The sequence below is a fragment of the Kineococcus deserti genome, assembly GCF_050871945.1.
GTDB lineage: Bacteria > Actinomycetota > Actinomycetes > Actinomycetales > Kineococcaceae > Kineococcus.
The window spans coordinates 1-229,926 of record NZ_JBJLSI010000002.1 but is presented as its reverse complement, the minus strand read 5'-3'; the positions used below and the strand labels follow the sequence as shown (position 1 = coordinate 229,926).

Annotated in this window: 212 protein-coding genes, 3 tRNA genes, 1 pseudogene and 3 riboswitches (1 of these 219 only partly in view); of the genes and pseudogenes, 104 read left to right on the top strand and 112 right to left on the bottom strand. The window is 73.5% G+C overall.

The annotated features are described in order from the left end of the window. From ACRYR2_RS03060 to ACRYR2_RS03045, 4 genes are all read right to left on the bottom strand, one after another. A protein-coding gene (locus tag ACRYR2_RS03060; RefSeq protein ID WP_432561344.1) for a right-handed parallel beta-helix repeat-containing protein crosses the window boundary here: on the bottom strand, positions 1-735 show its 5' portion. Its footprint begins 474 nt before the window's first position; 735 of the gene's 1,209 nt are visible here — the first part of the coding sequence; the start codon lies at positions 733-735; its stop codon lies beyond the left edge, outside the window. A 108-nt stretch (positions 736-843) separates the two neighbouring features. Continuing rightward, entirely contained in the window at positions 844-1,362 is a 519-nt protein-coding gene (locus ACRYR2_RS03055; RefSeq protein ID WP_432561343.1) for an acyltransferase, read from the bottom strand. Between the two features lie 24 nt (positions 1,363-1,386). After that, complete coding sequence (locus ACRYR2_RS03050) at positions 1,387-2,220, bottom strand: glycosyltransferase (protein ID WP_432561342.1); 834 nt, start codon at positions 2,218-2,220, stop codon at positions 1,387-1,389. A gap of 95 nt (positions 2,221-2,315) precedes the next feature. Continuing rightward, positions 2,316-3,230 (bottom strand): right-handed parallel beta-helix repeat-containing protein, encoded by a 915-nt coding sequence (locus ACRYR2_RS03045; RefSeq protein ID WP_432561341.1) that lies wholly within the window; start codon positions 3,228-3,230, stop codon positions 2,316-2,318. 238 nt (positions 3,231-3,468) lie between these two features. On the opposite strand from ACRYR2_RS03045, the gene ACRYR2_RS03040 reads away from it, so the two are divergent. The 5 genes from ACRYR2_RS03040 to ACRYR2_RS03020 are packed head-to-tail and all read left to right on the top strand — an operon-like array spanning position 3,469 to position 9,255. Continuing rightward, on the top strand, positions 3,469-4,311 hold the full coding sequence (locus tag ACRYR2_RS03040; RefSeq protein WP_432561340.1) for a hypothetical protein: 843 nt from the start codon (positions 3,469-3,471) through the stop codon (positions 4,309-4,311). Between the two features lie 7 nt (positions 4,312-4,318). Beyond that, positions 4,319-5,716 (top strand): O-antigen ligase family protein, encoded by a 1,398-nt coding sequence (locus ACRYR2_RS03035; RefSeq protein WP_432561339.1) that lies wholly within the window; start codon positions 4,319-4,321, stop codon positions 5,714-5,716. Continuing rightward, the gene (locus tag ACRYR2_RS03030) at positions 5,709-6,716 is read left to right on the top strand and encodes a polysaccharide pyruvyl transferase family protein (RefSeq protein WP_432561338.1); all 1,008 of its coding nucleotides are present in this window, start codon (positions 5,709-5,711) and stop codon (positions 6,714-6,716) included. The genes ACRYR2_RS03035 and ACRYR2_RS03030 overlap by 8 nt, the downstream gene beginning before the upstream one ends. Before the next feature lie 33 nt (positions 6,717-6,749). Further along, entirely contained in the window at positions 6,750-8,318 is a 1,569-nt protein-coding gene (locus ACRYR2_RS03025) for a lipopolysaccharide biosynthesis protein (protein ID WP_432561337.1), read from the top strand. A 28-nt stretch (positions 8,319-8,346) separates the two neighbouring features. Next, positions 8,347-9,255 carry a glycosyltransferase family 2 protein gene (locus ACRYR2_RS03020; RefSeq protein WP_432561336.1) on the top strand — a complete coding sequence of 303 codons (909 nt, stop codon included), beginning with the start codon at positions 8,347-8,349 and terminating at the stop codon, positions 9,253-9,255. Here ACRYR2_RS03020 and ACRYR2_RS03015 read toward each other — a convergent pair. Genes ACRYR2_RS03015 through ACRYR2_RS03005 form a run of 3 tightly spaced genes read right to left on the bottom strand, consistent with a single transcriptional unit; the run spans position 9,237 to position 10,740 of the window. Then, positions 9,237-10,358 (bottom strand): nucleotidyltransferase family protein, encoded by a 1,122-nt coding sequence (locus ACRYR2_RS03015; protein WP_432561335.1) that lies wholly within the window; start codon positions 10,356-10,358, stop codon positions 9,237-9,239. The genes ACRYR2_RS03020 and ACRYR2_RS03015 overlap by 19 nt on opposite strands. A 59-nt stretch (positions 10,359-10,417) precedes the next feature. Next, entirely contained in the window at positions 10,418-10,576 is a 159-nt protein-coding gene (locus tag ACRYR2_RS03010) for a lasso RiPP family leader peptide-containing protein (RefSeq protein WP_432561334.1), read from the bottom strand. Between the two features lie 14 nt (positions 10,577-10,590). Continuing rightward, complete coding sequence (locus ACRYR2_RS03005) at positions 10,591-10,740, bottom strand: hypothetical protein (protein ID WP_432561333.1); 150 nt, start codon at positions 10,738-10,740, stop codon at positions 10,591-10,593. 199 nt (positions 10,741-10,939) lie between these two features. Here ACRYR2_RS03005 and ACRYR2_RS03000 point away from each other — a divergent pair, with 199 nt between their 5' ends. Then, positions 10,940-11,836, top strand: a complete 897-nt coding sequence (locus ACRYR2_RS03000; RefSeq protein ID WP_432561332.1) for a phosphoenolpyruvate carboxykinase (ATP) — start codon at positions 10,940-10,942, stop codon at positions 11,834-11,836. On the opposite strand, the gene ACRYR2_RS02995 is transcribed toward ACRYR2_RS03000, so the two are convergent. The 5 genes from ACRYR2_RS02995 to ACRYR2_RS02975 all read right to left on the bottom strand — a co-directional run bounded on the left by ACRYR2_RS02995 (position 11,778) and on the right by ACRYR2_RS02975 (position 16,531). Then, positions 11,778-12,956: an asparagine synthase-related protein gene (locus tag ACRYR2_RS02995; RefSeq protein ID WP_432561331.1), complete on the bottom strand. Its 1,179-nt coding sequence runs from the start codon at positions 12,954-12,956 to the stop codon at positions 11,778-11,780. The genes ACRYR2_RS03000 and ACRYR2_RS02995 overlap by 59 nt on opposite strands. Next, on the bottom strand, positions 12,953-13,351 hold the full coding sequence (locus ACRYR2_RS02990; RefSeq protein ID WP_432561330.1) for a hypothetical protein: 399 nt from the start codon (positions 13,349-13,351) through the stop codon (positions 12,953-12,955). The genes ACRYR2_RS02995 and ACRYR2_RS02990 overlap by 4 nt, the downstream gene beginning before the upstream one ends. Positions 13,352-13,370: 19 nt before the next feature. After that, on the bottom strand, positions 13,371-13,643 hold the full coding sequence (locus tag ACRYR2_RS02985) for a PqqD family protein (protein ID WP_432561329.1): 273 nt from the start codon (positions 13,641-13,643) through the stop codon (positions 13,371-13,373). Between the two features lie 99 nt (positions 13,644-13,742). Then, positions 13,743-15,581, bottom strand: a complete 1,839-nt coding sequence (locus ACRYR2_RS02980; RefSeq protein WP_432561328.1) for an ABC transporter ATP-binding protein — start codon at positions 15,579-15,581, stop codon at positions 13,743-13,745. Between the two features lie 59 nt (positions 15,582-15,640). Next, positions 15,641-16,531, bottom strand: a complete 891-nt coding sequence (locus ACRYR2_RS02975; RefSeq protein WP_432561327.1) for a glycosyltransferase family 2 protein — start codon at positions 16,529-16,531, stop codon at positions 15,641-15,643. A 134-nt stretch (positions 16,532-16,665) separates the two neighbouring features. Here ACRYR2_RS02975 and ACRYR2_RS02970 point away from each other — a divergent pair, with 134 nt between their 5' ends. The 4 genes from ACRYR2_RS02970 to ACRYR2_RS02955 are packed head-to-tail and all read left to right on the top strand — an operon-like array spanning position 16,666 to position 20,892. Next, the gene (locus tag ACRYR2_RS02970) at positions 16,666-17,625 is read left to right on the top strand and encodes a glycosyltransferase family 2 protein (RefSeq protein WP_432561326.1); all 960 of its coding nucleotides are present in this window, start codon (positions 16,666-16,668) and stop codon (positions 17,623-17,625) included. After that, positions 17,622-18,680 (top strand): polysaccharide pyruvyl transferase family protein, encoded by a 1,059-nt coding sequence (locus ACRYR2_RS02965; protein WP_432561325.1) that lies wholly within the window; start codon positions 17,622-17,624, stop codon positions 18,678-18,680. The genes ACRYR2_RS02970 and ACRYR2_RS02965 overlap by 4 nt, the downstream gene beginning before the upstream one ends. Next, the gene (locus ACRYR2_RS02960; RefSeq protein ID WP_432561324.1) at positions 18,677-19,741 is read left to right on the top strand and encodes a glycosyltransferase family 4 protein; all 1,065 of its coding nucleotides are present in this window, start codon (positions 18,677-18,679) and stop codon (positions 19,739-19,741) included. Before ACRYR2_RS02965 ends, ACRYR2_RS02960 begins: the two co-directional genes overlap by 4 nt. Continuing rightward, positions 19,738-20,892: a glycosyltransferase gene (locus ACRYR2_RS02955; protein ID WP_432561323.1), complete on the top strand. Its 1,155-nt coding sequence runs from the start codon at positions 19,738-19,740 to the stop codon at positions 20,890-20,892. The genes ACRYR2_RS02960 and ACRYR2_RS02955 overlap by 4 nt, the downstream gene beginning before the upstream one ends. Here ACRYR2_RS02955 and ACRYR2_RS02950 read toward each other — a convergent pair. Continuing rightward, positions 20,889-21,515, bottom strand: a complete 627-nt coding sequence (locus tag ACRYR2_RS02950) for a dTDP-4-dehydrorhamnose 3,5-epimerase family protein (RefSeq protein ID WP_432561322.1) — start codon at positions 21,513-21,515, stop codon at positions 20,889-20,891. The two genes, ACRYR2_RS02955 and ACRYR2_RS02950, sit on opposite strands and share 4 nt — an antisense overlap. 115 nt (positions 21,516-21,630) lie before the next feature. Here ACRYR2_RS02950 and rfbD point away from each other — a divergent pair, with 115 nt between their 5' ends. Both rfbD and ACRYR2_RS02940 read left to right on the top strand, forming a co-directional pair. Next, positions 21,631-22,485, top strand: coding sequence for a dTDP-4-dehydrorhamnose reductase (rfbD, locus tag ACRYR2_RS02945; RefSeq protein WP_432561321.1), 855 nt, complete (start codon positions 21,631-21,633; stop codon positions 22,483-22,485). A gap of 90 nt (positions 22,486-22,575) precedes the next feature. Then, the gene (locus ACRYR2_RS02940; protein ID WP_432561320.1) at positions 22,576-24,024 is read left to right on the top strand and encodes a phytoene desaturase family protein; all 1,449 of its coding nucleotides are present in this window, start codon (positions 22,576-22,578) and stop codon (positions 24,022-24,024) included. Positions 24,025-24,042: 18 nt separating this feature from the next. On the opposite strand, the gene rfbA is transcribed toward ACRYR2_RS02940, so the two are convergent. Beyond that, the gene (gene rfbA, locus ACRYR2_RS02935; protein WP_432561319.1) at positions 24,043-24,918 is read right to left on the bottom strand and encodes a glucose-1-phosphate thymidylyltransferase RfbA; all 876 of its coding nucleotides are present in this window, start codon (positions 24,916-24,918) and stop codon (positions 24,043-24,045) included. 21 nt (positions 24,919-24,939) lie between these two features. On the opposite strand from rfbA, the gene rfbB reads away from it, so the two are divergent. After that, on the top strand, positions 24,940-25,929 hold the full coding sequence (gene rfbB / locus ACRYR2_RS02930; protein ID WP_432561318.1) for a dTDP-glucose 4,6-dehydratase: 990 nt from the start codon (positions 24,940-24,942) through the stop codon (positions 25,927-25,929). A 114-nt stretch (positions 25,930-26,043) separates the two neighbouring features. Here the strand turns inward: rfbB and ACRYR2_RS02925 are convergent, their stop codons facing one another. Further along, complete coding sequence (locus tag ACRYR2_RS02925; RefSeq protein ID WP_432561317.1) at positions 26,044-26,985, bottom strand: glycosyltransferase; 942 nt, start codon at positions 26,983-26,985, stop codon at positions 26,044-26,046. Between the two features lie 173 nt (positions 26,986-27,158). Beyond that, positions 27,159-28,787, bottom strand: coding sequence for a dolichyl-phosphate-mannose--protein mannosyltransferase (locus ACRYR2_RS02920; protein WP_432561316.1), 1,629 nt, complete (start codon positions 28,785-28,787; stop codon positions 27,159-27,161). Between the two features lie 97 nt (positions 28,788-28,884). On the opposite strand from ACRYR2_RS02920, the gene rsmI reads away from it, so the two are divergent. From rsmI to ACRYR2_RS02900, 4 genes are all read left to right on the top strand, one after another. Then, positions 28,885-29,775, top strand: coding sequence for a 16S rRNA (cytidine(1402)-2'-O)-methyltransferase (rsmI, locus tag ACRYR2_RS02915; RefSeq protein ID WP_432561315.1), 891 nt, complete (start codon positions 28,885-28,887; stop codon positions 29,773-29,775). A 125-nt stretch (positions 29,776-29,900) separates the two neighbouring features. Then, entirely contained in the window at positions 29,901-31,100 is a 1,200-nt protein-coding gene (locus ACRYR2_RS02910) for a right-handed parallel beta-helix repeat-containing protein (protein ID WP_432561314.1), read from the top strand. 56 nt (positions 31,101-31,156) lie between these two features. Beyond that, a complete protein-coding gene (locus tag ACRYR2_RS02905; protein ID WP_432561313.1) occupies positions 31,157-32,359 on the top strand; it encodes a glycosyltransferase family 61 protein in 1,203 nt (400 codons plus the stop codon). Between the two features lie 51 nt (positions 32,360-32,410). Then, the gene (locus ACRYR2_RS02900) at positions 32,411-33,415 is read left to right on the top strand and encodes an acyltransferase family protein (RefSeq protein ID WP_432561312.1); all 1,005 of its coding nucleotides are present in this window, start codon (positions 32,411-32,413) and stop codon (positions 33,413-33,415) included. A 20-nt stretch (positions 33,416-33,435) separates the two neighbouring features. On the opposite strand, the gene ACRYR2_RS02895 is transcribed toward ACRYR2_RS02900, so the two are convergent. Further along, positions 33,436-35,052 carry a solute symporter family protein gene (locus ACRYR2_RS02895; RefSeq protein WP_432561311.1) on the bottom strand — a complete coding sequence of 539 codons (1,617 nt, stop codon included), beginning with the start codon at positions 35,050-35,052 and terminating at the stop codon, positions 33,436-33,438. Beyond that, positions 35,049-35,429 (bottom strand): DUF485 domain-containing protein, encoded by a 381-nt coding sequence (locus ACRYR2_RS02890; RefSeq protein ID WP_432561310.1) that lies wholly within the window; start codon positions 35,427-35,429, stop codon positions 35,049-35,051. Before ACRYR2_RS02890 ends, ACRYR2_RS02895 begins: the two co-directional genes overlap by 4 nt. A 191-nt stretch (positions 35,430-35,620) precedes the next feature. Here ACRYR2_RS02890 and ACRYR2_RS02885 point away from each other — a divergent pair, with 191 nt between their 5' ends. Then, positions 35,621-36,841, top strand: a complete 1,221-nt coding sequence (locus ACRYR2_RS02885; protein WP_432561309.1) for an amidohydrolase — start codon at positions 35,621-35,623, stop codon at positions 36,839-36,841. Between the two features lie 48 nt (positions 36,842-36,889). After that, positions 36,890-37,789 carry a diacylglycerol/lipid kinase family protein gene (locus ACRYR2_RS02880; RefSeq protein WP_432561308.1) on the top strand — a complete coding sequence of 300 codons (900 nt, stop codon included), beginning with the start codon at positions 36,890-36,892 and terminating at the stop codon, positions 37,787-37,789. A gap of 94 nt (positions 37,790-37,883) precedes the next feature. Here the strand turns inward: ACRYR2_RS02880 and ACRYR2_RS02875 are convergent, their stop codons facing one another. The 11 genes from ACRYR2_RS02875 to ACRYR2_RS02825 all read right to left on the bottom strand — a co-directional run bounded on the left by ACRYR2_RS02875 (position 37,884) and on the right by ACRYR2_RS02825 (position 48,450). Then, the gene (locus ACRYR2_RS02875) at positions 37,884-38,483 is read right to left on the bottom strand and encodes a methionine ABC transporter permease (RefSeq protein ID WP_432561380.1); all 600 of its coding nucleotides are present in this window, start codon (positions 38,481-38,483) and stop codon (positions 37,884-37,886) included. Between the two features lie 64 nt (positions 38,484-38,547). Continuing rightward, positions 38,548-39,567 carry a methionine ABC transporter ATP-binding protein gene (locus ACRYR2_RS02870; protein WP_432561307.1) on the bottom strand — a complete coding sequence of 340 codons (1,020 nt, stop codon included), beginning with the start codon at positions 39,565-39,567 and terminating at the stop codon, positions 38,548-38,550. After that, on the bottom strand, positions 39,564-40,514 hold the full coding sequence (locus ACRYR2_RS02865) for a MetQ/NlpA family ABC transporter substrate-binding protein (RefSeq protein ID WP_432561306.1): 951 nt from the start codon (positions 40,512-40,514) through the stop codon (positions 39,564-39,566). The genes ACRYR2_RS02870 and ACRYR2_RS02865 overlap by 4 nt, the downstream gene beginning before the upstream one ends. Before the next feature lie 67 nt (positions 40,515-40,581). Further along, a riboswitch (SAM riboswitch) is annotated at positions 40,582-40,692 on the bottom strand. Between the two features lie 43 nt (positions 40,693-40,735). Further along, positions 40,736-42,139, bottom strand: a complete 1,404-nt coding sequence (locus ACRYR2_RS02860) for an LLM class flavin-dependent oxidoreductase (RefSeq protein ID WP_432561305.1) — start codon at positions 42,137-42,139, stop codon at positions 40,736-40,738. Continuing rightward, on the bottom strand, positions 42,136-43,749 hold the full coding sequence (locus tag ACRYR2_RS02855) for a dipeptide ABC transporter ATP-binding protein (protein ID WP_432561304.1): 1,614 nt from the start codon (positions 43,747-43,749) through the stop codon (positions 42,136-42,138). The genes ACRYR2_RS02860 and ACRYR2_RS02855 overlap by 4 nt, the downstream gene beginning before the upstream one ends. After that, positions 43,746-44,588: an ABC transporter permease gene (locus tag ACRYR2_RS02850; RefSeq protein ID WP_432561303.1), complete on the bottom strand. Its 843-nt coding sequence runs from the start codon at positions 44,586-44,588 to the stop codon at positions 43,746-43,748. The genes ACRYR2_RS02855 and ACRYR2_RS02850 overlap by 4 nt, the downstream gene beginning before the upstream one ends. Then, positions 44,585-45,604: an ABC transporter permease gene (locus tag ACRYR2_RS02845; protein ID WP_432561302.1), complete on the bottom strand. Its 1,020-nt coding sequence runs from the start codon at positions 45,602-45,604 to the stop codon at positions 44,585-44,587. Before ACRYR2_RS02845 ends, ACRYR2_RS02850 begins: the two co-directional genes overlap by 4 nt. Next, positions 45,585-47,219: an ABC transporter substrate-binding protein gene (locus tag ACRYR2_RS02840; RefSeq protein ID WP_432561301.1), complete on the bottom strand. Its 1,635-nt coding sequence runs from the start codon at positions 47,217-47,219 to the stop codon at positions 45,585-45,587. The genes ACRYR2_RS02845 and ACRYR2_RS02840 overlap by 20 nt, the downstream gene beginning before the upstream one ends. Before the next feature lie 49 nt (positions 47,220-47,268). Continuing rightward, complete coding sequence (locus tag ACRYR2_RS02835) at positions 47,269-47,331, bottom strand: putative leader peptide (RefSeq protein WP_432561379.1); 63 nt, start codon at positions 47,329-47,331, stop codon at positions 47,269-47,271. A gap of 35 nt (positions 47,332-47,366) precedes the next feature. Beyond that, positions 47,367-47,476: riboswitch (SAM riboswitch) on the bottom strand. A 166-nt stretch (positions 47,477-47,642) separates the two neighbouring features. Beyond that, positions 47,643-47,822 (bottom strand): DUF1737 domain-containing protein, encoded by a 180-nt coding sequence (locus ACRYR2_RS02830; protein WP_432561300.1) that lies wholly within the window; start codon positions 47,820-47,822, stop codon positions 47,643-47,645. Positions 47,823-47,835: 13 nt separating this feature from the next. Continuing rightward, complete coding sequence (locus ACRYR2_RS02825) at positions 47,836-48,450, bottom strand: DUF7711 family protein (RefSeq protein WP_432561299.1); 615 nt, start codon at positions 48,448-48,450, stop codon at positions 47,836-47,838. A 69-nt stretch (positions 48,451-48,519) separates the two neighbouring features. Between ACRYR2_RS02825 and ACRYR2_RS02820 the strand changes: the two genes are divergently transcribed. Beyond that, positions 48,520-49,023: an OsmC family protein gene (locus tag ACRYR2_RS02820; RefSeq protein ID WP_432561298.1), complete on the top strand. Its 504-nt coding sequence runs from the start codon at positions 48,520-48,522 to the stop codon at positions 49,021-49,023. Positions 49,024-49,108: 85 nt separating this feature from the next. Here ACRYR2_RS02820 and ACRYR2_RS02815 read toward each other — a convergent pair whose 3' ends face one another. From ACRYR2_RS02815 to add, 3 genes are read right to left on the bottom strand one after another with little or no spacing between them, the layout of a single operon-like run. After that, complete coding sequence (locus tag ACRYR2_RS02815; RefSeq protein ID WP_432561297.1) at positions 49,109-50,575, bottom strand: purine-cytosine permease family protein; 1,467 nt, start codon at positions 50,573-50,575, stop codon at positions 49,109-49,111. Beyond that, on the bottom strand, positions 50,572-51,951 hold the full coding sequence (locus ACRYR2_RS02810; RefSeq protein ID WP_432561296.1) for an NtaA/DmoA family FMN-dependent monooxygenase: 1,380 nt from the start codon (positions 51,949-51,951) through the stop codon (positions 50,572-50,574). The genes ACRYR2_RS02815 and ACRYR2_RS02810 overlap by 4 nt, the downstream gene beginning before the upstream one ends. Further along, positions 51,948-52,973: an adenosine deaminase gene (gene add / locus ACRYR2_RS02805; protein ID WP_432561295.1), complete on the bottom strand. Its 1,026-nt coding sequence runs from the start codon at positions 52,971-52,973 to the stop codon at positions 51,948-51,950. Before add ends, ACRYR2_RS02810 begins: the two co-directional genes overlap by 4 nt. Before the next feature lie 65 nt (positions 52,974-53,038). Here add and ACRYR2_RS02800 point away from each other — a divergent pair, with 65 nt between their 5' ends. From ACRYR2_RS02800 to ACRYR2_RS02785, 4 genes are all read left to right on the top strand, one after another. Further along, positions 53,039-54,025, top strand: a complete 987-nt coding sequence (locus ACRYR2_RS02800; protein WP_432561294.1) for a LysR family transcriptional regulator — start codon at positions 53,039-53,041, stop codon at positions 54,023-54,025. 43 nt (positions 54,026-54,068) lie between these two features. After that, entirely contained in the window at positions 54,069-54,773 is a 705-nt protein-coding gene (locus ACRYR2_RS02795) for a GntR family transcriptional regulator (RefSeq protein ID WP_432561293.1), read from the top strand. A 158-nt stretch (positions 54,774-54,931) separates the two neighbouring features. Next, positions 54,932-56,275 carry an MFS transporter gene (locus ACRYR2_RS02790; protein ID WP_432561292.1) on the top strand — a complete coding sequence of 448 codons (1,344 nt, stop codon included), beginning with the start codon at positions 54,932-54,934 and terminating at the stop codon, positions 56,273-56,275. A 29-nt stretch (positions 56,276-56,304) separates the two neighbouring features. Next, the gene (locus ACRYR2_RS02785) at positions 56,305-57,066 is read left to right on the top strand and encodes an SDR family NAD(P)-dependent oxidoreductase (RefSeq protein ID WP_432561291.1); all 762 of its coding nucleotides are present in this window, start codon (positions 56,305-56,307) and stop codon (positions 57,064-57,066) included. A 69-nt stretch (positions 57,067-57,135) separates the two neighbouring features. Here the strand turns inward: ACRYR2_RS02785 and ACRYR2_RS02780 are convergent, their stop codons facing one another. Then, positions 57,136-58,197: an aldose epimerase family protein gene (locus tag ACRYR2_RS02780; protein WP_432561290.1), complete on the bottom strand. Its 1,062-nt coding sequence runs from the start codon at positions 58,195-58,197 to the stop codon at positions 57,136-57,138. A gap of 54 nt (positions 58,198-58,251) precedes the next feature. Then, on the bottom strand, positions 58,252-58,902 hold the full coding sequence (locus tag ACRYR2_RS02775) for a uracil-DNA glycosylase (RefSeq protein WP_432561378.1): 651 nt from the start codon (positions 58,900-58,902) through the stop codon (positions 58,252-58,254). Between the two features lie 245 nt (positions 58,903-59,147). Here ACRYR2_RS02775 and ACRYR2_RS02770 point away from each other — a divergent pair, with 245 nt between their 5' ends. From ACRYR2_RS02770 to ACRYR2_RS02760, 3 genes are all read left to right on the top strand, one after another. Beyond that, positions 59,148-59,441 carry a DUF3263 domain-containing protein gene (locus ACRYR2_RS02770; protein WP_432561377.1) on the top strand — a complete coding sequence of 98 codons (294 nt, stop codon included), beginning with the start codon at positions 59,148-59,150 and terminating at the stop codon, positions 59,439-59,441. Between the two features lie 26 nt (positions 59,442-59,467). Then, on the top strand, positions 59,468-59,632 hold the full coding sequence (locus tag ACRYR2_RS02765) for a hypothetical protein (RefSeq protein WP_432561289.1): 165 nt from the start codon (positions 59,468-59,470) through the stop codon (positions 59,630-59,632). 227 nt (positions 59,633-59,859) lie between these two features. Further along, the gene (locus ACRYR2_RS02760; RefSeq protein WP_432561288.1) at positions 59,860-60,063 is read left to right on the top strand and encodes a cold-shock protein; all 204 of its coding nucleotides are present in this window, start codon (positions 59,860-59,862) and stop codon (positions 60,061-60,063) included. Between the two features lie 52 nt (positions 60,064-60,115). Here ACRYR2_RS02760 and ACRYR2_RS02755 read toward each other — a convergent pair whose 3' ends face one another. After that, positions 60,116-60,667 carry a YceI family protein gene (locus ACRYR2_RS02755; RefSeq protein ID WP_432561376.1) on the bottom strand — a complete coding sequence of 184 codons (552 nt, stop codon included), beginning with the start codon at positions 60,665-60,667 and terminating at the stop codon, positions 60,116-60,118. A gap of 451 nt (positions 60,668-61,118) precedes the next feature. Here ACRYR2_RS02755 and groL point away from each other — a divergent pair, with 451 nt between their 5' ends. The 3 genes from groL to ACRYR2_RS02740 all read left to right on the top strand — a co-directional run bounded on the left by groL (position 61,119) and on the right by ACRYR2_RS02740 (position 64,208). Beyond that, positions 61,119-62,744 (top strand): chaperonin GroEL, encoded by a 1,626-nt coding sequence (gene groL, locus ACRYR2_RS02750; RefSeq protein WP_432561287.1) that lies wholly within the window; start codon positions 61,119-61,121, stop codon positions 62,742-62,744. 178 nt (positions 62,745-62,922) lie between these two features. Beyond that, positions 62,923-63,690, top strand: coding sequence for a DUF892 family protein (locus ACRYR2_RS02745; RefSeq protein WP_432561286.1), 768 nt, complete (start codon positions 62,923-62,925; stop codon positions 63,688-63,690). 179 nt (positions 63,691-63,869) lie between these two features. Further along, positions 63,870-64,208 carry a hypothetical protein gene (locus tag ACRYR2_RS02740; RefSeq protein ID WP_432561285.1) on the top strand — a complete coding sequence of 113 codons (339 nt, stop codon included), beginning with the start codon at positions 63,870-63,872 and terminating at the stop codon, positions 64,206-64,208. Between the two features lie 79 nt (positions 64,209-64,287). Here ACRYR2_RS02740 and ACRYR2_RS02735 read toward each other — a convergent pair whose 3' ends face one another. The 3 genes and pseudogenes from ACRYR2_RS02735 to cofC all read right to left on the bottom strand — a co-directional run bounded on the left by ACRYR2_RS02735 (position 64,288) and on the right by cofC (position 66,799). Beyond that, positions 64,288-64,875, bottom strand: a complete 588-nt coding sequence (locus ACRYR2_RS02735; RefSeq protein ID WP_432561284.1) for a suppressor of fused domain protein — start codon at positions 64,873-64,875, stop codon at positions 64,288-64,290. Positions 64,876-64,883: 8 nt separating this feature from the next. Then, a pseudogene (gene cofG / locus ACRYR2_RS02730) lies at positions 64,884-66,188 on the bottom strand (7,8-didemethyl-8-hydroxy-5-deazariboflavin synthase CofG); the annotation flags it as partial. Beyond that, the gene (gene cofC, locus ACRYR2_RS02725) at positions 66,185-66,799 is read right to left on the bottom strand and encodes a 2-phospho-L-lactate guanylyltransferase (RefSeq protein WP_432561283.1); all 615 of its coding nucleotides are present in this window, start codon (positions 66,797-66,799) and stop codon (positions 66,185-66,187) included. The gene cofC and the pseudogene cofG, both read right to left, overlap by 4 nt. 51 nt (positions 66,800-66,850) lie before the next feature. On the opposite strand from cofC, the gene ACRYR2_RS02720 reads away from it, so the two are divergent. From ACRYR2_RS02720 to ACRYR2_RS02700, 5 genes are all read left to right on the top strand, one after another. Continuing rightward, a complete protein-coding gene (locus tag ACRYR2_RS02720; protein WP_432561282.1) occupies positions 66,851-67,306 on the top strand; it encodes a molybdenum cofactor biosynthesis protein MoaE in 456 nt (151 codons plus the stop codon). 28 nt (positions 67,307-67,334) lie between these two features. Then, positions 67,335-68,378: an FO synthase gene (locus ACRYR2_RS02715; RefSeq protein ID WP_432561281.1), complete on the top strand. Its 1,044-nt coding sequence runs from the start codon at positions 67,335-67,337 to the stop codon at positions 68,376-68,378. After that, positions 68,375-69,808, top strand: coding sequence for a flavin-containing monooxygenase (locus ACRYR2_RS02710; protein ID WP_432561280.1), 1,434 nt, complete (start codon positions 68,375-68,377; stop codon positions 69,806-69,808). Before ACRYR2_RS02715 ends, ACRYR2_RS02710 begins: the two co-directional genes overlap by 4 nt. Positions 69,809-69,874: 66 nt before the next feature. Then, the gene (locus tag ACRYR2_RS02705; RefSeq protein WP_432561279.1) at positions 69,875-71,044 is read left to right on the top strand and encodes an L-talarate/galactarate dehydratase; all 1,170 of its coding nucleotides are present in this window, start codon (positions 69,875-69,877) and stop codon (positions 71,042-71,044) included. Between the two features lie 10 nt (positions 71,045-71,054). Continuing rightward, on the top strand, positions 71,055-71,732 hold the full coding sequence (locus ACRYR2_RS02700) for a FadR/GntR family transcriptional regulator (protein WP_432561278.1): 678 nt from the start codon (positions 71,055-71,057) through the stop codon (positions 71,730-71,732). Positions 71,733-71,806: 74 nt separating this feature from the next. Here ACRYR2_RS02700 and ACRYR2_RS02695 read toward each other — a convergent pair whose 3' ends face one another. Further along, a complete protein-coding gene (locus tag ACRYR2_RS02695; RefSeq protein ID WP_432561375.1) occupies positions 71,807-72,055 on the bottom strand; it encodes a MoaD/ThiS family protein in 249 nt (82 codons plus the stop codon). Between the two features lie 31 nt (positions 72,056-72,086). Continuing rightward, positions 72,087-73,178 (bottom strand): GTP 3',8-cyclase MoaA, encoded by a 1,092-nt coding sequence (moaA, locus tag ACRYR2_RS02690; RefSeq protein ID WP_432561277.1) that lies wholly within the window; start codon positions 73,176-73,178, stop codon positions 72,087-72,089. Between the two features lie 146 nt (positions 73,179-73,324). Between moaA and ACRYR2_RS02685 the strand changes: the two genes are divergently transcribed. After that, positions 73,325-73,474, top strand: coding sequence for a hypothetical protein (locus ACRYR2_RS02685; RefSeq protein ID WP_432561276.1), 150 nt, complete (start codon positions 73,325-73,327; stop codon positions 73,472-73,474). A 68-nt stretch (positions 73,475-73,542) separates the two neighbouring features. On the opposite strand, the gene ACRYR2_RS02680 is transcribed toward ACRYR2_RS02685, so the two are convergent. Continuing rightward, positions 73,543-73,833 carry a WXG100 family type VII secretion target gene (locus tag ACRYR2_RS02680; protein WP_432561275.1) on the bottom strand — a complete coding sequence of 97 codons (291 nt, stop codon included), beginning with the start codon at positions 73,831-73,833 and terminating at the stop codon, positions 73,543-73,545. A 181-nt stretch (positions 73,834-74,014) separates the two neighbouring features. Here ACRYR2_RS02680 and ACRYR2_RS02675 point away from each other — a divergent pair, with 181 nt between their 5' ends. Further along, a complete protein-coding gene (locus tag ACRYR2_RS02675) occupies positions 74,015-74,596 on the top strand; it encodes a DUF4031 domain-containing protein (protein WP_432561274.1) in 582 nt (193 codons plus the stop codon). Between the two features lie 61 nt (positions 74,597-74,657). On the opposite strand, the gene ACRYR2_RS02670 is transcribed toward ACRYR2_RS02675, so the two are convergent. The 3 genes from ACRYR2_RS02670 to ACRYR2_RS02660 all read right to left on the bottom strand — a co-directional run bounded on the left by ACRYR2_RS02670 (position 74,658) and on the right by ACRYR2_RS02660 (position 78,490). Beyond that, positions 74,658-76,118, bottom strand: coding sequence for a S1C family serine protease (locus tag ACRYR2_RS02670; protein WP_432561273.1), 1,461 nt, complete (start codon positions 76,116-76,118; stop codon positions 74,658-74,660). A 93-nt stretch (positions 76,119-76,211) separates the two neighbouring features. After that, positions 76,212-77,774 carry a sensor histidine kinase gene (locus tag ACRYR2_RS02665; RefSeq protein ID WP_432561272.1) on the bottom strand — a complete coding sequence of 521 codons (1,563 nt, stop codon included), beginning with the start codon at positions 77,772-77,774 and terminating at the stop codon, positions 76,212-76,214. Further along, positions 77,771-78,490, bottom strand: a complete 720-nt coding sequence (locus tag ACRYR2_RS02660) for a response regulator transcription factor (protein ID WP_432561271.1) — start codon at positions 78,488-78,490, stop codon at positions 77,771-77,773. The genes ACRYR2_RS02665 and ACRYR2_RS02660 overlap by 4 nt, the downstream gene beginning before the upstream one ends. A gap of 85 nt (positions 78,491-78,575) precedes the next feature. On the opposite strand from ACRYR2_RS02660, the gene ACRYR2_RS02655 reads away from it, so the two are divergent. Both ACRYR2_RS02655 and ACRYR2_RS02650 read left to right on the top strand, forming a co-directional pair. Beyond that, positions 78,576-79,367, top strand: coding sequence for a HipA family kinase (locus tag ACRYR2_RS02655; protein ID WP_432561270.1), 792 nt, complete (start codon positions 78,576-78,578; stop codon positions 79,365-79,367). After that, entirely contained in the window at positions 79,360-79,743 is a 384-nt protein-coding gene (locus tag ACRYR2_RS02650) for a DUF3037 domain-containing protein (RefSeq protein ID WP_432561269.1), read from the top strand. Before ACRYR2_RS02655 ends, ACRYR2_RS02650 begins: the two co-directional genes overlap by 8 nt. A 59-nt stretch (positions 79,744-79,802) precedes the next feature. On the opposite strand, the gene ACRYR2_RS02645 is transcribed toward ACRYR2_RS02650, so the two are convergent. Next, positions 79,803-81,809, bottom strand: coding sequence for a PhoX family protein (locus ACRYR2_RS02645; protein WP_432561268.1), 2,007 nt, complete (start codon positions 81,807-81,809; stop codon positions 79,803-79,805). A 237-nt stretch (positions 81,810-82,046) separates the two neighbouring features. Between ACRYR2_RS02645 and ACRYR2_RS02640 the strand changes: the two genes are divergently transcribed. Beyond that, positions 82,047-84,086 carry a M3 family metallopeptidase gene (locus ACRYR2_RS02640; protein ID WP_432561267.1) on the top strand — a complete coding sequence of 680 codons (2,040 nt, stop codon included), beginning with the start codon at positions 82,047-82,049 and terminating at the stop codon, positions 84,084-84,086. A gap of 57 nt (positions 84,087-84,143) precedes the next feature. On the opposite strand, the gene ACRYR2_RS02635 is transcribed toward ACRYR2_RS02640, so the two are convergent. Then, positions 84,144-86,807 carry an ExeM/NucH family extracellular endonuclease gene (locus ACRYR2_RS02635; RefSeq protein ID WP_432561266.1) on the bottom strand — a complete coding sequence of 888 codons (2,664 nt, stop codon included), beginning with the start codon at positions 86,805-86,807 and terminating at the stop codon, positions 84,144-84,146. A 116-nt stretch (positions 86,808-86,923) separates the two neighbouring features. Between ACRYR2_RS02635 and ACRYR2_RS02630 the strand changes: the two genes are divergently transcribed. Next, positions 86,924-87,940 (top strand): NADPH:quinone reductase, encoded by a 1,017-nt coding sequence (locus tag ACRYR2_RS02630; protein ID WP_432561265.1) that lies wholly within the window; start codon positions 86,924-86,926, stop codon positions 87,938-87,940. Positions 87,941-88,054: 114 nt separating this feature from the next. On the opposite strand, the gene ACRYR2_RS02625 is transcribed toward ACRYR2_RS02630, so the two are convergent. The 3 genes from ACRYR2_RS02625 to ACRYR2_RS02615 form a co-directional block, all read right to left on the bottom strand. Next, the gene (locus tag ACRYR2_RS02625) at positions 88,055-89,725 is read right to left on the bottom strand and encodes a DNA repair helicase XPB (RefSeq protein WP_432561264.1); all 1,671 of its coding nucleotides are present in this window, start codon (positions 89,723-89,725) and stop codon (positions 88,055-88,057) included. Positions 89,726-89,762: 37 nt separating this feature from the next. Next, complete coding sequence (locus ACRYR2_RS02620; protein WP_432561263.1) at positions 89,763-90,536, bottom strand: DUF4190 domain-containing protein; 774 nt, start codon at positions 90,534-90,536, stop codon at positions 89,763-89,765. Positions 90,537-90,634: 98 nt separating this feature from the next. Then, positions 90,635-93,004 (bottom strand): helicase-associated domain-containing protein, encoded by a 2,370-nt coding sequence (locus ACRYR2_RS02615; RefSeq protein ID WP_432561262.1) that lies wholly within the window; start codon positions 93,002-93,004, stop codon positions 90,635-90,637. 102 nt (positions 93,005-93,106) lie between these two features. Here ACRYR2_RS02615 and ACRYR2_RS02610 point away from each other — a divergent pair, with 102 nt between their 5' ends. Continuing rightward, positions 93,107-93,634 carry a DinB family protein gene (locus tag ACRYR2_RS02610; protein ID WP_432561261.1) on the top strand — a complete coding sequence of 176 codons (528 nt, stop codon included), beginning with the start codon at positions 93,107-93,109 and terminating at the stop codon, positions 93,632-93,634. A 2-nt stretch (positions 93,635-93,636) separates the two neighbouring features. On the opposite strand, the gene ACRYR2_RS02605 is transcribed toward ACRYR2_RS02610, so the two are convergent. After that, complete coding sequence (locus tag ACRYR2_RS02605) at positions 93,637-94,638, bottom strand: sigma-70 family RNA polymerase sigma factor (RefSeq protein WP_432561260.1); 1,002 nt, start codon at positions 94,636-94,638, stop codon at positions 93,637-93,639. 62 nt (positions 94,639-94,700) lie between these two features. On the opposite strand from ACRYR2_RS02605, the gene ACRYR2_RS02600 reads away from it, so the two are divergent. Next, a complete protein-coding gene (locus ACRYR2_RS02600) occupies positions 94,701-95,444 on the top strand; it encodes a sulfite exporter TauE/SafE family protein (RefSeq protein ID WP_432561259.1) in 744 nt (247 codons plus the stop codon). 51 nt (positions 95,445-95,495) lie between these two features. Here ACRYR2_RS02600 and ACRYR2_RS02595 read toward each other — a convergent pair whose 3' ends face one another. Then, on the bottom strand, positions 95,496-96,911 hold the full coding sequence (locus ACRYR2_RS02595; protein WP_432561258.1) for an MFS transporter: 1,416 nt from the start codon (positions 96,909-96,911) through the stop codon (positions 95,496-95,498). 57 nt (positions 96,912-96,968) lie between these two features. Between ACRYR2_RS02595 and ACRYR2_RS02590 the strand changes: the two genes are divergently transcribed. Next, positions 96,969-97,748 carry a carbon-nitrogen hydrolase family protein gene (locus tag ACRYR2_RS02590; RefSeq protein ID WP_432561257.1) on the top strand — a complete coding sequence of 260 codons (780 nt, stop codon included), beginning with the start codon at positions 96,969-96,971 and terminating at the stop codon, positions 97,746-97,748. 159 nt (positions 97,749-97,907) lie between these two features. After that, complete coding sequence (locus ACRYR2_RS02585; RefSeq protein WP_432561256.1) at positions 97,908-98,159, top strand: hypothetical protein; 252 nt, start codon at positions 97,908-97,910, stop codon at positions 98,157-98,159. A 9-nt stretch (positions 98,160-98,168) separates the two neighbouring features. On the opposite strand, the gene ACRYR2_RS02580 is transcribed toward ACRYR2_RS02585, so the two are convergent. Then, entirely contained in the window at positions 98,169-100,427 is a 2,259-nt protein-coding gene (locus ACRYR2_RS02580; protein ID WP_432561255.1) for a HelD family protein, read from the bottom strand. A gap of 236 nt (positions 100,428-100,663) precedes the next feature. Here ACRYR2_RS02580 and ACRYR2_RS02575 point away from each other — a divergent pair, with 236 nt between their 5' ends. Next, a complete protein-coding gene (locus tag ACRYR2_RS02575) occupies positions 100,664-101,731 on the top strand; it encodes a fatty acid desaturase family protein (protein ID WP_432561254.1) in 1,068 nt (355 codons plus the stop codon). 153 nt (positions 101,732-101,884) lie between these two features. After that, entirely contained in the window at positions 101,885-102,088 is a 204-nt protein-coding gene (locus ACRYR2_RS02570; protein WP_432561253.1) for a cold-shock protein, read from the top strand. Positions 102,089-102,142: 54 nt separating this feature from the next. Here the strand turns inward: ACRYR2_RS02570 and ACRYR2_RS02565 are convergent, their stop codons facing one another. After that, positions 102,143-102,649 (bottom strand): mycothiol transferase, encoded by a 507-nt coding sequence (locus ACRYR2_RS02565; protein ID WP_432561252.1) that lies wholly within the window; start codon positions 102,647-102,649, stop codon positions 102,143-102,145. A gap of 126 nt (positions 102,650-102,775) precedes the next feature. On the opposite strand from ACRYR2_RS02565, the gene ACRYR2_RS02560 reads away from it, so the two are divergent. Further along, positions 102,776-103,024, top strand: a complete 249-nt coding sequence (locus ACRYR2_RS02560; RefSeq protein WP_432561251.1) for a hypothetical protein — start codon at positions 102,776-102,778, stop codon at positions 103,022-103,024. 14 nt (positions 103,025-103,038) lie between these two features. Here ACRYR2_RS02560 and ACRYR2_RS02555 read toward each other — a convergent pair whose 3' ends face one another. Beyond that, positions 103,039-103,401: a VOC family protein gene (locus ACRYR2_RS02555; protein WP_432561250.1), complete on the bottom strand. Its 363-nt coding sequence runs from the start codon at positions 103,399-103,401 to the stop codon at positions 103,039-103,041. A gap of 33 nt (positions 103,402-103,434) precedes the next feature. On the opposite strand from ACRYR2_RS02555, the gene ACRYR2_RS02550 reads away from it, so the two are divergent. Together ACRYR2_RS02550 and ACRYR2_RS02545 are read left to right on the top strand one after the other, a co-directional pair. Further along, positions 103,435-104,568: an MFS transporter gene (locus ACRYR2_RS02550; protein ID WP_432561249.1), complete on the top strand. Its 1,134-nt coding sequence runs from the start codon at positions 103,435-103,437 to the stop codon at positions 104,566-104,568. Positions 104,569-104,614: 46 nt separating this feature from the next. Then, the gene (locus ACRYR2_RS02545; protein ID WP_432561248.1) at positions 104,615-105,349 is read left to right on the top strand and encodes a class I SAM-dependent methyltransferase; all 735 of its coding nucleotides are present in this window, start codon (positions 104,615-104,617) and stop codon (positions 105,347-105,349) included. On the opposite strand, the gene ACRYR2_RS02540 is transcribed toward ACRYR2_RS02545, so the two are convergent. From ACRYR2_RS02540 to ACRYR2_RS02520, 5 genes are all read right to left on the bottom strand, one after another. Further along, positions 105,342-106,382, bottom strand: a complete 1,041-nt coding sequence (locus ACRYR2_RS02540; RefSeq protein ID WP_432561247.1) for a TIGR03842 family LLM class F420-dependent oxidoreductase — start codon at positions 106,380-106,382, stop codon at positions 105,342-105,344. The two genes, ACRYR2_RS02545 and ACRYR2_RS02540, sit on opposite strands and share 8 nt — an antisense overlap. A gap of 13 nt (positions 106,383-106,395) precedes the next feature. Next, positions 106,396-107,826: a dihydropyrimidinase gene (gene hydA / locus ACRYR2_RS02535; protein WP_432561246.1), complete on the bottom strand. Its 1,431-nt coding sequence runs from the start codon at positions 107,824-107,826 to the stop codon at positions 106,396-106,398. Beyond that, entirely contained in the window at positions 107,823-108,671 is an 849-nt protein-coding gene (locus tag ACRYR2_RS02530) for a nitrilase-related carbon-nitrogen hydrolase (protein WP_432561245.1), read from the bottom strand. Before ACRYR2_RS02530 ends, hydA begins: the two co-directional genes overlap by 4 nt. A gap of 142 nt (positions 108,672-108,813) precedes the next feature. Further along, on the bottom strand, positions 108,814-110,025 hold the full coding sequence (locus ACRYR2_RS02525; protein WP_432561244.1) for a pyridoxal phosphate-dependent aminotransferase: 1,212 nt from the start codon (positions 110,023-110,025) through the stop codon (positions 108,814-108,816). 121 nt (positions 110,026-110,146) lie between these two features. After that, the gene (locus ACRYR2_RS02520) at positions 110,147-110,686 is read right to left on the bottom strand and encodes a hypothetical protein (protein ID WP_432561243.1); all 540 of its coding nucleotides are present in this window, start codon (positions 110,684-110,686) and stop codon (positions 110,147-110,149) included. 77 nt (positions 110,687-110,763) lie between these two features. Between ACRYR2_RS02520 and ACRYR2_RS02515 the strand changes: the two genes are divergently transcribed. From ACRYR2_RS02515 to ACRYR2_RS02480, 8 genes are all read left to right on the top strand, one after another. Continuing rightward, positions 110,764-111,333, top strand: a complete 570-nt coding sequence (locus tag ACRYR2_RS02515) for a dihydrofolate reductase family protein (RefSeq protein WP_432561242.1) — start codon at positions 110,764-110,766, stop codon at positions 111,331-111,333. Between the two features lie 41 nt (positions 111,334-111,374). After that, positions 111,375-111,896, top strand: coding sequence for a YdcF family protein (locus tag ACRYR2_RS02510; protein ID WP_432561241.1), 522 nt, complete (start codon positions 111,375-111,377; stop codon positions 111,894-111,896). Between the two features lie 190 nt (positions 111,897-112,086). After that, complete coding sequence (locus ACRYR2_RS02505; RefSeq protein ID WP_432561240.1) at positions 112,087-112,929, top strand: fumarylacetoacetate hydrolase family protein; 843 nt, start codon at positions 112,087-112,089, stop codon at positions 112,927-112,929. Beyond that, positions 112,926-113,675, top strand: a complete 750-nt coding sequence (locus ACRYR2_RS02500) for an SDR family NAD(P)-dependent oxidoreductase (RefSeq protein ID WP_432561239.1) — start codon at positions 112,926-112,928, stop codon at positions 113,673-113,675. Before ACRYR2_RS02505 ends, ACRYR2_RS02500 begins: the two co-directional genes overlap by 4 nt. Before the next feature lies 1 nt (position 113,676). After that, a complete protein-coding gene (locus ACRYR2_RS02495) occupies positions 113,677-114,648 on the top strand; it encodes an aldo/keto reductase (protein WP_432561238.1) in 972 nt (323 codons plus the stop codon). Then, positions 114,645-115,442 carry an amidohydrolase family protein gene (locus ACRYR2_RS02490; RefSeq protein ID WP_432561237.1) on the top strand — a complete coding sequence of 266 codons (798 nt, stop codon included), beginning with the start codon at positions 114,645-114,647 and terminating at the stop codon, positions 115,440-115,442. Before ACRYR2_RS02495 ends, ACRYR2_RS02490 begins: the two co-directional genes overlap by 4 nt. Before the next feature lie 15 nt (positions 115,443-115,457). Continuing rightward, entirely contained in the window at positions 115,458-116,789 is a 1,332-nt protein-coding gene (locus tag ACRYR2_RS02485) for an alpha-L-fucosidase (protein WP_432561236.1), read from the top strand. Between the two features lie 2 nt (positions 116,790-116,791). Continuing rightward, entirely contained in the window at positions 116,792-118,273 is a 1,482-nt protein-coding gene (locus tag ACRYR2_RS02480; RefSeq protein WP_432561374.1) for an alpha-L-fucosidase, read from the top strand. Here the strand turns inward: ACRYR2_RS02480 and ACRYR2_RS02475 are convergent. The 3 genes from ACRYR2_RS02475 to pdxH are packed head-to-tail and all read right to left on the bottom strand — an operon-like array spanning position 118,224 to position 119,961. Further along, complete coding sequence (locus ACRYR2_RS02475) at positions 118,224-118,937, bottom strand: FadR/GntR family transcriptional regulator (protein WP_432561235.1); 714 nt, start codon at positions 118,935-118,937, stop codon at positions 118,224-118,226. The two genes, ACRYR2_RS02480 and ACRYR2_RS02475, sit on opposite strands and share 50 nt — an antisense overlap. 5 nt (positions 118,938-118,942) lie before the next feature. Next, positions 118,943-119,272, bottom strand: a complete 330-nt coding sequence (locus tag ACRYR2_RS02470) for an L-rhamnose mutarotase (protein ID WP_432561234.1) — start codon at positions 119,270-119,272, stop codon at positions 118,943-118,945. A 32-nt stretch (positions 119,273-119,304) separates the two neighbouring features. Next, positions 119,305-119,961 carry a pyridoxamine 5'-phosphate oxidase gene (gene pdxH / locus ACRYR2_RS02465; RefSeq protein WP_432561233.1) on the bottom strand — a complete coding sequence of 219 codons (657 nt, stop codon included), beginning with the start codon at positions 119,959-119,961 and terminating at the stop codon, positions 119,305-119,307. Between the two features lie 71 nt (positions 119,962-120,032). Between pdxH and ACRYR2_RS02460 the strand changes: the two genes are divergently transcribed. The 4 genes from ACRYR2_RS02460 to ACRYR2_RS02445 all read left to right on the top strand — a co-directional run bounded on the left by ACRYR2_RS02460 (position 120,033) and on the right by ACRYR2_RS02445 (position 126,157). Beyond that, the gene (locus ACRYR2_RS02460) at positions 120,033-121,511 is read left to right on the top strand and encodes a hypothetical protein (RefSeq protein ID WP_432561232.1); all 1,479 of its coding nucleotides are present in this window, start codon (positions 120,033-120,035) and stop codon (positions 121,509-121,511) included. Beyond that, positions 121,504-122,040: an AAA family ATPase gene (locus ACRYR2_RS02455; protein WP_432561231.1), complete on the top strand. Its 537-nt coding sequence runs from the start codon at positions 121,504-121,506 to the stop codon at positions 122,038-122,040. The genes ACRYR2_RS02460 and ACRYR2_RS02455 overlap by 8 nt, the downstream gene beginning before the upstream one ends. 95 nt (positions 122,041-122,135) lie before the next feature. After that, the gene (locus ACRYR2_RS02450) at positions 122,136-123,113 is read left to right on the top strand and encodes a LacI family DNA-binding transcriptional regulator (RefSeq protein WP_432561230.1); all 978 of its coding nucleotides are present in this window, start codon (positions 122,136-122,138) and stop codon (positions 123,111-123,113) included. Positions 123,114-123,139: 26 nt separating this feature from the next. After that, positions 123,140-126,157, top strand: coding sequence for an alpha-mannosidase (locus tag ACRYR2_RS02445; RefSeq protein WP_432561229.1), 3,018 nt, complete (start codon positions 123,140-123,142; stop codon positions 126,155-126,157). Between the two features lie 18 nt (positions 126,158-126,175). On the opposite strand, the gene ACRYR2_RS02440 is transcribed toward ACRYR2_RS02445, so the two are convergent. Continuing rightward, complete coding sequence (locus ACRYR2_RS02440) at positions 126,176-127,177, bottom strand: YeiH family protein (protein ID WP_432561228.1); 1,002 nt, start codon at positions 127,175-127,177, stop codon at positions 126,176-126,178. 145 nt (positions 127,178-127,322) lie between these two features. On the opposite strand from ACRYR2_RS02440, the gene ACRYR2_RS02435 reads away from it, so the two are divergent. Beyond that, positions 127,323-128,126 (top strand): sugar phosphate isomerase/epimerase family protein, encoded by an 804-nt coding sequence (locus ACRYR2_RS02435; protein ID WP_432561227.1) that lies wholly within the window; start codon positions 127,323-127,325, stop codon positions 128,124-128,126. Between the two features lie 166 nt (positions 128,127-128,292). Here ACRYR2_RS02435 and ACRYR2_RS02430 read toward each other — a convergent pair whose 3' ends face one another. Then, complete coding sequence (locus ACRYR2_RS02430) at positions 128,293-128,730, bottom strand: DUF1810 domain-containing protein (protein ID WP_432561226.1); 438 nt, start codon at positions 128,728-128,730, stop codon at positions 128,293-128,295. A gap of 84 nt (positions 128,731-128,814) precedes the next feature. On the opposite strand from ACRYR2_RS02430, the gene serC reads away from it, so the two are divergent. Both serC and ACRYR2_RS02420 read left to right on the top strand, forming a co-directional pair. Further along, positions 128,815-129,966 (top strand): phosphoserine transaminase, encoded by a 1,152-nt coding sequence (serC, locus tag ACRYR2_RS02425; protein WP_432561225.1) that lies wholly within the window; start codon positions 128,815-128,817, stop codon positions 129,964-129,966. A 76-nt stretch (positions 129,967-130,042) separates the two neighbouring features. Then, the gene (locus tag ACRYR2_RS02420) at positions 130,043-130,342 is read left to right on the top strand and encodes a DUF1540 domain-containing protein (RefSeq protein ID WP_432561224.1); all 300 of its coding nucleotides are present in this window, start codon (positions 130,043-130,045) and stop codon (positions 130,340-130,342) included. Here ACRYR2_RS02420 and ACRYR2_RS02415 read toward each other — a convergent pair. The 5 genes from ACRYR2_RS02415 to ACRYR2_RS02395 all read right to left on the bottom strand — a co-directional run bounded on the left by ACRYR2_RS02415 (position 130,327) and on the right by ACRYR2_RS02395 (position 134,895). Next, the gene (locus tag ACRYR2_RS02415) at positions 130,327-131,508 is read right to left on the bottom strand and encodes a class I SAM-dependent methyltransferase (RefSeq protein WP_432561223.1); all 1,182 of its coding nucleotides are present in this window, start codon (positions 131,506-131,508) and stop codon (positions 130,327-130,329) included. The two genes, ACRYR2_RS02420 and ACRYR2_RS02415, sit on opposite strands and share 16 nt — an antisense overlap. Positions 131,509-131,731: 223 nt before the next feature. Beyond that, complete coding sequence (locus ACRYR2_RS02410) at positions 131,732-132,541, bottom strand: alpha/beta fold hydrolase (protein WP_432561222.1); 810 nt, start codon at positions 132,539-132,541, stop codon at positions 131,732-131,734. 2 nt (positions 132,542-132,543) lie between these two features. Continuing rightward, positions 132,544-133,074, bottom strand: a complete 531-nt coding sequence (locus tag ACRYR2_RS02405; RefSeq protein ID WP_432561221.1) for a pyridoxamine 5'-phosphate oxidase family protein — start codon at positions 133,072-133,074, stop codon at positions 132,544-132,546. Between the two features lie 28 nt (positions 133,075-133,102). Further along, entirely contained in the window at positions 133,103-134,404 is a 1,302-nt protein-coding gene (locus tag ACRYR2_RS02400) for an MFS transporter (protein ID WP_432561220.1), read from the bottom strand. Then, positions 134,401-134,895 carry a MarR family winged helix-turn-helix transcriptional regulator gene (locus ACRYR2_RS02395; RefSeq protein ID WP_432561219.1) on the bottom strand — a complete coding sequence of 165 codons (495 nt, stop codon included), beginning with the start codon at positions 134,893-134,895 and terminating at the stop codon, positions 134,401-134,403. The genes ACRYR2_RS02400 and ACRYR2_RS02395 overlap by 4 nt, the downstream gene beginning before the upstream one ends. A gap of 163 nt (positions 134,896-135,058) precedes the next feature. Between ACRYR2_RS02395 and ACRYR2_RS02390 the strand changes: the two genes are divergently transcribed. Beyond that, positions 135,059-137,347 carry a putative bifunctional diguanylate cyclase/phosphodiesterase gene (locus ACRYR2_RS02390; RefSeq protein WP_432561218.1) on the top strand — a complete coding sequence of 763 codons (2,289 nt, stop codon included), beginning with the start codon at positions 135,059-135,061 and terminating at the stop codon, positions 137,345-137,347. Here the strand turns inward: ACRYR2_RS02390 and ACRYR2_RS02385 are convergent. Then, positions 137,336-138,556 carry an aminotransferase-like domain-containing protein gene (locus tag ACRYR2_RS02385; RefSeq protein WP_432561373.1) on the bottom strand — a complete coding sequence of 407 codons (1,221 nt, stop codon included), beginning with the start codon at positions 138,554-138,556 and terminating at the stop codon, positions 137,336-137,338. The genes ACRYR2_RS02390 and ACRYR2_RS02385 overlap by 12 nt on opposite strands. Before the next feature lie 78 nt (positions 138,557-138,634). Further along, complete coding sequence (locus ACRYR2_RS02380; RefSeq protein WP_432561217.1) at positions 138,635-139,387, bottom strand: SDR family NAD(P)-dependent oxidoreductase; 753 nt, start codon at positions 139,385-139,387, stop codon at positions 138,635-138,637. A gap of 19 nt (positions 139,388-139,406) precedes the next feature. Between ACRYR2_RS02380 and ACRYR2_RS02375 the strand changes: the two genes are divergently transcribed. Beyond that, positions 139,407-139,658 (top strand): DUF2530 domain-containing protein, encoded by a 252-nt coding sequence (locus ACRYR2_RS02375; RefSeq protein ID WP_432561216.1) that lies wholly within the window; start codon positions 139,407-139,409, stop codon positions 139,656-139,658. A gap of 1,939 nt (positions 139,659-141,597) precedes the next feature. Here the strand turns inward: ACRYR2_RS02375 and ACRYR2_RS02370 are convergent. The 4 genes from ACRYR2_RS02370 to ACRYR2_RS02355 all read right to left on the bottom strand — a co-directional run bounded on the left by ACRYR2_RS02370 (position 141,598) and on the right by ACRYR2_RS02355 (position 144,866). Further along, positions 141,598-142,572, bottom strand: a complete 975-nt coding sequence (locus tag ACRYR2_RS02370; RefSeq protein ID WP_432561215.1) for a sacsin N-terminal ATP-binding-like domain-containing protein — start codon at positions 142,570-142,572, stop codon at positions 141,598-141,600. Between the two features lie 194 nt (positions 142,573-142,766). After that, a complete protein-coding gene (locus ACRYR2_RS02365) occupies positions 142,767-143,651 on the bottom strand; it encodes a DUF3027 domain-containing protein (RefSeq protein WP_432561214.1) in 885 nt (294 codons plus the stop codon). Then, positions 143,648-144,031 (bottom strand): cold-shock protein, encoded by a 384-nt coding sequence (locus tag ACRYR2_RS02360; protein WP_432561213.1) that lies wholly within the window; start codon positions 144,029-144,031, stop codon positions 143,648-143,650. Before ACRYR2_RS02360 ends, ACRYR2_RS02365 begins: the two co-directional genes overlap by 4 nt. Positions 144,032-144,140: 109 nt before the next feature. Continuing rightward, complete coding sequence (locus tag ACRYR2_RS02355) at positions 144,141-144,866, bottom strand: HAD family hydrolase (RefSeq protein WP_432561212.1); 726 nt, start codon at positions 144,864-144,866, stop codon at positions 144,141-144,143. Between the two features lie 259 nt (positions 144,867-145,125). Between ACRYR2_RS02355 and ACRYR2_RS02350 the strand changes: the two genes are divergently transcribed. After that, positions 145,126-145,752 carry a superoxide dismutase gene (locus ACRYR2_RS02350; protein ID WP_432561211.1) on the top strand — a complete coding sequence of 209 codons (627 nt, stop codon included), beginning with the start codon at positions 145,126-145,128 and terminating at the stop codon, positions 145,750-145,752. A 70-nt stretch (positions 145,753-145,822) separates the two neighbouring features. Here the strand turns inward: ACRYR2_RS02350 and ACRYR2_RS02345 are convergent, their stop codons facing one another. Next, on the bottom strand, positions 145,823-147,019 hold the full coding sequence (locus ACRYR2_RS02345) for a glycoside hydrolase family 76 protein (protein WP_432561210.1): 1,197 nt from the start codon (positions 147,017-147,019) through the stop codon (positions 145,823-145,825). Positions 147,020-147,158: 139 nt separating this feature from the next. Between ACRYR2_RS02345 and ACRYR2_RS02340 the strand changes: the two genes are divergently transcribed. Then, positions 147,159-148,373 carry an MFS transporter gene (locus ACRYR2_RS02340; RefSeq protein ID WP_432561209.1) on the top strand — a complete coding sequence of 405 codons (1,215 nt, stop codon included), beginning with the start codon at positions 147,159-147,161 and terminating at the stop codon, positions 148,371-148,373. On the opposite strand, the gene ACRYR2_RS02335 is transcribed toward ACRYR2_RS02340, so the two are convergent. Further along, complete coding sequence (locus ACRYR2_RS02335) at positions 148,345-148,959, bottom strand: copper resistance CopC family protein (protein ID WP_432561208.1); 615 nt, start codon at positions 148,957-148,959, stop codon at positions 148,345-148,347. The genes ACRYR2_RS02340 and ACRYR2_RS02335 overlap by 29 nt on opposite strands. A 91-nt stretch (positions 148,960-149,050) precedes the next feature. On the opposite strand from ACRYR2_RS02335, the gene ACRYR2_RS02330 reads away from it, so the two are divergent. The 3 genes from ACRYR2_RS02330 (at position 149,051) to ACRYR2_RS02320 (ending at position 150,552) form a co-directional block, all read left to right on the top strand. Continuing rightward, positions 149,051-149,299 (top strand): hypothetical protein, encoded by a 249-nt coding sequence (locus ACRYR2_RS02330; RefSeq protein ID WP_432561207.1) that lies wholly within the window; start codon positions 149,051-149,053, stop codon positions 149,297-149,299. Then, positions 149,296-149,796 (top strand): 2'-5' RNA ligase family protein, encoded by a 501-nt coding sequence (locus ACRYR2_RS02325; protein WP_432561206.1) that lies wholly within the window; start codon positions 149,296-149,298, stop codon positions 149,794-149,796. The genes ACRYR2_RS02330 and ACRYR2_RS02325 overlap by 4 nt, the downstream gene beginning before the upstream one ends. Before the next feature lie 72 nt (positions 149,797-149,868). Continuing rightward, complete coding sequence (locus ACRYR2_RS02320; RefSeq protein WP_432561205.1) at positions 149,869-150,552, top strand: Clp protease N-terminal domain-containing protein; 684 nt, start codon at positions 149,869-149,871, stop codon at positions 150,550-150,552. A gap of 1 nt (position 150,553) precedes the next feature. Here the strand turns inward: ACRYR2_RS02320 and ACRYR2_RS02315 are convergent, their stop codons facing one another. The 6 genes from ACRYR2_RS02315 to ACRYR2_RS02290 form a co-directional block, all read right to left on the bottom strand. Beyond that, positions 150,554-151,705 (bottom strand): cysteine desulfurase family protein, encoded by a 1,152-nt coding sequence (locus ACRYR2_RS02315; RefSeq protein ID WP_432561204.1) that lies wholly within the window; start codon positions 151,703-151,705, stop codon positions 150,554-150,556. Further along, positions 151,702-152,565 carry a carboxylating nicotinate-nucleotide diphosphorylase gene (gene nadC, locus ACRYR2_RS02310; RefSeq protein ID WP_432561203.1) on the bottom strand — a complete coding sequence of 288 codons (864 nt, stop codon included), beginning with the start codon at positions 152,563-152,565 and terminating at the stop codon, positions 151,702-151,704. The genes ACRYR2_RS02315 and nadC overlap by 4 nt, the downstream gene beginning before the upstream one ends. Then, positions 152,562-154,154, bottom strand: a complete 1,593-nt coding sequence (gene nadB, locus ACRYR2_RS02305) for an L-aspartate oxidase (RefSeq protein ID WP_432561202.1) — start codon at positions 154,152-154,154, stop codon at positions 152,562-152,564. The genes nadC and nadB overlap by 4 nt, the downstream gene beginning before the upstream one ends. Then, positions 154,151-155,443, bottom strand: a complete 1,293-nt coding sequence (gene nadA / locus ACRYR2_RS02300) for a quinolinate synthase NadA (RefSeq protein WP_432561201.1) — start codon at positions 155,441-155,443, stop codon at positions 154,151-154,153. The genes nadB and nadA overlap by 4 nt, the downstream gene beginning before the upstream one ends. A gap of 44 nt (positions 155,444-155,487) precedes the next feature. Then, positions 155,488-156,180 carry an NUDIX hydrolase gene (locus ACRYR2_RS02295; protein ID WP_432561200.1) on the bottom strand — a complete coding sequence of 231 codons (693 nt, stop codon included), beginning with the start codon at positions 156,178-156,180 and terminating at the stop codon, positions 155,488-155,490. 112 nt (positions 156,181-156,292) lie between these two features. Further along, positions 156,293-156,931, bottom strand: a complete 639-nt coding sequence (locus tag ACRYR2_RS02290; protein ID WP_432561199.1) for a hypothetical protein — start codon at positions 156,929-156,931, stop codon at positions 156,293-156,295. 168 nt (positions 156,932-157,099) lie between these two features. Between ACRYR2_RS02290 and ACRYR2_RS02285 the strand changes: the two genes are divergently transcribed. Further along, the gene (locus ACRYR2_RS02285; RefSeq protein ID WP_432561198.1) at positions 157,100-157,714 is read left to right on the top strand and encodes a TetR/AcrR family transcriptional regulator; all 615 of its coding nucleotides are present in this window, start codon (positions 157,100-157,102) and stop codon (positions 157,712-157,714) included. Between the two features lie 511 nt (positions 157,715-158,225). After that, positions 158,226-159,521 (top strand): MFS transporter, encoded by a 1,296-nt coding sequence (locus ACRYR2_RS02280; RefSeq protein WP_432561197.1) that lies wholly within the window; start codon positions 158,226-158,228, stop codon positions 159,519-159,521. 3 nt (positions 159,522-159,524) lie between these two features. Here ACRYR2_RS02280 and ACRYR2_RS02275 read toward each other — a convergent pair whose 3' ends face one another. Then, positions 159,525-160,898 carry a cryptochrome/photolyase family protein gene (locus ACRYR2_RS02275; RefSeq protein ID WP_432561196.1) on the bottom strand — a complete coding sequence of 458 codons (1,374 nt, stop codon included), beginning with the start codon at positions 160,896-160,898 and terminating at the stop codon, positions 159,525-159,527. An 84-nt stretch (positions 160,899-160,982) separates the two neighbouring features. Between ACRYR2_RS02275 and ACRYR2_RS02270 the strand changes: the two genes are divergently transcribed. The 6 genes from ACRYR2_RS02270 to ACRYR2_RS02245 all read left to right on the top strand — a co-directional run bounded on the left by ACRYR2_RS02270 (position 160,983) and on the right by ACRYR2_RS02245 (position 168,011). Next, complete coding sequence (locus ACRYR2_RS02270) at positions 160,983-161,666, top strand: metal-dependent transcriptional regulator (RefSeq protein ID WP_432561195.1); 684 nt, start codon at positions 160,983-160,985, stop codon at positions 161,664-161,666. Positions 161,667-161,908: 242 nt separating this feature from the next. Next, a riboswitch (cyclic di-AMP (ydaO/yuaA leader) is annotated at positions 161,909-162,082 on the top strand. A 2-nt stretch (positions 162,083-162,084) separates the two neighbouring features. Continuing rightward, positions 162,085-162,942 carry a C40 family peptidase gene (locus ACRYR2_RS02265; RefSeq protein WP_432561194.1) on the top strand — a complete coding sequence of 286 codons (858 nt, stop codon included), beginning with the start codon at positions 162,085-162,087 and terminating at the stop codon, positions 162,940-162,942. Between the two features lie 347 nt (positions 162,943-163,289). Continuing rightward, positions 163,290-163,784, top strand: coding sequence for an HNH endonuclease (locus tag ACRYR2_RS02260; protein WP_432561193.1), 495 nt, complete (start codon positions 163,290-163,292; stop codon positions 163,782-163,784). Positions 163,785-163,893: 109 nt separating this feature from the next. Further along, entirely contained in the window at positions 163,894-167,352 is a 3,459-nt protein-coding gene (locus ACRYR2_RS02255) for an ATP-binding cassette domain-containing protein (protein ID WP_432561192.1), read from the top strand. Positions 167,353-167,433: 81 nt separating this feature from the next. After that, positions 167,434-167,796, top strand: coding sequence for a hypothetical protein (locus tag ACRYR2_RS02250; RefSeq protein ID WP_432561191.1), 363 nt, complete (start codon positions 167,434-167,436; stop codon positions 167,794-167,796). Next, positions 167,793-168,011, top strand: coding sequence for an RNA-binding S4 domain-containing protein (locus ACRYR2_RS02245; RefSeq protein ID WP_432561190.1), 219 nt, complete (start codon positions 167,793-167,795; stop codon positions 168,009-168,011). The genes ACRYR2_RS02250 and ACRYR2_RS02245 overlap by 4 nt, the downstream gene beginning before the upstream one ends. On the opposite strand, the gene ACRYR2_RS02240 is transcribed toward ACRYR2_RS02245, so the two are convergent. The 4 genes from ACRYR2_RS02240 to ACRYR2_RS02225 form a co-directional block, all read right to left on the bottom strand. Next, positions 168,001-168,939, bottom strand: coding sequence for a D-2-hydroxyacid dehydrogenase family protein (locus ACRYR2_RS02240; protein ID WP_432561189.1), 939 nt, complete (start codon positions 168,937-168,939; stop codon positions 168,001-168,003). The two genes, ACRYR2_RS02245 and ACRYR2_RS02240, sit on opposite strands and share 11 nt — an antisense overlap. Then, positions 168,936-169,715 (bottom strand): aldo/keto reductase, encoded by a 780-nt coding sequence (locus tag ACRYR2_RS02235; protein WP_432561188.1) that lies wholly within the window; start codon positions 169,713-169,715, stop codon positions 168,936-168,938. The genes ACRYR2_RS02240 and ACRYR2_RS02235 overlap by 4 nt, the downstream gene beginning before the upstream one ends. 9 nt (positions 169,716-169,724) lie before the next feature. After that, positions 169,725-170,591, bottom strand: a complete 867-nt coding sequence (locus ACRYR2_RS02230) for an alpha/beta fold hydrolase (RefSeq protein WP_432561187.1) — start codon at positions 170,589-170,591, stop codon at positions 169,725-169,727. Positions 170,592-170,624: 33 nt separating this feature from the next. Then, positions 170,625-170,697, bottom strand: a tRNA-Arg gene (locus ACRYR2_RS02225). 150 nt (positions 170,698-170,847) lie between these two features. Here ACRYR2_RS02225 and ACRYR2_RS02220 point away from each other — a divergent pair. Continuing rightward, positions 170,848-172,689, top strand: coding sequence for a SpoIIE family protein phosphatase (locus tag ACRYR2_RS02220; RefSeq protein ID WP_432561186.1), 1,842 nt, complete (start codon positions 170,848-170,850; stop codon positions 172,687-172,689). A gap of 65 nt (positions 172,690-172,754) precedes the next feature. Next, the gene (gene ettA, locus ACRYR2_RS02215) at positions 172,755-174,437 is read left to right on the top strand and encodes an energy-dependent translational throttle protein EttA (RefSeq protein ID WP_432561185.1); all 1,683 of its coding nucleotides are present in this window, start codon (positions 172,755-172,757) and stop codon (positions 174,435-174,437) included. Here ettA and ACRYR2_RS02210 read toward each other — a convergent pair. Then, positions 174,424-175,935 (bottom strand): GGDEF domain-containing protein, encoded by a 1,512-nt coding sequence (locus ACRYR2_RS02210; protein WP_432561184.1) that lies wholly within the window; start codon positions 175,933-175,935, stop codon positions 174,424-174,426. The genes ettA and ACRYR2_RS02210 overlap by 14 nt on opposite strands. Positions 175,936-176,118: 183 nt before the next feature. Here ACRYR2_RS02210 and ACRYR2_RS02205 point away from each other — a divergent pair, with 183 nt between their 5' ends. Next, positions 176,119-176,850: a hypothetical protein gene (locus ACRYR2_RS02205; protein WP_432561183.1), complete on the top strand. Its 732-nt coding sequence runs from the start codon at positions 176,119-176,121 to the stop codon at positions 176,848-176,850. Between the two features lie 4 nt (positions 176,851-176,854). Here the strand turns inward: ACRYR2_RS02205 and ACRYR2_RS02200 are convergent, their stop codons facing one another. Beyond that, positions 176,855-177,703 carry an acyl-CoA thioesterase gene (locus ACRYR2_RS02200; RefSeq protein WP_432561182.1) on the bottom strand — a complete coding sequence of 283 codons (849 nt, stop codon included), beginning with the start codon at positions 177,701-177,703 and terminating at the stop codon, positions 176,855-176,857. A 31-nt stretch (positions 177,704-177,734) separates the two neighbouring features. Here ACRYR2_RS02200 and ACRYR2_RS02195 point away from each other — a divergent pair, with 31 nt between their 5' ends. Then, positions 177,735-178,700 (top strand): zinc-binding dehydrogenase, encoded by a 966-nt coding sequence (locus ACRYR2_RS02195; protein ID WP_432561181.1) that lies wholly within the window; start codon positions 177,735-177,737, stop codon positions 178,698-178,700. Between the two features lie 85 nt (positions 178,701-178,785). Here ACRYR2_RS02195 and ACRYR2_RS02190 read toward each other — a convergent pair whose 3' ends face one another. After that, the gene (locus tag ACRYR2_RS02190; protein ID WP_432561372.1) at positions 178,786-180,615 is read right to left on the bottom strand and encodes a phosphoenolpyruvate carboxykinase (GTP); all 1,830 of its coding nucleotides are present in this window, start codon (positions 180,613-180,615) and stop codon (positions 178,786-178,788) included. Between the two features lie 154 nt (positions 180,616-180,769). On the opposite strand from ACRYR2_RS02190, the gene ACRYR2_RS02185 reads away from it, so the two are divergent. Then, a complete protein-coding gene (locus tag ACRYR2_RS02185; RefSeq protein ID WP_432561180.1) occupies positions 180,770-182,278 on the top strand; it encodes a helix-turn-helix domain-containing protein in 1,509 nt (502 codons plus the stop codon). 123 nt (positions 182,279-182,401) lie between these two features. Here the strand turns inward: ACRYR2_RS02185 and ACRYR2_RS02180 are convergent, their stop codons facing one another. Next, a complete protein-coding gene (locus ACRYR2_RS02180) occupies positions 182,402-183,013 on the bottom strand; it encodes a malonic semialdehyde reductase (protein WP_432561179.1) in 612 nt (203 codons plus the stop codon). 94 nt (positions 183,014-183,107) lie between these two features. Between ACRYR2_RS02180 and ACRYR2_RS02175 the strand changes: the two genes are divergently transcribed. Continuing rightward, entirely contained in the window at positions 183,108-183,464 is a 357-nt protein-coding gene (locus ACRYR2_RS02175; RefSeq protein WP_432561178.1) for a winged helix-turn-helix transcriptional regulator, read from the top strand. Between the two features lie 78 nt (positions 183,465-183,542). On the opposite strand, the gene ACRYR2_RS02170 is transcribed toward ACRYR2_RS02175, so the two are convergent. The 3 genes from ACRYR2_RS02170 to ACRYR2_RS02160 are packed head-to-tail and all read right to left on the bottom strand — an operon-like array spanning position 183,543 to position 186,389. After that, positions 183,543-183,953 (bottom strand): globin, encoded by a 411-nt coding sequence (locus ACRYR2_RS02170; protein WP_432561371.1) that lies wholly within the window; start codon positions 183,951-183,953, stop codon positions 183,543-183,545. A 35-nt stretch (positions 183,954-183,988) separates the two neighbouring features. Then, positions 183,989-185,557, bottom strand: coding sequence for an SDR family oxidoreductase (locus ACRYR2_RS02165; protein WP_432561177.1), 1,569 nt, complete (start codon positions 185,555-185,557; stop codon positions 183,989-183,991). Positions 185,558-185,600: 43 nt separating this feature from the next. Further along, on the bottom strand, positions 185,601-186,389 hold the full coding sequence (locus tag ACRYR2_RS02160) for an alpha/beta fold hydrolase (protein ID WP_432561176.1): 789 nt from the start codon (positions 186,387-186,389) through the stop codon (positions 185,601-185,603). A 67-nt stretch (positions 186,390-186,456) separates the two neighbouring features. Between ACRYR2_RS02160 and ACRYR2_RS02155 the strand changes: the two genes are divergently transcribed. Then, positions 186,457-187,017, top strand: coding sequence for a TetR/AcrR family transcriptional regulator (locus ACRYR2_RS02155; RefSeq protein ID WP_432561175.1), 561 nt, complete (start codon positions 186,457-186,459; stop codon positions 187,015-187,017). Positions 187,018-187,033: 16 nt separating this feature from the next. Here the strand turns inward: ACRYR2_RS02155 and ACRYR2_RS02150 are convergent, their stop codons facing one another. Then, complete coding sequence (locus ACRYR2_RS02150; protein WP_432561174.1) at positions 187,034-188,122, bottom strand: mechanosensitive ion channel family protein; 1,089 nt, start codon at positions 188,120-188,122, stop codon at positions 187,034-187,036. 31 nt (positions 188,123-188,153) lie between these two features. Then, on the bottom strand, positions 188,154-190,349 hold the full coding sequence (locus tag ACRYR2_RS02145; protein WP_432561173.1) for a prolyl oligopeptidase family serine peptidase: 2,196 nt from the start codon (positions 190,347-190,349) through the stop codon (positions 188,154-188,156). 109 nt (positions 190,350-190,458) lie between these two features. On the opposite strand from ACRYR2_RS02145, the gene malQ reads away from it, so the two are divergent. Continuing rightward, on the top strand, positions 190,459-192,600 hold the full coding sequence (gene malQ / locus ACRYR2_RS02140; RefSeq protein ID WP_432561172.1) for a 4-alpha-glucanotransferase: 2,142 nt from the start codon (positions 190,459-190,461) through the stop codon (positions 192,598-192,600). A 178-nt stretch (positions 192,601-192,778) separates the two neighbouring features. Next, positions 192,779-195,745, top strand: coding sequence for a BTAD domain-containing putative transcriptional regulator (locus tag ACRYR2_RS02135; RefSeq protein WP_432561171.1), 2,967 nt, complete (start codon positions 192,779-192,781; stop codon positions 195,743-195,745). Here ACRYR2_RS02135 and ACRYR2_RS02130 read toward each other — a convergent pair. Together ACRYR2_RS02130 and pepN are read right to left on the bottom strand one after the other, a co-directional pair. Beyond that, the gene (locus ACRYR2_RS02130; RefSeq protein WP_432561170.1) at positions 195,705-196,247 is read right to left on the bottom strand and encodes an N-acetyltransferase; all 543 of its coding nucleotides are present in this window, start codon (positions 196,245-196,247) and stop codon (positions 195,705-195,707) included. The two genes, ACRYR2_RS02135 and ACRYR2_RS02130, sit on opposite strands and share 41 nt — an antisense overlap. 81 nt (positions 196,248-196,328) lie before the next feature. Further along, a complete protein-coding gene (pepN, locus tag ACRYR2_RS02125) occupies positions 196,329-198,887 on the bottom strand; it encodes an aminopeptidase N (RefSeq protein WP_432561169.1) in 2,559 nt (852 codons plus the stop codon). A gap of 155 nt (positions 198,888-199,042) precedes the next feature. Between pepN and ACRYR2_RS02120 the strand changes: the two genes are divergently transcribed. After that, positions 199,043-199,666 carry a mycothiol-dependent nitroreductase Rv2466c family protein gene (locus ACRYR2_RS02120; RefSeq protein WP_432561168.1) on the top strand — a complete coding sequence of 208 codons (624 nt, stop codon included), beginning with the start codon at positions 199,043-199,045 and terminating at the stop codon, positions 199,664-199,666. A 3-nt stretch (positions 199,667-199,669) separates the two neighbouring features. Here the strand turns inward: ACRYR2_RS02120 and ACRYR2_RS02115 are convergent, their stop codons facing one another. Further along, positions 199,670-200,365, bottom strand: a complete 696-nt coding sequence (locus ACRYR2_RS02115) for a DUF429 domain-containing protein (protein ID WP_432561167.1) — start codon at positions 200,363-200,365, stop codon at positions 199,670-199,672. Positions 200,366-200,401: 36 nt separating this feature from the next. Between ACRYR2_RS02115 and ACRYR2_RS02110 the strand changes: the two genes are divergently transcribed. After that, positions 200,402-200,893: a ribose-5-phosphate isomerase gene (locus ACRYR2_RS02110; protein WP_432561166.1), complete on the top strand. Its 492-nt coding sequence runs from the start codon at positions 200,402-200,404 to the stop codon at positions 200,891-200,893. A 140-nt stretch (positions 200,894-201,033) separates the two neighbouring features. Beyond that, entirely contained in the window at positions 201,034-202,131 is a 1,098-nt protein-coding gene (locus ACRYR2_RS02105; RefSeq protein WP_432561165.1) for a PP2C family protein-serine/threonine phosphatase, read from the top strand. Here ACRYR2_RS02105 and ACRYR2_RS02100 read toward each other — a convergent pair. Both ACRYR2_RS02100 and ACRYR2_RS02095 read right to left on the bottom strand, forming a co-directional pair. Next, entirely contained in the window at positions 202,128-203,348 is a 1,221-nt protein-coding gene (locus tag ACRYR2_RS02100; RefSeq protein ID WP_432561164.1) for a glycerate kinase, read from the bottom strand. The two genes, ACRYR2_RS02105 and ACRYR2_RS02100, sit on opposite strands and share 4 nt — an antisense overlap. Positions 203,349-203,406: 58 nt before the next feature. Continuing rightward, positions 203,407-203,480: transfer RNA gene (locus tag ACRYR2_RS02095), tRNA-Gly, on the bottom strand. A 114-nt stretch (positions 203,481-203,594) separates the two neighbouring features. Here ACRYR2_RS02095 and ACRYR2_RS02090 point away from each other — a divergent pair. The 5 genes from ACRYR2_RS02090 to clpX all read left to right on the top strand — a co-directional run bounded on the left by ACRYR2_RS02090 (position 203,595) and on the right by clpX (position 208,301). Continuing rightward, positions 203,595-203,668: transfer RNA gene (locus tag ACRYR2_RS02090), tRNA-Pro, on the top strand. Positions 203,669-203,823: 155 nt separating this feature from the next. Then, on the top strand, positions 203,824-205,248 hold the full coding sequence (gene tig, locus ACRYR2_RS02085; protein WP_432561163.1) for a trigger factor: 1,425 nt from the start codon (positions 203,824-203,826) through the stop codon (positions 205,246-205,248). A gap of 248 nt (positions 205,249-205,496) precedes the next feature. Then, entirely contained in the window at positions 205,497-206,072 is a 576-nt protein-coding gene (locus tag ACRYR2_RS02080; RefSeq protein ID WP_432561370.1) for an ATP-dependent Clp protease proteolytic subunit, read from the top strand. Positions 206,073-206,115: 43 nt separating this feature from the next. After that, a complete protein-coding gene (locus ACRYR2_RS02075) occupies positions 206,116-206,769 on the top strand; it encodes an ATP-dependent Clp protease proteolytic subunit (protein WP_432561162.1) in 654 nt (217 codons plus the stop codon). 242 nt (positions 206,770-207,011) lie between these two features. After that, positions 207,012-208,301, top strand: a complete 1,290-nt coding sequence (gene clpX, locus ACRYR2_RS02070; protein WP_432561161.1) for an ATP-dependent Clp protease ATP-binding subunit ClpX — start codon at positions 207,012-207,014, stop codon at positions 208,299-208,301. Positions 208,302-208,463: 162 nt separating this feature from the next. Here clpX and ACRYR2_RS02065 read toward each other — a convergent pair whose 3' ends face one another. From ACRYR2_RS02065 to ACRYR2_RS02050, 4 genes are all read right to left on the bottom strand, one after another. Continuing rightward, on the bottom strand, positions 208,464-209,267 hold the full coding sequence (locus tag ACRYR2_RS02065) for a YceI family protein (protein WP_432561369.1): 804 nt from the start codon (positions 209,265-209,267) through the stop codon (positions 208,464-208,466). Positions 209,268-209,308: 41 nt separating this feature from the next. After that, positions 209,309-211,858 carry an MFS transporter gene (locus ACRYR2_RS02060; RefSeq protein ID WP_459115341.1) on the bottom strand — a complete coding sequence of 850 codons (2,550 nt, stop codon included), beginning with the start codon at positions 211,856-211,858 and terminating at the stop codon, positions 209,309-209,311. 50 nt (positions 211,859-211,908) lie between these two features. Next, on the bottom strand, positions 211,909-212,373 hold the full coding sequence (locus tag ACRYR2_RS02055) for a MarR family winged helix-turn-helix transcriptional regulator (RefSeq protein WP_432561159.1): 465 nt from the start codon (positions 212,371-212,373) through the stop codon (positions 211,909-211,911). Positions 212,374-212,546: 173 nt separating this feature from the next. Further along, positions 212,547-212,975 (bottom strand): MarR family winged helix-turn-helix transcriptional regulator, encoded by a 429-nt coding sequence (locus tag ACRYR2_RS02050; protein WP_432561158.1) that lies wholly within the window; start codon positions 212,973-212,975, stop codon positions 212,547-212,549. A gap of 141 nt (positions 212,976-213,116) precedes the next feature. Between ACRYR2_RS02050 and ACRYR2_RS02045 the strand changes: the two genes are divergently transcribed. Together ACRYR2_RS02045 and ACRYR2_RS02040 are read left to right on the top strand one after the other, a co-directional pair. Then, positions 213,117-213,692 carry a PadR family transcriptional regulator gene (locus ACRYR2_RS02045; protein WP_432561157.1) on the top strand — a complete coding sequence of 192 codons (576 nt, stop codon included), beginning with the start codon at positions 213,117-213,119 and terminating at the stop codon, positions 213,690-213,692. Next, entirely contained in the window at positions 213,692-214,774 is a 1,083-nt protein-coding gene (locus ACRYR2_RS02040) for an inositol-3-phosphate synthase (protein ID WP_432561156.1), read from the top strand. Before ACRYR2_RS02045 ends, ACRYR2_RS02040 begins: the two co-directional genes overlap by 1 nt. Before the next feature lie 94 nt (positions 214,775-214,868). On the opposite strand, the gene valS is transcribed toward ACRYR2_RS02040, so the two are convergent. Then, positions 214,869-217,505: a valine--tRNA ligase gene (gene valS / locus ACRYR2_RS02035; protein ID WP_432561155.1), complete on the bottom strand. Its 2,637-nt coding sequence runs from the start codon at positions 217,503-217,505 to the stop codon at positions 214,869-214,871. Between the two features lie 170 nt (positions 217,506-217,675). Here valS and ACRYR2_RS02030 point away from each other — a divergent pair, with 170 nt between their 5' ends. Both ACRYR2_RS02030 and ACRYR2_RS02025 read left to right on the top strand, forming a co-directional pair. Beyond that, the gene (locus tag ACRYR2_RS02030) at positions 217,676-219,184 is read left to right on the top strand and encodes a long-chain-fatty-acid--CoA ligase (RefSeq protein WP_432561154.1); all 1,509 of its coding nucleotides are present in this window, start codon (positions 217,676-217,678) and stop codon (positions 219,182-219,184) included. Further along, the gene (locus ACRYR2_RS02025) at positions 219,181-220,341 is read left to right on the top strand and encodes an acyl-CoA dehydrogenase family protein (RefSeq protein WP_432561153.1); all 1,161 of its coding nucleotides are present in this window, start codon (positions 219,181-219,183) and stop codon (positions 220,339-220,341) included. The genes ACRYR2_RS02030 and ACRYR2_RS02025 overlap by 4 nt, the downstream gene beginning before the upstream one ends. A 1,116-nt stretch (positions 220,342-221,457) precedes the next feature. On the opposite strand, the gene ACRYR2_RS02020 is transcribed toward ACRYR2_RS02025, so the two are convergent. Then, positions 221,458-221,898 carry a DUF4279 domain-containing protein gene (locus ACRYR2_RS02020; RefSeq protein WP_432561368.1) on the bottom strand — a complete coding sequence of 147 codons (441 nt, stop codon included), beginning with the start codon at positions 221,896-221,898 and terminating at the stop codon, positions 221,458-221,460. 259 nt (positions 221,899-222,157) lie between these two features. Here ACRYR2_RS02020 and ACRYR2_RS02015 point away from each other — a divergent pair, with 259 nt between their 5' ends. The 3 genes from ACRYR2_RS02015 to ACRYR2_RS02005 all read left to right on the top strand — a co-directional run bounded on the left by ACRYR2_RS02015 (position 222,158) and on the right by ACRYR2_RS02005 (position 223,391). Next, positions 222,158-222,544: a RidA family protein gene (locus ACRYR2_RS02015; RefSeq protein ID WP_432561367.1), complete on the top strand. Its 387-nt coding sequence runs from the start codon at positions 222,158-222,160 to the stop codon at positions 222,542-222,544. A gap of 173 nt (positions 222,545-222,717) precedes the next feature. Further along, on the top strand, positions 222,718-222,978 hold the full coding sequence (locus ACRYR2_RS02010) for a type II toxin-antitoxin system VapB family antitoxin (RefSeq protein ID WP_432561152.1): 261 nt from the start codon (positions 222,718-222,720) through the stop codon (positions 222,976-222,978). A 47-nt stretch (positions 222,979-223,025) separates the two neighbouring features. After that, a complete protein-coding gene (locus ACRYR2_RS02005; protein WP_432561151.1) occupies positions 223,026-223,391 on the top strand; it encodes a PIN domain-containing protein in 366 nt (121 codons plus the stop codon). A 182-nt stretch (positions 223,392-223,573) separates the two neighbouring features. On the opposite strand, the gene ACRYR2_RS02000 is transcribed toward ACRYR2_RS02005, so the two are convergent. The 4 genes from ACRYR2_RS02000 to ACRYR2_RS01985 all read right to left on the bottom strand — a co-directional run bounded on the left by ACRYR2_RS02000 (position 223,574) and on the right by ACRYR2_RS01985 (position 229,771). After that, on the bottom strand, positions 223,574-225,517 hold the full coding sequence (locus ACRYR2_RS02000; protein ID WP_432561150.1) for a methyl-accepting chemotaxis protein: 1,944 nt from the start codon (positions 225,515-225,517) through the stop codon (positions 223,574-223,576). 241 nt (positions 225,518-225,758) lie between these two features. After that, entirely contained in the window at positions 225,759-227,819 is a 2,061-nt protein-coding gene (locus ACRYR2_RS01995) for a 3-hydroxyacyl-CoA dehydrogenase NAD-binding domain-containing protein (RefSeq protein ID WP_432561149.1), read from the bottom strand. After that, the gene (locus tag ACRYR2_RS01990) at positions 227,819-229,042 is read right to left on the bottom strand and encodes a thiolase family protein (RefSeq protein ID WP_432561148.1); all 1,224 of its coding nucleotides are present in this window, start codon (positions 229,040-229,042) and stop codon (positions 227,819-227,821) included. The genes ACRYR2_RS01995 and ACRYR2_RS01990 overlap by 1 nt, the downstream gene beginning before the upstream one ends. A 342-nt stretch (positions 229,043-229,384) precedes the next feature. Next, a complete protein-coding gene (locus tag ACRYR2_RS01985; protein WP_432561147.1) occupies positions 229,385-229,771 on the bottom strand; it encodes a phosphotriesterase family protein in 387 nt (128 codons plus the stop codon). Between the last annotated feature and the right edge of the window lie 155 nt (positions 229,772-229,926).

The following is a 229,926-nucleotide window of genomic DNA, read 5'->3' as shown; positions in this document are numbered from 1 at the left end:
GCCGACGTCGGTGCCGGTGGCGTCGATCTCGCTGTCCTCGACGACGAAGTTCCTGACGCCGTCGGCGACGTTGACGGCCAGCTGCCGACCCTTGGCGTTGCAGACGATCTTGCTGTTCCGCACGGTCACGTCGCTGGCCTTCACTACCAGGCAGCCGTTGATGGTCACGCCGTCCAGGACGGTGCCCGGGGTGGTGATGGTCTGGTCGCCGGTCAGGACCTTCGTCGGGGTGAGGGCGCCGCGCAGCCCCGTGGTGAAGACGCCGGGACGGCCGTCGGTGTACGTCGCGCGGACGGAGCGGGTGGGTCGGCTCGACGTGGTGCCGCTGCCTGAACCGAGGGTGGAGGCCGGGTCGACCACGCGCACCGACTTCGCGACGCTGCTGGTGCTCTTGCCCTTGGTCAGCTTCGCCGTGACGCTGACCTTGCCGGCGAAGGCGGACAGGTCGGCGTGGGCGGTCGCGGCCCAGTCCCCGTCGGGCAGGAGCGTGGCGGTGCCGACCCCGCTGACGACCTTGCCGCCGACGGAGAAGACCACCGAGTCGAAGGCCTTCGGGGAGCGGACCGTGAGGGCCACGGAGCCAGCCGGGATCCGCGCGTTGTTCACCGAGGTGCCGTTGTAGGCGATCCAGGTCGAGGAGCTGGCCGCCTCCGCCGGCACGGCGGCCGACGCGATGACGGCGGCAGCGCCGAAGACGGCCAGGGCCGAACGCCAGGTGCGCCGGGTGGTGAGCACGGGAAGCCTCCGCGGGGGACGAGTCTCGAAGAACGCTGTTGTCCTTCAAGGCATCGGCCCACGGAGCAGGTGACCGCCATCCTCTCCCCGGGTGAGGCAGACGGGTTGCTAGACAGCGCTCCCCGTCACCGTCTGTGCACCCTGGCCGCCGACCGGGGCGGACTCGTCACAGGGCGTCGACGGATCGAGCGCCGGTTGCTCCTTCCGGAGCCGTCCGTACGGTCCCACGGTGATGCCGGTGCGGATGACCTTGGCCGGTGACCCCGCCACGATCGAGGCGGGAGGCACGTCCTTGGTCACCACGGCACCCGCGGCCACGATGGAGCCGTCCCCGATCGTGACGCCCGGGAGCAGGATGCTGCCGGCGCCGATGAAGCAGTTGCGGCCGATCCGGGTGTGCGCCTTCTTGGCCCGCGTCATGTCGTGGGCCAGGACGATCGCCTCGAGGGCGACGTAGCTGTGCGACCCGACGTGGATGCCGCGCGGGTGCGTCTTGTCGAAGCGGGCGGACAGGCTGAAGGTGGCTGTCGGGTGGATGTCCATGCCCCACAACCGGTTGTTCACCAAGCGCTTGGCGTCGACCAGGGCCTTGCGCAACCAGCGCAGGTCGTTCAGCGAGCGCGGCACGGGATCACCTCGGAGGTCATGAGCTCAGACGTCCGCCATCGAGCGGGACGTGGTGTCGCGGTCCCAGGCGACCGGGGACCCGGAGGCCAGGCGTCGGCGGGCGCGCAGCCGGGTCAGCAGCCCGACCGCCGCGTACACGGGCACGGCGGGCCACACGTCCGGCCGGCTCAACAGGCGCCGGACGGCGGACGCGGCCCCACCGCCGCCACCACTGCTCGGTGCGCCTTCGCCGAGCGCGGACGCGTGCTCGCCGACGCTGAAGCGGGCGCGGGTCTTGATGGCCAGCAGCGCCGCGAGGGTGCGTGGCGGGTGGACGGTGAAGTGCGTGCCCGGAACGCTGATGCGCTCGCCGGGCCGGAACAGGGCCCGGACGAAGGTGTCGTCGCCGGTGGCGTCGGGGAAGCGACCGAACCGGGAGCGACCCTGCTGGGACAGGACGTAGACGCCGGAGCCGATGAGGTCGTCGGTGACGTACGGCAGTGCGGTCCACACCCGGTAGTAGGCGCGCACCGGCCACGACGAGCGTGAGGTGTCCACGTGCAGCGCAGGTGCGGCGGCCAACGCCGGGCCGTTGCGCAGGACGTCGAGGACGCGGCGCAGGTCGTCCCCGTCGAGCGAGATGTCGGCGTCGAGGTAGGCCCGCGGGAAGGCCGTCGCGTGCTCGTCGCCGAGGTCGAGGGCGTTCGCCTTGCCGGCCGTGGCTGTCTCGACCACGCGCACACCGTGAGCCCGGGCGCGGGCCGCGGTGTCGTCGGAGCAGGCGTTGGCGACGACGACGACCTCGAGGTCTCCGCGGGCGACGTCCAGCCGCTGCAGACAACGGTCGATCACGACGCCCTCGTCGTGCGCTGGGATCACGACGCTTCCGTTCACGTGGGTGCCGAGAGCGCTGGTCACTGACGCACCGTAGCAGTCGAGGTACGCGCAGTGGCCCGGTTCATTCGTTCGGCGACTCAGGGTTCGACGGTCTCGACCCTCGTCGTCGTGCCCTGGGTCCGGTTGGAGTCCTCGACCTCCACCTTCCCCTCCGGCGCGATGACGGGGCCGTACCGGGCCGAGGTCCCGAAGCGGTTGTTGCGCAGCACGACCTCGGAGATACCGTCGTCGTCGCGCACGTTGATGGTGTAGTTGCCGCCGTCGAGGTAGTTGTCCTCGATCGTCACGTCCGTCAACTCGCCGCTGTCCGCTTCGGCGCCGAGCTGGACCGCGGCGTTGAGGACGTCCCCGGTCGAGGTGTCGGTCGGGACGAGAGTGTTGTGCCGCACCACGATCCCGCTGCCGCCGTTGGCCTGCAGGGCGTCGGAGTGGTAGTCGTCGTTGCGGACCATGTCGTGGATCCAGCTGTCCTCGACGGTCACGCCGCTGCCCAGCCGGGGCCCGTCGACGATGTTGTGCACGTTGACGCGGCGCAGCGTGTAGTTCCCCCAGCCGATGGCCACCTGGGCCGTGCCGCCACCGTCGATCTCGGAGTCCTCGACCACCAGGCCGGTCCGCGAACCCTCGACGACGATGGCGCGCTGCTTGTGCTCGCAGCGGACCCGGACGTTGCGGATGACCACGTCGTCGGCCTTGACGGAGATGCAGCCGTCGATGTCGAGGTTCTCGACGACCTGACCGTCCTCGGAGGCCGTGACGGACCCGGACTCCTGCAGTTCGGTGCCGAGCGGGACGCCGGTGTTGTGCGGGCCGGGGTACCCCTCGGGGATGCCGAGCGCGCGGGCCTGCTGCGTCAGCCTCTCGCGCTGGGCCGCGAAGGGGTCCTTCGGTTCGTCCGACCCTTCTGAGCAGGCGGTCACGACCAGGAGCGCCGCGGTGATCAGAATGGCGAACGGTCGCCGACGGGTTGGCGGGTGCGCGAGCACGGTCACCTCTCGATGGTCGTCCGGCGTGCTCGTCGTCGAGGACACCGCGGGCCGGGCGGTCGGGAGGCCAGCCGGGGCTGGCTGTTCCGCATCCTAGGCATGCCCCGATCGGCCCAGCAGCGCAGGTATTCGCTACGTACTGGTGACTGTGCAATGCTCTCCGCGTCCAGCGGGGTGAGCCGAGGGTGTGCCCGGGGGACACCCTCCACCGGATCGCGCCGCTCGAGAGACCGAGGAGACTGCAGTGACGATCGGATCGCTTGCCAGGGTGCTGCTGCACCGTTGGTACCTCACCATCGTGGTCGTGGCGCTGGTCGCCTGGTTCTCCCGGGCGGCCTGGACCGCGGCGCAGCCGCAGTACGAGACGTCGACGACCTTCCTGGTCACGCCGAGCGTCGCGCTGTCCACCCCGCTGCCGGAGAACGTGCCCGGCACCGAGCCGGGGAGCCGCAACCCGTTCTCGCTCTCCGGTGGGGCCACCACCCTCGCGGCCACCGTCTCCACGGCGCTGAACACCGACACCGTCCAGGCCGGCTTCATGGCCTCCTTCCCGGAGGCCCAGTTCTCCGCAGCGGAGGCCACCGGGTCGTCGGGCAACCGCACCTACTTCACGGTGACCACGGCCACGGCGAGCCCGGAGGAGGGCAGCGCCGTGATCGCCGCGGCCCTGCAGGCAGCGGCCCAGCAGCTGCTCGACGTCCAGCGCGCGGTCCAGGCGCCGGACAACGGCCTGTTCGTCATCATCCAGTCGACTCCGATCGACGGACCGGTGCGGACCTACCCCGACCGGGCGCGCGCCGTCGGGACGGTCGCTCTGGGCGGCCTGGCCGCCGGAGTGGTCCTCATCGTCCTGGTCGACGCGATCATCGCGGCTGCCGGGCGATCGATCGGCCGTCGTCGCGAGGCCACGGCGCAGTCGACGTCGACCGGATCGGCCCCGGACGGCAGCGAGGCGAGCACCCACGACGCGCTGGGCACCCCCGGGCAGCGCGACGTCGACGTCCGCGGGCCGGAGCCGACCTCCTCTCACGGCCGGGTGACCCGCCACCCCCGCGAGCACGCCGGTTCCGCCGCGCGCCGACCGTGAGGATCGCGTGAGCCTCGTCAGCTCGATCGCGCGGACCGTCGCGGACCCCACCCGGAACACCGCACGGCGCCGGCGGCCGGTCCCCGTCGCCTGGCTGCCCATCGCCGTCGTCGTCTGCACGTTCCTGGTCCCGGGGAACTTCGTCGTCCCCGGGCCGCTGAACTCCAACGGCTCGCCGGGCCGCCTGTTCTCCCTGGTCTGCCTCGGGCTCGCCGTGCTCACGGTGATCACCGCGGCGCGCCGGCGCAGCGACGACGAGGATCCGCAGTGGTCGCTGGTCGGCGGGACGCTCGTGCTCTACCTGGCCGCGGCCACCTGGAGCTACGGCGTGGCCGTGATGCACCCGCTCGACGCCTCCGAGACGGCCGGGGCGCTGCGCTCCCTGGTCGGCGCGTTCGGCATCACAGGAGTCGGGGTCTACACCTGGCTGGTGCTGCGCGAGCGCCGGGACGTCGGCCGGATCCTGGGCTGGATCGTCGGCATGGCTGCGGTATCGGTCGTCGTGGCCGCGCTCTCGTGGCTGGGCGTCGTGAACTGGGCCTCCCTGATCCGGTCGACGCCGCTGGTCGAGAACACCCCCACCCTGCGGAACGTGACCCGGCTGGACTTCCTGCGAGCCCGGGGGACGGGGGAGCACCCCATCGAGTTCTCCCTGGCCACCACCGCGGCGCTGCCGCTGGCGATGCACCTGGCGCGCTACGCCTCGACCGTGGGCCGGCGACGGCTGGCCGTCCTCGCCTCGGTGGTGCTGGTGGCCGGCGTTCCCCTCGCGGTGTCGCGCAGCGCGATCCTCGGCCTGGCCATCGCTGTCGTCGTCGGCGTCTCGATCTGGCCGCTGGCGCAGAAGTTCGCCGCCCTCGTCGTCGGGTTCCTGGGGCTGCTCGCGATGTTCGCCTTCGTGCCCACGCTGACCGAGTCGCTCACCGCCATCTTCCGCGATGCGGCTGAGGACAACAGCGTGACCGGCCGCCTGTCCGATTACGCTCTCGTCGAGCAGATGTTCCGGCAGAACCCGGTACTGGGCCTGGGCGCAGGCGTCTACCGGCCGGAGACCGGCGGCGTGTTCCTGGACAACACCTGGCTCGGAACGCTCATCGGTGGGGGTGCCGTCGGCGTGGTGGTGTTCGCCCTGCTGTTCCTCGTAGCCGCCGGGGTCGCCTGGGACCGCAGCGTCCTGGCCGCCGACGCCGCCGACCGGAGCCTGAACCGAGCACTGCTCGCGGTGCTCGGCGTGGTGCTCATGGGGACCTTCACCAGCGACCTGACCTCGTTCCCGCAACCCACCGTCCTGTTGATGATCACCCTCGGCCTGCTCGCGTCCCGAGCGGGCCGCACCGCGCCCGGCGGTGAACTCCGTCCCACCCGACTCGACAGCGAAACAGCACCTGGAGCGACGCGTGCCTGACACGAGCCCGGACACCCTGCCGACCGGTTCGCCGGTGGTCGAGAGCCTGCGGGCCCGGCTGCTGACCGACCTCGGTCGGATCCTGCCTCGGGGTCACCGGTCCTGGACCGCGCTGGACTTCCCCATGCACTTCAACTGCGGTGACTCGGCTCTGCACCTCGGACTGGAGGCCGCTGCCAGGTCGGCCGCGGTGCCGGTCGAGCGCATCCTCGACCGTCGCTCCTACGACGCGGCGTTGCTGTCCCGCGATTCGCTGCCGCTGTCGATGGCTGGCGGCACGTGGGGCGGGCTGTACCCGACGCACCACGAGCACCGGCTGAAGTTCCTGCGCGACACCAAGGGCCGGCCGGCCGTCCAGCTGCCGCAGTCCATCGAGCACGTCGACGAGCACCACCGCGAGGAACTGCGCCGGGCCGTGGGTGAACACGGATCCTTCATCTTCCTCGTCCGTGACCAGCGCAGCTTCGAGATCGCCCAGCGCGACTACGACTGCGAGGTGCACCTGGTCCCCGACCTGGCGTTCGCGCTCGGACCGCTCCGCAGGAACCCTGCAGTCGAACCTCTCGTCGTCCAAGCCCGTACCGACAAGGAAGCCGGCGGGGTGGAGGGCTTCCCGTCGACCTTCGACTGGGTGCAGGCGCCGCCCCGCTCCCGCTCAGCCCTGGGTCTGAAGGTGGCCGCGAGGTTGAACCGGTTGCAGCGCCGTGCTCCGGGGCGGGCCACCGCGGCCGCAGCTAGGGAGTCCATGCGCTTCCTCGCGAGGGCGAACCTGGACCGAGCCACGGCGTTGCTCTCCCGCGGGGAGCGTGTCGTCACCGACCGACTGCACGGGCACGTCATCTCCACCCTCCTGGGCATCCCGCACGTCGTCGTGAACGACAAGTTCGGGAAGGTGCGGGCACTGCACGAGACCTGGCTGGCGCAGGATCCGACGAGCGCTTTCGCCGCGACGTGGACGGAGGTGCCGGATGCGCTGGCTCAGCTGTCGACGCGTCCCTGAGCCGCCCGCGACAGGGCGCCGGGGAGCGGGGCGGTGACCCCGAAGTCGTTGCGGCAGCGCGCCGCTGCGGGAGTCATCTGGAGCGCGGTGCAGATGTGGCTCGTGCGAGCCACGACCGCCGGCGCCTTCATCATCATCAGCCGTCAGCTGCAACCGGCCGAGTTCGGCCTCGTGGCCCTGGCCATGTCCGTGATCGCGGTGCTTCAACTGCTGTCCGACAGCGGCATGGCGACGTACCTCATCCGGACGCAGGACCTGACGGAGCGGCACCGGAGCACCGCGTTCTGGACGACGACGGCGCTCGCCGTTCTGCTCGCCGGGGTGCTCGCCGCGCTCGCAGGTCCGCTCGCGCACCTGTTCGGCGAACCGGACCTGGCGCCGGTGCTGCGCTGGCTGAGCCTCGTCCTGGTCCTCACCGGCCTGGGCAGCGTCCCGACGGCTCTCATGCGCCGGGACATGCGGTTCAAGTCGCTCGCGGTGCGCGGCACCATCGCCACCCTGGTGGGCTCGGTCGTCGCCATCGTGCTGGCCCTGGCGGGGGCCGGGGTCTGGGCGCTGGTGGCCCAGAGCCTGGTCCGCGGGCTGGTCAACGTCGCCATCACCTGGTCGGTGGTCCGGTGGTTCCCCCGGTTCGTGCTGGACCGTCGGGAAGCGCGCACCATGCTGGGTTTCGGGAGCAAGCTGCTCGGCGTCGACCTCCTGCTGCAGACGCGCAACCGCAGTGAGGAGTTCATCCTCGCCGGCATGGGGTCCTCGGCCCTGCTGGGTCTGTGGTCGGTGGCCAACCGGCTGGTCAAGATCCTGCAGGAGACCGGCAGTTCGGTGGTCAGCACCGTCGCCACGCCCGCCTTCGCCAAGCTGCAGGACGACCGGCCGCGACTTTTCCGGGCCTACGAGTCGGCGCTCTACACCGCCGGGCTGGTGATGTTCCCGGCCATGCTCTTCCTGGCCGTCACCAGCCCCGTCCTCGTCCCCTTCCTGCTCGGGGACCAGTGGGCCCAGACCGCGGACGTCGCGCAGATCGTGGCCGTCACCGCCGCCCTGGGCGTCTTCAGCCAGTTCGACCGGGCCGTCTTCGTGGCGGTGGGGAAGCTGCGTCCCGAGGTCGTCATGGTCACCGGGATCGTCGTCGTCCACATTGCGATCGTGTTGTTGCTCGTCCCGCACGGCCTGCTGTGGGTCGCCACCGGGCTCCTGCTCCGGACGCTGGTGTCGGTTCCGATCAGGCAACTGGTGATCCAGCGCACCGTCGGCATTCCCGTGACCAGCACCGTCAAGGCGTTGAGGGTGCTCGCGGCGGCGGTCGTGATGGCGGTCGTGGTGTGGGGCGTCGACACGCTCCTGCTGCACTCCCTCGCCGACTGGGCGCGCCTGCTGTTGTCCGCGGTGCTCGCCGGGACCGTCTACCTGCTGGCTCTGGTCGTGCTGGCGCGGCCGGTGTTCCGGCGCGTCCTCGGCGACGTGCGCTCGCTGCGCCGGCGCCGGGGGCCGGCGGCGGACGTCACCGACGTCACCCAGGTCGCCTCCGGCCCGGCCTCGGCCGGGGGAGCGACCAGCGAGGTCCTGGACGTCACCAGCGACGCCGGAGGGAAGCGCGCGTGAACTGCGACGGAGAGGTGGGGCGGACCCGATGAGCACGGACCCGGTGAGCACGGACCCGGTGAGCACGGAGGCGAGGCCCGAGGTCTCGGTCGTCGTCCCCTGCTTCAACGTCGTGGGTGTGGTGGAGCAGCAGCTCGCCGCCCTGGCGGCTCAGGACTTCGAGGGCACCTTCGAGGTCGTCCTGTCCGACAACGGCAGCAGCGACGGGCTGGCCGACCACGTCGAGGCGTGGGCGCAGGAGTACGGACTGGACCTGCGGCGGGTCGACGCCGCCGGCGTGCAGGGCGTCAGCCACGCCCGCAACGTCGGTCTGCGCGAGGCCCGCGCTGACCTGGTCGCCATCTGCGACGCCGACGACCTCGTCGTCCCCCAGTGGTTGCGCTCGCTCGTCGAGGCGACCAAGGAGGCCGACCTCGTCGGGGGGACCATGGACGTGATCACCCCCAACGACGCCGTGCGCCGGACCTGGCGTCCGGGGCCGACGCCCGGTGTCCTGCAGACCCGCTTCGGGTTCCTGCCGTTCGCGATGGGGTGCAACCTGGCCGTCCGGCGGGATGTCGCCCTGGCGGTCGGCGGGTGGGACGAGTCCTACGTGGCCGGCGGCGACGATGTGGACTTCAGCTGGCGCGTGCAGCTGGCCGGCTACAGCATCGGCCTGGCCGCCGAGGCGGTGGTGCAGTACCGCTACCGCTCGGACCTGTGGGGCACCGCCCGGCAGTTCCGCGACTACGCCCGCAACGAGGCCCGGTTGCTCGCCCAGTACCGCCGGCACGGGGCGACGCCTCCGGCGGGGGTCTCGGTCAACGACGCCAAGTGGCTCCTGCGGCACGTGCACCACCTGGTCCAGGGCCCGGGGCGACGCGGGCGCTGGGTGTGCCGCGCCGCGCGGTTGTACGGGCGTGAGCAGGGCCGTCGGCTCTACTCGGCCGCCGCCTGAACCCGGCCGGCAGGTCCCGCCGCTCCTGCCGCCCCGGTCTGGTCGGCCACGTAGTCCAGGTACCCGGCGCGGTCGTCGCCCGTGGTCGGATCCGGCGCGGCCGCGGCGGGGCGCCGGGAGCCGCGGGCCAGTGAAGCCCGGGCGAACTCCGCCGCACTGGCCGCGGTCGTGCGCCCGGTGCTCGTGAACAGGATGGCGCCGTTGCGGCGCGCGCCTGCGAGCCGTTCCGGCGGGCGTGTCGCCGTGACGACCGTCTGCGCGGCCAGCCACGGTGAGGGGCCGGCCAGGGAGCGCAGCACGGGGCCCGGCACGGGCGCGTCCAAGGTCTGCCGGGCACGGGCCAGCGTCATCGCCACCGGCAGCGAGGTGGCCGCCGAGCGGGTGCGCTCCACGAGCTCGCTCCAGCCGGCGTCGTCGGTCAGACCGGCGGCCAGCCGCAGGTCGTAGCTCCACAGCAGCCGCCACGCCCCGGACAGGCAGGCGTGCAGCGCGAGGTGGTGCAGCTGGTCGACCGGGTCCAGGGTCGGGACCCGGGTGCCGAGCAGCTCGACCTGACGGGCCCGGTCCAGCAGGGTGTCGACCTCGAGGGTGAACCGCTGCCGCCGCGCGGGCCGGTTCACCAGGTGCCAGTGCAGGTCGAGGAAGGTCCCGTGCGGGAGCGCGACCGCGATCTCGCCGGCGCGCGCGGCGCGGATGCCGGCCCAGTCGGGGTCCATGGCCCGTGCCCCGACGGCCTCCAGGGCGCGCAGGGCGTCGCCGAAGGCGGCGGGGGAGACCAGGACGTCGAGGTCGTGGAACTCGCGCGGGGCCCCGCCGTGGACCGTCGCGGCGACGGCCGGGCCCTTCAGGACCGCCCACGGCAGGCCGTCGAGAGCTCGCGCGACCGTGCGCAGGTCGAGCTGGACGGGCAGCTGGCGGGCGGCCTGCGCCAGCGTCGCGGGGCGGGTCGCGGCCCGCAGGTGCGCCACCGCGCCGGCGTCCGGGGCCGTACGCAGCAGGTGGTCGAGGCTGGGTCCGATCCGGTGCAGCCGCAGGACGTCGGCCAAGGCGTCGACTTCGACGCCCCCGGGAGGGCCCGGCCGGCCGCGCAGCCGTGAGCGCACGAAGGTCCCCGCCGCACGGAGGGCGCGACGGGGACCTTCAGCAGAGCTGTTCAGGACGCTCAGAGCGCGACGTCGTTGCACTCGCAGGAGACGGTGTACAGGCCGCTCCCGTTGAGGAAGTCGCCGTCGCTGCGCTGCCCGAACTGCTTGGGCGCCAGCGTGAGGTCCGCCAGGGAGCCCAGCGTGGTCATGGTCGGGGCTTCGTACGCCTTGTTCACAGGAGGTGCCTTCCTCAGGAGACGGTGTAGAGCGGGGTCAGGCTGTTGTCGTCCTCGCAGAAGAAGTCACCGTCGCTCTTGAGCCCGAACTTCTTGTTGCGGAGCGTGAGTTCGGCGAGGGAACCGAGAGTGGTCAGGCGCGGAGCGACGTAGTGCTCGGCCATGAGTGCCTCCTGAGGCGTACGCGATCACAAGGACGTGCTGACTAGCGGTGCGGCGGTGCGGCGGTGCGCCGAGCTGTGACGTTCGGTGCTTGTGAGATTACTGCAGAGTCACCCGTTTCGCGTACTGTCCGTGAAGATCGACTTACCACCAGTCAGATGGGGCCTGCGGTCGAAGCGGCGACCTGGTTCCCTTCTCCTTGTGACCCCCGCCGCGACCGTCCCCCCCGTCGCCTACGGCCTCGCCCTGCCCGACCTCACCGGAGCCCGCAGGCTCCTGCGCACGGCAGGCGGCCACGAGACGACGTGGCGCATCGAGCGGATCGTCGCTCCCGCCGACGACGAGGTCCCGACGGCTGCCGACCGGGCTCGCGCCGTGCTGCCGATGACCAGGGGCCGGGTGGACATCGACCGTGCCCGGGCCACCACGACGTTCCGCGCGGTGAGCCCACCGGCCGACGACGAGGTCGTTCACCCCTACCTCGCGGCCACGGCGGCCACCGTCGCCTGGTGGCGGGGGCAGGTGGCGCTGCACGCCGGGGCGGTCCTCGTCGACGGCCGGGTGTGGGCCGTCCTGGGGGAACGCGGAGCCGGCAAGAGCACGGCGATGTACTCGCTCGTGCGGGCCGGGTTGCCCCTGGTCACCGACGACGTCCTCGTCCTGGACGGTTCGCGGGTGCTGCCGGGACCCCGGTGCATCGACTTGCGCCGCCCCACCGCCGAGCACTACGGGGTGGGGCAGGACATCGGGGTGGTGGGGCGACGGCAACGCTTCCGCGTCGAGGTCGACGACCAGCTGGACGCCGGGGCGGAGCTGGAACTGGCCGGGCTGGTGCACCTGGCGTGGGGCGAGCAGACCGGTGTGGACGACGTCCCGTTGCCCGCCCGGTGGCCGGCCCTGGTGGAGGCCCTGGCCCTCAAGCTGCCGCCGGCCGACCAGAACGCGGTGCTCGCTCTGCTGACGCTGCCGACCTACCGGTTCCGCCGCCCACGCCGGTTCGAGGAGGTCGACCGGGCCGCGCACGTGCTCGCCGCAACCCTCAGCGCCCGAGGGGTGCAGGGCCTTCCTGGGCCAGCCACGCCTGCTGCAGCAGGGTGATCGAGTGCAGGTCCGGATCCGGTCCGGACCACTGCGCACGCAGCGCCTCGGGGTCCACGAGGTCGGTGTCGACGCCGACGCCGGTCCACCGGCGGGCGAATCGCGCCCCGGCTCCGGCCCAGAACGCGCCGTTGAACCCGGCCTTGGTCTCACGGGTGAACACCTCCCGCGGCAGCAGGTCCCCGAAGGAGCGCAGCAGTTCCCCGGCTCGGCCCCGCGGCCCGGCCGGTCCCCACGCCGCCGCGGCGGCCCGCAGCACCTCGGGAGTCGCGAACGGGTGCACCACGACCGCGTCGTGGGCCGCGGCCATCCGCTCCTTGGCCAGCCGCGGGACGTGCAGGATGCGCCCGGTCCACATCCACGACCGGGCGGCGACGTCCCAGCGCAGCGGCTCGGTGGCCGAGTCCTGCGCCAGTTCCCGGCGCAACCGGGCCAACGCGGCCGGCCGGACCCACCCGAACTCCAGCGGGAGCCGGTGTGCGACCCGACGGGCCCGCACGCCCCGGGGGGCCAGCGCCGAGAACAGCAGGTGCGGCAGCGCCCGTGGTCGCAGCGGGGCCCGTCGGGCCAGCACCCGCACGACGGGGTAGCGCGAGACCTGGGAGAACAGTTCGTCGCCGCCGATGCCGGTCAGCACCGATCCGCCGTGCGCGGCGGCGAAGACCGGTTCGTGCAGGTGGCCGTTGAAGGGCGGCAGGACGCCGTCGCGCAGCAGCACCGTGCGCGCGTGCGGGCCGAGGACGTCGAGTTCGTCGGTCCAGCGCGGCCGTTCCCACTCGCTCAACCCGAGGTGGCCGACGACGAGTTCCTGCCAGTCGTCCTCGTGCGAGTCCGGGACGCCGGGGAACCGGTGGGAGTAGGGGACCGGGTCGGGCAGCCCCTCCCGCCGGGCCACGGCCGTCGCCACCGCCAGCACCGTCGAGGAGTCCCGTCCACCGGAGAAGCTGACGACGCAGGGCGGTCGCCGCAGGGCCGGCAGCACCGCGCGCTCGACGGCCCCGCGCAGCGTCGACGACGCACCGCGGTCCAGGGCGGCGACCCCGGGCTGGCGGCCGAAGGGCATGCCCCACACCGACTCCAGCGCCGTCAGCCGGTCCGCGGGAACGGTGGGACCGGTCACCGCAGCGCCGGGACGCGGGTCAGTTCGCAGTACGTCGCGCTCTCGTCCTCGTCGTGACCGTCGAGCCAGGCGTGCGCGGCGAAACCCTGCGCCACCGAGGCCGCGACGACGACCTCGCGGGGTTCGCCGTGCGCCAGCAGCCACGCCTGGACGACCAGGCACCGCTGCAGGCAGGTCGCCTCGCGCCGGCGCAGCACCGCCTCCACGGCCTCCAGCCCGGCGGCGGGCAGGGCCGGGGGTGGCAGCACACGCGTGCGCAGCCCGTCGGCGGGCAGCGTCCGGCGGACGTCACGCAGCGACCGCTCGGCCCACACCGCGGCGCTCAGCCCGCCGTGGCGCACGATCCGGAGGCGGCGAAGGGTCCGGCGCAGGATTCGACGCAGGATGCGGGGCAAGGTTCGGTGCAGGGGCACCTCAGGCCGTCCGCAGCAGCGGCGCGCAGGAGGAGAGGAAGGCTTCCAGGTCGGCTGCGGCCCGGTCGGCGGGAACGTCGTAGGTGCTGGTCAGCCGCTCCAGCAGAGCTTGGCGCGTCGTGCCCTCGACCAGCAGCGGCCACAACGCCACTCCCGCGCCGGAGACCGCGTGGTACGTCGAGGTCGTCGTGTCGAGCACCACGATCTGGTCGTCCACCTCGTTCCAGGCCAGTTCGTCCGTACGCACGGCAACCCGCTCCTCCACCTCGTTCACGAGCACAGAGTAGGTGGACCGCAACGCTCCGGCGCTGCTGTCGTTCAACGTTGACGGAGCGTGACCCTGAGGTGCGCGGCGGAGCCCGTCTGCTGACCCTCAGTCACGGGGTGAGGCGACGTGCCGTCCCGTCCCGCGGGACGGCGTCACCGGTTCGTCGAGGTAGGCCTGCGCCTGCAGCGTGTACAGCTCGGCGTACAGCCCGCCCCGCGCCAGCAGCTCCTCGTGCGTCCCGGTGTCGTCGACCAGTCCCTCACGCAGCACGACGATCCGGTCGGCCTCGCGGACGCTGGAGAACCGGTGCGAGACCAGGACGACCGTGCGCCCGGCCATCAGCTCGCGGATGCCGGCGAACAGCTCGGCCTCCGCCCGCGCGTCCAGCGCCGCGGTCGGCTCGTCCAGGATCACCAGCTCGGCGCCCCGGTAGAACGCCCGCGCCAGCGCCACCCGTTGCCACTGCCCCAGCGACAGATCGACGCCGCCCGCCCGCTCGGCGCTCAACGGGGTGTCGTAGCCGGCGGGCAGCTTGCGCAGCAGCTCGTCCGCCCCGGCCTGGACGGCGGCGGCCACGACGCCGGCCGTCTCGTCCGGCCGGCCCGGCCGGCCCACGGCGATGTTCTCCGCGGCGCTGAACTGCCACTGCACGAAGTCCTGGAAGACGACGGCCACGTGGTCGCGCACCGAGGCCGGGTCGAGCTCGGTGACGTCGGTCCCGTTCCAGCGCAGGGTCCCCGCCTCCGGGCGCAGCAATCCGGCCAGCAGCTTCGACAACGTCGTCTTGCCCGACCCGTTCTCCCCGACCAGGGCCACGACCTCGCCGCGGCGGACGTCCAGGGAGACCCCCCGCAGAGCGGGCCGCCCTCCCTGCGGGTAGGAGAAGACCACGTCTTCGACCTGCAGCTCCTTGAAGTCCTCGGCGACCGCGCCCGAGGTCTCCCGGCCCCGAGCGCCCTGCGTCAGGAACCCCTGCAGATCGTCCAGGAACAACCCGGCCTCCAGCACCGTGCCGACTCCCGATGCCAAAGCCGCCAGCCGGGACGCCAGCAGCGGTGCGGCGGCCCCGGCGGCACCCGCGTCGGCCAGCGACATCCGCCCGCCGTCGACCAGCCACAGCAGGATCGCCACCGTCGCCACGACGCTCGTCGCCGTGAGCACCTGCGACAGCAGCGACAGGCGCATCCGCCGGCCGACGTGCCGCGTCAGGTCCTGCTGGTACCTCTCGAGCAGCTCCTCGTACCGGGTCCCCAGGTGCTCGGCCAGCCCGTAGGCGCGGACCTCCTTGGCCTCCCGCCGCCCCGTCAGCGCCGAGCGCAGGTAGGTGCGGACCCGGTACGCACTGGACTGGGCGACGGCGAAGTCGAACTCCAGCCGCCCGCCCCGCCGCGAGACCAGGAACACCGGAACCCCCGCCAGCACCAGGACCGGCAGCAGCAGCGGCTGGATGCTCCACAACGCCAGGACCAGGCCGACCGACCCGACCAGCCCGCCGAGGATCCCCACCAGCCCCTGCGCCACCCCGACCGGCCGGGACACCGCGTTCGTCGAAACCCGTTGCAGCCGGTCGTAGAACTCCGGGTCGTCGAACCGTTCCAGCCCCACCCGGGTCGTGGTGTCCAGGACCCGGCGCCACACGGCGCGCTGCACCGCCTCCGACAGCAGCCGCATGCGCTGACCGCGGACGGCTCCGGCGAAGCCGGCCACCACGCTGACCGCGGCCAGCGCCAGCAGCGGTCCCGCGGCGGCCGACACCAGGTCGCCGTCCCCGCCCCCGCTGCCGCCGCCCAGGACACGCGTCAGGGCCTCACGACCCACCAACACCTGCACCGCCAGCAGTGCCGAGCCCAGCAGCTGGACGCCGAACACCAGCACCAGGTCCCGGCGGCGCGCGCTCCAGCACAACCGCAGCGCCTCCACGACGAGCGTGGGCAGCGACCGCAACCGCCGGCGGCGTGCACGGCGCTCGCGGGCGATGCTCAGGTCGTCGACACGGGCCGCGCTCAGCGGTACTTCACCGCCGCCGCCGCGCGGCCGTACCGCATGTAGAACGCGCCGACGACGTACGCGACGCGGCTGCGCACCCCGGTCAGCTCCCGCGAGCGCGCCGCGCGCAGGATCGAACCCACCGGCGGGTAGAACGCCTTGACGGACAGCTCGCCCGGCGGCCTCTCCCCGGCGCGCACCCGCAGCTGCCGGCCGTGCTGCACCCGGCACAACTTCTTCCACGCCTCGGCGTAGGACTCGCGCGCGGGGTGGGCCACGACGGCGTCGTCGACGTAGGTCAGGGCGAACCCCGCGGCGACGGCGCGGCCGCACCACTCCGCGTCACCACCGGAGGGCAGGTCGGCGTTGAACGGCCCGACGGCGTCGAAGACGTCGCGCGGGACGACGATGTTCGCCGTCACGGCGAAACCCTGGCGGACGGTGCGGTCCTGCCGGAAGGCGTTGACGACCTCGAAGGCCTCGACGGGGTGGGGGCGGGCCGTGTCGCGCGGGTAGACGCGCACCCGGCCGGCCACGACCTGCGCCCCGTCCTGCAAGGCCCGGACGGCGTGCGAGATCCAGCCCGGATCGGGCAGCGTGTCGGAGTCGGTGAACGCCAGGACGTCGCCGTGCGCTCGGGCCACCGCGGCGTTGCGCGCGGCGTACGAGCCTGGTCGCGGTTCGACCAGAACGCTCACCCGCGGGTCAAGGTCGGCGAGGTCGTGCCGTGGCTCGCGCGAGCCGTTGTCGGCCACGATGATCCGGAAGCGGTCCGCCGGGTGGTCCTGGGCGAGCAGCGCGCGGATGCACGCCTCCAGGCGCGGGTCGTCCTTCACCGGGACGACGACGTCGACGAAGGGGGCCGGGTGGCCGGCCAGGTCCTCCGGTGCCGACTCGAGCGTCGACATGCTGTCTCCCTCCGTCGGCGGCGGTGGGCGCATCGTCGCACACCGGTTGCACTGGGTCATCGCGCTCACTCGATCGCCCCTCACGGCGACAGGTCGTTGCAGCTCGGCCACGTCACGTAGCAGGATCCGCCCCCGTGAGTGCTTCCCCGCTGCCCCCGGTGGCCGTCGTCGTGCCCGCACACGCCTCGGGACCGGAAGGGGTGCAGGAGCTGCGCCGCTGCCTGCGGGCCCTGGCCGACCAGGACTACCCCGGGCCGGTGCGCGTGGTCGTCGTGGACAACGCCTCCCGCCTCGACGTCTCGGCGGCGGTGCCCGACGACGACCGGTTCGTCCTGCTGTCCGAACCGGCCTCCGGTTCCTACCGGGCCCGCAACCGCGCGCTGGCCGAACTGCAGCAGGACGACGCTGCCGAGGTCGTCGCCTTCACCGACGCCGACTGCACACCCGAACCGGACTGGCTCAGCGCCGGGGTGCAGGCCCTGCAGCGCACCGGGACCGGTATCGCGATGGTCGGCGGAGCGGTGGAGCTGTCCTTCACGGCGGGCGCCCCGCGCACGGCGTGGGAGCTGTACGAGGCCGCGCACGCCTTCCCGCAGCAGGAGTACCTCGCCAAGCAGCGGTTCGCGGTGACCGCCAACCTCTTCACCTGGCGCTCGACCCTGGCCGAGGTCGGCCCGTTCGACGCCTCCCTGAAGTCCCGGGGGGACGCCGAGTGGGGACAGCGGGTCGCCGGCCGCGGGGGAGCGCAGGGCTACGCCGAGCGGGCCGTCGTGCACCACCCCGCCCGCTCCACGTGGTCGGCCATGGTCGGCAAGACGCTGCGGGTGGCCCGCGGACGGTGCGACGTCGACCTGGCCCGGGGCCGCGGACCTCGGCACTTCGCCGGGGTTGCCGCAGCCCACGTGCGGCTGGCCGGGCAGGCCATCGTGCACCCGCCCGTGCGCGCGGGGATCCTCACCACCCCCGGACGCCGCGCGCGCTACCTGCTGGCGCACACGACCGCCCGCGCCCTGTTCGTCGGCGTCAACCTGCGGTGCGCGTTGCGCAGCACTGCAGTGACCGCCAGTGGCCGTCCCCCTACACTCCCCGCATGACCGTCACCCGACCGGATGCGGCCCTCGTCCACCGCCTCGGTGCCCTCTGGCAGGAGGCCGTGACGCGCGCGGTCGGTGCCGAGCACGCGGCCCTGCTGGACTTCCCAGGGCACAAGAACGTCGGCGACTCCCTGATCTGGCTCGGCGAACGCGCCCTCCTGGCGCGCGGCGGGATCTCCGTTGACTACACCTGCGAGCACCACTCGCTCGTGCCCGCCGCACTGCGCGCCCGCAACGGCGCGAACCCGATCATGCTGCACGGCGGCGGGAACTTCGGTGACGTCTGGCCGGACTACCAGCGCTTCCGCGAGGACGTCGCCCGCCGGTTCGCCGACCGGCGCGTCGTCCAGCTGCCGCAGTCGGTCTGGTACTCCGACCGGGACGGCGCCGCGGCGGGTTCGGCGGCGCTGCGCGCCCACCCGGACCTGCACCTGATGGTCCGCGACCGGCGGTCGCTGGCCGAGGCCGAGGCGATGTTCCCGAACGCCTCGCTCAGCCTCGTCCCCGACGCCGCGTTCGGCCTCGGGACGCTGCAGCGCAGTGCACCGCCGGAGGTCGACGTGCTCTGCCTCATGCGCGACGACCGCGAAGGGGTGGGGCACGCGGCAACCTTCCGTGCCGCGGGTCTGCCGGTCACCGACTGGGGCACCCACGAGTTCAGCCACCGGGCCTGGAAGGTCAAGCGCCGCACGATCGGCGCCGTGCGCCGCGTCGAGGGCGCACGGACCGCACGCCTCACCCAGCCCGTGCTGTCCGCGGCTTACACCTCCATGGCGCGGCAGAACCTGCAGGCCGGGATCCGGACGTTCAGCCGTGGTCGGGTCGTCGTCACCGACCGGTTGCACGGCCACATCCTCTGCCTGCTGCTCGGCATCCCCCACGTCGTGCTGGACAACTCCTACGGCAAGATCCGCGACTTCCGCGACGCGTGGACGAGCGACAGCGAGCTCACCCGTACGGCCACGACCGCCGACGAGGCGATCGACGCCGCGCGGGAGCTGCTGCGGCTGTTCCCCAGCGGGGCGCAGGACGGATCCGTGGCGGCCGCCGGATGAGCACGCCCTCGCCGGCGACGGGCGCCGAGCCGCGGACCCGGTCGTCCCTCACCGTCGACGTGGCGGTTGCCTCGGCGCACACGAAGGGCTGGCCGCAGCGGCACGCGCAGGGCCTCGTCCCGGACCGCTTCCCCTACGGGCTGGACCGGCTCGCCGACCACGACCTCGAGCCGCGCCTGCTCGACGTGGGTGTCCCACGGCCCCTGGAACGGGCGTCGGGCAAGCTCCTGGACGGCCTGCGGTTCGGGCGCAGCTGGCGCGGGACCGGTCCGCTGCTCACCTGGGAGGAACGCCTCGGTGTTCCCGCCCTGGCCGCCGTGGGCGGCTCCCGGCCCGTGGTCTCCGGAGTGGTGTGGGCCACCGACGGCGGATCGGCTGCAGCGCAAGCCGTCACGCGCCGCTACCTGCGACGCGCCGGGCGCCTGTTCGTCCTGTCGACCGCCCAGCTGCCGGTGCTGGAACGCTGGGGGCTGCGGGCTCCGCAGGTCCAGTACGTGCCGCAGGGCATCGACACCGACTTCTGGACCGAACGGCCCGTCGCCGCGGCCACCGGGACGGTCGCCTCGGTCGGCAACGACCGGCACCGCGACTACGCCACGCTCGCGGCCGCGTGGCCGCAGATCCTGCGCGCCGATCCTGGCGCCGACCTCACCGTGGCCACCACGCGCGAGGTGGCCGCCGGACCGCGCAGCCGCACCGTGCAGCTCGACCACGTCGCCCTGCGCGAGCAGGTCTACCGCCGCGCCGCGGTCGTCGTCGTCCCGCTGGTCCCGAACGTGCACTGCTCCGGGCTGACCGCCTCGCTGGAGGCCATGGCCTGCGGGGTGCCGGTCGTCGTGACCCGCACCGCCGGGATGGAGGACTACGTCGCTGACGGTGAGACCGGGCTGCTGGTGCCGCCCGGTGACCCGGCGGCGCTGGCCGCCGCCGTGAGCGGCCTGCTGGCCGACCCCGACCGAGCCGCGGCGATGGGGCGGGCCGCCGCCGAGCGCGTACGACAGCGGTTCTCCACCGCGCGGATGGCCGCCGACCTGGCCTGCCTGGTCCGGGAGGCCGCGTGAGTTCGCGACGCCCGCTGGTCGCCCTGCTGTCGAGCACGCCCTTCCAGGGGCACCGGCTCTACGAGCAGCGCCTGGCGGCCGAACTGGCCTGCACGCACGACGTTCTGTTCGTCCAGCCGCCCACCGCGGTCTGGACCAAGGCCGACGGACTGCGCGTGCGCCGGCCGGCGGTCCAGGCGCCCGAAGGGATCACCGTCGTCACGCCGTGGGTGCCACCGGCCAGCCGCCGTCGCGGACTGCACCACCTCAACGCTCCCGTCGTCGCGGCGACGCTGCTGGCCGCTGTCCATCGTGACGGCCGGCGGCCCCAGGCCCTGGTGAGCGCCCAGAACGTGGGCCGCCCGTTGCAGGCAGCCGCCCGGGCGCTGCGGGCCCGCACCGCCTTCCTCGTCAAGGACGACTACGTCGCCGGCGCCGGTCTGGTCGGGGTTCCCGCCGAGCGGTTGCGTCGCGGACGTGACCTCAGCCTGGCCCTGGCCGACGAGGTCGTCGTGGTCTCCCCACGGCTGCAGCGACTGTGCGCGGCCTCTGGTAGGCAGGCGCACCTGGTCCCGGCCGGGGCGCAGTTGTCGCCGGCCGGAACCGGGGAGGACCTGGACCTGCCGGCCGGCCCCTTCGCGGTCTTCCTCGGCATGGTCTCGGACCGGATCGACCTCGAGGGGTTCCGCGCGGTCTTGGAGGCCGGACTCGACCTGGTCGTGGTGGGGCCGCGCCAGCCGACGTTCACGCAGGACTCCACGTGGGCTGATCTGGTGTCCCACCCGCGGATGCACTGGATCGGACCCCGAGCCCCGCAGGACGTCTCGGCGGTGCTGACGCGGGCGGCGGTGGGGTTGATGCCCTACACGCCTTCGGACTTCAACCAGGCCAGCTTCCCGCTGAAGGTCCTGGAGTACCTGGCGGCCGGGCTGCCGGTGGTCTCCACCCGGCTGGAGGCGCTGGACTGGCTGGACGCGCCGGGCGTGACCGTCGTCGACGAGATCGCCCGCAACGCCGGTGACTTCGTCAAGGCCGCTGTCGAGGCGGCGGCCGCGTCCGATCCGCAGGCCGCCGCGCAGCGTCGGAACTACGCGGCCGGTCACAGCTGGTCCGCCCGAGGCGTCCGGTGGCGCGAGATCCTCAGCCTCGACCCCGCGCCGGGACGTTCCTAGGAGGCCCGGGCGCGCAGCCCGGCGGTGAACGACGCGACCTGCTCGGCCTGCGGCAGCACCCCGGCGTCCAGGGCCTGCTGCAAGGTGGGGGCCTGTTCGTCCTTGCCGCTGAGCGTGAACTCCAGCGGCCGACCGTCGCGGCCCTGCGTGGGCCACTCGATGCCCAGCGCCGGATCGAGCGGGTGGACGCCGTGCTCCCGCTCGGGGGCGTACCCCTCCGAGCACAAGTACACGACGGTCGAACCGTCGGCCAGGGACAGGAAGGCGTGCCCGAGCCCTTCGGACAGGTACACGGCGCGCCGGTCGACGTCGTCGAGCAGCACCGAGTCCCACCGCCCGAAGGTCGGGGACCCGACCCGCAGGTCCACGACCACGTCCAGCACCGCGCCGGCCGCGCAGAAGACGTACTTGGCCTGTCCGGGGGGGACGTCCGCGAAGTGCACGCCGCGCAGGACCCCGGCGGCCGAGACGGAGCAGTTCGCTTGCGCCAGAGTCAGTCCGTGACCGACCTCGGCCGTGAAGGAGGGTTCCTTGAACCACTCCATGAACTTGCCGCGGTCGTCGCCGAACTGTTGTGGTGTGAACTCCCAAGCGCCGGGGACGGCGAGTTCTCGTGTCTGCACGGGCCGGACACTACCGACTGCCGTGAAGGCTGTCCGTGACTCCTCGGTCACCGTAGGCTGCGCGCGAACGGCAGGGCGGTCGCCCTGCCCCATCGACAGCACTGGAGGAACGCGCGTGCGTTGGGTCGTCGCGGGAGCAGGCGGGATGCTCGGGACGGACGTCGTCGACGTCCTGCGGACGGCGGGGCACGAGGTCCTCGCCCTCACCCGGGCCGAGCTCGACGTCACCGACCCCGCGGCCTGCGCGCGGGCCGTTCCGGCGAGCACAGACGTCCTGGTGAACTGCACGGCGCACACGGCCGTCGACGCCGCCGAGACCGAGGAAGCCGCCGCGTTCGCCGTCAACGCCGTCGGTGCCCGCAACCTGGCCGTGGCAGCCGGCGCCGCGGGGGCACGATTCGTGCACGTGTCCACCGACTACGTCTTCGACGGCCTGGCGCAGGAGCCCTACGCGCCGGACCACCTGGTGGCCCCGCGCAGCGCCTACGGGCGCACCAAGGCCGCGGGGGAGTGGGCCGTGCAGGCCAGCGGCGCCGACGCGCTCGTCCTGCGCACCGCGTGGCTGTACGGCGCGCACGGCGGGTGCTTCCCCAAGACCATGGTGAAGGCCGGTCGCGAACGCGGGGCGCTGTCGGTCGTCGACGACCAGGTCGGACAGCCCACGTGGACCCGCGACGTGGCCGACCTCGTGGCCCGGCTGGTGAGCGCCGGTGCGCCGGCCGGCACCTACCACGCCGTCTCGGCCGGTTCCTGCTCCTGGTTCGAGTTCGCCCGCACGGTGCTGGCCTCAGCCGGCCTGGCCGAGGTCGACGTGAAACCGGTCAGCAGTGCGGAGTTCGTCCGGCCGGCGCCACGGCCGGCGTTCTCGGTGCTGTCGACCCAGAACCTGCCCGGGGCCGGGGTGCAGCCGATCGGGGACTGGCGTTCCCGGTGGGACGTGGCCGCCTCCGACGTCCTCGCAGCCGTCTGACCGGCGCGGATTCCCTCCCGCGACGGCAGGTCCGGGCCCGATCACCGTTGGTAGCGTGCCGGTCGTGGAGTTGAGCGGGGAGAGCGTCCGGTGATCGGCCGGGCGACCGTCGTGGGCGCCGGGCCCAACGGCCTGTCGGCCGCGGTCCTGCTCGCCCGCGCCGGCCTGGAGGTGACAGTCCTGGAGGCGACCGCGCACGTGGGCGGCGCCTCCCGCAGCGCCGAACTGCTCGGCCCGGGAGTCGTCTCCGACGTCGGATCGGCCGTCCACCCGTTCGCGGCCGCCAGCCCGTTCTTCGCCACCCTGCCGCTGGAGCGGCACGGGCTGCGCTGGCTGCACGGGCGGTACCCGGTGGGGCACCCTCTCGACGACGGCCCGGCGGCACTGCTGCCGGGAGACCTCGACGAGGCGGTCACCGCGCTCGGCCGCGACGGTCGCGCCTGGCGGACGTTGTTCACCGGCCCGGTGCGGAACTGGGAGTCCCTCGTGCCGGCGGTCCTCGGGCCGCTGCTGCGGGTGCCCACCGCCCCGCTGACGCTGGGCGGTTTCGGGGCCCGCGCCGCGTGGCCGTCGTCGGTGCTGACTCGCACCGTGTTCCGCGGGGAGCCCGCGCGCGCCCTGTTCGCCGGGATGGCCGCGCACGCCCTGCAACCGCACGACCAGCCGCTGACGGCGGCGTTCGGGATGCTGTTCGGCGCGGCCGCGCACACCACTGGCTGGCCCGTCCCGGCCGGCGGTGCGGGAGCGATCACAGCGGCGCTGGCCGCTGAACTGGCCGAGCACGGCGGCAAGGTGCTGCTGGAGCACCCGGTGCGGACGCTGGGCGACCTGCAGGCCGCCGGGAAGGCCGACGTGACACTGCTGGACCTGACCCCGCGGCAGTTCCTGTCGGTGGCGGGGTCGTCGTTGCCCCCGCGCTACGCCGCGCAGATGCGGCGCTGGAGGTACGGCGCCGGCGCGCACAAGGTCGACTACCTGCTCGACGGGCCGGTGCCCTGGCGGGACCCGCGGCTGGCCGACGCGGTCACGGTGCACGTCGGCGGCACGGCCGCGCAGGTCGCGGCCGCCGAGGACGACGTCGCGCACGGCCGGCACCCCGACCGGCCCTTCGTCCTGGTCGCCCAGCAGGACGTCGCCGACCCCGGACGTGCCCCCGGCGGGCAGCGGGTGCTGTGGGCCTACGCGCACACCCCGCAGGGATCGAGCGACCCGGGCACGGGCGAGCGCGTGGACCGGCAGATCGAGCGGTTCGCCCCGGGTTTCCGGGACCGGATCGTGGCCCGGGTCGAGGCACCGCCCGCGGTGCTGGAGCGCCAGAACGAGAACCTCGTCGGCGGGGACGTGGGCGGTGGGGCGCTGACGATCCGCCAGCAGCTGTTCCGGCCGGTCGTGGGACTGGACCCGTACTCGACGCCGCTGGCGGGGACCTACCTGTGCTCGGCGGCCACCCCGCCGGGCGGAGGCGTGCACGGCATGTGCGGGGTGCACGCCGCCACCCGCGCCCTCACCGACCTGGCGCGCCGCCGCAGGACCGGCTGACGCGCTCGGGCGGGCTCGTCAGGCGTGCCGACCGCGCGCCAGGAGCTCGAGCAGGTAGGACCCGTAGCCGCTCTTGACCATCACCGAGGCCCGGTCGCTGAGCTCCTCGTCCGACAGCCACCCGTTGCGCCAGGCGACCTCCTCGGGACAGCCGATCTTGAGCCCTTGCCGCGCTTCGAGGGTGCTGACGTAGTTCCCGGCGGCGAGCATCTGGTCGAAGGTCCCGGTGTCCAGCCAGGCCGTTCCACGGGGGAGCACCTCGACGGCCAGTTCGCCGCGTTCGAGGTAGGTGCGGTTGACGTCGGTGATCTCGAGTTCACCGCGTGCCGACGGCTCCAGCGACTTGGCGATCTCCACCACGTCGGAGTCGTAGAAGTACAACCCGGGGACGGCGAAGTTGCTCCTCGGAGCGGTGGGTTTCTCCTCCAGCGACAGAGCGTTCCCGGCCTCGTCGAACTCCACGACGCCGTAGGCCGTCGGGTCGCTCACCCAGTAGGCGAAGATCGCGCCGCCCCGCAGGCCGTCGAAACGGCCCAGCTGGTTGCCCAGGCCGGGCCCGTAGAAGATGTTGTCGCCGAGCACGAGGCCCACCGTCTCGGAACCGACGAACTCGTCGCCGATCACGAACGCCTGGGCCAGGCCGTCGGGGGAGGGTTGCACGGCCCACTGCAGGTTCACCCCGAACTGCGAACCGTCGCCCAGCAGTCGCTGGAAGCCCTCGGCGTCGTGGGGTGTCGTGATGACCAGGACGTCCCGGATCCCCGCCAGCATGAGCGTGGAGAGCGGGTAGTAGATCATCGGTTTGTCGTAGACCGGGACGAGCTGCTTGCTGATGCCGCGGGTGATCGGGTGCAGCCGCGTGCCGGATCCACCGGCGAGGATGATTCCGCGCATGACACCGTAGTATGTCGCCCCATGAGACTCCTGGTCACGGGTGGTGCAGGCTTCATCGGAAGTCACTACGTTCGCTCGGCCCTGACGGGGGTCCACGGAGCCGGCGGCATCGAATCCCTCGTGGTGCTCGACAAGCTGACGTACGCGGGCAATCCGCGGAACCTGGACCCGGTGTCCGGTGACCCCCGCCTGCGGCTGGTCGAGGCGGACATCACCGACGCGGCCGCCGTGGACGCGCTGATGGCCGAGGCTGACGTGGTCGTGCACTTCGCGGCCGAAAGCCACGTCGACCGGTCCATCGACGGCGCAGCAGGTTTCGTGCACACGAACGTCGTGGGGACCCAGGTCCTGCTGGACGCGGCGGTGCGGCACGACATCGACAAGTTCGTGCACGTCTCGACCGACGAGGTCTACGGCACGATTCCCGAGGGTTCCTGGCCCGAGGACCACCCGCTGGAACCCAACAGCCCCTACTCGGCCTCGAAGGCCTCCAGTGACCTGCTGGTGCGTTCCTTCCACCGAACGCACGGGCTGCCCGCCTGCATCACGCGCTGCTCGAACAACTACGGCCCCTACCAGTTCCCCGAGAAGGTCATGCCGTTGTTCATCACCAACCTCATGCGTGGGGGCACGGTCCCGCTGTACGGGGACGGTCTCAACGTGCGCGACTGGCTGCACGTCGACGATCACTGCCGCGGCATCCAGCTCGTCGTGGACGGCGGCCGGCCCGGTGAGGTCTACAACATCGGTGGCGGCACGGAACTCACGAACCGGGAACTCACCCAGCGAATCCTCGACGCGTTCGGTGTCGGGTGGGAGCGGGTACGTGAGGTCGAGGACCGGAAGGGTCACGACCGGCGGTACTCCGTGGACATCTCGAAGATCTCCACCGAACTCGGGTACTCCCCGAAGCACTCGTTCGACGGGGGCCTGGCCGAGACGGTCCAGTGGTACCGCGACAACGAGGCCTGGTGGCGACCGCTGCTCGAACGGGTCGAGACGGCTCGCTGAGTCCGACCCGGAGGTCGATCCCCCCCGAGGTCATCGACCTCCGGATCGGTCCCGGTCGCGGCCGAGGCCGCGGCGCACGGAACCCCACTCCGGCGCGGAGTGGGGTTCCGTCGTTCACAGGGCCAGCGGTCGGGCGTCCTCGCGAAGGCCGACGGTGCTGCTGGCGGCCAGCACCAGGTCGTCCAGGCTCACCTGGTCGGCCTCACGCACCACGGCGAGGCCACGGTGCTTCAGCATGCCCGCGATCTGCTCCTGGTGGTCGTCGACGTGCTCGGCGAACTCGGCACGGCGCGGGATCAGGACGGGAAGCTTGCCCGCCTGCAGGGCCTCCAGGGCCACTCCGGTGCCGGCGTGCGCGATGACGAGGTCGGCCTCGCGCATCGCCGCCGACAGTTCCTGCGCCGGTACGGCGCTGCGCGGCTCCAGGACGGGCAGGCCGGTGGTGTCGGTCGTTCCCGTCTGCCAGAGGATCTCGGCGCCGACGTCGTGGAGGATGGGTGCCACGTGTTCCAGGAGGCGCCGGAACCCGTAGGTGCGTGAGGTCCCCAGGGAGACCACGACCTTGGACACCTTGCGCTCCTCGGGCAGCGGCTGCGGTTCCCAGCCGTCGAAGACCGAGCCGGCGTACTTCCACTTCTTGGAGGCCCACGAGGCGTTCTGCGTGTACAGCTCCACGCCGGGGATCTTGGCGAGCAGCCGGCCGGACAGGCTCGGACCGTTGGTCCGCGTCGCGCTCTCGATGTAGTAGCTGGGCGTCCCGTGCAGGCGGGCCTGGGGGAGGACGGAGACCGCCAGGCTGGAGCCCGTGCTGACCACCGCGGAGATCTTGCCCTTGCGGAAGAGCGGCGAGGCCAGCATGGCGTTCTGCAACGCCGCCTTGAGGTCCCGGGTGGGACCGGGCTTGACCCAGGTGACGTCCTCACCCGCGAGCAGGGACTCCGACTGCGGAGTGGGGACGGTGACCCAGCGGAACGCGTCGGCGATCGGAAGCCGCTTGGCGAGCGACTTCAGCTGTGCCAGGTGACCGCCGTCATTGGCTACCAGAAGTGCAGTCATGGGCGTCCTCGGGCTCGCGGGTCGCCCGGACGGGCGAACCTGTGACTTGCCGCACCCTAACCACTGCAGTGGGTAATCGCCAAGAGGCGTCCGTCACACTTCCGCCGCATTTGCCTCGGCCAAGCAGGTGAACCCGTTGCCGCAGCGTTACTTTCCCGTGACCGCAGAACGTGTCAGATCCAGCTCGGCAGCCACATCCGCCGACTCCACGACTCGTACGGGATGACCTGAGCCGTGTAGACCGGCCAGAAGAAGGCGAAGCAGGCCGCGCACGCCACGACCACGACCCCGGCGCACACAGCCCCGGTCCGTCGCCGGCGCAGCGCGGCCTCCACCCGCACCCCGCGCTGCAGGACCGCCGCGCTCGGGTCGGGACCCAGCACCAGACCCAGCAGGTACACGACGGCCAGCACGACGAAGGGGACGAAGACCACGGCGTAGAACGTGAAGATCGTCCGGTGCTGGTACTGGAACCACGGCAGGTAGGCCCCGGCGTACCCGGCCAGGATCGCGCCGGCGCGCCAGTCCCGCCGGAACGCCCAGCAGAAGAGCAGGATCGCCAGCGCTGCCAGGCCGACCCACCAGAGCACCGGGGTGCCCAGGGAGGTGATCGCCTTCGAGCAGCTGTCCACGGCGCAACCCTCGACGCCGTCGGTCTTGGCCTCGTAGAAGAAGGACGTCGGCCGGCCCTGGACCAGCCACGACCAGGGGTTGGCGGCGTAGGGGTGGGGGCTGTCGAGGCCGACGTGGAAGGCGTAGGCCTGCTGGTGGTAGTGCCACAGGCTGCGCAGCGCGTCCGGAACGACCGCGCCGATCCCGGACGACGGGTGCTCAGCGCCCCACTGGCGGCCCCAGCCGAGGTCGCTGCGGAACCAGCCGGCCCAGGTCGCCACGTAGGTCACGACGGCGACGGGAACGAGGCTGACGAAGGCGCCGATCCCGTCGTGCCACACCGCGGCCGCGAACCAGGGGCGTACGCCGATCGCCCGCCGGGCCCCGGCGTCCCACAGCACCGTCATCACCCCGAAGACGGCCAGCACGTACAGGCCGGACCACTTCACCCCGCACGCCAGGCCCAGGCTGACGCCCGCGGCCAGCCGCCAGCCCCGGAAGCCGATCCTCGGGCCGAAGCCCGCGACCCCGTGCACGGCCACGGCGCGGGCCAGCCTGTCCCGTGCGTGGTCCCGGTCGCGCAGCAACAACGCGAAGGCGACCAGCACCCACCACATGAGGAAGACGTCGAGCAGGCTGGTGCGGCTCTCGACGAAGTGCTGGCCCTCGAAGGCCAGCAGCACCGCCGCAGTGACCCCGAGCAGCGTCGAGCGGAACAACCGGCGCGCGATCCGTCCGATCAGCAGGATCGACAGCGTGCCGATCAGCGCGGCGGAGAAGCGCCAGCCGAACGAGGAGTCGATCCCGAACAACCACTCCCCGAAGGCGATCATCCACTTGCCCACCGGGGGGTGGACCACGAAGTCACCCGTCGTGCCGAAGACGTCCGGCGTCCCGGCGGTGAACAGCTCGTCCGGCTTCTCGAGGGCGGAGTCGTTGCGCAGCTCCACTCCATGCAGCAGCAGCGAGTAGGCCTGCTTGACGTAGTACGTCTCGTCGAAGACGAGCTGGTGCGGGCGGCCCAGCTGGAAGAAGCGCAGGAAGCCGCCGACCGCGGTGACCAGGAGCAACGGCAACCAGGCGCGGCGCCAGGACTCCCCGGTGATCTCCGAGGTGCCGCCCAGCAGACGGGTCCGCACGTCCACCGGCCCGCTCCGCGTGCGCTTCACGCCGGTGTCCAGAGCGCTCACGCCCCGACCTGCCGCGACAGTCCGGTCAGGGTCGGGTGCCCGTTCACGATCACCGAGCCATCGTAGGTGCGCACCTCCGCCCCTGGTGTGAGGCACGATGGCGCCCGTGGAGGACGCGCACGGACGTGAACAGGGGGAAGGACGCCTGGTGCTGGCCGGCACCCCGATCGGCAACACCGGCGATGCGACGACACGGTTGGTCGACCTGCTGGCCACGGCCGACGTCGTGGCCGCCGAGGACACCCGCCGCCTGCACCGCCTCGCCGCCGCGCTCGGTGTGGCACCGCGTGGCCGGATCCTGAGCTACCACGAGCACAACGAGTCCTCCCGCACCCCCGAGCTCGTCGAGGCCGTTCGCGAGGGAGCGACCGTCGCACTGGTCACCGACGCGGGGATGCCCTCGGTCTCCGACCCCGGCTACCGGCTCGTGCGGGGCTGCGTCGACGCCGGCCTGCCGGTGACGGTCGTGCCCGGCCCCTCGGCGGTGCTGGCGGCGCTGGCCGTTTCGGGACTGCCCAGCGACCGCTTCGCCTTCGAGGGGTTCGCGCCGCGCAAGGCGGGGGAGCGGGCTCGCGTGTTCTCGGCGGTTGCCGACGACGAGCGGACGCTGGTGTTCTTCGAGTCCCCGCACCGCACCGGCGCCACCCTGGCGGCCATGGCCGAGGCCTTCGGTGCCGAGCGGCCCGCTGCCGTCTGCCGGGAGCTGACCAAGACGTACGAGGAGGTCGTGCGCGGCACGCTGAGCGAACTGACCGCCTGGGCCGAAGGGGGTGAGGTCCGCGGTGAGGTCTGCCTGGTCGTGTCCGGATCCACCGGTCGGCCCGCTCCGCAGCCCGCGGACCTGGTGGACGCGGTCACGGAACTCGTCCGGAACGGGTACCGCATGAAGGACGCGGTGCGTGAGACGGCGGCCCGGGCCGGTGTTCCGTCACGCGACCTGTACGACGCGATGACCGCACAGCGCAGTGGGCCGGTACCGAAACCCTGAACCGATCACGCAGAGTAGCGTCACCGCGGATCACCCGTACGCCGCACCGTGACGGGCGACCAAGGTGACGAAATCTTCCTCCGAAGCACTGGGGACACTCTCGTCCTCGATACCCGGAGGCCCCCGTGATCTCCCCTCGCGCCCTCGTCGCCTTCTCCTGCGGCAACTCCCGTCCCTCCTCCCGGTTCTCCCGCACGGCCGCGGCGTTCGCCGTCGCCGCGGCGGTCGTCGTCGGTGGCCCGGCCACCGCTCCTTCCGCCCAGGCCGCGGTGACGCCGGTCATGACCTACCAGGGCGCCTCGGTCAACAGCGCGAACGTTCCCGCCACCGAGGTGGACCTCACCACCGTCACGGGGGTGAAGTTCGACCGTGGCACCTACTTCGTCAACGACGTGCAGCGCGGCACCATCGACAGCGTTTCGGTCTCAGGGGAGAAGTACTCCGGCACCGGCGACGTGGACCTCACCGGCTACTTGGGGTCGGTCAAGGTCGTGGCCAAGCTGTACAGCGGCAAGTACATGGTCCAGTCGATCACCAAGTACCTGCGCGCCGTGCCGCTGGAGACCTCCGGGATCCCCGAGGGGTTCCCGACCGCCGACACCACCGGCGTGCCCGCCGGGACGGTGCTGACCCCCTCGAGCGACCTGGACATCTGGGAGTTCGGCGCCGTCCTGGACGGTCTGGACGTCCAGGGCTGCCTCACGGTGCACGTCCCGAACGTCACCGTGAGGAACTCGAAGATCACGTGCAACGACGAGACGCTGCGTGCGGTGAGCCTCATCGACGCCCCCGGGTTCGTCATGGAGGACTCCGAGATCGTCAGTGACGGCAGTGCCGAGGTGGCGATCGGCTGGGGCGGGTACACCCTGCGTCGCGTCGACATCCGCGGCACCCAGGACGGTCCCCGCCTGGGAGACAACGTGGTCATCACCGACAGCTACGTGCACGACCTCGTGCGTGACCCCGATGTGCACACCGACGCGATGCAGTCCACCTCCGGCTCCAACATCCTCGTGCGGCACAACACCCTCGACCCCCGGCAGCAGGGTTCGACCGACTTCGTGAACTCGGCGGTCATGCTCGGCACCGAGACGGGGAGCAGGCGCCTGCAGAACGCCCGGTTCGAGGGCAACTTCTTCAACGGCGGCACGTACTCGGTGAACGTGGCCTGCTCGGCCAACGTCAGCGACGTGTTCTTCGAAGGCAACTCCTTCGGGCACGGGAGCAAGTACGGTGCCGTCACTGCGCCGGCCGGTGTGACCTTCACCGAGAACCGCTGGTTCGACACCCAGCACCTCGTCGCGGTCGTCCCGGCGACCTGCTGACGGCATTTCACTGGTTCGACTGGTCAACCAGCAGGTTGAGGTGTCAATCTTCGTGCGTGAGTGAACGGATCGGCTGGGGGTACCTCGCCGCGAGCGCCGCGAGGCACCACCTGTCCCGGTTCGAGGACCTGGCCCGCGAGGCGCGGCGAGGTGTGATCCCGGCGGTTCCCGCATCGGCCCTGCAGGCCGTGGGCGCCCGCTACCAGTTGGTGGAACCTGCGCGCCCCGTGCACCTCGAGGTGCCGCGGGAGCTCGATGCCGCGGACCGTCGCGCCCTGCACCTGCGGAACGCGTCGAGCGTGCCCGAGCAGTTCGTCCTCGACGTCGCCGGTGTGGTCGTCCGCGGTCGGGACGGGTGGATCTTCCACGAGGGGCGGCTCGTCGAGGACGTCTGGCAGGAGGCCGGCCACTCCGCGCGCGCGATGGCGCCGCTGAGGCACCGACCGGTGACGGCACACCTGGCGGGCACCACCGTCTCCCTGCTGCAGCCCTGGTCGCCCAACTACTACCACTGGACCGTGCAGGTCCTCCCGCGTCTGCTCGTGGTCCTGGAGTGGCTCGGAGCCAGGGCGGAAGAGGCCGACCACTGGTTGCTGCCGCCCCGGGCTCCCGCCGTGGCCTGTGAGTGGCTGGACGCGCTGGGTGTGCCGGAGTCCCGGCGCGTGGTGGTGCCCGATCGCCAGGTGTCGATCTCGGTGGACCGTCTGGTCGTCGCCAGTGTTCCCGGCCGCAACCGGTGGGTTCCCTCCTGGGTGGTGGACCGGTTGCGCGCTGCGGCGCCGGTCGACCCCACCCGGCGACGAGGTTCCCGCCTGCTCATCCAGCGCCCCGTCGACCGCCGGCGGAACCTCGTCAACGCGGCGGAGGTCCTCGCCGCGCTCGAACCCCTCGGCTACGAGGTGGTCGACCCCGGGAGCATGTCGCTGGCGGAGGAGGCTGCGGTCTTCGGTGCGGCGGAGGTCGTGGTCGGCGTCCACGGTGCGGGACTGACGAACATGGTCTTCTGCCGACCGGGCACGGCGGTGGTCGAGCTGACTCCCCACGCTCTGGTGCACCCGACCTTCGTGAAGTTGGCCGATGCGGCCCGTGTGCGTCACCGCATGGTCGTCGGCAGGGAACCGCGCCTTCCGTGGCCTCTGCGGTTTCCGGACATCCATGCGGACGTCGTCGCGGACGTACCCCGCCTCCTCGCCGTCCTGGAAGAGCTTGCCGGCGGGTCACCGATCAGTGGGTTGTCACAATCCCCCAACTCTGGGTAGTTTCCCGCCGCGGCACCCGGACAGTGGTGCCTGAGGAGTGGGGGACGTGACATGCCGGACTCCGGCGCCGCCGCGACGACGAGTGGCGCGAGCACCACCAGGGCCGACGGTCCGGAGGTCCGGTTCGGGTGGATGGACCTCCTGCGCGCTCTCGCCGTCCTGCTCGTGATCGTCTTCCACTCGGGGACCCTGCTGCGGTACGCGGACGTGCCGGTGCCCGATGCGGTGGGCAGCCTCAACAGCGCCGTCGCCCCGTTCCGCATCCCTCTGCTCGTGCTGCTGTCCGGTGCGCTGCTGCCCCGGTCGGTGGCCAAGGGTGCCAGCCCTTACCTGCGCGGCAAGTGGCGGGCGATCGCCTGGCCCTTCCTGGTGTGGACCGCGGTGTACGCGGTCCTGACCTGGCCCGGCGGGCTGGGGCCCGTCACCTGGTACGTCCCGGACCTGCTCCGCGGCGGGTCCTACCTGTGGTACCTGTTCTTCCTCCTCGTCTTCTACCTCGTCGCGCTGCCGCTGCGGCGCGTTCCGCGTCTGCCTGCGGCGGCCGTGTTCCTGGTCCTGTCGGAGGTGGCGCCTGACGACACGAAGTACCTGGAACGACCGCTCTACCTGATGGCGCTCTTCCTCCTCGGCTGGTGGGTGGCCGAGGATCCCCGCAGGCTCGCGGCCGTGCTGCGGTCTCGCCGCCTGTTGGTCGTGGCCGCCCTCGTGCTGGTGCCCGCGGTGCTCTGGGCCCCCGATGCCGGGTACGGGCCCCGCGCCACCGTCGCCACGCTCGCCGGTGCCGCTCTCGCAGCGGCCTTGGCCGCACGGTTCGCGGACGCGGCCGCGCTGCGTCCGCTCCGCTTCGTCGGCCGGAACTCCGTCGTCTTCTACGTCGCGCACTTCCCGGTGCTCTACGTCGTGATGCACGTCGTGCCGCGGTTCGGCGACTTCCCGACTCCCGTCCTGGTGGCCGCCGCGTTCGCCGCGGCTGTCGCGGCGGCCACCGTCCTGGCGCTGCTGCGCAGCCGGTGGACGGTCGTGGAGTGGCTGTTCACCGCGCCTCGCCGTTCCTGAACCGTCCTGAGCCCGGCGCCTCAGTGCTGCGTCGCCTTCTCCGCCCCCGCCCCGGTCAGACTCCTGACCTCCATCTGCGCCGCCCGGTGCTCGTTCCCGCGCTCGCGACCGGTCACCGACCCCAGCCACCCCAGGAAGAACGCCAGCGGGATCGTCACGAGCCCGGGGTTCTCCAGCGGGAACCAGGAGAAGTCGACCGACGTGTCGCGGATCATCGACAGCGACGCCCCGGTCGCGTCGACCTTCCCCGACACGACGGGGGAGAAGGTGATGAGCACCAGGCAGGAGATCAGTCCGCCGTACATGCTCCACAACGCCCCGCGCGTGGTGAACCGCGGCCAGAACAGCGAGTACAGGATCGTCGGCAGGTTGGCGCTGGCCGCGACGGCGAAGGCCAGGGCCACCAGGAACGCCACGTTCTGGCCGTTGGCGAAGATGCCGCCGACGATCGCGACAGCGCCGATGACCAGGACGGTCAGCCGCGCCACGCGCACCTCGGCGCCGGGTTCGACCTGGCCGCGCTTGATGACCTGAGCGTAGACGTCGTGCGCGAACGAGGCGCTGGCGGTGATGGCCAAACCTGCGACGACGGCCAGGATCGTGGCGAACGCGACGGCCGCGATGATGCCCAGCAGCAGTGTCCCGCCCAGTTCGTAGGCCAGCAGCGGAGCCGCCGAGTTCACCTTGCCGGGAGCGGCGTTGATGGCCTCGGCACCGACCAGTGCCCCTGCGCCGTAGCCCAGCACGAGGGTGAACAGGTAGAAGAACCCGATGATCCAGATCGCCCACACGACGCTGCGGCGGGCCTCGCGCGAGGAGGGAACCGTGTAGAACCGCATGAGCACGTGCGGCAGGCCGGCGGTGCCGAACACCAGGGCCAGCGACAGCGACAGGAAGTTCAGCCGCGACGTCTCGGTGGCGCCGTACTGGGCGCCCGGCCCCAGCAGCGCCTCACCGGCCGAACCCGGCGCGGCCACGGCGGCGCCGAGCAGGTCGGAGAGGTTGAACCCGTAGCGCGCCAGCACCCACACCGTCATCGCGCCGGCGCCGGCCACCAGCAGGCAGGCCTTGATGATCTGCACCCACGTCGTGCCCTTCATCCCGCCGATGAGGACGTACAGGATCATCAGTGCCCCGACGACGGCGATGACGACGTTCTGTCCTGCGCTGGAGTCGATGCCCAGCAGCAGCGCGACCAGGCCACCGGCGCCGGCCATCTGCGCCAGCAGGTAGAAGAACGTCACCGCCAGCGTCGAGATCGCCGCCGCCAGCCGCACCGGCCGTTCCCGCAGCCGGAAGCTCAGGACGTCGGCCATCGTGAACCGGCCGGTGTTGCGCAGCAGTTCGGCGACCAGCAGCAGCGCCACGAGCCAGGCGACGAGGAAGCCGATGGAGTAGAGGAACCCGTCGTAGCCGTACAACGCGATGGCGCCGGCGATGCCCAGGAAGCTCGCCGCCGACAGGTAGTCGCCGGCGATCGCGATGCCGTTCTGCGGGCCGGTGAACGACCGACCGCCGGCGTAGAAGTCGGCCGTCGTGCGGTTGCTGCGGCTGGCGCGCAGCACGACGACCAGCGTCACCGCCACGAAGAGCGTGAAGATGGCGATGTTGACCAGGGGTTCGCCGACGTCGGTCACCGGTTCACCTCCGAGGCCCCGAGCTGCTCCTCGACGTCCCGGCGCAGTCGCTCGGCGGCCGGGTCGAAGCGGCGGTTGGCCCAGCGCACGTAGACGGTCGTGATGGCGAACGTCGAGACGAACTGGCCCAGGCCGAACAACAGTCCGACGGTGATGTTGGAGTCCCCGAGCCGGGTGCTCATGAACCCGTGGGCGTAGTCGGCGAGCAGGACGTAGACGGCGTACCAGACGAGGAACAGCGCCGACAGCGGCAGCACGAACCGGCGGAACCGCCGGCGCAGCGCCTGGAACTCCGGCGAGGACTGCACGATCTGGTACGGATCCGGCCGCCCTGGCTCGGGACCGGGCCGGGACTCGGGTGGAGCGGACTCGGGCATTGCGGTGACCTCCTCGTCAGCGTGGCACGAACCTAGCCGCGTTCGGTGCTCACTTCCAGACGACGCCCAGGCTCGTGGCCAGGGGGCAGCGGTGTGGTCGGACGCCGCCGGAGTCCGGCACGCCTGCCGGGCCAGGACCCAGGCCGGGCCGCGGCAGCGCAGCCCACCGCGGTCCCTGCCACAGTGAGCGCGTGCCCCGCGAACACCCCACCCGGACCGTCGCCGTCGTCGGCGGCACCCTGCTGCGCCTGACCGAGGACTGGCACGGTGAACGCGAACACGGCACCGTCCTGGTCCGCGACGGCCGCATCGCGGCCGTCGGCGAGGTCGCGGTGCCGGCCGACGCCGAGGTCGTCGACGCCACCGGGCACCTCGTGCTGCCGGGCTTCGTCGACGCCCACACTCACCTCGGGGTGCACTCCGAGGGGGAGGGCTGGCACGGCGCCGACGTCAACGAGAAGGGCCAGCCCCGCGGCGCGCGGCTGCGCAGCTGGGACGGGGTCGACCCGGCCGACCGGGGGTTCGCCGACGCGTTGTCCGCGGGGGTCACGACGGTGGCCGTGCTGCCGGGGTCGGCGAACGTCATCGGCGGGCAGACCGCAGCGCTGAAGACGTGGGGCTCCACCGTCGACGACATGCTGCTGCGCGCGCCGATCGGGGTGAAGAGCGCGCTGGGGGAGAACCCGCGCAAGAACGACGGCGGGCCCTCGACGCGGATGGGGGTCGCGGCCTCGCTGCGCGACTCCTTCGCCGCCGCGAGGCGGTTCGCGGCGCAACGGGCCGACGAGGCGAGTGACCTGCCGCCCACGGGTGAGGAACGCGACGCCGAGGTCCTGGCCCGCGTCCTGGCCGGCGACCTCGTCTGGCAGCAGCACGCCCACCGCGCCGACGACATCGCCACCGCCGTCCGGCTGGCCGAGGAGTTCGGCTACCGGCTGGTCCTCAACCACGTCACCGAGGGCCACCGCGTCCTGGACCTGCTCGCCGAGCGGGACCTGCCCGCCGTCGTCGGGCCGCTGCTGACCTCCCGGTCCAAACCCGAACTGCGGCACCGCTCCCTGACCGTCCCCGGGCTGCTGGCCGCGGCGGGCCTGCGGATCGCGCTGACGACCGACCACCCCGTCGTCCCGATCCAGTACCTGCCCCTGTCGGCGACGATTGCGGTCAAGGAGGGGCTGGACCGCGACGAGGCGCTGCGCGCGCTCACCGTGAACCCCGCCACCATCCTCGGCCTGGCCGACCGGGTCGGGTCGCTGGCCCCGGGGCTGGACGGGGACGTCGTCGTCTGGTCCGGTGACCCGCTGGACGTCATGTCCCGCGCGCTCCACGTCGTCCTGCGCGGCCGGTCGGTCTACCGGTGGGACGGGGCCGGGCAGGTGGCGCGGGGCGCCGGGGACTGGGAGACCCTGTGAATCCGGCGCAGGGCGGCACCCGGTGATCAGCCGGTTCGTTGCCCCCGCGTGAGCAGCAACGAGTACCTGGCCGTCGTCAACGCCGGAGCCGGATCAGCGCGTCCCGACGTCGTCGAGGCGGTCGTGGGGGAGCTGGGCCGCAGCGGCGACGTCGAGCTGCGCCGCACCGGCAGCCTGGACGACCTGCGTGCGGCGCTGCTGGGCGCCGACGGGCGGCGTCTGGTGGTCATGGGTGGGGACGGCTCCCTGCACGCTGCGCTGCAACTGCTGTGGGACGCCGGTGCGACCCGCGCGGTCGGGCCGCTGGGCATCGTCCCCCTGGGCACCGGCAACGACCTCGCCCGCTCGCTGCGGCTGCCGCTGGACCCCGTCGCGGCGGCCCGGGTCGTCACCACCGGGCACCCCCGCGGCCTGGAGCTCCTGGTCGACAGCCAGGACCGCATCACCGTCAACACCGTCCACGCCGGGATCGGGGCCTCGGCCACGGCCAAGGCGCAGCGCCTGAAGAAGGGACTGGGGGCGGCGGCCTACCCCGTCGGCGCCGCCTGGGCCGGCGTCAGCGCCGGCAAGGGCTTCCGGTTGCGGGTCGAGGTCGACGGGCAGGTCGTCGCGCCGGGGCAGGAGCCGGTCCTGATGGTCGGCATCGGGATCGGGGGCACCATCGGCGGCGGTGCCCCGCTCGTGCCCGGCGCCGACCCCCACGACGGCGTCGCCGACGTCGTCGTCAGCACCTCCACCGGCCCGCTGGCCCGCCTCGGCTTCGCCGTCGGCCTGCGCCGCGGCGTCCACGTCGAACGCCAGGACGTGACCACCGCGGCCGGCAAGGTCGTCGAGATCACCGCCGAGTCCGGGACCTTCCGGCTGAACTCCGACGGCGAGGTCACCGGCCCGCAGACCCGCGAGCGGTTCGAGATGCACGCCGACGTCTGGCACGTCCTCTGCCCCTGACCCGTCCACCTGCTGGTGATCGAGCACAACACGTGGTCGTGGAGGTGCGCCGACCCCGGACCTGTTGTGCTCGATCACCAGCAGGTGGACCGCGTCAGCGGCGCATGACGCCGCGCGCCAGCCGGTTCCCGATGACCTGACCCACCTGCACGATGACGATGATCGCGAACACGGCCACGTAGATGATCCCGTAGTCGTAGCGCTGCTTGCCGTAGGTGATGGCGTAGTCGCCCAGCCCGCCGCCGCCGACCAGACCCGCCTGCGCGGTCATGTCGACGATGCCGATGAAGATGAACGTGTAGCCCAGGATCAGCGGGCCCAGGCCCTCGGGGATCACGACACCGAACAGGATCGACAACCGCGAGGCGCCCACCGCGCGGGCGGCCTCGACGACGCCGGGGTCGACGCTGACGAGGCTCTGCTCGACGATGCGCGCGACGGCGAACGCGGCCGCCAGCGAGATCGCGAACGTCACCGCGGTCGTCCCGATCGTGGTGCCCACCACGGCGATCTGCAGCGGGGTGATCGCGGCCAGGAAGATGACGAACGGGATGGGGCGCACGAGGTTCACGACGAACCCGATGAGCACGAACACGAGCCGGTTGCCGAACAGGTTGCCCGGCCGGGTCGCGTACAGCGCCGTGCCCAGCACCAGCCCCAGCACGCCGGAGGCGACGAGCGAGACGACCGACATGAGCAGCGTCTGCCAGATCGCGTCCTGGAAGACGTCGATCGTGTCCAGGAAACCGTCGAACACCTCAGGCCTCCTCGACCGCGTGGATGCCGGCCGCCCGCAGCGCCTCGAGCGCTGCGTCGGGGGAACCGGTCAGTTCGTACGTCAGTGATCCCGTCCGGCGCTCGCGGATCTCCGAGACCCCGCCGTAGACGAGCTCGGCCGTGGTGCCGCTCGAGCGGAACACCTCGTCGATGCGCTGCTGCAGCCGGGGTTCGTCGGTGATGCGCACGCTGACCAGGCGGCCCGGGTGCTGGTGCCGCAACCGTTCCAGCGTGTCGGCCGACGGGCGGTCGTGGGTGGCGCTGCGCACGAACCGTTGCGCCGCAGGCGTCTGCGGGTCGGAGAACACGTCGTAGGTGTCACCGACCTCCACCAGCCGCCCGTTCTCCATGACGGCCACCCGGTCGGCGATCTGCCGCACGGCCTCCATCTCGTGCGTGATGACCACGATCGTCACGCCGAGTTCGGTGTTCACCCGGCGCAGCAGCGACAGGACCTCGGTGGTGGTCTCGGGGTCCAGGGCGCTGGTGGCCTCGTCGGCCAGCAGCAGCGGCGGGTTCGTCGCGAGCGCACGGGCGATCCCGACGCGCTGCTTCTGCCCGCCGGACAACTGCTCGGGATAGCTGTGGGCGCGGTCCAGCAACCCGACGAAGTCGAGCAGCTCGGCCGTGCGGCGGTCCCGTTCCTTCGGCCCGACGCCGGCGACCTTCAGCGGGTACGCGACGTTCCCGGCCACGGTCCGGGACCGGAACAGGTTGAACTGCTGGAAGATCATCCCGATCTTGGACCGGGCGGCCCGCAACTGCTTCTCGGACAGCTTGGTCAGGTCCTGCCCGCCGACCAGGACGTGGCCCGACGTCGGCTTCTCGAGGGCGTTGAGCAGCCGCACGAGGGTCGACTTGCCGGCCCCGGAGTACCCGATGACCGCCAGCACCTCGCCCTCGAGCACGTCGAGCGAAACGGCGTCGACCGCCGTGACGGTGGACCCGTCACGACGGCCGAAGCTCTTGGAGACCTTCTCCAGGGTGATGAGCGCGCTCACTGGCCCGCGGCGGCCTTCGCGTCCTCTTCGACCTCGGCGAGGCTGGCCTGCAGGTCGGCGGCCGGGACGTCCTGGACGACGGCGCTCGGGTTGTCCTGCAGGAAGACCTCCTGCACGGCCGGGTCGTGGAACAGGTCCACGAGCTTCGCGTAGGTCTCGTCGTCCTTGTCCTCGGCGCGGGCGGCGAAGATGTTGACGTACGGGGCGGCCGCGGCGGCGGTCGGGTCGTCGGCGACGATGATGTCGTCCTCGGGCAGGCCCGCGGCCGTGGCGTAGTTGTTGTTCACGACGGCGGCGGCGACCGAGCCGCTCTGCAGCGCGCTGGCGGTCTGGTCCGCGGCGACCGCGGTGACCTGGACCTTGGAGGTCTCGATGTCGTTGGTCGTGGAGAAGGCGGTGCCGCCGTCCTTCAGCGTCAGCAGGCCACCCTGCTGCAGGACGAGCAGCGCGCGGGCCTGGTTGATCGCGTCGTTGGGGATGGCGACCTGGGCGTCGGCCGGCAGCGCCTCGGCGGAGTCGGCGGTCAGCGAGTACAGCGGCAGCGGGTAGACCGCGGTGGCGCCGACGGGCTGGATGTCGTCGTCGGCCTCGACGTTGTAGTTGGCGAGGTACTGGATGTGCTGGAACTGGTTCAGGTCCAGCTCACCCTGCGACAGCGCCGGGTTCGGCAGCGTGTAGTCGGAGAAGTTGACCAGTTCGACGGTCACGCCGAGCTGCGACTTCGCCAGGTCGGTGTAGGTGCGCCAGTAGGGCAGCGACTGGTCCGCGACGCCGATGCGCACGGTCTCGCCGGAGGACTCGCCGCCGGCCGTGGTGCTCGTGGAGTCGTCCCGGTTGCCCAGGACGAGCGCCACGACCACGACGGCGATCACGACGACGGCGGCGACGATCCCGATGAGCAGACCGCGACGCTTCGGCTTGTCGGGCAGGGCGGGGGCGTTGGACACGAGGGACTCCGGAGGTCGATCGGGCGGGCGCGCGGCTCGCTGCACTCCGTGGTCGACGGCGTCCGGTGATCCGCGCTTGCCGGACGGGGTCGTCCGGCCAGGTCCTCACCTGGGGCACCCCACCGCGGAGGAGGGTTGCCGGACAGCCAGCCAGGGCTTCGCGCTGTCACTCATGACCTGTGTGAACCTTAACACCGCCGCGACGGCCCGCACACCGCTTCTCAGGAGACCGGCACGACCTGCGCCTGCGGGACCCGGTCCGTCCCGAAGGCCCCCCGGTACCGGGCCGCCGGGTGCCGCTCGTTGAGCCGGGGCGAGCCGAAGAGCTTCTGCCGCAGCGGACCCGGCGCGTACTCCGCCTGCGCCAGCCCGCGCTCGCGCAGCACCGGCAGCACGTGGTCGGCGAACTCGGCGAACGACCCGGGGATCACCCAGTTGATCACGTTGATCCCGTCGACCCCCGCCTGCTGCCACTGCGCCAGCCGGTCGGCGATCTGCTCGGGCGTGCCGACGACGCGCTGGCTGGTGGCCCGCTGACGGGCCAGGTCGGCCACGACGGGTTCGCGGTCGGTGATGTGCTTGGACAACCACTCGGTGAACCCGCGGGCGGTGTCGGTCTCGACGTCCTTCAGCGGCGTCTGCGGCGGGTAGACCCGGCCCGTGCGGTCCACGACGGCGGCGTGCGCCAGGTACCCGTCGACGCTGACGAACTCGTCGTGCTCGGCGGCCTTGCGCTGCGCCTCCTCCTCGGTCGAGCCGATGACGAAGCTCAGGCCCTGGTAGAAGGTCACGTCCTCCGGGCGACGGCCGGCGGCGACGGCCAGTTCGCGCGTCTCGCGGATCTGCTGCGTCGCCAGCACCGGTGAGGGGGAGATGACGAACACGGCCTCGGCGTGCTGCGCCGCGAACCGCCGCCCCGACAGGGACGAGCCGGCCTGGAACAGCAGCGGGGTGCGCTGCGGAGACGGCGAGGGCAGGTGCGGTCCCTCGACCCGGTACCGCTGCCCGGAGTGGAAGATCTTGTGGATCTTCGCAGGGTCGGCGTGCACGCCGTTCGCCTTGTCGGCCAGCAGGGCGTCGTCCTCCCAGGACCCCTCCCAGAGCTTGTAGACGACGTCGACGTACTCCTGCGCCCAGCGGTAGCGCTCGGCGTGCTCGGTGATCCGGTCCAGGCCGTAGTTGCGGGCTCCGTTGTCCTGGGTGCCGGTGACGACGTTCCAGGCGATCCGGCCGTTCGAGATGTGGTCCAGCGTCGAGATCTGCCGGGCGAAGTTGAACGGGTGGTTCTGGAACACGTTCGACGTCGTGGCGAACCCGAGGTGCTCGGTGTTCACCGCCAGCGCCGACAGCAGGACGGTCGGGTCGTTGGAGGGGATCTGCAGGCCCTCGCGGACGTACACGTCGAAGTCGGCGTCGGCGTCGCCGTACAACCCGCTGACGTCGGCGAAGAACATCGTGTCGAACTTCGCGGCCTCGAGCAGCTTCGCGGTCTCGATCCAGGTGCGCACGTCGTTGAACTCGTGCTGCCGCGCGTCCGGCCGGCGCCACTGGCCGTGCTGGATGTGGGACGTGGTGTTCATGACGAAGGCGTTGAAGCGCAACGGCTTCGTGGCGGGGTTGCTCACAGGTCGACCTCCTGGCCGGTGGCGAGGCGGGGCAGTGCGCTGACGAGTTCGCGCGTGTACGGCTGCTGCGGGCGCTCGAACACGTCGGCCGCCGTCCCGCGTTCGACGACGGCGCCGTCCTTCATGACCAGGACGTCGTCGCTGACGTGGTAGACGACGCCGAGGTCGTGGGAGATGAACAGGTAGGCCAGGCCGAGGGTGCGCTGCAGGTCGGCCAGCAGGTCCAGGACCTGCGCCTGCACCGACACGTCGAGGGCCGAGACGGCCTCGTCCAGGACGACCACCGACGGTTCGGGGGCCAGGGCCCGGGCGATGGAGACGCGCTGGCGCTGCCCGCCGGACATGGTCAGCGGGAACCGCGTGAGCACCTCCGCCGACAGCCCGACCTGCTGCAGCAGTTCCCGCACCCGCGCGTTCCGGTCCCCGGAGAACCCCTCCGGCAGCGCGTCGGTCAGGATCCGCTCGACGGTCCAGCGCGGGTCGAACGAACTCAGCGGATCCTGCTGGACGGTCGAGATCTCCCGGCGTCGCGCCCGCCGCGCCTTCTCCGGGACCCCGGACCAGTCGGCGCCGAGCAAGCGGACCGCACCGGAGTCGGGGGCCGTCAGCGCCAGGGCCAGCCGGGCCGTCGTCGACTTGCCCGACCCCGACTCCCCGACGATGCCCAGCGTCCGGCCGGCCTCCAGGGTGAAGGAGACGTCGCCGACGGCGGTGTGCCGGCCCTCGCGGGTGGCGAACGTCTTGGTCAGGTTCTCCGCGACCAGCACCGGACCCGTGCGCAGTTCCCGGCGCGGGGCGGGCAGAGTCGCCTCGGGGGCGGGACTGAGCCGCTCGCCGCGGGTGTGCTCGCCGGGAACGGCGGCGATGAGGGCCCGGGTGTACTCGTGCTGCGGGTCGTCGAGCACGTCCCGGGTCCGGCCGCTCTCCACCACGTGCCCACCGGACATGACGAGCACCCGGTCGGCCAGTCGCGCCACGACGGACAGGTCGTGGCTGATGAGGACGATCGCGACGCCGCGGCGCTTCTGCTCCTCCAGCAGGTCCAGGACCTGGGCCTGCACGGTGACGTCGAGCGCCGTCGTGGGTTCGTCGGCGATGACCAGCCGGGGGTCCAGGGCGATCGCGGAGGCGATGAGCGCGCGCTGGCGCAGCCCGCCGGACAGTTCGTCGGGCCGCTGCCCGGCCCGCAGTTCCGCGGACGGGACGCCGACGGCCGTGAGCAGTTCCAGGACCTTGGCCCGCCGCCGGGTGCGGTCGCGCCAGCCGTGCAGCCGCAGCGCCTCCTCGATCTCGGCGCCCACCGGACGCAGCGGGTCCAGGGAGACCAGGGCGTCCTGCAGGACGAAGCCGATCTCCGCCCCGCGGGTGCGGCGCCACTGCTTGGCCGACAGCCCGCGCACGTCGGACCCCTGGAACTCCAGCCGCTCGGCCTGCACGGTCGAGGTGCCGCCGGTGAGGCCGACGAGGGTGCGGGCGGTGACGCTCTTGCCCGAGCCGGACTCCCCGACGATCGCCAGGCACTCGCCCGGGTCGACGTCGAAGCCGACGTCGTGGACCACCTGCCTGCCGCCGAAACCGACGTTCAGCGCACGGACGGACAGGACGCTCACGACGCCCTCCTCTCCAGGACGGCCTGCAGGTGCTTGCCCAGCGTGGTCGCGGCCAGTGCCAGGGCCACGATGACCAGGCCCGGGACGACGGTGAGCCACCAGGCGTGGGCGATGTAGGGGCGGCCCGCTTCCAGCAGCGCGCCCCACTCCGAGCTCGGCGGGGCGACCCCGAGGCCGAGGAAGGACAGGCTGGAGGCCCAGACGATCGACTGCCCGATCGACAGCGCCATGATCGCCACCAGCGGCCGGACGGCGTTCGGCAGGACGTGCCGGCGCAGGATGCGGGCCGGGGAGTGCCCCAGCGCCACGGCCGCCTCGACGTAGGCCGAACCCTTGGCGGACAGGATCTGCCCGCGGATCATCCGCGCGTAGCCCGGCGCCGTGCCGACCCCGACCGCGACGGCCTGGGTCAGCGCCGACGGCCCGAGCAGCGCCACGAGCAGCAGGGCCAGCAGCAGGCTGGGGAAGCTGAACAGCACCTCCACGACGCGGTCGACGGCCGGGGCCACGACCTTGCCGCCCAGCGCCGCCAGCGACCCCAGGACCACCGCCAGCGCGAGGCTGACGGCCGTGGCACCCAGGCCGATGGCCAGCGACGGCCGGGCGCCGTGCACCACCCGGCTCCACAGGTCGCGCCCGGCCTCGTCGGTGCCGAACCAGTGCCCGGGGCCGGGGGCCTGCAGCGCCTGCGACAGGTGCAGCGCCAGCGGGTCGGTGGTGTCGAGGGCACCGGGCGCGATCACGGCGAGGAGGAGGAACACCGCCACGAGCCCGGCCAGGTACACCCCCCACGGGTGCTTGCGGGGCGTGGTGACTCTGGTGAGAGTGAGAGTTGTCACGACTTCCCCTTGGCCAGGCGCGGGTCGATGAGGGCGTGCAGGGCGTCGACGACGAGGTTGGCGACGACGTAGAGGGCGGCGACGAGGACGACGACCCCGGTGACGATGGGCAGGTCCTGGTTGTTCACCGCGGTGACCAGGACCCGGCCGACGCCGGCGCGGGTAAAGACCGTCTCGACGACGACGGCGCCGGAGATCGTCGCGCCCAGCGCCCAGCCGGACAGCGTCACGGCCGGCAGCGCGGAGTGCCGCAGCACGTGCCGCAACCGGATCCCGGTGTCGCTCATGCCCCGGGTGCGCGCCGACAGCACGAACGGCTGCTGCAGCGACCGCTCGAACTCCGAGCGCGTGGCCTGGCCCATGAAACCGGCCAGCGGGACCGCCAGCGTCAGGGCCGGCAGCAGCAGACCGGTGGGAGAGTTGCCGCTGATGACCGGGAACCAGCGCAGGTTCAGCGCGAACACCAGCAGCAGGATGATGCCCAGCCAGTAGTGCGGCAGGCCCGCGGTGGCGGTGTCCACCGCCGCGCCGAGACCCGAGGCGCGGTCCCGGCCGGCGGTGAGCGTCACCCAGGCGACCATGATCAGCCAGCTGAGGGCGATGGCCGACAGCGTGAGGACCAGCGTGGGTGCGAGCTGCTCGCCGATGATGTCGGTGACGGGCCGGAACTGCTGGTAGGAGTTGCCGAGGTCGCCGCGCACCAGGCCGGAGAGGTAGTCGACGTACTGCTGCCACACCGGGTTCTGGAAGCCGTACTGCGCGTTGATCTCGGCGAGTTCTTCGGGAGTGCGCTCGATGGGCTGCCCGGCGCGGATGTTGAAGATGATCGTGGCCCGGTCGCCGGGCAGGACGACCTGCGCGAGGAAGGCGACGGTCGCCGCGCCCCACAGGACGACGACGGCGCCGGCGACGCGGCGCGCGACGGCGGCGGCGAGCCGGCGGGTGCGGTGCGAGCGTGTCTCGACGGGTTCGGCGGAGAACCTGACGTCGATCGTCTCAGCGGACGAAGTGGGCATCGTAGAACACCGGTCCTCCCTGTGCGTTCTCCTGCCAGACGTCCCGCAGTTCGGGGTTCACCGCGAGCGTGCTGAGCCGGTCGAACAGGCCGATCGCCAGCGCGTGGTCGGCGATGTACTCCTGCGCCTGTTCGTACAGCGCGTTCTGCGCTTCGACGTCGGCGGTCTGGTTGGCGCGGTCGATGAGGTCGGCCAGGCCGTCGTCGTCGAAGAACGCGGCGTTGTTGCCGTTCGGCCACTCCTGCGTCGCCGGCCGCCAGTTGACCCAGAGGATCCCGGCGGTGACGGCCGTCCAGTACCCGGTCGCGATGTCCCGCTCGTCGGGTTTCGTGTACTGCCCCGAGAAGAACCCGCTCGGTGGCACCGTGACGAGGTCGACGGCGAAACCCGTCGCCTTCGCCTGTTCCTGCACGCCCTGCAGGATCGAGGCGCCGTCGGCGTTGATGATCGTCCCGGAGTTGTAGGGCAGGACGACGCTGAGCCGTTCGCCGTCCTTGGTGCGGGTTCCGTCGGCGTCCCGGCCTGTCCAGCCCGCCTCGTCCAGGAGGCGGTTGGCGGTGTCCAGGTCGAGGTCGTAGGCGTCGGCCGCGGCCTGGCTGTACCCCGGGGTGGACTGCGAGACCGCTCCGTTGCCCTCGTAGGGGATGACGCCCCGGCCGATCGTCTCGACCAGCGAGCGGCGGTCCAGGCTGTAGGCGAAGGCCTTGCGCACCTTCTCGTCGGTGAACGGTCCCTGCCGGGTGTTGAACGCCAGCTGCTGCGGGCGGCCGCCGGTGACGTACTTCAGATCGGTGTACCCGTCGGCGCCCAGGTCGTCGTAGTCGACGGCGGGGACGTCGTAGATCGCGTCGGTCTCACCCGAGCGCAGCGACGCGACGCGGGTGGTCGCGTCGGCGATGAACTTCCACCGCACCTCCTGCACGTAGGCGGGCCCGGTGTGCTTCGCGTTCGCCGGCGGTGAGGTGTAGTTGTCGTTGCGGCGCAGCACGATCTGCTCGCCGCGGTCCCAGCGCTCGACGACGAAGGCGCCCGAGCCGATCGGCGCCTCGCAGTTCTGCTCCTTCGTCCGGGTCTGGAGAGCCTGTTGGGACTGGATGCCGGAGTAGCCCTGCGCCAGGTTCTCGGCCAGCCGCGGGTACGGCTTGGAGAGGTGCACCTGCAGCGTCAGGTCGTCCAGCGCCGCGGCCGACTCGTAGTAGCCCTCGAGCCACACCTTCGCGGTGGTGTTCCCGCCGCCCATCCAGTAGTCGAAGTTGTAGGCCACGGCCCCGGCGGTCAGCGCCGTCCCGTCGGTGAACTCCACACCCGGTCGCAGGTGGAAGGTCCAGGTCAGGCCGTCGGCCGAGGTCTCCCACGACTGCGCCAGCCACGGGACGGCGACACGGTCCTCGTCCAGGGAGGTCAGGGCGTCCAGGACCTGGGTCGACAGGTAGGCCTGCTCGATCCAGCCGCCGAACACGCAGGCGGGTTCCTGCTGGTGGCCGTAGACGACGGTTCCGCCGTTGACGCGCTGGGCGTCCGCGGCGGGTTGCTGGACCGCGCTGGAGCCGGCGCACCCGGCGAGCAGCAGGGCGGCGGAGGCGGCGAGGACGGTTCTTCGAGGGCGTGCGGGCATGCTGGAGGAACTCCTGGTGGGGCCGGGAGGGGAACGGGCGGGGGAAGTCCTAACGGCGACAGGTGGCGCTGCTGGTGCGCAGGAGGTCGACGTGCCGGCGGGCGGTCAGCACCGCGTCACGGGGGTGTGCCAACGTCTGCTCCTCGGGATCCGCACTTGTCGAACGTGTCGTTCGGCCGGGTCGTCACCTGGGGCACCCCGCCACGGAGGAGGGTTGCCGGACAGCGAGCCAGGGCTTCGCGCTGTCACTCATGACCTACGAAGAAACTATGAGGTTTCCGGAGCGGGTGTCAAGGGTCGATGGTGCGGCGCACCGGATCGACGGGAGTTTCCGCCGTCTTCGGGCCCTGCGCGCCGTTGCGCAGGCGGCCGGCCCGGGCACCACCCCGCGCAACCGTCCGGGTCGCGCGGGGCGGGGTTCGGTCAGCCCAGGACGTGCGGCAGCACGACGGCCTGCGCGGCCACGGTGCGCCCGTCGGTCGTCGTCACCGACGGACTGCCGTACAGCACGTAGCCGTCGGCCAGGGCGGCGCTCACCTTCTCGCAGAAGGAACGGTCGTCGGGGCCGGTCAGCAGGCGGTAGGTCAGCTTCTCGTCGCTCATGTCCCCACGGTAGTCAGGCCCCCAGCCTGTTCCTGGCCTCCTGCAGGTCCACCAGGCCCAGGGCCGCGTCGCACAGCGCGTCACCGCGCTTCTTCGGCGACCCCGGCGCCCAGCGCTTCTCGTCGTAGTCGCGGGCCGTGCGCGCCAGCGCCCCCAGGCTCACGGCCAGCTCGCGGTCCAGGCGCGCGCGCAGCTCCGCGGCCGTCGGGGCCGGCGGGCGCAGCGCGTCGCCCTCGCCGGCCCGCAGCTGGACGAGCACGTCGTGCTCCGGGCCGTCCTCGTGCGACCAGAACTGCACCGGACGCTCGACGAGGTGGTTCCACACGGGGGCGTGCGCGGAACGGAAGAACAGCTGCACCGGCTTCTTCTCCAGCCCCGAGGCGGTCAGCCAGTGCCCCGCGGCGGGGGGCCGGGTGAACAGCGCGCAGTCCTCCTCCGGCGCCGACGTCACCAGGGCCACGCGCACCGACCCGAGGTCGTCCAGGGAGTCCCGGCGCGGGCCCAGCAGGTCGCCGAAGACCCACGCCTCGGTGACGCGCAGCCGCACGATCGTCCCGGGCTGGCGGTCCATGTGCGCGCAGCGGTCGGCGACGTCCTCGAGGGTCCTGACGGCAGTGGTCCACTTCACGTGCCGCAGTGTGGCCCAGCGGGGCGGTGAGGTTGCGGGTCGGACCACCCGGGGGCCTAAGCTTCGCCGGTGGATTCGACCGAACTGAGAGCCCTGCAGAAGCCGTTGAAGGACTCCTACCGCGAGGACCCGGCGAAGGCGCTGGTGCCGGCCAAGGCCGTGGCGGTGCTGGACGGAGCGTCCATCGGGGTCTCGGTCGACGGCTTCGCCGGCACGACCCGCGCGGGGCTGCACCCCGCCGCCGGTGGTGACGGGACCGAGGCCTGCTCGGCCGACATGCTGTGCGAGGCCGTGGCCGCCTGCGCCGGGGTGTCGCTGCGCAGCGTCGCGACGGCCATGGGGGTGGAGCTGCGCAACGCCTCGGTGACGGCCGAGGCGCACTGGGACGCCCGCGGCACCCTCGGCGTCTCGCGCGAGGTCCCCGTCGGCATCACCGACGTGACCATCACCTTCGACTTCACCTCCGACGCCGACGAGGCGACCGAGGCCAAGATGATCTCCCTGGCCGAGCGCTACTGCGTCATCGCCCAGACGCTGCAGACCCCGCCGAAGGTCACCGTCGCCCGCGCCTGACCCCGTGATCGAGGACTGAACCCCGGTGATCGAGGACTGTCGAGTCCTTGATCGCCGGGGTTCTGTGCTTGATCGCCGGGGTGGATCAGCGGTGCAGGGGGAGCTCCTCCTGCCGCCGCACGGCGGTGCGGCCGAACAGCGAGACCACGACGAAGCCGAGGACGAAGGCGACGACCACGCCGAGGCCCGCGTAGGCCCACTCGCCCTCGCGGCCGCCGATCGGGCCCAGCAGGTAGCCCTGCCACGTCAGCCAGCTCGCGCCGGAGTTGGTGACCAGGCCCCAGCCGATGAACGTCGCGACGAGCATCGTGCCCACCGTCAGCCAGCGCACCGACCCGTACCGCCCCCGGGCGTCGAGCAGCTCCCGCTCGGCGTAGTCACCGCGCCGCATCGCCAGGTCGGCCAGGAAGATCCCCGCCCAGGCGGCGATCGGCACACCCAGGGTGATGAGGAAGCCCTGGAAGGGGGTGAGGAAGTCGGCGGAGAAGAAGGCGATGTAGACCGCGCCGGCGACCATCAGCGCCCCGTCGATGAGGACGGCCACCGGCCGCGGCACCTTCACCCCGACGTTGAGCAGCGCCAGGCCGGAGGAGTAGATGTCCATGATCGCCCCGCCGACCAGGCCGAGGACGGCCACCACGACGAACGGGACGAGGAACCACGTCGGCAGGATGTCGGTCAGCGCGCCGACCGGGTCGGCCGCGATCCGGGTGTTCAGGTCGGCCGAGGAGCCGGCGATGAGGGCGCCGAAGACCAGCAGGACGGCCGGGCCCAGCGAGCAGCCCAGGGTCGTCCAGAAGACCACGCCGCCGCTGGAGGCGTCGCGGGGCAGGTAGCGGGAGTAGTCCGCGGCCGCGTTCGCCCAGCCCAGGCCGAAGCCGGTCATCACCATGATGAACGCGCCCACCACGGCCGCGGCGTCACCGCCCGGGACGGCCGTCACGGCGTCGAGGTCGACCGAGTCGGCCGCGAAGACGATGTAGAGCACCGTCAGCACCGCGGTGATGACGGTGATCCAGCGCTGCATGCGCATGATCACCTTGAAGCCCAGGGTGCCGCCGAGCACGATCAGCCCGACGACGATGACCAGGGCGACGAGCTTGGTGCCCGTGCCGCCGCCGGCGCCGAGCCGGTCCAGGACGGTCGCGGTCGCCAGCACCGCCACCGCCGCCAGCGACGTCTCCCAGCCCAGCGTCAGCAGCCAGGACACCGCCGACGGCAGACGGTTCCCGTTGACCCCGAACGCCGCGCGGGACAACGTCATCGTCGGGGCCGAGCCCCGTTTCCCGGCGATCGCGACGAGCCCGACGACCACGTAGGACAGGAACACCCCGGCGATGGAGACGAACGTCGCCTGCCAGAACGAGATGCCGAAACCCAGCACGAACGAGCCGTAGCTGACGGCCAGGACCGACACGTTGGCCGCGAACCAGGGCCAGAACAGGTCGCGCGGCCTGCCGTGGCGTTCGGCCTCGGAGACGGCGTTGACGCCGTTGAGCTCGACGTCGACACCGCCGACGCGGGTCTCGGGCGCTGCGGGGATCTCGCTCAAGGTCGCTCCTGCAGGGCGGGGCGGAACCGGGCCGCCGGGTGGTCGGCGGGCAGCCTGCTGCGTCCCGCACCGAAGATCACTTCACGCAGCGTAGAGCCTTCGCGCCGCATCGAGTACTCCTCGAGCAGACCTCTGCGCCGCAGCTCCGGCACGACCTGGTCGCAGAACTCCTCGTAGGAGCCGGGCACGACGAAGGGGGTGAAGTTGAAGCCGTCGATCCCGGTGGCCGCCACGAGCCGCTCGATGTCGTCGACGACGTCGACGGCGGAGCCGGTCAGGACGAACTCGCGCATCCCGAACCGCAGGAAGTCGGCCCGCGCCCGCGCCACCGTCTCGCCGCGGTAGCGCTCGACCTGGGTGCGGCCGCCGTCGGTCTTCAGGTCCGAGAAGCTGCCGTTCGGGTCGAGCGCGGCGAGGTCGATGCCCGTCATCGAGGCGTAGTAGGCGCGGGCGGCGCCCTCGTCGACCCAGGACAGGTACTCCTCGAGCCGGGTCCGGGCGTGGTCGCGGTCGCGGCCCAGGACGACGGTGAGCCCGACGAGGGTCCGCAGCGATCCGGGACCGCGTCCGTGCCGCTGGGCGCGGGCGTGCAGGTCCTCGACCTGCCGGCGCAGCGTCTCCTCGTTGCGGCCCTGCAGGAACACCACCTCGGCGTGGGTCGCGGCGAACTCCCGGCCCCGCTCGCTGGCCCCGGCCTGGAAGAGGACCGGGGTCCGCTGCGGGGAGGGTTCGACCTTGAAGTACCCGTGCGAGGAGAACCAGCGGCCCTCGTGGTGCACCGGGTGCACCCGGCGCGGATCGGCGAAGCGCCGGGCGGCCTTGTCGGCCAGCACCGCGCCGTCCTCCCAGGCCCCCTCGAACAACCGGTAGCTCAGTTCGAGGTGCTCGTCGGCCACGTCGTAGCGCACGTCGTGCGGAGGCAGCGCGTCGCGGCCGTGCAGCTCGCTGACGACGGGGGAGGACGTCGTGACGACGTTCCAGCCGATCCGCCCGCGGGTCAGGTGGTCCAGCGTCGCGAAACGGCGCGCGTTCGGGTAGGGCCCCTCGAACGTCGTCGAGGCGGTGACGGCGAAACCCAGCCGGCGGGTGACCGCCGCCATCGCCGGGATGAGCACGACCGGGTCGTTCGTGGGCATCTCCACGGCCTGCTCGAACGTGACGTCCGGGGTGCGGCCCCCGAGCACGGGGTACCCGGGGGAGTCGGCCAGGAACAGCAGGTCGAAACCCCCGTCCTCCAGCAACCGCGCGAGGTCCAGCCAGTGGTCGATGTCCTTGTACTGCAACGTGGTCTGCTCGGGATGGGCCCACAGGCCCTGGCTGGTCAGGTTCGGTGCGTTGATCTCGAACGCGGCGAGCAGCAGGGGTCGGTCGCTCACACGTCCTCCAGCCACGCCGCCAGCGCCGCACCGAGGCGGTGTCGGGTCGCCGCGCTCATGCCCTCGATGCGCAACCCGTGCCCGGCCAGGGCGGCGAGCTGGGAGTCGGAGAAGCCCCACACCTCGCGCGCGACGGTGTACTGGTCGCTGACGCTGCGCCCGAACCACAACTGGTCGTCGGCGTTGAGCGTCACGCCGACCCCCGCGGCGTGCAGCAGCGGGGCGGGGTGCGCGGCGAGGTCCGGCACGATCCCGAGCGCGACGTTGGAGACCGGGGCGACGTCCAGCACGATGCCCTCGGCCACCAGCCGCCGGACGAAGTCGGGGTTCTCCACCGAGCGCACGCCGTGCGAGATGCGGGTGGCGCCCAGGACGTCGATCGCCTCGGCCACGCACTCCCAGCCGCCGGTCTGCCCCGCGTGCGCCACCACCGGCAGTCCCGCCGCCCGGGCCGCGGCGGCACAGGACGCGAAGCGCTGCAGGCCCGAGGGCTCCTCGAAGCCCGCGGTGGCGAACGCCGTGACGCCCGCCCCGGCGAACTCGACGGCCACCGCGGTCAGCTCGGCGGCGATCGGCTCGTCCTGGTCGGTGTTCACCGTCAGCAGCGAACCCACCTCGACACCGTGCTCGCCCCCGGCCTCGCCCAGCGCCTGCAGCACCACGCGGGTCACCTCCCGCAGGCTGCCGAGCCGGGGGGCGTACAACTGCGGTTCGATCGCCGGCTCGAGGTAGACGACCCCCTGGGCCGCCTCCTGGGCGACGAGGGCGCGGCACAACCCGGCGAGGTCGTCGAGGTCGGCGACCAGGGCCGGCACCTTGCCGTAGGCGTCGAAGAACTCCCAGACGTCGCGCCACCCCTGCGCGGTGCCGAAGGGACCACCGCGCACCGGCAGGTCGTGCTCGGACAGGTCCACCCCCCGTCGGCGGGCGAGGTCCAGCACGGCCTGACGGGGGTAGGACCCGTCGAGGTGGGCGTGGACGTGGACCTTCGGCAAGGTGTGCACGGAACGCTGGGGAACCACCAGCACAACGTAGGGGTGATCACCCCCTGTGTCGCACAAGTCGCTCTTCTGGAAGCATCCACCGGGTGGATGGGCGACCCGGACGAGCTCCGGCAGAACGAGGTGCAGCCGAGCGAGGCGCCGGTGAACGGGTTCCAGGAGAACAGAGAACAGCAGAACAGAGGTCGGGAGAACTGGACGCCCGGTCCCTGCGGTACCTGCTGGCCGTGGCCCGCGAACGCAGTTTCACCGCCGCAGCCGCCTCGTTGCAGGTGTCGCAGCCGGCGCTGAGCCAGGCCATCGCGCGGATGGAGGGCCTCGTCGGCGGTCGGCTGGTGGTCCGGGACGCCCGCGGAGTGGCCCGCGAGGGATCCGCGCTCACCCCGGCCGGGCAGGTCCTGGTCGCCGACGCCGCCCGCATCACCGAACTCCTGGACCGGGCGCTGGTCCGGGCCCGGCGGATCGCCGAGGAGGGCGAACGCGAACGGCTCGCCGTCGGCATCGGCACCTCCACCCCGCGCTGGGTCTCCACCCGGCTGGTCCAGGCCTCGCAGGAGAGTCCCGAGCTCGACGTCGTCCTGCGGCACGTGCCGTGGGGGCAGGAGATCGCGCACCTGGTCGACGGAAAGGTCGACGTCGTCTTCCTGCACCTGGCCGAGGGGGAGCAGGCCGACGCCCGGGTGCGGACGACCCACGTGGCCGACACCGAGCGGGTGGCCGTCTTCGCCCGCGGGCACCGGCTGGCCTCCGAGCCCTCGATCGACATCGCCGACCTCGACGGCGAACCCATCGTCGACGCCGCCAGCGACCGCGAGGTCTGGCTCGTCGAGCCCCGCCCCTCCGGAGCCGTCGCGCCCGTCCTCGGCCCCCCGGCCACGACGGTGGAGGAGATGCTCGCCGTCGTCGCCTCCGGGGCGGCCATGGCCATCACGTCCCAGGCCGTGGCGGCCGCCCACCGCTCCGACGACCTGGTCTACGTGCGGTTGCGGGGGCTGGAGCCGTTGCGGCTCGTGCTGGTGGCGCTCGCCGAGGACGAACGGCCCGCCGTCGCCGACCTCCTCGCCTCGTTCTGAGCGGCACGGCGGGGGCGCGGTGCGCCGCGGATAGGATCCCCGGGTGAGTCCACGGTCCGCGCCGCCCGCCGCCCCGGCGCGGTCGTCGTTGGCCGACTCCGTCCACGCCTCCCTCCTGGCCTGGCTGATGGACGGCAACGCCGCGCCGGGGGCCCCGCTGAGCATCGACGGCCTGGCTCGCGACCTCGGGGTCTCCCCGACGCCGGTGCGCGAGGCGCTGGCCCGCATCGAGTTCACCGGTCTGGTGCAGCGCACGGCCATGCGCGGGTACCGCGTGGCCGGGATGCTCTCGCGCGATGAGGTCGACCAGCTGATGGACGCCCGGCTGCTGCTGGAGTGCCACAACGTGGCGCTGGCCGCCGAACGGGTCGGCGACGACCTCCTCGAGCAGCTGGCCGACACCGTCGACCGCATGACGCTGGCCCCCAAGGGGCCCTCGTTCGCCGACTACCGCGACTACCACCAGGCCGACAGCGACTTCCACCACCTGGTCAACCGGGGCGGTGGCAACGGCTTCCTGGCCGACGCCTTCGAGGGGCTCAACGGTCAGCTGCAGCGCTTCCGGCTGCGGTTGACGGGACAGGGCGTCACCGACGCCGAGCTCGCGATCGCCGAGCACGTCGCCGTGGTCGACGCCCTGCGGGCGCGGGACGGGGTGGCCGCCGCGGAGCGCATGCGCGACCACCTCGAGGCCGTGCGGGCCCGCGCGCTGGACGACCGCGCCGCCGCCGGTCTCGACGCCTCCTGACCGCACTCACCGCACGCGCCGGCCTCGATTGACACAACATCCTATTGGATGTTGTATCTGCGGCGAGGGACGGTGCGCACTGCGGCACCCCGGCCCTCGCCGTCCCGACGCCGGGACGATCCGCCGCGAACGAAGACGTCAGCACAGGAGCGAGCACAGTGACCTCTCCGTCCACTCCGGACCAGACCGCCCTGGTCGACTCCGCCGTCCGTCGCACGGTCAAGCGACTGATCCCCTTCCTGCTCCTCATGTACGTCATCGCGTTCCTCGACCGCAGCAACGTCGGGTTCGCCAAGGAGGAGCTCGAGATCAGCATCGGGCTGTCGGCCTCGGCGTACGCGCTCGGAGCCGGGCTCTTCTTCGTCGGGTACGCCGTCTTCGAGGTCCCCAGCAACCTGATCATGCACCGGGTCGGTGCCCGGTGGTGGATGGCCCGGATCATGGTGACCTGGGGCGTCATCGCCACGTCCTTCATGTTCGTGCAGAACGAGACGATGTTCTACGTCCTGCGTTTCCTGCTCGGCGTCGCCGAGGCCGGTTTCTTCCCCGGCGTCCTGCTGTACCTGACGTACTGGTTCCCCGAGCAGCGGCGCGCGTTCGCCACCGGCCTGTTCCAGATGGGGCTGCCGCTGGCGAACATCGTCGGTGGGCCGCTGTCCGGCGGGCTGCTGGAGATGGACGGCCTGGCCGGTCTGGCCGGCTACCAGTGGCTGTTCATGGTCGAGGGGCTCATCGCCGTCGTCGTCGGCGTCATCGCCGTGTTCTACCTGACGGACCGTCCCGAGACGGCCCGGTGGATGCCGGCCGCGGAGAAGGACGCCCTGCTGGCCCGGCTGGCCCAGGACAACGAGGGCCGCGAGGCCGCCGGTGGCCACCGGGGCTGGGGCAAGGCCCTGCTCGACCCCCGCGTCCTGTACTTCTGCCTGATCTGCCTGTGCATCCAGGCCGCCGTCTACGGGCTCACGTTCTTCCTGCCCACCCAGGTCGCGGCGATCACCGGCCGCGAGGTCGGGTTCCAGGTCGGCCTGCTCACCTCCGTCCCGTGGCTGTGCGCCCTCGTCACGATCGCGGTCCTGCCCAGGTTCGCCGACCGCACCGGCCGGCACCGTGAGATCGGTGCCGCGCTGCTGGTCCTGTCCGGCGCCGGCATCGCCGTCTCGGCGGTGGCCGACAGCGCCGTCGTCGCGATCGTCGCCCTGTGCGTCGCCGCCGTCGGTTTCGTCACCTGCCAGCCGCTGTTCTGGACCCTGCCCACCCGGTACCTCAGCGGCGCCGCGCTCGCGGCGGGTTTCGGCCTCGTCAACGGCCTGGGGAACCTGGGCGGCTTCATCGCCCCCAACATCCGCGTCTGGGCCGAGGAGACGTTCGAGTCCACGACCGCGGGCCTGTTCGCCCTGGCCGGCATGGCCGTCCTCGGCGCGCTGTTCCTGCTGGGCACCAAGCTGATGCGTGACACCACCTCGCAGGAGACGGTCACCCGGACCGTCACCGCAACCCGCTGAGCCACTCCTTCGACCACCTGGAGACCACCATGGAGTTCCCCGCCCGCCGCACCGCCGTCGTCACCGGCGTCGGCGCCCCCCGCGGCATCGGCCGCGTCGTCGCCCGCCGCCTCGCCCAGGACGGCTGGAGCCTGGGACTGGTCGACATCTCCGCCGACGGCGTCGTCGAGATCGGCGACGAACTGCGCGCCGCCGGTGTCGAGGTCCACGGCGTCGCGACCGACATCTCCTCGCCCGACTCCGTCGCCGCCGCCTTCGCCGAGTTCGACGCGGCGCTGCCCCCGGTCGTCGGCCTGGTGAACCTGGCCGGCATCGCGAACCCGACGCCCATCCTCGACATCACCGTCGCGGAGTGGGACCGGACGATGGCCGTGAACGCCACCGGTTCGCTGCTGATGATCCAGGCGGCCGCCCGCCGGATGATCCAGACCGGTGTGGGCCGCATCGTCAACACCTCCTCCATCACCGCCGTCGACGGTGGCGGGACGTTCTCCAAGACCGCCTACGCCGCAGCCAAGGCCGCGGTCCTGGGCCTGACCCGCGGCGCCGCCCGTGAACTGGGCCCGCACGGCATCACCGCCAACGCGATCCTGCCCGGGCCCATCGACACCGACATCATGGGCGGCAGGCTGACCGACGAGCGCAAGGCGGAGATGTCGGCCGGCATCCCCGTCGGGCGCGTCGGCCTGCCCTCCGACATCGCGGCGATGGTGTCGTTCCTGCTGTCGCAGGACGCCGGTTTCGTCAACGGCGTCAGCTACCAGGTGGACGGCGGCAAGCACATCAACTGACCGCCGGCTGACGCCGAACGCCGAACGCCCGCCCCCGACCGGGGGCGGGCGTTCGGCGTTCCACGGGGGTCAGGCGGTGAACACGTACTCGGTGGTCGTGGTGAACTCCTGACCCGGGCGCAGCACCGAGTCCCCCAGCAGCGGCTGGTTCACCGCGTCGGGCAGCAGCTGCGTCTCCAGGCACAGCGCGTCGCCCTGGCGGACGGGCCGGCCCTCGAGCGTGCGCCAGGACCCGTCGAGGAAGTTGCCCGAGTAGAACTGCAGCCCGGGCAGGTCCGTGCGGACGGTGACCGTCCGGCCGCTGCGGGGGCCGGTGACCGTGGCGACCTCGCGCAGGGTTCCGGGCGCGTCGAGCACCATGCAGTGGTCGTAGCCGCCGGCGACGAGCAGTTGCGGGTCGGCGTCGCGCAGCCGGTCGCCGAGGCGGGTGGGTCCGGAGAAGTCGAACGGGGTGCCGGCGGTGGGGCTGAGTTCACCGGTGGGGATGAGGTTCGCGTCGATCGGCAGGTAGCGCGAGGCGGCCAGCCGCACGACGTGGTCCTCGACGGAGCCGGCGCCGTCCAGGGCGAAGTAGGCGTGGTTGGTGAGGTTCACCGGGGTGGGGGCGTCGGTCGTCGCCCGGTAGTCCAGCCGCAACGTCACCGCAGACCCCTCGGCCCGCAGCGAGTAGGTCACCGCGGCCCGCAGGTTGCCGGGGAAGCCCATGTCGCCGTCGTTGCTGTGCAGCGAGAATCGGACTCCCGGGGCGCCGTCGACGTCGACCTCGGCCGCCGTCCAGACCCGCTGGTCGAAACCCTCCGCGCCGCCGTGCAGCGCGTTGGGGCCGTCGTTGACCGGGACCTGGTGCTGCGTCCCGTCGACGGAGAACCGGCCGCCGGCGAGCCGGTTCGCCACGCGGCCCACGACGGCGCCGGGGTAGCCCGAGGCGGCCTCGTACGCCGCGACGTCGGGCAGGCCGACGACCACATCGCCCAGGGTCGCGTCGGCGGCCGGGACGCGGACCTGCTGCAGCGTCGCCCCGCGGGTCAGGACCGCCGCGCTCGCGCCCGAGGGCAGCCGCAGTTCCCAGCGCTCGACGGGTTCTCCGCGCCGGGTCCGTCCGAAGGGGCTGCTGTGCACCGTTGCGCTCATGCGGGCATCGTGCCCTACGCGTTCGGGCGCGGGACGACGTGCCGGTTCCCGGGGCTACCGCAGCGCCCAGTCGATCCCCTCCCCGCCCTGCGCGCGCAGCAGTTCGTCGACCCGGCTGAAGGGGCGGGAACCGAAGAACCCGCGGGAGGCCGACAGCGGGCTGGGGTGCACGCCGGCCACGACGGGGACGTCCCCCAGCAGCGGGGTCACCGTCTGCGCGTCGCGGCCCCACAGCAGCGCGACCAGGGGGCCGCCGCGGGCGGCCAGCGCCCGCACGGCGGCGTCGGTCACGGCCTGCCAGCCGATCCTGCGGTGCGAGCCGGAACTGCCCGCGCGCACGGTCAGCACCCGGTTCAGCAGCAGCACCCCCGCGGCGGTCCAGGCCGAGAGGTCGCCGTGCTCGGGCGGGACGACGCCGACGTCCTCGCGCAGTTCCCGGCCGATGTTCACCAGGCTGCGCGGCAGCGGCCGCACGTGGGGCTCGACGGCGAAGCTCAGCCCGACCGGGTGGCCGACGGTGGGGTAGGGGTCCTGGCCGACGAGCAGCACCCGGACGTCGTCGAAGGGCTGCCGGAAGGCGCGCAGGACGTTGCCCGGGGCGGGCAGCCACAGCTCCGGCTCGGCCGCCAGCGCCGCCGAGACGCGCACCAGGTCGGCCCGGGCCCCGGCCAGGGCGGTGGCCCAGCCGGGGTCCAGGGAGTCGATCCCGAGGCCCGCCGGGTCGTCCGCCGTAGCCGGGAAGGTCGGCGCCGGCGGGGTGGTTGAGGAGGGTGGGTCGGGAGTCACGGGTGCGACGTTACCCACCGGTCGGCGCGCCCGCAGGGGTGAATGACACCGGTGTGGTGCGCTCCTAGACTCACCCCCGGGCCGCCGGGCACGGGGGCCGTGGTGAGAGGGGTGGACACGTGGAGCGGTCGGACGCAGCGGCGCGCAAGGAGCCCGGCGCAGACCTGAGCGGACACGTGCAGGAGCAGCCCGCCGGGCAGCTGCCCGAGGGGCTCAGCCGCCGGGACGCCGAGATCCTCGCCTTCGAGCGGCAGTGGTGGAAGTACGCCGGCGCCAAGGAGCAGGCCGTGCGTGAGCTGTTCGACCTCTCGCCCACGCGGTACTACCAGTTGCTCAACGCCCTCATCGACTCCCCGGCCGCCCTGGCGCACGACCCGATGCTCGTCAAGCGGTTGCGCCGGATGCGGGCCAGCCGGCAGCGCGCCCGCTCCGCCCGCCGACTGGGCGTCCAGCCCTGACGCCGCGCGGTGGCCAGGCGCGGCGGTTGGCTGCCCGCCGTGGCGCACACCGGACACGGCGCGGCCCGGCCGGCGTGCTGGTGCTGGTGCTCGTCTGGCTCCTCGTCGTGGCGGTCGTGGTGACCGGAGCCGTTCTCCTCGTACGTTCCGTGGCCGCTCCGTTGCTGGACGTCGTGGGCCGGGTTCTCTGAGGGTGTCCCGGGTGACGGTTCCGTGAAGACGAGGTTCGCAGAACCTTGTCCCACGAGCCCCCTCCCGCACTAACCTGAGCAGCGGTCGATCAGTTCGATGAGCACGTCCTCTCGGGGGGGAAGCGCACGTCGGGCGTCGCCCACGGCCTCATCGCCGCGGGCAGCGTGAGACCCGTGTCCGGCGCTGCCGGAGGCGTTTCCGCTCGCTGCACCACCAGGAGAAGGCAATGGCTCAGGGCACCGTGAAGTGGTTCAACGCCGAGAAGGGGTACGGCTTCATCACCGTCGACGACGGTGGCGCTGACGTGTTCGTCCACTACTCGGCCATCGTGGCGGACGGCTACCGCTCCCTCGAGGAGGGGCAGCGCGTCGAGTTCGAGGTCGGCCAGGGGCAGAAGGGCCCGCAGGCCGAGAGCGTCCGCGCCGTCTGACCCGCTCGGGGTGGCGGTCCGGTGTCCGCACCGCCACCCCGGGCCCGTCGCGTCAGTCCGTCGCCGGCAGCGCGGAGATCTCGAACTCGAGGGTCACCGTGTCCGAGACCAGGACGCCGCCGGTCTCCAGGGGAGCGTTCCACACGACGTCGTAGTCGCTGCGCTTGATCTGCGTGCTGCCCTCGAAACCCAGCCGGGTGTTGCCGAACGGGTCCTTGGCCGCGCCGGTGTACTCGAAGTCGATCGCCACCGGCCGGGTGGTGGCCTTGATGGTGAGGTCACCGCGGATCCGGTGGATCCGCGGGCCGACCTCCTCCACGCTGCGCGAACGGAACGCGATCGTCGGGTGGTGCGGGGCGTCGAAGAAGTCGTTGGTGCGCAGGTGCTCGTCCCGGTGCGGGTCGCGGGTGTCGACGCTGGCGACCGCGACGTCCACCTGCACCCAGCTCGCCGCGGGGTCGGTGAAGTCGACGTGGGCTCGGCCGGTGAAGTCGAGGAACTGCCCGCGCACCCGCGTGACCATCGCGTGCCGGGCCACGAAGCCGATCCGGCTGTGGCTGGGGTCCAGAACGTAGTCCCCGGACATCTCCTCGACCCGGCGCATCTGCAACGCCTGGATCCGCATCGACAGCTCGGACAACTCGGGGCTCCTGGTGGTTCTCGGGGGCGTGGCCTCTGGAGGTGTCGGGCGCCGCGGTGGCGTTCTGACCCGGCGCCACCCGGACGGCCCCCGCAGATCACGCGTCCGGTGCACCACGGGCGCCGTCGGCTTGCACGACGGGTGTCGATGTGGTTCACGGAAGCGGCCGCCCCCGGGTTCGCGGCGGGTGAACGCGCGGCCCAGGGGGTTTGCACTCGAGGGGGTCGAGTGCCAACATTGGCGTTGGCACTCTCGAGTCGAGAGTGACAACAGCACCTCGACCCGGGAGCGAAGCTCCCTGGCCGGTCCGGTGAGACCGTCGGGCGCTGGGGGACGTGACCCCAGGGACCGCGGTCGTCCGTCGCGGGCACCGTTCCGGCCGCCCACCGCCCGTCTTCTGGGAGGAACACCAGGCATGAGCAAGATCATCGCCTTCGACGAAGAGGCTCGTCGCGGCCTCGAGCGCGGGATGAACCAGCTCGCCGACGCTGTCAAGGTGACGCTCGGCCCCAAGGGCCGCAACGTCGTCCTGGAGAAGAAGTGGGGCGCCCCCACGATCACCAACGACGGTGTGAGCATCGCCAAGGAGATCGAGCTCGACGACCCGTACGAGAAGATCGGCGCCGAGCTCGTCAAGGAAGTCGCCAAGAAGACGGACGACGTCGCCGGCGACGGCACCACCACCGCCACCGTCCTGGCCCAGGCGCTCGTGCGCGAGGGTCTGCGCAACGTGGCCGCGGGTGCGAACCCGATGGGCCTCAAGCGCGGCATCGAGAAGGCCGTCGAGGCCGTGACCGAGCAGCTGCTCGGCGCCGCCAAGGAGGTCACCACCAAGGAGCAGATCGCGGCCACCGCCGGGATCTCCGCCGGTGACGCCTCCATCGGCGAGCTCATCGCCGAGGCGCTCGACAAGGTCGGCAAGGAAGGTGTCATCACCGTCGAGGAGAGCAACACCTTCGGCCTCGAGCTCGAGCTCACCGAGGGCATGCGCTTCGACAAGGGCTACATCTCGCCCTACTTCGTCACCGACGCCGAGCGTCAGGAGACCGAGCTCGAGGACCCGTACCTCCTCGTCCTCAACTCCAAGATCTCGACCGTCAAGGACCTGCTCCCGCTGCTGGAGAAGGTCATGCAGTCGGGCAAGCCGCTCGTCATCATCGCCGAGGACGTCGAGGGCGAAGCCCTCGCGACCCTGGTCGTGAACAAGATCCGCGGCACCTTCAAGTCCGTCGCCGTCAAGGCCCCGGGCTTCGGCGACCGCCGCAAGGCCATGCTGAACGACATCGCCATCCTCACCGGTGGCCAGGTCATCTCCGAGGAGGTCGGCCTCAAGCTCGACACCGCGGACCTCGACCTGCTGGGCCGCGCCCGCAAGGTCGTCGTCACCAAGGACGAGACCACGATCGTCGAGGGTGCCGGCGACGCCGACGCCATCGCCGGCCGCGTGGGCCAGATCCGCGCCGAGATCGAGCGCAGCGACTCCGACTACGACCGCGAGAAGCTCCAGGAGCGTCTTGCCAAGCTGGCCGGCGGCGTGGCCGTCATCAAGGCCGGCGCGGCGACCGAGGTCGAGCTCAAGGAGCGCAAGCACCGCATCGAGGACGCCGTCCGCAACGCGAAGGCCGCCGTCGAGGAGGGCATCGTCGCCGGTGGTGGCGTGGCCCTCATCCAGGCCGGTGCCGCGGCGTTCGAGAAGCTCGAGCTGTCCGGTGACGAGGCCACGGGCGCGAACATCGTCAAGGTCGCCGTCGAGGCTCCGCTGAAGCAGATCGCCGTCAACGCCGGCCTCGAGGGCGGCGTCGTGGCGGAGAAGGTGCGCGGCCTGCCCACCGGTCACGGCCTGAACGCCGCCACCGGCGAGTACGTCGACCTGCTCGACGCCGGCATCAACGACCCGGTCAAGGTGACGCGCTCCGCGCTGCAGAACGCCGCCTCCATCGCGGCGCTCTTCCTCACCACCGAGGCCGTCATCGCCGACAAGCCGGAGAAGGCCGCTGCGGCCCCGGCCGGCGACGGTGGCATGGGCGGCATGGACTTCTGAGTCCCGCCAGCTCCTGGTAGTACCCAGCACCACCCGCGAGGGCGGTCCTCCCACCGGAGGGCCGCCCTCGTGGCGTTCCGGCGTCCAACGCCCGGGGGCCGGTGCTCCCGGCGGCGGGAGCGTCCCGACCGTGCCAGATTGGCCACGGACCAGGACGCCGATCGCGAAGGAGCGCACGATGTTCGACCGTCTGAGCACCCCCGAGGAGATCTTCAGCTACAAGCTGGGGGCAGCCCTCACCATGGAGAAGGACACCCTGGCGATGCTGGGGGACCTCCAGGAGTCCGCCCGCCGCCCGGAGCTGAAGCAGTTGCTGGCCGAGCACGCAGAGGAGACCCGGCAGCAGATCCAGGTGGTCGAGCAGTGCTTCGCCCTGCTGGGCGAGGAGGTCGACGACTCCCCGTGCCCGGTCACCAAGGCGCTCGCCGCCGAGGCCGAGGCGACCCTGAAGAAGACCGACGACTCCCTCGTCGACGCCGTCATCCTCGCCGGCGCGCTGGAGACCGAGTACCACGAGCAGGCCGTCTACGAGACGCTGCTCCTGCACGCCCGCGCCCGCGGTGCGGCGCCCGTGGTGGCCCTGCTGGAGACCAACCTCGGCGTGGAGCGCACCGCCGGGGCGAAGGTCAAGGCGATGGCCGAGCAGATCGCCGTCAGCGGCATCGCCGTGCCCACCGAGGGCCTGAGCGGCGGGGCCAAGGCCGGCATCGCCGCCGGGGTCGCCGCGACGGTCGGCGCGGCCGCGGCCGCGGCCTCGAAGCTGGGGGAGCGCAAGGCCGAGGGCGAGGCGAAGGCCGCGGCCGCCGAGTCCCTGGATCGGGAACGGGTGGCCGGCACCGCCCCGGCCACCGGCGCGCACGCACCGGAGACCGCGCGCGCCGAGGAGTTCAACGACGACGCGCTTCAGGAGCGCATCGCCGAGACCGAGCACCGCGACCAGCACTAGGTGCACTGGCCAGGGACGTCGGTCAACCGGGTGATCGGGTCGTACCCGCGGTGGGAGGACGCCCGGGCGCTGGTCGCCCGGCACGACCCGCGGCGCAGGATCGCCAACGCCTTCACCGACCGCATCGGCCTCACCGCCTGACCGACCGCCACCGACCCCGTTCGAGAGGAGCACCGGACGTGCCGACCTCCGAGGACGTGGCCCGGGTGGCGCTCGCGCTGCCCGGGGCCGAGGAGGGAGCCCGACGCCACGGCCGGTCCTGGACCGTCGGCGGCAAGGCGTTCGCCTGGGAGCGCCCTTCACCGGGGCCGACCGCAAGCGGTTCGGCGACGCGGAGCCCCCGTCGGGGCAGATCCTCGCCGTCGCCTGCGAAGACCTGGGGGACGAGAGCGCCGTCTTGGCGCAGGGCCGGCGGGGGGTTCTTCGGCGTCGCCCACTCCGACGGGTACCTGGCCTACCTGGTGGCGCTGGAACAGGTCGGCGAGGACGACCTCGTGACGGCGCTGCAGGACGGCTGAGCGGCCGTGGCACCCGCCGGGTTGCGGCCCGGGCCGGGGCCGCATGGGCGAGCCCGCCGCGCCCGCGCGGCGGGCCGGCTCACACCACGGGCGGCCGGTCCACGTCGTAGAACTCCGCCCCCACCAGCAGTTCCTCCAGCGCGTCCAGGCCCCGCTCGGTGAGGAACGCCCGTTCGCTCTCGTGCACCGGGACGGCCTGCAGCCAGTGCACGTCCAACTCCGGTTCCAGGGGGTAGCGGGACAGGTGCGCGAAGTTGCCGGGGGCGGTGAACAGCAGGTGCGGGGCCCGGCCGCCCAGCAGGTCGGCGACGATGCCGGGCAGCACCGTGCCCGGCGACAACGGCCACGCCTCGCCGACGGCCGCGAACGCCGACGCCACCAGCAGCCCCGTCGCCAAGTGCCGTTCGACGCCCTCGAGGACCGTCACGAGTTCGATCCGGACGTCCGTGGCGCCCACGAGGTTGGGGTACCGGTGCAGCGACAGCGTCGAGACGGACGTGAAACCCGGCGACGGGGCGTCGACCGCGGTGAGCACGTCCAGCGACAGGGTCTCGTCGCGGTTGAGGAACTCCTCGATCTCCGGGCGGCCGTCGGGCACGAGCTGCTCGGCGACGAACCGGGCCATGGCCACCTCGGCGTCGCTGGGCGGCGGGACCTCCAGGCTCACGAGCTGATCCGTCCCTTCGGGCGCGCCGACTCCCACGCCAGCCCCGTCGCGGGGTCGGCGAGCGCCGCGACGGCCCCGTGCAGTTCGGGGGCGATCCAGGTGTCGTTGCCCGCCAGCGCGTCCAGCACGAACCTCGGGTGGGCGGTGAGCCGTTCGGCCAGCCGGAGACCCGCCGCGCGGGTGGTCTGCGCGAGGTCCTCCAGCTGCGGCCAGGGGCGTTCGGGGTTGACGTGGTCCGGCGTCAGCGGTGACACCCCGCCCCAGTCGTCGACGCCGGCGGCCAGCAGCTGCTCGCGCTGTCCCGGCTCGGACAGGTTCGGCGGGGCCTGCAGCGAGACCCCGGAACCCAGCAGGAGCCGGGCGACGGCGATCGTGGCCACGTACTCGGGGTGCTCCAGGTCGGCCTCGCCGCGCATGGCGGTGTCGTCCTTGGCGCGGAAGTTCTGGACGATGACCTCCTGGATGCCGTCGAACTCCTCGATCACGTCCTCGATCGCCAGGATCGAGTCGATGCGCTCGGCGTAGGTCTCGCCGATCCCGACGAGGATCCCGGAGGTGAACGGGACGCGGGCGCGGCCGGCGTCGCGCAGCACCCGCATCCGCAGCTCGGGGTCCTTGTCGGGGGAGCCGTGGTGCACCTGCCCGGGTTCGGTCCACAGCCGGCGCGAGGTCGTCTCCAGCATCATGCCCATCGAGGGGGCCAGCGGCCGGGAGGCCGTCAGCGCCTCCAGCGACATGACGCCGGGGTTCAGGTGCGGCAGCAGTCCCGTCTCGTCCAGGACCCGGCGCGCCAGGTGCTGCACGTACTCCATCGTCGAGCCGAAACCCCGTTCGGTCAGCCAGGCGCGGGCCTGCGGCCACCGGTCCTCCGGGGCGTCGCCGAGGGTGAACAGCGCCTCCTTGCAGCCCATCGCGGCGCCGTCGCGGGCGATCGCCAGGACGTCGTCCTCGGACAGGAACAGCACCGGCAACCGCCCGGGCACGGTGGCGAACGTGCAGTAGTGGCACCGGTCCCGGCACAACCGGGTGATCGGGACGAACACCTTGCGCGAGTAGGTGATGACCCCCGGGTGCCCGGCGCGGGCGAGGGCCTCGTCGCGGACCGGGCGCGCCAGGGCGCACAGGGCCTGCAGGTCCTCGCCGCGGCTGTGCAGCAGGACCTCGGCGTCGGCGCGGCCCAGGGCGCCGGCGGCGGCCGCGTCCAGCGCCCGGGACAGCTGCGCCCGCGAGGGTTCGCGTTCGGCCGGGGCGGCGTGCCGGCGGCGGGGGGAGGGCAGCAGATCGCTCACGAGCCTTCTTCCGGGGAGGGTCATCGGGGGGAGTCGGCCAGCACGCCGCGGGTGTGCGGACCGACCCCGAGGTCCAGGGCGTCGGTCAGGTCGTCGACGGTGTCCACGTCGCGGCGCAGCGAGGGCACCGGGGCCGGCAGCGCACGCGCCCCGGCGGCCAGGTGCCGGGCGGCCGAACCCGGTCCGAAGCGGTGCGGCAACCGGCCCTCGGTGTCGGCCAGCAGGACGCTGCCCGACCCTTCCGCGTCGGTCACCAGCAGCGGCCCGGGCGGCTGCGCCTCGGCCAGCGCGAGCGCCAGGTCGGCCGGGCGCAGGGCGGGCACGTCGCCGAGCAGGACGGCCGTCGGGCCGCGGTCCAGCCCGGCCAGGCCCGCGTCGATGGCCTGCGCCAGACCCGGGCGGCCGGGGGAGACGGTGACCGCGCCGATCGCGCGCGCCGCGTGCAGCACCTGCACGTCGTCGCTGACGCAGACCACCAGACCTACCCCGGGCGTGGCCACGCACGCGGCCAGGGAGTCCAGCGCCATCGCCAGCGCCAGCGAGCGACGCGTGGGCGGGGGCAGCGCCAGCCGGCTCTTCGCCTCGTCGCCGCCCTTGACGGGCACGACGATCCGCCAGCCGCTCACGTGCGTCACCGGGGGAGTCTCCCCCACGCCCGCCCTCACGGGAACACCTACCCTGCTGGTGTGGAGATCGACTCGTCGCGGCTGACCGTCCCCGCCCGCCGGGTCGTCCGGACCGCGGTGGGCACCGGACCCCTCGACGTCACCGAGCACGCCGCGCTCGTGGGCGACGCCGCCGCCGGAGCGGTCGTCACGTTCGCCGGGGTGGTCCGCGACCACGACCACGGCCGGGGGGTGCGCGAACTGGAGTACGTGGGCCACCCCAGCGCCGCCGCCGTCCTGGCCGCCGTCGTCGCCGAGGTGACCGCCGGGGTCGACGTCGACGCGGTCGCCGTCAGCCACCGGCTGGGGCACCTCGCCGTCGGGGACGTGGCGCTGGCCGTCGCCGTCTCCGCGGCGCACCGGGGTGAGGCGTTCGCGGCGTGCGCCCGGCTCGTCGACGAGGTCAAGGACCGGCTGCCGGTCTGGAAGCACCAGCACTTCACCGACGGCACGTCGGAGTGGGTCGCCTGCCCCTGACCCGCGGGCCGGGCGTTAGCCTCCTGCGGTGTCCGTCCCGCCAGTCCGCACCGCTCCCGAGGCCGCTCCCGAGACCGCTCTCGAGGCCGTCCTAGAGGTCGCGGAGCACGACCACTCCTCGCTGACCGACGAGCAGGCGGTCGCCCTGCTCGCCGCCGACGGGGCCGACCTGGAACGGCTCGCGCACCTGGCCGACGACGTGCGCCGGGCCCGGGTGGGCGACGACGTCACCTTCGTGGTCAACCGCAACCTCGACGGCACCCGCGTCGGCGCCGACCTCGGCCACGTCCGGGCCCTGGTGGCCGAGGCCGCGGCCCTGGGCGCCACCGAGGTCTGCGTGCAGGGACCCGTGCCCGCCGCGGCCGGGCCGGAGGGGTACCTGGAGCTGGTGCGGGCCGTGGCGCAGGCCGCACCCGGCATCCACCTGCACGCCTTCCGGGTGCCGGAGGTCCTCGAGGCCGCCGACCGCCGCGGCTCCTCGGTGCGGGAGTTCCTCACAGCGGCCCGCGACGCCGGTCTGGGGTCGGTGCCCGGCACGGCCGCCAAGGTCCTCGACGACGACGTGCGCACGCTGTTGAACGGGGGCGTTCCCGACCTGCCCGTGGCCCGGTGGGTCGAGGTGCTCACCACCGCGCACTCGCTCGGCCTGACCTCCACCTCCGTCATCGTCCACGGCGGCCCCGAGACCCCCGCCCAGCAGGTGGCGCACCTGCGGCTGCTCGCCACGATCGGGCGGCGGACGCGGGGGATCACCGAGTTCATCGCCATGCCCTCCCCGGCCGGCCCCTCGCCGCGCGCGGTCCGGGCCCTGCACGCCGTCGCCCGGCTGCTGCTGGACGGATCGGTCGACCACGTGCAGGCCGCCTGGCCCAAGCATCCCCCCGGTCTCGTGGAGCAGCTGCTGGCCGGGGGCGCCGACGACCTCGGGGGGTTGCTGCTCGACGGCGAGCTCGACCCCGCCGCCGGGCAGGAGGCCGGCACGACGCTGAGCCCGGAGGCGGCCGCGGCGCTCGCGGACCGGCTCGGCCGGCCGCTGCGGCAGCGCACGACCCGGTACGGCGTTCCTGCGTGACCCACGTCGAGGTCGCGGTCGTCGGGGCCGGGTTCGCCGGGCTGGGAGCGGCGCTGCGGTTGGCCCGCAGCGGCCGGCGCGACTTCGTCGTCCTCGAACGGGCCGCGCAGGTCGGCGGCACCTGGCGGGACAACACCTACCCCGGGGTCGCCTGCGACGTCCCCTCGCACCTGTACTCGTTCTCCTTCGCGCCCAAACCCGACTGGTCGCGCGTGTTCGCCCCCGGCGCGGAGATCCAGCAGTACCTGCGCGAGCGGGCGGCCGAGGTCGCGGGCAACCTCCGGCTGGGCTGCGAGGTGCTGGCCGCCCGCTGGTCCGGCGGGCGGTGGCGGCTGGAGACGACGACGGGGCCGGTCACGGCGCAGGTGCTCGTGCTGGCCGCCGGCCGGCTGACCGCGCCGCGGATCCCCGACCTGCCGGGGCTGCAGGAGTTCGGCGGCCCGGTGTTTCACACCGCGCGGTGGGACCACGACGTCGACCTGGCGGGGCTGCGGGTGGGGGTCGTCGGAACCGGCGCCTCGGCCGTGCAGGTCGTGCCGCAGCTGGTCGGCCGCGCCGCGCACGTGACGGTGTTCCAGCGCAGTGCCGCCTGGATCGTGCCGCGCCAGGACCGCGCCTACGAACCCGGGGAACTGGCGCTGTTCGCCCGCGACCCGGGTGTGCAGGCGGCCGACCGGGCGCGGACGTTTGCCGACATGGAACGCGGGCTGGCCGCCCGCCGGCTCGTCCCCGACGCCCTGGACGCACTGCGGCGCAAGGCGAGCGAGCACCTGGCCGCGCAGGTCGGCGACCCGGCGCTGCGGGCGGCGCTCACGCCGGACTACGAGATCGGCTGCAAGCGCGTCCTGCTGTCCGACGAGTTCTACCCGGCCCTGACCGGCCCGGAGGCCACGCTGGTGCCCGCCGCGGTGAGCTCGGTCGGGCCCGGGCTGGTGGAGGCCGGCGACGGTTCGCGGCACGCCCTGGACGCGCTGGTGCTGGCGACGGGGTTCCACTCCACCCGCCAGCCCTACGCCGAGCGGGTCGCCGGCCGGGACGGGGTGTCGCTGGCGCAGGCGTGGGCCGACGGGATGGTCTCGCACGCCTCGACCGTCGTGCACGGGTTCCCCAACCTCTTCGTCCTGGACGGTCCGAACGCGAGCCTGGGGCACAACTCGGCGGTGCACGTCATCGAGAGCCAGCTGGGGTACCTGCTGGGGGCGCTGGAGCACCTCGAGACCGTCGGCGGCCCGCTGGAGGTGAGCCTGGCGGCGCAGCAGGCGTACACGGCGCAGATCGACGCGATGGCGGGGGCCTCGGTGTGGCTGCGGGGACGGTGCTCGAGCTGGTACGTCGACGAGCGCACCGGCCGGCTGACGCTGCTGTGGCCGGACACCGCCACGGAGTTCCGCCGCCGCAACGGCAGCTTCGACCCCGCACCCTTCTTGTAGGACAAGTGCGGGCACTTGTACGATGAGTGCTGACCGCAGCAACGGAGCCCGCCGTCAGGAGAACCCGTGACCCTCACCGACACCCACCCGGTCCGCACCCCGACCGCGTACGTGCCCGACCGCATCCGGCACGTGAAGCTGTCCACCGCGACGCTGCCGCTGGCCACGGCGATCAGCGACGCCAAGGTCCTCACCGGCCGCCAGCGGCCCATGACCGAGATCGTGTTCCTCTTCGCCGAGATCAGCACCGAGCAGGGTTTCTCGGCGACGGGTTTCAGCTACTCCAAGCGCGCCGGCGGTCCGGCCCAGTACGCCCACGCCCGCGAGGTGGGCGACCGGCTGATCGGCGAGGACCCCAACGACATCGACAAGGTCTACACCAAACTCCTGTGGGCCGGCGCGTCGGTGGGGCGCAGTGGTGTTGCGACACAGGCGATCGCGGCCATCGACATCGCGCTGTACGACCTCAAGGCCAAACGGGCCGGGCTGCCGCTGGCCAAGCTGCTGGGCGCCCACCGCGACTCGGTCCGCTGCTACAACACCTCCGGCGGTTTCCTGCACGCCCCGCTGGAGGAGGTCGTGGCGCGCGCCGACGAGTCGCTCGCGGCGGGGATCGGCGGCATCAAGGTCAAGGTCGGCCAGCCCGACCAGCGCGAGGACCTGCGCCGGGTCGGCGCCGTGCGCGAGCACCTCGGCGCCGGCGTCCCGCTCATGGTCGACGCCAACCAGCAGTGGGACCGCACCTCGGCGCTGCGGATGGGGCGGGCGCTGGAGGAATTCGACCTGGTCTGGATCGAGGAACCCCTCGACGCCTACGACGCCGTCGGGCACGCCGACCTCGCCCGCGCCCTGGACACCCCCGTCGCGACGGGGGAGATGCTCTCCAGCGTCGGCGAGCACCTCGCGCTGGTCGAGCACCGCTCGGCCGACGTCATCCAGCCCGACGCCCCGCGCATCGGCGGCATCACCCCGTTCCTGCGGCTGGCGACCATCGCCGACCAGGCCGGCCTCGACCTCGCCCCGCACTTCGCGATGGAGATCCACCTGCACCTGGCCGCCACCTACCCGCGCGAGCCGTGGGTCGAGCACTTCGAGTGGCTCAACCCGCTGTTCGAGGAGCGGCTGGAGACGAAGGACGGGCGGATGCTCGTCCCCGACCGGCCGGGCCTGGGGTTCACCCTCACCGGGCAGGCGCGGGCGTGGACGACGGACAGCGTGGAGTTCGGCGTCTCGTGAGGACCGTCTCGTGACCACCCGCACCCAGGCGCTCGTCGACGTCCTGCGCGCCCGCATCGTCGAGGGCGAGCTCGCCCCCGGCCGGCCGGTGCCCTCGGAGAGCGAGCTCGTCGAGGAGTTCGGCGTGAGCCGCACCGTGGTGCGCGAGGCGATGTCCCGGCTGCAGGCGGCCGGGTTCGTCGAGACCCACCGCGGCCGCGGGTCGTTCGTGCTGGCCCGGCCCAGCGGGCAGGCGTTCGGGATCGACGTCGACCGGCTGCGCTCGGCCGCCGACCGCGTCGAACTGCTGGAGTTCCGGCTCGCCGTGGAGACCGAGGCCGCGGCGCTGGCCGCCACCCGTCGCGGCCCCGACCAGCTCGCGGCCGTGCAGCGCGCGGCGAAGGGGTTCGCGGCCGTGGCCGACCACCCCTCCGACGCCGTGGCCGCCGACTTCCGCTTCCACGCCGCCGTCGCCGCGGCCTCGGGCAACCGCTACGTCGTCGACCTGCTCGCCACCCTGGGCGAGCCGATGATCGCCATGCCGTCGGCGCGGTTGCGCGGCGGGTCCTCGGGGGTGCTGGACGTCGTGGCCGAGCACGACGCCGTCGTGGCCGCGCTGGAGCGGGCGGACCCCGAGACCGCGCGCGCGGCGATGCGGGTGCACCTGGCCGGCTCGATCGCCCGCCTCACCTGCTCGCCTCGTGCTTGATCACCGAAGTGCTTGATCACCGAAGTGCTTGATCACGGGAGGGGGCGGCCCCGTGATCGAGTGGGCGGGGCCGGTCAGCCGCCGGCGAAGGGAGGCAGGACGTCCAGGGTGGTGCCGTCGGCCAGGACGTCCTCACGGCGGGCGGCGACGCCGTCGACGAGGTAGCTCGAGGCCGCCAGCACCCGGGCCAGCGCGGGGGAGCGCTGCGACAACTCGTCCACGAGCGTGCCGAGGGTCTGGTCCTGGCCGAGCGCGGCCTCCTCCTCCTCGTGGCCGGCCGCGGCGGCGGCCCCGGCGAAGAACCGGACGAGCACCGTCACCATCTCGTTCACCTTCCGTTCACGTCCACACCTGCTACCCGCCGATCGAGCTCATCGGCCGGGTCGGGTGCAGGAAGTCCGGGTCGTCGATGTCGTGGCCGGGCAGCTTGCCCCACATCGCGGCCCGCCACGTCGCGGCGAGCGTGGCGTCGTCGGCCCCCGAGCGCATCGCGTCGCGCAGGTCGGTCTCGGAGGTGGAGAACAGGCACGTGCGCACCTGCCCGTCGGCGGTCAGCCGGGTGCGGTCGCAGTCGCCGCAGAACGGGCGGGTGACCGAGGCGATGACGCCGACGTCACCGACCCGGGCACCTGCCCGCAGGACGTCCCACGTCTCGGCGGGGGCGGCGCCCCGGGCGCTGCCCGGGCGGGGGGCCAGGGTGAACTCCCGTTGCAGCGCAGCGAGGATCTCCTCGGCCGTCACCATGTCGTCGCGTTGCCAGGTGCCGTGCGGGTCCAGCGGCATCTGCTCGATGAACCGCAACCGGTACCCGTGCGCCAGTGCCCAGCGCAGCAGGTCGGCGGCCTCGTCGTCGTTGGTGCCGCGCAGCAGCACGGCGTTCACCTTGACCGGGGCCAGGCCGGCGTCGGTGGCCGCGGCCAGCCCCGCCAGGACGTCGGCGTGCCGGTCTCGTCGGGTGATGCGGGCGAAGCGGTCGGCCCGCAGGGTGTCCAGGGAGACGTTGACGCGGGTCAGGCCGGCCGCGGCGAGCCCGGCCGCCCGCCGCGCCAGGCCGATGCCGTTGGTCGTCAGGGAGGTGGAGACCGGCGTCCCGTCCGGTGTCCGCAGCCGCGTCACCGCCGCGACGATGTCCTCCAAACCCTTGCGCAGCAACGGCTCCCCGCCGGTGAAGCGGATCTCGGTGACGCCCAGGTCCCGCACCGCCAGGCGGACCAGGCGGATGACCTCCTCGTCGTCGAGGACGCGGCTGCGCTCCAGCCAGGGAAGGCCCTCGGGAGGCATGCAGTAGTGGCAGCGCAGGTTGCAGCGGTCGGTCAGGGAGACCCGCAGGTCCCGTGCCGTCCGTCCGTGCTGGTCCAGCAGCGGGCCGGCGGCGAAGCGGTGGTCCGTCGACGGCGCGGTACCCGCTCTGCGCAGGCGCGGAAGGCCCAGGTCGACGGTGCTCACGCGGCCAGGGTAAGTCGCCACGGAGGGACCACCCCCTCTCGGTGATCGTGCGTGTGTTCTGTGTCACAGCGAGTGAATCGCGTCAAAGGTTGGTCATGATCCGGTCGATGGGCTAAGGTGAACGCAAGATGAACAGGAGGTGGCACATGAACGACTTCGGAACGACGACCACGCGGGGTGTGGACGCCAAGCCCGTCATGCAGTGGGTGACCGTCCGGGACTCGTCCGGCCGCCCGCACCTGGAGATGCGCTGGAGCATCGCCGGGGCGTACGCGCCGCTGTCCCGAGCCGCCTGAGCCGACCGGGTGAGACCGAAGGCCCCGCCACGGTGGCGGGGCCTTCGGTGCATCCGGACCACTGTGGCTCAGGACGCGAACATCCGCGCGTTGGCCGACTCGACGTCGGCGTACTGCCGCCCCGCCTGGGCCAGTGCCCGCTGGATCTCCTCCAGCGACAGGCGCACCCGTTCCTGGGTGACCCGCCACTGCGCCGACAGCGCCTGGAAGCCGCTGGCGGCCTGCCCCTTCCAGCACGACTCCAGGTCCAGCAGGTGCCGCATCATGCTGTCCACCTCGGTGGCGAGGTTCCCCGCCGACGTGGCCACCGCCGAACTGGCCTGCTCCACGCGTGCGCTGTCGACCTCGAACCGGCTCATGGGACCCTCCTTCCCGCGGGTGGTCCCGCGGACTCGACTGCTGACGGCGCCGGACGCGACCGCCGGCACCCGAGGAACGTAGGTCGCCGGCGGAGGGAGCAGTCGCGTTGTCCACAGTGGAGGTCCCGTCCGGGGCCGGGCCGGTGCCTGTGCACGTACGGACGCCCTCCGGGGCCTGCTCGTGACCGTCCTGGTCGACACCGCCCGCGTTCCCGCGCACGGGCGCTGGTGGTCGCACCTGGCCAGCGACTGCTCCACCGCCGAACTGCACGACTTCGCCGGCCGGCTCGGCGTGCACCGGCGGGCGTTCGAGGGCGACCACTACGACGTCCCGGACGAACTCGTCCCCGTCGCCGTCGAGCTCGGCGCCGAACTCGTGACGACCCGCGAACTGCTGCGCCGGGTCCGGGCGGCCGGCCTGCGCACACCGAAGCGGCGTGGGGAGAAGGTGCTCAGCACGACGGTCGTCGACGGCCGCCGCGTCGACGTCGTGCGTGCCGCCGCGGTGCCGTTCCCGCACGGGGTGCACCGCGCGGTGGTCGTCGAGGGCGGTCGGCTCGTCCTGGGCACCGACGGCGACCTGCCCGTCGTGGAGGCGCTGCGGGGTTCCGTCGTGGGGTTCCGCCGCACCTGGTGGCGCACGGCCGGGGGCTGGGAGCTGCGCCACGACGGTGTCACCGCCCCCGGCGGCCCGGTGCCGGACCGGTGGCACGAGCGGTTGCCGGCCCGGTGGTGGACCCCGTTGCTGCGTCCGGAAGGCTGACGGCACCCCCAGCCGCGAGGACCCCGCCCCCCGGGAGGGGAGCGGGGTCTCGCGGCACCGGTCAGTTCTCCGCGCGCGCCGTCAGCGAGGCCTTCAGCGTCTGCTCGGCGCCGTCGCGCACCACGGTGAGCTCCACCGTGCTGCCGACGGCCTTGCCGCGGATCGTGGCGGTCAGCGACTCGTACCCGTCGATCGACTGACCGTCGACCGCGGTGATCACGTCACCGGCCTGGACGCCGGCCTCGGCGGCGGGGGAGCCGCTGGTGACCTCGGCCACCGCGGCACCCTGACGGGTCTCCTCGCCCACGGTCGCGGTCGCCGACTGCTCGGACATGCTGACCCCGAGCCAGGCGTGCTGCGCCGTGCCGTTCTCGATGAGCTGGTCGGCGATCATCTTCACCTCGTTCGACGGGATCGCGAACCCCAGGCCGATGCTGCCGGACTGGCTGGAGGACGACGCCGAGCTGAGCGAGGCGATCGAGGAGTTGACGCCGATCACCTTGCCGGAGGAGTCCAGCAGCGCCCCGCCGGAGTTGCCCGGGTTGATGGCGGCGTCGGTCTGGATCGCATTGGTCGCCGCGGTCTCACCGGTCGTCTGCTGCTGACCGAACTGCTGGGCGAACGGGTCCTGGGACTGCGAGGAGTCCTCGCTCGTGGTCAGCACCGGCCGGTTCAGCGCCGAGACGATGCCCGTGGTCGCGCTGCCGGACAGGCCCAGCGGGTTGCCCAGGGCCATGACGGCCTGCCCGGCGACGACGTCGTCGGAGTCGGCGAAGGTGGCGGCCTTCAGGTCGCTCGGCGGGTCCGTCAGCTGGAGCACCGCGAGGTCGGTCGCGGCGTCGGTGCCCTTGATCGCCGCGGCGTACTCCCGGCCGTCCGAGAGCGTCACGGTGATCTGCGCGCCGGTGCCCAGACCGGAGACCACGTGGTTGTTCGTCACGACGTACCCGGAGGTGTCGTAGACGATGCCGGAACCCTCGGCCTCACCGGACTGACCGGTCACGGTCACCGAGACCACGCTGGGGGCCACGGCGCTGACCACGGCCTGCCAGTTCACGGTCGTCTCGCTGACGCCCTGGATCTGGGCGCTGCTGGAGCTGCTCGGCGTGGTGCCGCCGTCGGCGGAGGTGTCCTGGCCGAAGGCGCCGACCAGGCCGGCGGTCAGCGCGCTGGCCGCGACGGCGCTGGCCACGGCGACGCCGACGACACCGAACCACCCCGGGCGGCGGGGTCCGCGACGCCCGCCGCCGCCACCACCACCGCCCTCGTCACCGCCGTGCGGCGGGGTCGGGCCACCGGGGGTGGCCCACGGGTCGCGCTGGCCGTACTGCTGGCCCTGCTGCGCGGGGAACTGCTGGGTGGGCTGCCCGTAGGCGCCCTGGTTCCAGTCCCACGACTGCGGCGGGGCCGGGGCGTCACCCTGGCCCTGCGTGCCGTCGTTGCCGCGGGCCTGGGTGGAGACCACCCCGGACGAGGGGTAGCCGTTGTCGTGGGGAGTGTGGCGCTCGTCGGGGCCGTTCATCCTTGCTCACCTCTGCGAGTTGGAGGTCGGGGTGGTGGGTACACCACCAGTAACGGCCCTCGCGCTGCAGGCCAACCCGGAACTGCCTGGAACCTAGCTGTGAATGTCGGCGACCTGCTCGTCGGCGTCGGCGTCGGCGTCGGCCCCGGCCGGCGCCTCGGCGCGGAAGCGGACGCGGAACGTGGCGCCGCCGCCGGGGGTCGGCGCGACGGAGACCGTGCCGCCGTGCACGTCGACGATGGTCGCCACGATCGCCAGCCCCAGCCCCGACCCGCCGCCGGTGCCGCGCCGGCGCGAGGAGTCGACCCGGTAGAACCGCTCGAACACCCGCTCGGCCTGTTCCGGGCTCAGACCGGTGCCGTGGTCGCGGACCTCCACGACCGACTCCGGTCCGGACGGCCCCTGGGCGCGGCCCACCGCCACCTCGATCGGCGAACCCGCCGGTGTGTGGTGCACCGCGTTGGCCAGGAGGTTCGTCAGCACCTGGCGCATCCCGGCCTCGTCGGCCAGCACGAGCGCGGAGTTCGGCCCGACGCCGTCGTGCAGACCGGTCAGCCGCACGGTGCGGTCGGGGGCCAGGGCGCGGGCGTCGTGCACGGCGTCGGAGGCCACCACGGCCAGGTCGACGGGTTCGCGGTGCACCGTGCGGGCCCGTTGCGCCTCGTCGAGGCGGGCCAGGGCCAGCAGGTCCTCCACCAGCCTGCCCAGCCGCGTCGACTCGCCCTCGATGCGGCCCATGACGTGCGCGACGTCGTCGGGTTCGCGCACCGCGCCCTGCCGGTACAGCTCGGCGAAACCGCGGATCGCCGCCAGCGGCGTGCGCAGTTCGTGGCTGGCGTCGGCCACGAACCGGCGCATCTGCTCCTCCGAGCGCTGCTGGGCCCGGAAGGAGGACTCGATCTGGCTGAGCATGGTGTTCAGCGCCGTCGACAGCCGGCCGATCTCGGTGCCCTGCGGGGCGTCCGGGACACGGCGGGACAGGTCGCCGCCGGCGATCGCCGAGGCCGTGCGCTCGATGTCGTCCAGCGGCCGGAAGCTGCGCCGGATCGCCAGCGCGGCGAAGAACGCGCCCAGCAGCAGCACCCCCAGCGACACCGCCAGCGCCACGACCCGGAAGTCCGACAGCGTCCGGCTGGCGCCCGACAACGGCAGCGCGACGGCGATGTTCAGCTGGGTGGCCGTGCCCGAGACCCGCGCGGTGAACACCAGCACCCGCCACGGATCACCGCCGTCGGAGTCGGCCACCGTGAACGGCTCACCCTGGCGGGCGGCGACGAACTCCGCCGTGAGCCGTTGCAGCGCAGGCGCCTCGGCGCAGGTGTTCCCCGCGGCGCGGGCGCACACCGGCAGCGCGTTGCCGCCGTCGGTGTCGGCGAACTCCACGTAGTAGTCCGACAGCAGCAGGTTCGGCTGACTCTGGTTGAAGGTGGGGAAGGCGCTCTCGACGGCGACCTTGCCCTTGTTCACGAGCTGCTCGTCGACCTGGTCGCGCAGGTTGTTCTGCAGCAGCTGCAGCGAGACCAGGCTCGTGACGCTCATCGCCATCAGCAGCAGCAGCACGACGATGACCAGCAGCCGCACCCGCAGAGGCAGGTGCGCCTCGGCGGCCAGCACCCGGTGGCGGGCCGCCCGCAACCGTCCCGTGAGGCGGTTCATCCCGCCGTCTGCGGGACGCGCAGCACGTACCCGACGCCGCGCTTGGTGTGGATGAGGGGTTCGAGGCCCTCGGTGTCCAGCTTGCGGCGCAGGTAGGAGATGTAGGACTCCACGATCCCGGCCTCGCCGTTGAAGTCGTAGTCCCACACGTGGTCCAGGATCTGCGCCTTCGACAGCACCCGGTTGGGGTTGAGCATCAGGTAGCGCAGCAGTTTGAACTCGGTGGGGGACAGTTCCACCTCGCGCCCGGCGCGGCGCACCTCGTGAGAGTCCTCCTCGAGCTCCAGGTCGTGGAACACCAGCCGGCCGGTGTCCGGCCCGGCCGCGGCGCCCGTGCGGCGCAGCACCGCGCGGATGCGGGCCACGACCTCCTCCAGGCTGAAGGGTTTCGTCACGTAGTCGTCGCCGCCGACGGTCAGCCCGGCGACCTTGTCGGCGGTGTCGTCGCGGGCGGTGAGGAACAGCACCGGCACCGGGCGGCCGCGTTCGCGCAGCTTGCGCGTCACGGTGAAGCCGTCCAGGTCCGGGAGCATGACGTCGAGGACGACGAGGTCGGGGCGGAAGTCCTCGGCGAGCTTGAGCGCCTCGGCCCCGTCGGCCGCGGCGGCGACCTCGAACCCGGCGAAGCGGAGGCTGGTGGCCAGCAGTTCGCGGATGCTCGGCTCGTCGTCCACGACGAGCAGCCGGGCTTCCGGGGCAGAGCTCGCAGATCTCACGCGCGACAGTGTCCTCCCGGTTCCTGGGAGACAGCTGGGGACCCGCCCGGAACCTGCGCAGCCACCGGGGTGCGAGGATCGGCAGGTGCTCCGCTCCGTGACCGCCACCCGCTACGTCGTGCCGCTGCGCGAGGGCGGGAGCCTGCCGGGGGTGTGCGAGGCCGACGACCTGGGCACCTACGTGGTGAAGTTCCACGGCGCCGGTCAGGGCCGGCGGGTGCTGGTCGCCGAGGTCCTGGCCGCCGGGATCGCCCGGGTCCTCGGCCTGGAGGTCCCCGAGCTGGTCGTCGCCCACGTCGACCCCGTCATCGGCCGCGGCGAGCCGGACGAGGAGGTGCAGGACCTGCTGCTGCGCTCCCCGGGGGCCAACCTCGGGATGGACTTCCTGCCCGGCGCCCTGTCCTTCGACCCGGCCGTCGACCCCGTGGACCCCGGGTGGGCGGCGAAGGTGCTGTGGTTCGACGGCTTCGTCCTCAACGTCGACCGGTCCTGGCGCAACCCCAACTCGCTGTGGTGGGGCGGCAGGCCCTGGTTGATCGACCACGGCGCCGCGTTGTACTTCCACCACGACTGGGCCCGCGCCGCGGCCAGCACGCAGCGTCCGTTGCGGCACGCCGAGGACCACCTGCTGCTGCCCACCGCCGCGCCGCTGGCCGACGTCGCCCCCGGGTGCGCGGCGGCGCTGACGCCGCAGGTGCTCCGGGCCGTCGTGGACGAGGTCCCCGACGGCTGGCTGGAGGGCGAGCCCGGCTTCGAGGACGCGGGTGCCGTCCGCACCGCCTACCTCGACTGGTTCACCGGCCGGCTGGCCTCCGACACCTGGGTCGCCGACCTGCAACGCGTGCAGGACTCGCAGGGGGAGGCGTCCCGTGGCTGAGCTGGACGTCTTCGAGTACGCCGTCGTCCGCGTCGTCCCGCGCGTGGACCGGGGGGAGTTCGTCAACGCCGGCGTGGTGCTGTGGTGCCGCTCGCGCGAGCACCTGGCGGCCCGCACCGTGCTGGACACCGACCGGCTGCGGGCCCTGGCCCCCGGCCTCGACGTCGCCGCGGTGGCCCGGCACCTGCGGGCCCTGGAGGCCGTCTGCGCCGGGGAGTCCGGCGCCGCGAGCGCGGAGGGGAGGGGGGCCAGGTTCCGCTGGCTCGTCGCGCCCCGCTCGACGGTCCTGCAGACCTCGCCGGTGCACTGCGGCCTGACCGCCGATCCCGTCGCCGAGCTGGACCGGCTGGTGGACGCGCTGGTCGCCGGCCCCTGACGCACCGGGGCGGCCGGGGAGCCGCAGGTTCGCCCGACCGCCCCGGTGCGGTGGTCCGGTCAGGCCCGGCGGACCTGCACGACCGAGGGGCGCGGCTGGCCCGTCCCGTCGTAGGGGAAGGTGGAGGCCGGCTCGTCGATGGTCGCGCCGTCGATCTCACCGGGGTGCTGCACGGCCACGAACACGGTGCGCCCGTCGTCGGCGATGAGGGGCCCGCAGGTCTCCGCGCCGGTCGGCACGGACAGGAACTGCCGCACCTGACCGCGGTTCGGGCCGTCGACGACGACCTCGTACAAGCCGTCGTTGGAGCCCAGCGTGTTGCCGTCGGTGGAGATCCACAGGTTGCCCGTGGTGTCGAAGGCCACGTTGTCGGGGCAGGAGATCGGCGAGACCTGCGCGGGGTCGAAACCGCCGAAGTAGGTGCTCTGGTCCTCCGGGTCGCCGCAGACCAGCACGAGGTTCCAGGAGAACTCCGTGGCCGCCGCGTCGTCGCGCGCCTCGACGATCTCGACGACGTGACCGTCCTTGTTCAGCGGGCGCGGGTTCGCCTCGTCGACGCCGGCCTTGCCCAGGGTGCCGCGCTGGGTGTTGTTGGTGCACGCCACGTACACGCGGCCGTTGACGGGGTTGCGCTCGACGTCCTCGGGGCGGTCCATCTTGGTGGCGCCCACGACGTCGGCGGCGGCGCGGGTGTTGACGAGCACCTCGTCGATCGACATGCCCGGCACGACGGAGCGGCCGCCGCGGGTCAGCGGCACCCAGCGGCCGCGGCCGTCGTAGCGCTCGTCCTCGATGCCGTCACCCTCGAAGACGGCGACGAACAGGTCGCCGTCCTCCAGCAGCCGCAGGTTGTGCTTGCGGTCGCCCTCGCGGTACGTGCGCTTGGAGACGAACTTGTACAGGTACTCGAACCGCTCGTCGTCGCCCATGTAGGACACGGCGCGGCCGTCGGCGGCGAGGGAGACGGTGGCGCCCTCGTGCTTCATGCGTCCCATGGCGGTGTGCTTGCGCGGGGTGGAGGTCGGGTCGGAGGGGTCGACCTCCACGATCCAGCCGAAGCGGTTGGCCTCGTTGGGCTCCTTCTCGGCGCTGAAGCGCTCCTCGATCCGCTCCCAGGCGCGGCCGGTGCTGCCGTAGACGCTGTAGCGGTCGCTCTGCCCGCCCTCGACCTCGGGGGAGGAGAAGTAGCCGTTGAAGTTCTCCTCGCCCGAGAGCACCGTGCCCCACGGCGTCGTGCCGCCGGCGCAGTTGCCGAAGGTGCCGACCGGGGTGCGGCCGGCCGGGTCGGCCGTGGTGCGCAGCGCCTTCGCGCCGGCGGCGGGCCCGGTGAACGCCATGGGCGTCATCGGGGTGATGCGGCGGTTGAAGTCCGAGCCGCGCACGTAGCCCCACGGGGAGTCCGCGTCCGCCCGGCGCAGCTCCACGACCGACATGCCGTGGGCGGCGAGCGAGATGCGCAGCTGCTCGTCGGTGGCGCTCTCGGCGTCGACCCAGTCGCGGAACATCAGTTCCTCGTTGGTGTACTCGTTGTTGCACACCAGCAGGGCCCGGTTCGGGTCCTGCAGCGGGACGATGGTGGTGTAGTCGTTGTTGTAGCCGAACTGCCCCAGCTGCGCCTCGGCGGTCTGGTTCTCGAAGTCGAAGTCGGGGGCGCCGGGCAGGATCGGGTCGCCCCAGGAGATCAGCGGCGCCCAGGTCCAGCCCGCGGGCACGTCGAAGGAGTCCACCTCGGCCGGGACGGGGGCGATGACCTCGAAGTCCACGACGTGGCCGGGGTCGAAGGGGTCGGCGAGCAGGTTCACGTCGTCCCCGCCGCCGAAGGCGCTGGCGGGCTGGGCCTGCGCCACGGCGGCGCCGGCCACCCCGAGGCCCACCAGGCCGGCCAGGACGCCCCGGCGCGACACCGCGGAGCGCACGACGTCGCCGAAGTAGGCGTTGGCGGAGCGGTTGGGGACCTGGGTCGCGCACGAGGTCGCGCAGCGGTAGTGGCAGGTCATCGGGCTGCGGCGGCCGGCGGGGGCGTAGGGCAGCAGTTCCAGCGTCGGGCGGCAGGCTTCCGTCGTCACGGTGCGGTCTCCAGGGTGGCGTGGGGTGGGGCTGCGGCCGGAGGTGGCCGCCGACCGCCGGGGGAGGCGGTCCTGCGGGACGGACGCTAGGGAGGCTGTGCGGGGTCTGAGGCCACGGGAGGATGGCGGCCCGGTGAACGGTGCGTGATCATCCGCGAGCACGGGTAGCCTCACCTTCCCCGCCGGGTGTAGGAGCTCCGGGCACCGATCAGCAGTGGCGTGCGGCAGGATCGGGCCATGACACTCGACCCGTCGAACCCGTTCGCCGCCCCGAGCGACCTGCCGTTCGCGGTGCCGCCGTTCGACCGGATCCGCGTCGAGCACTACGCGCCCGCCTTCGAGGCCGGCATGGCCGAGCACCTGGCCGAGGTCGACGAACTCCTGGCCCAGGACCTGCCGGCCGCGCGGTTCCTCGACGCGCTGGAGTCGGCCGGGCAGTTGCTGGGCCGGGCCGAGGCGGTGTTCTTCAACCTCGTCGGCACCGACGCCGACGACGACCTGCGCGCGGTGCAGGCCGAGTTCTCCCCGCGGTTGTCCGCGCACCACGACGCCGTGCGGCTCGACCCGCGGCTGGTCGAGAAGGTGCGCCTGCTGCACTCCGACCCGCCCGCCGACCTCGACGCCGAGCAGGTGCGGCTGCTGGACCGGCTGCACCGCGACGCCGCCCGCTCCGGCGCGCTGCTCGACGAGGCCGGGCAGGCCCGGCTGCGTGAGCTGAACGAGGAGCTGTCGAAGCTCACGACGGCGTTCGACGTCGAACTGCTCGCCGACACCAACGACCTCGCCGTCCGGGTCGAGCGGGCCGACGACCTCGACGGGCTGACCCCGGCCGAACTCGCCCGGGCCGCGGCCGGTGACGGCGACGGTTTCGTGCTCCCGCTCGTCCTGCCCACCGGGCAGCCCGTCCTGGAGTCGCTGCGGCGCAGGGAGGTGCGCCGCAGGGTTCACGAGGCGTCGGTGCAGCGCGGCGGGCGCGGGGGAGCGCACGACACCCGCGCGGTGCTGCTGCGGATCGCGGGCCTGCGCGCCGAACGGGCCGCACTGCTCGGGTTCGCCGACCACGCCTCCTGGGTCGTGGCCGACGAGACGGCCGGCGACGTCGAGGCGGCCGTCGGGATGCTGCGCCGGCTGGCCCCGGCCGCCGTGGCGAACGCCCGCCGCGAGGAGGCCGAGCTGACCGGACTCCTGCACGCCGACGGTCACGACGGGCCGCTGCAGCCGTGGGACTGGGCCTACTACGCCGGGAGGCTGCGGCGCGAGCGGTATGCCGTGGACGCCGAGGCGCTCAAACCCTGGTTCGAGCTCGAGCGCGTCCTGGTCGACGGGGTGTTCGCCACCGCGACCGACCTGTACGGGCTGACGTTCACCGCCCGCCCCGACGTGCCGGTGTTCTCCGCCGACGTCCGCGCCTACGAGGTCGCCGACGAGTCGGGGCCGCTGGGGTTGTACCTGTTCGACCCGTACGCCCGGGAGTCCAAGCGCGGTGGGGCGTGGATGAGTTCCTTCGTCGAGCAGTCCCGTCTGCTCGGGACCCGGCCCGTCGTCGTCAACTGCCTCAACGTGCCGAAACCCGCCGAGGGCGATCCGGCGCTGCTGACGGTCGACGAGGTCGAGACGCTGTTCCACGAGTTCGGGCACACCCTGCACGGGCTGCTGTCCGACGTGCACTTCCCGCGGTTCTCCGGCACGAGCGTCCCGCGCGACTTCGTCGAGTTCCCCTCCCAGGTCAACGAGTTCTGGGGTTTCGAACCCGAGGTCCTGGCCCGCTACGCCCGGCACGTCGGGACGGGTGAGCCGCTGCCCGCCGAGGCCGTGGCCGGTCTGCACGCGGCCCGCGAGCACGGGCAGGGGTTCTCCACCACCGAGTACCTCGCCGCCGCGCTGCTGGACCAGGCCTGGCACCGGGTCGCGCCGGGAACCTTCGACGACGCCGAACCCGACGACGTCGGCCGCTTCGAGGCCGCAGCCCTGGCCCAGGCCGGTGTCGCGCTCGACACCGTGCCCCCGCGCTACCGCAGCAGCTACTTCCACCACGTGTTCGGCGGTGGGTACGCCGCGGCGTACTACTCCTACGTGTGGAGCGAGGTGCTCGACGCCGACACCGTGGAGTGGTTCGCCGAGAACGGCGGTCTGCGCCGGGAGAACGGCGACCACTTCCGGCGCACCGTCCTGTCCCGCGGCGGGTCGGTCGACCCGCTGCAGGCCTACCGCGAGTTCCGCGGCCGTGACGCGCGGATCGAACCGCTCCTGCGGCGGCGCGGGCTGGCCGGGGCCTGAGCACCGGGAGCTCTCCACCCCTCGCGAGGCCGCGGAGGGTGGAGAGCTCCGAGCGGGTCAGGCGGCAGGGCCCTCGGGGTCCTGGACGCCCTTGCCGTTGCCCTGGTCCAGGACGTCCTCGCCCGCGCCGCCGTACAGCTCGTCGGAGCCGTTGTCGCCGGCGAGCCGGTCCTCGCCGGCCCCACCGAGCAGCACGTCGTTCCCGTTGCCGCCGGAGATCCGGTCGTCGCCGTCGCCGCCGCAGACGACGTCGTCGCCGTTGCCGCCGGTGATCACGTCGTCGCCGCCGAGGCCGACGATGACGTCGGCCCCGTTGGTGCCCCGCAGGACGTCGTCACCCCCGGTGCCGACGATGGTCGCCTCGAGGCCCTGGCAGGTCGGGGTGACCGGCTCCGGCGTCTGCAGGTCCAGCCCCAGCAGCAGCGGGTCGTGGTCGCTGGAGCGGTAGGGGTTCGCCGCGTACAGCGCCGGGTCACCGGTGTACTGGTAGGCGAAGGACTCCACGGCGTTGATGTTCCAGTGCGTCACGCCCGTCACCTTGGCGGTGAGCTCGGCCGTGCCGAAGGCGTGGTCGAGCGAGCCGGACAGCTCGTCGTAGACGTAGCTGTAGCGGCCCGGGTCGAACTGCGCGCCCAGGTCGGTCAGACCGGCCTCGCCCAGCGCGACGACCGGGTCCTCCTGCGAGTAGGCGTTGAAGTCGCCCAGCGCCACCACGTCGGCGTCGCCGGTCTCGGCGCGCAGCCGCTCGACGAAGGCCGCCAGCGAGGCCGCCTGCCGGGTCCGGTCGCCGTTCCAGGCGCCCTGCCCGTCGCCGGTGTCGGCGTTGTCGCCCGTCGCGGAGTCCCCGGACCCCTTGGACTTGAAGTGGTTCGCGACGACGGTGAACACGTCCCCCTCGCCGGTGGCGCGGAACGTCTGGGCGATCGGTTCCCGGGCGTTGGACCACACGGCCTCGTCGACCAGGCCCACCGGGTCCCCGACCGGCTCGACGGCGTCGGTGCGGTAGACGATGCCGTTGCGGATGACGTCGCGGTCCACGGCGTACAGCTCCTGCGGCAGCGGCACGTAGGCCCACACGTCCGCTCCCTCGGCCGCGTTCAGCCGGTCCACGAGGTCGGCCAGCGCACGGTCGGCGTCCCCGGGGCTGTAGCCGCTGGAGTCGGTGTCCTCGATCTCCATGAGGGTCACCACGTCCGCCCCCAGACCGCGGATCGCCGGGACGACCTTGCCGGCCTGCTCGTCGAGCTCGGCCTGGTTCGCGGCCCCGCGCCCGGTGCCGCCGAAGGTGAGGAAGTAGTTCAGGACGTTGAACGCCCCGACCTGCAGGTCCCCACCGACCGCGGCGGGCGCGGCCGGGCGGGTGTTCTGCGCCGCCAGCACACCGTCGGCGGTCCCGTCGGCCGGGATCAGCCGCCACTCCTCGAACCCGTACCCGAGGACGACCGGTTCGCGCAGCCCGACCGGGTCGCCCACGCGCACCGGGGACTCCGGCGTCAGGTAGGGGCGGGCGGTCGCGCTGGTGCGCGCGCCGTCGGCGTCGTCGAGCAGGATCTTGCGCTGCTGGTTGCCCGCGGCGATCGCGGCCGCCTCCGCACTGCCCGGACGGGCCAGTTCGGTCGGCTGCACCAGCACGCCGCCCTCGGAGAGCGTGAGCTCGCCGTAGGAGGTCAGGGCGTAGACCTCGCTGACGGTCAGCTGGTCGGCGGGCGCCACGAGCGCACCCTCCAGCGCCTCGCGCTGCTCGTCGCCCGCGGGCAGGTCGAGCACGGCGGGAGCCGGCAGGTCCGCGGCGGTGCCGTCGGCGCACACGGCGACGGCCGCGCCGGCGTCGACCTGCGTCTGGCCGTAGTACTCCTCGGCGGTGCCGGTGACGTTCACGGTGTCGCCCAGGCCGACGGTCGCGGTGCTGTGCACGAAGATCCCGTCGGAGGTGGCCGGGTCGCCGTCGCCGTCGGGGTCCTGCAGGTAGAAGCCGTCCAGGCCGGGGGTGGCGCCGACGACGACACCGCGCACGGTGACCTGCCGGCCCGCCAGCGGGGTCTCGGACCCGGCGCCCTGCACCTGGCCGACCTCGTGGGTGGGCGCGGTCTCGCACGACCCGCCCGGCGGGGTGCCCGGAGCGGTGGTGGGCGCGTTCAGAGCGCCGGGGGTAGCGGTGGCGGGCCCGGACCAGACCAGGGCGCCGGCCGCGTCGACGGTCCGCTGCAGCGACTGTCCCGCGGCCGTCCCGGCGCCCTCGGCGACGCCGACGTCGGTGCTGGTCAGTCCGTCGGCGGGGCCGTCGGCCGCGGTCAGGGTGCCCTCGTAGCTGAGGAACTCCAGCACCGCGCCGTCGGCGTCGACCAGCGCCAGCCCGTCCGGGGCGCCGTTCTGCAGGCCGTTGGCGGGGTACTCCAGCAGCGCCACGGCGGGGGCGTCGGCCGGCGCGGTCACCGCGGGCAGGGCGTCGGTGTCGTAGACGCCGCCGTTGCCGCCGTTGTACAGCACCAGCGACAGCCCGGCCGAGCTGGTGCCGGCGGGCAGTTGCACCTCGACGAACTCACCGCTGTCGGTGCCGTCGTTGTCGTAGTGCAGTTCGGAGACGAAGGGGACGGTGGGTTCCGCGGCCGAGGCCGGTGCGGCGGCGAGGGCGGGCAGGCCGAACGCCGTCAGCGAGACGGCGACGGCACCGACGGCGGCGCGCCGGGCGCGCGAGCCCGGGCAGCGCGGGTGGACGAGCATCCTGGTCCTTCCGAGGTGGGGTGACGTTCGGTCGTACCGTAGGTGCACCGTGTGACAGTGCTGTGTCCGGCAGGTGAACCGGAATCCCGGGACGCTCCCGCGGGGTTGGCCTTGTCGTGAAGTCCATCGTGTACTCGCAGACCGGTCCCGCCTCCGTCCTGCGCCTGGAGGAGCGCCCGATCCCCGAACCCGGTGCCGGCGAGGTCCGCCTGCGCGTGGTGGTGTCCGGGGTCAACCCCACCGACTGGAAGTCGCGCAGCGGCAGCACCGCCGCGCTGGCCTTCCCGGAGGCCACCCCCAACCAGGACGGAGCCGGGATCGTCGACGCGGTCGGCCCGGGCGTCGTGGACCTCGCCGTCGGCGACCGGGTCTGGACGTGCATGGCCGCGCAGCAGCGGCCCACCGGCACCGCGCAGGAGTTCACCGTGCTGCCGCAGGAGCGGGTCACCCGCCTGCCGGACGGTGTCTCCTTCGACGTCGGCGCGTCCCTGGGTGTCCCGGCCGTCACCGCGCACCGGGCGCTGACCGTGGCCGAGGACGGGCCGCGTCGGCTGGCTCCCGGAGCCCTCGCGGGCCGCACCGTGCTCGTCTCCGGGGGAGCCGGCGCCGTCGGCCACGCCGCGATCCAGCTCGCCCGGTGGGCGGGCGCGACGGTCGTCACCACGGTGAGCGGCCCGGAGAAGGCGCGGCTGGCCACGGCCGCCGGCGCGCACCACGTCGTGAACTACCGCGAGGGCGACCCGGCCGCCGCGATCCGCGAGGTCGCCCCGGACGGTGTGGACCTCGTCGTCGAGGTCGCCCTGGGGCAGAACCTCGAACTCGACCAGGCGGTCGTGCGCCCCCGGGCCTCGATCGCCAGCTACGCCGACGACGGCGGCGGGGAGGTCCGCGTCGACATCCGGGCGAACATGGTGCTCAACACCCGGTTGCAGTTCATCCTCATGTACACGATGGGCGCGCAGGCGCTGGCCGCCGCGGCCGAGGACGTCACCGCCGCGCTGCGTGACGGCGCGCTCGGCGTGGGGGAGGAGCACGGCCTGCCGCTGCTGCGCTTCCCGCTGGAGCAGACGGCGCAGGCCCACGACGCCGTCGAGGCAGGCGCCGTGGGCAAGGTGCTCGTCGACGTCGGCTGAGCCGGCCGGGAGTGCTTGATCACGGAAGGCTGGTGATCAAGCACTCCCGTGATCAAGCACTTCCGTGATCAAGCACTCCCGTGATCAAGCACTCCGCCCCCGGGGCGGGGACCGTCAGGGCAGGACGCCGTCGGCGTCGGGGACGCCACCGTCGATGTCGTCGGCGTCCACGATCCGGTACGCGTAGCCCTGTTCGGCCAGGAACCGCTGCCGGTGGGCGGCGAAGTCCTGGTCCTTGGTGTCGCGCGAGACGACGGTGTAGAACCGCGCCGACCCGTGGTCGCCCTTGGGACGCAGCACCCGGCCGAGCCGCTGGGCCTCCTCCTGCCGGGAGCCGAACGACCCCGACACCTGGATCGCGACCTTCGCCTCGGGCAGGTCGATCGAGAAGTTCGCCACCTTGCTGACCACCAGCGTGGTGATCTCGCCGTGCCGGAAGGCGTCGAACAACCGCTGACGCTCCTTGACGGTCGTCTCGCCCTTGATGACGGGCGCGTCGAGCCGGGCGGCCAGGTCGTCGAGCTGGTCGATGTACTGCCCGATGACCAGCGTGGGCTGACCCGCGTGCTGGGCGACGAGCTTCTCCACCACGCGGGACTTCGCGTCCGAGGTCGAGCACAGCCGGTACTTCTCGTCGTCCTCGGCCGTGGCGTACGCGAGCCGTTCGGAGTCGGGCAGCGTCACGCGGACCTCGACGCAGTCGGCGGGGGCGATGTAGCCCTGCGCCTCGATGTCCTTCCACGGCGCGTCGTAGCGCTTGGGGCCGATGAGGGAGAACACGTCGCCCTCGCGGCCGTCCTCGCGCACGAGCGTGGCGGTCAGCCCGAGCCGGCGACGGGCCTGCAGGTCGGCGGTCATCCGGAAGATCGGCGCGGGCAGCAGGTGCACCTCGTCGTAGACGATGAGGCCCCAGTCGCGGGCGTCGAACAGCTCCAGGTGCGGGTAGACGCCCTTCCGCTTGGTCGTCACGACCTGGTACGTCGCGATCGTCACCGGGCGGATCTCCTTGCGGGCCCCGGAGTACTCGCCGATCTCGTCCTCGGTCAGCGAGGTGCGCTTGAGCAGCTCGTCGCGCCACTGCCGGGCCGAGACCGTGTTGGTCACCAGGATCAGCGTGGTCGCGCGGGCCCGGGCCATGGCCCCGGCGCCGACGAGCGTCTTGCCCGCACCGCAGGGCAGCACCACGACCCCGGAGCCGCCGTGCCAGAAACCCTCGACGGCCTCGTGCTGGTAGGGCCGCAGCGTCCAGCCGTCCTGCGCGAGGTCGATGGGGTGGGCCTCGCCGTCGACGTACCCCGCCAGGTCCTCGGCCGGCCAGCCCAGCTTGAGCAGGACCTGCTTGAGGTTGCCCCGTTCGCTGGGGTGCACCAGCACGGTGTCCGGTGCGACCTTCGCGCCGAGCAGGGGCGCGGCCTTCCTGCTGCGCATGACCTCCTCGAGCACGGGGGCGTCGAGGGAGTGCAGCACCAGGCCGTGCTCGGAGTCCTTGACCAGCTGCAGGCGGCCGTACCGGGCCATCGTCTCGGCCACGTCGACCAGCAGCGCGTGCGGCACGGAGTAGCGGGAGTACTCCAGCAGCGTGTCGACGACCTGCTCGGCGTCGTGGCCGGCGGCGCGCGCGTTCCACAGGCCCAGCGGCGTCAGCCGGTAGGTGTGGACGTGCTCGGGAGCGCGTTCGAGCTCGGCGAACGGGGCGATCGCCGCCCGGCACGCCGAGGCGCGCGGGTGGTCGACCTCGAGGAGCAGGGTCTTGTCGCTCTGGACGATGAGGGGGCCGTCGGTCACCTGGTGTTCAACTCCGCGATCGGGCGGGAACTTCCGGTCATCGGGTGAACAGCACGCTCACCGAGTCGGTGTCCCACGACGTGCTCGGGTCGTCCCAGCCGCTGCCCAGGCCCAGGGCGAGGAGCGCGACGAGGAAGGCGACGAACAGCACCGTCAGGCCGATGTTCACCCAGGCGCAGATCTTCCCGGCCAGCAGGAAGCCCAGCCCCCGCCTGGTGCCGTGCGACTCCAGGATCTCGCGCCGGGCCCCGGGGGTCAGGGCCAGGGCCACGATCGACGCGATCCAGCCCAGGCCGGTGAAGGAGAGCACGAGCCCGCCGACGGCCGTCCACAGCACCGCGTGGGCCATCCCGGTCACCGGCGGCTGCTCGTAGCCGTAGTACTGCTGGTTCGCGTACTGCTGGTTCGCGTACTGCTGGTTGGCGTACTGCTGGTTGGCGTACTGCTGGTTGGCGTACTGCTGCGAGTACGGCTGACCGGCGTACTGCTCGTTCGCCCACTGCCGGTCGCCGTGGGGCTGGTCGTACGCGCTGCCGCCGTACTGCTGCGGGGCGCCGTACTGCTGGTCGTAGCTGTGCTGGTCCGGCCGCGGGGACTGCTGCTCGCCGTACCGCGGCAGGCTCCCGGTCGGCGGCGCCGGGGTGGCCGGGTGCGCCTGCGTGGGGGCCTCGGCACCCTCGGACCGGCGGTACGGGTCGTGCGCGTCCCGCGTGCTCTCCTCGTCGCCGGCCCGGTACGGGTCGCGCGAGGCCTGCTCCGGGTCGGGCTTCTCCCACCAGGACCGCTGGCCGCCCTGTCCGCTGTCGCTCATGACTCCGTTTCCCCCATCCGTCCTCACCGGCCGTCCGCCCTGCTGTCCAGCCGCGCCCGCACGACGCTAGCCCACCCTCCGGGCACCGCACCTCACCCTCACAGGTCGGCTTGGACCACCCCGGTGACCCGATGGACGGACAACGACTTCACCGTTCGTTCCGCGTGGTCGAAGACCGTGATGCGACCGCCCTCGACCCCGAGCGGGTCGACCAGGTACCGGCCCGCGGCACCGGTGGAGTCGACGTACCCGACCCACACCGGCTGCCGCCGCCCGGCCGCCTCGCGCAGCACCGACAGCGACGTCGTCGGGTCCATCGCCGGCAGCGCCGGGGCGTCGCGGTGCCGGTCGCGCCGCCGTTCGAGCTCGTCGACGTCCTGGTCACCGGCGCGCAGCGTCTGCACCGCTGCGGCCACCAGCGAGGGGCCCGGCGGCGGGGGTTCACCCGTGACCGGCCGCGGCAGCGGACGGGGGCCCGAGCGCGCCTGCGCCGGGCGGCGCACGAGCAGTTCACCCGCAGGCCCCTCGGCGGCCGGGGCGACGCCGATGTCCCGCAGCACGGCCAGCACCTCGTCCGGATCGGCCGCGCAGGCCAGCACCGTCGGCGCCAGCGCGCGCAGACCCAGTGCGCTGCAGCGCTTGTCGGCGACCAGTTCGGCCAGCAGGGCAGGATCCTCGGCGCGCACGTAAGCGCCGGCCCGCCCGACCCGCACGCGCCCGTGCCGTCGTGCGACGTCCCGCACCAGGTACTCCAGCGGCTGCGGGACCCCCGTGGAGGACAGGTCGGCCAGGAAGGCCAGCGCCTCCTCGGCCGTCTGCCCCTCGTCCAGGCCGCGGCGCACCGACCCGGCGTCGAACCGGTAGACGGTCGCACCGCCGCGGCTCTCCACCCGGGCCAGCGACTCCAGCCGTCGCGCGACGTGGAGTTCCAGCGGGCCGGGGGCCACGGCCGTCAGGTCGGCCTGCAGCAGCACCTCCCGGACCGGTTCGGGCAGCGAGTCCGCCAGGGCCCGCAGGGCGCCGTCCTCGTCGCCGGCCAGCACGGCCCGACCCGCGGGGGTCAGCGCGCCGGCCCCCAGCACGCCGAGCCAGGAGGCGTCGCGCAGCGTCCAGCCGACGAGGTCGTCGCGCAGCCGCGACGCGCGCCGTGGCGCCAGCCAGCGCAGCCGGGCGGCGACGTCGGCCGCGTCCGCGGCGGCGTCGGCGGGCAGGGCGGCCAGCTCGGCCAGGACGGCGTGCCGCACGGGCACCGCCGAGGCCCGGTCCAGGTCCGGGCCCAGCGCGTTGCGGGCGGAGTCCTTCGCGTCCCGGGTGCCGACCATCGCCGGAACCCGGGTCGAGGGCAGCCACGCCGTGACCAGTTGCAGCCACTGCTCGGGCAGGTCCTCCTCGAGCCAGGCGTCGAAGGCCGGGGTCGGCAGCCAGCGGGGCTCGACCTCACCGTCGTCGGCGACCAGCCCGGCGACCCACGCCGTCTCCACGACCAGCGCCGCGGTCGCCTCGTCGACCTCCAGGGCGGTCGCCGTCCGCTTCAGGTCCCGCACCCCCAGGCCACCCGCGCGCAGCACCGCGGGACCGGCGGTGCCCCACCACCGGCCGAGCTCGGCGACCAGCCGGCACGCCTCGGTCGCGGCCTCGGCCGACGCCCCCAGGACCCGGTCGTGCGGGCGCGGCGTCTCGGCGATCGCCGGGGGCACCCGGTCCGGGGCCTGGTGCACGCGCCCGCCGCGCAGGGCCAGCCCGACCTCGCGGGGCAGCACGACGGTGCCCGGCCCGGAGACGGCGAGCAGGCCGCGCGAGAGCAGCCAGTCCACCGGCCCCGACGAGGTCGCGGCCCGCACCTGCCGGTCGGCGCGCTCGACGGCTCCGGTCGGCGGACCCCACGTCAGCTTGTCCAGGACGGCGCGGACCCCCTCGGGGGCGTCGATCAGCAGCCCGGTCACCGTGTCGGGCACGGCCAGGTGCCGGGTGAGGCGCTCCAGCGCGACCTCTGGGTCGTGGCTGACCTCGAGCTCGAGGTCCTCCAGCAGCTCGGCCAGGCGTTGCGGCGAGCGCCGTCCCAGGGCGTCGGCGAGCGTGGGCCCCAGGCCCGCCGGGTGCGGCCCGAGCAGTTCGCGCACGGCCGAGACCAGGTGCAGGCGCCGGTCCGGGCCCCACACCAGCGCCCGGCGCCGCAGGTCGGCGACGATCTCGCCGGCCTTGGCGCCCCACGCCTTCGACACCGCGGTGACGCTCGTCGGGTCGGGCAGGACGGCCAGGACCTCGGCCACCTGCAGCGTGGGGGTGTCGAGGCGCTCCAGGGCGCGCTGGGTGCTGGCCCGCGTCGTCGCGCGGGTGGCCAGCGCCGTGGAGGACGTCGGCAGCGGCGCCGCGAGGTCGGGACGGGCGGCGAACAGGACGAGCAGGTCCTCGTCCGCACGGGCGCGCAGGTCCTCGGCGAGGGTGCGCGGGGCTGGGGACGTGGGCATCGGACCGAGTTTAGGTGCGCAGCTGGCGGGAGCCTGCCGACTCCTCCCCGGCCCGGGTCGCGGCGAGGCCCCGTGCCGGACGCCGGTCCTACGGTGCCGGGCATGACCGAAGAGCTGAGCGCGACCGGACAGGAGTTGTCCCCCGAGCGCCGCGACCTGCTGTCGACCCTGGCCAAGCACCGCTGGTTGTTCACCGCGACCCTGACCGACCTCACCGACGAGCAGGCCGCCGCCCGCACCACCGTCAGCGAGCTGTGCCTGGGTGGGCTGGTGAAGCACCTGGGGGAGACCGAGGCCCAGTGGGTGGAGTTCGCCCAGCGGGGCAGCGAGGCGTTCCCGCCGTTCGAGGAGACCGACTACGCGGCGCGCGAGAACTCCTTCCGGATGCTGCCGGGGGAGACGGTGGCCGGCGTCCTGGCCGACTACGCCGCCGTCGCCGCGCGCACCGAGGAGGTCGTCCGGACGATCGACCTCGACCTGGCCCACGACCTGCCCGCTGCGCCCTGGTTCGAGGTGGAGCAGTGGTCGGCGCGCCGGGTGTTCCTGCACGTCATCGCCGAACTGGCCCAGCACGCCGGGCACGCCGACATCCTGCGCGAGGCGATCGACGGGCGGAAGTCGATGGGCTGACCTCAGGCCGGGGCGGTCCGCGGGAAGTCGAACAGCTCGAACAACCGGGTGTCGAGGAACGAGGTGATCCGCGCGATCCGGCCGTCGGCCAGTTCGAGGGCCTGGATCGCGAACGGCACCAGTTCACCGTCGGCGCCGACGGGCTTGTAGTGGACGAAGGCGGGGGAGCCGTTCATCGTCACCGGGACGAGCCGGGACCCCCGGCACTGGTGGCCGGGCCCGACCATCCAGGCGGCGATGTCGTCGGCGCCTTCCAGCCACAGGTCGAACGGCGGCATGTTCTGCGTGACGTCGGCGGCCAGCAGCTTCACGAAGGCGTCGATGTCGTACGCCTCGAAGGCGCGCACGTACTCGTCCAGCAGTGCGCGGTGGCTGTCGTCCAGCGGTTGCGTCCGGTCGACGTCGGGGCGGTCGGCCAGCGTCGCGCGCGCCCGCTGCAGGGCGCTGTTGACCGAGGCCGTGGTCGTCTCGAGCAGCTTCGCGACCTCCTCGGCCTTCCAGCGCAGCACGTCGCGCAGGATGAGCACGGCCCGCTGGCGCGGCGGCAGGTGCTGCAGGGCGGCCACGAACGCCAGCCGGATCGACTCCCGGGCCACGGCGATGTCGGCCGGGTCGCCGGCGTCGGGCAGGACCCGTTCGTCGACCATGGGTTCCAGCCAGGTGTCCTCGGGGTGGCTCTTGGCCAGCGAGGCCTCCACCGGTTCCCACGCCGAGGCCGACAGGTCCATCGGCCGGGCCCGCTTCTTGCGGTTCTCGATCATCGTCAGGCAGACGTTCGTCGCGATCCGGTACAGCCAGGACCGCAGGCCCGAGCGGCCCTCGAAACCGTCGATGCTCTTCCAGGCGCGCACCATCGTGTCCTGGACGGCGTCCTCGGCGTCGAAGGCGGAGCCGAGCATCCGGTAGCAGTAGCCGGTCAGCTCGGCGCGGTGGGCGGCGAGGCGGGGTTCGAGTTCCTCGGCCGACAGCGTCGTCGGGGTGGTGGCGGTCTCGGAGGTCGTCACGCGCACAGCACAGCACAGACCCCCGACACAGCGGGAGCCCCCGACTGGTTGGATCGGTCGTCGTGTCCGCCTCCGAGGTTCCGCTGCTGCTCCTGGCCGGGGTTCTGGCCGGCCTCGTCGGCAGCACGGCCGGTCTGGCCTCGCTGGTGTCCTACCCGGCCCTGCTGCTGACGGGGTTGCCGCCGCTGGCGGCCAACGTCACGAACACCGTGGCCCTGCTGGGCGTCACGGTCGGCACCGCGGTGGGTTCACGGCCCGAACTGACCGGCCAGGGAGCGCGGATGCGCCGGCTCGTGCCGCTGGCCGCCGCGGGCGGGGCGCTCGGGTGCGTGCTGCTGCTGGCCCTGCCGCCGGGTGCCTTCGAGGTCGTCGTCCCGTTCCTGGTGGCCGGAGCCTCGGTGACGTTGCTGCTGCAGCCGCGGATCAAGCGGTTGCGGCCGGGCCGCTCGGCGAGCAACCCGCTGGTGCTCGCGGCGATCTTCCTCGTCGGGATCTACGGCGGGTACTTCGGCGCGGCCGCCGGGGTGCTCATGCTCGCGTTGTGCGAGGTGCTGCACCGCCAGTCGCTGGCGCACAACAACGCGTTGAAGAACATGCTCACCGGGGCGGCGAACACCGTCGCGGCCGTCGGGTTCGCCGTCTTCGGACCCGTCGACTGGTGGGCGGCCGTGCTCCTCGGCGCCGGCTGCGTGGCCGGCGGGCGGATCGGGCCGGTGATCGTGCGGCGGCTGGACCCGCGGGTGCTGCGGATCGTCATCGCCGTCGCGGGGTTCGGCCTCGCGGTCCGGCTCTTCCTCAGCCGCTGAGGGGCCGTTCCTGCACGGCACGAAGACCGACCCGAGGGGCCTGCCGGGACCTCAGCGGCGCCCGGCCCGCACGGCGTCGCCCGCACCCCGCGGCAGGAACAACGTCTCGACCAGGCTCGCCAGGCCGACGGCCGCCATCGCGACCAGCGCGACGCGGTAGCCGAAGGCGGCGTCCTGGCCGGGGACGAGAGCGACCGCCGAGCGGACCAGCAGGGCGGCGACGGCGACGCCCAGACCGGTCGCCAGTTGGGCGGTGATGGAGGCGACCGCGTTCGCGGGGCCGATCCCGGCGGGCGGGACGTCGGCGAACTGCAACGTGTTGTACGCGGTGAAACCGACCGAGCGGGCCGCGCCGGAGACGACGAACAGGGCCGCGACGAGCGCCGACGGGGTGTCCGGCGTCAGCGTCGCCGCGGCCACGAACGTCGCGGCGAGCACGACGGTCGAGACCACGACGATCGGCACCAGCCGCACCCGGCGCATGAGCGGGGTCGTCACGGGTTTGATCCCCAGGTTCCCGGCGAAGACGGCCATGAGCATGGCCCCGGCCTGCACCGGGCTCCAGCCGAAACCGTCCTGCAGCAGCAGGGGCAGCAGGAACGGCGCGGCGCTGACGACGGCGCGGTAGACCGAGCCGGCCGAGTTCGAGACCCGGAACGTCGCGATCCGCAGCGTGCCCAGGTCCAGCACCGGGTGCGCGGCCCGGCGGACCCACCGGACCGCCACGGTCCCCACGAGCACGGCCGCCACCAGCAGCACCGAACCGGTGACCGCCCTCGCGGGGTCGGCGACGAACTCCAGGCCGAGCACGAGTGCGGTGACGGTGACGATCATCAGCACCAGGCCGACGACGTCCAGCGGCCGGCGCACGGCCGCCACCGGCGGCACGATCCGCCACGCCGCCAGCGCCAGCACCACGCCGATCGGCACGTTGCCCCAGAAGATCCACGGCCAGCCCGCGTGCTCGGTCAGCAGCCCGCCGAGCAGGGGAGCGATGACGGGGGCGACCAGCGCGGGCCACGTCAGGTAGGCGATGGCCCGCACGAGGTCGGCCTTGGCCGTGCCGCGCAGGACGACCAGGCGGCCGACCGGGACGAGCATGCTGCCGGCGATGCCCTGCAGCACGCGCGCGCAGGTCAGGGTGGCCACCGAGTCCGAGGCCGCGCACCACGCCGAGGCGAGCGTGAAGACGACGACGGAGGACAGGAAGACCGCGCGGGCGCCGAGCCGGTCGGCCAGCCAGGACCCGAACGGGATGAACGCCGCGACCGCGACGAGGTAGGCCGTGACGGCCAGCCCGAGGTCGGCCGCCGCCACGCCGTAGTCCGCCGCGATCGAGGGGGTGGCCGTGATCAGGATGGTCGCGTCGAGGTTCTCCATGAAGAACGCCAGGGCGACCACGAGCGCCAGGGGACGGGACCAGCCCTCGGCGGACCCGGTCGGGGCGGTGGTGGGCGCGGTCGACACCGTGGAAGCCTACGGCTGGACCGGTCCACCCCCGGGCGGCGTGGTAGTCAGTGACCCGTGCGCATCGTCCTGTCCCAGTTGAACAGCGGGACCGACCCCGCCCGGAACCTGAAGACCGCGCAGGTCGAGATCGAGGCCGCCGCGCAGGCCGGCGCCCGGCTGCTGGTGCTGCCCGAGGCGTTCTCGTGCCGGTTCGGTGTGCCGCTGGGTCCCGTGGCCGAACCCGTCGACGGCCCGTTCGCCACCGAGCTGGGCCGACTGGCCGAGGAGGCCGGGCTGACCGTCGTCGCCGGTGCGTTCTCGCCGGGGGGAGGCGGGCGCGTGCGCAACACCCTGCTCGCCCGCGGTGCCGGCGTGCACGAGCACTACGACAAGATCCACCTCTACGACGCGTTCGGGTTCGCCGAGTCCGACACCGTCGAGCCCGGAACCCGCCCGGTCGTCCTGGACGTCGACGGCGTCGGGGTGGGGTTGGCGACGTGCTACGACGTCCGGTTCCCCGGGCTGTTCCAGACCCTGGCCGACGCCGGCGCGCAGGTCGTCGTGGTCGCCGCGTCCTGGGGGGCGGGGGTGGGCAAGGTCGAGCAGTGGGACCTGCTGACGCGTGCCCGCGCGCTGGACTCGACCAGCTTCGTGCTCGCCTGCGGGCAGGCCGCGCCGCCCGGGGAGACCGGTCCGGCGCCCACGGGCGTCGGCCACAGCCGGGTCGTCAGCCCGCTCGGGGAGGTCGTCGCCGGGCTCGGGGCCGAACCCGGCCGGCTCGTGGTGGACCTGGACCTGCAGGAGGTCACCCGGGCCCGCGCGAGCCTGCCGGTCCTGCTCAACCGGAGGTTCTGAGCGACCGGACACCACCACCACCACCACCGCCGTCCAGTCCGGGGCGAGGTCGCGCAGCCGCGCCGGCGGGGCGCGCTCGCCCCTCGGTCGCCGCACACCGCGAGACCGCGCGACGAACGGCTGATGACCGCCGGCCCGCGACCGCGCCACGATCACGACGTGGATCCTCGCGAAACCCGCTCTCCCGTCCTCCCGCGGTGGGCGAGGACGTCCCTGGCCGTGGGTGTCGTCCTCGTCGTGCTCGGCGTGGCCTTCCACGGCGTCGCGGCCGCGTACCGGCCGTCCGGTCCGGACGGTGGGGACACCTGGGCGGTGCTCCTGAACCACGCGGGACTGCGGTGGGGTGCCTACGGTGCCGTCGCGGCCGGCGTCTGGCTGACCGTGCGCGGGTGGAACGCCCGTCGCGGCTGAGGGCGGGCCTCAGTCCAGTCCCCGCATCCCCTCCGGCAGCGGTTCGGCGTGCAGGACGTGCAGTTCCTGGGTGGCGCGGGTCAGCGCGACGTACAGGTCGTTGGCCCCGCGGGGCCGGCGCAGCACGGCCGCGGGCTCGACCAGCACCACGACGTCGAACTCCAGCCCCTTGGCGCGGTGGACGTCGAGGACCGACACCTCGGCGTCCAGGTCGTCGGGGGAGGCCGCCACCGATCCAGCCGGCAGCACCGCGGTCACCGCGGCCCGCAGCGCGTCGGACCCCGTCGGCCCGGTCTCCTCGGCGGTCAGGACCGCGATCCGGCCCTCGTCGAGCGCCGCGAAGCGTTCGGCCACGTACTCCACCACCGAGCTCGCGTCGCCCAGCGGCACCGCCACCGGGTCGTGCTCGCCCTCGCGCACGGGCGTCGGCGGGTTCGCCGCGATGCCCGCGGCGCGCAGCACGTCGGCGGCGACCCGTGCGATGCGCGCCGGCGTGCGGTAGTTGACGGTCAGTTCCTCCAGCCGCCAGCGGTCGTCGACCACCGGTTTCAGCGCCTGCGACCAGCTGCGCGCCCCGGCCGGGTTGGAGGTCTGCGCGACGTCGCCCACGAGCGTCATCGACCGCGAGGGGCAGCGCCGTTCGACCAGCCGCCACGCCATCGCGGACAGTTCCTGCGCCTCGTCGACGACGACGTGCCCGTACGCCCAGGTCCGGTCCGCCGCGGCGCGTTCGGCGACGGTCCCGGTCGGCCCGCCGGTCGCGAACCGGTCGGCGAGCAGTTCCGGGCTGACCAGCGGGTTGCCCACCCCGGAGGCCTCGAAGTCCTCCAGGACCTTGCGCGCGTAGGCGATCTGCTCCTCGCGGTCGGCGTCACGGCGGGCCTGGGTCGCGGACTCCTCCAGCGGGCCGAGGAGTTCGGCCAGTTCGTCCAGCAGCGGCACGTCCGCCTCGGACCAGGCGCTCGCGTCCTCGCGGAAGAGCGCCTCCCGGTCGCGCTCGGAGAACTGCGGCGCGACCCGTTCCAGCGCGGCGGGGTTGCGGTACAGCCCGGCGAGCACCTTCTCCGGCGTCAACGGCATCCAGCACAGGTTGACCTCGCGGCGCACGTCGACGTTCTCGCGCAGCTCGGCGACGAGGTCGTCCCGTTCCTCGCCCAGGTCCACCCCGCGGGCACGGGCCAGGGAGTTGACCAGGGAGTTCAGCACCTCGCGCACGAACGTCACCCGGGCGACGTTGTGCGGTTTGCGGCTGCGCCGCGCGCGGGTGCGGGCCGAGGCGATGGCCTCGGGACGGATCTGCACGCGCGTGCCGTCGAGGTCGAACCGCAGGGGCTGGACGGGGACGCGCTGACGGGCGGCGACGGCGGCCTCGAGCACGTCGACCATCCGCAGCGACCCCTTGACGCGGGCCGCGACGGGGGAGTCCTCGCCCCTGGCCACGACCCCGGGGTACATCTCGCCCAGCGTCATCGTCACCACACCGGTCTCACCCAGGGCGGGCAGCACCTGCTCGACGTAGCGCAGGAACACCGGGCTGGGGCCCAGGAGCAGCACACCGCTGCGGGCCAGCCGGTCGCGGTGGGTGTAGAGCAGGTACGCCGTGCGGTGCAGCGCGACGGCCGTCTTGCCCGTCCCGGGCCCGCCCTGGACGACGAGCACCCCGCGTTCGGAGGCGCGGATCACCCGGTCCTGCTCGGCCTGGATCGTGGCGACGATGTCACCCATGCGCCCGGTGCGCGGGGCCGTGACGGCCGCCAGCAGCGCCGCGTCACCGGTCGTGCGCTCGCCGTCGGCCGCGACGAGGACCTCGTCGTCGATCCCGGTCACGTGCCGGCCCGCGGTCAGCAGGTGCCGGCGCCGGACGACGTCGCGGGGCGCGGCGGCCGTGGCCTGGTAGAAGTCCTGCGCCGCCGGTGCCCGCCAGTCGACCAGCACCTGGTTGCCCCGCTCGTCGGCCAGCCCGAGCCGCCCGACGTACCGGCGGGGGTCCTGGGTGCCCTCGCGCAGGTCCAGCCGCCCGAAGCACAGCCGGTTCTCCACCGACCACAGCTGGGAGAGCCGGTCCTCGTAGAGGGTGGCGAAGGCGTCGCGCTCGAAGCGGTTCTGGTGGGTGCCGGTGGCGATCGTGCGGCGGACCTCGGCCAGCTGGCGCGCCGTCTGGTCCCGCAGGGCGTCCAGCCGGGCGTAGAGCGTGCCGACGTAGGCGTCCTCGCGGGCGACCTCCGCGGTCGTCCGTGCGTTCGCCTCGGACTCGGTCGACTGGCTCACTCGGGCGGCTCCTCGTGCGGGTGCTCGTCGTGCGTGCCACCGAAACGGCACCGCAGAAGCCTAGACGTGGTGTCCTGGGCACGGACGGGGGGACCCGTTCGTTGGTCCATCGTCACCACCGCTGTGCGAAGGTCGCAGCGCACCACCCGCTCCGCAGTGTCTCTCCACGGGTCCACCACCCGGGCACCGCGAAGGCCCCCACGCCGGGGGCCTCCCCCTTGCCTGTGAGGAGATCCGTGTCGACCCTGTCCACCCCTGCCCGCCCTCGGGCCAGGACCACCCCGTACGCCGCGCTGACGGCCCAGGTGCAGGAGGCCGGGCTCATGCACCGGCGCACCGGGCACTACTGGGGGCGCATCGCCGCCACGACCGCCGCGTTCGCGGCCGTCCTGGCCGGCGCGTACCTGCTGCGCGACTCCTGGCTCGTGCTGCTGACGGCCGCCCCGCTGGCGCTCGTCCTGACTCAGTACGCCTTCCTCGGCCACGACGGCGCGCACCGGCAGATCTTCGCCACGCACCGCGGCAACGAGTGGGCCGCCCGCATCTTCGCGGCGCTGCTGACCGGGCTCAGCTACGGCTGGTGGATGGGCAAGCACAACAAGCACCACCAGGCGCCCAACAAGCGCGGCACCGACACCGACATCGAGTCCGACGTCGTCTCCTTCCACCCCGAGGCCGCGGCGGGCCGGCGCGGACTGCTGCGCTGGGCGACGGCCAGGCAGGGCTGGTGGTTCTTCCCGCTGCTGCTGCTCGCGGGCCTGAACCTGCACGCGGACTCGGTGCGGACCATGGTGCTGGGCCGCTCCGGCAAGCGGCGCTGGGTCGACACCGCCCTCATCGTCGTGCACTGGGCCGTCTACGCGGCCGCGCTGGTGCTGGTGCTGGGGCCGGGACGGGGAGCAGCCTTCTTCGGCGTCCACATGGCCGCCTTCGGGCTGGCCATGGGCGGTGCCTTCGCGCCCAACCACGTCGGGATGCCCATCGTCGAGCGCGAGGCGAAGGTCGACTTCATCCGCCGTCAGGTGCTGACCTCGCGCAACATCAGCGGCGGCTGGTTCGTCGACCTGGTCATGGGCGGGCTCAACCACCAGGTCGAGCACCACCTCTTCCCCAGCATGCCGCGGCCCAACCTGCGCGCGGCCCGTCCCTTCGTGCAGCGCTTCTGCGCCGAGCAGGGCATCGCCTACACCGAGACGTCCCTGCCGCGGGCCTTCGCGGACATCGCCGGGTACCTCAACGAGGTGGGGATGGCGGCGCGCGACCCGTTCCGCTGTCCGCTGGTCTCGACGTTGCGCAGCACCTGATCTCCAGGCGTGCTACGTTGTACTCAGTCGCAGTTTCTCGACAGGCTCGCAGCGCCCCGGGGAATCACCGAGGGCCAAGTACGCTCACCAGTCAGGTCAGCACCCTCGGCGGCGAGTCCCATTCACGTGGGGCGAACGACCCGAGGAGGCCTCATGGCTCAGGGAACTGTCAAGTGGTTCAACGGTGAGAAGGGCTTCGGCTTCATCGCCCCCACCGACGGTGGACCGGACGTCTTCGTCCACTACTCCGCGATCTCCGGCAACGGGTACCGCAACCTCGAGGAGAACGACACCGTCGAGTTCGAGGTGACCCAGGGCGCCAAGGGCCCCCAGGCCTCGAACGTCGTGCGTCTCTGATCGAGATCCACTGAACGACCCCCGTCCCCTCGTGGGACGGGGGTCGTTCTGCGTTCAGCGCCGTTCCAGCACCCCGCGGACGTAGGCCGCCTGCGCGACGTGCTCGAGGTCGTCGTCGGCCACGCTCACCAGCCGGACGCCCAGCGTCACCGGCGGGTCCCAGTCCTCGTCGACCACGCGGTCGAGGTCGTCGTCGGTCAGGCCCTGCAGGTACGCGACCGTCCGGGCGTGGACGGCGTCGTGGTACCCGGTCAGCAGGCCGGCCGACGCCCGCACCTGCCCCACCTGCTCGGAGCTGAAGCCGTAACCCGTCTCCGCCTCGTCGAACGGCAGCCCGAACCGCGACGCCCAGCCCTCGGCGGTCCAGGTCTGCTCGTGGCCGGCGACCTCGCTGACGTGGTCGTCCTGCACCCGGGTCAGGTGCCACACCAGCCAGGCGATGCTGTTGGCCGACTCGTCCAGCCGCGCCGACAGGGCCGACTCGTCCAGGCCGTCGACGGCCGCGTGCACGGCGTCGGGAAGGCGTCCGTAGAGGTCGAGCAGGATGTCCTTGGCGTCCACGGGTCATGCCTAGCCGCCACCCACCCGTGACGCATCCCGGGGTCCCTGGTCCCGGACGGGGCAGGAGGTCTGCTCCGGACGGGCGACACCGCGAAACGCGCGGCGGCGGGCAGCGATGAACCGTGCGTGACGCAACGCGAAGCCCTCGACCACTGGTGGTCCTCCCTGGACGCCGCCGGGCGGCGCGGCGTCCTGGAGGTCGAACCCGGCGACTTCCTCAGCGAGGCCCTCGCCCTGGACCTGCAGCTGTACGGCGTGCACGTCCCCGACGTCGCGGTGGCCTTCGACGTCGGCGGCGACGTCCGGCGCATCGTGGTGCACGTCCAGCCGCGCGAGCTGACGACCTTCCTCGACGGCCTGCGCCTGGTGGGCTGAGTCCGGCCGACCGCTCAACCGGCCTCACGGGGGTCGAAGGCGCAGAACTCGTTGCCCTCCGGATCGGCCAGCACGTCCCACTTGCGCCCCTCCCCGCGCGGCAGCACCACCGTCGCGCCGGCGGCCAGGAGCTCGTCGCGGTCGCCGACGACGTCGACGTGCATCCGGTTCTTCACCGTCTTGGGTTCGGGCACCGGATTGATCCACAGCGCCGGGCCCGCCCCGGTCGGGTCCTCCAGGAGCACCGGCCACGCCGGATCGCGTGGCCCGTCGGCGAACTCGTGGCGCACGTAGCCCAGCGTCCGGCACCACCAGTCGGCCTGCGCCTGGTGGTCGGCGGCGTCGAGGCAGAGGTCCTTGAACCGGGCGGGTGCCATGCCCGCAGAGGCTACTGCTGCGACAGTGGCACCGTGCGCCGGTTGCTCGTCCCGTCCGCGTCGTTGTGGTGGGGCCTGCAGGAGTCCTTCCTCAATCCCGCCCTCGCGTTCCTGCTCGTGGGGTTGTTCGACGCCACCGCCGGGGAGGTGGGAGCGGTGCTGGCGGCCTACAACGCCAGCGGGTTCGTCGCCGCTCTCGTCGTGCCCGCGTGGGCCGACCGGCGCGGGGACTACGTGCTGCCGATGGCCGCCAGCGGCGTGCTGACGCTGACGCTCGCCGGCGTGCTGGCGCTCGTGACGTCGCTGCCGCCGGCCGTCGTGGCCCTCGTCCTGCTGGGCGGCCCGGCCGGCGTCGGGCCGGCACTGCTGTTCGCCCACCTCAAGCACGCCGGCGCCGGGCCCGAGCGGATCGTGCGGACCCGGGCCGTGTTCTCGGCGGCCTACGTCGGTGGGCCACCGGTGGCGACGCTGCTGCTCGGGCACGGCGTGCACTGGCTGCTCGCCGCGGTCGCGGTGGTCGCCGTGCTCAACGTGGCCACCACCGTGCAGCTGCGCACCGGCGTCCCGGCCGGGGTGCCCGAGCCGGCCGCCGCGCAACGGGTCCCGCGCCGCGGCACGGCGCTCGTGTCGGTGGCCTTCGTCGCCACCGCGGCCGCCAACAGCGCCGCGGTCTCGGTCATGAGCCTGTTCGTGACGCAGCGGCTCGGGCTGGACGTCGTGTGGGCGGGGATCGTCCTGGGCGTCTCGGCGGGGCTGGAGATCCCCGCACTGCTGGTGGTCGGACGGCTCACCCGGCGGTTCGGCGACCTCGCCCTCGTGGCCTCCGGGTGCGTGGCCGGAACCGTCTACTACGCCGGGGTCGTGCTGGTGGACGGGCCGGCCGGTCTGCTGGCGCTGCAGGTGCTCAACGCGTGGTTCTTCGCCGTCACGATCGGCGTCGGGATGACGTTGTTCCAGCGCATCGTCCCGCGCCCCGGGCTGGCGGTCGGCATCTTCAGCAACGTCCGCCGGGTGGGTCAGGTCCTCGCCGGCCCGGTCGTCGCGCTGGGGTCGGCCACGGCGCTGGGGTACGGCGCGGTGTACGCGGCCGGCTCGGTGCTGACGGTCGTGGCCCTCGCCGCCGTCGTGGTGTCCGGCCGCGTCGTCCCCGAGCTGTCGGCGCGCTGAGGGGGCTCGGTCGCGGCGGGCGAGCGGTCCCGGGCACGATCGGCCCGTGCCGGACGCGCTCTTCGCCCACCCGCGGCTCGCAGCCCTCTACGACGCCTTCAACGACGCCGACGACGGGTCCCGTCCCGACCTGGAGCCCTACGTGGCGCGGGCCGGCGAGCTCGGCGCCTCCCGCGTCCTCGACGTCGGCTGCGGCACCGGTCGCCTCGTCGCGCTGCTGGTCGCCGCGGGGTTCGACGTGGTCGGCGCCGACCCGGCCGCGGCGAGCCTGCGGATCGCCCGGCAGCGTCCCGGGACGGCCGGGGTCCGCTGGCTGGAGCTCGGGGCCGACGGGCTGCCCGCCCTCGAGGCGGACCTGGCCGTGATGACCGGCAACGTCGCCCAGGTCTTCACGACCGACGAGGCGTGGGACGCGGCGCTGCGCGGGGTCGCCCGCGCGCTGCGGCCCGGCGGGGCGGTCGTCTTCGAGACCCGCAGGCCGGACGCGCAGGCCTGGCGGCGGTGGGAGGAACCCGTCGAGGAGGTGCGCGACGTCCCGGGGGCCGGGCGGGTCGAGCACCGGTTCGAACTGACCGGCGTCGCCCTGCCGCTGGTGTCGTTCCGCGACACGTTCACCTTCGCCGACGGCGAGCGGCTCACGTCCACCTCGACCCTGCGGTTCCGCGACCTGCCCGAACTCCGGGACTCGCTGGAGCGTGCGGGGTTCTCGGTCGCCGACGTCCGCCAGGCGCCGGACCGGCCGGGGCTGGAGTTCGTCGTGACCGCGGCGCGCCTCAGCTGAGGGCCGGCACGTCGTCGGCCATCGCCGGCAGGACGACGTCGCCGTAGGCGCGCAGCGTCTGCTCCTTGGCGTCGTGCTGCAGGTACAGCGCGAACTGGTCCACCCCGAGCGCCTGCAGTTCCCGCAGCCGCACCAGGTGCTCGGACGCGCTGCCCAGCAGGCAGAACCGGTCGACGATCTCGTCGGGCACGAACTGCGCGTGGGTGTTCCCGGCGCGGCCGTGCTCGTTGTAGTCGTACCCCTGGCGGCCCTCGACGTAGTCGGTCAACGCGGCCGGCACCTCGCCGGTGGACCCGTAGCGTTCGACGAGGTCGGCGACGTGGTTGCCCACCATCCCGCCGAACCACCGGCACTGCTCCCGCTGGTGCGCCAGCGACTGCGGGGAGTCCCCGCCCACGTAGGCCGGGGCGGCCACGCAGACCTTCACCGACAGCGGATCCCGCCCGGCCTGCGCGGCGGCCTCCCGCACGCTGCGGATCGTCCACGCCGCGACGTCGGGGTCGGCCAGCTGCAGGATGAAACCGTCGGCGACCTCCCCGGCCAGCCGCAACGCCTTCGGCCCGTAGGCGGCGACCCACACCTGCGTCCGGTACCCGGGGCCGGGATCGCTCGCCCAGGGCAGGCGGATCGTGCGGCCGCGGTGCTCGACGGGACGGCCGTTGGCCAGTTCGCGGATGACGTGCACGGACTCGCGCAACGCCGCCAGCGTGGTCGGTCTGCCCGACAGGGTGCGCACGGCCGAGTCGCCGCGGCCGATCCCGCAGATCGTGCGCGGGCCGAACATCTCGTTGAGCGTGGCGAACGTGGAGGCGGTGACCGACCACTCCCGCGTCGCGGGGTTGGTCACCATGGGCCCCACGACGACCTTGCGGGTGGCGGCCAGGACCGCCGCGTGCACGACGTACGGCTCCTCCCACAGCACGTGCGAGTCGAACGTCCAGACGTGGCTGAACCCGTACGTCTCGGCCACTCGCGCCAGCTCCACGACGCGTGCGGCGGGGGGAGTGGTCTGCAGGACGACGCCGAAGTCCACGGAGGTCCTCCCCTCAGCGCAGGTACTGGGACAGGCCGCGGCGGACGAACTGCCCGTGGCCGGGTGTTCCGCTCCAGGTGCCGCGGTCGAGGAGCACGCGCCCGCGGGAGAGGACCGTGCGCACCCCGCCGGTCAGCTCGAGACCCTCGTAGGCGGAGTAGTCGATGTTCATGTGGTGCGTCTGCGCCGAGATCCGGGTGGTGGCGGCGGGGTCGTAGACCACCACGTCGGCGTCGGACCCGGGGGCGAGGACCCCCTTGCGCGGGTACATGCCGAACATCCGGGCCGGCGTGGTCGAGCACGTCTCGACCCAGCGCTGCAACGACAGGTGCCCGTCGACGACGCCCTGGTGCACCAGGTCCATCCGGTGCTCCACCCCGCCCATGCCGTTGGGGATCTTGGAGAAGTCCCCGACGCCGAGCTGCTTCTGGTCCTTGAAGCAGAACGGGCAGTGGTCGGTGGAGACCACGGCCAGGTCGTCGGTGCGCAGGCCCTGCCACAGGTCCGCGGCGTGCGGTTCGTGCCTGGAGCGCAGCGGTGTGGAGCAGGCGTACTTCGCCCCCTCGAAACTCCCCGGACCGCCCGCGCCGAGGTGGTCCTCCAGCGTCAGGTACAGGTACTGCGGGCAGGTCTCGGCGAACACGTTCGCGCCGGTGGTGCGTTCGGCGGCGATGCGTTCCAGGGCCTGCGAGGCCGACACGTGCACGACGTACAGCGGGGTTCCGCCGGCGACCTTCGCCAGCGCGACGGCCCGGTTGACGGCCTCGGCCTCCAGCTCGGCCGGGCGGGTCAGGCCGTGGAAGACCGGATCGGTGTTGCCCGCCGCCAGCGCCTGCTGGACCAGGACGTCGATGGCGATGCCGTTCTCGGCGTGCACCATCACCGTCGCCCCGTTGCCGGCCGCGCGCTGCATGGCGCGCAGGATCTGCCCGTCGTCGGAGTAGAACACCCCGGGGTAGGCCATGAACAACTTGAAGCTGGTGACGCCCTCGTGGGCGACCAGGGAGTCCATCGCCTTGAGCGAGTCCTCGGTGACGTCGCCGAGGATCACGTGGAAGCCGTAGTCGACCGCGCAGTTCCCGGCGGCCTTGGCGTGCCAGGTCTCCAGGGCCTGCTCGACGACCTCCCCGCTGCGCTGCACGACGAAGTCGACGACCGTCGTGGTGCCGCCCCAGGCGGCGGCGCGGGTTCCCGTCTCGAACGTGTCGGAGGCCTCGGTGCCGCCGAACGGCATCTCGAAGTGCGTGTGCACGTCCACCCCGCCGGGCAGGACGTAGCAGCCGGTGGCGTCGATGCGCTCGTCGACGGCGAACTCGTCCCCGACGCCGGGCGCCAGCAGGGCGGCGACCCGTTCGCCCTCCAGCAGCACGTCGGTCGGGGTGGCGCCGGTGGCCGAGACGAGCGTTCCGCCGTGGACGATCGTCCTGGTCCCCGCGCGGCTCACGGCTGGACCAGGGAGCCGTAGGTGTCCGGACGGCGGTCGCGGTAGAACTGCCAGTCGGTGCGGGCCCTGCGGACGAGGTCGAGGTCGAGGTCGCGCACGAGCAGTTCGGGACCCTCGCTGCCGGCCTTGTCGCCGACGAAGTTGCCCATCGGGTCCACGACGTAGCTGGTCCCGTAGAACGGCACGGCGTCCTCGCCGAACTCGCCGGTCTCGGCGCCGACCCGGTTGGGCACCGCGACGAAGTACCCGTTGGCGGCGGCGGCCGTGGGCTGCTCCAGCTCCCACAACCGGTTCGACAGGCTCGGTTTGGAGGCGTTGGGGTTGAAGACGACCTGGGCACCGGCCAGACCGAGGGCACGCCAGCCCTCGGGGAAGTGCCGGTCGTAGCAGATGTAGACGCCGATGCGGCCGACGGAGGTGTCGAACACGGGGTAGCCGAGGTTGCCGGGGCGGAAGTAGAACTTCTCCCAGAACCGGTCCAGGTGCGGCAGGTGGTTCTTGCGGTACTTGCCCAGGTAGCTGCCGTCGGAGTCGACGACGGCCGCGGTGTTGTAGAGGACGCCGGGTTGCTCCTCCTCGTACACCGGCAGGACCATCACGAGACCGAGGTCGGCGGCCAGGGCGCGGAAGCGCTCGACCGTGGGCCCGGGGACGGACTCGGCGTAGTCGTAGTACCGGCTGTCCTGGGTGATCCCGAAGTAGGGGCCGTAGAACAGTTCCTGGAAGCACACGACGCCGGCGCCGGCGTCGGCGGCCTGCCGGGCGTAGTCCTCGTGCGCCTCGATCATGCTCTCCTTGTCGCCGGTCCAGGCGGCCTGGACGAGAGCGACGCGCAGCGTGGTCACGGTGGCACTCCTCTCCTCGTGGATCGGGTGCCCGGAGCATTCCGCGACGGGGCGGTGTCCCACAAGGGTGGGGAGGCGACGATCTGCGGACCCGGCCGCCGACCTCGCCCACCTGAGCGAGGAGGCGGCGCGCCGCCGCGGCTCAGCCGGCGCGGGCGGTCAGGAACGTGCCGATCCGGCCCACGGCGTTCTCGAGGTCCTCCACCCGGGGCAGCGTCACGATCCGGAAGTGGTCGGGCCGGGGCCAGTTGAAGCCCGTCCCCTGCACCACCAGGACGTGCTGGTCCTCCAGCAGGTCGACGATGAGCTGGTAGTCGTCGCTGACGCGGTGCACCTCGGGGTCCAGCCGGGGGAAGCAGTACAGCGCGCCGCGGGGCTTGACGCAGCTGACCCCGGGGATCGCGTTGAGCAGTTCCCACGTCCGGTGCGACTGCTCGGCCAGCCGGCCGCCGGGCAGCACCAGGTCGTTGATCGACTGGTGACCGGACAGCGCGGCCTGGACGACGTGCTGAGCCGGGACGTTGGCGCACAACCGCATGTTGGCCAGCAGGTCCAGACCCTCGACGAAACCCGTCGCGTGCGCCTTGGGGCCCGACAGGTACATCCACCCCGACCGGAAACCCGCCACGCGGTAGGCCTTGGACAACCCGTTGAAGGTGATGCACAGCAGGTCCGGGGCCAGCGACGCCGTCGAGACGTGGACGGCGTCGTCGTACAGGATCTTGTCGTAGATCTCGTCGGACAGGACGAGCAGGCCGTGCTCGCGGGCGATCTCGAGCATCCCCTCGAGGACCTCACGGCCGTACACCGCGCCGGTGGGGTTGTTCGGGTTGATGACGACCATCGCCTTGGTGCGCGGCGAGACCTGCGCGCGCAGGTGCTCCAGGTCCGGTTCCCAGCCGGCCGACTCCTCGCACAGGTAGTGCACGGCGCGGCCACCGGCCAGGCTCACGGCCGCGGTCCACAACGGGTAGTCCGGCGCCGGGACGAGCACCTCGTCGCCGTCGTTCAGCAGGGCCTGCATGGCCATGACGATGAGTTCGCTGACGCCGTTGCCCATGTAGACGTCCGCGACGTCGACGTCGGGAACCCCCTTGAGCTGGCTGGACTGCACGACGGCCCGCCGGGCCGAGGGGATGCCCTTGCTGTCGCTGTAGCCCTGCGCCACCGGCAGGTTGGCGATCATGTCCTGCAGGAGCTCGTCGGGGGCCTCGAAGCCGAACGGGGCGGGGTTGCCGATGTTGAGCTTGAGGATGCGGTGGCCGGCGTCCTCGAGCTGCTGGGCCCGCCGCAACGCGGGTCCTCGCACGTCGTAGAGGACGTTGGCGAGTTTGTCCGACTGCTCGAGGTTCATCGTCCGGCCTGTCCTGGTGGTGTCGTCGCTGCTCAGCTGGCCTCCTCAGCTTGGCACGCGTGCGCGGCGGAACGAGGGAAGGGGGCGGCTCGGTGGCGGCTCGTCGTGTCGGGCGGTAGCGCTACCGCTCCCGCCCGTCGGGCAGCAGGTGCGCCATGAGCAGCTTCACCAGGTAGGCGACGGCGAACCACGCCAGACCGGCCGGCACGCCGCCGGCCCCGAGCAGCACCGCCAGGGCGAGCGCGGTGCAACCGTACGCCAGGGGCCGTCGCAGGTCGGCGCCGCACGCGGCGACGAGCAGCGCACCCCCGACCGCGCAGGCGTGCAGCGCGGCCGCGGTCACCCACGGCAGGTCGGTCACGGCCGCCAGCACGTAGGGGTGCACGTGTCCCAGCGCGAACAGCACGCGGTCGCGGTCCCGGGTGCCCGGCCGGTGCCACCAGCGCCGGGCGGCCCCGGTGGCGTTGGCCACCACACCACCGAACAGGTCCAGGCCGAGCAGGGCCGTCAGCGCCACCAGCCACCACGTCCACCCGTGCTGCCCGCGGGACAGGACGACCGCGACGACCGCGCCGGCGGCCGCCGCACCGGCCGTCAGCAGCTCCTCCGCGCGCGAGGCGCCCGGGCCCACGAGCAGGGCGCGCAGCGGGGGACGGGCCACGGCCTCGACCCTCGCAGCGGTGGGCCTCCGGCCGCAACGTGCTTGCCCCGCCCCGCCGCGCGGGACAGGGTGATCACGTGCGCAAGCTCACCTACTACGTCGGCGTCAGCCTCGACGGCTTCATCGCCGGCCCCGGCGGGGAGATCGACTTCTACCCGGTCAGCGACGACCACGTCGCCTCCATGGTCGAGCAGTACCCCGAGGTGCTGCCCACCCACCTCCGCCGGGCCCTGGGGGTCGACGACCGGCCCAACCGGCGGTTCGACACGGTCGTGATGGGGTGGGACACCTACCGACCCGCGCTGGAGCTGGGCATCGGCAGCCCGTACGCCCACCTGCGCCAGGTCGTGGCCTCCCGCACGAGGAGCCCCGACGACCCGGCCGTGGAGCACACGACGGACGCGCTGGCCACGGTCCGCGACCTCAAGGGTGAGCAGGGGGCGGACGTCTGGCTGGCCGGTGGCGGCGGGCTCGCGCGCTCGCTGGTCGACGAGATCGACGAACTCGTCGTCAAGGTCTACCCCGTCCTGGCCGGCGCGGGGATCGGCGTCCTCGGCGGGGAGTTCTCGCCGCGGGCGTTCCGGCTGACCGACTCGCGCACCTTCGACAGCGGGGCGGTGGTCCTGTCCTACGCGCGCGAACGCTGATCCCGGCGGCCGGGGCGCTGGGCGTCGTCGTGGTCGTGGGCGTGGAGCTCGTCCACCGCGTGGCCGCCTCCGCAGGGTTCCCCGGCTCCCGGCGCGGGGAGCCGGACGTGGTCCTCGTCCTGGGGAACCCCTCGCGGCGCAACGGGTCGCTGCACCCGGTGCAACGCTGGCGCACGGAGATCGCCGCCCGCACGTCGTCGACCGCGGTCCTGGTCTTCTCCGGGTACGCCCGGGGGCGCGGGCCGAGCGAGGCGGCCGTGATGGCGGCGTACGCGCACGACGCCCTCGGCGTGGCAGCGCAGCGCATCCGCCGCGAGGAGTCGGCCCGCTCGACGTGGGAGAACGTCGCCCTCAGCCTCGCCGACCTCGACGGCGCGCAGCGCATCGCCATCGCCTCCAGCCCGCTGCACGCGCTGCGGGCCCGGCGGTACCTGGCGCGGCAGCGTCCGGACCTGGCCGCGCGGCTGGTGCCGGCCGCCGACTACCGCGCGGGGGAGCGGTGGGGGTGGAAGGCCGCGTCGCTGCTGTACGACGTGGCGCGGTCGCTGCGGCTGCGCGTGTGAGGTCTTCGCGCCTCCCGTCCTCCCTGCCGGGCCGGCTCGACGCAGACATCGGATGTCCCGGCGCCTGCGGGGACTTGACCCGGACGTCCGACCACAGTCAGGGTCGAGACGTCCGAGGTCTGCGCGGTGCTTCGTGCCGTCCCAGGCGCAGCCGCGGTGGCACGGACGTCACCACACGTGAGGAGGAGCAGTGAAGCTCATGCGCATCGGACCGGCCGGGTCCGAGCGGGTCGTCGCCCTCGTGGACGGGAACCGTCACGTCGACCTGTCCGGCGTGCTCGACCCCACGACCGCGTGGACCTTCGAGGACCTGGACCGGGCCCGGGCCGCGCTCGAGGGGGCGCCCGTCGTGGAGGTGGGGGAGGAGCGGGTGGGCAGCCCGGTCCCCCGCCCCGGGGCCGTCGTGTGCATCGGGCTGAACTACCGCGACCACGCCGCCGAGACCGGCGCCGCCGTGCCCACCGAGCCGGTCCTCTTCCTCAAGATGCCCTCGACCGTCGTGGGCCCCTACGACGACGTCCTCGTCCCGCGCGGCAGCACCAGGACCGACTACGAGGTCGAGCTCGGCGTCGTCCTGGGCCGGCGGGCCCGGTACCTGGGGTCGGCGCAGGAGGGCCTGGCCGCCGTCGCCGGGTACGTCGTCTCGCACGACGTGTCCGAACGCGAGTTCCAGCTCGAGCGCGGTGGGACGTGGGACAAGGGCAAGAACTGCGAGACGTTCAACCCGCTCGGCCCGTGGTTCGTCACGGCCGACGAGGTCGGTGACCCGAGCGCGCTGGGGTTGCGCTGCTGGGTGGACGGGGAGCTGCGGCAGGACGGCACCACCGAGGACATGGTCTTCGGCGTCGGTGAGCTCGTGCACTACCTCAGCCGGTTCATGGTTCTCGAGGCCGGCGACGTCATCAACACCGGAACGCCCGCCGGGGTGGCGCTGGGGCAGCCCGACCCCAAGCCGTACCTGCGTGCCGGGCAGGTCGTGGAGTGCGAGATCGACGGGCTGGGCCGGATGCGGCAGCGGATGGGAGCCGCGTGAAGGGGTTGCGGGTCCTGGTGACCGGTGGCGCCTCGGGCATCGGGGCCGCCACCGCCGCGCGGTTCGCGCAGGAGGGTGCGGCGGTGGTGGTCCTGGACCGCGACAGCCTCGACGGGGCGGCCGACGAGGTGCACCGCGTGGAGGCGGACCTGTCCGACGACGCCTCCGTGCGCGGCGCCGTCGCCGGGGCCGTCGACCACCTCGGCGGGCTCGACGTCCTGGTGAACAACGCGGGCATCGGCGCGACGGGGACCGTGGCGGACAACGACGACGACGAGTGGCACCGCGTGTTCGACGTCAACGTGCTCGGCATCGTCCGCACGACGCGGGCCGCGCTGCCGCACCTGCGGGAGTCCGACCAGGCGGCGATCGTCAACACGTGCTCCATCGCCGGCTGGACCGGGATCCCGCAGCGGGCGCTGTACTCGGCGACGAAGGGGGCCGTGCAGGCCCTGACCCTGGCGATGGCCGCCGACCACCTCGCCGACGGGATCCGGGTGAACTGCATGAACCCCGGCACCGCGGACACCCCCTGGGTCCAGCGGCTGCTCGACGCCAGCGCTGACCCCGCGGCCGAACGGGCTGCGCTGCAGGCGCGTCAACCCTCCGGCCGGCTGGTCACGGCCGAGGAGGTCGCCCACGCGATCGTGCACCTGGCCGATCCGCGCTCCTCGGGGACGACCGGGGTCGCCCTCGCCGTCGACGGGGGCATGCACTCGCTGCGCGTCCCGGCTCGGAAGGACTGAGATGCTCGAACTGCCACCGTGGGGCCTGGGCGCGGCCGCCCTGGGGAACCTCTACACGGCCGTCGACGACGCCACCGCCCGCGCGACGGTCGACGCCTGCTGGGACGCCGGGATCCGCTACGTCGACACGGCCCCGCACTACGGCCTGGGCTTGAGCGAGGAACGGGTCGGGGCCGCGCTGCGCGACCGGCCGCGGGACCAGTTCGTGCTGCAGACCAAGGTGGGGCGGTTGCTGCGACCCGTCTCCGGGGCCGGGCGCGACGACACCGGGGGTTTCGACGTCCCCGCGACCCGCGAACGCGTCTGGGACTTCTCCGCCGCCGGGGTGCGGCGATCCCTCGAGGACAGCCTGGAGCGGCTGGGTCTGGACCGCGTCGACGTCGCCCTCGTCCACGACCCCGACGACCACGCCGACCAGGCGCGGGCAGGTGCCCTGCCGGAACTCCTGCGGTTGCGCGAGGAGGGCGTGGTGCGTGCCGTCGGCGTCGGGATGAACCAGACCGCGCTGCCGACCCGGTTCGTCGAGGAGTTCGACCTCGACGTCGTGCTGATCGCCGGCCGGTACCACCTGCTCGACGCCTGCGCCGCCGACGACCTCCTCCCCGCGGCACGGCGGACGGGAACCGCCGTCGTGCTCGGCGGGGTGTTCGCCTCCGGGATGCTGGCCCACGAGGAACCACCCGCGGACGCCACCTACGCCTACGCCCCGGCGCCGGCGGAACTGCTGGACCGGGCCCGGCGGATCGCCGTCGTGGCCCGCGAGCACGGCACGACCCTGCCGGTGCTGGCCGTCCGGGCCGCCGCCGCGCACCCCGCCGTCGCCTCGCTCGTCCTGGGCATGCGCTCCCCGGCCGAGGTCCGGCGCAACGCGGAACTGTTCGCGACGCCGGTGCCGGACGAGGCGTGGGAGGCGTTGCGGCGACAGGGGTTGCTGCCGCGCGGGATGGTGCTCCCGCCGGAGGTCCCCGCGTGATCGTCGACGCCCACCACCACCTGTGGGACCCCGCGCGGCGGGAGTACCCGTGGATGGGGGACGCGCTGCGCAGGCCGTTCGGTCTGGAGGACCTGCGCACCGTCACCTCACCGGCCGGCATCGACCGGACGGTGCTCGTCCAGACCGTCTCCGACCTCGGCGAGACCCAGGAGTTCCTGGACACCGCGGCCGCGTCGGCGGGGCTGATCGCGGGCGTCGTGGGCTGGGTCGACCACACCCGCGACGTTCCCGGGCAGGTGGCGGGTCTGCGTCACGCCGAGCTGCTGCGCGGGATCCGGCACCAGGTCGAGGACGAGCCGGACCCGGACTGGCTCACACGCGCCGAGGTCGTCGCCGGGGTCAGGTCGGCGGGCGGGCTGGTCGTCGACCTGCTCGTCCGCACCGATCAGCTGCCGGCGGCGGTGGCCCTCGTCGACGCGGTGCCGGAGAGGTCCTTCGTCCTCGACCACGGTGCCAAGCCCCCGCTCGGCAGGGACGACTTCGGGTGGTGGCGGGAGGGTGTCGCGGAACTGGCCGCCCGGCCGAACGTCGTCTGCAAGCTCTCCGGACTGTTCACCCTGGGGCACGGTGAACTGCTGCCCACCGCCGTCGAGCACCTCCTCGCGGTGTTCGGGCCCGGCCGGTTGCTCTTCGGGACCGACTGGCCCGTCAGCACCCTGGCCCTGGACCACCCGACCGTCGTGGAGCGCACCCGGGCGTTCCTCGACGACCTGACCGACGACGAACGCACCGCCGTCCTGTCCGGGAACGCCGTGCGCACCTACCGGCTCTGACGAGAGGACACACCCGTGACCACCGACGCCCGGCAGCGACCGGAGCTGTACCGCAGGTTCGAGCGTGAGGTTCCGCAGTGGTACCGCGACGTCAAGTTCGGCATCTTCGTGCACTGGGGTGCCTACTCCGTCCCCGCCTGGGCCGAACCCGTCGGCGAGCTCGGCACCATCGAGCGGCACGAGTGGATGAAGCACAACCCGTACGCCGAGTGGTACGCCAACACCATCCGCATCGACGGCAGCCCGGCCCAGGAGCACCACCGGGAGGTGCACGGCGGTGCGCCGTACGACGACTTCCTCGACCGGTGGACCGCCTCGGCGTTCGACCCGGCGGCCCTCGTCGCGCTGTTCCGGCGCGCCGGCGCGGGTTACCTCGTGCCGACCACCAAGCACCACGACGGCATCGCCCTCTGGGACGCGCCGGGAACCGGGACCCGCAACACCGTGCACCGCGGCCCGAAGCGCGACCTCGTCGCGGCCTTCGCCGAGGCCGCCCGCGCGGCCGGCATGAAGTTCGGCACGTACTACTCCGGCGGGCTGGACTGGAACTTCAGCGAGCTGCCGCCCCACCTCGGCGACGAGCTCGGCGAGGAACGCCCCGTCGACGCGGCGTACAACGAGTACGCCTCCGCCCACGTCGCCGACCTCATCGAGCGGTACCGGCCCGACGTGCTGTGGGGCGACATCGAGTGGCCGGACGCCGGCAAGCCCGACGGGCCGAGGAGCTTCGCGCGGTTGCTCGAGCAGTACTACGCCGCTGTCCCCGACGGGGTCGTCAACGACCGGTTCGGGGCGACGCACTGGGACTTCCGCACCAGCGAGTACCAGGCGGGCAGGGAGCACGAGACCGGAGGTGCGTGGGAGAACTGCCGCGGCATCGGGTTCTCGTTCGGCTACAACCAGGTCGAGGACGCCTCCCACCACCTCGACGGTCCCGGTGCCGTGCGGCACCTGCTGGACGTCGTCTCGCGCGGCGGCAACCTCCTGCTCAACGTCGGCCCCGACGAGGCCGGCCGCATCCCGGACCTGCAGCGCCGCTGCCTGGAGGGGATCGGGGACTGGATGGAGCTGAACTCCTCGGCCGTGCACGGTACGACCCCGCTGGAGGGGGCGACTGCCTCGGACGACCCGTGGGTCCGCTCCACCCGCACCGGCTCCATCGCCCACGTCGCGGTCGAGGCCAGTGGTCCGGTCACCCTCGACCTGCCGGCCGTCGACACCTCGTCGGCGCGGCTGCCCGACGGAACCCCCGTCGAGGCGCGCGAGGAGGGCGGTCGCGTCGTCGTCGACGTCCCCGCCCCCAAGGTGCCCGGCCCGGTCGTCGTCGACCTGGACCTGCGCGCGTGAGCGTGGGTGCGGACGACGCGGAGCTGGCCCGCGTCCGGGAGGTCGCGACGGCGGGGCCGTACCAGCCCACGTGGGAGTCGCTGCAGCGCTACACCGCGCCCCGCTGGTACGCCGACGCCAAGTTCGGGATCTTCGTGCACTGGGGCGTCTACTCGGTGCCGGCGTTCGGCAACGAGTGGTACGCGCGGAACATGTACCTGCAAGGGACACCGGAGTTCGAGCACCACCGGTCGACGTACGGGCCGCACACGGAGTTCGGCTACAAGGACTTCGTCGACCGGTTCGAGGCGCCGCAGTTCGACCCGACCGCGTGGGCCGCGACGTTCCGGCGGGCCGGGGCGCAGTTCGTCGTCCCGGTCGCCGAGCACCACGACGGGTTCGCGATGTACGACACCGCCCGCTCGTCGTGGAACGCGCTGGCCCGCGGGCCGGAGCGGGACGTCGTCGGCGACCTCGGCGCGGCCGTCCGCTCGTCCGGGATGGTGCTCGGGGTGTCCTCGCACCGGGCCGAGCACTGGTGGTTCATGAACGGCGGGACGGAGTTCGACTCCGACGTGCGCGACCCGGCGTACGCCGACTTCTACGGCCCGGCGATGCGGGAGGAGACCGCCCCGAACGAGCAGTTCCTCGAGGACTGGCTGCTGCGGACGGTCGAGCTGGTGGACCGGTACCGCCCGCAGGTCGTCTGGTTCGACTGGTGGATCGAGCGCCCCGCCTTCGAGCCGTACCTGAAGCTGTTCGCCGCGTACTACTACAACTCCGCGGCCCGGTGGGGCCGGGAGGTGGTCATCAACTACAAGTGGCAGGCGTTCGCCGAGGGCAGCGCCGTCTACGACGTCGAGCGCGGTGCGCTGCACGGGATCCACCCGCGGGTCTGGCAGAACGACACCTCGGTGGGCCGCACGTCGTGGAGCTGGGTGCCGGACCAGCGGTACAAGAGCGTGCCCGAACTCGTCGGCGAGCTGCTCGACGTCGTCGCGAAGAACGGCGTGCTCCTGCTGAACGTCGGGCCGAAGGCCGACGGCACCCTCGCCGCCGAGGAGGTGGCGCTGCTGGAGGGCCTGGGGGACTGGCTCGCCCGCCACGGCGAGGCGGTCTACGGCACCCGGCCCTGGACGATCCCGGGTGAGGGCCCGACGCAACTGGCGGCGGGGTCCTTCGTCGACGCCGACGCGCGCGAGTACACCGGCGCCGACGTGCGGTTCACCGTCCGGGACGACCCGGGCGGCACCCACCTGTACGCCACGGTCCTCGGCCCGGCACCCGACGTCCTGCGGATCCGGTCCTGGGGTGCGGCGTCGGGGCTGCTCGGGGAGTTCGAGAACCTGCAGCTGCCGGCGTCCCCCGAGCAGGTGGTGTCCCGCCGGACGGTGGAGGCGGTGGAGGTCGACCTGCCGTCCGGGCTGCGTGGTGTCCCGGGTGTCGTCGTCCGGGTCACCCTGCGGGAGCGGGAGGTTCCCCGTCGGCCCGACGGGCTGCACTGACCGACCGCAGCCACTGCTCCACGCCCGCGACGTGGACCTGCGCCCAGGCGCGGGCCACGTCGTGCTGGCGGGCGGCCATGGCCTGCTGGATGGCGCGGTGCTCGTCCAGCGTCCGCGTCGTCGCGAACTCCTGGGTCAGCCCCCGCCACACCCGCGCGCGGTGCAGCGGACCGGAGAAGCTCTCGATGAGCGAGGCCAGCACCGAGTTCCCCGACCCGATCGCGATGCGGCGGTGGAACTCCTGGTCGTTGGCGACCATGTCCTCCACGCTGGGGTCCGGGCCCAGGTCGTCGAGGAGGGCGGCCAGCCCCGCGATGTCCGCATCGCTCATGCGTGTCGTGGCCATCGACGTCGCCGAGGGTTCCAGCAGGCGGCGCACCTCGAGGAACTCCAGCAACGAGTCGTCGCGCTGGACGTCGACCACGAACGTCATGGCGTCGAGCATGAGGCCGGGTTCCAGGCTCGACACGTACGTGCCGTCGCCCTGCCGGACGTCGAGGACGTTGATGAGCGACAGGGCGCGGACGGCTTCCCGCAGGGAGTTGCGGGACAGGCCGAGGGTCGCCGACAACTCGGCCTCGCGGGGGAGCCGGTCGCCGGGGCGCAGTTCACCGCCGAGGATCATCTGCTTGATCCGCTCGATGGCCTCGTCGGTGACGGCCACCGTCCTCAGCCCTCCGTGCGCAGTTGCTCGGCGAAGCTCCAGACGAACGGCAACCCGTCGTCGTCGCCGGAGTAGTCGTCGGGGGTGGACTGCAACGGCGTCACCCGCGCCTGCCAGGCGATGTTCGCCGGGTGGTCGTGCAGGTGCTCGCGCATGGCCCGGTAGTCCTGGACGTCGAGCCAGTGGAACACGTCACGACCGTCGCGCCAGATGCGCCAGTCGCGGACGCCGGCGTCCGCGAGGGCCTGCAGCAGGTCGGCGGGAACCTCGGCGTGCAAACGGTCGTAGGCCTCGACGGCGTCGGCGTGCAGTCGGGTGTGCAACGTCCTCTCCATGTCCCGACGGTACTCCGGAGACCTCCGACGTCTCAGGGTTGCCGGCGTTCGACCCGCCAGTCGCCGGGGTCGTCGAGGTCGGTCCCGCGGCCGGTGCCCACGAAGACGAGGCGGTCGTGCAACCGCGAGGTGCGGCCCTGCCAGAACTCGACCTCGGTGGCGCGGACGAGGAGACCGCCCCAGTGGTCGGGGGTGGGAACCTCCTCGGGCCAGCGTTCGCGCAGTTCGGCCTCGCGCCGGGCCAGGGTGGCCGCCGAGTCGACCGGGCGCGACTGCTCGCTGACCCAGGCGCCGATGCGCGAACCGTACGGCCGCGACGCGAAGTAGGCCTCGGTCTCGGCCCGCGGAACCTCCTCGGCGCGCCCGCGGACGGCGACCTGCCGGTGGGTGCCGTGCCAGGTGAACAGCAGCGACACCCGGGGGTCGTGCGCGATCCCGCGGGCCTTGCGCGAGCGCAGGTTGGTGTAGAAGACGAAACCGCGGGGATCGACGGCCTTGAGCAGCACGGTGCGCGCCGACACCCCGTCCTCGTCGACGGTGGCCACGGTCATGGCGTTCGGTTCCGGCACGCCCGCGGCCACGGCGTCGGAGTACCAGGCCTGGAACTGGGCCAGGGGGGTGGACGCCAGGTCCTGTTCGTCGAAGTGCCTGTCGCCGTAGTCGACGCGACGGCCCGCCGGATCCTCCACAGCAGCACTCTAGGACCTGGGCGTGGACGTGGGCGTGGGCGTGGATCCCGGCGGGTGGCAGACTGCGCCCCGTGCCGCCCGAGTCGACAGCGCCTGCCCTGGGGGTGGCGTGGACCACGGCGGTGCGGGCGCCCGTCGTCGACCCGACGCTCGGCATCGACGTTCCGGCGCCCGGCGGTGGTGACCGGGCGCACCCCCTGGTCGCGGTGGGGGACTCGCTGACCCAGGGTTTCCAGCACTACGCCGTGCACGACACGTCGCTGAGCTGGCCGGCACTGCTGGCCGACCTGCTCGGCACCCCCTTCGCGCGCCCGGTCGACCGCGGGCCCGGCGGGTACCCGCTGAACCTGGAGTTCCTGGCGCGCCGGGTGCTGGAGCGTCCGCTCCTGCCGGGTCTGGTCGCCGGGCTGCGCTACCTGCTGCAGGTGCAGCGCGCCTACGAGGTCGATCCCGGACCGCCGGGCGGCCCGCGGATGGAGGACCTCGCCGTCTGGGGCTGGGACCTGCGCGACCACCTCGCCCGGACGGCCGACACCGAACGCGCGAGGATCTCCCGGCCGCAGCCGCGCCGGCTGCGGGACCGGCTGCTGGTCGACGCCGCGAACGCGCGGTCGGCCGTGGACGTCCTCGACGGGTGGCGGGCCCGCGACGGGTCGGCCGTCACGACGCTGCGGGCCGCACGGGAACTCGGCCGCGACGGCGTCGGGACGTTGTGCGTGTGGATCGGCTCGAACAACGCCCTGCGCAGCGTCGTGACGCTGGAGGTCCTCCCCAGCGGCGAGCGGTTCCGCGAGGTCGGCGCCAAGGACGAGTACACGGTCTGGACGGTGCCGCACTTCCGCGCCGAGCTGGCCGAGGTCGTGCAGGCGGTGCGCGCGGTCGAGGCCGACCGGGTGCTGTGGGCCACGGTCCCGCACGTCACCATCCCGCCCGTCGTCAACGGGCTCGGCGGCCCGCTGGCGGAGTGCCCGCGCTACTTCCGCTGGTACGCCCGTCCGTGGCGCACCGAGGCGACGTTCGACCCCACCCGTGACGAGCACCTCACGGGACACGACGTGTGGGCGGTCGACCTCGCGATCGACGGCTACAACCGGGCGGTCCTGGACGCCGTGGAGCAGGCCCGCCGGGACGGCCGGGACTGGCGGGTCGTCGACTGCGCGGCGCTGCTGGACCGGATAGCGGTGCGACGCAACGACGAGCTCGGTGCCCGGCCGCCGGAGTTCCCGCCGTACCCGCTGCCGCCGGCGCTGCAGGGTCTGGACACGCGGTTCCCCCGCACCGACGACGAGGGCCGGTTGCTGTCCGGCGGCCTCATCGGCCTGGACGGGATCCACCCGACGAGCTGCGGGTACGGCCTGGTCGCGCAGGAGTTCGCCTCGGTCATGGCCGCGGCCGGGGTGGAGTTCGGCAACGGCCCGCAGATCGACTTCGCCGCCCTGCGCCGGCGGGACACGTTCGTCGCCGACCCACCTCCCGGAATCGACCGCGCGCTGCGGCTGATCGACCGGGCCGACCGGATCGGCCGTGCGGTGCGGTGGCGACGTGGCTGAGGCGGTCGTCCTGGTCAACGGGGTGCCCGGCGCGGGGAAGACGACGCTCGCCCGGGAACTGGCGGGCAGGACGTCGTGGCCGTGCCTGTCCAAGGACGACGTCAAGGAGCTGCTGGCGGCGCTGGCCCCCGCGGTGGGTTCCGCCCGGTCGGGAGCCCTGGCGATGGACACCGTCTGGGCTCTGGCGCGCGAGTGCGACGGTGTCGTCGTCGTGGACTCCTGGTGGTTCCGGCCGCGGGACCTGGAGTTCGCCCGGGCGGGGCTGACCACCAGTGGTGCCCAGCGGTCGGTGGAACTGTGGTGCGAGGTGCCGGTGGAGGAGGCGCGACGCCGGTACGCGCACCGCACCCGGGCAGCCGTCCACCAGGACGACCGGCGCCTGGTGACGGACTGGCCCACGTGGGCGGTCCAGGCGGAGCCCCTGGCCCTGGGTGGGGTCGTGCGGGTCGACACCTCGGGACCGGTGGACGTCGGTGAGCTGCTCCGCAGGATCGAGGAGGTGCCCGGCTGGGGGAGCCGGAAGCCGTGACGCGGACTCCGCCGTCGTCTACCCTGCCCTGGGAACGTTCACAGGCTGAGAGGGAGGTCGCAGTGGCGACGGGTCGACCGCCCACGATGCGTGACGTGGCCGAACACGCAGGAGTCAGCATCTCCACCGTCTCGCGCGTCGTCAACGCCGAGAAGTACGTCGACCCCGCGACGCGCGAGAAGGTCGAGGCGTCGGTCGCCGCCCTGGGGTTCCTGCGCAACGAGAGCGCGCGGACCCTGCGACCCGGTCAGCGGACCGCGACGATCGCGCTGGTGGTGGAGGACCTGACCAACCCGTTCTCGGCCGAGCTCGCGCACGGCGTCGAGCTCGTCGCCGCGGCCGCGGGATACGTCGTGCTGCTGCTGAGCACCGGCCGGGACGAGCAGGGGGACCGCGACCAGACCCGCGAGAAGGAGATCGTCTCCGAGCTGCTCAGCCGCCGCGTCGACGGGGTCCTCATGGTCCCCGGCGTCGACGACGCCGACGGACGCTACGCCGCGCTGGCCGAGCGCACGCCGATCGTCTTCGTCGACCGCCTGCCGCGCGGGGTCCGCGGTGACGTGGTGCTGCTGGACAACGCCGGCGGCAGCCGCCGGCTCACCCGGTGGCTGCTCGACCGCGGGCACCGGCGCATCGGCTACGTCGGGGGCGACAGGGGGTCGGGGACCGGCGCCCGGCGCTTCTCCGGGTTCCGCGCCGCGCTCAAGGCCGCCGGGGTGCCCGAGCACCGCGAGCTGCTGCGCTTCGGGCAGCACACCAGCGAGGAGGCGCGCACCGCCACCGAGGAGCTGCTCGCGCTGGACGAGCCGCCGACGGCCCTGTTCTGCGACAACAACCGCATGACGGTCGGTGCGCTGCTCGCGGTGCACCGGGCGCGCGCGGACGTCGTCCTCGCCGGGTTCGACACCGTGGAGCTCGCCGAGGTCCTCGTCGACCGCGTCGCCCTGGTCACCTACGACCCCGTCGACGTCGGCCGGCAGGCCGCCACCCTGCTGTTCGAGCGGCTCGCCGGCTCCACCGTCGCCCCGCGCCGCACCACCGTGCCCGTGGAACTGGCCGAGTTCGGGAACTGAGACCCCCAAGCGTCGAGGAGGACGTCGTGCACGATCAGCGCCAGGCCGTCGAAGCCAGGCTGGGACGGGTGGTGGCCCAGCGCATCGCGCCCGCGGTGCACTCCTCGCCGGTGCCGCTGGAGGTCGCCGCCTGGCACGCGCCGGGCGAACCGGTCCCCGTCGCCGACGGCCTGACCGCCCCGTACGAGGAGTTCGCCGTCGGAACCCCCTGGGGGCCGCCGTGGGGGACCACCTGGTTCCGGTTGCGCGGGCAGGTGCCGGCGCAGTGGGCCGGGCAGGAGGTCGAGGTCGTCTTCGACCTGGGCACCGACGCCCGCAGCGTCGGGTTCCAGGCCGAGGGGCTCGTGTACACCCCGGACGGTGAGCCGGTGAAGTCGATCAACCCGCTGTCCACCTGGATCCCCGTCCCCGAGGGCACCACGGAGTTCGAGTTCTTCGTCGAGGCCGCCTCCAACCCCGACGTCCTCGGTGGGGGCGGACTGGTCTTCGAGCCCACCCCGCTGGGCGACGTGCTGACCGCACCGCGGGATCCGCTGTACGTCCTGGCCCGCGCCGACGTCTGCGTGCGCGACACCGAGGTCGCCGGCCTGCTGAGCGACCTGGAGGTCCTCGGCGGGCTGATGCTGGAACTGCCGCTGGAGGACGCCCGGCGCTGGGAGCTGCTGCGCGGCATCGACACCGCCCTCGACGCCCTCGACCCGCACGACGTGGCCGGGTCGGCCGGCCGCACCCGCGCCGTCCTCGCCCCGCTGTTCTCGGGCGGGGCGCGGGCCTCGGCCCACCGGGTGAGCGCCGTGGGTCACGCGCACATCGACTCGGCGTGGTTGTGGCCGTTGCGCGAGACCGTCCGCAAGGTGGCGCGCACGACGGCGAACGTCACCCAGCTCATGGACGTGCACCCCTCCTTCGTCTACGCCATGAGCTCGGCGCAGCAGTTCGCGTGGATCGCCGAGCACCGGCCCGAGGTGCACGAGAAGGTGAAGGAGCGCATCGCCGAGGGCCGTTTCGTCCCCGTCGGCAGCATGTGGGTCGAATCGGACACCAACATGGTCGGGTCCGAGGCGATGGTCCGGCAGTTCCTGGAGGGCAAGCAGTTCTTCGCCCGCGAGTACGGCGTCGACACGCAGGAGGCGTGGCTGCCGGACTCCTTCGGGTACTCGGCCGCCCTGCCGCAGATCATGAAGCTCGCCGGGGTCCGCTGGTTCCTGACCCAGAAGATCTCCTGGAACGCCGACAACCGGTTCCCGCACCACACGTTCGACTGGGAGGGGATCGACGGGACGCGGATCTTCACGCACTTCCCGCCCGTCGACACGTACAACTCCGACCTGTCGGCCAGGGAGCTCGCGCACGCCGCCCGCAACTTCTCCGAGAAGGGCCGGGCCGGCTGGTCGCTCGTGCCGTTCGGGTGGGGCGACGGCGGCGGCGGCCCCACCCGGGAGATGCTCGCGCGGGCCGACCGGCTCGGCGACCTCGACGGCTCGCCCCGGGTGTCGCTGCACTCGCCGCGGCAGTTCTTCACCACGGCCGAGCAGGACTACCCCGACCGGCCGGTCTGGTCCGGTGAGCTGTACCTCGAACTGCACCGTGGGACGTACACCTCCCAGGCGCAGACCAAGCAGGGCAACCGGCGCAGCGAGCACCTGCTGCGCGAGGCCGAGCTGTGGGCGACCACGGCGGCCGTCCGGACGGGAACGCCGTACCCGGCCGCGAAGCTGAAGGAGCTGTGGCGCACCGTGCTGCTGCACCAGTTCCACGACATCCTGCCCGGGTCGTCGATCGCCTGGGTGCACCGCGAGGCCGCCGCGACCTACGAGCGGGTGCGGGACGAGCTCGAGGAGGTCATCGCGACGTCCCTGGCGGCCGTCGTGGGTGCGGGACCGGTCGACCTGCAGGTCAACTCCAGCCCCCACGCCCGCGCCGGGATCCCCGCGATGGGGGTGGGCGCGCCCGAGTTCTCGCACGAGGCCGTCACCGTGACGCGCGAGGGCACGGACACCGTGCTGGACAACGGGCTGTTGCGGCTGCGCGTCGACGCCGCCGGGAACCTGGTCTCGATCCTGGACCTGGCGCACGACCGGGAGGTCCTGCTGCCGGGGACGAGCGCCGGTCTGCTGCAGCTGCACCGGGACACCCCGAACAAGTGGGACGCCTGGGACGTCGACGCGCACTACCGGCACGTCGTGCGCGACCTGACCGAGGCGGAGTCGGTGGTCGTCGACACCGACAGCGGCGACGGGGCGGACGTCGTCGTCCGGCGCACCACCGGGGCGAGCGAACTGACCCAGCACATCCGGCTGCCGAGGGGTGAGGCCCGCGTCGGCTTCGACGTCGAGATCGACTGGCGCGACCGGGAGGCCATGCTCAAGGCCGCGTTCGGGCTCGACGTGCACGCCGACCGGTCCGCGTCGGAGATCCAGTTCGGCCACGTGTTCCGCGCGACGCACGAGAACACCAGCTGGGACGCGTCGCGGTTCGAGATCTGCGCCCACCGCTGGCTGCACGTCGGCGAACCCGGCTACGGCGTCGCGGTGACGAACTCGGCCACCTACGGGCACGACGTGACCCGCTCGGTCGCCCACGGCGGCCGGCCCGGGACCACCGTGCGGTTGTCGCTGCTGCGCGCGCCGCTGTCGCCGGACCCCGAGACCGACCAGGGGCGGCACACGCTGTCGTTCTCCCTCGTCGTCGGGGCGGGCATCGGGGACGCGGTGCGCGAGGGGTACCGGCAGAACCTCGGGCTGCGCGACGTGCGCGGTGCGGGACCGGTGGACCCGCTGGTCGTGGTGGAGGACCCGGCCGTCGTCGTCGAGGCCGTGAAGCTGGCCGAGGACGGCTCCGGTGACGTGGTCGTGCGGTTGTACGAGTCCCTCGGCGGCCGGGCCCGCACGAGCGTGCGCTGGGGTTTCCCGGTGGCCGCGGTGACGGAGGTGGACCTGCTGGAGCGGCCGCTGGAGCAGGGCGCGACGACGGTCGAGGACGGCGGGGTGCGGATCGGGCTGCGGCCCTTCCAGATCCTCAGCCTGCGCCTGACCCGGGGCTGAGCGGGTCGAGCGGGCCGGTCAGCCGACGTGCAGCAGGTGCACGCCGGCCAGGGCGACCCCGGCCACCAGCACCCAGGAGCCCAGGCCGAGGGCGAGCGACCGCCCCCCGGTGCGCACCAGGTGCGGGACGTCGATCCCGGTCCCGAGGGCGAACAGGGCGGCGACGAGCAGGACCGACTGGACCTGGGCGGCGCCGTCCAGCACGCCCTCCGGCAGGAGCCCGGTGGCCCGCACCAGCACGGCGGCGACGAAGGCGGCGACGAAGAAGGGCAGCACCGGCGGCCTGGGCCCGTCCGCCGGTGCGTTCCGCCGCCGCCGCAGGACGACCAGCGCCACCAGCGGGGCCAGCAGCAGCACGCGCGACAGCTTCACGACGACGGCCGTGGCCAGCGCCCCGGGCACCCGGTCGCCCGTCGCGACGACCTGACCCACGTCGTGCACGCTCGCCCCGGCCCAGGCGCCGAACTGCTGGGCGTCCAGCCCGAACGGCGTGCGCAGCAGCGGCAGGAGCAGGATCGCCAGCGACCCGCACAGGGTCACCAGGGCGATGGCCGTCGTGGTGTCCTCCTCGTCGGCGTCCGTGGCCGGCCGCACGGCCGCGATGGCCGAGGCGCCGCAGATCGAGAACCCCGTCGCGACGAGCAGGGACCGGGCCGGGGACAGGCCGAGCAGCCGGCCGAGCAGCTGCGTCCCGGTGAACGTCACCACGACGACGCCGACGACGAGGGCGATCCCGCCGACCCCCAGCTCGCGGACCTGCGCCAGCGGCAGTTGCAGTCCCAGCAGCACCACGGCGATCCGCAGCAGGCGTCGGGAGGCGAAACCCGTGGCGGGTCTCCAGGAGGGCCGGAACAGGCCCGTGCTGCGCACGAGCGCGCCCAGGGCGACCGCCACGGTCGACGCCGTGAGGACGTGGGCGACCCCCTCCAGCCCGAACGCCACGACCGTCGCCGCAGCGATGACGAGCAGGCCGGGCAGGAGAGCGGCGAAGGGGGTGGTGCGGGGAAGCCGGTGGAGCACGGTTCCAGGGTGCCTGCTCGGCTCAGCCGTCCAGAACCCGGTGTGTCGCGTGTCGTCACAGGGCCGCCCTGTGACGTTGACCCCGCCCGAACGGTGTGCCAGGGTGTGCGGAAAGCGCATTCCAGCGATGACGACGGAGTGGACGATGGACCTCGGGCGCCTGAGCCTCAACCAGATCACCCTGAACTCCCTGGGCCTGCCCGAGGCCGTGGCCGCCTGCGAGCGGCACGAGGTCGGGGCGATCGCGGTGTGGCGCGACAAGATCGCCGCCGTCGGCCTGGACCGCGCGGTCGACCTGGTCCGCTCCGCCGGACTGCACGTGAGCTCGGTCTGCCGCGGCGGCATGTTCACCGACCCCGCGGCCGACCCCGCCGCCGTGCGCGAGGACAACCGGCGCGCCGTCGACGAGGCCGCCGCGCTGCGGGCCGACTCCCTCGTCCTCGTCTGCGGTCCGCTGCTGGACCACGACCTGGCCGGCGCCCGCGCCCGGGTCCAGGACGGGATCACCGAACTGCTGCCCTACGCCCGCGACCACGGGGTCCGGCTCGCGATCGAGCCGCTGCACCCGATGATGATCAGCCGGCGCTCGGTCATCAGCACCCTCGCCCAGGCGCTGGACCTGTCCGACGCGCTCGACGGTGAGGTCGGCGTCATCGTCGACGCCTACCACGTGTGGTGGGACCCGGACCTGGAGACGCAGCTGGCCCGCGCGGGAGCGCGCATCGCGGGCTACCACGTGTCCGACTGGCTGCCCGGGACGGCGGACCTGCTGCTGGACCGCGGGATGATGGGCGACGGGCTGATCGACCTGCCCCGGCTGTCCGCGCTGGTCGCCGACGCCGGCTACCGCGGGCCGGTGGAGGTGGAGATCCTGTCCAGCCGCTGGTGGGCCGAGGACCCCGACGACACCGTCCGGACGCTGCGCAAGCGGTTCGAGGAGTTCGTCTGAGGCGTCCTCCCGCCGGGCCGGTTCCTCCCGGCTGCGCCCCACCCCTCCGCGATCAAGGATTCGATCTCGGCGATCAAGGAGCCGGTGGTCCCCGGGGCACCGGGCGAGTCCTGGATCGCCGCGGGTGGATCCTTGATCGCGGGGGTTGAGCGGGGCGGGTGGCTCGTCAGGGGGCGACGTCGGCGAGGCGGTCGGTCGTCGCGGCGTCCCGCTCGCCGCCGAAGTACTCCTCGAGCACCGCGCTGAAGGTCGGCTCGTCGGGATCGGTGGCGGCGAACAGGGTCATCGAGCTGCGCAGCTTGGTGGCGTCGACGTCGCCGAAGACCGCGACGGCGTCCTTGTCCGGCAGGTCGAGCAGGATCCGGGCGCACTCGCGCAACCGGTCGCCCAGCGCCGGGTGCGCCAGGTAGGCGCGGGCCTCGTCCAGTCCCGAGATCGCGTACCGCTGGGAGGTGGAACTGCGTCCCAGCCCGGCGATCTGCGGGAAGGTCCACCACATCCAGTGCGACGTCTTGCGGCCCGCCCGCAGTTCGGCGGTGGCCTGCTCGTAGCTGGAGGACTGGGCGTCGAGGAAGCGTTCGAGGTCGAACGGGTCGTTGCTCACACCTCCAGCGTGCCGCGGGCGTTCGCCCCGTGCCCGGCGTGACGCCACACGAGGGCGGTCCCGGCGTGCGGCAGGATTCGGCGTGTGAGCCCTGACGTCAGCACCGTGCGCATCCCCGCCGACCTCCTGCCCGTCGACGGGCGCTTCGGGTCCGGCCCCTCCAAGGTCCGACCGGAGCAGGTGGCCGCCCTGGCCGCGGCGGGAACGTCGGTGCTGGGGACCTCGCACCGCCAGGAGCCGGTGAAGTCGCTGGTCCGGCGGGTGCGCACGGGGCTGGCCGACCTCTTCTCGCTGCCGGCCGGCTACGAGGTCGTCCTGGGCAACGGCGGCAGCACCGCCTTCTGGGACGTCGCGGCGCTGTGCCTGGTGCGTGAACGCTCGCAGCACCTGGTCCTGGGGGAGTTCTCGGCCAAGTTCGCCGCGGCCGTCGCGCAGGCGCCCTTCCTCGCCGAACCCGTCCTCGTGCGCGGCGAGCCGGGCACGCTGCCGCGGCTGGGGGAGGTCGCCGACGGCGTCGACGTCGTCGCCTGGCCGCACAACGAGACCTCCACCGGCGTCATGGCGCCCGTGGTGCGACCGGAGGGGCCGGGCCCGGACCAGGGCGGTCCGCTCGTGGTGGTCGACGCGACGTCGGGCGCCGGCGGCCTGCCCGTCGACGTGTCGCAGACCGACGCCTACTACTTCGCCCCCCAGAAGGCGTTCGCCTCCGACGGCGGACTGTGGCTGGCGCTGCTGTCGCCGGCCGCGCTGGAGCGCGTGCACGAGATCGGCGCGACCGGCCGCTGGACCCCGGCGTCGCTGGACCTGCAGATCGCGGTCGAGAACTCCCGCAAGGACCAGACGTACAACACCCCCGCCGTCGCGACGCTGGTCATGCTCGCCGAACAGGTGGAGTGGATGCTGGCCCGCGGTGGCCTGGACTGGGCCACGGAACGCACGGCGACCTCGGCGGGGATCGTCTACGACTGGGCCGGCGCGCGGGAGTGGGCGCAACCGTTCGTCGCCGAACCCGCCGCCCGCTCCCACGTCGTGGCGACCATCGACCTCGACCCCTCGATCGACGCGGCCGCGGTGCAGGACGTCCTGCGGCGCAACGGGATCCTCGACGTCTTCCCCTACCGGAGCCTGGGCCGGAACCAGTTGCGGATCGGGGTGTTCCCGGCGGTGGAACCGCAGGACGTGCGGGCCCTGACGGCCTGCGTCGACCACGTCGTGGAAGAACTCAGGAAAGGCTGACCTGATACGCCGGAAGGAGATCAGGAAAGGCGTTCCTGGCTAGCGGGGAATGTCTTTCCTGGTTACTTTCGAACGCATGGCGACCGTGAACCTGGACCTCACCCCGATCCACCAGTGCTCCGTCGAGGGGTGCACCTTCAACGCCTCGACGGCGTGCCACGCGCCGGCGATCACCGTGGGCGACCACGGCGCGAACCACTGCGCGACGTTCCTGGGCATCCCGACCAAGCACAAGCCGACCACCGACGGTCACGTCGGGGCCTGCCAGCTCGGCGACTGCGTGCACAACGACGACCTCACCTGCCACGCGGCGAGGATCGACGTCGGCACGGCGGAGTCGGGCGAGACGCGCTGCCTGACCTACAGCGCCGCCTGAGCCAGCTCCTCGGCGAGCATCCGCGCCAGCGCTGGTTCCACGCCCCACGTCCCGGTCAGCTCCTCGTACTCGGCGAGCAGTTCGGCGCGACGTGAGCCGTTGGGCGTCCCGACGCGCACCGCGCGGATCATGGCGTTGCGCGGCGTGTGCGCGGAGTCGATGAACTCCACGACCTCGACCCGGTACCCCAGCAGCTGCAGCACGAGCGCGCGCAGCGCGTCGGTGAGGACGTCGGCGAACCGCTCGCGCAGGATCGCGTGCCGGACCAGCGGCGTCCTGTTCCCGTCGAGCTGACGCTGCACGTCGCGGTGGCAGCACGGCGCGGCCAGCACCAGCGGCGCGCCCCAGCGCACGGCCCGGGCCAGCGCCTCGTCCGTGGCGGTGTCGCAGGCGTGCAGGGCCATGACCACGTCCGGCTGCTCACCGGTGAACGGCTCGGCGCCGGCGATGGAGCCGACGGCGAACCGCAGCCCGGGCAGGGCGGCCTCGGCGGCGGCCTCGCGACCGGTCGCGACGACGTCCTCGCGCACGTCGACCCCGACGGTCACCAGGTCCTTGCCGGCCGCACGGGCCTGCTCGCCCAGCCAGCGGTGCGCCGCGAACGTCAGGTAGGCGTTGCCGCACCCCAGGTCGACGGCGCGCAGCTGCGCCCCCGCTCCCGCCAGCAGCGGCGGGGTGAGCGGGGCGAGCTGGCGCACGAAGGCCTCGACCTGGCGGCGCTTGTCCCCGCCGGCGCCCAGGACGCGGAACAGCGGGTCGTCGGGGTCGACCAGGCGCTGCTTGGCCCGGTCGTGCTGACGCGGGCCGGCCTCCTGCGAGGTCGCGGCGCGGTGGACCTGGGCGTCGCCCTTCTTGGTGATCCGCACCTGGACGACCTCGGTCGCGGTGTCGACGTGCAGGTTGCCGTAGGGCTGGGCCAGTAGGTCGTCGACCGCGGGGCCGGCCTCGCCGACCGGGACGTTGCGCGTCGTCACGACCGGGCCGGTCCGCGCGGTGAACTGCAGGTGCGGCCCGTTCTTCAGGCGCACCGGCCGGACCTCGACGCGTTCTGCCGCAGGCGGTTCCAGCCCCTTGCGGCGCCCCGCCGCGACCGCGCGCGCCAGGTGCTCGGTGTCGAGCAGCAGGGCGCGGACGTCGGCGAGGGCGGTGGTCAGGTCGGTGGGCACGTGCTCCATTCTCCCTCGCCGCGCCGGGGTGCCGAACCCGTGACGACCACGACGCCGCTCCGGCCCGGCGCGAGGACGTCTGGCTGTGCATGATCACCGAAGTGCATGATCACGGTGGGTTCGGTGCGAGGTGCTGCGCGGGCGGGTTCACGCTGCCGTGATCATGCACAGCTACCCGCCGTGAACCGGCTCGGGGAAGGGTTCTGCGGCGCGACCGCTCCGGTCACGCCCGCCGGACCGGGATGGTGGTGGGCGCCGGCGGGCCGGCCAGGAACTCGCGCACGAGCTGCAGGAGCAGGTCGGGGCGTTCGGTGAGCAGCGCGTGGGAGGTGTGCGGCACCACGGCCAGGTCGCCGTCCGGCAGCGACCGGTACAGCTCCAGGGTGTGCTCCAGCGGCACGATGTCGTCGTCGGCGGACACGACGAGCGTGCGGCAGGTCAGCCGCGACAGGTCGGCGGGGGTGACGCCCAGGTCCTCGGACGACATCTGCGCGAGCTTGGCCGCGACGACGCCGAAGTGGTCCCGGCCGTCGGGGGAGACCTCGGCGTAGGCGTCGACGAGCACCTGCGGGACGTCGGTGGGGGCGTCGGGATCGGGGGCGACGAGCCAGCCCTCGCGGGCGAAGACCCCGCTGACCAGGACGAGGTCGTGCACCAGGTCGGGCCGGCGCAACGCCACCAGCAGCGCCACGACCGCGCCGTCGCTGAAGCCGACCAGGTGGACCGGTGTGCGGCAGACCGTCTCGAGCAGGGTCACGGTGTCCCGGGCCATCAGGTCGTAGCTGATGGGGCCCGGCGCGTCCGGGGTCCGGCCGTGGCCGCGGCGGTCGGCCGTCACGACCGGGTGCTGCTCGCGCAGGCGGGCCAGGTTGGTGGCGAACGTGCGCGAGTCGAGCATCCCGCCGTGCAGCAGCACGACGGGGGTCCCGTCCTGCGGGCCGGAGCGCTCCACCCAGGTGGGCACGCCGTCGAGGTCCACGTACCCGGCGCGCGGGTCGGTCGTGGGCTGGGGCGTGGGCTCGGTCGTGGACACGGTCAGAACCTCCAGCGGGTGCAGCCGTAGGGCTCGGGGATCTGCAGGGCGGTCGCGGAGGTGATCTCCATCCGGTGGACCTGCCACGGCGGCCGGCCCGCCGACGGTGCGCTGAACTCCGCGGTCAGGGCGGTCCCGGACGCGTCGACGCTGCACGGCCAGCCGTCGGCGGCCCACCGGGCGGCCAGGTCGGCCACCTGCCCGGGGTCCTCGACGACGGCGGCGCGACCCTCGGCCACGAGGTCGAACTCGTCGGTGGACACGCTCAGGGCGCACCGCGGATCGCGGGCCAGGTTGCGGCCCTTGCGGGTCCTCCCGCCGGTCTCGAACCAGAACGTGTCGTGGACCCACAGCGCCCCCAGACCCGTCACGTGCGGGCTGCCGTCGGGGTTGAGCGTCGTGAGCCAGAACGTGTGCCGGCCCGGTCCGGAGGTTCCGGGGACCTGGTCCACCCCGCGCTCGAGGCGGGTCGTCACGAACTTCCAGTCCACGGGCGGCGCCCCGTGCAGGTCGGCGAGGTTCTTCGTCTCCATGTGGTGCTGACCCCGGGTGGGGGCGGAACTAGGCGGCCGCGGTGTCGCGCTCGTCGTTCCTGGCGGGAACCAGACGCAGGTGCGGGCTGCTGCGGAACGAGTAGCGCACCCGGACCCTGGCGTGCCGCAGCAGGAAGATCCCGACGGCGACCGCGACCAGGACCGAGGGGATGGAGCCGACGAGGATCGACCACGACGGGCCGAACTCGGTGCCCATCCAGCCCACGACCGGTCCGCCGACGACGGTTCCGCCCTGCATGAGCGACATGTACATCGCCATGACCCGGCCGCGCATGCCCGGTTCGGTGCTCATCTGCACCGTCGCGTTGGCGGCCGTCATGAGCGTCAGGGAGGCCAGTCCCATGAACGGCAGCACGAGCAGGTAGAGCGCGTAGGTCGGCATCAGCGCGGCCACGGAGGCCAGCACGCCGAACGCGGCGGCGGCGCCGACCACGAGGCGGTAGCGGGGGCGTTCGCGGCGGGCGGCCACGAGGGCGCCGGCCAGCGACCCGACGGCCAGCACGGTGCCGGCCAGGCCGTACCCGGCCGAGTCGGTCCCGTACTCCACGCTGGTCATGAGGGCGCTGGTCAGCTGGAAGTTCAGCCCGAACGTCCCGACGACGGCCACCAGCGCGAAGATCGCCAGCAGGTCCGGCCGGGCCCGGACGTAGCGGATCCCCTCGCGCATGCTGCCGGCGCCCTTGGCGGGCCTGGTGCGGGGCACGGGATCGGCGGGCCGCATGAGGTGCAGCGTGATCATGGGCGCGATGAACGACAGCGCGTTGAGCAGGAACACCGGGCCGGTGCCGATCCAGGCGATCAGCACGCCGGCCAGGGCCGGGCCGATGAGCCGGGCGGAGTTGAAGGACGCCGAGTTCAGGCCGATCGCGTTGGGCAGGTCCTCGGGTGGGACGAGCTGGCCGACGAACGTCTGGCGCACCGGGCCGTCGATGGCCGAGGCGCAGCCCAGCAGCACGGCCAGGACGTACACGTGCCACAACTGGGCGTGGCCCGACATCACCAGGACGGCCAGGACCAGGCCCAACAGCCCCATCGCGGCCTGGGTCGTCATCAGCGTGCGCCGCTGCGGGAAGCGGTCGGCGATGGTGCCGGCCAGGGGGGCCAGCAGCAGGATCGGGCCGAACTGCAGACCGGTGGTGATGCCGCCGGCCGTTCCGGACCCGTCCGTCAGGACCTGGATGACCAGCCAGTCCTGGGCGACGCGCTGCATCCACGTGCCGGTGTTGGACACGATGGCGCCGCTGGCCCACAGCCGGTAGTCGCGGTGCCGCAGGGAGCGGAAGGTCCGGCTCGCGCTGATCGCCGTCATTCGCTGATCACCGTGCGCAGGATCCTCGCGGCCTCGGCGAGCGTGGCGCGCTCGGCCTCGGACAGCGTCTCCAGCCGCCGGCTCAGCCAGGCGGCGCGGCGGGCGCGGGTGTCCTCCACGACCGTGCGGCCGGCGTCGGTCACCGAGATGAGCACCTGCCGCCCGTCGTCGGGGTGGTCGGTGCGGGCCACCAGTCCCGCCTCGACGAGGCCGGCGATGGTGCGGGTCATCGACGGCGGCCGCACGTGCTCGGCCTCGGCGAGTTCGCCGGGGGTGCGCGGGCCCTGGGTGAACAGCTGGGCCAGGACGGAGAACTGACCGTCGGTGAGTTCGTCCAGGGACTTCTGCGCACGCAGCCGCCGGGCGGTGCGCAGCAACGAGATCCGCAGTTCGACGGCGAGCTGGTCCAGCGAGGTCAGCCCCCGGGCAGCGGGTCCGGTGTCGGAGCCGGTGCCGGGTGCGGGGGCGGACGCGGTGTCGGCGGGGGGCACGGGACCACGGTAGTCGTTAGTCGTGCTAATTACCAATGGCAACGATTCGGCGTCGACACTCGATCCCCTACCAAGAACGTCTACGGGGGGTTAGAGTCGGTCACGTTGCGTGATGGAAGTACGGGTGGTTCACGACCCGTGGCGCGGAGGGTGGAGCGGTCGAGTGAGTGGTTCCTCAGCGGCGTCAGCCACCCGGCGGGCTCGTCGGGCGCTGGAGCGGGCGGCCGCCGCGGTGGCGGAGGCGGACGAGGCGGTGCAGGCCCGCACCGCCTCCTCGGCGGCCGTGGCCTTCGACGGCGACCTCGCGGTCGACCTCGACCCCCGGGTCGCCTCGATCCCGGCCGGGAACCGGGAACTCGAGGTGACGACGCAGAACGGCCCGGGTGGCGGCCTCCTGCGCGCCCAGCGCCGGTTCGCCGAGTGCGCCGACCCCGCAGCCCTCGCCGAGGAACTGGTCGCCGAGGTCCACGCGGCCGGGCACCAGCGCGTGCTGCTGCTGGAGACCGTCGCGCGCTCGCGGCACCGTGAGCTGGAGGTCCTGGCCGCCCGGGGCGACCTGCTGCTGGTCCCGGGACGTCGGCTGACCGGCAGCGACCTCACCCGGATGTCACCGTCCGCAGTCGTCGAACTGGTCCCCGGCCACCCCCGGGCCCCCCGGCTGGCCGTCTGGGGAGTGCCCGACCCGACCTGGCCCGAGGCCCCCGGCCAGCTGGAGCTGCTGGCCGCGGCGGCCGGGGCGGCCTGGCGCGCCATCGTCGCCACGGCGCAGGCCCAGCGCTTCGAGCGCGAGTCGGCCAGCACCCAGCTGCTGCTGTCCGGCGCGCTGCGCCTGGCCGGCCTCGGCTCCTGGTCCTGGGACCCGGCCACCGGCGTGGTCGCGCTCGACGACCGGCTGCGCGAGATGCTCGGCATGGGCGCCGGCGAACCCGACCCGGACCTGCAGACCTGGCGGCTGCGCGTCCACCCCGACGACCGCGGCCCGTTCACCGGCGTGGAGGACCCCGCCGCGCACGCCGGGACCTCGGCCCCCTACCCCTTCCGGGTCGCCTCGGCCGACGGCACCGAGCGCACCTTCCTCGGCATGAGCGTCCCGCTGGCCACGACGAGCTCCAGCGTCGTGCAGGGCCTCGTGCTCGACGTCTCGGCGGGGGAGAAGTCCAGCGGCGAACTCGTGCGGCTGGCGCAGTGCGACTCCCTCACGGGGCTGGCCAACCGGTCGGTGCTGGAGACCCGCCTGGCCCAGGCGCTGGAGAACGCCACCCCCACCGACGCCGTCGCGCTCGTCCTGCTCGACCTCGACCGCTTCAAGCTGGTCAACGACACCCTCGGGCACCAGATCGGCGACGCCCTGCTGCGGCAGGTGGCCGTCCGCCTGGAGGACGCCGCCCCGCCCGGTGCCACGCTGGCCCGCCTGGGCGGCGACGAGTTCGTCGTCATGGTGCCGGGGGTCAACCGCCCCGAGGGGGCGGCCACCATGGCCCAGGGCATCATCCGCCGGCTGCGCTCACCCATGCTGCTGCCCGGACTGCCAGAACCCTTCGTGTGCACCTCCAGCGCCGGCATCGCCGTCGGCCACGAGGGCACCGCCGACGACCTGTTCCGCAGCGCCGACATGGCGCTGTACCGGGCCAAGGACGGCGGCCGGGACCGGGTGGCCATGTACGACTCGGCCATGCGCGACGAGGCCCACGCCCGGCACGTCGCCGAGCACCGCGTGCGCCGGGCCCTGCGCACCGACGGCCTGCGCGTCGTCTGGCAGCCCATCGTCGACCTGCGCAACCGCGAACTCGTCGCCGCCGAGGCCCTCGTCCGCCTCGACGACCCCGTCGAGGGAGTCCTGGAACCGAAGTACTTCGTCGACACCGCCGAGGACACCGGCCTCATCGTCGACGTCGACACCTGGGTGCTCGGGGAGGTCCTGCGGCAACTGCGGGAGTGGCGCCGCGAGGGGGTCGGCCTGCAGGTCTCGTTCAACGTCTCGGGCAAGACGCTGGAGCACCCCGCCTTCGCCCACCGGCTGGCGCACAGCGTCGAGTCCACCGGCGCCGCCGGCAGTTCGCTGCTCGCCGAGGTCACCGAACGCACGCTCATCGACCTGTCGACCTCCACCCGGGCCAGCCTGGGCGAACTGCGCAGCATCGGCGCCCGCGTCGGCCTGGACGACTTCGGGACCGGGTACTCCTCGCTGTCCTACCTCGACCGGTTCCCGTTGAGCTTCCTGAAGATCGACATGAGCTTCGTCCGGCCGCTGGGCTCCTCCGACCGCGCCGAGGCCGTCGTCGAGGCGCTCATCAGCCTCGCCCACGCGCACGGCATGGTGGTCACGGCCGAAGGGGTCGAGACCGAGCTGCAGGCGCAGATGCTGCGCGACATGGGCTGCGACCGGGCGCAGGGCTACCTGTTCGGCCGGCCCGTGGACGCCGGTCTGCTGCCCTTCGGATCACTGGCGTAGCACGCGCCCCAGCCGGGCGACTCCCTCGGCGGTGCGGTCGGGGGAGTGCGTCGTGAACGACAGCCGCAGCGTGCAGGAGTTCGCCTGCCCCGCGAAGAACGACGCGCCCGGGACGAACGCGACGCCCGCGGCCAGCGCCGCCGGCAGCAGGCGCGCGGTGTCGGCGACGGAGGGCAGTTCCACCCAGGTGAACATCCCGCCGTCCGGCCGCGAGGACCGCGCTCCGGCCGGGAGTTCCCGCTCCAGCGCCGCGAGCATCGCGTCCCGGCGCTCGCGGTAGGCCACCACGACCCGCGCGACGTGGGCGTCGAGGTCGGTCACCGCGAGGTACTCCGCGGCCGCGGCTTGGTCGACCGTGGAGGTCTGCAGATCAGCGGCCTGCTTGGCGACGACCACCGCCGGACGCAGTTCGCGCGGCAGTCGTGCCCAGCCCAGCCGCAGCCCGGGCGCACCGATCTTGGAGAAGCTGCCCAGGTGGACGGTGTTCGCCGCCGCCGCCGGGTGCGCGGCCAGCGGTGCGACGGGCTGCCCGGAGTAGCGCAGTTCCCCGTACGGGTCGTCCTCGACGACCCAGACCCCGAACTCGGCGGCGAGTTCGGCGACGCGTGCCCGCCGCGCCGCGCTCAGCGTCCGGCCGGTGGGGTTCGCGAAGTTCGGCACCAGGTACAGCACCGCCGGCCGCCGGGTGCGGAACACCTCCTCGACGGCGTCCGGGTCGATCCCGTCCGCGTCGCCGGCGACCCCGGCCACCTGTGCCCCGGCGAGGGAGAACGACTGCAGCGCAGCCAGGTAGCTCGGTTCCTCGACGGCGACGACCGCGCCCGGGTCCAGCAGCGCGGTCGTCAGCAACGTCAGCGCCTGCTGCGAACCGGTCGTGATGAGCAGGTCGTCCGGCGCGGTCGGCAGCCCGCGCCGGGTGAGCCGGTCCGCGACGAGTTCGCGCAGACGCGGATCGCCCTCGGTCGCGGCGTACTGCAGGTTGCGGCGCGCGGCCGTCCCCGACAGCGCCCGCACGTAGGCCTCCCGCAGACCGTCCGCGTCGAACAGTTCCGGCGCGGGCAGTCCACCGGCGAAGGAGATGACGTCGGGGTTGGACACCAGCGCCAGCAGTTCACGCACCGGGGAGGACCGGACACCGGACAACCGGCTGCTCAACGGCGGGGTGGTGGTGGTCACGACGAACTCCTCGGGCACGGGGACGGTTTCGATCCGCCGCGCCGCGACGAGGGTGACGTCGCGGCCAACGGGTTCCACGCGGCCGGGGTGAGGAGCGTTCGGTGCGGGAGTCTACCCCCGGTGCACGTGCGCGGCGTCGGCCTGGGCGATCGGGCGCAGCACGACCTTGTCGAGGTCGACGTGCGGCGGGCGGGTCACCGCGAACGCGATGACGTCGGCGACGTCGTCCGCGGTCAGCGGGGTGAGCCCCTGGTAGACCTCGTCCGCCGCCTCCTGCGAACCCAGCCGGACGAGGGAGAACTCCGTCTCGACCATGCCGGGGGCGATCTCGGTCACCCGGACCGGTTCGCCGAGCAGTTCCTGGCGCATCGTGCGGCACACCGCGTTCACACCGTGCTTCACGGCCGTGTAGCCGCCGCCGCCGGGGTAGACCTCGAAACCGGCGATGGAACCCAGGACGACGACGTGCCCGTTGCCGCCGCGGCGCATCCCCGGCAGCAGGGCCTGGTGCACGCGCAGGAGGCCCACCACGTTGACGTCGTACATGGCCTTCCAGCCCTCGGGGTCGCCGTCCTCGATCCGGTCGGTGCCGAACGCCCCACCGGCCGAGTGGACCACGACGTCGACGTCGCCGACCTGCGCGGCCATCGCGGCCACGGAGTCGGCGTCGGTCACGTCGAGTTCGACGGCCCGGCCGCCGACCTCCTGCGCCAGCTGCTCCAGGCGTTCCACCCGGCGCGCCGCCGCGATCGTGCGGAAACCAGCCGCGGCCAGCGCCCGCACGGTGGCGGCGCCGATCCCGCTGCTGGCGCCGGTGACGAGGGCGGTGCGCTGGGGGGTGCTGTTGTCGGCCATGCCCGTCATCCCAGCAGATCGTCCCGGGATGCAGGACACTGGCCCCGTGCCGCTGTTCCTGCCCCCGTCCAAGGCCAAACCGCCGCCCCCGCCGCTGCGGACCGACGACCGTCGCGCGGTGCTCGTCGGCCTGGGGGCCTGGACGGTGCTGCTCGTCGTGGCCATCGCCGTCCCCGAGGTCCGCAGCACCGGGGAGGGTCGCTGGCTGGAGTCCTGCATCGCCGGGATCGCGCTCGGGCTGATCGGACTGGCCCACGTCCACCGCCGCACGCGCCGCTGACCCCGTCCTCCGTCGTGAGCCCGCCGGGAGTTCCTGCGGGACCACGGGTGGGTCTCAGGGCTGGGGGAGGCCGGGGAGTTCGACGGTGAGCACGGTGGCGGGATCGTCACCGGCGAGCAGCCGCGCCAGCGCGGTGCGCGCCCACCAGGCCCCCGCGACGTGCGCCAGGCCGTCGGCGGCCGCCTCCGCCGACGTGGCCAGCACCTGACCGTCGAGCACCCAGAACCGCACGGGCTCGCCGTCGCAACGCAGCTCGGCGACCTGCGTCCACGTCGGCGCGAGACCGGGGACCAGGGCGGTCGCGGCCGCGGGAACGGCGTGCTCCGTGCCCGCCGGGTGCTGCAGCTCTCCGTCCGCCCGGTCGGAGGCGAGGTCGAGGTCGAGGAGGTCGGCGACCGTCTCGGCGACCGCGGCCGGGACGAGGACGCGCGGGCCGAGGTCGGTGCGCTGCGCCCACAGCGGTGAGTCCGCGACCACGACGTCACCGGCGTCGGCCGTCACGACGGTCCCGTTCTCGTCCAGAGCCGCGAGGTGGTGCAGCGCAACGGGTGTCGCATCAGCAGCGAGGCGGCCCAGCACGCTCCACACGGTCAGCAGCTCGGCCCCGGACGGCAGGTGCCGGGCGCTGCGGGACAGCAGCGCGGGCAGGTCGGCCACGCCGGCGGCCGCCAGGTCGGGCAGCACCCCCAGGGCGCGCCGGGCGGTGTCGGGCAGCCCGGCCGTCCACGGCGGTGCCGCCGGCAGCCAGTGCGGGGCGCTGCCCGCGCGGTCGCGGGAGACCTCCGGCAGCGGACCGGACCGGCGCAACCACCAGGCGACCAGACCCGGGCGCCGGTGCCGCCCCAGGACCCACGGCGCGGTCAGCGCGCGCAGCCCCTCGAGGGAGGCCGCGAGCGCCGCCAGGACATCCGGCCAGGCCTCGACCACCAGGTCGAGGTCGCGCACGACGCTCACGGCGTCGACGCTCGTGCCCGCGAGGGGTTCGTCGAGGACGTCGGCCCAGACCTCCTCGACGTACTGCCCGAAACCGGCCAGTCCGGTCTCGGCGGCCGTCCCGGGGTCGGTGAGGTCGAGCTCGGGCAGGTCGACGACGGCCGGGCCGGCCAGCACACCCGCGGCCCGCAGGACGTCCGGCCCCCACTCCTGCAGCAGGTCCGGCGCGACGGGGGCGACCTCGTCGGGGTCCAGGGCGCGGGCGGCCAGGGTCCCGGGCAGCACCAGTGCCCCCGCGGGCGCGAGTTCGTCCTCCTCGTCGGGCAGGGCCAGGTCCGCCAGCCACGGCAGTTCACGCCTCACCCGGGCACCGGATCCGGCGCCGACCACCGCGGCGAGCAGCTCCAGCACCGCCTCGGCGACGGCGTCGGGGTCCTCGGCGTCGGGGGAGGCGGCGACGGCGGCGCGGACGGCGGGGTCGGTCAGCACCGCCCAGGCGCCGCCCTCACGGGCGCCCAGCCGCACCAGCAGGTCACGCGCCGGCCCCTGCGAGACCGCCGGGTCGACGATCCGCAGGCCGAACCCGGCGAACACCCCGGCCGCCTCGGCGCTCAGCGCGTCGGGGTCGTCGAGCAGCACCGTTCCGCGGACGCCGTGCACGCGGCGGCCGTCCAGCAGCGGCACCGGCAGCCCGCTCACGGCCTCCCGCGCCACCGGATCGGCCGCCGTCAGCGGGGCCAGCGCCGTGAACAGCGCCCGGCTGCCCGCGGCGTCCTGACCGGGCAGCACGTCGAGCACCTCGGCCAGCCCCAGGCGGGTGACGCCGAGCTCGGTGAGCAGCCGGTCGCTGCCGCGCGGGGCGGCCACCAGCCCCGCCAGCGCCGGCGCCAGGGCCTGCAGCAGGTCCGGGTCGTCGGCTCCGGGGCCGGTCAGGGCGACCGCCGAGCTCGGCCGGACCGGGATCGGTGCCCCGTCGGCCCGTTCGACGCACAGCAGCAGCGGCACGTCACGGGCCCGGTCCAGGACCCTGCGGCGCAGTTCGGCGTCGACCCGGCCGGCCGCCGCGCCGTACGGCAGCAGCCTCAGGGCGTCCCCGCCCTCGGCGGCCACCTCGGCCAGCAGGTCGCCGTAGGCGTCGGCGGCGGCGTCGAGGAGCACCTCGGTCGCCTGGCCCGGGGCGATCCGGCGCCGGTCCGGGCCGAGCGGGAACGTGGCCACCAGCAACGCCGGCCACGGCAGGTCCTCGTCGGTGGGGGTCGGTGCGCACACGACGCCAGCGCCGGACAACGGTTCCCACCCCCGAGCCGCCCACCGGGAGGGCCCACGTCAGCGTCCACCCCGGCCGGCGCCGGTCCTCGACCCCGCGGTCGGCCAGGTCGGCGGGCGCGAAGCGGCCGGTGCGGCGCAGCACGCGCCAGCGGTCGGCGAGGTCGGCGATGCGCTGCGCGGGCCGGCCGGGCAGGTCGACGACGATCTCGGTCAGCGCCGGCAGCGCGAGCAGCAGGACGTCACCGGTCCCGGCGAGCAGGTCGGCCAGCAGCGCCTCGACGAGCGTGCGGGCCGCGGCGTCGCGCAGCGGCAGGTCGACGACGGTGTCGTAGCCGGCCGGGACGGCGGGGGCGTGCGGGGCGGGGAACGGCAGCCGCAGCGCGGCGACGTGCCCGTCGCGCGCGGCGAGCTCGGCCGTGGCGCCGGCGCTGCCGGCGGTCCGCACCAGTTCTGCGGAGTCGGCGCGGGAGAAGCGGACCGTCCCCGTGGCCGAACGGAGCGCGGGGTCGTCGGTGACGGCCAGGACGGCGGCGAAACCCACGCCGAAGCGGCCGACGGACGGCTGGTCGGGGTCACGCTTGGCGCTCGCGCGCAGCGAGGCGAGGGCCTGCACGCCCGCGGCCGACAACGGGGCGCCGGTGTTGGCGGCCAGCAGCCGCCCCGGGCCGCCGTCCGGGTCCTCGCGCAGGGTGAGTCGCAGCCGGCCCTGCACGTCGGCCGCGGCCGCGGCGTCGGCGGCGTTCTGGGCCAGTTCGACGACGAGCCGGTCCCGGTAGGAGCCGAGGGCGGCGTCCTCCTCGGCGTTGGCGTCCTCGCGCAGCCGGGCGGGGGAGTCGTTCCACGCCGCCAGGACCCGCCCGCGCAGCCCGGCGGTGTCGAACGGGTCGGAGCTGGGCGCCGGAACGCTCAGCGGCCGCCCTCCGCCACCGCGTCCAGCTCGACGGGTTCGTCGGGGCCCACGGCGTCCCTGGCGTCCCCGGTGGGTGCCTCGAGGCCGACGACCTCGAGCCCGTCGGGGGACAGGTCGTCGATGAGCGGACGGGCCGGCTCCTCGGCGGTGACCTCGACGTCGGTCTCGCTGTGCGCGCCGCAGCCGTGGTCGACGCTGACGACCCGGCCGTCCTCGGGTGACCACTCGTTGGCGCACACCCCGAACACCTGCCGCAGCGAGCCCGCGACGGCCAGGAAGAACCCGCAGGTCGAGCACTGCCCCTTGGCGTTCTCGGCGATCTCCGTCCTGGGGCCGCGGTCGCCCTCGTACCAGCGGGTCGCGGCCTCGTCCCGGCCCAGCGGGGACAGCACGCGCTCGCGGCCCAGGCCCAGCTCGTAGATCGCCAGCTGGTCGAGGTCCTCGTCGCCGGTGGCCTCGAAGCCCTGCTCCAGCAGCGGGTCGTCGGCCTTGCGCGGCAACGTGTCCTGCGGCCCGACGTCCCCGGGGGCCAGACGCTGCGCCCACGGCAGCCACTGCGGCGGCTGCAGCGCGTCGTCGCCGGGCAGCAGGCAGACCTCGTTGACGGTGACGTTGCGCGCCCGGGAGGCGCGGGTCACGGTGACCGTCCAGCGCCACCCGCGGTAGCCGGGCAGCAGGCAGGCGAAGGTGTGGCTGACCAGGCGGTCGCCCTCGGCGCGCGCCTCGAGGTGCTCCCCGACGGTGCCCGGCTCGGCGATCTCCTCGGCGGCCGCGCGGGCCAGGTCCACCGCGCCCGCGGCCGCGGCGTCGAGCGTGGGCTTGCGGGCGCGGCGGGCCTTGGGGGCGGGTGCGGTGGTGATCGTCTCCTCGGACACGCTCACGCCTCGAAGTCGTCGGCGACGGCCCGCAGCACGGTGGCGATCTTCTGCGCACCGCCCTTCTCGGGGTAGCGCCCGCGGCGCAGGGAGCCGGAGACGCCGTCGAGCAGCTTGATGAGGTCCTCGACGATCGGGACCATGTCCTCGGGCTTCTTGCGGGTCGCGCGGGCCACGGAGTGGACCGGGTCCAGCAGCCGCACCGACAGCGCCTGCGTGCCGTTCTTGCCCTGCACGACGCCGAACTCCACGCGGCTGCCCTTGGACAGCGTCGTGGTGCCCGCGGGCAGCGCGGAGGCGTGCACGAACACTTCGGCGCCGTCCTCGGCGGCGAGGAAGCCGAACCCCTTGTCGGCGTCGAACCACTTGACCTTGCCAGTCGGCACGGGAACCTTCTCCAGTTGCGGTGCCGGGCGCTGCGGGCGGGCCGCGCGCACCGGCGGGTGTGCGTTCAGTGTCTGAGAGTCGTCTCGGGCGACGACGGTCCCTCCCAGGTTAACGGGGCGAGGGGACCGGGCGCGCGCTGTCGCCCAACTGGGCCACGTGCGAGGTGAGCCAGTCGCCGAACGCCTCCAGGCCCGGCAGCACGACCTCGGCCCCGGCCTCGAGCAGCGCCGCGGCGTCGTGCGAGCCGGTCGTCACGGCGACCGGGACCGCGCCGGCCACCTTCGCCGCCCGCACGTCACCCGGGTGGTCGCCCACGTAGGCCGTCGCGCCGAGCTCGGCCAGCCGGCGGCCCTTGTCCTCGGCGAACAGGTCACCGGTGACGTCCGCCTCGGCGACCGCCCCGGCCAGGCCGGCCACCGACAGCACGCGGTGCACGTTCGGCGTGTGCTTGGCGCTGACCACGAGGCTGCGCCCCCCGTGGGCCGCCGGTGCGGCCAGCGCGGCGGCCGCGGCCGGATAGGGGCGCACCGAGGCGATGCCCAGGGACGGGTACAGCTGCCGGTAGCGCGCGGCCATCGCCTCCAGCCGGGCCGCGGGGGTGCCGGGGGCCAGCCCGGCCAGGATGAGCTCGAGCGGCATGCCGGCGTAGGGCCAGGTGTCCGCGGCCGTGACCGTGATCCCCACCTCGGCCAGCACCGCGCGCAGGGTGGCGGCGATGCCGTCGCTGGAGTCGACCAGCGTCATGTCGAGGTCGAACCCGACGACCGGCACCGGTGCGGAGGCGGTCGAGGGCGGCGTCGGGAGACCGGAGGCGGTCTCGGGCGCGGAGCTCATGCCCCGACCCTACGTGCCGGGCGCCCCCGCCCCCCGCACCTCACCGTCCACGACCGCCCGGGGCCTCCGGGGCCTCCGGGGCCTCCGGGTCCTCCGGGCCCTCGGGACCACCACCCCGGCGCCGGTGCCTTGATCACGCGGTGAGACGCTTCGGGCGGCCGCTTGCGCACCTTCCGGGGCTGCGCAAGGGTCACGGTGCGAGACGGGACCCGTTCGCCGGCTCTCGTCCCGCGCACGACGACGCTGACGAGGAGAAGGCATGGCTGAGTACACCCTTCCGGATCTGCCCTACGACTACTCCGCGCTCGAGCCCCACATCTCCGGGGCGATCATGGAGCTGCACCACGACAAGCACCACGCCACCTACGTGGCCGGGGCGAACACCGCGCTGGAGAAGCTGGCCGAGGCACGGTCGAAGGACGACCTGTCCACGGTGAACCTGCACGAGAAGAACCTGGCGTTCAACCTCGGTGGGCACGTCAACCACTCGGTGTTCTGGCCGAACCTGTCCCCGGACGGCGGCGACAAGCCGACCGGTGAGCTGGCCGCGGCGATCGACGCCGACTTCGGCTCCTTCGACGGCTTCCAGAAGCACTTCGCGGCCACCGCGCTGGGCATCCAGGGCTCGGGCTGGTCGATCCTGGCCTGGGACTCGATCGGGCAGAAGCTCATCAACGTCCAGCTGTACGACCAGCAGGGCAACCTGGCGCTGGGTCTGGTGCCGATCGTGATGCTCGACATGTGGGAGCACGCGTTCTACCTGGACTACAAGAACGTCAAGCCCGACTACGTCAAGGCGTGGTGGAACGTCGTGAACTGGGCCGACGCCCAGCAGCGCTTCGACCGGGCACGCACGCAGACCTCCGGGCTCATCGTCCCCGCCTGAGGTCCGTGCCGACGAAGGGGTGGGACCGTCCGGTCCCACCCCTTCGTGCTGTCCCGCCCGGCCCCGCGGGTCAGTAGAGCAACCCGTGGTCCTTCCGGTTCCACGCCAGCACCGCGAACACCTGCACCATCGCGGCCTGCTGCAGCAGCATCGTCGTGGCCCCGCCCGTCTCGCCGTCGGGGAAGACGAACAGGCCGGTCGCCGCGTCGCGGCGCGTGGTCCACATCCGTTCGGCGTAGGCCGCCATTGCGTCGCGGTAGCGGTGCCCGCCCGTGACGGACTCCAGCAGCAGCAGGTTCTTGAACCAGATGGAGTTGAAGAACGGCGGGTGGCTGTCGAGGCGGCCGCCGTCGACGAACCAGGCCAGCGAGGCGTCCGCGATGCGACGGGCCTCGGTCAGGTGCTCCCGTTCGCGGGTGAGGAGGTGCAGCAGCACGTTCACCCCGACGGGCACGCCCTGGTTGTAGGACCAGACCGTCGTCTCGACCACCCCTTCGAGGTCCAGGTGGTCGTGGTACAGGCCGTCCTCGCGCTGCAGGTACCGGTTCGTCCACGCGTGGTACTTCCGGGCGCGTTCCAGGTACCGGCGCTCGCGGGTGAACTGGAACAACCGCAGGTCCAGTTCGGCGGCGGGCATGTTCGAGACGGTGTTCCGGTCGCTGCTCCACGGCGCCTGCGTCCAGAACACCCCACCGGGCGCGGCGTGCGAGGCGTCGGTGTCCCAGCCGGAGTCGACGAGGTCGGAGATCGCCTGCGCCTCGCGCAGGGCCGTGCGGTCGCCCGTCATGGCGTACTGCTGGACGTCCAGCAGCCCGACCCACAGGTTGTCGTCGTAGAAGAAGTCCCCGCCCGAGGCGTACGGCGGCAGGGGCGCGGAGGCGAAACCCGGCAGTCCCGTGGAGCCGGCCGGCGACCAGTAGTGCTGTTGCGCCGCAGCCAGGGCGCGCAGGTCGTCGCGGTACTTGCGGCCGGTCCCGGGGATCCCGGTGAGGTCGAGCGCGGCGACGTGGGCCTGGGAGAACGGCCACTCGTAGGAGTACTCGGGATCGTCCTCGGCGGCCGGGACCTGCTCGCGCAGCAGGCCGGAACCGTCGTCGACGGCGAAGTGGTCCAGCAGGGCCCGCCAGGTCTCGGCGGCCCGCCGGGCCCAGGGGCCACCACCGGCCGCGGACGACGAGGAGGTGGCGTGGGCGGGGGCGGTGAGCAGACCGGTGGCCGCCGTGGCGGACAGGCCGGTGAGGACGGAACGTCGGGTCGGGGCACGCACGGAGTTCTCCTGACGACGGTGTCGAGGGTGGTTCTGAGAACGTTCCCATCACGGTGTGCGATCGTCAACCCGTTGCTCGCGGGAAGGTGGGCGTCCGACCGCTTCGACACGACGACCCGGCGACGGGGACGATGACCGGGTGCTGACCCGACCTCTCCTGCTCCTGATGGCCGTCACGACGGGCCTGACGGTCGGCGGGAACTACGTGAACCAGCCGTTGCTGGACACCATCGCCGGCGACCTCGGCGTCTCCGACGGCCGGGCGGCGGGTCTGGTAACCGTCGCCCAGGTGTCCTACGGCCTGGGCCTGCTGCTCGTCGTCCCGCTGGGGGACCTGCTGGAACGCCGGCGGCTGCTCGTCGTCCTGGCGCTGCTGGCCGCCGCCGGCCACGCGCTGTGCGCGCTGGCGCCGGACTACTGGGCGCTGGCGGTGGGCACCGCCGTCGCGGGACTGTTCTCCGTCGCCGCGCAGATCCTCGTGCCGTTCGCGGCCGAACTGGCCGAACCCGGCCGCGCGGGCCGGGCGGTCGGGACCGTCATGAGCGGGTTGCTCATCGGCGCCCTGCTGGCGCGCAGCGTGTCCGGCGCGATCGCCGAGGTGGCGGGCTGGCACGCGCCCTACGCCGTCGTCGCGGTGGCCCTGGTCCTCATCGCGCTGGTGCTGGGGCGCCGGCTGCCGCGCAGCGCCCCGCACGCGGTCGGCGGCTACCTGGCGACGCTGGCCTCGGGGGCGCGGCTGGTGGCCGAACTGCCCCGGCTGCGCACCCGCGCCCTGCTCGGCGGTCTGGGGTTCGCCGGGGTCTCGGTGCTGTTCGCGACGATGACCTTCCAGTTGGCCGGGCCCCGGTTCGGGCTGTCGGACCTGCAGATCGGCCTCGTCGGCCTGTCCGGCGTCGCGGGAGCGCTCATGGCGACGGCCGCGGGCCGGATGGCCGACGCCGGCCGGGGGCAGTGGGCGACGGGGATCGGGGCGGTCGGGCTCGTCACGACGTGGGGGCTGCTGGGGTTGTCGGCCTCGACGTGGCTGACGTCCCTGGTGCTGTTCGTCCTCGGGTTCGGCCTGGTGGACATGTTCCTGCAGGCCGTGCACGTGTCGAACCAGAACGTCGTCTACCCGCTGCGCCCGGACGCGCGCGCCCGGCTGAACTCCGTCTACATGACGACGTACTTCGCCGGCGGGGCGCTGGGCTCGGCCGTCGGGTCGGCCGCGTGGGGTGCCGGTGGCTGGCCGGTGGTGACGGCCGTCGGGGCCGGGTTCGGCGTGCTGACGATCCTGGTGTGGCTGGTCGACCTGCGGCTGGAGCGCCGGTCGCCCGGCGGGGACGTCAGCGCTGCCGGCGCCGGTAGCCGATGAGGCCGCCGATCCCGCCGAGCACGACGACGACGGCGGCCGCGATGCCGATGAGCGTGCCGTTGCCGGAGTCGGCGACCGCGGTCGCCGGGTCGGGGGAGGCGGCGCTGCTCGCGGCGGGGGCCTCCGTCGTGGGGGCCTCCGTCGTGGGGGTTCCCACCGCACCGTCGGTGGTGAACGAGAACGTGCCGTCGATCGGGTGCCCGTCCGAGGACGTCACCCGCCACTGCACCTGGTAGGTCCCGGCCGGCCGGGCGCCGGTGAGCGGCTGGGTGATGGTCTCGTCGACGATCTGCGGTTCGCCGGTCGAGACGACGCTGCTGTCGGGGGCGGTGACCTGGACCCGGGTGCCGAGGGCCAGCGGGGTCGACGACATCGTCAGCGTGATGCTGTCCGGCGCGACGTCCAGGACCGAGTCCGCGGCCGGGTCGGTCGACTCCAGCCGGTCGTGCGCGGTGGCCGGACCCGCCAGGACCACCGGTGCGGCGAGGCCGACGAGGCCGGCCAGGGCGAGCGCCGACAGGCGGCTGCCCGTCGCGCGGACGGTGCGGGCGGTGGTCGAGGTGGTCGAGGTGGTGGTGGTCGGCACGGAGCCAGCCTACGGAGCGGTGACCCGACCTCCTACACCGTGTCGTGGACGGGCCCGGGCCGGTCCGGGCCCGGGGTGGCACAGTGGGGGCGTGCAGCAGCAGAAGGTCCAGCCCACGAACACCGGCGCGATCGGCGGGGTGGTCGCGTCCGCCGCGGGCCTGGTCGTCTCGCTGGCCTTCGCCCCGCTGGCCGTCGTCATGGGACTCGTCGTCCTCGTGCTCGGCGTGCGTGCCCTGCGGTCCGGGCACCCCGACCGCGGCTGGTGGACGGCGGCGCTGGCGCTGTCCGTGCTGTGCCTGGCGTCGGGTGTCCTCGGCACGGCCGTCGCCTTCGCGTGAACCCGCTCATCGTCAGCGCCGCGTTCGACGAGCAGTCGCAGCAGTCGCTGGACGCCTTGCGCCGCAGGTTCTTCCCGCCCGAGCGCAACCAGTTGCCGGCGCACCTGACGCTGTTCCACGCCCTGCCCGCCGACGCGCCGGGGGAGGTCCTCGCGGCGGTGCGCGCGGCGTGCGCCCGCCCGGCGCCGGCGGCCGGGGTGACCGGCGTCCGCTCGCTCGGCCGGGGGGCGGCGCTGGTGGTGGACTCGCCGGGTCTCGGGCAGGCCCGGGCCGCGATCGCCGGCGCCTTCGCGGGCCGGCTGACCCGGCAGGACGCCCAGGGGTTCCGTCCGCACGTCACCGTGCAGAACTTCGTCGACCCGGCGCTGGCCCGCGCCACGGTCGCGGACCTGTCGAGCGGGTTCGCGCCGTGGCCGCTCGCGCTGCTCGGGCTGGCCGTGCACCGCTACGCGGGCGGGCCGTGGGAACTCGTGGAGGTCGTGCCGTTCGGTGGTTGAGCCCCTCCGGCCAGCCGCCTCGTCGTCAACCGTAGGTTGACGTTCTTCTCGGTGTCAACCTACGGTTGACGCATGACGGATTCCCCCTCGGCCCTCGTCCGCCTCGACGACCTCATCCGGACGATCGCCGGACGCCACGACGAACCCCTCGACCGGCTCAGCGACGCCGTCGTCCTCGGTGACCACCTCGGGGAGGTGGCCGACGCGCTCATCGGCCACTTCGTCGACCAGGCCCGCCGCTCCGGTGCCTCCTGGTCGCAGATCGGGGTGAGCATGGGCGTGACCCGGCAGGCCGCGCAGAAGCGCTTCGTGACCCGTGAGGAGGGCGGGCCTTCGCCGCTGGACCCCAGCCAGGGGTTCAGCCGGTTCACCGACGCCGCCCGCGCGACCGTCGTCGGCGCGCAGGAACGGGCCCGCGAGGCCGGCAACGACACCATCGGCGTGCCGCACCTGTTGCTGGCGCTGTTCGCCGACCCCGACGGCGTCGCCGCCCAGGCCGCCGCGGCGCAGGGTGTGTCCGTGGAGGAGGTGCGGCGGGTCGCGCAGGCCTCGCTCGCCCCGGCGGCCGCGGAGGTTCCCGCGCTCATCCCGTTCGACGCCCAGGCCCGCGCCGTGCTGGAGCAGACCTTCACGCAGGCGCAGCGGCTCGGGGCCGAGCACGTCGACGCCGTCCACGTGCTGCTCGCGGTCCTGGCCGTCGAGGACGGGACCGGCGTGCTGGCCGGGCTCGGGGTCCGCGCGGAGGATGTCGGGTAGGTCAGCGGGCTGCGGCGGCCACGGCCGCCGGCAGCGCGGCGAGCACCGCGTCCACGTCCTCGTCCGTCGTCGACGGGCCCAGCGTGAACCGCACGGCCGTCCGCGCGACGTCGGCGTCCAGACCGGTGGCGAGCAGGACGTGCGAGGCGTCGTCGGAGTCGGCCGAGCACGCCGAACCGCTGGAGCAGACGATCCCGGCCAGCTCGAGTTCGGCCAGCACCGTCTCCCCGCCGACCGCGTCGAAGCAGAACGAGGCGTGGCCGGGCAGCCGGCTCGTGCGCGAACCCGTGAGCCGCGATCCCGGGACGGCCGCCAGCACCCCGTCGATCAGCCGGTCCCGCAACGCGCTCAACCGCACGTGCTCCTGCTCGCGGGAGGTCGCGGCCAGGTGCAGGGCCACGGCCGTCCCCACGGCCGAGGCCACGTCGGTGGTCCCGGACCGCCGGCCGCGTTCCTGCCCGCCACCGTGCAGCACGGGGGTCAGCGGCACCGCACCGCGGACCCACAGGAAACCGGCGCCGCGCAGGCCGCCGAACTTGTGCGCCGAGGCCGACAGCGCGTCGACCCCCAGCGCCTCCACGTCCAGGTCGAGGTGACCGGCGGCCTGGACGGCGTCGGTGTGCAGCGGGATGCCGTGCCGGCGGCAGAGCGCGGAGACCTGGGCCAGCGGTTGCACCGTGCCGATCTCGTTGTTGGCGTACATCACCGACACCAGCGTGGTGTCCGGGCGCAGCACCGCCTCCAGGGCGGCCAGGTCGAGCAGGCCGTCGGCGTCGACCCCGACGACGTCGAGCGCGAAACCGTGCGCGCGCAGGGCCCTGGCGGTCTCCAGCACGGCCGGGTGCTCGATCGCCGAGACGACGACGTGCCGCCCGCGGGGGTTCGCCGTCGCGATCCCGGTGACCGCCAGGTTGTCGGCCTCGGTGCCGCCGGCCGTCAGCACGACCTCGCCGGGACGGGCGCCCAGGACGTCGGCGATCGCGCCCCGCGCCGCGTCCAGCCCGGCCTTCGCGGCGCGGCCGACCTCGTGCGCGCTCGAGGGGTTCCCGGTGACCCGCGTCAGGTAGGGCCAGACGGCCTCCAGCACCTCCCGGCGCGGTGGGGAGGTCGCGGCGTGGTCGAGGTACACCGGATGGTCGACGGGCACCGTCACGTCAGCACCTCCGTGTCCAGACCCAGGTCCAGGGTGCGCGAGTTCTGGGTCAGCGCCCCCACCGAGATCAGGTCGACCCCGGTCTCGGCGATGCCGCGGACCGTGGCCAGGGTGACCCCGCCGCTGGCCTCCACGAGCGCGCGCGAGCGCGCGCGGACCACGCGCACCCCCTCGGCGAGGTCGGTGGGGGAGAAGTTGTCGAGCAGGACGACGTCGACGTCGGCGGCCAGCACGGCCTCGAGCTGGTCGAGGCGGTCGACCTCGACCTCGATCGAGGTGGTGTGCGGCACCTGCTCGCGCACCGACTTCAGCGCCGTCGTGACGTCCAGTCCGTGCGCCAGCAGCACCGCGAGGTGGTTGTCCTTGACCAGCACGGCGTCCGACAGCGACCAGCGGTGGTTGTGCCCACCGCCGGCGCGCACCGCGGCCCGTTCCAGCGCGCGCAACCCGGGCGTGGTCTTGCGGGTGTCGACGATGCGGGCGTTCGTGCCGGCGACGGCCTGCACGAACGTCGCGGTGGCGGTGGCGATGCCGGACAGGTGCTGCAGCAGGTTCAGCGCGATGCGCTCGGCGCGCAGCACACCACGGGCGGTGCCGCGCACCCGGCCCAGGACGTCACCGGTCGCGAAACCGGTGCCGTCGGGCGCGAGGTCGAGGACGTCGAGGCTGCCCGCGGTGAGCCGGGCGGCCTGGGTGAAGGCCTGCCGGGCGCACTCCGCCCCGGCCAGCACCCCGGGTTCGCGGGCGACGAGGGCGGCGTCGGCGACGGCTCCGGCGGGCAGCAGGGCCTCGCTCGTCACGTCACCCCAGGGGGCGTCCTCGGCCAGGGCCTGCTCGACCACGAGCTGCGGGGTTCTCACGGGATCCTCCGGAAGGAACGGCGGCGCGGCCGGGCCGGCACCGTGGGGTGGTCGCTGCGGAAGTGGGCCCCGAGGCTCTCCTCGCGGCCGGTGGCGGCCGCCAGCAGCAGGCGGGCGGCCAGCACGAGGTTGGCGTCCTCGCGGGTGGTGCGGGGGACGTCGGGGTCGTCGGCGCTGATCTCGACGGGATCCTCCTGCGGGGTCAGCAGTTTCGTCGCGACGGCCAGTCCCGCCTCGTCCCGGACGAGGCCGGCGTGCTCCCACAGCGCGGCCTGCAGGTCGCGGCGGCCGACGTGCGCGGCGACCGGAACCGCCGGGGCGGCCACCGCGGTGACGTCGTCGTCGCCGAACTCCGCGGCGAACGGGCCGCGGGTGATGTCGGCGACCACCGAGCCCCCGGTGACCAGCGCCTCCAGCAGCGAGTTCGAGGCCAGCCGGTTCGCGCCGTGCATCCCCGAGCAGGCGACCTCGCCGGCCGCCCACAACCCCGGCAGCGACGTGCGTCCCGCCGCGTCGGTGCGGATCCCGCCCATCCAGTAGTGCGCGGCCGGGGTCACCGGGACCGGCGTGGTCTCGGGGTCCAGGCCGGCGTCCCGGCAGAACTGCGCGATCCCCGGGAACCGGTCGGCGAACGGGCGCCCCAGCGCCGAGGAGACCCCGGTCGCGTCGAGCAGGACGGGTTTCCCGCCCTGCTCGGCCATCCGGCCGGCGATGGCGCGGGCCACCACGTCGCGCGGGGCCAGTTCGGCGCGCGGGTCGACGTGCGGCATGAACCGGTTCCCGGCGGCGTCCAGCAGCACCGCCCCCTCGCCGCGGACGGCCTCGGAGACGAGGAACGGGTTCGCCGTGGGGTCGGCCGGCTGGTGGACGGTCGGGTGGAACTGGAAGAACTCCAGGTCCGCGACCAGCGCCCCGGCGCGGAAGGCGGCGGCCAGCCCGTCGGCCGTGGCGACGCCGGGGTTGGTGGTGCGGCTGAACAACTGCCCCGCCCCGCCCGTGGCCAGGACGACGGCCCCGGCCCGTACCCGCAGCGACCGGCCGTCGGTGACGAACTCCGCGCCGACCACCCGCCCGTGCTCGACGAGCAGGCCGGCCAGGAACGCCTCCTCGTGGACCGTGACGTCGCTGCGCCGCACGGCGGCGGTCAGGGACCGCGAGATCGCCTCGCCGGTCCGGTCGCCACCGGCGTGCAGGATGCGCGACGTCGAGTGCGCGGCCTCCAGCCCCAGCGCCCAGCGGCCGGACGCACCGCGGTCGAAACTCACCCCGCGTTCGGCCAGCACCCGCACCGCGGCCGGCCCGGCCGCGCACAACGCCTGCACCGCAGCCGGTGAGGCCAGACCCGCACCGGCGGCCAGGGTGTCCGCGACGTGCACGGGGACGTCGGCGGCGTCGACCGCGGCGGCGATCCCGCCCTGGGCGTAGGAGGTGCTGCCCTCGCCCAGCGCGGTCTTGGTGGCCAGGACGACGCGGCCGTGCCGGCTCGCCTCCAGCGCGGCGGTGAGCCCGGCGACGCCGGCGCCGACGACGAGGACGTCGGCCCGGACGTCGGCCCGGACGTCGACGCGGACCTCCTCGACCGGGGTCACGGGTGCACCGCGAGCATGCGTTCCACCGCCGTACGGGCGTTCGCCGCGACGCCGGCGTCGACGCTGACCTGGTTGACGACCCGGCCCTGCACGAGGGACTCCAGGACCCAGGCCAGGTAGGCGGGGTGGATGCGGTACATCGTCGAGCACGGGCAGACGACGGGGTCCAGGCAGCTGATGGTCAGGTCCGGACGGGTGTCGGCCAGGCGCCGGACCATGTTGACCTCGGTGCCGATGGCGAACGCCGTCCCGGCCGGGGCGGCGTCGACGACCCGCTGGATGTACTGCGTCGAACCGGCCTCGTCGGCCGCGTCGACGACCTCCATCGGGCACTCGGGGTGCACGACGACCCGCACGTCGGGGTTCGCCGCCCGCGCGGCCGCGATCTGGTCGACGGTGAACCGCTGGTGCACCGAGCACCAGCCGCGCCACAGCACCACGCGCGCGTCCAGCAGGTCCTCGGGGGAGTTCCCGCCGTGGGGTCTGCGCGGGTCCCACACCGGCATCCGGGCCACGTCGACGCCCATGGCCTTGGCGGTGTTGCGGCCCAGGTGCTGGTCGGGGAAGAACAGCACCCGCTGCCCGCGCTCGAAGGCCCACTCCAGGACCTCCCGGGCGTTCGAGCTCGTGCAGACGATGCCGCCGTGCGCGCCGCAGAAACCCTTGAGCGCGGCCGCGGAGTTCATGTACGTCACGGGGACGACGGGAACGCGGCCGTCGGTGTCGGGTTCGGTGCCGTACAGCGCCTCGAGCTGGTCCCAGCACGCCTGCACCGCGTCGATGTCGGCCATGTCCGCCATCGAGCAGCCGGCCGCCAGGTTCGGCAGGACCACCGGCTGCTCCGGTGTGGTCAGCAGGTCGGCCGTCTCGGCCATGAAGTGGACGCCGCAGAACACGACGAACTCGGCCTCGGGCAGCTTCTGGGACTGCTGGGCCAGCTGGAAGGAGTCGCCGACGAAGTCGGCGTGCCGGACGATCTCGTCGCGCTGGTAGGCGTGCCCCAGGATCGTCACCCGCGACCCGAGTTCGGCCTTGGCCGCGACGATGCGCCGGTCCAGCTCCTCGGCGGACAGCAGCCGGTACTGCGCCGGGATCTGCTGCTGGACGGGGGAACCGGCCGGGGCCGGGTCCTGCCGGGACGCGCCCGCGCCGTACGTCGGCGACGGCAGGGGGGCGCCGGGGACGGCGTCGAACTGCCACGGGGCGGTGGGCAGGTCGGGGTCGCACGTCGCGTCGGCACCACCCGTCGTGCGGGTGAGCAGTGCGATCTGCGTGGGGACGGACGCCATCGTCAAGCCTTCTCTCGAAGAATCTGGAAACGTTTCCGGAACGCTCAGGCGAGCGGCCCGGCGTTCATCAGCGGGCCGGCCGATCCCTCGGGGACGACGGCCCGGTACAGCTTCGGCGGCCGGTGCCGGCCGCCGGTCTGGCGTTCTCCGGTCTCGACGACCGTTCCGGAGCCCTCCACCTGACGGCGGAAGTTCGCCGGGTCCAGCGGACGCTGCAGCACGGCCTCGTGCACCTCGCGCAGTTGCGCCAGCGAGAACCTCTCGCCCAGGAAGTGCTGGGCGACGTGGGCGTGCTGCACCTTGGTGCGCAACCGCCACAACGCGTACCGCACGACCTCGTCGTGGTCGAAGGCCAGGCCGGTGCAGTCGTCGCCCGAGGTCCACCGGACGTTCTCGCCCTCGGTCGCGGCGGCCGCCTCGTGGTTGCGCACCAGCGCCGAGTAGACCACCGAGACGACGCGCTGGCCGGGGGAGCGGTCCGGCCGGCCGAACGTGTAGAGCTGCTCGAGGTAGCTGGGCCGCAGCCCCGTCGTCTCGGCCAGCGTGCGGCGGCCGGCGTCGCTGAGGCTCTCCCGCGTCCGCACCCAGCCGCCGGGCAGGGCCCACTGCCCGGCGAACGGATCACGGGTGCGGCGCACCAGCGGCAGGTGCACCCGGACGTTCCCGGAACCGTCCGGCAACAGGGCGAAGATCACCGTCGACACCGCGACGAGGATCGACTGCTGGGAGGTGATCACGGGGGTTCGGGACCTCGGGAGGAGTAAGGGTGGTTCTGACAGCAACTACGCCGGGCAGGACTCTAGGGCCATCCGGGGGCCGGCCACAAGGACCCCCGCCGGTCCGTGCGGATCAGTTCAGGTGGAAACGACTCCAGACGCCCTCCGCCGCCAGGTCGTCCAGCAGGCTCGCCGCGCCCGGCAGGTGCGGCAGGTGGACGACGCCCGCCGGAACCGTTCCCCGTGCCAGTTCGAGGGCCACCCGCGCCGCCACGGCCGCCGTGGCCCGCGACTGCTGCCGACCCGTCACCGCGAACGCCGCGTGCCGCACCCCCGCGCCGACGGGGAACGTGCTCCCCGCGGGCCGGGGGGCGGACCAGGCGTCGGCGCGGACGGTGAAGCGGTCGCTGCCCAGGTGCACGCCGGTCAGGGCGCGGGACAGGGCGGCGCGCAGGGGTTCGGCGTCGCGCCACGGGGTGTGCCGCAGCAGACCCACCGCCCGCAGCGCGAGCGTGGCCGGCGCGGAGTCCAGGGTCAGCCGGCTGGTCACCTCGGCGCCGAGGGCCGCGGCGACGACCGGGGCGTCGCCGAACGGGAACGGCGACGCCCGGCGGGCACGGACCCCCTCCGGGCCGGGCAGGTGGACGGTGACCGCGGGGGCGGTGGGGGCGCCGTCCAGCAACGAGTCGACCGTCCAGCGGACCGCGGCGGGGCCGTGCCGCTCGGCGGCGCCGAGCGCGACCGTGATCGCGACGTGCGCCGCACCGCCCACGGCGTCCGAGGCCGAGCCTGGCCGCCCGCTCCCGCAGGGACCCCTCGCGACGGCCGACGAGGACCAGTTCGTCACCCACCTGCGGGGCGAGCAGTTCCGACACGTTCGACCCCACGGCGCCCGAGGCGCCCAGCACCAAGATCACTGTAGTGACACTGCAGTGGAAGTGTGCCGACCCGAGCCGAGAAGACCCGCGCCACCCGCCGTCGGATGGTGGACGCCGCCGCCGCGCTGTTCGCCGAGCGCGGGTACGTCGCCACCAGCGTCCGGGAGGTCGCCCGCCGCGCCGGGGTGGGCGAGCAGACCGTCCACGCCACCTCCGGCACCAAGGTCGCGGTGCTCGCCGAGGTGCTCGACGTGGCCGTCGCCGGCGACGACGACCCGGTGCCCACGCTGGAACGTCCCTGGGCGCTCGCGGTGGTGGCCGAACCCGACCCGCACCGGCAGCTGCGGCGGCAGGCCGAGGGCGCGGCGGAGGTGCTGACCCGGGTGGCCGGCCCGCTCGCCGTCCTGCGCGCCGCGGCCGACGCCGACCCGGCGGCGGGTGTGTTGCTGACCCGCAACGCGGCCCAGCAGCGCACGGTGCAGGCGACGTTCCTGGACGCCCTGTCCCGCAAGGCTCCGCTGCGCCGGGAACCGGACCGCGCCGTCGACGTGGCCACGACCGTGCTGTCCGACCTGGCCTGGCGGTGCCTGGTCACCGACGCCGGCTGGAGCCGGCAGGAGTGGGTCGACCTGGCCGCCCGGACGCTGGCCTGCGACCTGCTCGGGAATTCGGGGTGACAACTCCCGAGCACCGGACGTACCGTCGGAGGACACGGGAGAGGAGGTGGTCCGGAACATGGTTCTTCATCGGACGCGTGAGGTGGCTGCCCGCTAGCAGCTGCGTGCTGGACGCGGACCGCTCTGGTCGCCCCGCGCAGCGCGGCGAATCCACGGCAGTCACCGGGTCCCCGGGCGCCGGTCTGTCCAACCGGCCCACGACGACGACCACTGAGGCCGTCGACCGTGGAAGTGCCCGGGGACTTCTCCGTTCCCGGGGGATCCGCGCGACCGCGCCTCGCCCCACCCCGCTGCCGCCCGCGCCTGCGCGCGGTGACGTCGGACGCGATCACCGCGCACGCGGTGACATCGCGCGCAAACCTCTACCGCGGGGAGCCTGCGCGCGCGGTGACGTCGGACGCGATCACCGCGCACGCGGTGACATCGCGCGCAAACCCCGCGCAGCGGCCCGACCCGGCACTTCCCGGTTCCCGGTCCAGGTTTCCCCGGGCCACCACCTATCCTGACCGGCGTGACACCACCGCCCGACCCGGTTCGGCCCCGTCGGCGGTTCCTCGCCGACACCACCCCGCTGCGCGAGGTTCCCGCGTTCCGCTGGTTGTGGATCGGGCAGTCGCTGGCGGGGATCGGGACGCAGCTGACCGTCGTCACGGTCGGCCTGCAGGTCTACGACCTCACGTCGTCGACGTTCGCCGTCGGCCTCGTCGGGATCTTCGCGCTCGTCCCGCTGGTCGGGCTCGGCCTGTACGGCGGCTCGCTGGTCGACGTGCACGACCGGCGGCGGGTGGCGCTCGTCGCCTCGCTCGTGCTGTGGGTCCTGGCGATCGCGATCGCCGCGCAGGCCTGGCTGCACCTGGGGTCGGTGGGCCTGCTCTACGCCCTCGTCGCCCTGCAGAGCGCCGCCTTCGCGGTGAACAACCCCGCGCGCTCGGCCATCGTCCCGGGCATCGTCCCCCGCGAACTGCTGCCGGCGGCCAACGCGTTGTCCGGCACGACGAACGCCATCGCCCTGACGGTCGGGCCGCTGCTGGCGGGGTTCCTGGTCGGGGGCTGGGGTTTCCAGGCCGCCTACACCGTCGACGCGGTGACCTTCGTCGCGGCGCTGGTCGGCGTGCACAAGCTGCCGCCCATGCCGCCGGACCGGGCCGCCGGCGCGCACCGCGCGGGGCTGTGGTCGGTGCTGGAGGGCATCCGCTTCCTCGGGACGCGGCCGAACATCCGGATGACGTTCCTGGCCGACCTGTGCGCCATGGTGTTCGCGATGCCGCGCGTGCTGTACCCCGCGGTCGCCGCGGCCGAACTCGGTGGCGGCGCCCGGACGGTCGGCGTCCTCGGAGCGGGTTTCGCCGCCGGCTCGGTGCTGGCCGGGTTGTTCTCCGGGCCCCTGGGGGCGGTGCGCCGCCAGGGAGCGGTGGTCGTCGGGTGCATCAGCGTCTACGGGGCCGCCGTCGCGGGTTTCGGTGTCGTCCTGGTCGTGGCGCCGGACGGGGCGGACTGGAAGCTGTGGCTGTGCGTGCTGCTGCTGGCCGTCTCCGGCGCGGCCGACGCCGTCAGCTCGATCTTCCGCGGCACGATCCTGCAGGTCGCCACCCCCGACGCGCTGCGCGGACGGCTGCAGGGGGTGTTCATCGTCGTCGTCGCCGGCGGCCCCCGGCTCGGGGACGTGGTCCTGGGGTCGACGGCCTCGGGCGTCGGGGAGGGGTTCGCGGCGCTGGCCGGGGGTGCGGCCTGCGTGGTCGCGGTCCTGGCGCTGGCCCGCTGGCAACGCCGGTTCGTGCACTACGACGCGCGGAACCCCACGCCCTGAGGGTCAGCCCCTGACCCGGGCGTAGTCGTCCAGGGCCACGCGCCGTTCGTGGGCGTGGTCGACGATGCGCTCGGGGTACCCGTGGTCGTACCCGTCGGCCGCGTCCCACGGCGTGTGGACGAGCTTGCCGGGCAGGTGCCGCAGTTCGGGGACGTAGCGCCGGACGTAGTCGCCCTCGGGGTCGAACTTCTGGCCCTGGGTGACCGGGTTGAACACCCGGAAGAACGGCGAGGCGTCCGTGCCCGACCCCGCGACCCACTGCCAGCCGTGCATGTTGCTGGCCAGGTCGGCGTCGCGCAGCCGGTGCATGAACTCCCGGCCGCCGTGCTGCCACTCCACGTGCAGGTCCTTGACCAGGAAGCTGGCCACGATCATCCGCACGCGGTTGTGCACCCAGCCGACGGCGCGCAGCTGGCGCATGCCGGCGTCGACGATCGGGAAACCCGTCCGCCCTTCGGCCCAGGCGGTGAAGTCCTCACCGGGTTGCCGGTACTGCAGACCCGCCAGCTGCGGTTTGTAGTACTGCCGGGCGCTGTCGGGGCGGTTCCACAGGACGTCGGCGTAGAAGTCGCGCCAGCACAGTTCGGTGCGGTACGTCTGCGCGCCCCGTGACGTCCGGCGGCGCAGGTCGGCCAGCAGGGTCCGCGGGTGCAGTTCGCCCCACTTCAGGGCGTGCGAGAGCTGGGAGGTCCCGTCGCGGTCGGGACGGTTGCGCTCCTCGTCGTAGTCGGCCAGACCGTGCTCGAGGAAGTCGTGCCAGCGTTCGTGCGCCGCCTCCTCGCCGGCCTCGGGCAGTGCCAGGTCGCCCAGGTCGGGTTCGGCGAGCCAGTGCGCACCGCCGACGCCCTCGCCCTCGCCGATCCACCGCACCGTCCCGGGGTCCCCGGCCGGGTCGGGCCAGCCGTGCTCGTGCCAGGCCCGGGAGAAGGGCGTGAACACCTGGAACGGCGAACCCGATCCGGTGAGCAGCGTGCCGGGTCCGATGGCGTACGGGGTGCCGGTCCGCACCAGCTCACGGCCGTACCCGGCCAGAGCCTGCTCGACCTGCTCGTCGCGGCGGCGGCCGTACGGCCCGGCGTCGGCGCTGACGTGCACCCGGCGGGCCCCGACCCGCTCGGCCACCCGGTCCACGACGTGCGCGGGGTCGCCGTGCTCGACGACGAGCGTGCCGCCGAGGTCGGCGTCCAGCGCCCGCAGCGAGCGCAGCAGGTAGGCGCGGCGCACGTCCCCCGACGGCCCCCACAGCGCCGGGTCGAGGACGAACAGCGGCAGGACCTCGCCGTCGGCGACCGCGGCCAGCAGCGCCGGGTGGTCCCCGAGCCGCAGGTCCCGGCGGAACCACAGGACGCTCGTCCGTCTCCTCGCACTCCCGGCCACCTGGCGGACGCTAGCCGCGGGAGGGGGGTGCCGCGATCGGGACAGGGGTGCGACCACCACCGCAGATGCCGGATGATGGGCACCGTGAGCGATCTCATCGACACCACCGAGATGTACCTCAAGACGGTCTTCGAACTGGAAGAGGAAGGCATCGTGCCGATGCGCGCTCGCATCGCCGAGCGGCTGCACCACTCGGGGCCCACCGTGTCCCAGACGGTCGCCCGCATGGAACGCGACGGCCTGCTGCACGTCGGCACCGACCGCCGGCTCGAGCTGACCGAGGCGGGCATGGCCAAGGCCATGCGCGTCATGCGCAAGCACCGGCTGACCGAGCGTCTGCTGACCGACGTCATCGGCCTGGAGTGGAGCCTGGTGCACGAGGAGGCCTGCCGCTGGGAGCACGTGGTCTCCGAGGAGGTCGAGAAGCGGCTCGTGGCCATCCTGGACCACCCGCACTTCGACCCGTACGGCAACCCGATCCCCGGGCTGCTGGAGCTGGGCGAGGACGGCGCCTCCGAGGAGTTCCGCGCCGGTGTGCAGCCGCTGACGACCTCGGCCGTCGAGGGGCGTCCCGTCGTGGTCCGCCGGCTGGGGGAGCCGCTGCAGACGGACGTCTCGCTGCTGGCGAGGTTCCACAGCGCCGGGCTGGTGCCCGGGGTGGAGGTCGTGGCCAAGTCCTCCGCCGCCGGTGTCGAGGTCGTGATCGGCGACACCGTCGTGGACCTCACGACCGCCGAGGCGTCACACATCTTCGTCGCGCTGGGCTGAGATCAGCCGGTCGGCCCCCTCGCGCGACGCGGCGTGAGGGGTCTTCCCTCGTCCGGCTCTCACCGAGATCGGCGCTGCGTGCTCGATCGTGACTCTGTGTTAATCATCGACCACCGCTCGTCACCGCCCCGGCACCTGTTCGTCACCGGGCCGTGACATCCGCGCCACAGTCGGGTTATGGTCCACCCGCATCCGCGACATCGCACGCGGACGCCCTCGCGCGGACGCCGAGCCCTGCCACCGCGTCGAGGTCCCCGAGACTCGTTCATGGCAGGGGTGGGGGAACCAGGTAGTACGGGCGTCGAACGGTCGAGCAGACCGTCCGAGGTCCTCGGGGTGAAGCCGGCGAGAGCCGGCCGGGCGAAACTCCCGTCCGAACCCGACAGCTCACCTCGCAGGCGTCGGAGAGGCCAACACCTTGACGACTCGCGTCCAGGCGCGCCACCGCGCCGCCGTTCGTTCCCTCACGTCCCTGACCGACCTGTCGAACAGCGTCACCCGATGCGCAGGTGGGGCGGCCCGCACCGGCGCCGTCGTCGCCGCCGCCGGTGGTCTGCTCGTCTCGATCGCCCTGCCCGCCGGTGCCGCGACCGCCGCCGCACCCGCCGCCGTGTCCTCGACCGTCTCCTCCGCGGTCGCCGCCGTCCCCGCCGCGTTCGGCACCACCGCCGTCGGAGTCGTCTCCGCCCCGGCGACCGCCACGACGCTGGCCACCACCTCGACGTTCGCGGCCGCCCCGGCGCCCGCGCCGGTCGTCGTGGCCCCCGTGGTGACGCGGGTGGCGCGCACCGCCGACGCGAACGCCGTCGTCGCCGCCAGCGTGGCCGAGAACGCGGCGGCCGTCCCGGCTCCCGTGGCCGTCCAGGTCGCCGCCGAGGCCCCCGCCCCGGCGCCGGCCCCGGCGCCGGTGGCCTCGCTGGGTTCGCAGATCCTCGCCGTCGCCGACGACTACGCCGGTGTCCCGTACGTGTACGGCGGCACCACCCCCTCCGGGTTCGACTGCTCCGGCTACACCAGCTACGTGTACCGGCAGGTCGGCGTGGAGATCCCGCGCACCTCCAACGCGCAGCTGCAGTCCAGCGCCCGCATCTCGCGCGGCGAGGCCGTCCCCGGCGACCTGGTGTTCTTCACCAACTCCGGTGGCCGCGCCTACCACGTCGGCATCTACGCCGGCGACAACATGATGTGGGATGCGCCGCGGGCCGGGAAGCCCGTGCAGCTGCGGGCCATCTGGTCCGACGCCGTCACCTTCGGCCGGCTGGCCCCCACGGTGTGATCTGAGACCAGCACGACGAGCACGACCCGACCGCCGGTCCCGAGGGTTCCCTCCCCTCGGGGCCGGCGGTTCGTCGTTCCCGGCCGGTCGTGGTCGCGTGGGGTTCACGGGGAAGTTGATGACTCGAACACCTCCTGCGACGTACCCTGCCGTCAACGACGACGGAACCGCGGAGGGCCGATGACCAGGCGTCACCCCGGCACGACCCCCGCGGCACCGCCTGCCCGGCGCGTCGTGGGGCACCACCGTGTGCACCGCCACCATGTGCCCTGCCAGGTGCGCATCGTCGCTCTCAGAGGCGCCTTCCCGGTCCGGGAAGGCGCCTCTCGTCGTCTCAGGAGGTGGATGTGCGCACGCTCGTGCTGAACGCCGGCTACGAACCGCTCGCGGTCGTGTCCTTCCGGAGGGCCCTGGTGCTCGTGCTGTCCGGGAAGGCCTCGGTGGTCCTGGCCGACGCCGATCCGGTGGTGGGAGCGTCGATGAGCCTGGAACGCCCCTCCGTCATCCTGCTGACGCGCTACGTCCGGGTGCCCCGCGGGCAGGTCGTCCCCGTCAGCCGGCGCGGGGTGCTGCGCCGCGACCACCAGCGGTGCGCCTACTGCCGCGGCCACGCCACCACGGTCGACCACGTCCTGCCGCGCAGCCGCCGCGGCCCGGACAGCTGGGAGAACCTCGTCGCCTGCTGCGTGCGGTGCAACAACGCCAAGGGCGACCGCACACCGGAGGAGATGGGCTGGCACCTGCCGTTCCGGCCGGCCGCGCCGCGGGGCGCCTCCTGGGCGGTGCGCGGGGCCGAGCAGCCCGATCCGCGCTGGGACGAGTTCCTGGCCCAGGCGGCCTGAGCCCGCCGCGGGCCGGACGGAAAACCGGAGGCCCGGCGACCCCCTGCCTCGTTAGCGTTCCGGGAGGAACCACCGTCGCGGTGGGACCTCGCGAACGTGAGGAGGGACGGTGACGCGCCCGACGCTGTCCCCCCGGCGCCTCGCCGGCCCCACGAGCACGGCCGCGGTGGTGCTGGGGATCCTCGCCGCCGCCGCCGAGACGGTCGGCACGGTCGTCACCGGCCGCATCGCCCAGGACCCGGGCGCCGCGCTGCTGGTGGTGCTGGGCGTGCTCGTGGTGGGGGCCAGCGCGGCCGACACCCTGGGCCGGGTGGCGCTGGCCAGCGCGGTGGGCCGGGCCGAGGGGCGCTTGCGCGCCGACCTGCTCGGGGCCGCCTTCGCCCAGCCGCTGCCCGCGCTGGGCGAGCAGGCCGTGGGCGAGGTCATCGACCGCGTCGACGACGATCCGCGCCAGCTCGCCGCGCTGCTGCGCGAGGCCGTGTGGGACCTGGGCCGCGGTCTGACCCGCTCGCTGCTCGGCTGGGTCGTGGCCGGCCTGGTCTGGTGGCCGGCCTGGATCGCGTTCCCGCTCGTGGCGGTCGCCGTCTGGTTCGCCGTGCGGGGGCTGACGGTGGTGCTCGTGCGGCGCAAGGTGGCCGAGGAGGTCGCCTGGACCGACCACGCCGCCCAGCTCGAGGAGGCCGTGGCCGGTCGCGACGACGTGCGCTCCAGCCTGGGCCAGCCGCACGTGGTGCGCCGGTACGCGGCGCTGGCGGCCCAGGTGCTGACCCGGGTCCGGGCGACCAGCACCCTGTCGGCCGCCGTGGCCCGGCGCACCACGCTGGTGCTGGCCCTGCTGTGCTCGGGTTTCGTCGTGGGCGGGGTCGTGCTGGCCGGTGACGGACGCCTGTCGGTGGCCCAGCTGGTGACCGTCTGGCTGCTGTGCTCCGGTTTCGCCGGGGACATGAGCGAGATCAGCGAACGACTTCCCGAGGTGCAGGCCGGACTCGGTGCGGTGCAACGCATCCGCTCCCTGCTGACGGCACCGGCCGAACCCGCCGGCGGAGGACGTGTCCCGGCCGGTCCGCTGGCCGTGGAGTTCCGCGGGCTGCGGTTCGCGCACCCGGGGGGTTTCGCGCTGCGCGAGGTGACGTTCGCGGTGCCCGCCGGGACGACGTGCGCTCTCGTGGGCCGCAGCGGATCGGGCAAGTCGACGCTGGCGGCGCTGCTGTCCCGCGCGCTGGACACGCCCCGCGGGCAGCTGTTCCTCGGCGGCGCCGACGTGTGCGACCTGGACCTGCAGGACCTGCGCCGGAGCGTCGGCGTCGTCACCCAGCGCACCGAGCTGCTGGCCGGCACGCTGCGGCAGAACATCACCCTCGACGGGGACGTGCCGGCGGCCCGCGTCGAGGCCGCCGTCGACTCCCTGGGCTTGCGCGACTGGGTCGAGGCACTGCCCGACGGGCTGCAGACGCGGCTCGGTCCCGGCGGGGTGACGCTGTCGGCGGGGGAGGAGCAACTCGTCGCCTTCGCCCGCCTGCTGGTGCGCGACGTGCGGGTCGTCGTCCTGGACGAGGCCACCGCCCGGATGGACCCGGTCACCGAGCACCGCGTCACCGCGGCCGCCCAGCGGCTGCTGACGGGGCGGACCGGTCTGCTCATCGCCCACCGGCTCTCCACCACCGCGCGCGCCGACTCCGTCGCCGTCCTGGAAGGCGGCCGGCTCGTCCAGCACGGGCCGCGCGCCGAGCTGGCGCGGGTGGACGGCCCGTTCGCCGACCTGCTGCGCGCCAGTGCGGGCCAGCACGAGGAGCTGGGCGCCGAGCACCGCGACGGGGACGTGCTCACCAGCCGGGAGCGACGCCCGCGGGGTGTCCTCCCACCGGCGCCCCGGCCGCGGCTGGCCGCGGCCGTGTGGACGGCCATCACCCGGTTCCCGCGGTGGGGACTGCTGGGGGCAGCGCTGTTCGCGGCCGTCTCGGTGATCGGGATCTACGGCGCCGCCGTGGGGTGGCTGTGGGGTCTGGTCGTGCAGGCCCTGCAGGACGGGGCGGGTGCCGCGCAGCCGTGGGTGCCGATGACCGCGCTGGTGCTGGTCCTGCTCGCCATCCCGTTCGTGCTGGGCGCGGCGCTGGAGGTCTACCCGCTGTGGTGGAACGCCGTGACGCTGAGCACCCGGCTGGCGGTGCTGCGCGGGCAGACCCGCCAGCACCGGCTGGCCCGGGTCCCGGCGGGGGAGGTGGCGGCCCGTTGCCTGGACTCCGAACGGTTCGTCCTCTACGTCGACCGCTGGGTCGACGTCGTCATCGGCGTCCTCGTCGCGACCGTCACCGCGCTGATCGCCCGTGACCCCACCGCCGGTGCGGTGGTCGCCGTCGTCATGCTCGGGTCGGCCGTCGTCTCGGTCGCCGGGGCCCCGGTGGCCGGCCGCCGCGGCCGGGTCGCCGGCGACGCCCGCGCCGTGTTCGGGCGCGACCTCGGGTCGGCCGTGGACGCCGCCCGCACGGTCAAGCTGGCCGCGGCCGTCCCGGGCGTGCTGACCCACCTGGCCCGCGTCGACTCCACGCGGGTGCAGGCCTCGGTGCGCGAGTTCCGGGTGCGGGCCCTGCTGGAGGGGGTGCCGGGGATCCTGGTGCAGACGGGGATCGTGGCCACCTGGGCGCTGCACCTGCTCGGCTGGTGGTCGCTGGCCGAGGCGCTGCTGGTGTCCACCGCCGTGGCCGGAGCCTCCTACTACGGCACCGTCGCCGGTGCCGTCATCACCGAGGCCCCCGTCGCCCGTGAGTGGTTGCGGGCCGTCACCGCCCTGGCCGGGACCGAGGAGGTCGTCCGCCTGCCACCGTCCGTCGACCTGGTCCACGGCACCGCGCCGGCTCCGGGGACGCCGCCGAAGCAGCCGTTGCGGCGGCTGAGCGTGCAGGGCTTCGCCGCCGTGCACGACGACGGGACCGTCGGTGTCCAGGACGTGGACCTGGAGGTGGAGGCCGGCGAACTGGTCCTGCTGACCGGTCGGGTGGGGTCGGGCAAGTCGAGCCTGCTGGCCGCGCTGGCCGGGCTCGTGGACCACGAGGGGACGTTGCGCTGGAACGGGTCCGACGTCGCCGACCCGCAGACGTTCCTGCGCCCGGGACAGGTCGGCTACGTCGCGCAGGTGCCGCGGGTGCTGTCGGGCACCTTCGCCGACAACGTGGCGCTCGACCACGCGCACGCGAAGGCCCTGGCCGCTCCCGCGGTGCGCGACGCCCGCCTGGAACGCGACATCACCGCCGCCGGTGGGGACGGTGCCGTCGTCGGGCACCGCGGCGTCCGGCTCTCCGGTGGTCAGGTGCAACGGCTCGCCCTGGCGCGCGCGCTGGCCAGCGGCGCCGAGCTGCTCGTGGCCGACGACGTGTCCTCCGCGCTCGACGCCCGCACCGAGCTGGAACTGTGGCAGTCGTTGCGCGACAGGGGGACCACCGTCATCGGGTCGTCGTCCAAGCGCGCGGCGCTGCTGGCGGCCGACCGCGTCGTGGTGCTGGCCGACGGCCGGGTCGAGGCGGTCGGGCCGTGGAAGGAGCTGGAGGCGGACTGGGGCTTCCTCGCCGGGTGAGGGCCGGCTGGTCCGATCGGTGCCGCCGGGGTGCGACGTCCGGAGGACGCCGGGCCGCCGCGCCGGTGCGACCCTGGTGGCATGGACGGGAACAGGGACGAGAACAAGTGGCAGGGCGAGTCGATCGACTCGGTGCTGCGCGGGCTGCTCAAGCAGGGGCGGCTGGACCCGCAGGCCGAGCGGCTCGCCGAGCAGGGCATCGGCCGGTTGCGCGCCTTCCTGGGCAGCAGCCCGGCGCCGGAGACCGAGCAGGTCCAGGACGCCGAGGTCGTCGGCGCGGACCCGGCGCCCTCCTCGAGCGGCCGGGAGATGCTGATGCACACCATCCCGCTGGCCGACGGCACCCGCGTCGAGGTGCTGGTGCCCGAACGGCTGACCCGCGCCGAGGCCGACCGCGTCGCCGGTGTGCTCGCGGCGCTGTCGGTTCCCGAGGGACACGAGTGAGCACGATCGACGTCGAGGTGACCGGGATCGTCCGGCTCGGGCAGTTCCTCAAGCTGTCCGGGGCCGTCGACACCGGGGGCGAGGCCCGCGAAGCGCTCGTCGCAGGGGAGGTCACGGTCAACGACGAACCCGAGGACCGCCGGGGCCGTCAGCTGTCCGACGGCGACGTCGTGACGTTCGGCGAGGGGTCGTGGCGGGTGCTGGTCACGGGGTGAGCACCCGCACGGGGCGACCCGCGCTCCAGGCCAGGACGTCCTCGACGGCGTCGCCGTAGAACACCCGGTACGTCTCCTCGGTGACGTAGCCGATGTGCGGGGTGAGCACGGTGCGCGGCGCCTGGCGCAGCGGGTGGTCCGCCGGCAGCGGTTCGGTGTCGTAGACGTCCAGGGCCGCGCCGGCGATCGTGCCGGCGTGCAGCGCCGCGACGAGGGCGTCGGTGTCGAGCACCGGCCCGCGGGAGGTGTTCACCAGGACCGCCGAGGGTTTCATCCAGGACAGTTCCGCCGCGCCCAGCAGGCCACGGGTGCGGTCGGACAGCTTCGTGTGGATCGTCACGACGTCGCTGCGGCGCAGCAGTTCCTGCTTCGAGACCGGTTCGACGCCCGCGTTGCGGGCCTCCTCGGCGTCGAGGTGCTGCGACCAGGCCAGGACGTCCATCTCGAACGCCTGGGCGATGCGTGCGACGCGGCGGCCGAGCCGGCCGAAACCGATCGTGCCGAGCGTGCGGCCGGCCAGACCCGTGCCCAGGCCGAGCTGCCAGTGCCCGTCCCGCAACCCCTGCTGCTCGGTGGGGATCGCGCGGACCAGGGCGAGGACCAGGCCCCACGTGAGTTCCGCCGTGGGAGGTTCGACCATCCCCGTGCCGCACACCACCACGCCGTGCGCGCGGGCGGCGTCGAGGTCGATCGACGCGTTCGCCGTCCCGGTCGTCACCAGCAGCCGCAGGTCGGGCAGCGCGGCGAACTCCGCGGCCCCGAACGGGGTGCGTTCGCGCATCGCCACGACGACCTCGACGCCGGCGAGTCGGTCGGTCAGTTCCCTGCCCGAGCGGTGCTCGTGCACGAACTCCACGGTCCCCAGCAGGTTCCAGTCGGCGCAGTGGCGGGCGACGTCCTGGTAGTCGTCGAGGACGACGACCCTCACGCGGCGCGGCCCAGCGCGTCGATGGCCGCCACCTGTTCCGGGGTGAGCTCGAAACCCTCGACGTCGCGGTTGCTCGCCTGCCGGGCGGGGTCGCCGGACTTGGGGATGGCGACGAAACCGTGCTGGACGTGCCAGCGCACGACCACCTGCTCCGGGCTCACGCCGTGCTGGTCGGCGGCCTCGCGCAACGGCGCGGCCTGCAGGTCCGTGGCCTTGAAGGGGGAGTAGCCCTCCAGCACCACGCCGCGCTCGCGCAGCCCCGCGGCGAACTCCCCGTCGAACAGCGCCGGACCCCACTTCACCTGGTTCACCGCCGGGGTGACACCGGTGGCGGCGGTGAGTTCGTCGATCTGCTCGAGGGAGTAGTTGCTGACGCCGATCGCCCGGACCCGGCCGGAGGCCCGGGCGGCGACGAGCCGTTCCCAGACCTGCGGGCTGGCGACGCCGTCCGGCGGCCAGTGGACGAGCCACAGGTCCAGCACGTCCACGCGCAGCAGCCGCAGGCTGCGCTCGAGGAACTCGTCCTCGCGGCCGGCGTGCTGGTGGTGCAGCTTGGTGGTGATCCGGACGTCGGGGAGGTTCGCGTCCGCGACCGCGCGGCCGACCTCGTCCTCGTTCTCGTACATCGTCGCGCTGTCCAGCAACCGGTAGCCGGCGTCGAGGGCGCTGCGCAGCGAGCGGTACCCCGCCTCGCCGCGCAGACCGTACGTGCCCAGGCCCACCAGGGGCAGGTCGAGGGTTCCGTCGAGGGTGCGCACCGCAGTCGTCGAGGTCACGGGCCGACGCTACGACCGCCCGGGCACCTCCGCAGCCGCGAGCACCGTCTCGGTGACGGCGCGGGCCACGGCGGCGGGTTCGAGTTCGGGCAGCCAGTGCGTCGCGTCGAGTTCGATCCGCCGGTAGGGGCCGCGGACGTGCTCGCCCGTGCGGGCGACCGCCGTCGCGGAGTAGAACGGGTCGCGCCGGCCGTGCAGGTAGGTCACCGGGACGTCCACGGGCCCGACCCGGGCGGCCGGGCCGGGCGCCCGGTACCAGTTCAGCGCCGCCGACAACCGGCCCGGTTCGCGGTGCCGGCGGGCGTACCCCTCGGCCAGCCCGGCGGGCAACCCGGTGCGGCGCAACGACCCGGCCAGCCCCGCCCCGCCGCGGGCCAGCAGCAGCCGCTCGGGCAGCACCGGGAGCTGGAAGAACCCCACGTACGCCGAGCGCAGCGCCTGCGAGGAGCGGACCACCGCGGCGCGGAACGCGGCCGGGTGCGCCTGCGACAGCACCGTCAGCGAGGCGACGCGGTCGGGGTGCCACGCCGCGGTCGCCCACGCGACGACCCCGCCCCAGTCGTGCCCGAGGAGGTGGACGCGTTCGGCCCCGGCCGCGTCGGCCACCGCGAGGACGTCGGCCACGAGCTCGCGCAACGCGTAGTCCCGGGGGCGCGGCGGCCGGGCGGTGGCGCAGTAGCCGCGCTGCTCGGGCACGAGGACGCGCAGCCCCTGAGCGGTCAGCCGGGGCACGACGGCGTCGTAGGCCTCGGGCCCCTGCGGGAACCCGTGCAGGCACACGACCACCTCGCCCGTGGCCGGGCCGGCGTCGGTGGTGGCGAACTGCAGGCCGTCGCGGTGGACGGCCAGCCGGGCCAGGCGGTGGGTGCGGTGCACCTCAGCCAGCCTGCCCCACGGGCGCGGTGCGGGCGCGCTCGGAGGGATTCGAACCCCCAACCAACCGGGTAGAAGCCGGTCGCTCTATCCGTTGAGCTACGAGCGCCTGCCGGCCCCACCGCGTGGACGGCCGACGGGCCCACCTTAGCGACCGCGCGCGCGTCGCCGGTGCGCGCGCGTCCCCCGGCTGGGATGCTGACCTCACGCGACCGTCAGGCGACCGACGGTCACCACTCGGAGGGGAGCGGACGGCGACGTGGGGGATGACCCGGCGGACCTCGACTTCGCCGCCGTGTTCGAGGCCGTCCCGACCCCGTACCTGGTGCTCGACCCGGACCTGCGCATCGTCGCGGTCAACGACGCCTACCTGCGCGCCACCGCCCGGACCCGCGACGACCTCGTGGGCCGTCACGTCTTCGACGCCTTCCCCGACAACCCCGAGGACCCCGACGCCGGTGGGGTGGCCAACCTGGGGGCCTCGCTGCGGCGGGTCCTGGCCACCGGCCGCCCGGACGCGATGCCGCTGCAGAAGTACGACGTGCCCGCCGCGGGCGGCGGCTTCCTGCCCCGGTGGTGGAGCCCGCTGAACGCTCCCGTCCTGGACCCCGACGGGAAGGTCCTGCTCGTGCTGCACCGGGTCGAGGACGTCAGCGCCTACGTGCGCGAGTCGTCGCAGCGCGCCCGGCCGGGGCAGCCCGCCGCGAGCGCGCTGCACGCGGCCCGGGGGGAGCTGCAGCAGGCCGAGGCCGACCTGCACGCGCGGGGGGTGGACCTGCGCGCGGCGCTGGACGCCGAGGCCGACGCGAGCCGCCGGCTGGCCGGGCTGGTCGAGGTCGCCGTCCGGCTGGCCGGGGCCGAGGACCTGGCCTCCCTCGTCGACGTCGTCCTCGACCACGGCGCGGAGGTCCTGGGCGCCGTGGGCGCCGCGGTCGTGGTGGCCGGCCCGGACGGGCTGGAGGTGAACACCGGCGGCGAGATGGTCGGCCGGCTGCCGCAGCGGCTCGGCCCCACCCACCGGCTGCCCGCGGTGGAGGCCAGCACCACCGGGCGACGCGTCGTGGTGCGCGGGGAGGAGGCCTGCCGGCGGTACTCGCCGCAGCTGGCCGAGGTGGTGCGCCGCACCGGGGCCAGCACGGTGGTCGCGGTGCCGCTGCGCGCGGCGGGGGAGCTGCTGGGGGCCCTGTCGGTCGGCTGGGGGGAGCCCACGCCCAGCGACCGGGACCTCGACCTCGTCGAGGCGCTCGCCGCCCAGTGCGCGCAGACCCTCGTGCGGGTGCGGGCCCGGCAGGCCGAGCGCGCACGGTCGCGGGCGCAGCGCCGGCTGGCCGAGGAGCTGCAGCGCAGCCTGCTCACCGCACCGTTCGAGCCGGACCACCTGCAGATCGCGGTCCGCTACGTCCCCGCGGCGGCCGAGGTCCGCATCGGCGGTGACTGGCACGACTGCTTCCTGACCCCCGACGGCGCGACGGTCCTGGTCATCGGGGACGTCGCCGGCCACGACCTCGGCGCCGCGGCGGTCATGGGGCAGCTGCGCAACCTGCTGCGCGGCATCGCCGTCACCTCCGCTGCCCCGCCCGCGCAGCTGCTGGCCGGCCTGGACACCGCGATGCACCACCTGGGTGTGGACGCCGTGGCGACGTCGGTCGTGGCGCGCGTGGAGCAGGACGCGCAGCAGCACGCCGACGGGCTGCGCACGTTGCGGTGGTCCACGGCCGGGCACCCGCCGCCGGTCCTGGTGACCGCCGACGGCACGGCCCGCCTGCTCGACGGGACCCCGGACCCGTTGCTGGGTGTGCTGCCCGACGTCGCCCGGACCGACCGCACCGTGACGCTGGAGCCCGGTTCGACGGTCGTCCTCTACACCGACGGGCTGGTCGAGCGCCGCGACGCGTCGCTGGCCGAGGGGCTGGAAGGGCTGCGCACGACGCTGGAGCGGCTGCACGCGCTGCCCGTGGAGGAGCTGTGCGACGCGCTGCTCGCCGTGGTGGACGGCCACCAGGAGGACGACGTCGCGCTGCTGGTGCTGCGCGCCTTCCCCGAGGACGGGCCGCGCCCGGCCGAGGCGGGGGCGCCGGTGCTGCCGCCGGCCCTGGAGTAGCCCCGGCGCCGGGACCGGTCCCCACGACTGGCGGAGGGGCGGCCCGCCTCGACTACGCTCTCGGCGTGGCTGAATTCATCTACGTCATGTCGAAGGCGCGCAAGGCCCACGGGGACAAGGTCATCCTCGACGACGTCTCGATCTCCTTCTACCCGGGGGCGAAGATCGGCGTCGTCGGCCCCAACGGCGCCGGCAAGTCCAGCGTCCTGAAGATCATGGCGGGGCTGGACCAGCCCTCCAACGGCGAGGCCCGCCTCTCGCCGGGCTACAGCGTGGGCATGCTCATGCAGGAGCCGCCGCTGGACGAGTCCAAGACGGTGCTGGAGAACGTCCAGGACGGTCTGGGCGACCTCAAGCGGAAGATGGACCGCTACAACGAGATCACCGGCCTGTTCGAGGACCCCGACGCCGACTTCGACGCCCTCATGACCGAGATGGGGCAGCTGCAGGAGGAACTGGACCACGCCAACGCGTGGGACATGGACTCCCAGCTGGAGCAGGCCATGGACGCGCTGCGGTGCCCGCCGGGCGACTCGCCCGTGACCAACCTGTCCGGCGGTGAGAAGCGCCGCGTCGCGCTGTGCAAGCTGCTGCTGGAGCAGCCCGACCTGCTGCTGCTGGACGAGCCGACCAACCACCTCGACGCCGAGTCGGTGACGTGGCTGGAGCAGCACCTGGCCAAGTACCCCGGCGCCGTCCTGGCCGTCACCCACGACCGGTACTTCCTCGACAACGTCGCGCAGTGGATCCTCGAGCTGGACCGCGGTCGCGCCTACCCCTACGAGGGCAACTACTCCACCTACCTGGAGAAGAAGCAGGCGCGCCTGGAGGTCCAGGGCAAGAAGGACGCCAAGCTCGCCAAGCGCCTCAAGGACGAGCTGGAGTGGGTCCGGTCCAACGCCAAGGGCCGGCAGACGAAGTCGAAGGCCCGTCTGGCCCGCTACGAGGAGATGGCCGCCGAGGCCGAGCGGACCCGCAAGCTAGACTTCGAGGAGATCCAGATCCCGGCTGGCCCGCGCCTGGGCTCGGTCGTCATCGAGGCCAAGGACCTCAAGAAGTCCTTCGGCGAGCGCACGCTCATCGACGGCCTGTCGTTCTCGCTGCCGCGCAACGGCATCGTCGGCGTCATCGGCCCCAACGGCGTCGGCAAGACGACGCTGTTCAAGACGATCGTGGGCCTGGAGCCGCTGGACTCGGGCGAGCTGAAGATCGGCGAGACGGTCAAGCTGTCCTACGTCGACCAGTCCCGCGGCGGCCTCGACGGGTCCAAGACGCTGTGGGAGGTCGTCTCCGACGGCCTGGACTTCATCCAGGTCGGCAACCAGGAGATGCCCTCGCGCGCCTACGTCTCGGCCTTCGGGTTCAAGGGCCCGGACCAGCAGAAGCCCGCGGGCGTGCTGTCCGGTGGTGAGCGCAACCGGCTGAACCTGGCGCTGACGCTGAAGGAGGGCGGCAACGTCCTGCTGCTGGACGAGCCGACCAACGACCTCGACGTCGAGACCCTCGGCTCGCTGGAGAACGCCCTGCTGGAGTTCCCCGGCTGCGCCGTCGTCGTCAGCCACGACCGCTGGTTCCTCGACCGGGTCGCGACCCACATCCTGGCCTACGAGGGCACCGAGGAGAACCCGGCGAACTGGTACTGGTTCGAGGGCAACTTCGCCGGCTACGAGGCGAACAAGGTCGAGCGTCTCGGCCCCGACGCGGCGCGCCCGCACCGGGTGACCTACCGCAAGCTCACCCGCGACTGACGGGCGTGCCCGCCGCGTCGTCGCTCACCGGCGACGGCGCGGCGGCGGGCACCACCCGGTCCCGTCCGCCCTCCTTGGCCGCGTAGAGCGCCGCGTCGGCCCGGGCGAACAGCTCCGCCGGGCTCTCCAGACCGCTCCAGCTCGCCACCCCGGCCGAGAACGTCTGCCCGGCGGGAGTGCGCTCGCGCAGCCCCTCCACCAGGGCCACCGCGCCGTCGAGGTCGTGGCCGAGCAGCAGGAGGACGAACTCCTCCCCGCCCCACCGGCCCAGCATCGCCGCCCGGTCCGGGCCGATCGCGGCGCGCGCCGCCTCCAGCCCCGCCCGCCACGCCGTGGCCGACTGCACGAGCAGGCTGTCGCCGGCCTGGTGGCCGAAGGTGTCGTTGAAGGACTTGAAGCGGTCCAGGTCCAGCACGGCCACGCACAGCGGACTGCCCTCGGCCCGGGCCCGGGTTTGCATCCGCTCCAGTTCCGCATCGCTCGTGCGCCGGTTGGGCAGCCCCGTCAGGGCGTCGGTGCGGGCCATGTCCGCCAGCCGGGAGGCCTGCTGCTCCAGGTGGCGCAGCAGCCCCGACATGCGGGCGACGACCAGCAGGAAGAGCACCACCGACGTCGAGGCGACCGCCCAGGCCTCCGGCCGGACCCCCAGGGCCAGCTGCACCAGCAGCGTGCCGGGCGAGAGCAGGCTCGCGAGGGTGAGCGCCACGAGCCGGCGACGGGTGAAACGGGTGTCGGTCTCGTCCGCCGCGGCGACGGGGTCGGTGAGCTGACGCATCGAGGGGTGCAGCGCGGCGGCGGCGAAGCAGACGTAGGCGAGCAGGAACGGCAGGTCCACGAAGCTGTCGGGCAGGTCGCGCATCACCGCGTACTGGTAGCCGCAGTCGGCCACCAGCAGCAGCCCGGTGGCCGCCGCGAGCCAGCGGAACGCCGCCGTCCGCGCCCCGGTCGTCGTCAGCATCCGCACCAGCAGGGCCAGCAGCAGGACGTCACCCAGCGGGTAGGCGGCGGCCAGCGCGCCCGCGACCGTCGAGGAGCCCGCCAGCTCCAGGCCGGGACGCATGAGCAGGACCCAGCTCAGGAGCACGAACCCGACCGTGAAGATCAGCGAGTCGATGACGCCCTCGCGGTCGCCCTGCCCGCGCCGCCGGGCCCGCACGAACCGCGCGAAGCCGCCGGCCATGAACAGGTAGCTCGTCAGGTAGAGGGCGTCGGCGGGGGAGGGGAACGGGTCGATGTCGAGGATCCAGGTCCACACCCCCCACAGCAGGTCCGCCGTCGACCACAGGCCGACGCCGGCGGCGATGAGCCACCACCCCGCCGAGGCCCGGGGGCGGTGACGCCGGATCCCCACGACGAGCAGACCCAGGCAGGCGAAGCTGACCGTCGAGTACAGCACCGAGCGCCACCCGGTGTCGGGCAGCGCGCAGCACACGAGGGTCAGGAGCGTGCCGACGGCCAGGTGCAGGCGGAACAGCGTGCCGCCGCGGGAGGTGTCCACGGTGGGGCATCGACCCGCTGCGCTGGAAGGCTGAGTCCTTCCCACCCGTTCGGCGGGTCGTCCCGGTGGTCGCCGGGTGAACGGCGGGCGACCGGTGGGGGGCGGGTGGGGGCGGTGCGCCGAGCACGTCCGCCGCGGCCGTCAGGATGGGCGCGTGGTGCACGCCAGGACCGGGCCGGTGCGGTGATCCCCGAACCCCGCTACCTGCTGCTGGTGTGGTTCACCGGCCTCTACGCTGTCGTCGCCGCCCTGGCCGGGATGCACCTGCTGCTCGGGGGGCAGCCGGGGGTCGCGGCCCTGTGGGCGGCCCAGGCCCTCGTCTTCGGCCCGGCCACCGCACTGGTGGTGCGCGGCCAGCGCCGCGCCCGACGGCGGCGCGCACCGGACCGCCCGCCGAGCACCGAGGCCGAGGACCGCGCCTTCCGCGAACGCTTCGGCGACACCTCCCCGCGGCCGGTGCCCCGGCACCGCGCCGTCGCGCCGGGTGCCCGGGTGCTGCCGCCGGTGCCCGTCGTCCCCGCGTCCCGCCCCGCCCCACCGCGCCCGCCGCGCCCGGAGCCGGACGCCGCACCGGACGGCCCCCGACCCACCCCGCCGGCCACTCCGCTCACGACCGGCGACGTGGTGCTGGCCGTCGGCCTGGGCTCGTTCACACCGCTCGTGGGTGTGCTGCTGCTGGGGCACGGGCTGACCTCGGGGAGCCTGCGGCCGTGGGAGGTGCTCGCCCTGGCCCTGGTCGTGGTGCCCCTGTCGTGGCTGTCCGGCGGCGGCCTGGTCGTCGGCGTCCTGCGGGACCGGTCGCGCCAGCGCCGCGGGCCGGGCCCGCTGCGCCGCCCCGGCGGCCGGGAGACCGGCGCCGACACCGACGTGGACACCGGTGGCGACCTCGGCGTCGACCTCGACGTCGGCGGGTGAGCCGTCAGGGCACGCGGACCATGCCCTCCTGCGCCACCGTCGCCACCAGTCGCCGTCGCCGGTCGTACATCCGCCCCGTCGACAGCCCCCGCGCGCCGGAGGCGTTGGGGCTCTCGGTGACGTAGAGGATCCAGTCGTCGGCGCGCGCCGGGCGGTGCCACCACATCGCGTGGTCCAGGCTGGCCACGCTCATGCCGGGGTTGACCCAGGTCAGGGAGTGCCGGCGCAGCACCGGTTCGAGCACCGACAGGTCGCTGGCGTAGGCCAGGGCGCCGCGCTGCAGCAGATCGTCCCCCGGCAGCGGCGCGTCCAGCCGGAACCACACCGACTGCCGGGCGCGGGGTTCGGGGTCGGCGCCGGCGTACAGCGCCGGTTCGACGCGGCGGACCTCCACGTGCCGGCCGCGGCCGATCTGCCGGGCCATCGGGTGGTCGACGCGGTCGAGCAGGTCGTAGTCGCTGACCAGGTCCTCCGGATCGGGGACCTCGGGGGCCGGTTCGGCGTGGTCGAGCCCCTCGGCCGGGACCTGGAACGAGGCGATGCCGGACAGGATCGGCACCCCGTTCTGGATCGCCTGGACCCGCCGCGCCGAGAACGAGCGCCCGTCGCGCAGTCGCTCGACGGCGAAGGCCACCGGGACGTCCGGGTCGCCCGGGCGCAGGAAGTAGGCGTGCAGCGAGTGCAGGTGCCGGTCGTCGGCCACGGTGCGACCGGCGGCGACGGCGACCTGGCCGAGGACCTGCCCGCCGAACAACCGGGCACGCCAGTGCGGCAGGTTCGGGCCGGTGAACACGTCGGCGGCGTCCTCGGCCGGTTGCACGTCGAGCACGGACAGCAGGGGCGAGGTGGTCACCGCGCGACGGTACCGGGGTACCGTCGCGCCCGTGCTCGCCGCCCGCGCCGTCCGTGCCCGTCCCGACGATCCGCTCTCCGCGCTGGAGGTCGGCGAAGGCCCCGTGGCCGAACCGCCCGCCGGGTGGGTGCGGGTCAGCGTCGGTGCGGCCGCGCTGAACCGGCACGACCTGTGGAGCCTGCGCGGGGTGGGGTTGCCCGCCGACCGGCTGCCCATGGTCCTGGGCTGCGACGCGGCCGGGACGACCGACGACGGCACCGAGGTCGTCGTGCACGCGGTCGTGGGTGACGAGGACTGGCGCGGGGACGAGACCCTGGACCCGCGGCGGACGCTGCTGTCCGAACTGCACCCGGGAACCCTGGCCGAGCACGTCTGGGTTCCCCGCCGGAACCTGCTGCCCCGGCCCGCCGGGTGGAGCGTGGAACGCGCCGCCGCGCTGGGCACGGCGTGGCTCACGGCCTACCGGATGCTGTTCACCCAGGCCCGTGCGGTGCCGGGGCAGACGGTCCTCGTCCAGGGCGCGGCCGGTGGCGTCTCGAACGCGCTGGTCCGCCTGGGCGCGGCTGCGGGGTTGCGGGTCTGGGTCGCCGGGCGGTCGCCCGAACGGCTGGAGAAGGCCCGCGCCTGGGGTGCCCACGCGACGTTCGCGAGCGGGGAACGGCTGCCCGCCCGCGTCGACGCGGTCTTCGAGACCGTCGGGCGGGCGACGTGGAAGCACTCGGTGCAGTCGCTGAGACCCGGTGGGTGCATCGTCGTGGCCGGCGCGACCACGGGTGGGGACACCCCGGCCATGCTGGAGAACGTCTTCTTCCGGCAGTTGCGGGTGCTGGGTTCGACCATGGGCACCCGTGAGGAGTTCGAGCGGCTCCTGCAGTTCTGCGACACCGCGGGACTGGAACCGGAGGTCGACTCCGTGCACGCCCTGGTCGACGCCCGCGACGCGTTCGCGCGGCTGGAGTCCGGCGCAGCCGTCGGGAAGGTCCTCGTGCGTCCCTGAGCCGAGGGCGGGTTCACCGTCGCCACGTCCCCCCGGCGAGCCCGGTACCCGGCAGGACGTGACGACGGTGGTGCGAGGGGACGCCTCAGGCGTCCAGGTCACCGCCCGTGGGCGCGGTGAGGCGGTAGCGCAGCAGGTCCAGGTGACCGCGCAGTTCGGCCGGGAACTTCTCACCGAACCGGGCGAAGTACTCCTCCAGCGCGTCGACCTCGGCCAGCCAGGAGGCGGTGTCGACGGTGAACAGCTCGGCGAGGTCGGCGGGGGAGACGTCCAGGCCCTCGACGTCCAGCGCACCCGGGACGGGAACGTCGCCGACGGGGGTGCGCAGCGCCTCGGCCTGCCCGGCCAGCCGCCGGCAGATCCAGTCGATCACCCGGCAGTTCTCCCCGAAGCCGGGCCACAGGAAGCGGCCGTCGTCGCCGCGGCGGAACCAGTTCACGCTGAACACCTGCGGCAGGTGCTGCACCTCCTCGCGCAGGGAGAGCCAGTGCGCGAAGTAGTCGGCCATGTCGTACCCGGCGAACGGGGTCATCGCGAACGGGTCGTGCCGCAACTGCCCCACGGTGCCCTCGGCCGTGGCGGTCTGCTCGCTGGAGATCGCCGCGCCCATGAACACGCCCTGGCCCCAGTCGCCGGCCTGCGCGACCAGCGGGACGTTGGTGCGTCGCCGGCCGCCGAACAGGATCGCGTCGATCGGCACCCCGGCCGGCTCGTCGAGGTCGGTGATCGTGGGGCACTGGGCCGCCGAGACGGTGAACCGGGCGTTCGGGTGGGCCGCCGGACCCGGCGAGTCCGGCGTCCAGTCCCGGCCCTGCCAGTCGACCAGGTGCGCGGGCGGTTCGTCGGTCATGCCCTCCCACCACACGTCCCCGTCGTCGGTGAGCGCGACGTTGGTGAAGATGACGTTCTCGCGCAGCATCTCCATCGCCGTCGGGTTCGTCGACCACCCCGTGCCGGGAGCGACGCCGAAGAACCCGGCCTCGGGGTTGATCGCCCGCAGCGTCCCGTCCGGGGCCGGGCGCATCCAGGCGATGTCGTCGCCGATCGTCTCGACCCGCCAGCCCGGCAGCGTCGGGCGCAGCATCGCCAGGTTCGTCTTCCCGCACGCCGAGGGGAACGCCGCGGCCAGGTGGAACACCCGCTGCTGCGGGGAGGTGACCTTCAGGACGAGCATGTGCTCGGCCAGCCAGCCCTCGTCGCGGGCCATGACCGAGGCGATGCGCAGCGCGAAGCACTTCTTGCCCAGCAGCGCGTTGCCGCCGTACCCGGACCCGTAGGACCAGATCTCCCGGGACTCGGGGAAGTGCGCGATGTACTTCAGGTCGTTGCACGGCCAGGGCACGTCGGCGCGGGCGCGGCCGATGGTGTCGACCAGCGGGAACCCCACCGAGTGCACCGCCGGGACCCACGGGGTGCCCTCGGTGAGGGCGGCCAGGGCCTGCGCACCCATCCGGGTCATGGTCCGCATGCTGACCACGACGTAGGGCGAGTCGGTCACCTGCACGCCCAGCTGGGAGATCGGGCCGCCCACCGGCCCCATCGAGAACGGGACCACGTACATCGTCCGACCGCGCATGCAGCCGGCGAACACGCCGTTCAGCTCCTCGCGCAGCGCCTCGGGCTCGCGCCAGTTGTTGGTGGGGCCGGCGTCGGCCTGCCGGCGCGAGGCGATGAAGGTGCGCGACTCCACCCGGGCCACGTCGCCCGGGGCCGAGCGGGCCAGGAAACTGCCCGGACGCCGTTCGGGGTTCAGCGGGATCAGCGTTCCCGTGGCCACCATCTGCGCGGTCAGCCGGTCGTGCTCGGCCTGCGACCCGTCGCACCAGACCACTTCGTCGGGCTCGGTGAGCGCGGCGGTCTCGCGCACCCAGCGCAGCACGGAGGTGTTGCTCGTCGGGGTACCGGACAGGCTCAGGGTGTCGGTTCCGGTCGTCACGGTCGTCACGTCGGCGTGCCTCCTCGGGATCGTCTCGGGCTCGGTGGCGTGTTTCGATCCTGGGGGTCGCACCACCCCGCCACAACGGCGGAGGGGGGTGAAGATCGGCCGTTCTTCACCTACGGTGAACCTCATGGCCCCGCTGCGCGTCGCTGCGCTCGAACCGCTGACCGATCCCGCCGTCGAGACGCCCGTTCCCGAGGCCGGGCTGGACGCCCTGACGGTGGGCCGCCGGATCCGCCACCACCGGCAGCTCCAGGGCTGGACGCTGGCCCAGCTCGGCGAGGTCGTCGGGGCGGCGCAGAGCCAGCTGTCGCAGGTGGAGAACGGCAAGCGCGAACCACGGCTCTCGCTCATCACCGCCGTGGCCAGGGCGCTGGAGGTGAGCCCCTCGGACCTGCTCGACCCGGCGCCGCCGCCCGGTCGCCGGGCGGCGCTGGAGATCGAGCTGGACCACGCCCAGCGCTCGCCGCTGGCCCGCTCGCTGGGGCTGACCGAGGTCCGCTCCAGCCGCAAGCTGCCGACCGACGCGCTCGAGGCGCTCGTCGGCCTGCACCGCGAACTGGCCCGCCGGCACGACGCCTCCAACGCCACCCCCGAGGAGGCGCGGCGGGCCAACACCGAGCTCCGGTTGCTCATGCGCGCCTCGGACAACCACCTGTCCGAGATCGAGGAACTCGCCGAGGACCTCGTCCGGTCCGCGGGGTACACCGTCGGGGCGCTGACGCACCGGCAGGTCGCGCGGATGGCGGCCGACCTGGGGTTCAGCATCATCCACGTCGACGACCTGCCGCACTCCACCCGCACCGTCACCGACCTGGCCAACGGCCGCATCTACCTGCCGCCGGCCTCGATCCCCGGCGGCCACGGCCTGCGATCGCTGGCGCTGCAGGCGATCGCGCACCGGGTGCTGGACCACGAGCGGCCGGCCAGCTACACGCAGTTCCTGCGCCAGCGGCTGGAGATCAACTACTTCGCGGCGTGCTGCCTGCTGCCGCGCAGCGCCGCGGTGGAGTTCCTGTCGGCGGCCAAGGCGGACAAGGACCTGGCCGTGGAGGACTTCCGGGACGCGTTCGGCGTGACCCACGAGGCGGCCGCGCACCGGCTGACGAACCTGCTCACCTCCCACCTCGGGATCCCCGTGCACTTCCTGCGCGTGGGTGACGACGGCGCCCTGTACCGCGGGTACGAGAACGACGGGGTGCCGTTCCCGCAGGACGCCTCGGGGGCGATCGAGGGGCAGCCGGTGTGCCGGCGCTGGACCGCGCGCACGGTGTTCGGCGAGCGGAACCGGACGACGGAGAACTACCAGTACACCGACACCCCGGCCGGTACGTTCTGGTGCTCCAGCCAGACCGGCACCAGCGCCGACGGGGGTTTCTCCATCACCGTCGGGGTGCCGTACGCCCACGCGAAGTGGTTCCGCGGGCGCGACACCCGGGTCCGCACCGTGAGCTCGTGCCCGGAGGCGGCGTGCTGCCGCCGCCCACCGGCCGAACTCGTGGAGCGCTGGGCCGAGCAGGCCTGGCCCAGCGCGCGACTGCACGCCCAGACCCTCGCCCCGCTGCCTTCGGGCCGGTTCCCCGGTGTCGACGACCTGGAGGTGTACTCCTTCCTCAGCTCCCACGCCCCGCGCGACTGACCCGGGATCCGCGCGGAAACAACAGTCTCCGTCGGAGGGAAGCGCTTCACTGCGACGGAGACTGTTGTTTCCGCGGACAACAGGGGTGGGGGGTCCGGATCGGCGCCCTGGGCTGAGTCGCGCTCAGGCGAAGCGCAGGACGTCCTCGTGCGGCAGGCGCGGCAGCCGGGGGCGGAACGCGCCCTCGCCGGGGTGGCCGATGTTGACCACGAGGGTGGAGTGCCAGTCCGTGCCGGCGAAGAACTCGGCGTCGACGGCGGCCTTGTCGAAACCGGCCATCGGGCCGGCGGCCAGGCCCAGCGCGCGGACGGCGAGGATGAAGTACCCCGCCTGCAGCGCAGCGCTGTAGCCGCCCATGTCGGCGCGCAGCGCGGTGTTCTCCTCCAGCACCGGCTGCATCCCCGCCATGAAGGGCGCGACGGTCGGGATGGCCTCGTGGTAGCGGTCGTCGACGGCGAGGACGGCCGTGACGGGGGCGCTCGCGGCGCGCTCCCGGTTCGTGTCCGCCAGCAGCGGCACGAGCCTGGCCCGCGCCTCGGCGCTGCGCACGAACAGCACGCGCAGGGGCTGCAGGTTCGCGCCGGTCGGGGCCCACCGGGCCAGTTCCCAGATCTGCGCCAGCTCGGTGTCGCTGACCGGTGTGCTCGCGAAGGTGTTGGCGGTGTGCGCGTCGGTGAACAGGGCCGCGCGGGCCGCGTCGTCCAGGCCGAGCGGACGGTCGTCAACGGCAGTCATGGCTTCTCCCATCGGATCCGCTAGCCCTGAGCGGGCTGCTTCGAAAAGAAGAGTAGCACCGGACGTTGAAGCGTCAAGGGAGTACGCTGGCGGTGTGAGTGAGCAGGTCGAGCACAGCGCCCGGGCGTGCGACGGAGCGCTGGCCCGCGCCTTCGGCTTCCTGGGCAAGCGCTGGAACGGCATCCTGCTCGCGACCCTGGGGCACGGCCCCGCCGGGTTCTCCGACCTGCGCCGCACCGTCGCGGGCATCAGCGACTCGGTGCTGTCGGACCGGCTGGGGGAGCTGTGCCGCGCCGGCCTGGTCAGCCGGACCGTCCACGAGGGGCCGCCGGTGTCGGTGGTCTACGAGCTGACGGACTCCGGCCACGCGCTCGCGCCGGCGCTGTCCGAGCTCACCACCTGGGCCCGGGAGAACCTGCCGCCGGAGCGGTGTGCCGGCGAGAGTGCTTGATCACCGGAGTGCTCGAGCAGGGCAGGGTGGGTGCGCCACGGGAACGTGGTGGTCGAGCACCGTGGCGGTCGGACGCGGTCAGTCCTCGAAGGTGTTGAGCATGCTGTGCGCGGCCCGGTCGAGGTAGTCCCACAGGACGCCCTCCTGCGCCGGCGCCAGCTGCAGCGACTCCACCGCGACGCGCATGTGCGCCAGCCAGCGGTCGCGGGCGTCGGGGTTGACCTTGAAGGGGGCGTGGCGCATCCGCAGCCGCGGGTGACCGCGCTGCTCGGAGTACGTCGAGGGGCCGCCCCAGTACTGCTCGAGGAACATCAGCAGCCGCTGCCTGGCCGGGCCGAGCTCGGCCTCGGGGTACATCGGCCGCAGCACCGGGTCCTGCGCGACGCCGTCGTAGAAGACGTCGACGAGCCTGACGAACGTCTCGTGTCCGCCGACCTCGTCGAAGAACGTCCGCGTGCCGCCGTCGGGACCGGCGGGTGTGCGGCCGATGAGGTTCTGCGGACGGACGAACGGCAGGTCGGGGCTCACCGCACCAGTGTCGCGCGGTCGGCGACGTCCACGCCGCGTGGGGTGGGCGCCGGGACGGGGCTCGCCGGCCGCTCGCCGCGGGCCGCGGCCTCCGCAGCCCGCTTGACGTTGCGCTGCATCCCGCCGAAGACGACGCCGTGGAACGGGCTGATCCCCGCCCAGTAGGCCTGGCCGGCCAGGCCCTTGGGGTGGAACCGCGCCCGCTGGCGGAACAGGGTCCGGCCCACCGGATCGGTCTCGATGCTCAGGTCCAGCCAGGCCAGCCCGGGCACCCTCATCTCGGCCCGCAGCCGCAGCAACCGGTCCTGCTGGCGCTCCTCCACCCGCCACCAGTCGACGGCGTCACCGATCATGAGGTGCCGGGGGTCGCGACGGCCGCGGCGCAGTCCCGGTCCGCCGGAGAAGCGGTCCATGACCCCGCGCACCGCCCAGGCCATCGGCCAGGAGTACCAGCCCTGCTCGCCGCCGATGCCTTCGAGCACCTGCCACAGGACGCGCGGCGGGGCGTCGACGACCGTCGTGCGGTCGTCCTCGTAGAGGTTGCCGCCGGCCCAGCCGGGGTCGCTCGGCAGCGGGTCGCTGGGGGCGCCGGGGACCGACGCCGAACTCCAGCGGGTCGCCACGTTGGCCTCCTGGACGCGTTGCAGGGCCAGCCGCACCGCGCGCGAGAACGGGATGAGGCCGCCGGGCGGGTCGGGCACGTACCGCGCGATGTCGTGCTCCTTGCAGACGACCTCGTGCACCAGGCTCTCCACCAGGGGGCGCGCGATCTGCTTGGGCACCGGGGTGATGAGGCCGACCCAGTGGCTGGACAGCTTGGGGGACATGACCTTCACCGGCAGCACCGTGCGTTTGGGCAGTCCGGCGACCCGGGCGTAGCCACGCATCATGTCCAGGTAGGTCAGCACGTCCGGACCGCCGATGTCGAACGTCCGGTTCACCTGCGCCGGCATCGAGGCCGACCCCACGAGGTAGCGCAGCACGTCGCGCACGGCGATCGGCTGGATGCGGTTGCTCACCCAGCTCGGGCAGACCATGACCGGCAGCCGCTCGGTGAGGTAGCGCATCATCTCGAAGCTCGCCGATCCCGAACCGATGATCACCGCGGCCTGCAGCACCGTGGCCGGAACCGGTCCGTCCAGCAGGATCTCGCCGACCTCGCGACGCGACTCCAGGTGGGTCGACAGCTCCTCGTCCTCGGGGTGCAGGCCGCCCAGGTAGACGATGCGGCCGACGCGTCGAGCGGCCGCCGCGCGCGCGAAGGTGCGGGCGGTGCGGCGGTCGGTGGAGGAGAAGTGCCCGCCCGCGCTCATGGCGTGGATGAGGTAGTAGGCGACGTCGACGCCCTCCAGGGCCGCGGCCACCTGGTCGGCGTCGGAGGCGTCGGCCTGGACGACCTCGACGTCGTCGATCCAGGGCCGGTCGCGCAGCAGTTCGGGCCGGCGGGCCATCGCGCGGACCGTGAAGCCCGCAGCCAGCAGCTCGGGGACGAGCCGGCCGCCGATGTACCCGGTCACCCCGGTCACCAGAGCCACTCGTCCCTCGCCCGTCGCCACGTGTTCCACGGCCCCAGTCTCCGAGCGCCCGCCGCACCCCGCGACCCGGACGTCAGGACAGGTGTTCGCGCAGGAAGGCGGTCACGACCGCGTCGACCTGCGCGGCGTGCGGGGTCTGCGGAGCGGGACCGGTGCCGGGCTCGTCGGCCAGCGCGTGGCCCATCCCGGCGATCCGCTCCTGCCGCGCCCCCGGCAGCCGCCCGGCCTGCGCCGCCACGACGTCGAGGAAGACGGGGACGTCCTCGTCGCCGGTGACCACCAGCAGCGGCAGGCCGGCCAGTTCACCCGCCCGGCGCACGAAGTCCATCCGGTCCGCGGTCGCCTCGTTCTCCGGCGTCCACCTCACCTCGATGCCCAGGGCCTCGGCGATGAACGGCAGGGTCGCGCGCAGGTCCACCAGCGGGCTCACCAGCGCCAGCGCCCGCACGTCGAGCGCGCCGGAGGCCGCGACCAGCTGGGCGACCATGGCGCCCATCGATCCACCGAGCAGCGCGACCGGTCCGTCGCCGAGGCCGAGTCGGGTGCGGATCGCCGCGAACGCGGCCGGGAACTCGGCCAGCGCCTCCAGGGCGATCCGGCCGTGCAGTTCGGCGATGACGTCCCGCGCCGCCAGGCGCAGGACCTGCTCGAACCCGCCGGCCGGCATCCGGCTGCCGGACAGGGGCAGGCCGAGGAAGACGCGCCACGCGTCCAGCCCCTCCAGCGGGAGGGCCGCGGCGAAGGCCTCGGGGGTGCGGGGTGGGTCCAGCAGGTGCCAGCCGACGACGACGGGTGCCTCGGGGCGGGCGGTGGCGGGCGGGAGGACGACGTAGGGGACGCCGGCGGCGGTTCCGGTGAGCACGGTGAGCCTCCTCGAGTGAACTGGACGCTGTCCAGCTCTACTGTACGCCGTCCAGTACGCTTGTCCAGTGACCTCCCGCAGACCCGGTCAGCGCGCGGGCGTCGCCCGCGCGGACGTCCTCGCCGCGGCGCGCGCGATCACCGCCGAGCAGGGCTACCCCGCGCTGTCGATGCGCTCGGTCGCACGTCGCCTCGGGGTGGCGCCCAACACGCTCTACAGCCACGTCGGCAGCCGCGCCGACCTGCTCGACGTCCTGCTCGACGACGTGCTGGCGCAGGTTCCCGAACCCACCGCCGGCCTCGGGCCGGCCGAGGCCCTGCGCGCCGTGCTGACCGGCACCTACGCCGTCCTGCTGGCCCACCGCGACCTCGTCCCGCTCTACCTCGAACGCTCCGGCGCGCGCGGTCCGCACGCCGTGCGGCTCGGGGAGCTCATGACGGCGCAGCTGCTCGCCGCCGGGGTGGGCCGGGACGACGTCGCCGACGCCGTGCGGGTCCTCGTCGTGCACACCATCGGCGTCGCGGCGTTCGCCGCGCCCGCCCCCGGTGACCGGCCGCTGGACGACGCCGCCGTCGAGCGCAGCTTCCGGGTCGGGCTGGACTGGTTGCTGCGGGGGATCCTGTCGTGAGGCGGCTGCCGGCCGTTCACAGCCCCCGGTGGGTGTTCGCCGCGTCGGCGGCCGCGGCGTCGGCGGCGACCACGTCGGCCTCGCTGGGCGGCGGGGGCTGGGACACCACGGCCTGCGCCGGGTCGGTCCGCCGCTGCGCCGGGCCCTCCTCGCGCCGGCCGTTCCGTTCACCGTCGTGGCCCAGGAACACCGTGCGCTGGGTCGGCGGGAACTCGATGCCCTCGGCGTCGAACACGGCCTTGATGCGGCGCAGCAGTTCACGCTGGACGGCCCACTGCTGCAGGGGCCGGGTCTTGACGACCAGGCGCAGCACGATGCCGTCGGTCGTCATCTGCTCCACGCCCCAGACCTCGGGCGCGTCGATGACGAGGTCCTTCCACTCCTCCTCGGCCACCAGCGAGTCGGCGATGCGCTGCAGGACCCGCTGGGCGTGGGTGAGGTCCTCGCCGTAGGCGACGGACACGTCGACGACGGCCCGCGCCCAGCCCTGGCTCTGGTTGCCCACGCGCAGGATCTCGCCGTTGCGGACGTACCAGACGGTGCCCTTGACGTCGCGCAGCCGGGTGACGCGCAACCCGACGGCCTCGACGGTGCCCGAGGCGTCCCCGAGGTCGACGGAGTCGCCCACGCCGTACTGGTCCTCGGCCAGCATGAAGATGCCGGACAGGAAGTCCTTCACCAGCGCCTGCGCACCGAACCCGAGCGCGACACCGGCGATCCCGGCCGAGGCCAGGAACGGCGCGATCGCGATGCCGACGGTGTCCAGCACCATGAGGATCGCCAGGATCCCGACGACGAACGTCACGGTGCTCTTGAGCACCGAGGCCAGCGTCTCGGCCCGCTGCTGACGCCGTTCGTTCAGCAGCGGGGAGGACTCCAGCAGGGCGTTCCTGCGGCCGCCGCCGAGCTTGCCGGCGCCGGTCGCGATCCCCGCCGCCACGCGGCCGATGAGCCGCATGAGCAGGAACCGTGCGATCCAGCAGACCAGCAGGATGACGACGATCTTCAACGGCTTGTCGAGCAGGAACGTGACGACGTCCTGGGCGCCGGCCGTGGCGTCGTCGGTGGAGACGGCGCCGAGCGTTTCGGTGATCGAGTCCAGCACGGGGTGGAGCAACTCCTTCGCAGGCGTGGGGTCAGTCGGCCAGGGACAGGCCGGTGGCCTTCGCGGCGAACGCGAGGGTGTCACGGACCAGGCCCGCGCTGCGCGAGACCGACCGCGCACCGTGCCCGACGTCCCTCTCCCGGCGCAGCAGCACCGGCCGCGCCGCGGGGTCCGAGGACGTCGCGTGCTGCAGGGCGGCGCACAGCTTGCGCGCGTGCAGCGGGTCGACCCGGCTGTCCCCGTCGAACACCGTGAACAGCACCGCCGGGTACGCCGTCCCCTCCACCACCCGGTGGTAGGGGGAGTAGGAGTGCAACCAGCCGAACTCCTGCGCCTCGGCCGCCGTCCCGTACTCGTCGTTCCACGTCGCGCCCAGGCCGTGCAGCTCGTAGCGGACCATGTCCAGCAGCGGCGCCGAGCACACCACCCCGGCGAACAGCGCCGGCTCCTGGGTCAGCGCGGCCCCCACCAGCAGCCCGCCGTTGGAGCCGCCGTGCACGCACAGCTGCGCGTGCGTGGTGAAACCCTGCGCGACGAGGAACCGGGCCGCCGCGTGGAAGTCGTCGAACACGTTCTGCTTGGCCCCGCGCATCCCGGCGCGGTGCCAGTCCTCACCCTCCTCGCCGCCGCCGCGCAGGTTCGCCACGGCGTACACACCGCCGGCCTCGACCCAGGCCAGGGTGTCGGGGGCGTAGTGCGGGGACAGGCTGATCCCGAACCCGCCGTAGCCGTACAGGATCGTCGGCGCCGGTTCGCGCGGGATCCCGTCACCGTCCAGCAGGTCCCGGCGCGCGGTCACCTGCAGCCGCACGACCGTCCCGTCGGTGGAGGGGTACTCCAGCAGCCGGCTGACGACGGCGGGCACCTGCACCGCCCCCGGCGGAGCCGCCTCGACGGTCAGGTCGCGGGTGCGCGCGTCGAAGTGCCAGATCGACGTCGGGGTCGTGGCGTCGGTGTAGCCGAACCACAGTTCGTGGCCACCCTCGGGGCGGCCGACCAGCCCGCCGATCGACCCCGCGCCCGGCAGCTCGACCCGGCCCGCCGGTCCCTCGAGCTGCCTGCCCGTCCCCAGGTCGTGCACCGTCACCGAACTCACCGCGTGCTCGGTCCACCCGACCACCAGCAGGGGATCGTCCAGCTCCGGCCCGTCCAGGACGGCGACGTCGTCCAGCAGCGCCTCGGCCTGCGGGACCAGGTCGCGCCAGCCCTCCACCCCGGGCGCGTGCGGATCGGCCACGGCCAGCCGGCCGCGCGGGGCGTCGAGGTCGGTGAACACGTACAGCCGCCCGTCGCGGCCGACCCAGGCGCCGGTGTTGGCGTCCCGCCCCTCCACGACCGTGCGGAACCGCGGCCGTGCCGGATCACCGGCGGACAGGTCCGCGATCCAGACGTCGTTGCGCGGGGCGGTGCCGTCGGAGGCCGTGACGATCAGCCAGCGCCCGTCGCGGGAGGTCCAGACGCCGTAGTAGTTCGTCTTCGACCGGCCCTCGCCGAAGACCTCCACGTCGGTGGCCGGAGCGGTGCCGACGACGTGCAGGTAGACGCGGCGGTGGTACTGCCGCTCGTCGGCCGGGACCTGCTCCGGAGGCAGCCGCCGGACGTAGTAGAAGGCCTTCGAAGCTCGTGATCGCCCCTCACCGGTGGCGGGCAGCCAGGCGACGGGGGAGTAGCGGGCCCTGTCGACCGGGCCGTCGACGACCTCGCCGGTGGTGGCGTCCAGGACGCGCAGCACGCTCTCCTCGCTGCCGCCCTCGGACAGCTGGTAGGCCACCAGCTCGCCCTCGACGTCGGGCCGCCAGCCGTCGAGCGTCGTCGTGCCCGAGGGGTCCAGCGCGACCGGGTCGACCAGCACGCGGGGCTCGGCGCCGGGATCGGCCACCAGCAGCACACCGTGCTCGGCGCTGGGCTCGCGACGGGTCCGGAACACCCGGTCACCGCGGTGCACCGGCGTGCCCACCGACCCCGTCGCCATGAGCTCGCGGACCCGCGCCTCCAGTCGGTCGCGGCCCGGCAGCTGCTGGGCCCACCGCTGCCAGGCCTCGTCCTGCCACTGCGACCACGCCACCGTGCGCGGGTCGTCGGCGTCCTCGAGCCAGCGGTAGGGGTCGGCCACGGCCACGCCGTGCAGCTCGTCGACGACGTCGAGACGGGGCGCCAGCCCCGGGCCCGGGCCCTGCCGTCCCGGCTCCGGACCCGTGCCGGTGGCCGCGGGAGTCTGGGTGCTCATGGCCGACCACCCTAGGCAGAGCGCCCGACACCCGCCGGTCGCCCACGCGGACCCGGGCGCGCCCGCGCTCTGACGGGCACGGGGGCGGCACCTCTGGCAGAGTCGCCGGGTGGCCACCGACGTGCCGAGCGCCGACCTCAGCGCCGACCTCACCGATCTCGCGAAGGCCTGCGGGGTCTCCACGACCTTCACCGACTGGCAGGGCGAGCAGACCAGCGTGCCTGCGGCCACCGTGACCGCCGTGCTGGGCGCCATGGGGCTGGACGTGTCCGGCCGCGAGGCGATCGCGCAGGCGCTGCACGAGGTGAAGCTGCGACCCTGGCGGCGGGTGCTGCCCCCGGTGGTCGTCACCCGGGAAGGACGCGCGCACCACGTGCCCGTCCACGTCCCGCACGGCGACCCCGTCGACGTCCACGTCGAGCTCGAGGGCGGCGACGGGTGGGCTCCGCTGCGGCAGGTCGACCGCTGGATCGACCCCGTCGACGTCGACGGCCGGCTCACCGGCCGCGCCACCTTCGAGGTCCCCGACGACCTGCCGCTGGGCTGGCACGTGCTCAAGGCCCGGACCCCCACGGGGGAGGCCCACTGCCCGCTCGTCGTCACCCCGGACGTCCTGGAGCTGCCGCCGACGCTGCAGTCCGGTCGCAGCTGGGGCTACCAGGCGCAGCTGTACTCGGTGCGCTCGCAGCGCTCCTGGGGGGTGGGCGACCTCGCCGACCTGGCCGAGCTGACGGCGATCGCCGCCGACCAGGGCGCCGGCTGGGTGCTGGTCAACCCGCTGGCCGCCGCCCAGCCCGTCCCGCCGATGGAGGCCTCGCCCTACCTGCCGACCACCCGGCGGTTCGTCAACCCCGTCTACCTGCGGGTGGAGGACGTGCGGGAGGTCGCCTACCTCTCACCCGCGGACCGCGCCCTGGTCGAGGAGCTCGCCGAACGGGTCCGGCCGGCCGACCTCGACCCCGGCGAGATCGACCGCGACGCGACCTGGGCGGCGAAGAAGCAGGCCCTGGAGGTCGTCCACGCCCACGGTCGTTCCCCCGCCCGAGAGGCCGCCTTCCAGCGCTACGCCGCCTCGGAGGAACCGGGTCTGACCGGCTTCGCCACCTGGTGCGCGCTGGCCGAGCGGTTCGGGCTGCCCGCGGCCGACTGGCCCGCCGAGGCCGCCTCCCCGCAGGCCGTGCAGGACTCCGGCCTGGCCGCCGAGCTGGCCGAGCGCATCGAGTTCCACCGCTGGCTGCAGTGGCAGTGCGACGAGCAGCTGCGCTGGGCCCAGGACGCCGCCACCTCGCCCGGCACCGGACCCGGCATCGTGCACGACCTCGCCGTCGGCGTGCACCCCGACGGCGCCGACGTCTGGTCCCTCGGGGACGCCCTGGCGCGCGGGGTGACGGTCGGTGCGCCGCCGGACGCGTTCAACCAGCAGGGGCAGGACTGGAGCCAGCCGCCGTGGCGGCCCGACCGGCTCGCCGAGCTGGCCTACGCCCCGTTCCGCGACATGGTCCGCACGATCCTGCGGCACGCCGGTGGCCTGCGCGTCGACCACGTCATCGGGCTGTTCCGGCTGTGGTGGATCCCGCAGGGGGCTGCGCCCTCGGCCGGCACCTACGTGACGCTCGACCACGAGGCCCTCATCGGGATCCTGGCCCTGGAGGCCCACCGGGCCGGGGCCGTCCTGGTCGGCGAGGACCTGGGCACGGTCGAACCCTGGGTCCGCGACTACCTCGCCGACCGCGGCATCCTGGGCAGCGCCGTGCTGTGGTTCGAGTACGACGGTGAGCACCCCAAGGCGCCGGAGGCCTTCCGCGAACTCGCCCTGGCCAGCGTCACCGTCCACGACCTGCCACCGACGGCCGGCTACCTCGCCCAGGAGCACGTCGCGCTGCGCGACCGGCTCGGCCTGCTCACCCGACCCGTGCAGGAGGAGCGAGCCCGCGACGCCGCCGAGCAGGAACGCATCCTGGGGCTGGTGCGCGACAGGGGCCTGCTGGCCGAGGGGGCCGACGAGCAGAGCACCGTCGAGGCGCTGCACCGCTACCTGACGCTCTCGCCGTCGCTGCTGGTCGGGGTCTCCCTCGTCGACGCCGTCGGCGACCGCCGCACCCAGAACCAGCCCGGCACCTCCGACGAGTACCCGAACTGGCGGATGCCGCTGACCGGGCCGGACGGGAAGGTCGTGCTCCTCGACGACCTCGCCGGCGATCCCCGGGTGCAGTCGCTGGCGCGAGCGGTCACCGAGGGCCTGCGTCTCTGAAGCCCTCGGCGCCGAGTGCGCCCGGCGCCGGAACGGACCCCCCCGTCCGTTCCGGCACCGCCCTCCCCCCCCTGGGGTGCACGCCCCACTCTCCCGGGCTGACCTTGCAGGCGGCTTGCAGCCGGCTGTCGGCCCCGAACGCACCCCCGGACGTGTCACGCCTGGATAACGTGTGCCCGTGCCGGCTGAGGAGGACAGGGGCGTCCGGGTTCGCGTGCTGGGTCCCGTCGAGGTCCGCACCTGCACCGCAGCGGTGCCCCTGGGGCCCTCGCTGCGCACCGTGCTGGCGGCGCTCGCGGTCGACGCGGGCCGTGTCGTGGACGCGGACGTGCTGGCCGACCGGGTGTGGGGCGAGGCCGGGATCCGGCCGGCGACCTCCACGATGCACAGTTCGGTGTCCCGGCTGCGCAAGGCGCTGGAGCGTTCAGGCGCGCGGCAGGCCGTGCGCACCCGCGCCCCCGGCTACCAGCTGGTGCTCGCCGCCCACGGCCTGGACGCGGTCGTCTTCGAGCGCTCGCTCACGGACGCACGCACCCTGGCCGGGCAGGACCCGCACGCGGCCCGGACCACGCTGACCGAGGCGCTGGCCCTGTGGCGCGGCCCGGCCTACGCCGACGTTCCCGCGGAGTTCGCCCGCACCGAGGCCCGGCGGCTGGAGGGACGGCGGCTGGAGGCCCTGGAACTGCTGGCCCGGGTCGACCTGGACCTGGGCCGGCACCGGGAGGCCGTGGGCGGCCTCGGCGAACTCGTGGCCGCCCACCCGTTGCACGAGGACCTGCGCGCGGCGCTCGCCCTGGCCCTCTACCGCAGCTCCCGGCAGGCCGAGGCGCTGCACGTCCTCGACGAGGGCCGGCGGCTGCTGGGCGAGGAGCTCGGCATCGACCCCGGCCCGCAGCTGCGCCGGCTGCGCGACCTGGTGCTGCGCCAGGACCCCTCCCTGGACGGGCCCGCACCCGCCGCCGCGCAGGAGGTCCACCCTCCCGCTCCGGCCCGCGCGGCGGTGCCGCCGACGGCCACCACGTCGCTGGTGGGCCGGGCCGACGACGTCGCACGGCTGGTCGGGCTCGTCCGGAGCTCACGGCTGGTGACCCTCACCGGGACCGGCGGCGTGGGCAAGACCCGGCTGGCGGCCGCGGTGGCCGAGGCAGCACGGGCGGACTTCCCCGGCGGCGGGTGGTTCGTCCCGCTGGCCGCGCTGACGCAGGCCTCGGCCGTGCTGCCCGCCGTGGCCCGTGCGGTGGGGTTGCCGACGGCGACGGACGAGGACGTCCTCGACGACGTCGTCGCCCGGCTGGGCACCGCCCGGTGCCTGCTGGTGCTGGACAACTGCGAGCACCTGCTCGAAGCGGCCGCCGACGTCGCCGCCCTCGTCGGCCGGTGCCCCGGGCTGTGCGTCCTGGTCACCTCCCGGGCACCGTTGCGGGTCGGCGGGGAGGTGGAGCACCGCGTCGAGCCGCTGGCCGCCGCCCCGGCGCGCGAGCTGTTCGTCCAGCGGGCGGTCGCGGTCGCCCCCGGTTTCCGCCTCGACGCCCGCACTGCGGGAGCGGTCGAGGAGATCTGCCGGTCGCTGGCCGGCATCCCGCTGGCGCTGGAACTGGCGGCCGCCCGGGTGCGCGTCCTGGACGTGCACGACCTGCTGCGCCGGCTGGACCAGGCGCTGGCCGGGGGCGCGCGCGACCTGCCCGAACGCCAGCGCACGATGCGGGCGACGCTGGACTGGAGCTACGGCCTGCTCGACGAGGCCAGCCAGGGCCTGTTCCGCCGGCTCGGCGTCTTCACCGGCGGCTGGACGCTGGAGCAGCTCGAGGTGGTCGAGGGGCCCGACGTCCTGGACCGGCTCGAGGTGCTCGTGGAGCACTCGCTCGTGACGGTCGACTTCGCCGGGACGGCCTCGGGGCTGCCGCCGCGGTACGCCATGCTCGAGCCCACCCTCCAGCACGCCCGCCGGTTGCTGCCCGAGGGCGAACGCGAGCAGGCCGCACGGGCGCACGCCCTGGCCTACGCGGCCCTGGCCGAGCGGGCCACGGTCGGCTACCGGCACGCCGAGCAGGTGCTCTGGCTGCAGCGCATGGACACCGAGCACCCCAACGTGCTGGCCGCCCTCGACTGGGCCGTGGCGGCCGGCGAGCAGGACCTGGGTGGGCGCCTGGTGTGGGGCAGCTGGTTGTTCTGGTGGTTGCGCGGTCACCTGCGCACCGGCCGGCGCTGCGCCGACGCGGTGGTGCGCACGGCCACGGCGGGACCGTCCCCGGTGGTGAGCACGGCGACCGTGCGGGCCCTCACCGCCTGCGCCGCCATGGCCTTCGCCCAGGGCGACGGCCCGGCGGCCCGCGCCGCCTGGCAGCAGGGGCTGACCGGTGCGCGGGCCCTGACCGACTGCCCGCCCGCCGAACGGGACGCGGCGATCGCGCACTGCGAGGCGGGTCTGGGCATCTGCGCCCTGGTCGACGGGGACCTGGAGACGGCCGCGGCCGCCCACCGCCTCGCCATCGCGCTGGCCGAGCCGCTGCCGGCCGACAGCTGGGGGCCGTGGATCGTGCGGCTGAACCGGATCTGGTCGGCCACCGTCGCCTGGCGCGCGGGGCGCGTCGAGGCGGCGCGCGCGGAGGTGACGACCGGCCTGGAACTCGCCCGCGCGGTCGGTGACCGGCTGGCGACCTACATGGCGCTGTACAACCTGGCCCTCATCGAGGCCGACGTCGCCCCGCAGCGGGCGGCGGTGACCCTGCTGGAGGGGGTGCTGCTGTCCGAGCAGATGGGCGACCTGGCCAACCTGTCGTACTTCCTCGAGGCGCTCGTCGTGCTGCTGGTCCGCCGGACCGCTCCTGCGGACCAGCACGCGGCACCGTTGCTCGCGGCCCTGTCGGCGGCGGCCGAGGCCGCGCGCGAGACCGTCGGCTTCGAGGTCTACCGCTACTACCCGCGCGACGCCGCCGCGGCGGTGGCCGCGGCCGGCGCCCTGCGCGGGATGCTCGACGAGCACCAGCTGCAGCAGGCCGGCGAGCGCGGCCGGTCGGCCACGCTCGCGGAGGTGGTCGCCCTGGCCCGGACCGCGGTGGCGGAGTCCGGGGCCGCGACGGTGACGGTGCCCACGACGGCTGCGCTCACGACGGCTCGGCCAGTCGCGACCAGTCCTCGTAGCTGAGGTCGACGCCGACGAACCGCGGCCGGGTGAACGGCCAGTCGCGCGCGAGCCAGTCCCGCAGCGCGCCGGGCAGCTCGGCCTCCAGCGCCGACCCCGCGTGGGCGTCGACCGTCCACCAGGACACGTCGACGTCCGCGCCCGGACCGGCACCTCCACGGGGCGGATCCAGGTAGACGCACCCCGCCAGGGCGTCCTCGGCCTCGTCGAGCACGCCGTAGCTGAACGAGACCTGCTCGGCCATCTCGCGTTCCTGCCGCTGCAGGTCCCGCAGGTCGGCGGCGGCGTCCAGGTCGGCCGGGGGCCAGCCCCACGCCGCACCGAACCGTGCGTGCAGGGACGCGCGCGAGCCGAGGACCGCGGGCAGGTCGAGGTCGAGGTCGACGGCGCGCAGGGGCCGCAGGTGGAAACCGCAGTCGAGCTCGAGGTGGGTGGGGTGCACGAACCAGGAGGGCAGCCAGCCGCACGCCCCCGGCGCGCTCCGCAGTGGTGGGGTCTCGGTCATGTCCCCACCGTGGCGCAACGTCCTTGCGCCCGACTTGCACCGTGGTTCCGGGACGGCGGACCGCCCCGGAACCACCGCGGGTCACTGCTGCGCGTCACGCTCCTGGGCGCGCAGGGCGCGGGCCACACCGTCGCGGTTCTCCAGCACGAGCCGGCGCAGGGCCGGCGGCGCGTCCTGTTCGGCCTGCAGCCAGGCGTCGGTCCGCTCCACGAGGGCGGCGTCGGCCAGCTCGAGCGGGTACAGGCCCGTCACGATCTGCTGGGCCATCTCGTTGGTCCGGTCCGCCCACACCCCGCGCAGCGCCGCGAAGTACGGCTCGACGAACGGGCGCAGCAGCTCGTCGTCGTGGGCGCGGCCGAAACCGGCGATGACCGAGGCCTGGACGGCGTTGGGCAGGTCGCCCTCCACCACCACGTCGGTCCAGGCCTGCTGCTTGGCCTGCGCCGTCGGGACCGCTGCGCGCGCGGCGGCCGCGGAGCGCTGACCGGTCGCGGTGGCGTCGCGCGCCAGTTCGGCGTCGATCGCCTCCGGACCCGCGGCGCCACCGGCCACCAGGGAGGTCAGCAGCGCCCAGCGCATGTCCGCGTCCACGTCCAGGCCCTCGATGGTCTGCGACCCGTCGTAGAGCCCGGCGATGACGGCCAGGTGCTCGTCGCTGCGCGCGAAGGAGGCGAACGAGCGGGCGAACTGCAGCTGGGTGTCGCTGCCGGGCGCCGCCGCGCGCAGCAGTTCCAGCAGCGTCGAGGACGTCCGCGCGCGGACCTCCTCGCGGTGCGCCGGCGCGGTGTACAGCTCGACCGTCGTCGTCAGCTGGCGCAGCAGCACCAGTGCGACGGTGGAGTCGGCCCGGGCCGCGTCGCCGGCCAGCAGCGTGCCCAGCAGCAGGTCGACGTAGTCGCGGGCGGGGGACTCCCCGTCGCGGGTCATGTCCCACAGCGCCGCCGCGACCAGCGAGCGGGGCAGGGAGTCGCGGAACGCGTCCAGGTGCTGCAGGGCGTTCGCCAGCGAGACCTCGTCCAGGCGGATCTTGGCGTAGGCCAGGTCGTCGTCGTTGACCAGCAGCAGGTCGGGGCGCTTGCGGCCCACCAGCTGCGGCAGGTCGGTGCTCGCCCCGGCGGCGTCGAGCTCGACGCGGTGGGTGCGCTCGAACGTCCCGTCCACCAGGTCGTAGCAGCCGATGGCGATCCGGTGCGCCCGCAGGTGCGGGTGCGCCGCGGGCGCCTCCTGCTGCAACGTCGCCGCGGTGATCGTGCCCTCGGCGTCGGTCTCGACCACCGGGCGCAGGGTCGCCACGCCCGCGGTCTCCAGCCACTCGGCCGCCCACGCGCTCAGGTCCCGGCCCGAGGTCGCCTCGAGCTCGCGCAGCAGGTCCACCAGCTCGGTGTTGCCGAAGGCGTGCCGGGCGAAGTACGCGCGCACCCCGGCCAGGAACTCCTCGCGGCCCACGTAGGCCACCAGCTGCTTCAGGACGCTGGCGCCCTTGGCGTAGGTGATGCCGTCGAAGTTCACCTCGACGTCCTCGAGGTCGTTGATCTCGGCGACGATCGGGTGCGTCGTCGGCAGCTGGTCCTGCCGGTAGGCCCAGGACTTCTCCAGGGAGTTGAAGGTCGTCCAGGAGCCCTTCCACTCCGTGGCCTCGGCCGCGGCCAGCGTCGAGGCGAACTCGGCGAAGGACTCGTTGAGCCACAGGTCGTTCCACCAGCGCATGGTGACCAGGTCGCCGAACCACATGTGCGCCAGCTCGTGCAGCACCGTCACGACGCGACGTTCCACCGTCGCCTGCGGCACCTTGGAGCGGAAGACGTAGTTCTCCACGAAGGTCACCGCGCCGGCGTTCTCCATCGCACCGGCGTTGAACTCCGGGACGAACACCTGGTCGTACTTGGCGAACGGGTACGGGCGGTCGAACTCGCGCTCGAAGAACTCGAAACCCTGCTTCGTGGTGGTGACGACGTTGTGCGCGTCGAGGTGCTGCACGAGGGACTTGCGGCAGTAGACGCCCAGCGGGATCGTGCGGCCGTCGGCCGAGACGAGGGAGTCCTGCGAGCCCTCGTACGGCCCGGCGATGATCGCGGTGACGTAGGACGACAGCCGCGGCGTCCTCTCGAACGTCCAGCGGGTGCCCGACTCGACCGGGTGCTGCCCGGCGACGGGGGAGTTGGAGATGACGCGCCAGTGCGCCGGCGCGGTGACGGTGAAGGTGAACTCGGCCTTGAGGTCGGGCTGCTCGAAGACGGCGTAGACCCGCCGGGAGTCGGCGACCTCGAACTGCGAGTACAGGTAGACCTCGTCGTCGACCGGGTCGACGAAGCGGTGCAGGCCCTCGCCGGTGTTCATGTAGCGGCAGTCGGCCACGACGAGCAGTTCGTTCTCGGCGGCCAGGCCGTCGAGCTGGATCCGCACGCCGTCGTTCACGGCGCCCACGTCCAGCGACGTCCCGTTCAGGACGACCTCGTGGACGGCCGCGCTGATGAGGTCGACGAAGGTCGAGGCCCCCGCGGTGGCGGTGAACCGCACCGTCGTGGTGGAGCGGAACGTCTCCGCCCCCGTGGTCAGGTCCAGGTCGACGTCGTAGTGCTCGACCTGCACGAGCCCCGCACGGGCCCGCGCCTCCTCGCGCGTCAGGTTCTCGCCGGGCACCGGCACGTCCTCTCGATCGGGATGTCATCCGCGGCGCCGGCGAAGGCTCCGCCGACGACCCGGAGAACTCTGCCACGCGGCGCCGACACGAGCCCCGGCCGCCCGCGTGGACACCGCCCGGGCGGGTGTCGCGGGTGCGGAGCAGGATGGGGTCCATGACGACCGAGAACGCTGCGCAGAAGGCTGTCGCCGACTTCTGGTTCGACCCCGCGTGCCCCTGGGCCTGGATGACCTCCCGCTGGATGCTGGAGGTGGAGAAGGTCCGCGACGTCACCGTGCGCTGGCACGTCATGAGCCTGGCGGTGCTCAACGAGGGCCGTGACCTGCCCGCGGAGTACCAGGAACTGATGGCCAGGGCCTGGGGTCCGGTCCGCGTCGTGACCGCTGCCCGCCTGCTGCACGGCGAGGAGGTCGTCCTCCCGCTGTACACGGCCATGGGCACCCGCATCCACCCCGGCGGCAACAAGGACTTCGGGGCGGTCGTCGCCGAGGCGCTGGCCGAGGTGGGGTTGCCGGCCGACCTGGCCGCGGCCGCCAACAGCCAGACCTACGACGCCGAGCTGCGGGCCTCGCACACCGAGGGCATCACCAAGGTCGGCGAGGACGTCGGCACCCCGGTCGTGGCGTTCAACGACGTCGCGTTCTTCGGCCCCGTCGTCACCCCCGCGCCCAAGGGCGAGGACGCCGGCCGCCTGTGGGACGGCTGCGTGCTGGTGGCCGGCACCCCCGGCTTCTTCGAGCTCAAGCGCACCCGCACCCAGGGGCCCGTCTTCGACTGAGCCTCACACCACGATCCGCATCGGCAGGCCGCGCTCGTCCTCCTCGCCGCCGAGGACGCGTGCGGTTCCGGTCGCCCAGCGCAGCGCCGACCACGCGCACGCCGCCGCGTCGAGGTGGTCGTCGCCGGGCGGAGCCGGCGGTCCGTCGAGCCAGCCGGCCAGGGCGGCTCGGCGGGCGGCCCGCCCGGGCGGCGTCTTCTTCGACGGCAGGACCGCGCCCGTCATCGCCGCGAAGCTCAGCTCGGGATGCGTCTCCACGGCGTGCGCGCGGGCCCACGGGTCGTGCGCGAGCGCCTCGTCGACGGCCAGGACGGGACCGCGCAGACCCCACGTCTGCGCGGACAACCCCCTGCCGTGCAGCACTTCCCGGCACCGGACGCGGGCCGTGCCGTAGTCGGTGGCCGCCAGCACGGCGCGCGGCGGGACGAGGAACACCCGGGCGTGGGCGGCGCCCAGGGCGCGCTTGGCGGCCAGGTCCACCGGGCGCCAGTCGTGGCGCGGCAACCCGACGGGGACGTCGAGACCGACGGCGCGCGCGCCGGCGTCACGGGCCAGGGCGAACAGCGCCCCGGTGTCGAGCCGGGGCAGGGTCACCCACTCCTGCAGGCGGGTCCGCGCACGCCCGGCCTGCACGACCGCCACGGCCCAGCCGCCGCGCCGGCCGTCCACCCCCAGCACGACCGCTCCGGCAGACCCCATCCGGCGATCGTCGCAGCGGGCTGCCAAGCTTGCGCCATGCGCGTCCACGTCGGCACCGACCACGCCGGTTTCGAGCTCAAGGAACACCTCGTCGCCCACCTGCGCGAGCAGGGCCACGACGTCGTCGACCACGGAGCCCACGCCTACGACAAGCTCGACGACTACCCGCCGTTCATCCTGCGCGCGGCGCACGCCGTGGCCGAGGAGCCCGGCAGCCTGGGGATCGTCATCGGCGGTTCGGGCAACGGCGAGCAGATCGCGGCCAACTTCGTGCCGGGCATCCGCTGCGCGCTGGCCTGGTCGGAGGAGACCGCCCGGCTGGCGCGGGAGCACAACGACGCCCAGTGCGTCGGCATCGGGGCCCGCATGCACAGCGTCGAGGAGGCGACCAGGCTGGCCGAGACCTTCCTGGCCACGCCGTTCTCGAACGACCCCCGGCACGTGCGCCGCATCGAGATGCTCGACGAGTACGCGCGCACGGGGCAGCTGCCGCCGCTGTCGACGGAGCAGGCCGGCGAAGGGGCCTGATCGGCTCGCCTGCCCGAAGGGCGCACCGTCCTGCGCAAGGTCCGGGAGCTCGCCGCCCGGTCCGCCGGGGCACCGGTCGCCGGCCCGGTGGTCACATCCCGTCGTTTCCAACTACGGAGGGTGACGTCTAGGGTGGGCGGATGCGGCGGAGCAAGGACCACCACCTCCTCCCGCTCGACGCCGCCCGGCGGGCCGGCCTGCGCCGGCTGCTCGTCCGGCCACCGCAGGGCCCCGCGCTCGCGGTCCTGTCCGCGGCCGTCCTCGCCGTCGCCGTCGGGTCGGTCGTCACCTACTGGGTGCCGCTGACGGCCTTCGTCCCGGCCGTGCTCGTCGGGGCCCTCGTGCTGCGGCTGCGGCCGATGCTCGTGCTGGCCGCGGTGATCTGCGGATCGCTGGTCCTGTCGGTGGTCTTCCGGGCGGGAGACCGCGCGGTCAGCCCGAGCCTGGTCGTCGTGCTCGCCGTGACGGTGGCGATGGCGCTGCTGTTCGCCCGCGGCCGCGACCAGCTCGGCCTGACCGGGTACCTCGGCGAGGCGATGCTTGTCGAGCTGCGCGACCGGCTGCTGGCCCAGAGCGAGCTGCCCGCGCTGCCGGCGGACTGGCACGTCGAAGGCCTGCTGCGCCCGGCCCACGGTGACGCGTTCTCCGGCGACGTGCTGCTGTCGTCGCTGTGCTCCGCGCGGGAGCGGCTGGAGGTCGCCCTCGTCGACGTCTCGGGCAAGGGGCAGGACGCCGGCAGCCGCGGTCTGCTGCTGTCCGGCGCCCTCGGCGGACTGCTCGGCGCCCTGCCGGCGCACGAGTTCCTCCCCGCGGCCAACCGCTACGTGCTGCGGCAGAACTGGTCCGAGGGGTTCGCCACCGCCGTCCACGTGGCCGTCGACCTCACCTCCGGCAAGGTGACGGTGTCCTCGGCCGGGCACCCGCCCGCCATCCACGCCCGCGCCGGCGAGGCGCCCGAACTGCTCGACGCCGCCTCCGGCCCGCTGCTGGGGGTCGTGCCCGAGGCCGACTTCCCCTCGGTCACGACGACCCTGGAGCACGGTGACGCCCTGCTGGTCTACTCCGACGGGGTGGTCGAGCAGCGCGACGTCGACCTCGGGGAGGGCATCGGCTCGCTCGTCGGACGGCTGGTGGCCCTGGCTCCGGCCGACCGCCCGGGCGCGCTGCCGGGCCTGGTCGACGACGTCGCCCCCGGCGAGGCCGACGACCGGACCGCCCTGCTGCTCTGGCGCGACTAACGTCCGGTCGCGGCCCTCGCGCCGTGCTCGGCGCCGAGGTCGCGGGCCAGGCCGGCCAGGAGCCGGTGCGCGTCCCGCAGGCACACGCGGGGGTCCGGTTCCACGTCGGTCAGCGCGCGGGCGTCGGCGAAGCCCGCGGCCCGCCAGGCGGCCTCCTCCAGCGTGCGCCGGCCGCTGAGCACGACCACCGGCGCCGGGATCCGCGCGGCCGCGGCGGCGACCCCCACGGGCGTCTTCCCGCCGAGGGACTGCTCGTCGAAGCTGCCCTCGCCGGTGATGACCAGGTCGGCGTCGCGCGTGCGCTCCCGCCAGTTCGCCAGGTCCAGCACGACCTCGATGCCGGGACGGCGGGTCGCCCCGAGCAGGCCCAGGGCCAGGAACCCGACCCCACCGGCCGCACCCGCGCCGGGGACCGCGCGCGCGTCCTGGCCCGTCTGGGCCGCCAGCACGTCGGCGAACCGCGTCAGGGCCCGGTCCAGCAGGTCCACGTCGGCGGGGGAGGCGCCCTTCTGCGGGCCGAAGACGGCGGCCGCTCCGCGCTCGCCGAGCAGCGGGTTGTCCACGTCGGCCGCCAGGGTCCAGGTGACCGAGCGCACCCGCGGGTCCAGTCCGGAGAGGTCGATGCGCTCCAGGTCCAGCAGCGCGGCCCCGCCGTCGGGCAGGTCGTGGCCGGCCGCGTCGAGCAGTCGGGCGCCCAGTGCGGTGAGGATCCCGGCCCCGCCGTCCGTCGTGGCGCTGCCGCCCACGGCCAGCACGATCTCGCGGGCGCCGAAGTCCAGGGCCGAGCGGATGAGGGCGCCGGTGCCGCGGGTCGTCGCGGTCAGCGGGGCGGGGGTGCCGCCGGGCAGCCGGTCCAGCCCCGAGGCCTGCGCCATCTCCACGAGGGCGACGTCGCCGTCGCGGGCGAACGTCGCCTCCACGCTCTCGCCGGTCGGGCCCGGCACGCGCGTGGCGACGGCGCGGAAGCCGGCCGAGCGCAGCGCCGCCTCGACGGTGCCCTCCCCGCCGTCGGCGACGGGCAGCACGGTCCAGGCCACCGTCATCCCCACGGACTCCGCCCCCGCGTCCAGGCGCGTGCGGTGGTAGCCGGCGCTGAAGCCCTCGACGAAGTTCTCCGCCACGACCTGCGCCACCTCGCCGGCGGTGAGGGAGCCCTTGAACTTGTCCGGGGCCACGACGACGTGGAAGGCGGGCGAGGTCGGCGACGTCGACGGCATGGCCCGGACCCTCTCACGACGAAGCGGCCGGCTCCCCGGGGGAGCCGGCCGCTGCCGGTGGAGCGGGCGACGGGAATCGAACCCGCGTAGCTAGTTTGGAAGACTAGGGCTCTACCATTGAGCTACGCCCGCGTGAGGCACGAGGGACCGCTGTGCACCAGCACCGCAGCCCTGATCGCGACTCGGGGAACAGCGTACCGGGTCTCGGGCGGTAGCCTGCTCCCTGTACCGCCCACGGGTGGTGCGCGGGGTGTGGCGCAGCTTGGTAGCGCGTCCGCTTTGGGAGCGGAAGGCCCCCGGTTCGAATCCGGGTACCCCGACGGACACGCGGCCGTCGCGCAGCACGTGACGGTCGCGCAGAGAAGGGCCCCGTCGCGGACGGCTACGCTTTCGCGGTGCGTCGGGGCTGCCCCGGCGTACCGCACGCCTGACCACGACTCCGCACGACGCGGAGAGACTCCAGGAGATCCCCGCTGTGAAGAGCGACGTCGAGACCCTCAACCCGACCCGGGTGAAGTTCACTGTCGAGGTCGGCTACGACGAACTGAAGCCGAGTCTCGACAAGGCCTACAAGTCGATCGCCGGTCAGGTCCAGGTCCCGGGCTTCCGCAAGGGCAAGGTGCCCGCGCGGGTCATCGACCAGCGCTTCGGCCGCGCCGTCGTGCTCGAGGAAGCCGTCAACGACGCGCTGCCGAAGTTCTACCAGCAGGCCGTCGACGCCTCGGACTACCTGCCCCTGGGGCAGCCGACCGTCGACGTCTCGCAGGCGCCGGACCCCAAGGACGGCGGTGACCTCAAGTTCTCCGTCGAGGTCGACGTCCGCCCGACCCTCGAGCTGCCCGACCTGGAGACGATCACCGTCACGGTCGACGACCTGCAGGTCCCCGAGGAGGAGGTCGGCACCCGCCTGGACGCGCTGCGCGAGCGCTTCGGCACCCTCGTCGGCGTCGACCGCGCCGCCGCCGACGGCGACTTCGTCTCGATCGACCTGCACGCCGAGATCGACGGCGAGGAGATCGAGACCGCCAAGGGCATCAGCTACCGCATCGGCCAGGGCAACATGATCGAGGGCCTGGACGAGGCGCTGACCGGTGTGGCCGCCGAGGGCACCACGACGTTCACCGCGCCGCTGGCCGGCGGCGACCGCAAGGGCGAGGACGCGCAGATCACCGTGACCGTGCAGTCGGTCAAGGAGCGTCAGCTGCCCGAGGCCGACGACGACTTCGCCCAGCTGGCGAGCGAGTTCGACACCCTCGAGGAGCTCAAGGCCGACCTGCTCAAGCAGGTCGAGCAGTCCAAGAAGTTCGAGCAGGGCCTGCAGGCTCGCGACAAGGTCCTCGAGAAGCTGCTCGAGGTCGTCGAGGTGCCGGTCCCGGCGTCGCTGGTCGAGGCCGAGATCCACGCCCACCTCGAGCGCGAGAACCGTCTCGAGGACGCCGAGCACCGCGCCGAGATCGCCGAGTCGACCGAGCAGGCCATCCGCAGCCAGCTGCTGCTGGACGCCCTCGCCGACCGCGATGAGATCGGTGTCGAGCAGGGCGAGCTCATCGAGTACCTGGTCGGCCAGGCCCAGCAGTACGGCATGGACCCCAACCAGTTCGTGCAGATGGTCGACGGCGCGGGCCAGGTCCCGGCCATGGTCGGTGAGGTCCGTCGCCGCAAGGCGCTGGCCGTCGCCATGGAGAAGGCGACCGTGACCGACGCCTCCGGCAACGCGGTGGACCTCGAGGAGCTCGTCGGCGGCGCCGAGGACGAGGCCGCCGAGGAGACCGCGACGGGCGAGGAGACCGCCGAGACGGTCGAGTCGCCCGCCACCGAGGCCGGCGAGACCGTCGACCCGACCGGCGAGGACGAGCAGGCCGCGGCCGAGCAGGCCGCGCAGGACGAGTCCAAGAGCTGATCCCGGACGCTGTGGGCGCAGCGTTGTTCCCGGTGCGCCCACAGCGAAAAGGGCCAGGCCCCGACATGGTCGTCGGGACCTGCGCGTTAGGGTCGATCGAGATCGGCGGAGCATCCGCCGGACCCTCCCGGATCCGTCCGGGGTGGGTGGTCGACGCCAGGAGAGGGCCAGGGAACAGCGTGAGCGAGATCTTGAGCGCACCGGGACTGGTGACGCCGCAGCAGGCCCGGACGCCGGGCGCGCCGGGGATGGGCCTGGACGACAACGTCTACCAGCGTCTGCTGCAGCAGCGGATCATCTGGCTGGGTTCCGAGGTCCGGGACGACATGGCGAACGCGATCTGCGCGCAGCTGCTGCTGCTCGCCGCCGAGGACCCGGACGCGGACATCTTCATGTACATCAACTCGCCCGGCGGCTCGGTGTCCGCGGGCATGTCGATCTACGACACCATGCAGTACATCAAGCCGGACGTGGCGACGATCGCCACCGGCATGGCGGCCTCGATGGGGCAGTTCCTGCTCTGCGCGGGCGCCGCGGGCAAGCGCTCGGCGCTGCCGCACGCGAAGATCATGATGCACCAGCCGCTGGGCGGTCTGGGCGGTTCGGCCAGCGACATCAAGATCCTGGCCGAGCAGATCATCGCGACGAAGAAGCAGATGGCCGAGCTCATCGCGCAGCACTCGGGCCAGACGTTCGAGACGATCACCCGCGACTCCGACCGCGACCGCTGGTTCTCGGCGCAGGAAGCCAAGGAGTACGGGCTCATCGACCACGTCGTCGGTCACACCAGCGAGGTCGAGGGCGGGGGCGGCACCGATGCGTGAGCCGTTCCGTCCTCCGTTCGCCGCCCAGATGGGAGACCGCCCGATGACCCCGCAGTCCCGCCTCAGCCCGGCGTACGACCAGTCCGCCCGGTACGTCCTGCCGCAGTTCGAGGAGCGCACGTCCTACGGGATGAAGCGCTCGGACCCGTACACCAAGCTCTTCGAGGACCGGATCATCTTCCTCGGCGTGCAGGTGGACGACGCCTCGGCCGACGACATCATCGCCCAGCTCATCGTCCTGGAGTCCCAGGACACCGAGCGCGACATCATCATGTACATCAACTCCCCGGGCGGGTCCTTCACGGCCCTGACGGCGATCTACGACACGATGATGTACATCCGCCCCGACATCCAGACGTACTGCATGGGCCAGGCCGCCTCGGCCGCGGCGGTCCTGCTGGGTGCCGGCGCCCCGGGGAAGCGGTTCGCGCTGCCGAACTCGCGCATCCTCATCCACCAGCCGGCCATGGCCGGCGGTGACTACGGGCAGGCCTCGGACCTGGAGATCCAGGCCAACGAGATCCTGCGCATGCGGTCCTGGCTGGAGAACACGCTCGCGTTCCACTCCAACCGCACCGCCGACCAGGTGCGCGAGGACATCGAGCGCGACAAGTTCCTCACCGCCACCGAGGCCGTCGAGTACGGCCTCATCGACGAGGTGCTGACGAGCCGGAAGGCGTCCGCGCCCTCGCTGTGAACACGGAGTGTCACCCACGTGCAGCACTACGTGACGTGATGCGGAGCGCCCGGGGGGCCGGTCTGGCACCGTGTCCCCCGGGGGCGTCTAATGAGTCGGGCGAGGTGGACTGGGCGGGTAGCGTGGAGCACACGTGACGCGACAGTCCACGTGGCACGACAGCGAGGTCGGTTCGCCGGCCCCCGGGCCGTGTCAGCAGGACTCGGAAGTACGAGTCGGCAGTACGAGGAGAGGAATCGTCGGTGGCACGCATCGGTGACGGTGGCGACCTGCTGAAGTGCTCGTTCTGCGGGAAGAGCCAGAAGCAGGTCAAGAAGCTCATCGCGGGCCCTGGCGTCTACATCTGCGACGAGTGCATCGATCTCTGCAACGAGATCATCGAGGAGGAGCTCGCCGAGGCCAACGACCTGGGCCTGGTGGAGCTGCCCAAGCCGAAGGAGATCTTCGACTTCCTCGACCAGTACGTCATCGGCCAGTCCTCGGCCAAGAAGTCGCTCGCGGTGGCGGTCTACAACCACTACAAGCGCATCCAGGTGGGGGAGTCCGCGTCCAAGGGACGTGAGGACTCCGTCGAGATTTCCAAGTCCAACATCCTGCTGATCGGACCGACCGGCTGCGGCAAGACCTACCTCGCGCAGACGCTGGCGAAGATGCTCAACGTCCCGTTCGCGATCGCCGACGCCACGGCCCTGACCGAGGCCGGCTACGTCGGCGAGGACGTCGAGAACATCCTCCTCAAGCTCATCCAGGCCGCTGACTACGACGTCAAGAAGGCCGAGACGGGGATCATCTACATCGACGAGGTCGACAAGATCGCCCGCAAGTCCGAGAACCCCTCCATCACGCGCGACGTGTCGGGGGAGGGCGTCCAGCAGGCGCTGCTGAAGATCCTCGAGGGCACGACCGCGAGCGTCCCGCCGCAGGGTGGCCGCAAGCACCCGCACCAGGAGTTCATCCAGATCGACACGACGAACGTGCTGTTCATCGTGGGCGGCGCCTTCGCCGGGCTGGACCGCATCATCGAGGCCCGCTCGGGCAAGCAGGGCCTCGGCTTCGGCGCCCAGCTGCGCTCGACGACCGAGAAGAAGGCCGAGCCGACGTTCGCCGACGTCATGCCCGAGGACCTCATGAAGTTCGGGCTGATCCCCGAGTTCATCGGGCGCCTGCCGGTCATCACGACGGTGGAGAACCTCGACCGGGACGCGCTGGTCCAGATCCTCACCCAGCCGCGCAACGCGCTGGCCAAGCAGTACCAGCGGATGTTCGAGCTCGACGGCGTCGAGCTGGAGTTCACCGACGACGCCCTCGAAGCGGTGGCCGACCAGGCCATCCTGCGGGGGACCGGCGCCCGCGGCCTGCGCGCGATCATCGAGGAGGTCCTGCTCCCGGTGATGTTCGACGTGCCCAGCCGTGACGACATCGCCCGGGTCGTGGTGACCCGCGAGGTCGTGCTGAAGAACGTCAACCCGACCCTCGTCCCGCGCGAGGCCCCGGCCCGCAAGCCGCGCGAGCGCCGCGAGAAGTCGGCCTGACGCCGACGGCCTGCGCCACGCGCGAGGGCCCCGCACCTCACCGAGGTGCGGGGCCCTTCCGCATTCCCGACCACCCGACGATCAAGGATTCGACCCCGGCGATCGAGGATGTGCGAATCCTCGATCGCCGGGGTCGAATCCTTGATCGCGGGAGGGGAGGGGCTACTGCTGCAGGACGGCCTCGACGTCGATCTGGACCTTCAGCGTGGTGCCGAACACGGCCACGCCGATGCCGACGGCCTGGTTCCAGTTCATCTTGAAGTCGTCGCGGTGCAGCTCGGTCGTGGCCGAGAACGCCGCGCGGGTCCCGCCCCACGGGTCCGGGCCGCTGCCGGCGTAGGTCAGCTGCAGCGTCACCGGTCGGGTCGTGGCCAGCAGCGTCAGGTCCCCGGCCAGCACCCAGCCGTCGCCGCCGCGCTGGACGCCCGAGGCGCGGAACGTCAGCGTCGGGTACCTGGCCGTGTCGAGGAAGTCGGGCGAGCGCAGGTGCTCGTCGCGCATCGCGTTGCCCGTGTCGATCGAGGTGGCGTCGATCGACACCTCCACGCTCGCCCTCGTCACGTCCTCGGGGACGGTGATGACCCCGGAGAACTCGGTGAACCGGCCGTGCACCGCGGACAGGCCGAGGTGGTGGGCCGTCGCCGAGATCGTCGAGTGCGCCACGTCGACGGCCCAGATCCCGGGCGGCGGCACGTCGGTGCCACCCTGGCGGCGCAGCCGCACCTCGCCGATGCGCCAGGCACCCTGGGGCACGACGACGCTGGTGGCGCGCGGCTCGTGCGCCGGGGCGGCCACGAGCATCGTCGCCGCTCCCGCGGGCACGCCGAGCAGGGCGAAGGACCCGTCGCCGCCGGTCACCGCGCGGGCCACCTGCGAGCCGTCGGCGCCCAGCAGGGTCACCGAGGCGCCGGTCACCGGCCATCCCTCGCGGGTCAGCACCCGGCCCTCGCCGGTGGTGCCGCTCACCTGGGTCTCCCGGCCCACGACCTCGGCCCCGGGGTCGTGGCTCACCGCTGCTCCGCCCGGGAGTCGACGGTGGCGTCGACGCCGGTCTCGAACTGCGTCAGGTCCAGGGTGCGCGGGGCGGTGCCCCGCCCGGGGCCCGAGCCGAGGGTGATCTGTGCGGCGGACACGGTGTCCTCCTCGATGTCGACCGTCGTGGCGACCGGGGCGAACCCGGCGGCGGTCAGCGTGTAGTGCCCACCACCGAGGTCCTCGAAGGAGTAGCTGCCGTCGGGGCCGGTGACCACCGAGCCGACGACCTCGCCGCCGGCGTCGACGAGGGTCACCGAGGCCTCGGGCAGCACGCGGCCGTCGCTGGCGGCCACCACCGTGCCGGTGAGCCGTCCGCCGCCGGTGAGGACGAGGTCGCAGGCCAGGGCACCGGAGTCGGGGACCTCGACGCTGCGGGCCAGCGGCCGGTGCGCCTCGCTCTGCGCGGTGAGCACGTAGGCGCCGCCCATGAGCTGGTCGAACGCGTAACCGCCGCCGCCGTCGGTGCGGGTGGAGCCGACGACCTCGCCGGTGACGTCGGTGAGGGTCACGAGCGCGCCCTGGACCCCGCACGAGGTGCCGTCGGTCTGCACGTCGTGGGCCAGCACCCGGCCGGTCACGGCCGAGCGACCGGACAGGACGACGTCGCGGGTGACGGAGGAGTCGCCGACGCCGACGAGGGTCGCCGACGGCGCCACGTGCGAGGCGGCCACGATGAGCAGGTAGGTGCCCCCGGTCGGCAGCCCCAGCGTGTAGCGGCCGTCCGCGCCGGTGGTGGTGCGGGCGACCTGCTGACCGGCCTGGTCGGCCAGGGTCACGACCGCGCCGGGCAGCGGCCGGTCGTGGTGGCGCACGGTGCCGGACAGGTTCAGCCCGGTGTCGGTGCGGATGGTCTGGGCGGGCACGCGGGGCGACTCCTCCCGGTCGGGGTGCACAGCACCGTCGGTCGTCCCGACCGGAGCAGCAGCACCGTTCGCGGATCCCTCGTCTGCGACGGCCGCGGTGGTCGCGGGCGCCTGGGCAGCATCCTGCCCGGCCACGGACGTGTTGTCGTGCCCACCCCCGTCACCACCGCGCAGCGTGCGCTCGGTGAAGAAGAACGTCGTGACCAGCGCCACCAGCGCGAAGGGCGCGGCGATGAGGAAGACGTCGGCGATGGCCGAGCCGTAGGCGGACTGGACGACCGTGCGGAAGGGCTCGGCGATCGTGTCCAGGTCCGGGATGCCCGAGGAGGCGCCACCCAGGGCCGAGGCCGCGGCGGCCGGGTCGGCGCCGGAGGAGGCGATGCCGTCCTCGACGTAGCCGGTGACGCGGTGGCCGAGGACGGCGCCGAGCGCGGACACGCCGATCGCGCCGCCGAGGGTGCGGGCGAAGGCGACGAAGGAGCTGGCCGAACCTAGGTCCCGCGGTTCGGCGACGTTCTGCACGGCGAGGACGAGGTTCTGCATCATCATGCCGACGCCCAGGCCGATGAGGGCCATGTACGGCGCGACGATCCAGTAGTTCGTGTCGTAGCCGATGGTGCCCATGAGGAGCAGGCCCGCGACGAGCAGGACGCCGCCGGCGACCAGCCAGCCCTTCCAGCGGCCGGTGCGGGTGATGAACTGGCCGGCCACCGTGGAGGAGACGAACAGGCCGACGATCATCGGGATGGTCATGATCCCGGCCGTGGTCGGGGACTCGTGCCGGCCCAGCTGGAAGTACTGGCTGAGGAAGATCGTGGCGCCGAACATGGCGACGCCGACGAACAGGCTCGCCCCGGCCGACAGCGCGATCGTCGGGTTGCGGAAGAACCGCAGGGGGACGATGGGCTCGGCGGCCCGGTGCTCGGCCAGGACCGCCAGGGCCAGCAGCACCAGGCCCCCGGCCACCAGGGCCGCGGTCTGCCAGGAGGCCCAGTCGAAGCGGTCGCCGGCCAGCGACACCCAGATGAGCAGGGCCGAGACGCCCGCGGCGATGAGGAACGCGCCGAGGTAGTCGATCGAGACCGCGCGCCGCGGCTGCGGCGGCAGCTTGAGCTTGAACTGCAGGACGACGAAGGCCACGACGGCGAACGGGACGCCGACGTAGAAGCACCAGTGCCACGAGGCGTGCTCGGTCAGGACCCCGCCGATGAGCGGCCCGCCGACGGTCGCCAGGGCGAAGGTCGCGCCGAGGTAGCCGGAGTAGCGGCCCCGCTCACGCGGGCTGACCATCGTGGCCAGGATGACCTGGGCCAGCGCCAGCAGGCCGCCGCCGCCGAGGCCCTGGAACACGCGCAGGGTGATGAGCATCCCCATGTTCGTGGACAGCCCGGCGATCGCGGAGCTGACGACGAACAGGCCCAGGGCGATCTGCACGAGCAGCTTCTTGGAGAAGAGGTCGGACAGCTTGCCCCAGATCGGGGTCGAGATGGTGGTGGCCAGCAGGGCGGCGGTGACGACCCAGGTGTAGCTGGACTCGCTGCCGCCGAGGTCGTTGACGATGGTCGGCAGCGCGTTGGAGACGACCGTCGAGGACAGGATCGCGACGAACATGCCGAGCAGCAGGCCCGACAGCGCCTCGAGCACCTCCTGGTGGGACATCTTCGGGGCGGCGTCGGTGGCGTGCTGCGCCGGGACGGGGGTGGTGGTGCTCATGCGTTGGCCTGCAACTGGTCGACCTCTTCCGTGGTGGCGGTTGCCGGCGACGCTGCCGCTGTCCTGGCGAGTTTCCCGAGGAGCCGGGTGAGGTCGCCGACCTCGTCGTCGCGCCAGTCGCCGAGCCCCTCCACGAGCTTGTCGACGCAGGCCCGGCGGAAGGCGCGCAGTTCCTCGACGCCCGCCTCGGTGACGCTGAGCCGCTGGGAGCGGCCGTCGTCGGGGTCGGGGCAGGCGGTCAGCAGTCCCTTCCGCCGCAGGTGCGCCACCTGCCGGCTGACGGTCGACAGGTCCAGCGAGAGGTGCTCGGCGACCTCGGTCAGGCGCAGGGAGCCGCGCTGGTGGACGGTCGCGAGGGTCGCGACCGCCGGGGTGTTCGGCGTCGCGACCAGCGCCCGCCGCGCCCGGAGCAGGTCCGGGAAGACGTCGACGAGGGCCGCGCACGCGTGAGCTGTGACCATGGGCACCTCCGGAACCGGGTTGGTGTGTGCAAGCAACCTAATTTGGATGGTTGCTCCATGCAACCCGCGAGCCGGGCAGGGCCCGGACACGCGAACGGCGCGCGGTGACCTCGCGCTCGTTCATCGGGCGCGAGGTCACCGCGCGCCGGAAGGGGGGCGGCGGCGCGGGTGGGTCAGATCACCGAGTTCAGCCGGTTCAGCAGGGTGGCGAGCTGGGTCATGTCGTCCTCGGACCAGTCGTCGAGGCGGGCGTGCAGGCGCTGCCGGCGGGCGGCGCGGGCCGCGTGCACCTTCTCCAGGCCGTCGGGGGACAGGGTCAGCCGGACGGCGCGGCCGTCGGTCGGGTCGGCCTCGCGGCTGACCAGCCCGAGCCGTTCGAGCAGCTGGACCTGGCGCGACAGCGTGGGCTTGCCGATGCCGAAGAACGAAGCCAGGTCCGAGGGGCGGGTCTCCCCGACGTCGTCGAGGCGCACCAGCAGGCTGTAGGCCTCCGGTTCCAGGTCGGGGTGCACGCTGCGTGCCGTCTCGCGGTTGATGGCGCGTGAGCGCCGCAGCAGGACAGCGAGCTCGCGTTCCAGTGCTTCGGCAGGACCGGTGACCATCCCAGGAACCTACCCGGCTCCGCGATCGACGGGTGACGGACATCTGTCGCATCGGCGGGGCGGGGTTGTCTGCAGCGCGATCTTGCCCGTACTGTCGCGGCCAGATGCATCGAACCGATGCATCGAGTTGGAGGAGGCGTCGTGGTCCGCAAGCGGGGTGACGTGCTGCTGCTGGCCGTGCTGGCGTTGCTGGCGGACGGGCCGATGCACGGCTACGAGGTGCGCAAGCGCCTGGACCAACGGCTCGGCGTCTTCCGTGCGCTGTCGTACGGAACGCTCTACCCGGCCCTGCGGGCGTTGCAGGCCGGCGGCTGCATCACCGAGACCACCGAGGACCGGCTCCCCGGCACCATCAGCCCCAAACGCGCCCGGGTCGTCTACGAGATCACCGCGCACGGCCGCGACCGGCTCGCGCAGCTTCTCGAGGAGTCCGGGCCCGAGGCGTGGGAGGACGACGCCTTCGGGGTCCACTTCGCCCTCTTCGCCAAGGTCGCCCCGCGCACCCGGTTGCGGATCCTGGAGGGCCGCCGCGCCCGGCTGCTCGAACGCCTCGAGCAGATGAACCGCTCCATCGACCGCACCCAGGCCCAGCTCGACTTCTACGCCCTCGAGGCCCAGCGGCACGGTGTGGAGACCGTGCGCAGCGAGGTCGACTGGCTCGAACGCCTCATCAACGCCGAACACGCTCCCCGCACCCTTCCCCAGGAGGAACTCTGATGGCAGGTCCCATCCGCGTCGCGATCGTCGGCGTCGGCAACTGCGCCGCGTCCCTGGTCCAGGGCGTCCACTACTACCGCGACGCCGACCCGACCCAGTCCGTCCCGGGTCTCATGCACGTCCGGTTCGGCGACTACCACGTGCGCGACATCGAGTTCGTCGCCGCGTTCGACGTCGACGACAAGAAGGTCGGCCTCGACCTCGCCGACGCCATCGGCGCGTCGGAGAACAACACGATCAAGATCTGCGACGTCCCCTCCACCGGCGTGACGGTCCAGCGCGGGCACACCCTCGACGGCCTGGGCAAGTACTACCGCGAGACGATCAGCGAATCGAGCGCCGACCCGGTCGACGTCGTCGCGGCGCTGCGCGAGGCGGAGGCCGACGTGCTCGTGTGCTACCTGCCCGTCGGGTCCGAGGACGCGGCGATGTTCTACGCCCAGTGCGCCATCGACGCGAAGGTCGCGTTCGTCAACGCGCTGCCCGTCTTCATCGCCGGCACCCCCGAGTGGGCGCAGAAGTTCACCGACGCCGGCGTGCCCATCGTCGGCGACGACATCAAGTCCCAGGTCGGCGCGACCATCACCCACCGGGTGCTCGCCAAGCTGCTCGAGGACCGCGGCATCAAGCTGGAGCGCACCTACCAGCTGAACGTGGGCGGCAACATGGACTTCAAGAACATGCTGGAGCGCGACCGGCTGGAGTCGAAGAAGATCTCCAAGACCCAGGCCGTCACGTCCAACGTGCAGGCCGACTTCGGCACCCGCAACGTGCACATCGGCCCCAGCGACTACGTGCAGTGGCTCGACGACCGCAAGTGGGCCTACGTCCGGCTGGAGGGCAAGGCGTTCGGCGACGTCCCGCTGAACCTGGAGTACAAGCTCGAGGTCTGGGACTCCCCGAACTCCGCCGGCGTCATCATCGACGCCGTCCGCGCCGCCAAGATCGGCCTGGACCGCGGCATCGGCGGCCCGCTGCTGTCCCCGTCGGCGTACTTCATGAAGTCCCCGCCGCAGCAGCGCGACGACGAGGCCGGCCGCGCCGGCGTCGAGGCCTTCATCGCGGGCACCGTCGACCGCTGACCGGAATCCCGAGGCGATCGAGGATTCAGCCCCGGTGATCGAGGATTCGTGAATCCTTGATCACCGGGGCTGACTCCTTGATCGTGGGGAGTGGCTACTCGACCGGGGCGATCTCCGCCTTCGCCGTCAGCGTTTCGGCGCCCTCGGCCACCTGCCACTCGATCGAGGCGGCGCGCGAGGCGGCCAGGACGTCGCCCTCGGCGCGGCGGCCGGCCTCCACGAGGCCGGCCGGGCCGAACACCGTCGCCGCGCTCAACGGGGTCTTCTGCGAGACCTTCGCCTCGCTCTTGACCTTGCGCAGCGCCGAGAGCGCCTGCCCCGCAGCGGCGAGCACGTCGGCGGCCTCCGGGTCGACGGTCCCCAGGTCGGCGGCCACGGGCCAGGGGGCGGTGTGCACCGACCCGTCCTGCCACCACGACCAGACCTCCTCGGCCGCGTACGGCAGGAACGGCGCGAACAGGCGCAGCAGTGTCCGCAGCGCGATCGCCGCGGTCGCCTGCGCGGACTCGGCGGCCGCGGTGCCACGCGACCCGTACGCGCGGTCCTTGACCAGTTCGACCCAGTCGTCGCAGAAGTTCCAGAAGAACTTCTCCGTGACGTCCAGGGCCGTGGCGTGGTCGTAGCGCTCGAACGCCTCGGTCGCCTGCCGCACGACGACCGACAACCCCGCCAGCACGCTCGCGTCGATCGGCTCGGTCACCTTCGCCGGGTCGGCGGCGTCACCGCGCGCCACCCCCAGGCCCAGCACGAACTTCGAGGCGTTCAGCAGCTTCATCGCCAGTCGGCGGCCGATCTTCATCTGACCGGTGTCGAACGTGGCGTCGGTGCCCAGCCGCGAGGACGCCGCCCAGTAGCGGACCGCGTCGGAACCGAACTCCTCCAGCAGCGCCAGCGGCGTGACCACGTTGCCCTTGGACTTCGACATCTTCTTGCGGTCCGGGTCGAGGATCCAGCCCGACAGCGCCGTCCGCGCCCACGGCAGACCGTCGAACTCCAGGTGCGAGCGCACGACCGTGGAGAACAGCCAGGTCCGGATGATGTCCTGGCCCTGCGGGCGCAGGTCCATCGGGTACACGCGGGAGAACAGGTCCTCGTCGCGTTCCCAGCCGCTCACCAGCAGCGGGGTCAGCGACGACGTCGCCCAGGTGTCCATGACGTCGGGGTCGGCGGCGAAACCCCCCGGCACCCCGCGCTGGTCCTCGGTGAAACCGGGCGCGGCCTCGGCGGCCGGGTCGACCGGCAGCGCCGACTCGTCGGGAACGATCGGGGAGTCGTAGACGGGTTCACCGTCGGCGTCCAGCGGGTACCAGACCGGGAACGGCACCCCGAAGAACCGCTGGCGGGAGATCAGCCAGTCGCCGTTGAGCCCGGAGACCCAGTGGTCGTAGCGGTGCTTCATGTGCTCGGGGTGCCAGGCCAGTTCCCCGCCGCGGGCCAGCAGCGCCGAGCGCAGGTCGGTGTCGCGGCCCCCGTTGCGCAGGTACCACTGCCGGGTGGAGACGATCTCCAGCGGGCGGTCGCCCTTCTCGTAGAACTTCACCGGGTGGGTGATCTTCTTCGGCTCGCCGACCATGTCGCCGGAGGCCTGCAGGGCCTCGACGACCGCCTTCTGCGCGCTGAACACCGTCGTCCCGGCGATGGTCGCGTAGAAGTCCGCGCCCTCGCCCGTCAACCACTCGGGGGTCTCGCGCAGCAGCCGGCCGTCGCGGCCGATGACGGCGCGGTTGGGCAGCTGCAGCTCACGCCACCAGGTGATGTCGGTGGTGTCGCCGAAGGTGCAGATCATCGCGATGCCCGAGCCCTTCTCGGGATCGGCCAGCTTGTGCGCCACGACGGGCACCTCGACACCGAACAGCGGCGTGCGCACCGTCTGCCCGAACAGCGGCTGGTACCGCTCGTCGTCGGGGTGGGCCACCAGCGCCACGCACGCGGGCAGCAGCACCGGGCGGGTCGTCTCGATGAACACCGGCTCCCCGCCGGCGGTCGGGGCGAAGCCGATGCGGTGGTAGGCGCCCTCGGTGTCCTTGTCCTCCAGCTCGGCCTGCGCGACGGCCGTGCGGAACGTGGTGTCCCACAGCGTCGGCGCCTCGGCCGTGTACGCCTCGCCGCGGGCGAGGTTGCGCAGGAACGCGCGCTGGGCCGTGGCCCGCGACGTCGCCGAGATCGTCGAGTAGGTGTGCGACCAGTCCACCGACAGGCCCAGCCGGCGCCACAGCGACTCGAAGACCTGCTCGTCCTCGGCGGTCAGCCGGTCGCACAGCTCGACGAAGTTGCGCCGCGAGATCTGCACGAAGTCGCGGTCGTTCTTCGGCGCCTTCTCCGGCGGCGCGAAGGACGGGTCGTACGGCAGCGTCGGGTCGCAGCGCACGCCGTAGTAGTTCTGCACGCGGCGCTCGGTCGGCAGGCCGTTGTCGTCCCAGCCCATCGGGTAGAAGACGGACTTGCCGCGCATGCGCTGGAAGCGGGCCACGACGTCGGTGTGCGTGTAGCTGAAGACGTGCCCGACGTGCAGCGATCCCGACACGGTGGGCGGCGGGGTGTCGATGGAGTAGACGTCGGCGCGCTGCGCGGTGCGGTCGAAGGCGTAGGTGCCGGCCTCCTGCCAGTGCGGGGCCCAGCGCTCCTCCAGACCGTCCACCGTGGGACGGTCGGGTACCTCGACGCCGGGCGCGTTGGTGGCGCGGAACTGCGGTGCGGGCGCGGGAGCCGAGGGGGTGGTGGCGTCGGACATGCCCCCATCATCCCGCAGGTCCTCCCGCTGCCGTCACACCCGGCGGTCCAGCGCGCGCGAGGGTCGCCGGACCGGGGCCCGGAAGGTCTCGCCGACCGGCTGCAGAACGGGCGGTCCGTGTGTGAGACTCGCCGGACCACGCGGCCGACGACGTCTGCAGGGAGCACCCGGTGTCCAGCTTCGCGCGAGTCCTGTCCGAGCACGCCCGCACGCGCCCCGACGACGTCGCGGTCCGCCTCGACGAGCACGTCCTGACCTGGCGGGGCTTCGACGACGCCACCGCCCGCGTCGCGGCCTGGCTGCGCGCCGACGGCGTCCGGCCGGGGGACCGCGTCGCCCTGGTGCTCCCCAACGTCCTGGAGTTCCCCGTCCTCTACCACGGCGCCCTGCGCGCCGGGGCGGTCGTCGTCCCGATGAACCCGCTGCTGCGCGGCCGGGAGGTGAGCCACCACCTCACCGACTCCGGCGCCGTCCTCGTCCTGGCCTGGCACACCGTCGCCGACGCCTCCCACGCCGGCGCCGTGGGCACCGGGGCCCGCGTCGTGGTGGTCGAGCCCGCGGCGACGCAGGCCCTCCTGGCCGGCCACGAGCCGGAGCCCGCGGTCCACGACCCCGCACCCGGGGAGACCGCCGTCCTGCTCTACACCTCCGGCACCACCGGAGCCCCCAAGGGCGCCGAACTCACCCACCACAACCTGTTCAGCAACGCCGTCACCACCCAGGAGTGCCTCGTCCAGCTGGGCGAGGGGGACACCGTCCTCGGCGCCCTGCCGCTGTTCCACGCCTTCGGCCAGACCTGCGCCATGAACACCGCCGTCGTCGCCGGCCGCACCCTCAGCCTGCTGCCGCGCTTCACGGCCGCCGCGGCGCTCGCCGTGGTCGAACGCGACCGCGTGACGCACTTCGCGGGCGTGCCGACGATGTACGTGGCGATGCTGCACGAACCGACCGCGACCGGGTTCGACCTGTCGTCCTGGCGGTCCTGCGTCTCCGGTGGGGCGTCGCTGCCGGTGGAGGTGCTGCGGGGTTTCGAGGAGCGCTTCGGGGTCAGCGTCCTGGAGGGGTACGGGCTCAGCGAGACCTCGCCGGTGGCCTCCTTCAACCACCCCGGCGCCGTGCGCAGGGCCGGCACGATCGGCACGCCCGTGCGCGGCTGCGAGATGGACCTGCGCGGCGCCGACGGCGCTCGCGTGACCGACGGCGTGGGGGAGATCGTCATCCGCGGCGAGAACGTCATGAAGGGGTACTGGCGCAACGAGACCGCCACCGCCCAGGCGATCACCGACGGGTGGTTCCGCACCGGTGACCTGGCGACGAGGGACGCCGACGGCTACTACACGATCGTCGACCGGGCCAAGGACATGATCGACCGCGCGGGTTTCAACGTGTACCCGCGCGAGGTCGAGGAGGTCCTCTACGAGCACCCCGCCGTCGAGCAGGCCGCCGTCGTCGGGTTCCCCGACCCGCTGGTGGGCGAGGAGGTCGGCGCCGCGGTGGTGCTGCGGGAGGGGTCCTCGGCCACCCCCGAGGAACTCCAGCGGCACGTCAAGGACCGGCTCGCCGCCTACAAGTACCCGCGGCGGGTCTGGATCGTGACCGAACTGCCCAAGGGACCCACCGGCAAGATCCTCAAGCGCGAGATCCACCCACCCGCCCGAGCGGAGGAGACCCAGGCATGACCGGCGTCGACTACTACGAGATCACGGCCGACCTCACTGACGACGAGCGCAGGACCTGGGAGACCGTGCGCGCCTTCGTCGACGAGAAGGTGGTCCCGGTGGCCGGCGGGTTCTGGGAGCGCGCCGAGCAGCCGCTGGATCTGCTGAAGGAGTACGGGCAGCTGAACCTCGTGGGCGACGGCCTGGACGAGCCGGGAGTTCCGCGGCTGAGCCACACCGCGGCGGGGCTGGTGACGATGGAGCTGTCCCGCGGCGACGGCAGCTTCGCGACCATGCTGGGCGTGCAGGCGGGACTGGCGATGCGCTCCATCGCGTTCTGCGGTTCGGCCGAGCAGAAGGAACGCTGGCTGCCGCCGATGGCCCGGCTGGAGGTGCTCGGCGCGTTCGCGCTCACCGAACCCGACCACGGCTCCGACGCCGTGGCCCTGGCCACGACGGCCCGGCGGGAGGGCGACGGGTACGTCCTGGACGGGGCCAAGCGCTGGATCGGTTTCGGCACGGTCTGCGACGTGTGCGTGGTGTGGGCGCGCGGGGAGGACGGTGCGGTGCAGGGGTTCCTCGTCGAGCGCGGCACCCCGGGTTTCCGAGCGACCCTCATCGAGGGCAAGGCCTCGCTGCGCGCCATCCACAACGCCGACATCGTGCTGGACGGCGTGCGTGTCCCGGCCGCGAACAAGCTGCCGGGAGCCCGCAGCTTCCGCGACACCGGCCGGGTGCTGTCGGCCACCCGCGCCGGCATCGCCTGGGGTGCCCTCGGTCACGCCACCGCCGCCTACGAGACGGCGCTGGCGTACGCGCTGGAACGCACGCAGTTCGGCCAGCCGCTGGCGAGCTTCCAGCTGGTGCAGGACAAGCTCGTGCAGATGCTGGCCGAGGTCACCGCCATGCAGTTGTTCTGCCTGCGCCTCGGCAAGCTGGCCGACGCCGGCCGGCTCACCGACACCCAGGCCTCGCTGGCCAAGGTCAACGCCACCCGCAAGGCCCGAGCCGTCACCGCGATGGCGCGGGACCTGCTGGGCGGCAACGGCATCCTGCTGGAGCACCGGGTGGCCCGGCACATGGCCGACGTGGAGGCGCTGCACACCTACGAGGGGACCGAGTCGATCCAGACGCTCATCGTCGGCCGGCACCTCACGGGAATCTCCTCGTTCACCTGACCCCACCCCGTGATCGAGGATTCGACCCGGTGATCGAGGAACCGCGAACTGTCGTGCCGCAGGACACCGGTGACAGTTCCGCCTCAGGACACCGGTGACGCCTCCAGCCGTCGTGGTGTGACACCTCCCGGTCCCCGGCCCGCCCTGCTGCGCTCCGCCGGCCACCGCACAGCACGCGGACCTCAGCCCTGCACCAGGCGACGCGCCCGGGATGAGTGCGCGGCCGGCGGGCGGACACGGCCAGGGCGAGCAGCACCACCGGAGCCGTCAGCGGCTCACCCGCGCCGCCCCGACCGCACGGTCACGGACGTCACGGACATGCCGAGTTCAGCGCGGCACTGACCTGCCCGGCACGCACGACGGCCGCTGAGCTCAGTAGCCCAGCGGCCGTGACGTGGTAATCGATCCGGCAGTCGCCTCTCGGCGAGAGGCCGCTCGAAGCGGCTGAAGGTGAGGCCCGGGGACATGCAGCGGATCGACCACCCTCTATAAGCCGTCGCCGCACAACCGCATTCCCGGCTTCACCACGTCTCAGCGCAGCCCGTCAAACGCCCGGCCACCCCGCTGTCCGCGCAGTCACCTCGTCGTCGTGGACGCCATCGCCCGACTCAGCCAGCTTTCGGGACACCGTGGCGCAACGGTGCTCTCCTGCCCAGCCGAGCGGCCCCTACAGGTACCTCTCGCGAACGGGTACGACGACTCGCAGACGCTGCTCAGGCCGGAGAAGCCCCGGCCACCGGCGGTCCACGCTCAGCTGCCCCATCCTCCGACCCACGGCGTCGAGCGGGCGCCGCTACGGCGTTCGTGACGCTCGATCCGCACCGACGCGAAGTGCGTCAGCACCATCGTCACGATCAGGACGACAACACCAGCGATCACGTTGCACCACCTCCAGCGGGAGAACAGGTGCCCGTGACGCTACTCCTGCTGCCACCTCTGCGGATGGCGCACACCGCCATGAACAGCCAGCGCACCTCCAAGGTCCCTGCCGCCCCCGCCGACCGGAACTGGCAACGACGACCAACCCCAGCCCAAGCGCCGACGGCAAGCGGGCATCACGCGGTCATCCCGCGAGCCGCGCTCGATCACGACCGTCGTCGCGCGTCGTCGACGGCCTCACCGCGTCCGCCGCGGCCAGAGTGGACCGCTCACCTCGATGTCTTCGTCATCGTCGTCGTGGACGTCCAGCCACAGCTCCCCCGGCAGGGTGAGCAATCGACCGAGGACCGCCCGGTCCAGCTCGACGGCGTGCTCGGTGGTGTGGCTGCCGACATAGCAGAACCAGTTGGCCCAGTACCCCTGCCCGGCCAGCTCCCACAACAGCGGCGCGAAGGGCTCGACCTGATCCAGCACCCGCTGCAAGGACTCGGCCAGCCCCACCGCCTCAGGAGACGGACCGCTCTGCAACGACCAGTACGACTGCTCGTGCACGTGGCCGCTGCGACCCCGGCCCACGGGCTCGCCGGCTTCCGCGGAGCAGGTGGGCTCGATGCCCAAACGGGCGGTGACCGCCAAGGCCGAGCCACCGGACTCTCCGATGAGTCGGAACGTGACCATGGTCCTCACCCCACCAGCCTCGCAGGACCGGTCGGCGTCAGCTCTGCACCCGGCCATCCCGCTGCTCGCGCGGAACGCACGGTCATCCCGCGATCCGAGACGTCGACCACCCCGAACGCTGCCGGGCACAGGCAAGGAGCAAGACGTGAGTCGGATGATCACGTGGCCAGTCGTCCGACGCGTCCACCCACCACGAGCGGCAGGGTGACGTCGTCGTGTCCCTCACCCTGGAGATGCCGATGCCGTCCGCTGTGACCTCATCCGTTCCACCCAGCTTTCCAAAGCGGCCGAGTACGCCTGCGCCGCCACTGCTCCAGCCGAGGCCCGCCTCATCTTCCTGGCCGGCTCCTGTCCCCTGGACGTCGACGGCTCCACCGCCGCCATCGGTGACCATGCCGGACAGGCGGCCGTGTGCGTCCGGAACCTGCGTACCGCGCTGGAGGCGGCCGGCGCCACCCTGGACGACGTCATCAGCACCCGGGTGCTCGTCGCCTCCACCCGTCAGGCCGACCTGGTCAGCGCCTGGAAGGTCGTGCGTGACGCCTTCGGTGAGCACGACGTGCCCAGCACCTTGGTGGGCGTCACCGTCCTCGGCTACGACCACCAGCTCGTGGAGGTCGAAGCAGTCGCCGCCGTGATCGACTGAGCGCCCACCGCTGGCCCACGCTGCGGGCGCACGTCGCGGTCATCCCCGCTGGCCAGCACGTTGTCGAGTGCGTCTCGACTGGCCCCACCCTCAGCTCGTGACCACCGCCGCAGTCATGGCCGCTCCCATGTACATCAGTTACTCTCGGCGTGTACACGCGAAGGAGGCCCACCGTGAGCAAGACCCACATCGACATCGATGACGACCTGCTCGCCCAGGTAGCCGCCATCACCGGAACCACCACCAAGCGGGACACCGTCGAAGCCGCCCTGCGCGCCACCCTGCACCGAGAACGCCGCCGCGCCGCCGCCGAACGCCTCATCGCCCGCGCCGAGAACGGTTACTTCGCCCCCCTCCTCCGAGAGCACCCCAAGGCCACTGGTGAGGATGTCGAAGGGCCGCCGACCGACGATCGAGGGCACGGCGCTGCGTGAGCTTCCTGCTCGACAAGTCCGCCCACGCCCGCTGGCACCAACCCGTTGTGGCCGCCCGGCTGAACGACCTCCTCCGTGAGGACTTGCTGAGCATCGCTCGACCGAGCGTGCTGGAGATCGGATTCTCCGCCCGTTCCCCTCAGGACTACCGCGAGGTCATCACTGACATCACCGAGGCGATGACCGTCATCGAGGTCAGTGCTGAGACCAGCGGCCGCGCGCAACAGCTGCAGGAACGCCTCACCCACCGAGGCTGGCACCGCGCACCGGGACCGGTGGACCTGCTGCTGGCCGCCACAGCCATCGAGCACGGGTTGACGCTCCTGCACCTGGACAAGGACTTCGAGTTGATCGCCCGTGTCAGCTCCCTGCAGCAAGAACGCGTCGTCCCCCGGACCACACCCACTGCGTGACCTCGAGGGGCGACCACCGACCGACCAGGCCGACGTCACGGTCGTCCCGCGTTGTGTGCGCTGTCGTGGGCGGCCGACACCTGATCGGCCCCGGGACTGTCACCGATGTCCTGAGACATCACACGAGGAACCGCGAACCTCGACCACCGGGGTCGAACCCTGGAGCGACGGAGAGGGACGGGTCAGACCCTGAAGCGGCCCATGAGGGCCCGGACGTGGTCGGCGGTGTCGGCCACCTGACGGGCGCAGGCGTCGGTCTCGGTCGCGTTGCCCGTCGTCCGGTCGGCGACCGCGGCGACCTCGCCGATGGTGCCGGCGATCGTGCGGGTGGCTGAGGCCGCGCGGGCCACACCGCCGGCGAGGTCGCCCGTCAGCGCCGACTGCTCCTCGACGGCCGCGGCCACCGTGGCCTGGATCTCGTCGAGCCGGTCGACGACCGTCCCGATGTGCGCCACCGAGGACGACGCCTGCTGGACGTTCTCCTGCAGCCCGACGATCTTCCGCTCGATGTCCTCGGTCGCCCGGGCGGTGGCCAGGCTAAGTTCCTTCACCTCACCGGCGACGACGGCGAAACCCTTGCCGGCGTCGCCGGCGCGGGCGGCCTCGATGGTCGCGTTGAGCGCCAGCAGGTTCGTCTGCTGGGCGATGGAGGTGATGGCGGCGACGATCTCGCTGATCTCCTCCGAACTCGACGACAGGGTCGTGATGGCCTGCTCGGTCGAGCGGGCGACGTCGACGGCCTCGGCGGCGATGCGGGACGTTTCGTGCGTTCCGCGGGCGATCTCGGAGATGGCCGTGCCCAGCTGCTCGGCGGCCTCGGCGATGCCGGTGACCTCGCCGCTGGCGGCGTCGGCCTGGTCGGCGACCACGCCGGAGCGGTGGGCGGTCTCCTGCACGTTCCCGCCCAGTCGCCGGCTGGTCTCGTCCAACCGGACCGCGGCGGCGTTCAGCTGGTCGGCCTCCGCGGACACCTCGCGCACCGTGCCGGCGATGGTCTCGGCGAAGCGGTTGAAGGCCGCGCCCAGGGCGCCGAGCTCGTCACGGCGGGATTCGTCGACCCGCTTGGTGAGGTCGCCGTCGCCGTCGGCGATGTCGGCCAGGCTGTCCCGCAGCCGCTGGACCGGCCGGCCGATGCCGGTGCCGATGACCCAGGTGACCGCACCGGCCACCAGGACCGCGAGCAGGCCCAGGAGCAGGGTGGTCGTGCGCAGCGAGTGGCTGGCCGCCAGGGCGGAGGACCGCGGGGCGCTGACGAGGAGCGTCCACGTCTGATCGGCGTCCACGCGCACGGGGGACACGGCGGTGAGCGTCTCGTCCCCTGCGCGGACGGTCGTCGTACCGGACGTCGCGACGACCGTGGTCAGTTCCTTCGCCGTCCCGGTGGCGGCCTGGCCCAGCAGGTCGGCGTCGGGGTGGGTGACGTAGGTGCCGGCATCGGTCAGCAGCGTGGCGTAGCCCGTGCCGTAGGGCTTGATGTCCGCCATCGCACCGGTCAGGCTCGCCAGGGACAGGTCGGCCGTCAGGACCCCGAGGAACGCCCCGTCGACGGTGATCGGGGCGGCGGCGGTGGCCATGAGGACCTCCTGACCGTCGACCTCGTAGGTGTAGGGCTCGGTGAAGTAGACCTCGCCGGTCTGCTTCGGGGTCCAGTACCAGGCGCTCTTGGCCGGGTCGTCCAGGTCGGTGAGCGGTGCCACCGCGGTGTCGTTGCCGCTGCGGTACCAGTAGGGGATGAACCGGCCGCTGGCGTCGCTCCCGGCGCTGCCCGCGAACTCGGCGTCGCGGCCGTCGAACGCGTTCGCCTCCCAGCCGGTGCCCATGCCGACGAACTCCGGGTGGGCGAGGAGGGCCTGGTGGACCAGTTCGGTGGCCGCGGCCCGCGTGAGGACGCCCTGCTGGTGCAGCGTGGCCAGGCTCCCGGCGATGTCGGTGACCGTGCGGACCGATCCGGCGAGTTCCTGCTGGACCTGCGCGGCGTTGGTCTGCGCCAGTTGCGACGTGTACTGCGTCGCCTGCTCCTCGCCGAAGGAGTCGCTCCTGACGGTGACCACGACGATCAGCAGCGTCAGCGTGGTCACCACCATCGCCAGCGTGCTCGCGACGAGCCGGCTCCTGATGCTGCGCACGTTCCTGCCCCTCCGTGTCGGCCCCTCGCACGAGGGGCACCGGAGGATCCCTCGGCCGCCGACCTTCGGTCCTTGACTTGTGGGGCCGGGTCAGTGATCCGGCGACCCCCGACCCAGCGCACCGCCGTCGTGACCGGCGGCGACGCCCCTGCCCGGGGCGCCGCCGCGGTGGTCCCGTCCCTGCCCGGCGAGCACACCGGTCGCGTCGGCGGTGCACCGTGCCCGGTGGGCGGCGGGGAGCTCAAGCACCCGGGGTGGACGGGATCCTGTCGTGGAAGAGGCGACCGGTGACCCGCTCGCTGGCCCCGACCCGGTCGAGGTAGGGCGTGATCCCGCCCGTGAACAACGGGTGCCCGGTGCCCAGGACGAGGCAGACGTCGACGTCCTCGGGGCTGGCGACGACTCCCTCGTCGAGCACGCGGCGGACCTCGTCGGCCAGGGCGTCCTGCACCCGGTGCAGCACCTCGTCCCGGCCCAGCGGGGTGGTCCCGACCTCGAACAGCCCGTCGGCCGCACCGGTCGCGGACACCGGTCCCTTGGCGGTGACCAGTTCCGGACCACCGGCCGCGACCCAGCGCCGCAGGTTCTGCGAGACGCGGTAGCGGTCGGGGAAGACCGCGGCGAGGGTCTCGTGGACGTGCAGCATGACGGCCGGCCCGACGAAGTGCGCCAACCGGAACGGCGTCATGGGCAGCCCCAGCGGATCGAGGCTGTGCTCCACGTCCAGCAGCGGGGTTCCCGCGTCCAGCGCCCGCAGGACCTCGTCGAACATGCGCGTCGAGATCCGGTTCACCACGAACCCGGGTGCGTCGCGGACGAGCACGCACGTCTTCTTCAACTGCTTCCCGACGGCGAACGCCGTGGCGAGCGTGACGTCGTCGGTGTCGCCGGTGCGGACGACCTCCACCAGCGGCAGCACCGCGACGGGGTTGAAGAAGTGGAACCCCACGAACCGTTCGGGGTTCTTCAGCACCGAGGCCATCTCGGTGACCGACAGCGAACTGGTGTTGGTGGCCAGGACGGCGTCCTCGCGCACCAGGGGCTCGAGTTCGCGCAGCACGTCCTGCTTGACGGACAGTTCCTCGAACACCGCCTCGAGGACGAAGTCGGCCTCGGCCAGCGCGGACTTCCCGACCGACCCCGACACCGACGCGGTGAGCCGGTTGGCGGTGTCGGACGTGATGCGGCCCTTGGTCAGCAGGTCGCGCACCCCCTGGCGGACGAACTCGACACCCCGTTCCACGCGCTCGGCCGACACGTCGGTCAGCACGACGGGAACCTGCAGGCGGTGCAGGAACAGCAGGGCCAGTTGCGAGGCCATCAGCCCCGCGCCGACGATGCCGACCGAGGTGACTGCGCGCGGTGCGGCCTCGGGCGCCCCCGCCGGTGTGCGCGCGTAGCGCTGCACGAGGTCGAACGCGTACAACCCGGCCTGCAGTTCACCGGAGACCCCGAGGTCCCCGAGCGCCTGCTCCTCGGCGCGGAAGTGCTCGTCCCGGTCGGCGGTGCGAGCCGCGGCCAGCAGCTCCAGCGTCCGGTACGGCGCGGGCGCGGCGCCGTGCACCCGCGTGTCGGCGACGGCGCGGCCGTGGGCGATCGCGGCCTCCCAGGTCGCGGCGTCGGCGGGTTCGGGACGGTCCACGACGGTCTCCCGGCGGAGCACCGAAACGCTCCAGCGCAGGGACTGCAGGAGGAAGTCGGCCGGTTCGAACGCGACGTCGACGATCCCGGCCGCCAGGGCCTGCGGCCCGGTGAGGGTCCTGTTGTTCGCCAGCGCGTTCTCGACCGCGATGGTCACCGCCGTCCGGGGACCGGCGATGCGCGGCAGCAGGTACGTCCCACCCCATCCGGGCACCAGCCCGAGGTGGGCCTCGGGTAGACCGAGGCCGCGCACCGACGTCGACACCGTCCGGTAGGTGCAGTGCAGCGCCGTCTCCAGTCCGCCGCCCAGGGCCAGGCCGTTGACGTACGCGAACGTCGGGACGCCCAGGGTCGCGAACCGCTCGAGCACGCGGTGGCCGAGTTCACCCAGTGCCACGGCGTGCTCGCGCGAGGGGGTGCGCGCCACCGACTTCAGGTCAGCTCCCGCGCAGAAGACGTGGTTCGCCCCCGTGACCCCGACGGCCACGACCTCGCCGGCCGCCACGTGCCGTTCGGCTGCGTCCAGGGCCGCGGCGAGTTCTCCCAGCCCGTCCGGCCCCAGGACGAAGGGCTTGCGGGAGTTTCCGGAGTCGAGGGTCAGCAGGGCCAACCGCCCCGCACCGCGGGCGGGGAGGTCGACGACCCGGACGTGCACGGGCATCAGCTGGCCCCTTCCCCGGAACCAGCCCAGGACGGGTTCTCCCAGACGACCGAACCACCCTGTCCCAGCCCCACGCACATCGCCGTCAGCCCGTACCGGACCTCGGGGTGCTCGGCGAACTGCCGGGCCAGCTGGGTCATCAGCCGCACTCCGGAGGAGGCGAGCGGGTGCCCGATGGCGATGGCGCCGCCGTAGGGGTTGACCCGCGGGTCGTCGTCGGCGATGCCGAAGTGGTCCAGGAAGCTGAGGACCTGCACGGCGAAGGCCTCGTTGAGTTCGAACAGGCCGATCTCGTCGATGGTCAACCCGGTGCGGGCCAGCACCTTCTCGGTGGAGGGGACCGGCCCCAGTCCCATGACCTCCGGTTCGACGCCGGCGAACGCGAAACCCACCAGCCGCATGCGCGGGGTCAGGCCGAGGTCGACGGCGGTGCCCTCGTCGGCCAGGAGGCACGCCGTCGCGCCGTCGGTGAGCGGGGAGGCGTTGCCGGCGGTCACCCGGCCGTACGGGCGGAAGGGGGTGCGCAGGGTCGCCAGAGCCTGCATCGTCGTCCCGGGCCGGGCGAGTTCGTCGGCGGTGGCCAGACCCCAGCCGCGGTCGGGATCGGGCGAGGCGACGGGCACCAGGTCGGCCTCGATCTGCCCGTTCGCGACGGCCTTGGCGAACTTCTCCTGGCTGGCGACCGCGAACGCGTCGGCGCGTTCCTTCGTCAGGTGCGGGAAGCGGTCGTGCAGCGCCTCGGCGGTCCTGCCCATGTCCAGGGCGTCGGGGGAGACGATGCGCTCGAGCAGGAACCGGGGGTTGGGGTCCAGACCCTGGCCCAGCGGGTGGTGGCCCATGTGCTCGACCCCGCCGGCCAGGGCGACGTCGATCGCACCGACGGCGATGGAGGCGGCCGTGGTCGTGACGGCCGTCATCGCCCCCGCGCACCAGCGGTCGATCGCGTACCCGGGTGTCGTCACCGGCAGTCCCGCCAGCAGGGCGGAGCTGCGGCCCAGGACCAGCCCCTGGTCACCGGTCTGGGTGGCGGCGGCGATGGCCACCTCCTCGACCCGTTCGGGCGGCAGCGACGGGTTGCGCCGCAGCAGTTCCCGCAGGCAGGCCACGACCAGGTCGTCGGCGCGGGTGTGGGCGTGCAGCCCGTCGGGGCGGGCCTTGCCGAAGGGGGTGCGGACGCCGTCGGCGAAGACGACGCTCCGCCCGGGCGCGGGGGTGTGGACCACGAGACCTCCTCGTCAGCGGTGCGTACGCGACCACCGTACGCGCCGGGAGAGGTAGGCGGTACTGCGAGTTCCGCCTAGTTGCGGCCCGGCCGCCCGGACGGTGCGCGTCGAGGCTGTCCCGTCTCGGCTGGTCCACTCCGGCTCCGCGTGGTCTGCCCTGCGCCGCGGTCGGCCGCAGCAGGATGCGCTCCCCGGAACCGGCACCCCGAAGCAGGCCGCAACGCACGCGTGGTCGGCGTTCGTCCCGGCCCGCTCACCGAACTCACCAGCCGCAGCCGTGACGATCTCGCGGTCACGCTTGATGGGTGCGAGATCGCTGACGATCCCGACGGACGGCGGTGACTACCGCGCGAAGGCGCGGAACGGGTTGCGGACGCACAGGTCGTCGACGACGTCCGCGTCGACACCCGCCGCCCGCAGTGCCGGCAGGAACGAGCCGGTCAGGTCCGTGAACGGCCGGGGGGTCCCACCGCCCGGCAGGGCGGGGTCGAACCACCCCGCGTCGTGGGACAGCAGGAGGCGGCCGGCCTGTCCCGCCTCGAGGCTGTCGAGCACCAGCCCCAGCGTCGGCGCGTCGTCGCCCTGCCCGACGTCGTCGAACTCGATCCACGCGCCGCGGTCGACGATCGCCTGCCGCAGCGCGGGGTCGGTGATGGTCTGCGTGTGGATCGACAGGAAGCGGTCCGGTGCCAGCCCCTCGGCCACGGCGAGGTCGATCTGCTCCAGCACGACGTCCCCGTTGGTGGTGTGCGAGCCGACGAGCGCCCCGGGGGGGGGGGGGGGGGGGGGGGGGGGGGGGGGGGGGGGGGGGGGGGGGGGGGGGGGGGGGGGGGGGGGGGGGGGCGGGGGGGGGTTTTGCTGCGGGGGTGCTGGGCGTGTGGGGG

Bases quoted from the DNA above. Each gene is read 5' to 3' on its own strand.
- ACRYR2_RS02900 (WP_432561312.1), top strand. From the start codon at position 32,411: ATGCCGGACTCCGGCGCCGCCGCGACGACGAGTGGCGCGAGCACCACC.
- ACRYR2_RS02120 (WP_432561168.1), top strand. From the start codon at position 199,043: ATGACGACCGAGAACGCTGCGCAGAAGGCTGTCGCCGACTTCTGGTTC.
- ACRYR2_RS02350 (WP_432561211.1), top strand. From the start codon at position 145,126: ATGGCTGAGTACACCCTTCCGGATCTGCCCTACGACTACTCCGCGCTC.
- ACRYR2_RS02105 (WP_432561165.1), top strand. From the start codon at position 201,034: ATGCGGCGGAGCAAGGACCACCACCTCCTCCCGCTCGACGCCGCCCGG.
- ACRYR2_RS02075 (WP_432561162.1), top strand. From the start codon at position 206,116: ATGACCCCGCAGTCCCGCCTCAGCCCGGCGTACGACCAGTCCGCCCGG.
- ACRYR2_RS02420 (WP_432561224.1), top strand. From the start codon at position 130,043: ATGGCGACCGTGAACCTGGACCTCACCCCGATCCACCAGTGCTCCGTC.
- ACRYR2_RS02830 (WP_432561300.1), bottom strand. From the start codon at position 47,822: ATGAGCGACGAGAAGCTGACCTACCGCCTGCTGACCGGCCCCGACGAC.
- ACRYR2_RS02845 (WP_432561302.1), bottom strand. From the start codon at position 45,604: ATGCCCACTTCGTCCGCTGAGACGATCGACGTCAGGTTCTCCGCCGAA.
- ACRYR2_RS02840 (WP_432561301.1), bottom strand. From the start codon at position 47,219: ATGCCCGCACGCCCTCGAAGAACCGTCCTCGCCGCCTCCGCCGCCCTG.
- ACRYR2_RS02130 (WP_432561170.1), bottom strand. From the start codon at position 196,247: ATGACCGAGACCCCACCACTGCGGAGCGCGCCGGGGGCGTGCGGCTGG.
- valS (WP_432561155.1), bottom strand. From the start codon at position 217,505: ATGTCCGACGCCACCACCCCCTCGGCTCCCGCGCCCGCACCGCAGTTC.
- ACRYR2_RS02180 (WP_432561179.1), bottom strand. From the start codon at position 183,013: ATGACTGCCGTTGACGACCGTCCGCTCGGCCTGGACGACGCGGCCCGC.
- ACRYR2_RS02405 (WP_432561221.1), bottom strand. From the start codon at position 133,074: ATGGAGACGAAGAACCTCGCCGACCTGCACGGGGCGCCGCCCGTGGAC.
- ACRYR2_RS02555 (WP_432561250.1), bottom strand. From the start codon at position 103,401: ATGGCACCCGCCCGGTTCAAGGACCTCTGCCTCGACGCCGCCGACCAC.
- ACRYR2_RS02050 (WP_432561158.1), bottom strand. From the start codon at position 212,975: ATGGTCACCGGTCCTGCCGAAGCACTGGAACGCGAGCTCGCTGTCCTG.
- ACRYR2_RS03020 (WP_432561336.1), top strand. From the start codon at position 8,347: ATGAGCACGGACCCGGTGAGCACGGACCCGGTGAGCACGGAGGCGAGG.
- ACRYR2_RS02375 (WP_432561216.1), top strand. From the start codon at position 139,407: ATGCAGGACACTGGCCCCGTGCCGCTGTTCCTGCCCCCGTCCAAGGCC.
- ACRYR2_RS02115 (WP_432561167.1), bottom strand. From the start codon at position 200,365: ATGGGGTCTGCCGGAGCGGTCGTGCTGGGGGTGGACGGCCGGCGCGGC.
- ACRYR2_RS02640 (WP_432561267.1), top strand. From the start codon at position 82,047: ATGACACTCGACCCGTCGAACCCGTTCGCCGCCCCGAGCGACCTGCCG.
- ACRYR2_RS02890 (WP_432561310.1), bottom strand. From the start codon at position 35,429: ATGCCCGAGTCCGCTCCACCCGAGTCCCGGCCCGGTCCCGAGCCAGGG.
- ACRYR2_RS02060 (WP_459115341.1), bottom strand. From the start codon at position 211,858: ATGTCCCACCAGGAGGTGCTCGAGGCGCTGTCGGGCCTGCTGCTCGGC.
- ACRYR2_RS02080 (WP_432561370.1), top strand. From the start codon at position 205,497: ATGGGCCTGGACGACAACGTCTACCAGCGTCTGCTGCAGCAGCGGATC.
- ACRYR2_RS02400 (WP_432561220.1), bottom strand. From the start codon at position 134,404: ATGACGGCGATCAGCGCGAGCCGGACCTTCCGCTCCCTGCGGCACCGC.
- ACRYR2_RS02355 (WP_432561212.1), bottom strand. From the start codon at position 144,866: ATGAGCTCCGCGCCCGAGACCGCCTCCGGTCTCCCGACGCCGCCCTCG.
- ACRYR2_RS01995 (WP_432561149.1), bottom strand. From the start codon at position 227,819: ATGCCCGTGCACGTCCGGGTCGTCGACCTCCCCGCCCGCGGTGCGGGG.
- ACRYR2_RS02110 (WP_432561166.1), top strand. From the start codon at position 200,402: ATGCGCGTCCACGTCGGCACCGACCACGCCGGTTTCGAGCTCAAGGAA.
- ACRYR2_RS02665 (WP_432561272.1), bottom strand. From the start codon at position 77,774: ATGAACCGCCTCACGGGACGGTTGCGGGCGGCCCGCCACCGGGTGCTG.
- nadA (WP_432561201.1), bottom strand. From the start codon at position 155,443: ATGGCGTCCGTCCCCACGCAGATCGCACTGCTCACCCGCACGACGGGT.
- ACRYR2_RS02570 (WP_432561253.1), top strand. From the start codon at position 101,885: ATGGCTCAGGGAACTGTCAAGTGGTTCAACGGTGAGAAGGGCTTCGGC.
- ACRYR2_RS02100 (WP_432561164.1), bottom strand. From the start codon at position 203,348: ATGCCGTCGACGTCGCCGACCTCGCCCGCCTTCCACGTCGTCGTGGCC.
- ACRYR2_RS02695 (WP_432561375.1), bottom strand. From the start codon at position 72,055: ATGGTGACGGTGCTCGTCCGGTTCTTCGCCGGGGCCGCCGCCGCGGCC.
- ACRYR2_RS02615 (WP_432561262.1), bottom strand. From the start codon at position 93,004: ATGCCCACGTCCCCAGCCCCGCGCACCCTCGCCGAGGACCTGCGCGCC.
- ACRYR2_RS02040 (WP_432561156.1), top strand. From the start codon at position 213,692: ATGGCAGGTCCCATCCGCGTCGCGATCGTCGGCGTCGGCAACTGCGCC.
- rfbB (WP_432561318.1), top strand. From the start codon at position 24,940: ATGAGACTCCTGGTCACGGGTGGTGCAGGCTTCATCGGAAGTCACTAC.
- ACRYR2_RS02380 (WP_432561217.1), bottom strand. From the start codon at position 139,387: ATGACGGGCATGGCCGACAACAGCACCCCCCAGCGCACCGCCCTCGTC.
- ACRYR2_RS02185 (WP_432561180.1), top strand. From the start codon at position 180,770: ATGGCCCCGCTGCGCGTCGCTGCGCTCGAACCGCTGACCGATCCCGCC.
- ACRYR2_RS02960 (WP_432561324.1), top strand. From the start codon at position 18,677: ATGAGCACGCCCTCGCCGGCGACGGGCGCCGAGCCGCGGACCCGGTCG.
- ACRYR2_RS02620 (WP_432561263.1), bottom strand. From the start codon at position 90,536: ATGAGCGACAGCGGACAGGGCGGCCAGCGGTCCTGGTGGGAGAAGCCC.
- ACRYR2_RS02320 (WP_432561205.1), top strand. From the start codon at position 149,869: ATGACGGATTCCCCCTCGGCCCTCGTCCGCCTCGACGACCTCATCCGG.
- ACRYR2_RS02760 (WP_432561288.1), top strand. From the start codon at position 59,860: ATGGCTCAGGGCACCGTGAAGTGGTTCAACGCCGAGAAGGGGTACGGC.
- ACRYR2_RS02020 (WP_432561368.1), bottom strand. From the start codon at position 221,898: ATGGTCACGTTCCGACTCATCGGAGAGTCCGGTGGCTCGGCCTTGGCG.
- ACRYR2_RS02145 (WP_432561173.1), bottom strand. From the start codon at position 190,349: ATGAGCACCCAGACTCCCGCGGCCACCGGCACGGGTCCGGAGCCGGGA.
- ACRYR2_RS02875 (WP_432561380.1), bottom strand. From the start codon at position 38,483: ATGTCGGTCGTCTCGCTCGTCGCCTCCGGCGTGCTGGGGCTGGTGCTG.
- ACRYR2_RS02780 (WP_432561290.1), bottom strand. From the start codon at position 58,197: ATGAGCGCAACGGTGCACAGCAGCCCCTTCGGACGGACCCGGCGCGGA.
- ACRYR2_RS03005 (WP_432561333.1), bottom strand. From the start codon at position 10,740: ATGGCCGAGCACTACGTCGCTCCGCGCCTGACCACTCTCGGTTCCCTC.
- ACRYR2_RS02925 (WP_432561317.1), bottom strand. From the start codon at position 26,985: ATGACTGCACTTCTGGTAGCCAATGACGGCGGTCACCTGGCACAGCTG.
- ACRYR2_RS02755 (WP_432561376.1), bottom strand. From the start codon at position 60,667: ATGCGCCGGGTCGAGGAGATGTCCGGGGACTACGTTCTGGACCCCAGC.
- ACRYR2_RS02055 (WP_432561159.1), bottom strand. From the start codon at position 212,373: ATGGTCACAGCTCACGCGTGCGCGGCCCTCGTCGACGTCTTCCCGGAC.
- ACRYR2_RS02470 (WP_432561234.1), bottom strand. From the start codon at position 119,272: ATGGAGAGGACGTTGCACACCCGACTGCACGCCGACGCCGTCGAGGCC.
- rfbA (WP_432561319.1), bottom strand. From the start codon at position 24,918: ATGCGCGGAATCATCCTCGCCGGTGGATCCGGCACGCGGCTGCACCCG.
- ACRYR2_RS02635 (WP_432561266.1), bottom strand. From the start codon at position 86,807: ATGCTCGTCCACCCGCGCTGCCCGGGCTCGCGCGCCCGGCGCGCCGCC.
- groL (WP_432561287.1), top strand. From the start codon at position 61,119: ATGAGCAAGATCATCGCCTTCGACGAAGAGGCTCGTCGCGGCCTCGAG.
- ACRYR2_RS02685 (WP_432561276.1), top strand. From the start codon at position 73,325: ATGAACGACTTCGGAACGACGACCACGCGGGGTGTGGACGCCAAGCCC.
- ACRYR2_RS02975 (WP_432561327.1), bottom strand. From the start codon at position 16,531: ATGTCGACGCTCGAGTCGGCACCGGAGGACCTGGCCGGCCACCCGGCC.
- ACRYR2_RS02670 (WP_432561273.1), bottom strand. From the start codon at position 76,118: ATGAACGGCCCCGACGAGCGCCACACTCCCCACGACAACGGCTACCCC.
- ACRYR2_RS02025 (WP_432561153.1), top strand. From the start codon at position 219,181: ATGACCGGCGTCGACTACTACGAGATCACGGCCGACCTCACTGACGAC.
- ACRYR2_RS02525 (WP_432561244.1), bottom strand. From the start codon at position 110,025: ATGAACCTCGAGCAGTCGGACAAACTCGCCAACGTCCTCTACGACGTG.
- ACRYR2_RS02965 (WP_432561325.1), top strand. From the start codon at position 17,622: ATGACCGTCACCCGACCGGATGCGGCCCTCGTCCACCGCCTCGGTGCC.
- ACRYR2_RS02680 (WP_432561275.1), bottom strand. From the start codon at position 73,833: ATGAGCCGGTTCGAGGTCGACAGCGCACGCGTGGAGCAGGCCAGTTCG.
- ACRYR2_RS02785 (WP_432561291.1), top strand. From the start codon at position 56,305: ATGGAGTTCCCCGCCCGCCGCACCGCCGTCGTCACCGGCGTCGGCGCC.
- ACRYR2_RS02610 (WP_432561261.1), top strand. From the start codon at position 93,107: ATGACCGAAGAGCTGAGCGCGACCGGACAGGAGTTGTCCCCCGAGCGC.
- ACRYR2_RS02435 (WP_432561227.1), top strand. From the start codon at position 127,323: ATGGACCTCGGGCGCCTGAGCCTCAACCAGATCACCCTGAACTCCCTG.
- rsmI (WP_432561315.1), top strand. From the start codon at position 28,885: ATGGCGCCCGTGGAGGACGCGCACGGACGTGAACAGGGGGAAGGACGC.
- ACRYR2_RS02250 (WP_432561191.1), top strand. From the start codon at position 167,434: ATGGACGGGAACAGGGACGAGAACAAGTGGCAGGGCGAGTCGATCGAC.
- ACRYR2_RS02745 (WP_432561286.1), top strand. From the start codon at position 62,923: ATGTTCGACCGTCTGAGCACCCCCGAGGAGATCTTCAGCTACAAGCTG.
- ACRYR2_RS02495 (WP_432561238.1), top strand. From the start codon at position 113,677: ATGCTCGAACTGCCACCGTGGGGCCTGGGCGCGGCCGCCCTGGGGAAC.